The 222,085-nt window shown below is 68.5% G+C and carries 211 protein-coding genes, 2 pseudogenes and 2 riboswitches (2 of these 215 only partly in view); of the genes and pseudogenes, 114 read left to right on the top strand and 99 right to left on the bottom strand.

What is annotated here, in order from left to right:
- Window positions 1–610: the 5' portion of a hypothetical protein gene (locus ASC91_RS02980; RefSeq protein ID WP_157281051.1), read on the bottom strand. It extends 587 nt beyond the left edge of the window; only the first 610 of its 1,197 coding nucleotides appear in the window; its start codon is at window positions 608–610; the stop codon falls past the left edge of the window.
- Between the two features lie 251 nt (window positions 611–861).
- Here ASC91_RS02980 and ASC91_RS02975 point away from each other — a divergent pair, with 251 nt between their 5' ends.
- The 12 genes from ASC91_RS02975 (at window position 862) to ASC91_RS02920 (ending at window position 16,476) form a co-directional block, all read left to right on the top strand.
- On the top strand, window positions 862–1,974 hold the full coding sequence (locus ASC91_RS02975) for an SGNH/GDSL hydrolase family protein (protein WP_157281049.1): 1,113 nt from the start codon (window positions 862–864) through the stop codon (window positions 1,972–1,974).
- Window positions 1,975–1,991: 17 nt separating this feature from the next.
- A complete protein-coding gene (locus tag ASC91_RS29940; RefSeq protein WP_200955206.1) occupies window positions 1,992–2,654 on the top strand; it encodes a hypothetical protein in 663 nt (220 codons plus the stop codon).
- A gap of 11 nt (window positions 2,655–2,665) precedes the next feature.
- Window positions 2,666–5,098 carry an apolipoprotein N-acyltransferase gene (gene lnt / locus ASC91_RS02965; protein ID WP_056192625.1) on the top strand — a complete coding sequence of 811 codons (2,433 nt, stop codon included), beginning with the start codon at window positions 2,666–2,668 and terminating at the stop codon, window positions 5,096–5,098.
- Between the two features lie 94 nt (window positions 5,099–5,192).
- Window positions 5,193–5,987, top strand: coding sequence for a helix-turn-helix transcriptional regulator (locus ASC91_RS02960; RefSeq protein WP_056191904.1), 795 nt, complete (start codon window positions 5,193–5,195; stop codon window positions 5,985–5,987).
- A gap of 89 nt (window positions 5,988–6,076) precedes the next feature.
- The gene (locus ASC91_RS02955) at window positions 6,077–6,598 is read left to right on the top strand and encodes a (2Fe-2S)-binding protein (RefSeq protein ID WP_056191902.1); all 522 of its coding nucleotides are present in this window, start codon (window positions 6,077–6,079) and stop codon (window positions 6,596–6,598) included.
- Complete coding sequence (locus ASC91_RS02950; RefSeq protein ID WP_327082867.1) at window positions 6,595–7,584, top strand: xanthine dehydrogenase family protein subunit M; 990 nt, start codon at window positions 6,595–6,597, stop codon at window positions 7,582–7,584. The genes ASC91_RS02955 and ASC91_RS02950 overlap by 4 nt, the downstream gene beginning before the upstream one ends.
- Window positions 7,581–9,767 carry a xanthine dehydrogenase family protein molybdopterin-binding subunit gene (locus ASC91_RS02945; RefSeq protein WP_056191900.1) on the top strand — a complete coding sequence of 729 codons (2,187 nt, stop codon included), beginning with the start codon at window positions 7,581–7,583 and terminating at the stop codon, window positions 9,765–9,767. The genes ASC91_RS02950 and ASC91_RS02945 overlap by 4 nt, the downstream gene beginning before the upstream one ends.
- A gap of 110 nt (window positions 9,768–9,877) precedes the next feature.
- A complete protein-coding gene (locus ASC91_RS02940) occupies window positions 9,878–10,534 on the top strand; it encodes a TetR/AcrR family transcriptional regulator (RefSeq protein WP_082532361.1) in 657 nt (218 codons plus the stop codon).
- A gap of 204 nt (window positions 10,535–10,738) precedes the next feature.
- Complete coding sequence (locus ASC91_RS02935; RefSeq protein WP_056191898.1) at window positions 10,739–11,533, top strand: alpha/beta fold hydrolase; 795 nt, start codon at window positions 10,739–10,741, stop codon at window positions 11,531–11,533.
- Window positions 11,534–11,786: 253 nt separating this feature from the next.
- The gene (locus ASC91_RS02930) at window positions 11,787–13,286 is read left to right on the top strand and encodes an FAD-dependent monooxygenase (RefSeq protein WP_056191897.1); all 1,500 of its coding nucleotides are present in this window, start codon (window positions 11,787–11,789) and stop codon (window positions 13,284–13,286) included.
- Between the two features lie 364 nt (window positions 13,287–13,650).
- The gene (locus tag ASC91_RS02925; RefSeq protein ID WP_056191895.1) at window positions 13,651–15,219 is read left to right on the top strand and encodes an FAD-dependent oxidoreductase; all 1,569 of its coding nucleotides are present in this window, start codon (window positions 13,651–13,653) and stop codon (window positions 15,217–15,219) included.
- A gap of 54 nt (window positions 15,220–15,273) precedes the next feature.
- Window positions 15,274–16,476 carry an erythromycin esterase family protein gene (locus ASC91_RS02920; protein WP_056191893.1) on the top strand — a complete coding sequence of 401 codons (1,203 nt, stop codon included), beginning with the start codon at window positions 15,274–15,276 and terminating at the stop codon, window positions 16,474–16,476.
- 4 nt (window positions 16,477–16,480) lie between these two features.
- Here ASC91_RS02920 and ASC91_RS02915 read toward each other — a convergent pair whose 3' ends face one another.
- The 5 genes from ASC91_RS02915 to ASC91_RS02895 form a co-directional block, all read right to left on the bottom strand.
- Window positions 16,481–16,963: a hypothetical protein gene (locus ASC91_RS02915; RefSeq protein WP_056191892.1), complete on the bottom strand. Its 483-nt coding sequence runs from the start codon at window positions 16,961–16,963 to the stop codon at window positions 16,481–16,483.
- Between the two features lie 38 nt (window positions 16,964–17,001).
- Entirely contained in the window at window positions 17,002–18,009 is a 1,008-nt protein-coding gene (locus ASC91_RS29170; protein ID WP_157281047.1) for a reverse transcriptase family protein, read from the bottom strand.
- Between the two features lie 512 nt (window positions 18,010–18,521).
- The gene (locus tag ASC91_RS02905; RefSeq protein WP_056191887.1) at window positions 18,522–19,574 is read right to left on the bottom strand and encodes a 2-oxoacid:ferredoxin oxidoreductase subunit beta; all 1,053 of its coding nucleotides are present in this window, start codon (window positions 19,572–19,574) and stop codon (window positions 18,522–18,524) included.
- The gene (locus tag ASC91_RS02900) at window positions 19,571–21,406 is read right to left on the bottom strand and encodes a 2-oxoacid:acceptor oxidoreductase subunit alpha (protein WP_056191885.1); all 1,836 of its coding nucleotides are present in this window, start codon (window positions 21,404–21,406) and stop codon (window positions 19,571–19,573) included. The genes ASC91_RS02905 and ASC91_RS02900 overlap by 4 nt, the downstream gene beginning before the upstream one ends.
- 79 nt (window positions 21,407–21,485) lie before the next feature.
- A complete protein-coding gene (locus ASC91_RS02895; RefSeq protein ID WP_056191884.1) occupies window positions 21,486–23,264 on the bottom strand; it encodes an FAD-dependent oxidoreductase in 1,779 nt (592 codons plus the stop codon).
- Between the two features lie 415 nt (window positions 23,265–23,679).
- On the opposite strand from ASC91_RS02895, the gene ASC91_RS02890 reads away from it, so the two are divergent.
- The gene (locus ASC91_RS02890) at window positions 23,680–24,390 is read left to right on the top strand and encodes a type VI secretion system tube protein Hcp (RefSeq protein WP_056191882.1); all 711 of its coding nucleotides are present in this window, start codon (window positions 23,680–23,682) and stop codon (window positions 24,388–24,390) included.
- Here ASC91_RS02890 and ASC91_RS02885 read toward each other — a convergent pair.
- A complete protein-coding gene (locus ASC91_RS02885) occupies window positions 24,368–25,069 on the bottom strand; it encodes a phosphatase PAP2 family protein (RefSeq protein ID WP_056191880.1) in 702 nt (233 codons plus the stop codon). The two genes, ASC91_RS02890 and ASC91_RS02885, sit on opposite strands and share 23 nt — an antisense overlap.
- A 137-nt stretch (window positions 25,070–25,206) precedes the next feature.
- On the opposite strand from ASC91_RS02885, the gene ASC91_RS02880 reads away from it, so the two are divergent.
- The 5 genes from ASC91_RS02880 (at window position 25,207) to ASC91_RS02860 (ending at window position 30,735) form a co-directional block, all read left to right on the top strand.
- On the top strand, window positions 25,207–26,193 hold the full coding sequence (locus ASC91_RS02880) for an SIS domain-containing protein (RefSeq protein ID WP_056191879.1): 987 nt from the start codon (window positions 25,207–25,209) through the stop codon (window positions 26,191–26,193).
- A gap of 1 nt (window position 26,194) precedes the next feature.
- A complete protein-coding gene (locus tag ASC91_RS02875; RefSeq protein WP_056191877.1) occupies window positions 26,195–26,776 on the top strand; it encodes an HAD family hydrolase in 582 nt (193 codons plus the stop codon).
- A 50-nt stretch (window positions 26,777–26,826) separates the two neighbouring features.
- Complete coding sequence (gene lptC / locus ASC91_RS02870) at window positions 26,827–27,432, top strand: LPS export ABC transporter periplasmic protein LptC (protein ID WP_056192618.1); 606 nt, start codon at window positions 26,827–26,829, stop codon at window positions 27,430–27,432.
- On the top strand, window positions 27,429–28,202 hold the full coding sequence (locus ASC91_RS02865; protein WP_056191875.1) for an SDR family oxidoreductase: 774 nt from the start codon (window positions 27,429–27,431) through the stop codon (window positions 28,200–28,202). Before lptC ends, ASC91_RS02865 begins: the two co-directional genes overlap by 4 nt.
- A 223-nt stretch (window positions 28,203–28,425) precedes the next feature.
- Window positions 28,426–30,735: a DUF5916 domain-containing protein gene (locus ASC91_RS02860; RefSeq protein WP_157281045.1), complete on the top strand. Its 2,310-nt coding sequence runs from the start codon at window positions 28,426–28,428 to the stop codon at window positions 30,733–30,735.
- 70 nt (window positions 30,736–30,805) lie between these two features.
- Here ASC91_RS02860 and ASC91_RS02855 read toward each other — a convergent pair whose 3' ends face one another.
- The gene (locus ASC91_RS02855) at window positions 30,806–31,357 is read right to left on the bottom strand and encodes an RNA-binding protein (protein ID WP_056191871.1); all 552 of its coding nucleotides are present in this window, start codon (window positions 31,355–31,357) and stop codon (window positions 30,806–30,808) included.
- Between the two features lie 234 nt (window positions 31,358–31,591).
- Between ASC91_RS02855 and ASC91_RS02850 the strand changes: the two genes are divergently transcribed.
- The 8 genes from ASC91_RS02850 (at window position 31,592) to ASC91_RS02815 (ending at window position 40,311) form a co-directional block, all read left to right on the top strand.
- The gene (locus ASC91_RS02850; protein ID WP_056191870.1) at window positions 31,592–32,491 is read left to right on the top strand and encodes a hypothetical protein; all 900 of its coding nucleotides are present in this window, start codon (window positions 31,592–31,594) and stop codon (window positions 32,489–32,491) included.
- Complete coding sequence (locus ASC91_RS02845) at window positions 32,488–33,267, top strand: helical backbone metal receptor (protein ID WP_056191868.1); 780 nt, start codon at window positions 32,488–32,490, stop codon at window positions 33,265–33,267. Before ASC91_RS02850 ends, ASC91_RS02845 begins: the two co-directional genes overlap by 4 nt.
- A 45-nt stretch (window positions 33,268–33,312) precedes the next feature.
- On the top strand, window positions 33,313–33,954 hold the full coding sequence (locus ASC91_RS02840) for a MarC family protein (RefSeq protein ID WP_056191866.1): 642 nt from the start codon (window positions 33,313–33,315) through the stop codon (window positions 33,952–33,954).
- Between the two features lie 4 nt (window positions 33,955–33,958).
- The gene (locus ASC91_RS02835; protein WP_056191864.1) at window positions 33,959–34,984 is read left to right on the top strand and encodes a nitronate monooxygenase; all 1,026 of its coding nucleotides are present in this window, start codon (window positions 33,959–33,961) and stop codon (window positions 34,982–34,984) included.
- The gene (gene creB / locus ASC91_RS02830) at window positions 34,972–35,640 is read left to right on the top strand and encodes a two-component system response regulator CreB (protein WP_056191863.1); all 669 of its coding nucleotides are present in this window, start codon (window positions 34,972–34,974) and stop codon (window positions 35,638–35,640) included. The genes ASC91_RS02835 and creB overlap by 13 nt, the downstream gene beginning before the upstream one ends.
- A gap of 108 nt (window positions 35,641–35,748) precedes the next feature.
- Window positions 35,749–37,170, top strand: a complete 1,422-nt coding sequence (creC, locus tag ASC91_RS02825; protein ID WP_056191861.1) for a two-component system sensor histidine kinase CreC — start codon at window positions 35,749–35,751, stop codon at window positions 37,168–37,170.
- Window positions 37,171–37,230: 60 nt separating this feature from the next.
- Complete coding sequence (gene creD, locus ASC91_RS02820; RefSeq protein ID WP_056192615.1) at window positions 37,231–38,610, top strand: cell envelope integrity protein CreD; 1,380 nt, start codon at window positions 37,231–37,233, stop codon at window positions 38,608–38,610.
- Between the two features lie 51 nt (window positions 38,611–38,661).
- The gene (locus tag ASC91_RS02815) at window positions 38,662–40,311 is read left to right on the top strand and encodes a GMC family oxidoreductase (RefSeq protein ID WP_056191859.1); all 1,650 of its coding nucleotides are present in this window, start codon (window positions 38,662–38,664) and stop codon (window positions 40,309–40,311) included.
- 37 nt (window positions 40,312–40,348) lie between these two features.
- Here ASC91_RS02815 and ASC91_RS02810 read toward each other — a convergent pair whose 3' ends face one another.
- Genes ASC91_RS02810 through ASC91_RS02800 form a run of 3 tightly spaced genes read right to left on the bottom strand, consistent with a single transcriptional unit; the run spans window position 40,349 to window position 45,566 of the window.
- Window positions 40,349–41,761 carry an ATP-binding protein gene (locus tag ASC91_RS02810; protein WP_056191856.1) on the bottom strand — a complete coding sequence of 471 codons (1,413 nt, stop codon included), beginning with the start codon at window positions 41,759–41,761 and terminating at the stop codon, window positions 40,349–40,351.
- Window positions 41,758–43,347, bottom strand: coding sequence for a sensor histidine kinase (locus ASC91_RS02805; protein ID WP_235531788.1), 1,590 nt, complete (start codon window positions 43,345–43,347; stop codon window positions 41,758–41,760). Before ASC91_RS02805 ends, ASC91_RS02810 begins: the two co-directional genes overlap by 4 nt.
- Before the next feature lie 59 nt (window positions 43,348–43,406).
- On the bottom strand, window positions 43,407–45,566 hold the full coding sequence (locus ASC91_RS02800; RefSeq protein ID WP_056191853.1) for a S8 family serine peptidase: 2,160 nt from the start codon (window positions 45,564–45,566) through the stop codon (window positions 43,407–43,409).
- Between the two features lie 112 nt (window positions 45,567–45,678).
- Window positions 45,679–45,769, bottom strand: a riboswitch (cyclic di-GMP riboswitch).
- Between the two features lie 253 nt (window positions 45,770–46,022).
- Here ASC91_RS02800 and ASC91_RS28675 point away from each other — a divergent pair.
- Window positions 46,023–46,202, top strand: a pseudogene (locus ASC91_RS28675) (GMC oxidoreductase); the annotation flags it as partial.
- Window positions 46,203–46,250: 48 nt separating this feature from the next.
- Here ASC91_RS28675 and ASC91_RS02795 read toward each other — a convergent pair.
- Complete coding sequence (locus ASC91_RS02795; RefSeq protein ID WP_082532358.1) at window positions 46,251–48,677, bottom strand: YCF48-related protein; 2,427 nt, start codon at window positions 48,675–48,677, stop codon at window positions 46,251–46,253.
- Window positions 48,678–48,854: 177 nt separating this feature from the next.
- Here ASC91_RS02795 and ASC91_RS02790 point away from each other — a divergent pair, with 177 nt between their 5' ends.
- From ASC91_RS02790 to ASC91_RS02775, 4 genes are read left to right on the top strand one after another with little or no spacing between them, the layout of a single operon-like run.
- A complete protein-coding gene (locus ASC91_RS02790; RefSeq protein WP_056191848.1) occupies window positions 48,855–50,765 on the top strand; it encodes a radical SAM protein in 1,911 nt (636 codons plus the stop codon).
- Window positions 50,765–51,097 (top strand): antibiotic biosynthesis monooxygenase, encoded by a 333-nt coding sequence (locus tag ASC91_RS02785; RefSeq protein WP_056191846.1) that lies wholly within the window; start codon window positions 50,765–50,767, stop codon window positions 51,095–51,097. Before ASC91_RS02790 ends, ASC91_RS02785 begins: the two co-directional genes overlap by 1 nt.
- 45 nt (window positions 51,098–51,142) lie before the next feature.
- Entirely contained in the window at window positions 51,143–51,907 is a 765-nt protein-coding gene (locus ASC91_RS02780; RefSeq protein WP_056191844.1) for a ParA family protein, read from the top strand.
- 53 nt (window positions 51,908–51,960) lie between these two features.
- Window positions 51,961–52,551 (top strand): hypothetical protein, encoded by a 591-nt coding sequence (locus ASC91_RS02775; RefSeq protein ID WP_056191842.1) that lies wholly within the window; start codon window positions 51,961–51,963, stop codon window positions 52,549–52,551.
- On the opposite strand, the gene ASC91_RS02770 is transcribed toward ASC91_RS02775, so the two are convergent.
- The 4 genes from ASC91_RS02770 to ASC91_RS02755 form a co-directional block, all read right to left on the bottom strand.
- Window positions 52,508–53,890: a sensor histidine kinase gene (locus ASC91_RS02770; RefSeq protein WP_056191840.1), complete on the bottom strand. Its 1,383-nt coding sequence runs from the start codon at window positions 53,888–53,890 to the stop codon at window positions 52,508–52,510. The genes ASC91_RS02775 and ASC91_RS02770 overlap by 44 nt on opposite strands.
- Before the next feature lie 251 nt (window positions 53,891–54,141).
- Entirely contained in the window at window positions 54,142–54,810 is a 669-nt protein-coding gene (locus tag ASC91_RS02765) for a response regulator transcription factor (protein ID WP_056191837.1), read from the bottom strand.
- Between the two features lie 96 nt (window positions 54,811–54,906).
- The gene (locus ASC91_RS02760) at window positions 54,907–55,836 is read right to left on the bottom strand and encodes a hypothetical protein (protein WP_056191835.1); all 930 of its coding nucleotides are present in this window, start codon (window positions 55,834–55,836) and stop codon (window positions 54,907–54,909) included.
- The gene (locus ASC91_RS02755) at window positions 55,820–55,999 is read right to left on the bottom strand and encodes a DUF1731 domain-containing protein (RefSeq protein WP_056191833.1); all 180 of its coding nucleotides are present in this window, start codon (window positions 55,997–55,999) and stop codon (window positions 55,820–55,822) included. The genes ASC91_RS02760 and ASC91_RS02755 overlap by 17 nt, the downstream gene beginning before the upstream one ends.
- Before the next feature lie 167 nt (window positions 56,000–56,166).
- On the opposite strand from ASC91_RS02755, the gene ASC91_RS02750 reads away from it, so the two are divergent.
- Both ASC91_RS02750 and ASC91_RS02745 read left to right on the top strand, forming a co-directional pair.
- Entirely contained in the window at window positions 56,167–57,039 is an 873-nt protein-coding gene (locus ASC91_RS02750) for a DUF3365 domain-containing protein (RefSeq protein ID WP_056191831.1), read from the top strand.
- A 13-nt stretch (window positions 57,040–57,052) separates the two neighbouring features.
- Complete coding sequence (locus ASC91_RS02745; RefSeq protein ID WP_056191829.1) at window positions 57,053–58,543, top strand: serine/threonine-protein kinase; 1,491 nt, start codon at window positions 57,053–57,055, stop codon at window positions 58,541–58,543.
- 12 nt (window positions 58,544–58,555) lie between these two features.
- On the opposite strand, the gene ASC91_RS02740 is transcribed toward ASC91_RS02745, so the two are convergent.
- Window positions 58,556–59,464 (bottom strand): class I SAM-dependent methyltransferase, encoded by a 909-nt coding sequence (locus ASC91_RS02740; protein ID WP_056191828.1) that lies wholly within the window; start codon window positions 59,462–59,464, stop codon window positions 58,556–58,558.
- A 25-nt stretch (window positions 59,465–59,489) separates the two neighbouring features.
- On the opposite strand from ASC91_RS02740, the gene ASC91_RS02735 reads away from it, so the two are divergent.
- Window positions 59,490–60,413 (top strand): glutaminase, encoded by a 924-nt coding sequence (locus ASC91_RS02735; protein ID WP_056191826.1) that lies wholly within the window; start codon window positions 59,490–59,492, stop codon window positions 60,411–60,413.
- Window positions 60,414–60,419: 6 nt separating this feature from the next.
- Here the strand turns inward: ASC91_RS02735 and ASC91_RS02730 are convergent, their stop codons facing one another.
- The 5 genes from ASC91_RS02730 to ASC91_RS02710 all read right to left on the bottom strand — a co-directional run bounded on the left by ASC91_RS02730 (window position 60,420) and on the right by ASC91_RS02710 (window position 64,578).
- Window positions 60,420–61,025, bottom strand: coding sequence for a redoxin domain-containing protein (locus ASC91_RS02730; RefSeq protein WP_056191824.1), 606 nt, complete (start codon window positions 61,023–61,025; stop codon window positions 60,420–60,422).
- Window positions 61,022–63,127, bottom strand: a complete 2,106-nt coding sequence (locus ASC91_RS02725) for a protein-disulfide reductase DsbD (protein WP_056191822.1) — start codon at window positions 63,125–63,127, stop codon at window positions 61,022–61,024. Before ASC91_RS02725 ends, ASC91_RS02730 begins: the two co-directional genes overlap by 4 nt.
- A gap of 9 nt (window positions 63,128–63,136) precedes the next feature.
- A complete protein-coding gene (locus ASC91_RS02720) occupies window positions 63,137–63,691 on the bottom strand; it encodes a tRNA-uridine aminocarboxypropyltransferase (protein WP_056191820.1) in 555 nt (184 codons plus the stop codon).
- A 10-nt stretch (window positions 63,692–63,701) separates the two neighbouring features.
- Window positions 63,702–64,280 carry a hypothetical protein gene (locus tag ASC91_RS02715; RefSeq protein ID WP_056191818.1) on the bottom strand — a complete coding sequence of 193 codons (579 nt, stop codon included), beginning with the start codon at window positions 64,278–64,280 and terminating at the stop codon, window positions 63,702–63,704.
- 118 nt (window positions 64,281–64,398) lie between these two features.
- Window positions 64,399–64,578, bottom strand: a complete 180-nt coding sequence (locus ASC91_RS02710; protein ID WP_056191816.1) for a hypothetical protein — start codon at window positions 64,576–64,578, stop codon at window positions 64,399–64,401.
- A 166-nt stretch (window positions 64,579–64,744) separates the two neighbouring features.
- On the opposite strand from ASC91_RS02710, the gene ASC91_RS02705 reads away from it, so the two are divergent.
- Window positions 64,745–66,124, top strand: a complete 1,380-nt coding sequence (locus ASC91_RS02705) for a M17 family metallopeptidase (protein ID WP_056191814.1) — start codon at window positions 64,745–64,747, stop codon at window positions 66,122–66,124.
- 13 nt (window positions 66,125–66,137) lie between these two features.
- Here the strand turns inward: ASC91_RS02705 and ASC91_RS02700 are convergent, their stop codons facing one another.
- Window positions 66,138–67,043, bottom strand: coding sequence for a ProQ/FINO family protein (locus tag ASC91_RS02700; RefSeq protein ID WP_056191812.1), 906 nt, complete (start codon window positions 67,041–67,043; stop codon window positions 66,138–66,140).
- Between the two features lie 92 nt (window positions 67,044–67,135).
- Between ASC91_RS02700 and ASC91_RS02695 the strand changes: the two genes are divergently transcribed.
- Window positions 67,136–67,621 (top strand): GFA family protein, encoded by a 486-nt coding sequence (locus tag ASC91_RS02695; RefSeq protein ID WP_056191810.1) that lies wholly within the window; start codon window positions 67,136–67,138, stop codon window positions 67,619–67,621.
- On the opposite strand, the gene ASC91_RS02690 is transcribed toward ASC91_RS02695, so the two are convergent.
- The 4 genes from ASC91_RS02690 to ASC91_RS02675 form a co-directional block, all read right to left on the bottom strand.
- Complete coding sequence (locus ASC91_RS02690) at window positions 67,618–68,295, bottom strand: DUF4197 domain-containing protein (RefSeq protein WP_056191809.1); 678 nt, start codon at window positions 68,293–68,295, stop codon at window positions 67,618–67,620. The genes ASC91_RS02695 and ASC91_RS02690 overlap by 4 nt on opposite strands.
- Window positions 68,296–68,335: 40 nt before the next feature.
- A complete protein-coding gene (locus ASC91_RS02685; RefSeq protein WP_056191807.1) occupies window positions 68,336–69,340 on the bottom strand; it encodes a sensor domain-containing diguanylate cyclase in 1,005 nt (334 codons plus the stop codon).
- A 201-nt stretch (window positions 69,341–69,541) separates the two neighbouring features.
- The gene (locus ASC91_RS02680; RefSeq protein ID WP_056191806.1) at window positions 69,542–70,480 is read right to left on the bottom strand and encodes a nucleoside hydrolase; all 939 of its coding nucleotides are present in this window, start codon (window positions 70,478–70,480) and stop codon (window positions 69,542–69,544) included.
- Window positions 70,477–71,259 carry a hypothetical protein gene (locus tag ASC91_RS02675; RefSeq protein ID WP_056191804.1) on the bottom strand — a complete coding sequence of 261 codons (783 nt, stop codon included), beginning with the start codon at window positions 71,257–71,259 and terminating at the stop codon, window positions 70,477–70,479. The genes ASC91_RS02680 and ASC91_RS02675 overlap by 4 nt, the downstream gene beginning before the upstream one ends.
- Window positions 71,260–71,293: 34 nt before the next feature.
- Between ASC91_RS02675 and ASC91_RS02670 the strand changes: the two genes are divergently transcribed.
- The 3 genes from ASC91_RS02670 to ASC91_RS02660 all read left to right on the top strand — a co-directional run bounded on the left by ASC91_RS02670 (window position 71,294) and on the right by ASC91_RS02660 (window position 75,002).
- The gene (locus ASC91_RS02670) at window positions 71,294–72,190 is read left to right on the top strand and encodes a hypothetical protein (protein WP_056191802.1); all 897 of its coding nucleotides are present in this window, start codon (window positions 71,294–71,296) and stop codon (window positions 72,188–72,190) included.
- Window positions 72,191–72,313: 123 nt separating this feature from the next.
- Complete coding sequence (locus tag ASC91_RS02665) at window positions 72,314–72,595, top strand: DUF3567 domain-containing protein (RefSeq protein ID WP_056191800.1); 282 nt, start codon at window positions 72,314–72,316, stop codon at window positions 72,593–72,595.
- Window positions 72,596–72,689: 94 nt separating this feature from the next.
- Window positions 72,690–75,002 (top strand): ATP-binding protein, encoded by a 2,313-nt coding sequence (locus tag ASC91_RS02660; RefSeq protein WP_056191798.1) that lies wholly within the window; start codon window positions 72,690–72,692, stop codon window positions 75,000–75,002.
- Here ASC91_RS02660 and ASC91_RS29935 read toward each other — a convergent pair.
- From ASC91_RS29935 to ASC91_RS02645, 4 genes and pseudogenes are all read right to left on the bottom strand, one after another.
- Entirely contained in the window at window positions 74,989–75,510 is a 522-nt protein-coding gene (locus tag ASC91_RS29935; RefSeq protein ID WP_056192612.1) for a GNAT family N-acetyltransferase, read from the bottom strand. The two genes, ASC91_RS02660 and ASC91_RS29935, sit on opposite strands and share 14 nt — an antisense overlap.
- 78 nt (window positions 75,511–75,588) lie before the next feature.
- Window positions 75,589–75,963: pseudogene (locus tag ASC91_RS29930) on the bottom strand (GNAT family N-acetyltransferase); the annotation flags it as partial.
- Entirely contained in the window at window positions 75,954–76,526 is a 573-nt protein-coding gene (locus tag ASC91_RS02650; protein WP_056191796.1) for a helix-turn-helix domain-containing protein, read from the bottom strand. The pseudogene ASC91_RS29930 and the gene ASC91_RS02650, both read right to left, overlap by 10 nt.
- A gap of 29 nt (window positions 76,527–76,555) precedes the next feature.
- Window positions 76,556–77,554 (bottom strand): questin oxidase family protein, encoded by a 999-nt coding sequence (locus tag ASC91_RS02645; protein WP_162247728.1) that lies wholly within the window; start codon window positions 77,552–77,554, stop codon window positions 76,556–76,558.
- 30 nt (window positions 77,555–77,584) lie between these two features.
- Between ASC91_RS02645 and soxR the strand changes: the two genes are divergently transcribed.
- Both soxR and ASC91_RS02635 read left to right on the top strand, forming a co-directional pair.
- Window positions 77,585–78,073 (top strand): redox-sensitive transcriptional activator SoxR, encoded by a 489-nt coding sequence (soxR, locus tag ASC91_RS02640; RefSeq protein ID WP_235531787.1) that lies wholly within the window; start codon window positions 77,585–77,587, stop codon window positions 78,071–78,073.
- Between the two features lie 116 nt (window positions 78,074–78,189).
- Window positions 78,190–78,966 carry a ferredoxin--NADP reductase gene (locus ASC91_RS02635; RefSeq protein WP_056191791.1) on the top strand — a complete coding sequence of 259 codons (777 nt, stop codon included), beginning with the start codon at window positions 78,190–78,192 and terminating at the stop codon, window positions 78,964–78,966.
- 145 nt (window positions 78,967–79,111) lie between these two features.
- On the opposite strand, the gene ASC91_RS02630 is transcribed toward ASC91_RS02635, so the two are convergent.
- From ASC91_RS02630 to ASC91_RS02605, 6 genes are all read right to left on the bottom strand, one after another.
- Window positions 79,112–79,954 carry a LytTR family DNA-binding domain-containing protein gene (locus ASC91_RS02630; protein ID WP_056191789.1) on the bottom strand — a complete coding sequence of 281 codons (843 nt, stop codon included), beginning with the start codon at window positions 79,952–79,954 and terminating at the stop codon, window positions 79,112–79,114.
- An 18-nt stretch (window positions 79,955–79,972) separates the two neighbouring features.
- The gene (locus tag ASC91_RS02625; protein WP_056191787.1) at window positions 79,973–80,374 is read right to left on the bottom strand and encodes a hypothetical protein; all 402 of its coding nucleotides are present in this window, start codon (window positions 80,372–80,374) and stop codon (window positions 79,973–79,975) included.
- Entirely contained in the window at window positions 80,371–81,813 is a 1,443-nt protein-coding gene (locus ASC91_RS02620) for a sensor histidine kinase (RefSeq protein ID WP_056191786.1), read from the bottom strand. Before ASC91_RS02620 ends, ASC91_RS02625 begins: the two co-directional genes overlap by 4 nt.
- A 216-nt stretch (window positions 81,814–82,029) precedes the next feature.
- Complete coding sequence (locus tag ASC91_RS02615; protein ID WP_056191784.1) at window positions 82,030–82,599, bottom strand: YceI family protein; 570 nt, start codon at window positions 82,597–82,599, stop codon at window positions 82,030–82,032.
- Between the two features lie 51 nt (window positions 82,600–82,650).
- Window positions 82,651–83,184 carry a YceI family protein gene (locus ASC91_RS02610; RefSeq protein WP_056191782.1) on the bottom strand — a complete coding sequence of 178 codons (534 nt, stop codon included), beginning with the start codon at window positions 83,182–83,184 and terminating at the stop codon, window positions 82,651–82,653.
- Between the two features lie 20 nt (window positions 83,185–83,204).
- Window positions 83,205–83,741, bottom strand: a complete 537-nt coding sequence (locus ASC91_RS02605) for a cytochrome b (RefSeq protein ID WP_056191780.1) — start codon at window positions 83,739–83,741, stop codon at window positions 83,205–83,207.
- A 216-nt stretch (window positions 83,742–83,957) separates the two neighbouring features.
- Between ASC91_RS02605 and ASC91_RS02600 the strand changes: the two genes are divergently transcribed.
- The 3 genes from ASC91_RS02600 (at window position 83,958) to ASC91_RS02590 (ending at window position 87,666) form a co-directional block, all read left to right on the top strand.
- A complete protein-coding gene (locus ASC91_RS02600) occupies window positions 83,958–85,070 on the top strand; it encodes a TRAP transporter substrate-binding protein (RefSeq protein WP_056191778.1) in 1,113 nt (370 codons plus the stop codon).
- 63 nt (window positions 85,071–85,133) lie between these two features.
- The gene (locus ASC91_RS02595) at window positions 85,134–85,802 is read left to right on the top strand and encodes a TRAP transporter small permease subunit (protein ID WP_056191776.1); all 669 of its coding nucleotides are present in this window, start codon (window positions 85,134–85,136) and stop codon (window positions 85,800–85,802) included.
- Window positions 85,795–87,666, top strand: a complete 1,872-nt coding sequence (locus ASC91_RS02590; RefSeq protein ID WP_056191774.1) for a TRAP transporter large permease subunit — start codon at window positions 85,795–85,797, stop codon at window positions 87,664–87,666. The genes ASC91_RS02595 and ASC91_RS02590 overlap by 8 nt, the downstream gene beginning before the upstream one ends.
- A gap of 224 nt (window positions 87,667–87,890) precedes the next feature.
- Here ASC91_RS02590 and ASC91_RS02585 read toward each other — a convergent pair whose 3' ends face one another.
- From ASC91_RS02585 to ASC91_RS02570, 4 genes are all read right to left on the bottom strand, one after another.
- Entirely contained in the window at window positions 87,891–88,805 is a 915-nt protein-coding gene (locus ASC91_RS02585; RefSeq protein ID WP_056191772.1) for a DMT family transporter, read from the bottom strand.
- 83 nt (window positions 88,806–88,888) lie between these two features.
- Window positions 88,889–89,686 carry an ABC transporter substrate-binding protein gene (locus ASC91_RS02580; RefSeq protein WP_056191770.1) on the bottom strand — a complete coding sequence of 266 codons (798 nt, stop codon included), beginning with the start codon at window positions 89,684–89,686 and terminating at the stop codon, window positions 88,889–88,891.
- A 66-nt stretch (window positions 89,687–89,752) separates the two neighbouring features.
- A complete protein-coding gene (locus ASC91_RS02575) occupies window positions 89,753–90,472 on the bottom strand; it encodes a site-2 protease family protein (RefSeq protein WP_056191768.1) in 720 nt (239 codons plus the stop codon).
- Entirely contained in the window at window positions 90,472–91,353 is an 882-nt protein-coding gene (locus tag ASC91_RS02570; protein ID WP_056191766.1) for a DUF2167 domain-containing protein, read from the bottom strand. Before ASC91_RS02570 ends, ASC91_RS02575 begins: the two co-directional genes overlap by 1 nt.
- A 115-nt stretch (window positions 91,354–91,468) precedes the next feature.
- Here ASC91_RS02570 and ASC91_RS02565 point away from each other — a divergent pair, with 115 nt between their 5' ends.
- Complete coding sequence (locus tag ASC91_RS02565) at window positions 91,469–91,978, top strand: nuclear transport factor 2 family protein (protein ID WP_056191764.1); 510 nt, start codon at window positions 91,469–91,471, stop codon at window positions 91,976–91,978.
- Window positions 91,979–92,046: 68 nt separating this feature from the next.
- Here ASC91_RS02565 and ASC91_RS02560 read toward each other — a convergent pair whose 3' ends face one another.
- Window positions 92,047–95,592: an indolepyruvate ferredoxin oxidoreductase family protein gene (locus tag ASC91_RS02560; protein WP_056191763.1), complete on the bottom strand. Its 3,546-nt coding sequence runs from the start codon at window positions 95,590–95,592 to the stop codon at window positions 92,047–92,049.
- 216 nt (window positions 95,593–95,808) lie between these two features.
- Here ASC91_RS02560 and ASC91_RS02555 point away from each other — a divergent pair, with 216 nt between their 5' ends.
- The 3 genes from ASC91_RS02555 (at window position 95,809) to ASC91_RS02545 (ending at window position 98,243) form a co-directional block, all read left to right on the top strand.
- Window positions 95,809–96,318, top strand: coding sequence for an Lrp/AsnC family transcriptional regulator (locus tag ASC91_RS02555; RefSeq protein ID WP_056191761.1), 510 nt, complete (start codon window positions 95,809–95,811; stop codon window positions 96,316–96,318).
- A gap of 10 nt (window positions 96,319–96,328) precedes the next feature.
- Window positions 96,329–97,066 carry a metallophosphoesterase gene (locus ASC91_RS02550; RefSeq protein ID WP_056191760.1) on the top strand — a complete coding sequence of 246 codons (738 nt, stop codon included), beginning with the start codon at window positions 96,329–96,331 and terminating at the stop codon, window positions 97,064–97,066.
- A 67-nt stretch (window positions 97,067–97,133) separates the two neighbouring features.
- On the top strand, window positions 97,134–98,243 hold the full coding sequence (locus tag ASC91_RS02545) for a diguanylate cyclase (protein ID WP_056191757.1): 1,110 nt from the start codon (window positions 97,134–97,136) through the stop codon (window positions 98,241–98,243).
- Here the strand turns inward: ASC91_RS02545 and ASC91_RS02540 are convergent.
- The 3 genes from ASC91_RS02540 to ASC91_RS29925 form a co-directional block, all read right to left on the bottom strand.
- Complete coding sequence (locus tag ASC91_RS02540) at window positions 98,240–100,837, bottom strand: hypothetical protein (protein WP_056191756.1); 2,598 nt, start codon at window positions 100,835–100,837, stop codon at window positions 98,240–98,242. The genes ASC91_RS02545 and ASC91_RS02540 overlap by 4 nt on opposite strands.
- Complete coding sequence (locus ASC91_RS02535; RefSeq protein ID WP_056191754.1) at window positions 100,837–101,472, bottom strand: hypothetical protein; 636 nt, start codon at window positions 101,470–101,472, stop codon at window positions 100,837–100,839. Before ASC91_RS02535 ends, ASC91_RS02540 begins: the two co-directional genes overlap by 1 nt.
- 178 nt (window positions 101,473–101,650) lie before the next feature.
- Window positions 101,651–103,276, bottom strand: a complete 1,626-nt coding sequence (locus ASC91_RS29925; RefSeq protein ID WP_056191752.1) for a LuxR C-terminal-related transcriptional regulator — start codon at window positions 103,274–103,276, stop codon at window positions 101,651–101,653.
- 63 nt (window positions 103,277–103,339) lie between these two features.
- Here ASC91_RS29925 and ASC91_RS02525 point away from each other — a divergent pair, with 63 nt between their 5' ends.
- Both ASC91_RS02525 and ASC91_RS02520 read left to right on the top strand, forming a co-directional pair.
- Window positions 103,340–104,227: an EamA family transporter gene (locus ASC91_RS02525; protein WP_200955212.1), complete on the top strand. Its 888-nt coding sequence runs from the start codon at window positions 103,340–103,342 to the stop codon at window positions 104,225–104,227.
- Between the two features lie 9 nt (window positions 104,228–104,236).
- Window positions 104,237–104,860 (top strand): hypothetical protein, encoded by a 624-nt coding sequence (locus ASC91_RS02520; protein ID WP_056191748.1) that lies wholly within the window; start codon window positions 104,237–104,239, stop codon window positions 104,858–104,860.
- Here ASC91_RS02520 and ASC91_RS02515 read toward each other — a convergent pair.
- Window positions 104,851–105,645 carry an isocitrate lyase/phosphoenolpyruvate mutase family protein gene (locus ASC91_RS02515; protein ID WP_056191746.1) on the bottom strand — a complete coding sequence of 265 codons (795 nt, stop codon included), beginning with the start codon at window positions 105,643–105,645 and terminating at the stop codon, window positions 104,851–104,853. The two genes, ASC91_RS02520 and ASC91_RS02515, sit on opposite strands and share 10 nt — an antisense overlap.
- A 194-nt stretch (window positions 105,646–105,839) precedes the next feature.
- On the opposite strand from ASC91_RS02515, the gene ASC91_RS02510 reads away from it, so the two are divergent.
- The 4 genes from ASC91_RS02510 to ASC91_RS02500 all read left to right on the top strand — a co-directional run bounded on the left by ASC91_RS02510 (window position 105,840) and on the right by ASC91_RS02500 (window position 110,370).
- Window positions 105,840–106,208, top strand: coding sequence for a methylglyoxal synthase (locus ASC91_RS02510; protein ID WP_056191744.1), 369 nt, complete (start codon window positions 105,840–105,842; stop codon window positions 106,206–106,208).
- A gap of 22 nt (window positions 106,209–106,230) precedes the next feature.
- A complete protein-coding gene (locus ASC91_RS02505; protein WP_056191742.1) occupies window positions 106,231–108,339 on the top strand; it encodes a bifunctional diguanylate cyclase/phosphodiesterase in 2,109 nt (702 codons plus the stop codon).
- A gap of 66 nt (window positions 108,340–108,405) precedes the next feature.
- The gene (locus ASC91_RS29920) at window positions 108,406–108,570 is read left to right on the top strand and encodes a hypothetical protein (RefSeq protein ID WP_200955205.1); all 165 of its coding nucleotides are present in this window, start codon (window positions 108,406–108,408) and stop codon (window positions 108,568–108,570) included.
- Window positions 108,571–108,657: 87 nt separating this feature from the next.
- The gene (locus ASC91_RS02500) at window positions 108,658–110,370 is read left to right on the top strand and encodes an NAD(P)/FAD-dependent oxidoreductase (RefSeq protein ID WP_056191740.1); all 1,713 of its coding nucleotides are present in this window, start codon (window positions 108,658–108,660) and stop codon (window positions 110,368–110,370) included.
- Window positions 110,371–110,391: 21 nt separating this feature from the next.
- Here ASC91_RS02500 and ASC91_RS02495 read toward each other — a convergent pair whose 3' ends face one another.
- From ASC91_RS02495 to ASC91_RS02475, 5 genes are all read right to left on the bottom strand, one after another.
- Window positions 110,392–111,042 (bottom strand): PEP-CTERM sorting domain-containing protein, encoded by a 651-nt coding sequence (locus tag ASC91_RS02495; protein ID WP_157281041.1) that lies wholly within the window; start codon window positions 111,040–111,042, stop codon window positions 110,392–110,394.
- 114 nt (window positions 111,043–111,156) lie between these two features.
- Window positions 111,157–111,807 (bottom strand): glutathione S-transferase family protein, encoded by a 651-nt coding sequence (locus ASC91_RS02490; RefSeq protein ID WP_056191736.1) that lies wholly within the window; start codon window positions 111,805–111,807, stop codon window positions 111,157–111,159.
- Window positions 111,804–112,733 (bottom strand): SRPBCC family protein, encoded by a 930-nt coding sequence (locus tag ASC91_RS02485; protein WP_162247726.1) that lies wholly within the window; start codon window positions 112,731–112,733, stop codon window positions 111,804–111,806. The genes ASC91_RS02490 and ASC91_RS02485 overlap by 4 nt, the downstream gene beginning before the upstream one ends.
- A gap of 85 nt (window positions 112,734–112,818) precedes the next feature.
- Window positions 112,819–113,730 (bottom strand): fatty acid desaturase, encoded by a 912-nt coding sequence (locus ASC91_RS02480; RefSeq protein ID WP_082532355.1) that lies wholly within the window; start codon window positions 113,728–113,730, stop codon window positions 112,819–112,821.
- Window positions 113,723–113,959, bottom strand: coding sequence for a hypothetical protein (locus ASC91_RS02475; protein WP_056191730.1), 237 nt, complete (start codon window positions 113,957–113,959; stop codon window positions 113,723–113,725). Before ASC91_RS02475 ends, ASC91_RS02480 begins: the two co-directional genes overlap by 8 nt.
- Window positions 113,960–113,983: 24 nt before the next feature.
- Here ASC91_RS02475 and ASC91_RS02470 point away from each other — a divergent pair, with 24 nt between their 5' ends.
- Window positions 113,984–114,265 (top strand): DUF427 domain-containing protein, encoded by a 282-nt coding sequence (locus ASC91_RS02470; protein ID WP_056191728.1) that lies wholly within the window; start codon window positions 113,984–113,986, stop codon window positions 114,263–114,265.
- On the opposite strand, the gene ASC91_RS02465 is transcribed toward ASC91_RS02470, so the two are convergent.
- From ASC91_RS02465 to apaG, 3 genes are all read right to left on the bottom strand, one after another.
- Entirely contained in the window at window positions 114,249–115,250 is a 1,002-nt protein-coding gene (locus tag ASC91_RS02465) for a murein transglycosylase A (RefSeq protein WP_235531786.1), read from the bottom strand. The genes ASC91_RS02470 and ASC91_RS02465 overlap by 17 nt on opposite strands.
- A gap of 198 nt (window positions 115,251–115,448) precedes the next feature.
- The gene (locus ASC91_RS02460; protein ID WP_235531784.1) at window positions 115,449–117,416 is read right to left on the bottom strand and encodes a site-specific recombinase; all 1,968 of its coding nucleotides are present in this window, start codon (window positions 117,414–117,416) and stop codon (window positions 115,449–115,451) included.
- The gene (gene apaG / locus ASC91_RS02455) at window positions 117,413–117,787 is read right to left on the bottom strand and encodes a Co2+/Mg2+ efflux protein ApaG (protein ID WP_056192606.1); all 375 of its coding nucleotides are present in this window, start codon (window positions 117,785–117,787) and stop codon (window positions 117,413–117,415) included. Before apaG ends, ASC91_RS02460 begins: the two co-directional genes overlap by 4 nt.
- Window positions 117,788–117,870: 83 nt before the next feature.
- On the opposite strand from apaG, the gene ASC91_RS02450 reads away from it, so the two are divergent.
- From ASC91_RS02450 to ASC91_RS02435, 4 genes are all read left to right on the top strand, one after another.
- The gene (locus ASC91_RS02450; RefSeq protein WP_162247725.1) at window positions 117,871–118,596 is read left to right on the top strand and encodes an ABC transporter substrate-binding protein; all 726 of its coding nucleotides are present in this window, start codon (window positions 117,871–117,873) and stop codon (window positions 118,594–118,596) included.
- Window positions 118,593–119,207, top strand: coding sequence for a DNA-3-methyladenine glycosylase I (locus ASC91_RS02445; protein WP_056191722.1), 615 nt, complete (start codon window positions 118,593–118,595; stop codon window positions 119,205–119,207). The genes ASC91_RS02450 and ASC91_RS02445 overlap by 4 nt, the downstream gene beginning before the upstream one ends.
- 35 nt (window positions 119,208–119,242) lie before the next feature.
- Window positions 119,243–119,935 (top strand): ribulose-phosphate 3-epimerase, encoded by a 693-nt coding sequence (rpe, locus tag ASC91_RS02440; protein ID WP_056191720.1) that lies wholly within the window; start codon window positions 119,243–119,245, stop codon window positions 119,933–119,935.
- 137 nt (window positions 119,936–120,072) lie between these two features.
- Entirely contained in the window at window positions 120,073–120,546 is a 474-nt protein-coding gene (locus tag ASC91_RS02435) for a low molecular weight protein-tyrosine-phosphatase (protein WP_056191718.1), read from the top strand.
- On the opposite strand, the gene ASC91_RS02430 is transcribed toward ASC91_RS02435, so the two are convergent.
- From ASC91_RS02430 to ASC91_RS02410, 5 genes are all read right to left on the bottom strand, one after another.
- The gene (locus ASC91_RS02430; protein WP_056191716.1) at window positions 120,547–123,648 is read right to left on the bottom strand and encodes an efflux RND transporter permease subunit; all 3,102 of its coding nucleotides are present in this window, start codon (window positions 123,646–123,648) and stop codon (window positions 120,547–120,549) included.
- Window positions 123,645–124,832 (bottom strand): efflux RND transporter periplasmic adaptor subunit, encoded by a 1,188-nt coding sequence (locus ASC91_RS02425; protein ID WP_082532353.1) that lies wholly within the window; start codon window positions 124,830–124,832, stop codon window positions 123,645–123,647. Before ASC91_RS02425 ends, ASC91_RS02430 begins: the two co-directional genes overlap by 4 nt.
- A gap of 107 nt (window positions 124,833–124,939) precedes the next feature.
- Window positions 124,940–125,848 carry a pseudouridine-5'-phosphate glycosidase gene (locus tag ASC91_RS02420; protein ID WP_056191712.1) on the bottom strand — a complete coding sequence of 303 codons (909 nt, stop codon included), beginning with the start codon at window positions 125,846–125,848 and terminating at the stop codon, window positions 124,940–124,942.
- A gap of 3 nt (window positions 125,849–125,851) precedes the next feature.
- Complete coding sequence (locus ASC91_RS02415) at window positions 125,852–126,760, bottom strand: carbohydrate kinase family protein (protein WP_056191710.1); 909 nt, start codon at window positions 126,758–126,760, stop codon at window positions 125,852–125,854.
- Between the two features lie 17 nt (window positions 126,761–126,777).
- Window positions 126,778–127,470, bottom strand: coding sequence for an alpha/beta family hydrolase (locus ASC91_RS02410; RefSeq protein ID WP_056191708.1), 693 nt, complete (start codon window positions 127,468–127,470; stop codon window positions 126,778–126,780).
- Between the two features lie 94 nt (window positions 127,471–127,564).
- On the opposite strand from ASC91_RS02410, the gene alaC reads away from it, so the two are divergent.
- Window positions 127,565–128,782: an alanine transaminase gene (alaC, locus tag ASC91_RS02405; RefSeq protein WP_056191706.1), complete on the top strand. Its 1,218-nt coding sequence runs from the start codon at window positions 127,565–127,567 to the stop codon at window positions 128,780–128,782.
- Window positions 128,779–129,426, top strand: a complete 648-nt coding sequence (gene gph / locus ASC91_RS02400; protein ID WP_056191705.1) for a phosphoglycolate phosphatase — start codon at window positions 128,779–128,781, stop codon at window positions 129,424–129,426. The genes alaC and gph overlap by 4 nt, the downstream gene beginning before the upstream one ends.
- 163 nt (window positions 129,427–129,589) lie before the next feature.
- Here the strand turns inward: gph and ASC91_RS02395 are convergent, their stop codons facing one another.
- Complete coding sequence (locus tag ASC91_RS02395) at window positions 129,590–130,192, bottom strand: chalcone isomerase family protein (RefSeq protein ID WP_056191702.1); 603 nt, start codon at window positions 130,190–130,192, stop codon at window positions 129,590–129,592.
- 272 nt (window positions 130,193–130,464) lie between these two features.
- Between ASC91_RS02395 and trpE the strand changes: the two genes are divergently transcribed.
- From trpE to ASC91_RS29165, 7 genes are all read left to right on the top strand, one after another.
- Window positions 130,465–131,952 carry an anthranilate synthase component I gene (trpE, locus tag ASC91_RS02390; RefSeq protein WP_056192603.1) on the top strand — a complete coding sequence of 496 codons (1,488 nt, stop codon included), beginning with the start codon at window positions 130,465–130,467 and terminating at the stop codon, window positions 131,950–131,952.
- A 76-nt stretch (window positions 131,953–132,028) separates the two neighbouring features.
- Window positions 132,029–132,613 (top strand): aminodeoxychorismate/anthranilate synthase component II, encoded by a 585-nt coding sequence (locus tag ASC91_RS02385; RefSeq protein WP_056191700.1) that lies wholly within the window; start codon window positions 132,029–132,031, stop codon window positions 132,611–132,613.
- 70 nt (window positions 132,614–132,683) lie between these two features.
- Window positions 132,684–133,733, top strand: coding sequence for a low-specificity L-threonine aldolase (gene ltaE / locus ASC91_RS02380; protein WP_056191698.1), 1,050 nt, complete (start codon window positions 132,684–132,686; stop codon window positions 133,731–133,733).
- Between the two features lie 3 nt (window positions 133,734–133,736).
- Window positions 133,737–134,783, top strand: coding sequence for an anthranilate phosphoribosyltransferase (gene trpD, locus ASC91_RS02375; protein ID WP_056191696.1), 1,047 nt, complete (start codon window positions 133,737–133,739; stop codon window positions 134,781–134,783).
- Window positions 134,780–135,574 (top strand): indole-3-glycerol phosphate synthase TrpC, encoded by a 795-nt coding sequence (trpC, locus tag ASC91_RS02370; protein WP_056191694.1) that lies wholly within the window; start codon window positions 134,780–134,782, stop codon window positions 135,572–135,574. The genes trpD and trpC overlap by 4 nt, the downstream gene beginning before the upstream one ends.
- Window positions 135,571–136,257, top strand: coding sequence for a uracil-DNA glycosylase (locus tag ASC91_RS02365; protein ID WP_056191692.1), 687 nt, complete (start codon window positions 135,571–135,573; stop codon window positions 136,255–136,257). The genes trpC and ASC91_RS02365 overlap by 4 nt, the downstream gene beginning before the upstream one ends.
- Before the next feature lie 139 nt (window positions 136,258–136,396).
- A complete protein-coding gene (locus tag ASC91_RS29165; protein WP_157256194.1) occupies window positions 136,397–136,555 on the top strand; it encodes a hypothetical protein in 159 nt (52 codons plus the stop codon).
- Between the two features lie 4 nt (window positions 136,556–136,559).
- Here ASC91_RS29165 and ASC91_RS02355 read toward each other — a convergent pair whose 3' ends face one another.
- Window positions 136,560–137,495, bottom strand: a complete 936-nt coding sequence (locus tag ASC91_RS02355; protein WP_056191688.1) for a LysR family transcriptional regulator — start codon at window positions 137,493–137,495, stop codon at window positions 136,560–136,562.
- A gap of 83 nt (window positions 137,496–137,578) precedes the next feature.
- On the opposite strand from ASC91_RS02355, the gene ASC91_RS02350 reads away from it, so the two are divergent.
- The 4 genes from ASC91_RS02350 (at window position 137,579) to ASC91_RS02335 (ending at window position 144,310) form a co-directional block, all read left to right on the top strand.
- Window positions 137,579–138,364 carry an alpha/beta hydrolase fold domain-containing protein gene (locus tag ASC91_RS02350; protein ID WP_056191686.1) on the top strand — a complete coding sequence of 262 codons (786 nt, stop codon included), beginning with the start codon at window positions 137,579–137,581 and terminating at the stop codon, window positions 138,362–138,364.
- Between the two features lie 34 nt (window positions 138,365–138,398).
- Window positions 138,399–139,616 (top strand): efflux RND transporter periplasmic adaptor subunit, encoded by a 1,218-nt coding sequence (locus ASC91_RS02345; RefSeq protein ID WP_056191684.1) that lies wholly within the window; start codon window positions 138,399–138,401, stop codon window positions 139,614–139,616.
- 81 nt (window positions 139,617–139,697) lie between these two features.
- Window positions 139,698–142,913, top strand: coding sequence for an efflux RND transporter permease subunit (locus ASC91_RS02340; protein ID WP_056191683.1), 3,216 nt, complete (start codon window positions 139,698–139,700; stop codon window positions 142,911–142,913).
- Between the two features lie 8 nt (window positions 142,914–142,921).
- On the top strand, window positions 142,922–144,310 hold the full coding sequence (locus ASC91_RS02335; RefSeq protein ID WP_056192599.1) for an efflux transporter outer membrane subunit: 1,389 nt from the start codon (window positions 142,922–142,924) through the stop codon (window positions 144,308–144,310).
- Here the strand turns inward: ASC91_RS02335 and ASC91_RS02330 are convergent.
- The 3 genes from ASC91_RS02330 to ASC91_RS02320 form a co-directional block, all read right to left on the bottom strand.
- Complete coding sequence (locus tag ASC91_RS02330; protein WP_082532352.1) at window positions 144,291–144,965, bottom strand: GNAT family N-acetyltransferase; 675 nt, start codon at window positions 144,963–144,965, stop codon at window positions 144,291–144,293. The genes ASC91_RS02335 and ASC91_RS02330 overlap by 20 nt on opposite strands.
- Window positions 144,962–145,438, bottom strand: a complete 477-nt coding sequence (locus tag ASC91_RS02325) for a MarR family winged helix-turn-helix transcriptional regulator (protein WP_056191680.1) — start codon at window positions 145,436–145,438, stop codon at window positions 144,962–144,964. Before ASC91_RS02325 ends, ASC91_RS02330 begins: the two co-directional genes overlap by 4 nt.
- 108 nt (window positions 145,439–145,546) lie before the next feature.
- Window positions 145,547–145,750 carry a hypothetical protein gene (locus ASC91_RS02320; protein WP_056191678.1) on the bottom strand — a complete coding sequence of 68 codons (204 nt, stop codon included), beginning with the start codon at window positions 145,748–145,750 and terminating at the stop codon, window positions 145,547–145,549.
- 167 nt (window positions 145,751–145,917) lie between these two features.
- On the opposite strand from ASC91_RS02320, the gene ASC91_RS02315 reads away from it, so the two are divergent.
- The gene (locus tag ASC91_RS02315) at window positions 145,918–146,487 is read left to right on the top strand and encodes a thymidine kinase (protein WP_056191676.1); all 570 of its coding nucleotides are present in this window, start codon (window positions 145,918–145,920) and stop codon (window positions 146,485–146,487) included.
- Between the two features lie 86 nt (window positions 146,488–146,573).
- On the opposite strand, the gene ASC91_RS28660 is transcribed toward ASC91_RS02315, so the two are convergent.
- From ASC91_RS28660 to ASC91_RS02305, 3 genes are all read right to left on the bottom strand, one after another.
- Window positions 146,574–146,810 carry a hypothetical protein gene (locus ASC91_RS28660; protein ID WP_056266878.1) on the bottom strand — a complete coding sequence of 79 codons (237 nt, stop codon included), beginning with the start codon at window positions 146,808–146,810 and terminating at the stop codon, window positions 146,574–146,576.
- 95 nt (window positions 146,811–146,905) lie between these two features.
- The gene (locus ASC91_RS02310; RefSeq protein WP_056191674.1) at window positions 146,906–147,667 is read right to left on the bottom strand and encodes an enoyl-CoA hydratase/isomerase family protein; all 762 of its coding nucleotides are present in this window, start codon (window positions 147,665–147,667) and stop codon (window positions 146,906–146,908) included.
- A complete protein-coding gene (locus ASC91_RS02305; RefSeq protein ID WP_056191672.1) occupies window positions 147,664–149,436 on the bottom strand; it encodes a hypothetical protein in 1,773 nt (590 codons plus the stop codon). Before ASC91_RS02305 ends, ASC91_RS02310 begins: the two co-directional genes overlap by 4 nt.
- Before the next feature lie 62 nt (window positions 149,437–149,498).
- Here ASC91_RS02305 and ASC91_RS02300 point away from each other — a divergent pair, with 62 nt between their 5' ends.
- A complete protein-coding gene (locus ASC91_RS02300) occupies window positions 149,499–151,151 on the top strand; it encodes an alkaline phosphatase family protein (RefSeq protein WP_056191671.1) in 1,653 nt (550 codons plus the stop codon).
- Here ASC91_RS02300 and ASC91_RS02295 read toward each other — a convergent pair.
- Together ASC91_RS02295 and ASC91_RS02290 are read right to left on the bottom strand one after the other, a co-directional pair.
- Complete coding sequence (locus ASC91_RS02295; protein ID WP_056191668.1) at window positions 151,141–151,782, bottom strand: hypothetical protein; 642 nt, start codon at window positions 151,780–151,782, stop codon at window positions 151,141–151,143. The genes ASC91_RS02300 and ASC91_RS02295 overlap by 11 nt on opposite strands.
- A 33-nt stretch (window positions 151,783–151,815) precedes the next feature.
- On the bottom strand, window positions 151,816–152,610 hold the full coding sequence (locus ASC91_RS02290; RefSeq protein ID WP_056191666.1) for a head GIN domain-containing protein: 795 nt from the start codon (window positions 152,608–152,610) through the stop codon (window positions 151,816–151,818).
- A gap of 127 nt (window positions 152,611–152,737) precedes the next feature.
- Between ASC91_RS02290 and ASC91_RS02285 the strand changes: the two genes are divergently transcribed.
- The 6 genes from ASC91_RS02285 to pssA all read left to right on the top strand — a co-directional run bounded on the left by ASC91_RS02285 (window position 152,738) and on the right by pssA (window position 157,520).
- A complete protein-coding gene (locus ASC91_RS02285) occupies window positions 152,738–153,616 on the top strand; it encodes a neutral zinc metallopeptidase (RefSeq protein ID WP_056191665.1) in 879 nt (292 codons plus the stop codon).
- Window positions 153,617–153,794: 178 nt separating this feature from the next.
- Window positions 153,795–154,532: a hypothetical protein gene (locus ASC91_RS02280; RefSeq protein WP_056191663.1), complete on the top strand. Its 738-nt coding sequence runs from the start codon at window positions 153,795–153,797 to the stop codon at window positions 154,530–154,532.
- 70 nt (window positions 154,533–154,602) lie between these two features.
- Window positions 154,603–154,878: a hypothetical protein gene (locus tag ASC91_RS02275; protein WP_157281037.1), complete on the top strand. Its 276-nt coding sequence runs from the start codon at window positions 154,603–154,605 to the stop codon at window positions 154,876–154,878.
- A complete protein-coding gene (locus tag ASC91_RS02270; RefSeq protein WP_200955204.1) occupies window positions 154,872–155,777 on the top strand; it encodes an HprK-related kinase A in 906 nt (301 codons plus the stop codon). The genes ASC91_RS02275 and ASC91_RS02270 overlap by 7 nt, the downstream gene beginning before the upstream one ends.
- On the top strand, window positions 155,774–156,889 hold the full coding sequence (locus tag ASC91_RS02265; RefSeq protein WP_200955203.1) for a nucleotidyltransferase family protein: 1,116 nt from the start codon (window positions 155,774–155,776) through the stop codon (window positions 156,887–156,889). Before ASC91_RS02270 ends, ASC91_RS02265 begins: the two co-directional genes overlap by 4 nt.
- A gap of 13 nt (window positions 156,890–156,902) precedes the next feature.
- Window positions 156,903–157,520: a CDP-diacylglycerol--serine O-phosphatidyltransferase gene (pssA, locus tag ASC91_RS02260; RefSeq protein ID WP_056191659.1), complete on the top strand. Its 618-nt coding sequence runs from the start codon at window positions 156,903–156,905 to the stop codon at window positions 157,518–157,520.
- Here the strand turns inward: pssA and ASC91_RS02255 are convergent.
- Complete coding sequence (locus tag ASC91_RS02255; protein ID WP_056191657.1) at window positions 157,517–157,738, bottom strand: hypothetical protein; 222 nt, start codon at window positions 157,736–157,738, stop codon at window positions 157,517–157,519. The two genes, pssA and ASC91_RS02255, sit on opposite strands and share 4 nt — an antisense overlap.
- A 296-nt stretch (window positions 157,739–158,034) precedes the next feature.
- Between ASC91_RS02255 and ASC91_RS29160 the strand changes: the two genes are divergently transcribed.
- A complete protein-coding gene (locus tag ASC91_RS29160) occupies window positions 158,035–158,208 on the top strand; it encodes a hypothetical protein (RefSeq protein ID WP_157281035.1) in 174 nt (57 codons plus the stop codon).
- On the opposite strand, the gene ASC91_RS02250 is transcribed toward ASC91_RS29160, so the two are convergent.
- Window positions 158,209–159,114, bottom strand: a complete 906-nt coding sequence (locus ASC91_RS02250) for a LysR family transcriptional regulator ArgP (protein ID WP_056191655.1) — start codon at window positions 159,112–159,114, stop codon at window positions 158,209–158,211. It abuts the gene before it with no gap.
- 73 nt (window positions 159,115–159,187) lie between these two features.
- On the opposite strand from ASC91_RS02250, the gene ASC91_RS02245 reads away from it, so the two are divergent.
- Window positions 159,188–159,826 carry a LysE/ArgO family amino acid transporter gene (locus tag ASC91_RS02245; RefSeq protein ID WP_056191653.1) on the top strand — a complete coding sequence of 213 codons (639 nt, stop codon included), beginning with the start codon at window positions 159,188–159,190 and terminating at the stop codon, window positions 159,824–159,826.
- Window positions 159,827–159,844: 18 nt separating this feature from the next.
- Window positions 159,845–161,122, top strand: a complete 1,278-nt coding sequence (locus ASC91_RS02240) for a D-amino acid dehydrogenase (RefSeq protein WP_056191651.1) — start codon at window positions 159,845–159,847, stop codon at window positions 161,120–161,122.
- On the opposite strand, the gene prsT is transcribed toward ASC91_RS02240, so the two are convergent.
- Window positions 161,123–163,909: an XrtA/PEP-CTERM system TPR-repeat protein PrsT gene (gene prsT, locus ASC91_RS02235; protein WP_056191650.1), complete on the bottom strand. Its 2,787-nt coding sequence runs from the start codon at window positions 163,907–163,909 to the stop codon at window positions 161,123–161,125.
- A gap of 105 nt (window positions 163,910–164,014) precedes the next feature.
- Between prsT and ASC91_RS02230 the strand changes: the two genes are divergently transcribed.
- Window positions 164,015–165,313 (top strand): Hsp70 family protein, encoded by a 1,299-nt coding sequence (locus ASC91_RS02230; RefSeq protein WP_056191644.1) that lies wholly within the window; start codon window positions 164,015–164,017, stop codon window positions 165,311–165,313.
- Here ASC91_RS02230 and ASC91_RS02225 read toward each other — a convergent pair.
- Entirely contained in the window at window positions 165,225–165,893 is a 669-nt protein-coding gene (locus tag ASC91_RS02225; RefSeq protein ID WP_056191642.1) for a YecA family protein, read from the bottom strand. The genes ASC91_RS02230 and ASC91_RS02225 overlap by 89 nt on opposite strands.
- 353 nt (window positions 165,894–166,246) lie before the next feature.
- Here ASC91_RS02225 and ASC91_RS02220 point away from each other — a divergent pair, with 353 nt between their 5' ends.
- A complete protein-coding gene (locus ASC91_RS02220) occupies window positions 166,247–168,403 on the top strand; it encodes a bifunctional diguanylate cyclase/phosphodiesterase (RefSeq protein WP_056191640.1) in 2,157 nt (718 codons plus the stop codon).
- 12 nt (window positions 168,404–168,415) lie between these two features.
- Here ASC91_RS02220 and gshA read toward each other — a convergent pair whose 3' ends face one another.
- The 9 genes from gshA to ASC91_RS02175 all read right to left on the bottom strand — a co-directional run bounded on the left by gshA (window position 168,416) and on the right by ASC91_RS02175 (window position 181,801).
- A complete protein-coding gene (gshA, locus tag ASC91_RS02215; RefSeq protein ID WP_056191639.1) occupies window positions 168,416–169,909 on the bottom strand; it encodes a glutamate--cysteine ligase in 1,494 nt (497 codons plus the stop codon).
- A 46-nt stretch (window positions 169,910–169,955) separates the two neighbouring features.
- Window positions 169,956–171,623, bottom strand: a complete 1,668-nt coding sequence (locus ASC91_RS02210; RefSeq protein ID WP_082532350.1) for a SulP family inorganic anion transporter — start codon at window positions 171,621–171,623, stop codon at window positions 169,956–169,958.
- Window positions 171,623–172,609: a tripartite tricarboxylate transporter substrate binding protein gene (locus ASC91_RS02205; protein ID WP_235531782.1), complete on the bottom strand. Its 987-nt coding sequence runs from the start codon at window positions 172,607–172,609 to the stop codon at window positions 171,623–171,625. Before ASC91_RS02205 ends, ASC91_RS02210 begins: the two co-directional genes overlap by 1 nt.
- Window positions 172,610–172,777: 168 nt before the next feature.
- Window positions 172,778–173,782: a tripartite tricarboxylate transporter substrate binding protein gene (locus ASC91_RS02200; protein WP_056191634.1), complete on the bottom strand. Its 1,005-nt coding sequence runs from the start codon at window positions 173,780–173,782 to the stop codon at window positions 172,778–172,780.
- Window positions 173,779–175,821 carry a diguanylate cyclase gene (locus ASC91_RS02195; protein ID WP_056191632.1) on the bottom strand — a complete coding sequence of 681 codons (2,043 nt, stop codon included), beginning with the start codon at window positions 175,819–175,821 and terminating at the stop codon, window positions 173,779–173,781. The genes ASC91_RS02200 and ASC91_RS02195 overlap by 4 nt, the downstream gene beginning before the upstream one ends.
- Complete coding sequence (locus ASC91_RS02190) at window positions 175,818–177,917, bottom strand: GGDEF domain-containing protein (protein WP_157281031.1); 2,100 nt, start codon at window positions 177,915–177,917, stop codon at window positions 175,818–175,820. Before ASC91_RS02190 ends, ASC91_RS02195 begins: the two co-directional genes overlap by 4 nt.
- Before the next feature lie 122 nt (window positions 177,918–178,039).
- A complete protein-coding gene (locus tag ASC91_RS02185; protein WP_056191628.1) occupies window positions 178,040–179,725 on the bottom strand; it encodes an ABC transporter ATP-binding protein in 1,686 nt (561 codons plus the stop codon).
- An 85-nt stretch (window positions 179,726–179,810) separates the two neighbouring features.
- Window positions 179,811–180,866, bottom strand: coding sequence for an ABC transporter permease (locus ASC91_RS02180; protein ID WP_056191626.1), 1,056 nt, complete (start codon window positions 180,864–180,866; stop codon window positions 179,811–179,813).
- Entirely contained in the window at window positions 180,863–181,801 is a 939-nt protein-coding gene (locus ASC91_RS02175) for an ABC transporter permease (RefSeq protein ID WP_056191624.1), read from the bottom strand. The genes ASC91_RS02180 and ASC91_RS02175 overlap by 4 nt, the downstream gene beginning before the upstream one ends.
- Window positions 181,802–181,944: 143 nt before the next feature.
- Here ASC91_RS02175 and ASC91_RS02170 point away from each other — a divergent pair, with 143 nt between their 5' ends.
- From ASC91_RS02170 to ASC91_RS02135, 8 genes are all read left to right on the top strand, one after another.
- On the top strand, window positions 181,945–183,753 hold the full coding sequence (locus ASC91_RS02170; protein WP_056191622.1) for an ABC transporter substrate-binding protein: 1,809 nt from the start codon (window positions 181,945–181,947) through the stop codon (window positions 183,751–183,753).
- Window positions 183,753–185,558, top strand: a complete 1,806-nt coding sequence (locus ASC91_RS02165) for an ABC transporter substrate-binding protein (RefSeq protein WP_056191620.1) — start codon at window positions 183,753–183,755, stop codon at window positions 185,556–185,558. The genes ASC91_RS02170 and ASC91_RS02165 overlap by 1 nt, the downstream gene beginning before the upstream one ends.
- A gap of 105 nt (window positions 185,559–185,663) precedes the next feature.
- Complete coding sequence (locus ASC91_RS02160) at window positions 185,664–185,993, top strand: PspC domain-containing protein (protein WP_056191618.1); 330 nt, start codon at window positions 185,664–185,666, stop codon at window positions 185,991–185,993.
- A 129-nt stretch (window positions 185,994–186,122) separates the two neighbouring features.
- Entirely contained in the window at window positions 186,123–187,727 is a 1,605-nt protein-coding gene (locus tag ASC91_RS02155; RefSeq protein ID WP_056191616.1) for a wax ester/triacylglycerol synthase family O-acyltransferase, read from the top strand.
- 125 nt (window positions 187,728–187,852) lie between these two features.
- The gene (locus ASC91_RS02150; RefSeq protein WP_082532349.1) at window positions 187,853–188,674 is read left to right on the top strand and encodes a triacylglycerol lipase; all 822 of its coding nucleotides are present in this window, start codon (window positions 187,853–187,855) and stop codon (window positions 188,672–188,674) included.
- Window positions 188,675–188,750: 76 nt separating this feature from the next.
- Window positions 188,751–189,518 (top strand): DUF4184 family protein, encoded by a 768-nt coding sequence (locus ASC91_RS02145; RefSeq protein WP_056191613.1) that lies wholly within the window; start codon window positions 188,751–188,753, stop codon window positions 189,516–189,518.
- Between the two features lie 71 nt (window positions 189,519–189,589).
- Complete coding sequence (locus ASC91_RS02140; protein WP_056191611.1) at window positions 189,590–190,186, top strand: ATP-dependent Clp protease proteolytic subunit; 597 nt, start codon at window positions 189,590–189,592, stop codon at window positions 190,184–190,186.
- A 6-nt stretch (window positions 190,187–190,192) separates the two neighbouring features.
- Entirely contained in the window at window positions 190,193–191,089 is an 897-nt protein-coding gene (locus ASC91_RS02135) for an alpha/beta fold hydrolase (RefSeq protein ID WP_056191610.1), read from the top strand.
- A 5-nt stretch (window positions 191,090–191,094) separates the two neighbouring features.
- On the opposite strand, the gene ASC91_RS02130 is transcribed toward ASC91_RS02135, so the two are convergent.
- From ASC91_RS02130 to ASC91_RS02115, 4 genes are read right to left on the bottom strand one after another with little or no spacing between them, the layout of a single operon-like run.
- Complete coding sequence (locus tag ASC91_RS02130; protein WP_235531780.1) at window positions 191,095–191,664, bottom strand: hypothetical protein; 570 nt, start codon at window positions 191,662–191,664, stop codon at window positions 191,095–191,097.
- A gap of 47 nt (window positions 191,665–191,711) precedes the next feature.
- Window positions 191,712–192,116, bottom strand: a complete 405-nt coding sequence (locus ASC91_RS02125) for a DUF1801 domain-containing protein (protein ID WP_056191607.1) — start codon at window positions 192,114–192,116, stop codon at window positions 191,712–191,714.
- 3 nt (window positions 192,117–192,119) lie between these two features.
- Entirely contained in the window at window positions 192,120–192,533 is a 414-nt protein-coding gene (locus tag ASC91_RS02120) for a copper chaperone PCu(A)C (protein WP_056191606.1), read from the bottom strand.
- A gap of 54 nt (window positions 192,534–192,587) precedes the next feature.
- A complete protein-coding gene (locus ASC91_RS02115; RefSeq protein ID WP_157281029.1) occupies window positions 192,588–194,678 on the bottom strand; it encodes a TonB-dependent siderophore receptor in 2,091 nt (696 codons plus the stop codon).
- Between the two features lie 111 nt (window positions 194,679–194,789).
- Between ASC91_RS02115 and ASC91_RS02110 the strand changes: the two genes are divergently transcribed.
- The 4 genes from ASC91_RS02110 to ASC91_RS29915 all read left to right on the top strand — a co-directional run bounded on the left by ASC91_RS02110 (window position 194,790) and on the right by ASC91_RS29915 (window position 198,662).
- The gene (locus tag ASC91_RS02110; protein WP_056191605.1) at window positions 194,790–195,185 is read left to right on the top strand and encodes a GntR family transcriptional regulator; all 396 of its coding nucleotides are present in this window, start codon (window positions 194,790–194,792) and stop codon (window positions 195,183–195,185) included.
- On the top strand, window positions 195,182–196,069 hold the full coding sequence (locus ASC91_RS02105; protein ID WP_056191604.1) for an ABC transporter ATP-binding protein: 888 nt from the start codon (window positions 195,182–195,184) through the stop codon (window positions 196,067–196,069). Before ASC91_RS02110 ends, ASC91_RS02105 begins: the two co-directional genes overlap by 4 nt.
- Window positions 196,069–197,520 carry a hypothetical protein gene (locus ASC91_RS02100; protein WP_056191603.1) on the top strand — a complete coding sequence of 484 codons (1,452 nt, stop codon included), beginning with the start codon at window positions 196,069–196,071 and terminating at the stop codon, window positions 197,518–197,520. The genes ASC91_RS02105 and ASC91_RS02100 overlap by 1 nt, the downstream gene beginning before the upstream one ends.
- A gap of 132 nt (window positions 197,521–197,652) precedes the next feature.
- A riboswitch (cyclic di-GMP riboswitch) is annotated at window positions 197,653–197,743 on the top strand.
- Between the two features lie 94 nt (window positions 197,744–197,837).
- Window positions 197,838–198,662: a hypothetical protein gene (locus ASC91_RS29915; protein WP_056191600.1), complete on the top strand. Its 825-nt coding sequence runs from the start codon at window positions 197,838–197,840 to the stop codon at window positions 198,660–198,662.
- A gap of 150 nt (window positions 198,663–198,812) precedes the next feature.
- Here ASC91_RS29915 and ASC91_RS02085 read toward each other — a convergent pair whose 3' ends face one another.
- A complete protein-coding gene (locus ASC91_RS02085) occupies window positions 198,813–199,259 on the bottom strand; it encodes an SRPBCC family protein (protein ID WP_200955211.1) in 447 nt (148 codons plus the stop codon).
- An 87-nt stretch (window positions 199,260–199,346) separates the two neighbouring features.
- Window positions 199,347–199,823 carry a flavin reductase family protein gene (locus ASC91_RS02080; RefSeq protein ID WP_056191594.1) on the bottom strand — a complete coding sequence of 159 codons (477 nt, stop codon included), beginning with the start codon at window positions 199,821–199,823 and terminating at the stop codon, window positions 199,347–199,349.
- 131 nt (window positions 199,824–199,954) lie between these two features.
- Between ASC91_RS02080 and ASC91_RS02075 the strand changes: the two genes are divergently transcribed.
- Complete coding sequence (locus ASC91_RS02075) at window positions 199,955–200,863, top strand: M48 family metallopeptidase (protein ID WP_056192583.1); 909 nt, start codon at window positions 199,955–199,957, stop codon at window positions 200,861–200,863.
- On the opposite strand, the gene ASC91_RS02070 is transcribed toward ASC91_RS02075, so the two are convergent.
- From ASC91_RS02070 to ASC91_RS02050, 6 genes are all read right to left on the bottom strand, one after another.
- Window positions 200,864–201,496, bottom strand: a complete 633-nt coding sequence (locus tag ASC91_RS02070; protein WP_056191593.1) for a Crp/Fnr family transcriptional regulator — start codon at window positions 201,494–201,496, stop codon at window positions 200,864–200,866.
- 173 nt (window positions 201,497–201,669) lie between these two features.
- Window positions 201,670–202,347: a LuxR C-terminal-related transcriptional regulator gene (locus tag ASC91_RS02065; protein ID WP_082532346.1), complete on the bottom strand. Its 678-nt coding sequence runs from the start codon at window positions 202,345–202,347 to the stop codon at window positions 201,670–201,672.
- A 117-nt stretch (window positions 202,348–202,464) separates the two neighbouring features.
- Window positions 202,465–203,109 carry an MBL fold metallo-hydrolase gene (locus ASC91_RS02060; protein WP_056191587.1) on the bottom strand — a complete coding sequence of 215 codons (645 nt, stop codon included), beginning with the start codon at window positions 203,107–203,109 and terminating at the stop codon, window positions 202,465–202,467.
- A 186-nt stretch (window positions 203,110–203,295) separates the two neighbouring features.
- Window positions 203,296–205,038: an FAD-binding oxidoreductase gene (locus ASC91_RS02055; protein WP_200955210.1), complete on the bottom strand. Its 1,743-nt coding sequence runs from the start codon at window positions 205,036–205,038 to the stop codon at window positions 203,296–203,298.
- Between the two features lie 156 nt (window positions 205,039–205,194).
- On the bottom strand, window positions 205,195–205,344 hold the full coding sequence (locus tag ASC91_RS29150; protein ID WP_157281027.1) for a hypothetical protein: 150 nt from the start codon (window positions 205,342–205,344) through the stop codon (window positions 205,195–205,197).
- 40 nt (window positions 205,345–205,384) lie between these two features.
- The gene (locus ASC91_RS02050; RefSeq protein WP_056191584.1) at window positions 205,385–205,606 is read right to left on the bottom strand and encodes a hypothetical protein; all 222 of its coding nucleotides are present in this window, start codon (window positions 205,604–205,606) and stop codon (window positions 205,385–205,387) included.
- A 259-nt stretch (window positions 205,607–205,865) separates the two neighbouring features.
- On the opposite strand from ASC91_RS02050, the gene ASC91_RS02045 reads away from it, so the two are divergent.
- The gene (locus ASC91_RS02045) at window positions 205,866–206,201 is read left to right on the top strand and encodes a hypothetical protein (protein ID WP_056191582.1); all 336 of its coding nucleotides are present in this window, start codon (window positions 205,866–205,868) and stop codon (window positions 206,199–206,201) included.
- A gap of 21 nt (window positions 206,202–206,222) precedes the next feature.
- Here ASC91_RS02045 and ASC91_RS02040 read toward each other — a convergent pair whose 3' ends face one another.
- Entirely contained in the window at window positions 206,223–206,915 is a 693-nt protein-coding gene (locus ASC91_RS02040) for a hypothetical protein (RefSeq protein ID WP_235531777.1), read from the bottom strand.
- 107 nt (window positions 206,916–207,022) lie between these two features.
- On the opposite strand from ASC91_RS02040, the gene ASC91_RS02035 reads away from it, so the two are divergent.
- Complete coding sequence (locus ASC91_RS02035) at window positions 207,023–207,514, top strand: MOSC domain-containing protein (RefSeq protein WP_056191580.1); 492 nt, start codon at window positions 207,023–207,025, stop codon at window positions 207,512–207,514.
- Here the strand turns inward: ASC91_RS02035 and ASC91_RS02030 are convergent.
- Together ASC91_RS02030 and ASC91_RS02025 are read right to left on the bottom strand one after the other, a co-directional pair.
- Window positions 207,507–208,952, bottom strand: coding sequence for a PLP-dependent aminotransferase family protein (locus ASC91_RS02030; protein ID WP_056191578.1), 1,446 nt, complete (start codon window positions 208,950–208,952; stop codon window positions 207,507–207,509). The genes ASC91_RS02035 and ASC91_RS02030 overlap by 8 nt on opposite strands.
- Window positions 208,952–209,536 carry a LysE family translocator gene (locus tag ASC91_RS02025; RefSeq protein ID WP_056191576.1) on the bottom strand — a complete coding sequence of 195 codons (585 nt, stop codon included), beginning with the start codon at window positions 209,534–209,536 and terminating at the stop codon, window positions 208,952–208,954. The genes ASC91_RS02030 and ASC91_RS02025 overlap by 1 nt, the downstream gene beginning before the upstream one ends.
- Before the next feature lie 96 nt (window positions 209,537–209,632).
- Between ASC91_RS02025 and ASC91_RS02020 the strand changes: the two genes are divergently transcribed.
- The 7 genes from ASC91_RS02020 (at window position 209,633) to ASC91_RS01990 (ending at window position 215,424) form a co-directional block, all read left to right on the top strand.
- Entirely contained in the window at window positions 209,633–210,826 is a 1,194-nt protein-coding gene (locus ASC91_RS02020; protein WP_056191574.1) for a sorbosone dehydrogenase family protein, read from the top strand.
- Between the two features lie 3 nt (window positions 210,827–210,829).
- Window positions 210,830–212,041, top strand: coding sequence for a hypothetical protein (locus ASC91_RS02015; protein WP_056191572.1), 1,212 nt, complete (start codon window positions 210,830–210,832; stop codon window positions 212,039–212,041).
- 26 nt (window positions 212,042–212,067) lie between these two features.
- Window positions 212,068–212,712, top strand: coding sequence for a hypothetical protein (locus tag ASC91_RS02010; protein ID WP_056191570.1), 645 nt, complete (start codon window positions 212,068–212,070; stop codon window positions 212,710–212,712).
- Between the two features lie 81 nt (window positions 212,713–212,793).
- On the top strand, window positions 212,794–213,552 hold the full coding sequence (locus ASC91_RS02005; protein ID WP_056191568.1) for a thioredoxin family protein: 759 nt from the start codon (window positions 212,794–212,796) through the stop codon (window positions 213,550–213,552).
- A gap of 5 nt (window positions 213,553–213,557) precedes the next feature.
- On the top strand, window positions 213,558–214,115 hold the full coding sequence (locus tag ASC91_RS02000; protein WP_056191566.1) for a hypothetical protein: 558 nt from the start codon (window positions 213,558–213,560) through the stop codon (window positions 214,113–214,115).
- Entirely contained in the window at window positions 214,072–214,995 is a 924-nt protein-coding gene (gene epsC, locus ASC91_RS01995) for a serine O-acetyltransferase EpsC (protein ID WP_056191564.1), read from the top strand. Before ASC91_RS02000 ends, epsC begins: the two co-directional genes overlap by 44 nt.
- A gap of 36 nt (window positions 214,996–215,031) precedes the next feature.
- Entirely contained in the window at window positions 215,032–215,424 is a 393-nt protein-coding gene (locus tag ASC91_RS01990; protein ID WP_056191562.1) for an SgcJ/EcaC family oxidoreductase, read from the top strand.
- On the opposite strand, the gene ASC91_RS01985 is transcribed toward ASC91_RS01990, so the two are convergent.
- Together ASC91_RS01985 and ASC91_RS01980 are read right to left on the bottom strand one after the other, a co-directional pair.
- Window positions 215,421–216,653: a potassium/proton antiporter gene (locus tag ASC91_RS01985; RefSeq protein WP_056191561.1), complete on the bottom strand. Its 1,233-nt coding sequence runs from the start codon at window positions 216,651–216,653 to the stop codon at window positions 215,421–215,423. The genes ASC91_RS01990 and ASC91_RS01985 overlap by 4 nt on opposite strands.
- A gap of 5 nt (window positions 216,654–216,658) precedes the next feature.
- A complete protein-coding gene (locus tag ASC91_RS01980) occupies window positions 216,659–217,807 on the bottom strand; it encodes a mechanosensitive ion channel family protein (RefSeq protein WP_056191559.1) in 1,149 nt (382 codons plus the stop codon).
- Between the two features lie 206 nt (window positions 217,808–218,013).
- Between ASC91_RS01980 and ASC91_RS01975 the strand changes: the two genes are divergently transcribed.
- The 7 genes from ASC91_RS01975 to arsN2 all read left to right on the top strand — a co-directional run.
- Window positions 218,014–218,304: a DUF2789 family protein gene (locus ASC91_RS01975; protein WP_056191557.1), complete on the top strand. Its 291-nt coding sequence runs from the start codon at window positions 218,014–218,016 to the stop codon at window positions 218,302–218,304.
- Complete coding sequence (locus tag ASC91_RS01970; RefSeq protein ID WP_082532343.1) at window positions 218,301–219,272, top strand: PHB depolymerase family esterase; 972 nt, start codon at window positions 218,301–218,303, stop codon at window positions 219,270–219,272. Before ASC91_RS01975 ends, ASC91_RS01970 begins: the two co-directional genes overlap by 4 nt.
- A 57-nt stretch (window positions 219,273–219,329) precedes the next feature.
- Window positions 219,330–219,665, top strand: a complete 336-nt coding sequence (locus tag ASC91_RS01965) for a helix-turn-helix transcriptional regulator (protein WP_056191556.1) — start codon at window positions 219,330–219,332, stop codon at window positions 219,663–219,665.
- Between the two features lie 7 nt (window positions 219,666–219,672).
- Window positions 219,673–220,179, top strand: a complete 507-nt coding sequence (locus ASC91_RS01960; RefSeq protein ID WP_056191554.1) for an arsenate reductase ArsC — start codon at window positions 219,673–219,675, stop codon at window positions 220,177–220,179.
- On the top strand, window positions 220,176–220,850 hold the full coding sequence (locus ASC91_RS01955; RefSeq protein WP_056191551.1) for an MIP/aquaporin family protein: 675 nt from the start codon (window positions 220,176–220,178) through the stop codon (window positions 220,848–220,850). The genes ASC91_RS01960 and ASC91_RS01955 overlap by 4 nt, the downstream gene beginning before the upstream one ends.
- Before the next feature lie 115 nt (window positions 220,851–220,965).
- Window positions 220,966–221,457 carry a MarR family winged helix-turn-helix transcriptional regulator gene (locus tag ASC91_RS01950; protein WP_056191549.1) on the top strand — a complete coding sequence of 164 codons (492 nt, stop codon included), beginning with the start codon at window positions 220,966–220,968 and terminating at the stop codon, window positions 221,455–221,457.
- On the top strand, window positions 221,448–222,085 hold the beginning of the coding sequence (arsN2, locus tag ASC91_RS01945) for an arsenic resistance N-acetyltransferase ArsN2 (protein ID WP_082532342.1). The gene runs 1,222 nt beyond the window's last position; only the first 638 of its 1,860 coding nucleotides appear in the window; it begins with the start codon at window positions 221,448–221,450; the stop codon falls past the right edge of the window. Before ASC91_RS01950 ends, arsN2 begins: the two co-directional genes overlap by 10 nt.

Genomic DNA, 222,085 nt, shown 5'->3' with positions numbered 1-222,085 from the left:
CAAGGCTGCGCTGGCCCGCAGGGAAGCTCGCAAGCGGCCCCAGCAGCCGCTCGATGCGTCTGCGGGCCGTATGTACATAGGCGGCGGTGGCGCGCTCCTCGCGCTCGTTCAACGGCGACAGCACCATGGCCTCCTCCGTCTCCAGCAGGCCCATCTGCGGCCCCAGCGCCTCGCCCAGGTGCAGCAGCCAGGCCCGGCGCCCGGCCTCAAGCGCAGCGATGCGCTGCTCGTCACTTGCATGGCTGGTCTCGTCGCCCGCTGCCCAGCGGTTCAGGGCGCGCCAGTCCAGCACCGGCAGTTCGTGGCCCCATTGCAAATGGTCCATGACTGAAAAACTCGCACCCCCCGCCGCGTGAGCCAATTCCTCGGGCGCCGGACCCTGCCCGTTGCTGCGATCGCGATAGCCCGCGTCCGCGACGACCTTGTCCACGACACGACGCCATGGTGTGGACAGGAAGGCGATGAAGGCGCCTCCCAACGGGAACAGCCAGATCGCCACCAGCAGCATGCCCACCGGCAGGTGTATCCGCCGCCCCGTCGCGATGACGCGGCGCGACACCAGCACATTCACAACCAGCAAGACTGCTAGAAAAACGACAAATTCAGTCATGAAGCGGTAGCCAGAGATTGTTGGGCTCGAACTGCAAGTGCGCGATCTTCGCCGCGGCTTCGACACGTCGATTTGGTCGTATTACCAGGGTTCCCCCGTCCCTCTTGCTGCACCGCACACAGAGGGAATGTCCCCGATTCGCCCCGCAGGCAGGGTGCTAGCGTGAAGTGTTGTTCATGGTTCCGGCCTGCCCACGCGGCGGCCGGGCGCTCTGTTGGTTCCCGTCGCAAACACCAAGCTAGGAGACGCAGATGAGGACTTCCCTTCGCGCCGCTATCCAGTGCACAACACGCCGCGCCGCCTGCCGCCTGGGCGTACCGCTGCTGGCGGTCATATGCGCCACACCCGCCGCCGCCAGCACGCTGACGCAGAACGTGTCCTGGACCATCAACCGCACGGGCACGACCGCCAAATACCGCGTCGTCGCCTATGGCGATTCCATCTATGCCGGCTACAACGGCTCGGTGCTGAATGCCGCCAAATACGCGGCGCCCACGGTGGACGCGGAATACCTTGCGGCCAAGTGGAATGCCAGCATCGAGAGCGTGCGCCGCGCCAAGTCCGGCGCCGTCGCCTCCGACGTTTACAGCAACAAGATCGTGGCCGAGAAGTCGTACATGCAGGCGGCGTCCACCCGCGTCGTCACCTTCGAGATGTGCGGCAACGACGGCCTGCAGGCCCGCTCCGCCTTCAAGAGCCAGACCGGCACCTGCAACTACGCAGGCATGGACGCCGCCGTGAACAGCTGCAAGACCTATGTGGCTGCCGCCATGGACTTCATCAACGCCAATGCCTATGCCGGCGTGAAGCTCAAGCAGATCTCCAACCTGCACTACCCCGGCTACAACGCCGACAACACGCAGAGCAGCTGCAAGGACGCCAGCACCGGCGCCACTGTGAACATGCGCGATCGCTTCCTGCCCAAGATTGCGACGATGAACTACTGGATGTGCGAGTACGCGCGCCAGAAGGGCTTCAATTGCGCCGACAACTTCGCGCAGTACATGGGCGCGGACTACGACAGCAACGGCGACGGCATCATCGATTCCGACGCCCTGCGCTATGTGGCCGGCGAGAGCGAGGCCAGCTACGTGACTCGCATCACGACGACGCTGAAATCGACCATCCGCGACGCCAACGCCAAGTTCGTCTCCACCAGCAGCAGCTACGACTACATCCAGTCCGACGACACCCACCCGACCTACAGCGGCGGCACTGTGTCCGCCGGCATCTTCGGCGGTACCACCGGATCGGGCGCGGCGCGCTACACGTCATTCACGAACGGCAAGAGCCCCATCTGGAACCAGTACGGGCATGAGCGCATGGGCTGGGCGATTTCGACGTCCAACCCGGCGGCGCCATGAACTGAACGCGGGCTGTCATGACGCGACCCAACGACCGCCACAACACCACCTGGGGGCCCTCTCCCTGGGTGCTGGTGGTTGCGATCGCCGTGGTAGTTGGTGGGCTCGCCTGGTGGTGGCCGGCGGCTGAGGCACCCGCATCGCCAGCGGTTGCTGCGGCACCGGCTCAGCCGGCATCAGTGGCTGCCCAGACACCCACCGCCTGGGCCAGTGCCCCGGATACAACGGTCGCCGTGGTCATGACCGGGACGGCCACTGCGCCGGTCGCCCGCATCCCGCGTCTGCGCGACCCCAACGGCGACCAGACGCCCGACCTGGCCGACTACGTCAACGAAGGCGAACGCCCCACCATGGCTGAAGTGATCCAGCGCCTGCATGCGGCCGGCGTGCGCACGGGCCTCGGCGCCTTCAATCCCCCCGGCACGCGCCCGCCCATCATCGGCCTGGCCGTGCCCGAGAACTTCGAGTTGCCGCCCGGCTATGTGCGCCACCACCAGGCCACCGACGACGGCCAGCGCATCGAGCCCATGCTGATGTTCTCGCCGGATGCGCAGACGCTGGTCATCAATGGCCGCAGCGTCGCCGTGCCGGCCGACCGCGTCGTGCCGCCTGAACTGGCGCCGCCGGGGTTGCCGATCCGGCGCATCGTCGTGCCGGCGCCGGTGGACGGCCCGCGTTGACGCTCGCTGCCTTGCCCAGCCGGCTCGCCCGCAGCCGGTGGACCGGCGTCGTCGTGGCCGCGCTGCTCTGCGGCCTGTACGCCCGCGGCGGCCCCTCGTGGGTGCTGGGCTTCGTCGCTTTGGTGCCCTGGCTGCGCACGCTGGATGCCGAAGCCCGTCTGGACCGCACGCTGCTCGGCGCTTGGGCCATGTCGGTTGCGTACACGGCCGCCGTGTTCTTCTGGTTCGGCAGCGCCCTCGGCGCCTACACGCAGATCGGCGCGGGTGCGGGCCTGGCGCTGCTGCTGCTCGCCGCGCCGCTGTTCCAGCCGCAGATCCTCGTCTTCGCCGTTGTGCGCCACCTGGTGCGGCGCCATCACGGCGCGGCCCTCGCTGCCGCGGCCGGCGTGGCAGCCTGGGCCGCCACCGAATGGGCGCTGCCGCATGTGCTGGGCGACACGCTGGGCCACGGCCTCTACCCCGCGCCGCTGCTGCGCCAGGCCGCCGAGCTGGGCGGCGCCACCGGGCTGACCGTCGTGCTGCTGCTGGCCAACGAGGCCGTCGCCGCCGCACTGGCGCGCCGCCGCGAAGGCCTGCGCGCGATGGTTGCGCCGCTGGTGCTTGCTGCCGTCGGCCCACTGCTGCTGGCCGGCTATGGCCTCTTCGCGCTGCAACCTGAGCAAACCTCAGCAGCCAAGCCACTGCGCATGGGCCTGGTGCAGTCCAACATCACCGACTACGAGCGCCTGCGCCGCGACAAGGGTGCTGCCGCCGTCGTGCGTGAGGTCCTTGATACGCACTTCGCCATGAGCTACGACGCCGTCGAGCGCCAGCATGTCGACGCGGTGCTGTGGTCCGAGACCGTCTACCCCACCAGCTTCGGCCAGCCCAAGAGCGCGGCCGGTGCCGAACTGGACGCCGAGATCCAGGCCATCGTCGACGCGGCAGGTGTGCCCTTCGTCTTTGGCACCTATGACCGGGATGCCGACGGGGAATACAACGCGGCCGCGTTTGTGCTGCCCCGCAGCGGCTTGGCTGGCATGTATCGCAAGACCCGGCTCTTCCCTTTCACCGAAGCCCTGCCTGAATGGCTGGACACGCCCGCCGTCCGGGGCTGGCTGCCCGGCGCCGGCAGCTGGCGGCCTGGCAGCGGCGTGCGCGTCTTCCCGCTGCGCCTGGCCGATAGGCGCGAGGTGCCCGTGTTACCGCTGATCTGCCTTGACGACACCGACTCCGGCCTCGCCATCGCCGGCGCACGCCTGGGCGCGCAAGTCATCCTGACCATGTCCAACGACTCGTGGTTCACTGACCACGAGCAGGGCGCCTCCCTGCACCAGGCCGTCGCGGCCTTTCGCAGCATCGAGACCCGCCTGCCGCAGTTTCGCGTCACGACCAATGGCTTCAGCGCCGTCATCGATGCCCGCGGCACCGTCATCGCCGCCACGCGCATGGGCGAACGCACCCTCGTCATCGGCGACCTGCCAGTGCGCGACCCGGCGCCCACGCTGATGGTCCGCTGGGGCGACTGGGTCGGGCGCGCGGCGGCGGTCTTCATTGCCGGACTGGCGATGTGGTCGGTGCTGCGGCGTTGGGTGGGTATCTCTCCCGTCGAGTTGCCAGCCACTCTTGCGAGCCAGCTCGTCGTGCTGCCCCCTGCCGCCCGCGCCGTGGCGGGCCTGCTGCAGCTGATCTCGCGCGGCGGCGCGCTGGCCATGGGTGCAATCTGGCTGTGGGGCGATGGCACGCTGCAGACCAACACCCTCGCGCTGCTGCGCATGTTCACGGCCCTGTGCCTCATCCCCGAGGCAGCGGCCTGGGCCCTGTTGCGCGCCTGCACAGCCCAGGTCACGCTGGCGGAAGGCTTACTGGTGCTGACGCGCGGCTCGCGGCGACTGGAGGTCCCACTGAGCGACATCGCCGCCATCGAGCCTTGGTGCTTGCACCTGCCTGGCTCAGGCGCCTCGCTGCGTCTGAACTCAGGCGAGCGCTGGCTCCACGGCCTCGCCCTGCCCGACCCCTGGGCCCTGGCCCGTGCCCTCGGGCTGCCCATGCATGAACAGCCTGCCTGGCTTGCCTGGTGGGCCTACGCCCGCAGCCGCGCACAACTGCCGCCCAGCCGCCTCGCCCAGCCGGCGTTCAAGTTCCTGCTGCTGCCTTTCCTGCTGGCCGTGCCCGCCTTCCAGCTGCACCAGAAGATCGCCTACGGCAGCGCCTTCGGGGAGTTCTACAGCTACGGGCTGGCGGCCTATCTGACCGCCTTCGGGCTGTGGTGGGCGGCCTGGATTGCCGGCGTGGTGCTGTGCGCGGCTGCGGTGCGGGCGGTGATCGAGTTGGGCGCGTTTGCTGGCTGGCTGGTACTCCCGGGGTGGGCGACAGCGGCGCGCGCGGGGCTGGAACGACTCGGGTTGCTGGCGCTATATCTGGGGTTGCCCGCTTGGTTGTTGCTGCGGACTGTGCCCGGTTGAATCCGCCGCCTATCAGCGACATTCACTTCTCCGCCTTGATTGCCGAGAAGCTGTCACACGCTGGCAGTCGATTGCGAGGCCTGATAATTTTCACGTGACCCTCGATGCACGCAAGGAACTGGCAGTCTTCCTCACCAGCCGCCGGGCTCGCCTGGGACCGGCCGACGTGGGACTGCCGAGCGGCGCGCGGCGTCGCGCTCGCGGGCTTCGCCGCGAGGAGGTCGCGGCGCTGGCCGGCATCGGCGTCACCTGGTACACGTGGCTTGAACAGGCGCGGCCCATTCGCGTTTCGGCGAGCGCACTCGAACGGGTGGCCGACGCGTTGCGCCTGGGCAGCACCGAACGGGCGCACCTGTTGGCGCTCGCGGGCCACCCTGCGCCGGCTGTCGAGTCAGCCGCCATCGGCCGCGTCGTGGACGACCTTTCAGCGCTGGTCGGATCATTGACCTTGCCGGCCTACCTGAAGACGAAACGTTGGGATCTGCTGGCGTGGAACGAACCGCTGTGTCAGCTCTTCGGCGACTTCAGCAGCCTGCCGGCCGAGGCGCGCAACCAGTTATGGCTCACCTTCACGAGCCCGCTCTACCGCGAGCGGATGGCGGACTGGGAGATCGACGCGCGGGACGTGCTCGCGCGCTTCCGTGTCGACTTCGGCCGCTCGAACGGGGACCCCGGCTTTGCAACCTTGGTCGCGCGCACCGCGGCGGCAAGCCCCGAGTTCCGCGCCTGGTGGGCTCATCACGACGTGGTGGCCGATCGATCGACCGTTCGAAAGACGCTACGGCACCCCGTGCATGGCGAGGTCCCCTACAACATCACGTCCTTCACGCCCGACGGAGCTCCCGACTTGCGGCTCACCATCTTCAGGCCCGAACCACCCGTGGTGTGACGGCGCGGTCAGTTCCACAAGCCGGGTAGTGGCGATACCCGTATGGCGACCGCACTTGTTGGGTGACGCAGCGTCGATATCCTCGACGCATGCGAACCGAATCTTTCCCACCCGCCGTCGATCCAGGTGTTGCCGGCAACGCCGATGACCGCACGTCTGTGTGCCTGTCGATCAACGGCCGAGCCCACACGCTCACGGTGCCGGCTTCGACCACGTTGCTGGACCTGTTGCGCGACCACTTGGGGCTGGCGGGTACGAAGAAGGGATGCAGCATGGGCGCCTGCGGTGCTTGCACCGTGCTCGCCGACGGGCGCCGCATCAACGCCTGCCTGACGTTGGCGGCCATGCAGGACGGACGCGAGATCACGACGATTGAAGGTGTGGCGCGCGACGGCCTGACGCACCCACTGCAGCAGGCTTTCATCGACTGCGACGCACTGCAGTGCGGCTACTGCACGCCGGGGCAGATCGTTTCAGCACTCGGCCTCCTCCAAGAGGACGGCGTGACGGATCGCGGCAGTGTCGAGGCCTCGATGAGCGGCAACCTGTGCCGATGCGGCGCTTACCCGAACATCGTCGACGCAATACTCCAGGTGGTGGGCCAACGATGACCCTGCACCCGTTCTCGTATGTGAGGGCGGTCGACCTGCAATCCGCGCTTGTCGCGGTGCAGGCCGAACCGGGTGCGGCTTTCATTGCCGGCGGCACGGAGTTGATCCCTTTGCACAAGGCCGGCCTCGCCTCGTTGACGCGGGTCGTGGACATCGGTCGGTTGCCGCTAGCCACAGTGGCGATTGACGATGGCACGTTGTCGATCGGCGCGCTGGCACGCTTGAGCGACGTTGCGGCAAACGCGGACGTGCGCCGCGAAGCGCCGGCCGTCGCGCAGGCGCTGCTCGCAAGCGCTTCACCGCAAGTGCGGCACATGGCCACTGTCGGAGGCAACCTGCTGCAACGAACCCGCTGCAGCTACTTCCGCAACGGCTTGGCCCTCTGCAACAAGCGGCAGTCGGCCAGCGGCTGCGGCGCCATCGACGGTGAAAACCGCCTGCATGCGGTATTCGGCGCGAGTGCACACTGCGTCGCGACGCATGCGTCGGACCTGGCAGTCGCGCTCATTGCGGCCGACGCCCAGTTGCGTCTGATCGGGCCGCGCGGCGAGCGGCGCCTTGCGCTGCAGCGCTTGTATCGCCTGCCGGGCGACCGGCCCGAATGCGAGACCAACCTTGAGCCCGGCGAACTGATCACCCACGTCGAGTTGCGGCTTGCGCCTTGCATGCGGCAATCGAGCTATCTGAAGCTGCGCGACCGTGAGTCGTTCGAGTTCGCCGTCGTTTCGGTTGCTGCCGGCCTGTCAATCGCCGATGGCATCGTGCGCGCAGCGTGCATCGCGGCCGGGGGCGTCGGCACGGTGCCGTGGCGGCTGCCCGCTTGCGAAGAGGCGCTGCTCGGCGCTCGCTGCGACGACGAGAGTCTGCAACGTGCTGCCGAGTTGGCCTCGGTCGGGGCGGCGCCGCTGCGTCACAACGCATTCAAGGTAGATCTGCTGCCCCGTGCGGTACTGCGCGCGCTACTGCAGACAAGAGACCGGTCATGACCGTACCTGAGCGTCCAAACGGTCGTGCCACGCCGCGGCTGGAAGCCGAACTGAAGGTGACCGGCGCAGCCCGCTACGCTGCCGAACAAACAGTCCAGGGACTGCTTCACGCGGCGCTCGTGCAGGCAGATGTGCCCAGCGGCGTGGTGCGCAACGTCGATGCCACTGCCGCGCTGGCAATGCCGGGGGTGGTCGCGTTGCTCTGGCACGCAAACGCGCCGAGGGTCCGCAATGGCGGTTTTCTTGCGCTGCTGCAGGACGCGACCGTTCATTTCGCCGGGCAGCCCGTTGCGCTGGTGATCGCTGAGTCGCCGCAGCAGGCGCTGCGCGCCGCTGCGGCCGTGAAAGTCGATATCGAACCGGCACCGGCCATCACCGCGATGAACGCCGCGCTCGGCGAAGTGGTTTCACCCAAAGAGGCGGCCGGCGGTGTGGCTGTGGACAGCCGCCGCGGCGAGCCCGAACGCGAGTTGACGCAAGCTGCGCACGTCCTCGCGCAGCGCTACACCACGCCGACGCACAACCACCTTCCGCTCGAACCGCACGCCGTCGTCACCCATTGGGAGCAGGGCCGCCTCACGGTGCACACCTCCACCCAGGCGGTGTTCGGCTCGCGACGCATTCTTGCGCATTGTTTTGATTTGCCGCCGGAGCGGGTGCGCGTCGTCGCCCAGTACGTCGGGGGTGGCTTCGGATCCAAGGGTCGCGCGTGGTTTCCGGCGCTGGTGTTGGGAGTCATGGCGGCGCGGCACGTGCAGCGACCCGTTCGGTTGGAGCTGACGCGCGCACAAATGTTCTGTGTAGTCGGCAGGCGGCAGGAGACGGTGCAGGACCTGAAGATCGGCATGGATGCCGATGGCCGTCTGCGTGCCATCGTGCACGACGCGCTTGCGCAGACGTCGACATTCGCAGAACACCTCGATCCAGTCGCGACCCCGAGTCGGGTGCTGTACGGCTGCGCCCATGTGGCGACCACGCAGCGCCTGGTGCGCGTGAATGCACCGCAGCCGAACCCGATGCGCGCCCCGGGAGAAGGCCCTGGAAGCTTTGCGCTCGAATCGGCGCTCGACGAGTTGGCCCACCGACTCGACATCGATCCGCTCGAACTGCGTTTGCGCAACCTCGCCGAGCGCGACATGCACACCGACCTGCCCTGGTCCAGCAACGGCCTGGAGACATGTCTGCGCGTCGCAGCCGATGCCTTCGGGTGGTCGCGTCGCCCGCGCAAGCCGCAGCAGTGGCAGCAAAATCATTCGTGGGTCGGCTGGGGCATGGCGTCCGCGCTGTACCCGGTGTTTCGCATGGCGTGCGAAGCCAGTGTCGGCTTGAGCCGCGAAGGCGTGGTGTGTGTGCGGTGCGGCACGCAGGACATCGGCACCGGCACGTTGACGGTGCTCGCGCAAATTGCCGCGGAAGCGGTGGGCGTACCGCTCGCTGCCGTGCAAGTCGAACTCGGTGACACCGATCTGCCCGAAGGCCCGTACTCCGGTGGCTCCATCGCGACAGCCAGCTTCACCCCGGCGGTGGAAGAGGCGGCCCGTGGGCTGAAGAAGCGCATCCTCGCGAACGTGGTGGCCGATCCCGATTCGCCCTTGTACGGCCTTGCGAGCGATCAGGTCACGCTCGTGGAAGGGCTGCTGCACAGCCGCATCGACACTCGCCGGCAAACACTCGCCGCTTGGGCGGCCACCCCCGCCGCGCAAGGACTGCAGGTCCATGCCCGGACCGCGCCCGCCGAGCGGCCGGCCTACAGCGCCTATGGCTTCGGCGCGGTTTTCGCCGAAGTTCACGTCGATGCGACGCTGGGCACCGTACGTGTCACCCGGATCACAGCGGCGTACGCGGCGGGCCGGATATTGAACCCGATGCTTGCGCGCAGCCAGTACGTCGGCGGGCTCGTCGGCGGGATCGGGATGGCGCTGCACGAGGCCACGCTGATGGACCAGGCGTCGGGTCGCGTCGTCAACACCAGCTTGAGCGACTACCTCGTGCCCGTCCACGCCGATATGCCGCGCTTCGACATTCACATCGTCGAAGAAGACGACCCTCACCTCGCCGGCGGCATCAAGGGCATCGGCATGCTGGGGACGGTGGGCACCGCCGCAGCGATTGCGAACGCGGTGTTCCATGCGACCGGCCGCCGCCTGCGCGATCTCCCGATTCGCCTCGAACACCTGCTCTAGCGCTTGGAGAACAAGTCATCAGCCAGACGACAACAGGTTTTCATCGCCGCTTGACTACATACCGGTTGGTATGTAGATTACATACCAACCGGTATGCAGGAGGGCGTGCGATGGCAACGACTTCGAGAGAGCGTTTGTTGGATGCGGCGGTGAATCTGATCCGCATCAAGGGCTACGCGGCGATGCGCGTGGAAGACGTCTGCGAAGCCACGGGCCTCACGAAGGGCAGCTTCTTCCACCACTTCGCGAGCAAGGAAGACCTCGCCATGGCGGCGGCCGAGCGCTTCTCGGCCAAGGCCGACCTGATGTTCTCGCGTGCGGCCTTCCGAGACGAACCCGACCCGCTGGCGCGGCTGCTGGCCTATGTGGACTTCCGCCGTGGCGCGATGCAAGGCGACCTGGCCGCGTTCACCTGCCTGCTTGGCATGCTGGCGCAGGAAACGTACTCGACGCATCCGCATCTGAGCGAAGCCAGCGGCCAGCACATCCAGGAGCACGCCGCGACTCTGGAGCCGGACATCGAAGCGGCAAAGGCATCTCACGCACCGCACGCCGAGTGGAGCGCACACAGCCTGGCGATGTTCACCCAGGCCGTCGTGCAAGGCGCCTTCGTGCTGGCCAAGTCGCAGCATGACCCGGCGGTTGCAGCCGATTGTCTGGACCATCTGCGCCGCTACCTCGAACTGACCTTCAACAAGCCACAGGCGCCCCCCAAGGCCGCACCGGCGCAGCGCGGCTCACGCGTTGGCGCCCGGCGCAAGACCTAGCGCTTCCCCACTTCCGCGCATTGCCTGTCTGGCGGCCTCCGTGAGCCGCCGGGGTCGGCTCGCGCCTTCGACGACCCAAAGGAGAGCTTCATGTTCGAAAGACGCCGCTTTCTCACCGCCTTGGCCGCCGCCGCACTGCCGGCAAGGGCTTTTTCCGCCGTCACTCCGGCGGCCCCCACCACCCTCGCATCAGGAGCAACGACCATGACATCGCAGAGCCCCAAGACCGCCTACGCCTCGATCCACGGCCAGAAGATGTACTACGAGGTGCACGGCAACGGCAAGCCGCTGGTGCTGCTGCATGGCGGTGTTGCCGCCAGCGAGGCCTTCGGCGCCAATCTGCCTCTTCTGGCCGCCTCGCATCAGGTCATCGCCGTGCACATGCAAGGCCACGGACACACCCGCGACGTTGACCGGCCGCTGCGCTTCGAGACGCTTGCCGATGATGTTGCGGCCCTGATCGAGCACCTCGGCCTGAAGAAGGCTGCGGTGATGGGCTATTCGCTCGGCGGGGGCGTGGCACTGCAGCTCGCGATTCGCCACCCCTCCCTGGTCGACCGCCTGGTCGTCGTTTCCCAAGCCATGAAGCGCTCGGCCTGGTTCCCCGAAGTGCTCGCCGCCTTCGACCAGATGGCCACCAATGCGCCCATGATCGGCGGCCATCTCAAGCAGTCGCCGATGGGCAAGCTCTACCCGGAGGTCGACTGGGAACAGCTGATGCGCCGCATCGCCGAGATGGAAAGTCACGACTACGACTGGTCGGCCGCGGTCGCCGGCATCAAGGCACCGACGATGCTCATCTTTGCCGACGCAGACGCCATGCGGCCGGAGCACATCGTCGAGTTCTACAAGCTGCTCGGCGGTGGGCAGCGCGATGCCGGACTGGATGGCTCGCAGCGCGCGCCTGCCCAACTGGCCATCGTGCCTGGGGCCAGCCACTACAACATCCTTGCGACCGATGCAGTCGGGAGGCTCTCAGCTTCGTTCCTGACGTCGTGATGGCGGGCCGGACCGTTGGAGTTGCCTGCAGACATGGAGACACTTCAGCGTCAAGGCGCTGGGAAATTCTGAGCTATGTTCCGGCGGCGGTCGCTGACGAGTTGTCGAACTCGTCTCGACGGCGAGCTGAAAAGCGGTTTCGATGCAAAGGTCCAGCCCCGCAGAGATCCGGCAGGATGCGGCCGGTGCGAAGCAGCAGCCAGGATTGCTTTCGACTGAGCCGGCCTATGCTTTATCTTGGAGCACACGAGCGATGACCGAGCATGCGGTGGTGATCGCCGGCGCGGGCCCGACAGGGCTGATGTTGGCGGGCGAATTGGCACTGGCAGGGGTGGACGTCGCCGTCGTCGAACGCCGGCCCAACCAAGAACTCTCCGGCGCGCGTGCCCAAGGACTCTCCTCGCGCACCATTGAAGTGCTCGACCAGCGCGGCATCGCAGATCGATTCCTCTCGGCGGGGCAAATCGCGCAGGTCACGGGCTTCGCCGTCACCCGTTTGGACATCAGCGACTTCCCGACCCGCCACAACTATGGGCTTGCGCTGCGGCAGAAGCACATCGAGCGCATCCTCGCCGACTGGGTCACCGAGCTCAAGGTGCCCATCCTCTACGGCCGAGAACTTACGGGCTTCGTGCAGCACGACGCGGCTGTCGACGTCGCCCTCGCAGACGGTCGGTCACTGAGGGCGCAATATCTCATCGGGTGCGACGGTGGGCGCAGCCTCGTACGCAAGATGGCGGGCATCGACTTCGCGGGCTGGGATGCGACGACAAGCAACGTCCTCGCGGAAGTGGAGATGACGGAGAAGCCGCCGTACGGCGTGCATCGGTCGCTCGCGGGCACGCACGCCTTCAGCCGGTCGGAATACGAGATCAAAGGCGGAGAAATCAAATACAAGGACGTCGGCCCCATCGGCGTCATGGTGACCGAACCGAACACGAATGCAGCCACCGAACCGACGCTGCGCGATCTCAAGGAACTGCTCATCGCCGCGTGCGGCACCGACTACGGCGTCCACAGCCCAACCTGGATCTCCAGGTTCACGGACATGACGCGGCAGGCTACGGCGTATCGCAGGGGACGCGTGTTGCTCGCCGGCGATGCCGCGCACATTCACTCGCCGATCGGCGGGCTGGGGCTCAATACGGGCCTGCAGGATGCGGTGAACCTCGGGTGGAAGCTGGCACAGGTGATCAAGGGCACGTCACCGGACACGCTGCTCGACACGTATCACGCCGAGCGCCACCCGGTTGGCGCTCGCGTGCTCAAGACCACGATGGCGCAAGTTGCGCTGCACCGCGAGGACGATCGCACGCTGGCCGTGCGCGACATCGTGGGCGAGCTCCTCAAGATGGAGGAGCCGCGCAAGCGAGTCGCTGCGGAGATGTCCGGCCTGGGCATCCACTATGACCTTGGCAAGGGCCACCCCCTGCTCGGACGCCGCATGCCCGATCTCGACTTGGTCTCCGCGATCGGCCCGCTGCGCGTCTTTTCCCTGCTGCATGGTGCCCGACCGGTGCTGCTCAACGTCGGTGAGCTCGGGAGCTTTGACATCGCTGCCTGGGCAGATCGGGTTCGGCTGGTCGACGCAAAGTACATAGGTACGTGGGAGCTTCCGGCAGTCGGGGTGGTCACTGCGCCCGACGCGGTGTTGATTCGACCCGACGGCCATGTTGCTTGGGTCGGAAACACACCTCGGGTCGGGCTCGTCGACGCACTGACCACCTGGTTCGGGCCGCCCGCGGCGGCGTAGCGCATCCGGCTCGATGGTGCGGCGCGACAGGGCAATCGTTGCCTTCTGTCTCGCTTGCCGTCAGCTAGCGTGCGGGACTCAGTGGCGCCCGGAGAAGGCCCTGAATCAGGGGCTCCGAATAGAACTCTCCGCCGCTCTCACTGCCCGCCACAGCGGCACCGGCGCCATCGCATAGCCCCTGACGCGCTTGAAGCCACGGGCGTAGAAGGCCGCGATGACCGTCACATCGCACTGGGCATGAGGGTCTCCGCGTCGCCTTCGTGGATCCAGGGATCGCGCTCACAGCAAAAGGGCCGCGATGGTAGCCGCGGCGCCGCCTCCGATATGCTCCCGCCCCAGTTGTACATACAAGTGGAGCATTCCCATGACGACCTATGACATCGTCATCGCCGGCGGCGGCGTGTCGGGCCTGTATTGCGCGCTGCGCCTGGCCGACGCGGGCCACCGCATCCTCGTGCTCGAAGCCGCAGCCGACCGCTGGGGCGGACGCATCGAGACCGAGGACATGGACGGCTTCATCGCCGAGTACGGGCCGATGCGCTTCGAGCCGACGCTGCAGCCGCGTTTCGCTGCCCTGTGCGCCGAGCTCGGCGTGGGCCTGCTCGATTTCTCCGGCCCTTCATCGGATCAGGTCAGCACCGATGACACCGACCTGCCCGAGGCCGAGCGCGGCCTGAACTCGCTGCAGCTGCTCAAGCGCGGGGTCATGCTCATCATGGGCCGTGCGCCCGATGACCAGGCCTGGATCGATGCGCTGACGGAAGGCGACTACATGCGGCTGCGCAAGCACGCCCAGCTGCACGGCCAGCCGCTGTGGGACATGGGCTTCTGGAACGCGTTGTCGGCGCAGGGCATCCTGAGCCACCGGGCGCTGGTGAAGCTGCGCGACACCGGAACTTTCTATCACATGATCCCGGAGAACCTGAACGCGGCGGAATGGATCATCTGGTGGCTGCGCGCGCTCAAGACCGTGGGCCAGCAGCTCGCCAGCATCGAGGGCGGCTCTGCCAAGTTGACCGAAGGGCTGCTCACGCGGCTGCGCGGCCATGCCAACGTGACGCTGGCCGGCGGCCACAAGCTGATGGGCGTGCGCCCCGTGGAGCTGGGCAAGCCGACGCTGGCCCTGGACGTGGCGACGCAGAACGGCGCCCTCACGCTGCGCGCCGAGCGGCTGATCCTCGCGCTGCCGCGCCTGCCGCTGCTCAAGCTGACGCGCCACCTGCCCGAGCACATCGGCTCGCAGCTGGACTGCGTCAATGGCTTCCCGATGCTGAAGGTCTTCTTCGTCTGCAACACGCCGTGGTGGAGCTACGGCCAGGCGCCGCAGCAATACGCCAACTGCATGCCGACGCGCGAGATCCACTACTTCCGCCGCGCCCCCGAGGCCGACGCCGACGGCCACGGCATGGTGCTGCTCTACATGGACCGCCCGTCCACCGAGTTCTGGCGCCACTACGTCATCGACGGCGACCGCCACGACCGCGCCGAGGTGGACCAGAACGCGCGCATCGTCGATGCCTTCACCCTCTTCGTGGCCCGCGACGTGAAGCGGGCGGCGGATGCGAATGCCGAGTCGGCCTTGAAGTTGACCGACAACGCACGGCGCGTCTTTGGCGACCTGAGCCTGGCCGAGACCAGCCAGTACATCCGCAACAGCATCATCACGTATGGCATTCGCGACTGGGCCCGTGCGCCCTACGGCGCGGCCAACCACGGCTGGCAGCCGGGCGTGCGCTCGTGGAAGGTCATGGACGCCTTCAAGGCCTTCGATTTCGGCAGCGGCGCGCGCAACTTGCACATCGTCGGCGAGGCCTATTCGGACTACCAGGGCTTCATCGAAGGGGCGCTGAACAGCGCCGAGCTGGCGCTGGCGACCATACCAGCGCGGCCCGTGGACGAGGCCGACCAGGAGCCCAGCTTGGGCCTGTCCTGAGGAGCCAGATACCAGTTGCGAGTGGCTATCCTGCCCGCCACAGAAGGAGTGGCGATGAGCAGGAAATGGCTGGCGCTGGCCGCGCTGACGATGATGGTGACGAGTGCCCGGGCGGCCGAAGACGGCTCGATGGACTGGGTGCGCGCCCGGATGAAACCCATGGCCGCGAACTCACCGGCAGAGCTGACCGATGCGCAGCTGCAGGCCTTTGGCGACGCCATCGGCCATGCCCGCGTCGTGGCCCTGGGTGAGCAGACGCATGGCGGCCGCCAGGAGTTCGAGCTCAAGACGCGGCTGGTGCGCTATCTGCATGAGCAGAAAGGCTTCGACGTGCTGCTGCTGGAGAGCGGCGTCTTCGACGTGGCGCTGCTGCAGCAGGCCATGCAGCGCGGTGAGCAGCTCGATGCGCTGGCGCCGGGCAATGTCTTCTACATGTACTCCAAGAGCGACGCCGGCCGCACGCTGCTGCGCTATCTGGATGAGGCACAGGCCGGTCCGAAACCGATGCTGCTGTCGGGCATCGATAGCCAACTCAGCGGGGCTTTAAGCCGCAGCCAATTGCCACCGCGGCTGCGCACGGGCTTGCGGGGCGACGCCGCGGACTGGCCGGTGTTCGAGCGTCTCGCCGACAAGCTGATGCAGATGGACCGCACGCCGCCGTCAAGCGATGACGAGAAGATCTTCGATGGCGTGGCCGCACGGCTGAAAGCGACGCTGTGCAAGGCGGGCGGCGACGAGTTGCTGTGCCGCAGCCTGGCCGGACTGCAGGCCCAGGCCGCCAACTTCTGGCACGGCGATTACCTGCGCGATCACGAGATGGCCAACAACGTGCTGTGGCAGCTGAAGCGCCTCTACCCTGGCCGCAAGGCCGTCATCTGGGCCCACACCATCCACGTCGCGCGCGGCGTGAAGTTCGACGACAGCCATCGCTATGCCGGCGACATCCTGGGCCAGAAGCTGGGCCGCGACTACTACGTGCTGAACACCACGGCGCTACAGGGCCGCTTCATGGAGTTCGCGTCGGGCGAGGTGCAGACCATGACGCCGGCCTACCCGCGCAGCCTTGAGGCGGCACTGGCCAGCGACTCGGCCGGCTTCGCCTTCGTCAATGCCCCGAAGAAGCTCAAGATCGGCCTGCCGGCCCGCGGCATGGAGTTCGGCTACGGCATGCCGCTGGGCACGGGCGTTGGTCTGGGCGCACAGTGGGACGGCGTCTTCTACATCCGCGACATGGCGCCGGTGAAGATGGAGCGCTAGGCGCTCAAGCCGGCTTCGCCGTGCAGGCCTTGGCGGCCGAAAGCCCACGAAGATAGCCACGCCTGACGCCGCCGGCCGTGATGGCCGCACTGACCTGGTGTGCATAGCGCTCGGCGCCGCTCAGCTTGCGCACCCAGCCGCGGAAAGGAATGACCCCCTCGGCGGTGCGCTGCAGCGCACCCGTGGCGGCATCTCCGCCCCGATCCAGCAGGCCGGGATTGCCACTGGTGTGAGGGGCATCGAGGTCAGGGCCGAGCACTTCGTCTAGCGCACGGATGCCGGCCGCCAGGCCGCCACAGCTGGCGTCAACGGGCGTCGCGTAGGGCGCCGCGGCCGCGGTCTTCAGCACCTCGGGGATGTCGGCGCGAACGACATTGAGGTCGCTGAGTGGCGTGGTCGCGGCGGTGGCGACCTTGTCCTGGTTGGAGCTGGCACAAGCGGTCAGGACGAGGGCGGTGGCAAGGAGGATGAAGGGATATGCGCGCATAGTCTGCGCATCATCTCAGGCCTTGCAACACACCCGCATCACGTCCCGACGCCGTAGCTCAGCCTCATAGGGCGCAAACGGGGAACAACACTCGCGACTTTGCTGTCTGACGGCGATGGTCGGGCGGGCAGGGCTGCAGCGAGCTTGCGTGCCGCAAAACAGCGGCTGCTCAACTCCGGCCGAAAGCTATCGTCGACGCTGGCTGCCGCGGCGAGATGCCCGATCAGGCGAGACAGCAATACACGACGCGACTCATTTCCCTCGGCCAATAGCAGTTCCTGACGCGCCGCGTCGATGCGGCGCAGCTGAGGCGCAGGAACCCGCAGCCCGTCGCGCGTCAACATCACGCCCGTGACGAGCTTGTCCTCGCCCGGTCCGTAGCAGGCTTCTGCATGAGGAAGGAAACCATGCCTCCGCGCGACATCACCGGCCAGCGCGAGGAAGCCATGATCCGCGCCATCACCCGAGAACGTCAGATCGTCCACATAGCACGTGAAGCGGAGCCTGTGCCGCGACGCAAGTTCCTGCAATTCATCCAGCATTGGCCGAACCACGTGAAATGCAAGCACCTGACTGACCGGGCTGCCGATGGGAGCGCTGCCTTGATGCGTAAAAAGCCTTGCAAGCAGCGATGCCACATCTCGGGAACACAGCATCCCATCGACGAAGAGGTGCCAGACTCTGTCCTTCGTGATCGAGGGGTAGAAGTGGCGAATATCCAGCTTCGCGATGTTGCGCGCCGTCTCATGCGCACGCGCGTTTGTCAGATGCGATCGATGTGTCTGCCCGGACTGCAGGTAATGCGGCACGGCTATTCGATTCAGCAGCACTGCAAGGCGCCGATGGACCGCGAGAAGCAACGGCATCGGAACATGAACCGTTCGCTGTTTGCCACCCGTGACGCGGGTGCATTCACGGTAATTGTTCGCCCGCGCCGCAAGGCCTTCCAACTTCGGCAGCGACAGTCCCAGTATTTCGCCAGCCAGCCGTTTTCGGCTTTCAAGACAGTACAGCGGACTTTGATTGGAAAGATAAGGACGCTTCATTGATGCTGAGAAAACAGGGGTGTTGAAGACATTCCCATCAGACCCCCCAGAAGGTCTTGATGAGCCAGACCACACTGGCGGTGGCTCTCAAAGCCAGCTCCAGCTTCGCCCAGAGGGTGTCTTTCAACGCTCGCCGACGGCTTGGACGTCGTTGCTGCTTTGCCATAAAGGCATCCTTTCTGCACAGCGCCTCCCAGTTGGAGGCTCCAAACGGCTGTGCATGCGCAAAGCGTGGCGAGTGCACCCTGCTACCCAACCCGTTAACACCGGGGCGTCCAAGCCCCGGGGGAACGCGCCCCCGAAGAGGGAAGCGACTACGGCAGAGGCCAGAAGGTCTCCACGGACTGAAAGTCCCTGTCAATGAATTTTGCAAAACGCCCAAGCGCGTCAAGACTAGGCGCTGGCGGCAAGACTTCGATCAAGGGAAACACTGTCCGGATTGACCCGAGTGACCCACCTTGGGATCATCCGGTCATCACACTCGCCGCGGGCACGAGGACGGCCCGCGCCTGCTATCGCAGGCTGGCGTTGATCTTGGCGAGGGCGGCGGCGCCCGGGCAAAGTGCTGCTTCGCCCAGGGTGTTCAAAGGCACCGTGGCCGTGCGCTGGGCAGCGTGCCAATCCCTGGCCGCCGGGTCGACATAGAGCAGGCCAGTGGCAATCTCGCCGGCTGCGGCATGGAGTTGCATCGCATGCATCGCGTTCAGGCGGTCGGTCGGGTCGTAGTCGGGCGCCATCTTGCGCAGCCGCAGCGTGCTGCCATCGGCCTGCGGCACGTCGATGACATCGGGCGAGTGCTCGACGACCTGCTCCTCGGCCAGGTCGATGAAGTCGATGCGGTTCAGCGCCTCGTTGTGGTCGCGGACATGGTCATAACTGCGCGTCGAGCCGGCGTGGTTGTTGAAGGCCACGCAGGGGCTGATGACGTCGATGAAGGCCGCGCCGCCGTGGCGCATGGCGCCTTCAATGAGGGGCACGAGCTGGGTCTTGTCGCCCGAGAAGCTGCGCGCGACGAAGGTGGCGCCGAGCTGCAGCGCGAGGGCCGCGAGGTCGATGGCGGTGTCGTTGTTGGTTGCGCCCTTCTTGGCGACCGAGCCTTTATCGGCCGTGGCGCTGAACTGGCCCTTGGTGAGGCCATAGACGCCATTGTTCTCGACGATGTAGACCATGCGCACGCCGCGCCGCATGGCGTGCGCGAACTGGCCCAGGCCGATGGAGGCCGAGTCGCCGTCACCGGAGACGCCCAGATACAGCAGCTCGCGGTTGGCGAGGTAGGCGCCGGTCAGCACGCTGGGCATGCGCCCATGCACGGTGTTGAAGCCGTGGCTGGCACCGAGGAAGTAGTCGGGCGTCTTGCTTGAGCAGCCGATGCCGCTGAGCTTGGCGACGCGGTGCGGCTCGATGTCGAGCTGCCAGCAGGCCTGCACGATGGCGCCGGAGATGGAGTCGTGGCCGCAGCCGGCGCACAGCGTCGAGACCTTGCCTTCGTAGTCGCGGCGCGTGTAGCCGACCGCGTTCTTGGTCAGGCTGGGATGGTGCAGCTTGGGCTTCGCAAGATAGGTCATGCTGCACTCCTCGGCGCCGTGGCCAGCGCATGCACATGACGCGTGATCGCGTCGATGATGAAGCGGGCCGTGATCGGCGTGCCGTCGTAGTGCAGCACCGGCGTGAGGTGAGCCGGCGCCACCTCCAGCTCGTTGACCAACATGCGGCGCATCTGCGCATCGCGGTTCTGCTCGACGACGAAGACGGCGCCATGCGCGGCGATGAACTCGGCCACCGACGGCGGGAAGGGGTAGGCACGCAACCTCATCGCGTCGATATGGATGCCAGCCTCGGCCAGCGTCACCAGCGCCTCATCCATGGCTGGCGAAGTGGAGCCGAAATAGAGAACGCCGACGCTGGTCTTCTGCGCGGCGGCACGCACCAGCGGCTGAGGCGCCAGCAACGCGGCGGTGGCGAACTTGGCGCGCAGGCGCTCGACGTTGCGGATGTAGTCGTCACCGCGCTCGGAGTAGAGGGCCTGCTCGTTCCTCGTCGTGCCGCGCGTGAAGTAGGCGCCCTTGCTGGCGTGCGTGCCGGGCAGGGTGCGCCAGGGGATGCCGTCGCCGTCCACATCCTTGTAGCGCGCAAACTCCTTGCCGGCGTCCAGCTGCTCGGCCGTCATGACCTTGCCGCGGTCGTAGCGACGCTCGTCGTTCCATTCGAGCGGCGCGCACAAGCGCTGGTTCATGCCGATGTCCAGGTCGCTCATCAAGAAGACGGGCGTCTGCAGGCGCTCGGCCAGGTCCAGCGCATCGGCCGCGAATTCGAAGCATTCGCGCGGGTCCTCGGGCAGCAGCAGCACGTGCTGGGTGTCGCCATGTGAGGCATAGGCGCTGGAGAGCAGGTCGGCCTGCTGGGTGCGCGTGGGCATGCCGGTGCTGGGGCCACCGCGCTGCACGTCGATGACGACGAAGGGAATCTCGGCGAAATAGGCCAGGCCCAGGAACTCGGTCATCAGCGACACGCCGGGGCCGGACGTGCAGGTGAAGGCGCGCGCACCGTTCCAGCCGGCGCCGGTGATGATGCCGATGGAGGCGATCTCGTCCTCGGCCTGCACGATGGCGTAACGCTTTTCGCCGGTCTCGGGGTCGGTGCGGAACTTGGTTGCGTATTTCTCGAAGGCTTCGGCGACCGAGGACGACGGCGTGATCGGGTACCAGGCGCAAACGGTGGCGCCGCCGTAGACGCAGCCCAGGGCTGTCGCCGCATTGCCCTCAATGAAGATCTTGTCGCCGACCGCATCGGCCGTCTTGACCTTGAGCCCGAAAGGTTGCACCGACAGATGGTCGCGCGCGAACTCGCGGCCCGCGTGCAGGGCGCGCACATTGGAGTCCAGCAGCCTCTCCTTGCCCTTGTACTGCTCCGCAAACAGCTTCTCGATGACAGCGGCTTCGATGCCCATCAGCTCGCTCAAGGCGCCGAGCACGAGGATGTTCTTGAACAGCGTGCGTTCGCGCGGCACGTCGTAGGTCGCGTTGCAGATGGCCGTGGCCGGCATGCCGATGACGTGGATGTCGGGCCGGAAGGCGCTGGCCGGCATGGGCTTGGTGCTGTCGTAGAACAGATAGCCGCCAGGCTGGATCTCGGCCAGGTCCTGGGCCCAGGTCTGCGGGTTCATGGCCACCATCAGGTCCACGCCGCCGCGCCGGCCCAGCCAGCCGGCCTCGCAGACGCGCACCTCGTACCAGGTCGGCAGGCCCTGGATATTGCTCGGGAAGATGTTGCGCGGGCTGACCGGCACGCCCATGCGCAGGATGGCGCGCGCAAACAACTCGTTGGCCGAAGCCGAGCCAGAGCCGTTGACGTTGGCGAACTTGACGACGAAGTCGTTGACGGCTTCGATGCGGCTCATGCGGCCTCCCGACGGGCCGCCCCTAGGGAGGCCGAGCCCCCTCGGGGGGCAGTGCGCGAAGCGCGCGTGGGGGTCGTCGTCATACCACCTCCTTGCGTGTCGCGGTGTCACGGCAGGCCGCGCCGGCCTTGGCGGTGACCAGCAGGAACTTCTGCATGTCCCAGGCTCCCGTCGGACAGCGTTCGGCGCACAGGCCGCAGTGCAGGCAGACGTCCTCGTCCTTGGCCATCACGCGGCCAGTCTTGAGACCGCCCTCGACATAGACGTCCTGCATCAGGTTCAGCGCCGGTGCCTTGAGCCGCTCGCGCAGGTCATCGCCGTTGTCGGTAAAGGTGATGCAGTCCATCGGGCAGATGTCCACGCAGGCATCGCACTCGATGCACAGCTTGGGCGCGAACACCGTCTGCACATCGCAGTTCAGGCAGCGCTGCGCCTCCTTGAAGGCGGTGGCGGCGTCGAAGCCCAGTTCGACCTCGACCTTGATGCTGGCCAGCGCGATGTTGGCAGCCGTCCAGGGCACCTTGCTGCGCAAGTCGTTGGTGATCGCGTTGTCGTAGCTCCACTCGTGGATGCCCATCTTCTGAGACACGAGGTTGACGTGCGGCGGCGGGCGCTGTGTGACCGGCTCGCCGTGCAGCAGACGGTCGATGCTGACGGCCGCCTCATGGCCGTGAGCGACGGCGGTGATGATGTTCTTCGGGCCGAAGGCCGCGTCGCCGCCGAAGAAGACATGGGGCAGCGAAGACTGGAAGGTCTGCGCGTTCAGCACCGGCAGCCCGTGCTCGTCGAAGGCGATGCCCGAGTCGCGCTCGATCCACGGGAAGCTGTTCTCCTGGCCGACGGCGATCAGCACCTCATCGCAGGGGATGACGATCTCCTCACCTGTCTGCGCCTTCTTGAAGCGCATGCCGGTCAACTTGCCGCCGACATGCTCGAAGGCCAGGGGCACATGGAAATCGAGGATGGGGATGCCTTCATGCTCGGCGTCCTCCTTCTCCCAGGGCGAGGCCTTCATCTGCGCATAGCCGCTGCGCACGGTCACCGTGACCGACGAGGCGCCCAGGCGCCGCGCCGAGCGGCAGCAGTCCATGGCCGTGTTGCCACCGCCCAGCACGATGACACGCGGCGCCACGCTGGTGACATGGCCAAACGACACGCTGGCCAGCCAATCGATGCCGATGTGGATCTGCTCGGTGGCCTCCTGGCGCCCTGGCAAGGGCAGGTCGCGCCCGCGGGGTGCGCCGCAGCCGACGAACACGGCGTCCCAGCCCTCGGCCAGCAGTGCCTTCATCGACTCGATGCGCTGCCCGGCGCGCCACTCGACCCCCAGGCCGAGGATGTAGCCGCACTCCTCGTCGATGACGCGCTCCGGCAGCCTGAAGCGCGGGATCTGCGTGCGGATGAAGCCGCCGGGCTTGGCTTCCCCGTCGAAGACGGTGACCGCATAACCCTCCAACGCCAGGTCACGCGCCACCGCCAGCGACGCCGGCCCGGCACCGACGCAGGCCACGCGCTTGTTCTTGCGCGCGGCGGGCTTGGGGATCATGGCGCGGAACCCGTCGCTCTTGTTGTCCGCCGCCACGCGCTTCAATCGGCAGATGGCGACGGGCTCGGGCTTGGCCGCCTGCTTTTCTTCCACGCGACCACGCCGGCAGGCCGGCTCGCAGGGCCGGTCGCAGGTGCGACCCAGCACGCCTGGGAACACGTTGCTGACCCAGTTGACCCAATACGCCTCGTCATGCCGCCCCTGCGCGATGAGGCGGATGTATTCGGGCACCGGCGTGTGCGCCGGGCAGGCCCATTGGCAATCGACGACCTTGTGGAAATAGGCCGGGTCCGAGATATCGGTCCGCTGCACGGTGTCTCCTCCGTGGTGTTGGGACCTGCTCACATGGCGGGAGTCGGATGCGTTGCCACCCAACAGCCCGCGAGCAAGGCGCGAAACGAAGCTGGGGTAGGCCCCAGCGAGGCTTCGCAACGCCGTGCGCGGGCTGTTGGGCGGCAACCCTGCGGGAGAGGGGCTGCGCGGGCGCACAGCGTTGTTGCGCGCATCGCCCGGGCATGCAGCCCGGGCTTCAGCGCGACGCCTAGCCGTACACCCGCGCAGTCCCTCTCGCACCGATTCCCGTCATGTGAACAGGTCCCTGTGCGGCGAGTCTAGGACGCCCGTTCCCTCCTCGACTCTGTGGAAACCCTTTGCATCGTGGGGATGGCGGGCACCCCCGCTCTTGCCCAGCATCTCTGCGCCCATTCCGGGCGCAAGGAGATTCGACATGGCTTCTGGTTTCAAGCAGGCCTGGCGCGTGGCGGTGCTCGCCATCGGTCTGGCCACGGCGGGCCTCGCCCAGGCCGCCAACGACTATTTCCTGCACATCGACGGCATTCCCGGTGAATCGACCGACAAGGACCACAAGGACTGGATCGACATCGAAAGCTTTTCCTGGGGCCTGACCCTGGTCAGCAGCGGGGGCATCGGCAAGGCCAGCTTCTCCGACCTGGCCTGGACCCAGCATGTCGACGTCTCGATTCCCAAGTGGTTCCTCGCCGTCGCGACGGGCAAGCACGTCAAGACGGTCACGCTGGACGTGGTCAAGGTATCCACCGGCCGCAACGACTCCTTCTTCCAGATGATCTTCAGCGACACCCTGGGCAGCAGCCTGCACATCAGCGGCGGCGGCGGCGGCAGCGAACTCTTCGCCAGCGCGTCCATGACCTCGGGCGACACCGTGAAGCTGCGCTATCGGCCCCAGGACAACAAAGGCGGCTTCGGCGCCTGGGTGGAGGGCAGCTTCAACCTCAAGACCAACTCGGCCACGGCCGTCTTCAGCGGCGACGAGAAGGTGCTGCTGGGCCTGTTCGGCTCCGGCGGCAGCGTCGCGTTTGACGCCGGCGCGGTCACGCCGGTGCCGGAACCGGCGAGCGCCCTGTTGCTGCTCGGGGGCCTGGCCGCCTTGGCCGCTCTCAGGCCGCGGCGCCGCGCTTGAAGCGCCACGGCCGGACCTGGGCGGCGGCCACGGTCACCGCCCAGCAGATCCAACCTGTCCACATCGTGTGGCTGGGGTAATGCGCACCGCGCAGCATCTGCCCCACGCCATAGACGACGCCCAGCAACACACAGGCCAGCACCCAAGCGCGCGCAGCCCGCGGGTAGGCCCGCGCCAGCGCCCAGCCGCCGCAGAGATAGGCGAAAGCCGCGCTCGCATGGCCGGAAGGGAAGCAGTGCCCGCCACCGCCGTCATGCGCACCCAGCACCCAGTGGGAGATGTAATGGGCCACACCGCCAAACTCGGCCAGATCCCAGGGGCAGCTCGTCAGGCTGAAGCGCTTCATCAGCGAGATGACGGCCAGGCAGACCAGCGTCGTCACCAGCCACCAGCGCCGCTCCGGCCGGCTCAGCGCGGGCAGCAGCCGCGGCACCAGATTGAGCAGCACGATGAAGCCCATGGCCAGGTAGGAGACCAGCCGCCCGCCTTCGTGGATCAGCACCCGCGTGACCCAGGCCTCGCGCAACGCGAAACCGTTGGCGTCGCCGCCCAGGCGCACCGCCCAGAGGTCGAGATGGCTGAGGTCCCAGGCCAGCAGCGCCAGCAGGGCCAGGGCCAGCGCCAGTGCGCCGGCCGGCAAGGCGGCGCGCGCGGATCGATCTAATGGCTTGGTCGGCATAGGCCGGCATTGTCCGGTGACGCCGAAACCACCAGGCTTGCTGCTTGCTGGCGTCTCACGCGCGCTCTGACCTGCCCCGCGAAGCGGCTGAATGCCACGCCGGTTACCCCGCGTGAGCCCTTGTCTACACTGGCCTCATGAGTTCTCCCGTCTTTGCCGCCGAGCGCGCTGTGCGCATCGGCCGTCAGGCGCTCGAGGTCGAGGCCCGTGCCCTCGCCGAGCTGGCGCCCCGCCTGGGCGACGCCTTTGCGGGCGCCGTGCAGCTGATGCTGGCCTGCCGCGGCCGCGTGGCCGTCATGGGCATGGGCAAGAGCGGCCACGTGGGCCGCAAGATCGCCGCGACGCTGGCCTCCACCGGCACGCCCGCCCTCTTCGTCCACCCCGCCGAGGCGGCCCATGGCGACCTCGGCATGGTCACCAGCAGTGACGTCGTGCTGGCTCTCTCCAATTCCGGCGAGAGTGACGAGCTCAACGCCATCCTGCCCGTGCTCAAGCGCCTGGGCATTCCCATCGTCGCCATGACGGGGCGGCCGCAGTCCAGCCTGGCCGCCCATGCCGACATCGTGCTCGACAGCGCGGTCACCGAGGAGGCCTGCCCGCTGCAGCTCGCGCCCACGGCCAGCACCACGGCCCAGATGGCCCTGGGCGACGCCCTCGCCGTGGCCCTGCTCGACACCCGCGGCTTCAAGGCAGAGGACTTCGCCCGCTCCCACCCCGGCGGCACTCTGGGCCGCAAGCTGCTGACGCACGTGCGCGACCTGATGCGCAGTGGCGACGCCCTGCCCCGCGTGGCGGCCGACACCGGCTTCACCGACCTGATGCGCGAGATGAGCGCCAAGGCCCTGGGCATGGCCGTGATCGTCGACAGCGACGATCACGTCCTTGGCATCTTTACGGACGGCGACCTGCGCCGCCTGGTTGAGCAGGGCCGCGACCTGCGCGCGCTGACCGCCGCCGAGGTCGCCCATGCCAAGCCGCGCACCGTCGGCGCCGAAGCCCTGGCCGTGGACGCGGCCGACCTGATGGAAGCCGCGCGCATCACCGTCGTCCTGGTTGTCGATGCCGACCAGCGCCTGCTCGGCGCCATCAGCATCAACGACCTCATGCGTGCCAAGGTGATCTGAAGTGAAGCCAGCACTGAAATTCCCTCCCGAACTCCTGGTCAAGGCGCAAGGCCGTGGCCTGGCCATCAAGCTGGCCATCTTCGATGTCGACGGCGTGCTGACGGACGGCCGCATCTACATCGGCGAGCATGGCGAAGGGTTCAAGGCCTTCAACACGCTGGACGGCCATGGGCTGAAGTCGCTGCAGCAGGTCGGCATCACGCCGGTCATCATCACCGGCCGAGACAGCCTGGCCGTGCGCCGCCGCGTCGCCGACCTGGATCTGAAGCACGCTGTCTACGGTGCGCGCGACAAGCTCGCCGCCGCCGAGCCCCTATTGGCCCAGTTAGGCGCCAGTTGGGACGAGGTCGCCGTCATGGGCGACGACTGGCCTGACCTGCCCCTGATGACGCGGGCCGGCTTCGCTTGCGCGCCACCCGGCGCTCATGCCGAGGTACTGGCCATCGCCCACCATGTCACGCGCGCCGCCGGTGGCTACGGCGCGGCGCGCGAGTATTGCGATGTGCTGCTGATGGCCGCCGGCCATTACGAGCGTCTGCTCAACACTCATCACGACACGCTGGACGGGGGCAAGGCCTCGTGACACCGGTTGCATTGCCGGCACCGCTGCCGCGCCGCCAGAAGCCCAGGCCCATGCTGTGGCGGCTGCAGAGCCTGCTGTCCAACTACCTGCCGCTGCTGCTGATGGCCGCGCTGGCCAGCGCAACCTGGTGGCTGGTGAAGAACACGCCGCTGATTGACGCACCGGGCGAGGTCGCGGCACCGCGCCATCTGCCCGACTACCGCATGGCCAACTTCGAGATCCAGCGCATCGGCGCCGATGGGCGGCTGCATGTGCAGATCGCCGGCGCCGAACTGCGCCACTACCCGGACACCGACACCGTCGAGATCGACGAGGTCCGCGTGCGTGCCATCGGGCCGGACGGCAGCCTGGCCATCGCCGACGCCAAGCGCGCCCTCAGCAATGGCGACGGCAGCGACATGCAGCTGCTCGGCAACGTCCACCTGCGCCGCCTGCCACCCGGCGCCGGCGAGAACGCGCCGGCCCAGCTCGAGGTGCGTGGCGAGTTCCTGCAGGCCCTGTCCAACAGCGAGATCCTGCGCTCGCACCTGCCGGTCACCATCCGCCAGGGCAGCTCGACGCTGCACGCGCAGAACTTCGAGTACCGTCACCTGACCGGCCAGGTCCACTTCACGGGCAGGGCGCAGGGGCAAATCGTCTCCAAGGCCCCGAAATGAGCGAGCTGGTCTTCATCACCGGCGCGTCCAGCGGCATCGGCCAGGCCCTGGCCCTGCGCTACTACCGCGACGGCGCACGCCTCGCACTGGTCGCGCGCCGCACCGCCGAGGTCGAACGCTGGGCGGCCGAGCAGAAGCTCGACGCGGCCCGCTTCAATGTCTACGGCGCGGACGTTGCCGACCTGGACGCCATGGCCCGCATCGGCCGCGAGTGCATCACCGCGCAAGGACTGCCGGATGTGGTCATCGCCAATGCGGGCATCAGCATCGGCATGGACACGGCCCACTTCGACGACCTCGAGGTGATGCGCCGCACCTTCGAGACCAACAACGTCGGCCTGGCCGCGACCTTCCATCCCTTCGTCGCGGCGATGAACGGGCGCCGCTCGGGCACGCTGGTCGGCGTCGCCAGCGTCGCGGCCATCCGCGGCCTGCCGGGGCATGGTGCCTACAGCGCCAGCAAGTCCGCCGTCGTCGCCTACTGCGAAAGCCTGCGCGGCGAATGCCGCCCCTTCGGGGTGAGCGTCGTCACCCTGCTGCCGGGCTATATCGACACACCGCTGACGCGCGGCAACCGCTACAGCATGCCCTTCCTGATGCAGGTCGACGACTTCGCCGACCAGGCCGTGCGCGCCATCCGCGCCCAGGTCAGCTACCGCGTCATTCCGTGGCAGATGGGTGTGCTGGCCAAGCTGCTGCGGATATTGCCCAACTGGCTCTACGACCGGGCACTGGGCAGCCGGCCGCGGAAGAAGCGGGCGAGCGAATAGGGCTGTTCACGGCCCGCGCGCCGTGGCTACACTGCGCGCCTTCGACCCGAGAGCTGCCGTTGCAGCCGAGGAGGACATCATGGCCAAGGTGCTTCACCCCTGCTAAGCCCGCGCGCTGAACATCGTTTCAGCGCCGCCCGCTCGCTGCTGCGCGTCCACCGCTGACGGCGCCAGCCCATTGATTCCTGCGGCCCCGTTCGGCGGCCGACCTCGGACGAAATTCATGATTTTTCGCCTTCTCGGCTCGGGCATGGCCCTGGGCCTTTGCGCCCTGGCCCTGCCCGCCTGGGGCAACACCCCCGAACTTCAACACCCCACCGCCCTGCGCCTCGCAGCCGGCGAAGCCACGCCTGTCATTGACGGGCAGCTGGATGACGCGGCCTGGCTGCGCGCGCCCGTCTACGAACGCTTTGCGCAGTTCCTGCCCGCCGACAAGCAGGCCGCGCGCTGGCGAACGACGGTGCAGGTTCTCGTCACCGAGGACGCCCTCATCTTTGGCATCCGCGCCTGGGACCCCGAACCCAGCCGCATCCGCGCCCCGCTGGCCCGACGCGACCAGGTCAAGGCCGACCAGGACTTCGTCTCCGTCTTCATCGACCCCGTCGGCCATCGCCGCACGGCTCAGTACGTGCGAGTCAGTGCGGCCGGCGGCGTCGAGGACGGCCTGTTCGCGGCCGAAGAGGACACCGAGGACTCGGCGCCAGACTTCGACATCCATGCCGCCGCGACCCGCCTGCCCGACGGCTACAGCATCGAGCTGCGCTGGCCCATCGCGGCGCTCAGGTTCCCGCACGACGGCGGTGCACCCTGGCGCATCATGGTCGCGCGCAACATCCCGCGCGACGACCGTACGCTCAACGTCAGCTCGCCGGCTCTGAACAAGGACGCGCTGAGCTTCATCGCCGAGTTGCAGCCGCTCGATGGCCTGGGCGATCTCGTCGAACAGGTGCGCGAACGCAGCTTCATCGGCTTTCGGCCCGAGCTGACAGTGCGCTCGACGCGCGACAGCAGCGACGAGAGTGGCACCCGCCGCACGCGCAAGGCCTCGCTGGGCGCCGAGTTCAAGTGGCGGCCGCGCGCTGACTGGGTGCTGGACGCGACGCTCAATCCCGATTTCTCCCAGGTCGAACTCGACGCGCCCCAGCTCGCCGGCAACACGCGCTTTGCGCTCAGCGTGCCCGAGAAGCGCCCCTTCTTCCTGGAGAGCGCCGACGTCGTCGGTCCGACCCAGCCCGACGAATCGGGCGAGAACCGCAGCCTCGCGGCCTTCTACACGCGCGCCATCACCGACCCCGACTGGGGCCTGCGCGCCACCTGGCGCGGCGCTGGCGCCGAGGCCACGGCCCTGAATCTGCGCGACGCCGGCGGCGGAACGGTGTTGCGCGCCGGTGCCTTTGCGACGCGCAGCGGCGTGCAGCCACGCGGCTCCCAGGCCAGCTTCGCGCGCGGCCGCACGCAACTTGGCGACCTCGGCCTGGCGGGCCTGGTGTCGCTACGCGACTTTGGCAAGGGGCTGACGACTCAGGTCATCGGCAGCGACGCTGTCTGGCGTGCCGGCGACAGCGACCAATGGCGCGGCCATCTGCTGCTGTCCGATACGACGCTGGGCCTGGACGCCGACGGCCAGGTACTGCGCGTGAGCCGCGAACGCGGCCACCGCGCCTGGGCGGCCTGGCGCCACCGGGATGCCGACTGGGCGGCCAACGTCAACATCGAGGAAATCAGCCCGCGCTTTGCCAATGACAACGGCTTCGTCAACCAGAGCGGCATTCGCCGTGCGTCGGCCTTCGGCTATCTGCGCCTGGGGCCACGGGAGTTCGCCGGCATCGACATGCATGACCACGAGGCGCAATTGAAGCTGCAGGAGACGCGCACGCTGGCCGACCCCGTGCTCGGTGTTGCGGCCGGGCAGGTGGTCGACCGCCTCTTCCAGCCAGGCTTCTGGTTCGCCGCCGCACGCAACACCGGCGTTTGGGGCCATGTTGGCCTGGACAGCCACCGCGCTCGGAGCGGCGGCCCGCTGCATGCGACGCGCACGCTGCTGATCGGCATCGAGTCCAACCCGGGCGAACTGCTGAACTACGTGGATGCCGAGGTGGAATGGGGCCGGCGCCTGGACGTCGATGCCGATCGCGTCGGCCTGGGCGCACAAGCCCAGATCCACGCCCAGATGCGCCTGCCGCTGCCCGCCGGGTTGTGGCTGGAGTTCGAGCAGCGCTTCGGCCTGGCCTGGATTGACGCGCCCGACGGGCGCCGCGCCTTCACGGACCGCAGCGCCCAGAGCTTGGTCGTCTTGCACCTGAGCCCGCGCGATTCCCTTCGGCTCATCCAGCAGCAGACCCGCTTCAACCGCCGCGCCGACACCGGCACGACCTTGGCTACGCAGGACGACAGGGCGCGGGTGCTGTCGGTGATGTTCCAGCACCGTGTGGGCCTGAGCCGCATCATCAGCCTGGGCCTGAACCGGGCTCGTGAACAGCCAGGTGCCGTGCGCGCCAGCGAGGTTTTCGCCAAGGCGACGCTGGGGTTCTAGAGATGCAGCCCCAGAAAAGACAAAGCGCCCGAAAGGGCGCTTTGCTCAGATCTCTTGCGAGGCTGTGGGATCAATAGCCGCCGGAACGGCCACCGCCGCCGTAGCCACCGCCGCCACCACCGTAGCCGCCGCCACCGCCGGAGCGGCCACCGCCGCCGCCGCCATAGCCGCCGCCACCGCCGGAGCGGCCACCGCCGCCACCACCGTAGCCGCCACCACCACCGTAGCCGCCGCCACCGCCGCTGCTACCGCCGCCGCCGTAGCCGCCGCCGCCGGAACGGCCACCACCGCCGCCGCCGCCGTAGCCGCCACCACCACCAAAGCCGCCACCGCCGGAACGGCCACCGCCGCCGCCGAAGCCGCCCGGACGCTCTTCACGAGGACGAGCCTCGTTGACGACGATGGCGCGGCCTTCGAGGGCCTGGCCGTTCATGCCGTTGATGGCTGCTTGCGCCTCAGCGTCCGAACCCATTTCGACGAAACCAAAACCCTTGGAACGGCCCGTCTCGCGGTCCATCATGACCTTCGCGGAGGTCACCGTACCAAATTGACCGAACGATTCTTGCAGCGATTCGTCACGCACGCTGTAGGCCAGATTGCCCACATAAAGCTTGTTTCCCATGGGGAAGCCCTTCTCTACTCAAAACCAAAAAACCATGTGGAGCTTCAACCCTACGTGAACCATTCAAGCGAAGGTGCGGCGTCCAGACACAGGCAATTGATTATGGTGGCGGGGTAAAGAGATTGCGGAACGCCACTCCGGCAAGTGTTGTTTTTCAGAGCTAGCACAAACCCTGGCGCCTGGGAGCCATCACGGTCCCGTCATCGATACCATCGCCCCGCCCCACCCGAATTCATGACAACCAGCCTGCTCGTTCCCCTCACCCGCGTGCTCGCCAGCGTCGACGCGCCGCGCAATCTGCGCGCCCTCTATGCACTGCTGGCCGGTTTTTGCGCCGCCGGCCTGCTGCTGGCCATGGCCCAGTCAGCCTTGGCGCGCGATCAAGGCCTCTTGAGCGCGCTCTGGGTGGGGCTGGCCTTGGCTGTCGCTTTTTTCAGCGTCAATGCGACGGGTCTGATGCTGATGGACCAGGCGCGCGGCCTGCCCGTGCGCGACCCTCAGGACGCGCTCTCGGACGCCCTGCGCAGCGGCCATCGCGTGCTGCTCGCCCTGTTGGCCTGCCTGGCCCTGGCCGGCGCGGCCGCCCTGGTGCTCGCCGGGCTGCTGTGGGCGACGCATTGGCCGGTCGTCGGCGCGCCTCTGCTGGCCGTCGTGCTGCCGGCTGGCGTGCTGGTGCTGGGCGGCATCAGCTTCGTCCTGGTCGTTCTCGTCGGACCTCTGGCGGGGCCAGCGGTGTGGGCGGGGCGGCGCAGCGCCGGCGTGCTGGTTTTTTTGCGCGAGCGCCTGCGTCACGGCCTGCCCGAAACGGCGCTGCTGATGGCCGCCGTCTACCTGATGACGGCGCTGGCCACGGCGGCCGTCAGCTTCGTCGTCGTCAGCGGCGGGCGGATGGTGGCCGGCCTGGCTATCCTCGGCGCGGGTGTGGAGCTGCCCGCCAACCAGTTGCTGGCCGGCGTCATGGGCTTGGGGCCGCGCGGCCTGGGAGCCAGTGGCGTGCCGCTGCAGGGCGGCGCGCTGGGCCTGGCTGCATTGATCGGCGGCGGCGTCGTGTTCGCCATCGCCCTGGTGCTGCCGACCCTGGTCTGGCTGCGCGGCTGCTGTGCCGTTTATCTGGCAGTGACCGAAGCGGAATGACGTCGCCCCGAATCGCGTCGCTCGTGCCAAGCGCGACGGAGACGCTGGTCGCCTTGGGGCTGGGCCATCGCTTGGTGGCCCGGACCGGTTTTTGCATCCACCCCGCCGAGGTGGTTGCCACCGTTGCCAAGGTGGGTGGCACCAAGGACGTGAACCTGGCCAAGCTGAGAAAGCTCGCGCCCACCCATGTCATCGTCAACGTGGACGAGAACCGGCTGGAAACCGCCGAAGCGCTGCGGGGGTTCGTGCCCGAGGTCATCGTGACCCACCCGAGCCGGCCCGAGGACAACCTGGCGCTGTTCGAGCAGTTGCGCGCTGCCTTTGCCGACGAGCCGGGCGTCAACGAACGCGCCGCGGCGCTGTCGGCCGAGTTCAACGCCGCACTGGCCCGCTGCCGCGAGCGGGTCTGGCCCGGCGAGAACGTGCTCTACCTGATCTGGCGCGACCCATGGATGACGGTGGCGCGCGACACCTATGTCTCGACGCTGCTGGTTGAAGTCGGCTGGCGCACCTGGCCCGACGTGCTGGGCGGCGAGCACGGCGCCGGCCGCTACCCTGCGCTTGCGGGCGATGAAGCCTGGCTTCGCGACATCGACCGCGTGCTGCTGAGCTCCGAGCCTTATCGCTTCGGTGCTGCGCATATCGCCGCGGCGCAGGCGCTGTGCCCGCAGGCACGCGTGCAGTTGGTCGACGGCGAACTGCTCAGCTGGTGGGGTTGCCGCGGCGCGGCAGGGCTGGACTATCTGCGCACCCTGCGCGAACACGCAGAGGCTTGAGTTTTTCGGCCTTGACAGCATCGGGGCCCGCCACAATCAGTCGCCATGGACATCTACAAGCCCCTCGTCGCGCTGTTGGCCATCGTGAATCCGGTCGGCGTGGTGCCCTTCTTCATCCACTTCACGTCCGCCTTTTCGCGCACGCAGCGGCGCAAGACCATCCTCGTCAGCGCCAGCACGGCCGGCATCGTCATCGCCTTGAGCGCGCTGTTCGGGCTGAAGATCATCGAGTTCTTTGGCATCTCGCTGGCCAGCTTCCAGGTGGGCGGCGGCTGCCTGCTGCTGATCAGCTCGCTGCAGATGCTCAACGCCCAGCCGGCCGAGGCGCGCAAGGAGGATGTGTCGGAGGGCAACACCAAGGCCGACGCCGGCGCCAGCATCGCCGTCGTGCCGCTGGCCATCCCGCTGCTGACCGGCCCGGCCACCATCTCCACCATGGTCATCTACGCCGACAAGACGCGCGTCTGGTGGGAGCTGGCCGTGCTTTGCGGCTATGGCGTTGTCGTCGCCCTCGTCACCTTCGTGGTCTTCTCCGCGTCCAGCAAGATCGCCAAGGTGCTGGGCCAGACCGGCATCAACATCATGACGCGGCTGATGGGCCTCATCCTTGCCGCGCTGGCGGTGGAGCTGCTGGCCGACGGCCTCATCAAGCTTTTCCCGGTGCTGGCCGCACGAACCGTGGGGTGACCACATGAGCCTGTTTGACCTGCCTCCCATCTGGATGGCGCCGATGGCCGGTGAGGCGTCCAGCGCCGCGCTGGTGGCCGCAGTGAGCGCAGGCGGCGGCTTCGGCCAGCTCGGCGCGGCCTACCTGACGCCGGCACGCATCACCGAGATTGCCGCCGACATCCGCGCGCGCACTGACCAGCCCTTCGGCATCAACCTGTTCTGCCCGCAGCCCTGGCTGCGCGACGACAGCGCACTGGACGCCTACCTCGCCCGCCTGGCCGCCTGGCACTCCGAACTGGGCCTGCCGGCGCCGGCGCGGCCGGAGCGCTTCGAGGAGGACTTCGACACCCAGCTTGAGGCCACCATCGCCGCACATCCCGCCGTCATCAGCTTCGCCATGGGCGACCCCGGCGTGGCGCGCGTGGCGGCGTTGAAGGCGCAGGGCTTCACCGTGCTCGGCACGGCCACGCAGGTGGCGGAAGGCCTGCTGCTGCAGGCCAGCGGTGTGGATGCCGTCATCGCCCAGGGCTACGAAGGCGGAGGCCACCGCGGCGGCTTCCTGGGCAGCGCGGAAGGCGCGCTGATCGGCACGATGGCGCTGGTGCCCCAGCTCGTCGACGCGCTGGATGTCCCGGTCATCGCTGCCGGAGGCATCGCCGACGCACGCGGCGTTGCGGCGGCGCAGGCGCTGGGCGCCAGCGCAGTGACGGTCGGCACGGCTTTTCTGCTGGTCGACGAATGCCCACTGTCGCCGCCCTACCGCGCCGCCCTGCTGGCCGCGAGCGACGCCGATTCGACGCTGACGCGCGCCTTCTCCGGCCGCCTGGCGCGCGGCGTGGCCAACCGCGTCACGCGGGAGCTGGAGGGCATCGTCCTGCCCGCCTTCCCGCAGCCCAACGCGGCCAGCCGACCGATGCGCCAGGCGGCGGCCAGGGCCGGCCGGGCTGACTTCATCAGCCTCTGGGCCGGTCAGGCGCTACCGGTCAACCGTGCGCCGGGTTCGGCTGCGCAGCTCGTCGCGAGCTTGGCCAAGGGTTGGCGCACTTGATTCTGCTGCTGGAAGACGACCCGGCGATTGCGGACACCGTCGCGTTCGCGCTGCGGCGCGAGGGCTTCGTCGTCGAGCACTGCGCCTGGCTGGCCGAGGCCCGCGAGCGCCTTCGCGCGGCACCGGCGCCCGAGCTGCTCATCCTCGACATCGGCCTGCCCGACGGCCATGGCCTGGACCTGTGCCGCGAGCTGCGCAATGGCCCGCTCTCCCGCCTGCCCGTCATCGTGCTGAGCGCGCGCAGCGAGGAGATGGATCGCGTGCTCGGCCTGGAGCTGGGCGCCGACGACTACCTCGCCAAGCCTTTCAGCCCGCGCGAGCTGGTCGCCCGCGTGCGCGCCCTGCTGCGCCGCGCCCAGGCCGCGCCAGCGCCAACGCTGGGCTTCACGGTCGACGGTACGCGAGTCAGCCTGGACGGCGTGCCGCTCAACCTCACCAAGCTGGAGCTCGGCCTGCTGACGCATCTGCTGCGCGCCCCGCAGCGCATCCACAGCCGCGACGCGTTGCTGGACGCCGTCTGGGGCAGCAGCGCCGAAAGCACAGACCGCACCGTGGACACCCACATCAAGACGCTGCGCGCCAAGCTGCGCGAGGCGGCACCGGCGCGCGACCCCATCAAGACGCATCGCGGGCTGGGCTATTCACTGGAACCATGAGCAGCCGCCAACCGCCCATGAACACAGCCACAGAGGCACAGAGACACAGAGGACAAGCCTGCTTCTCCGTGTCTCTGTGCCTCTGTGGCTTTGTTCGGAGTTCCTGACGTGCGGCTGGGGCTCAGAGTCTTCTTCGGCTTCTTCCTGATCGCCGGCCTCAGCGCAGTGCTACTGCTGAAAGTCTTCCTGGCCGAGGTCAAGCCAAGCGTGCGCGAGGTCATGGAAGACCTGATGGTGGACACCGCTCATCTGATGGCCGAGACCGCCGCCGATGAGATGGGCGCCAACGGCCTCAAGCCCGACAGCCCTCTGGCCGCGCGCCTGCAGCGCTATGTGAAACGCGAGGTCGACGTACCCATCTGGGGTTTGCGCAAGCAAAGCCTGGACCTGCGCATCTATGTGACCGACGCCCACGGCCGCGTCGTGCTTGACTCCGGCCAGCCCTCGGCCGTGGGCCAGGACTACTCGCAGTGGCGCGACGTGGCGCTGACGCTGCGCGGCGACTATGGCGCGCGCTCGACGCGCTATTCCGCGGACGACCGCAGCACCATCCTCGTCGTCGCCGCGCCCATCCTCAAGGACGGCCGCACGCTGGGCGTCGTCAGCGTCGCCAAGCCGGTGGCCAGCGTGCAGCGCTTCATCGACCGCGCCGAGCGCCGCGTGTTCTGGGCTGGCGCCGCACTGCTGGCCGCCAGCCTCATCGTCGGCGTGACGGTGACGCTGTGGCTGGTCGCCTCGGTGCGGCGGCTGCGCCGCTATGCCCAGCAGGCCCAGGCTGGCCAGGCCATTGCGCCGCCGGCCATGCCAGGTGAATTGGGCGATCTCGCCCATGCCATGGACGACATGCGCCGTCGCCTCGAAGGCCGTGAGCAGCTCGAACACGACGTGCGCGCACTGACGCATGAACTGAAGAGCCCGCTGGCCGCACTGCGCGCCAGCGGCGAGCTGCTGCAGGACGAGCTGCCCGCCGCCGACCGCCAGCGCTTCGCCGCCCAGGTTCTTGACCAGACCGCGCGGCTGCAGACGCTGGTGGAGCGCGTGCTGGCACTGTCGCAGCTGGAGGCCCAGGTCGGGCCGGGCGAGCGCCAGCGGATCACCTTGGCCGATTGGGCCGAAGGCCAACTCGAGCGGCAGGCGTCACGCCTTGCGCAGAAAAGCTTGAGCGTCACCTGGACGGCGCGCGAGGAAGCGGTCGTCGAAGTGGACACGGCGCTGCTGGAGCTGGCCCTGGGCAATCTGCTGGTCAACGCCATCGACTTCGCTCCGGCGGGCTCGACGCTCGAACTGGCCGTCACCACGACACCGGTGACCGCACGCCTGGCGCTGCGCGACCACGGCCCGGGCGTGCCGGCGGCGGCTTTTTCACAGCTGGGCAAACGCTTCTTCTCGACGGCGCGGCCGGGCAGCTTGGTCAAGGGTTCGGGCCTGGGCCTGGCGATTGCACGGCGCGTGGCGGAGCTGCACGGCGGCGGGCTGGCCTTCGAGGCGGCGGAACCGGGGTTGCGGGTGACGCTCGTGCTGCCTCGCTGACTTCACACAGGCTTCACGCACTTCGTCGCCTCCTCACCGCCGCTGGCGATGCTGGCGGGCATGAAGCTCAACCCCACCTTCTCCAAGCTGGCCATCCTGGCCGTCATCACCGCCGTGCTGTGCATCGTGCTCACCCAGATCGGCGGGCTCGTGCACGAGCGCCAATGGCGACAGCGCGAGGCCGCGCAGAGCGTCGAGCAGTCGCTTGCCGGCCCGCAGGCCTTCGCCGGGCCGCTACTCGTGCGCGACTGCAAGGAAAGCTGGGTCGTGCCGGGCGTGGACAAGAAGAAGGACTCCATCGAAACGCGTGACTTCCAGCTGATGGCATCGCCAACCACGTTGAAGATCGACGGCGGCGTGAGCCCGGAAGTGCGGCACCGCGGTCTCTTCAAGGTGAACACCTACCTCGCCCAGCTGAACGTGGAGGCGCGCTGGGAACGGCTCACCGCATTGGCTCCGCGAGCCGAACACCCGAACGGGCGGCTGAGCTGCGGCGACCCCACCGTGGTCATCGCGCTAAGCGACCCACGCGGCATCCGCACCGCCGAATTGAAGCGGGATGGCGGGACCCTGGCCGTCCTGCCCGGCAGCGCACACCCGACCCTTCACGGTGGCTTGCATGCGACGCTGGCCGAACTTCACACGGACGAGCCCTTGGTGCTTTCGCTGAAACTCAGCCTCGTCGGCAGCCAGCGCCTGGGCATCGTGCCTGCCGCCGGCGATACCCACGTCGCCTTGCAATCGAGCTGGCCGCACCCCAGCTTCACTGGCCAGTTCCTGCCCATCGAGCACCAGATCGGCGTCAGCGGCTTCTCCGCGCGCTGGCAGGTCTCGTCGCTGGCCAGCACGGCGGTAGCCGATGTGCAGGCCGGCCATGCCTTGCCCGACCTCTCGGGTGGTGGCGCGCTGGAGGCGCCCTACCCCGACGGCGGCAAGGTGGTCAAGGGGGGTGGCCTGGACGTCCTCGCCGTCGAGCTGATCGACCCCGTGAACCCCTACGTCATGAGCGACCGTGCCATCAAGTACGGCCTGATGTTCATCGCGCTAACCTTCGTCACCGTCGGCCTGACCGAACTGCTGACGGGCCGGCGCGTGCACCCGGTGCAGTACCTGCTGGTCGGCCTGGCGCTGAGCCTGTTCTTCCTGCTGCTGCTCAGCCTGTCGGAGCATCTGCCCTTCCTGGTTGCCTACCTGATCGCGGCCGGCGCGGCGGCCCTGGTGCTGACGCAGTACGCCGCGGCCATGCTGGGTGGCTGGCTGCGCGGCGCGGCGTTCGGCGGCGGCATCGCGCTGTTGTACGGCGCGCTGTATGTGCTGCTGAGCCGCGAGCAGACGGCCCTGGTGATCGGCGCCGTGCTGCTGTTCGCCGTGCTGGCCGCGGTCATGACACTCACGCGCAAGCTTGACTGGTATCGCCTGGGCAGCGCCGCCGCCGAGTGATTTACGCTAGGGGCTGCATCTCACCCCCCAAGCACGCCCCGTTAGCGCTCAATGTCCCGACAAGGTTTCGACTACATCATCGTGGGCGCCGGCACCGCCGGCTGCCTGCTCGCGAACCGGCTCAGCGCCAACCCGGAGAAGCGCATCCTGCTCATTGAGGCCGGCGGCAAGGACGACTACCACTGGATCCACATCCCCGTCGGCTACCTCTACTGCATCGGCAACCCGCGCACCGACTGGTGCTTCAACACCGAGGCCGAGGCCGGGCTGAACGGCCGCAGCCTGCGCTACCCGCGTGGCAAGGTGCTGGGCGGCAGCTCCAGCATCAACGGCATGATCTATATGCGCGGCCAGAGCCGCGACTACGAACACTGGGCCGAGGCGACAGGTGATGACACCTGGCGTTGGGAGCGCGTGCTGCGCGCCTTTCGCAAGCACGAGAACCACTGGCGGCTGGACACGCCCAAGACCGCACCCGAGGGTTTTGCCGCCGTGCACGGCCACAAGGGCGAGTGGCGGGTCGAGCAACAACGCCTGCGCTGGCCCATCCTCGACGCCTTTGCCGCCGCCGCCGCCCAAGCCGGCATCCCGGCCACGAGCGACTTCAACGCCGGCAACAACGAGGGTGTGGGCTATTTCGAGGTCAACCAGAAGAAGGGCTGGCGCTGGAACACGGCCAAGGCCTTCCTGCGGCCGACCACCTTTGGGCGGCCCAACTTCGAGCTGTGGACGGGCGCCCAGGTGCGCAAGCTGCGCCTGCTCAAGGATGACACGGGCCTGCGCTGCAGCGGCGTCGAGGTGCTGACACCTCATGGCGTCGAACAGCCCTGGCTCAACGTCGGCGGCGAGGTCATCCTGGCCGCTGGCGCCATCGGCTCGCCGCAGATCATGCAGCTGAGCGGCCTCGGCCCGGCCGACCTGCTGCAGAGCCTGGGGCTGACGGTCGAGCAGCACCTGCCGGGAGTGGGCGCCAATCTGCAGGACCATCTGCAGATCCGTGCCGTCTACAAGGTGGACGGCGCGAAGACGCTGAACACGCGCTCGGCCTCGCTGCTGGGCAAGGCCATGATCGGCCTGGAGTACGCGCTGCGCCGCAGCGGCCCGATGAGCATGGCGCCCAGCCAGCTCGGCGCCTTCACGCGCAGCCACCCCGACAAGGTCTGGCCCGACCTGGAATACCACGTGCAGCCGCTGTCGCTGGATGCCTTTGGCGAACCGCTGCACGGCTTCAACGCCTTCACGGCCAGCGTCTGCAACCTCAACCCGACCAGCCGCGGCACGGTGCTCGCCACCTCGCCCGACGCGACGGTGGCGCCGGCCATCCGGCCCAACTACCTGTCCACCGAGGCGGACCGTCACGTCGCGGCCGAAAGCCTGAAGCTGACGCGCCGCATCGTGTCCCAGCCGGCGCTGGCCAGCTTCAAGCCCGAGGAATACAAGCCGGGCCCGCAGTACCAGACCGACGAGGAACTGGCGCGGCTGGCCGGCGACATCGCGACGACCATCTTCCACCCCGTGGGCACCTGCCGCATGGGCCGCAAGGACGACCCCGGCGCGGTGGTCGACTCGCGGCTGCGCGTGCGCGGCGTGAGCGGCTTGCGCATCGCGGACGCGAGCGTGATGCCGACGATCACGAGCGGCAATACGAATTCGCCGACATTGATGATTGCGGAAAAGCTGGCGGGGTGGTTGGCGCAGTAGCCGTTCGGCGCACCGACCTGGGCCCCAGTCACCGCGCTCAGCCCGGCGTCGCCTCGGCGCGCCGCATCGGCAGCGTGACGCGGAACGTCGTGCCGCTGCCGACCTGGCTGTGCACGTCGATGCGCCCGGCGTGCTTTTGCACGATGCCGTAGGACAAGGACAGCCCGAGCCCTCTGCCCTGGCCGACCGGCTTGGTGGTGTAGAAGGGCTCGAAGATGCGCCCGAGCACTTCTTGCGGCATGCCGCAGCCCGTGTCGGCCACTTCCAGCCACACATGCGCGTCGCCTTCACAACCGGTTCGAAGCGTGATCGTGCCGCGCACCCCGCTATCGATCGCATGGGCTGCGTTGACGACCAGGTTCAGTACCACCTGGTTGATCTGCGACGGCATGCAGTCGACTTCCGGCAACCGGCCGAACTCCCGCACCAGGTCGGCCTTGTGCTGCACTTCACCAGCGACCAGGTTGAGCGTGGATTCGATGCCCGCGTGCAGGTCGACGCGCTGCCATTCCTGCCCGGCGTCGACGCGCGAGAAATCCTTCAGGTCCTGCACGATCTGGCGAACCCGCATCAGGCCCTCGCGCGACTCCTGGATCAGCGCCGGCATATCGTCGTGCAGATAGTCCAGGCCCACCTGCTCCCGCTGTGCTGCAAGCGATGCGGCCAGGCTCGCGGGCAGCTGGTCCTCGGCCGCGCGGTAGGCGCCGAGCAGCCCGAACAACTGTTCCCGGTAGGTATCCAGCGTGCCGTGGTTCGCAAAGACATAGCCGATCGGGTTGTTGATCTCGTGCGCCACCCCGGCGGCGAGCTGCCCGATGGACGCCAGGCTCTGCGATTGCACCAGCTGGGTCTCCAGCTGCTTGCGCTCCGTGATTTCCGCCTGCAGCGCCGCGTTCGCCTGCGTCAGCTGGGTGGTACGCGCGGCCACCGCGGCTTCAAGTTGATCGATCTGCGCGGCAGCCTGCTGCGTGGCCTGCCATTTCGCAGCCAGCGCGTTGGCCAGCTGGCTCACCTCGATGTTGTCGAAGGGCTTCTTCAGGATGAGCAGCCGGCCGCGGGTGTCCAGGCGCTGCAGCACCTCCTCCCATGAGGCGTCGGAGTAGGCGGTGCAGAAGACCACCTGCAGCCTCGGGTCGGCTTGCCAAAGGCGCTCGACCGTCTCCACGCCATCCCACCCGGGCGGCATGCGCATGTCGACGAAGGCCACCGCATAGGGCCGGCCCTGCGCCAGCGCCTCGACCACGCGGGCCAGGCCTTCCTGGCCCTGGTAGGCCGAGTCGAGCTCGAAGGGCTGGGCGGCTGCGGTGATTTCGTCGCCGAACAATGCCGCCTTGGCGGCTTCCAGCGCCGACGCGGCGCCGAGTTCGGGCGCGAGGATCTTGCGGAAGTCCGCATGGATCGTCGGCATGTCGTCGACCAGCAGGACGCGACGGTTCTCGAAGGAGTTCATGCCTGGGTGTCCGTGGCAGCGGTCAGCGGTAGTTCAAGCGTGAAGGTGGCCCCGGTTCCGGGGCCGTCACTGTGGGCAGTCAGCGTACCGCCCATCTCCTGAGCTGCCAATACGCAACTGTGAAGGCCAAAACCGTGGCCGTCCTGCTTGGTCGTGAACCCGTGCGCGAAGATGCGCGTGAGATTCTCCGGCGCGATGCCGCAACCGTTGTCGGCAACAGCCACCTGGAGGCGATCCCCTTCAACCGCCCGTACCCGCACCACGATGCATTGCCCGACGTCGGGCGGCGCCTGCAGCACCGCATGGCGCGCGTTGCCAATCAGGTTCACCAGGATCAGCAGCGTGCGGTGCTTGTCCAGCATCAATGCCGGCACATCCTCGAACTCGCGCTCCACGCGCAGAGGGCCGATGCCGCCGGTATCGATGCGCAGCGCATCCTCGATCAAGTCGGTGATGCGGGTCGATTCGACCATGCTGGACGCGCCGGCGTAGGACTGCTGCGTCGCCACGATTTCCTTGATGTGGCGCACGCTGCGCGTCAGCGCCGCCAGCTCGTCAAGGATCTGCTGGCGCTCCTCGGCCACCGCCACCGAGAGTTGCTTCAGATAGCCTGGCAGCAGCCGCCCGCGCGCGTCGCGGGTGAGGTAGTCGCCCAGGTCCTGCGCATGCGCGTCCAGCAGCGCCACCGCGCGGGCCAGCCCTGCGGCCTCCGAACCGCGGACCTTGCCACTGATCAACTCGGCCGACACATTGACGCTGTTGAGCACATTGCCGACGTTGTGCAGCACGTTGGTGGCGATCTCGGCCATGCCCGACTGGCGCGCGTTCTCCAGCGCCTGCTTCTGCGCCAATTGCTGCTCGCGCGCCTTGCGCACCGCTTCGGCCGCTTCCTCGCGGCGAAAGAAGAAGTGGCCGGTCGTCAGCAGGATCACGATGATCGGCGTGGCCGCGACGACGACGACGATGCCCGACTGCCGGAAGCTGAGGAACAGCAATGTCGCCACCGAGGCGTTGCCCGCGTAGGCGATGCCAAGCCAGCCGAATGCGTCGACGAATGCCCGGACCGACAGCGGCTCGTTGCGCTTGAGCCGTGGCACGGCCGTGGCCATCACGGTGTTCAGCACGAAGTAGGCGAGCGCAAACAGGATCGCGCCCAGCAGGATCAGGCTGTCGCTCTCCAGCTGATGGCTACGCAGTTCGCCCAGTGCCACGTGCAGCACCGTGCCGGCGCTGAACATGGCAATGGCCGCCATCGCGGGGCTGGCGATGCGGCTGGTCCAGCGCTTGGAGGTGCGCCAGGCGCCGACCAGCGCTTCCGCTGCCGACGCCACGGCCGCGGCCTCCGGCCCGTTCAGCAGCAGCAGCAGGAAGATGAAGATCTCGCCAGCGGTGAACGAGTTCGTTGAACGCGGAATCCGCACCGGCACCAGCCCGGCCAGCATCGCCAGCAGCGTGCCGCCCACCACGCGCAACCAGGCATCCGGCGAAAGGCTCACAACGTGGCGCAACGAGTGCGCGAGCACCACCACACCGATGCAGACCACCGCCCACCAATACACCGCCGCCTTGCGGTTGTAGTCCGGCATCAGTGCCTGATGGACGCGCCGAGGCCAGCTCACTCCGGGCTCGGCGCCTGCAGCAACCATCATCGTTCGCCGGTGCGGGCAACTTCGCTGAGCACGACACCCTCGCTGAGCACCACGCCCTCGCTCAGCACGACACCCTCGCTGAGCACCACGCCTTCGCTCAGCACCACGCCTTCGCTGAGGACGACCCCTTCGCTGAGGACCACACCCTCACTGAGGACGACGCCTTCGCTGAGCACCACACCGCTGCCCGATGCCAGCCAGCCGGAAAGCGTCGCGGTGGGGACGAAGACGCCCGTGCGACCCAGCAGCGAACTGCGGCCGACCAGCGAATTCAGCGTGATGACGCCGTCGGTCAGGAAGCGCTGCCCCGTCGGCACGGGAGACGCCGTGATCGTCGACAGCGCCGCGCCGGGGCGGATCTGGACAGTAACGCGCGTCGCGCTGCCGCCCACCCAGAACAGGCCCGGGTCGTACACCGGCTGGTAGCGGGTGAAAAGCGCGCTGCCGCTGTAGAGGTGGCGCCCGCCGGCGAAGATGATGCGACTCCAGGGCACCGACTGACCGCCGATGATCGACACCGGCGCGGGCATCACCTGGCCCGGCGCCAGCAGCGGCGCACCCGCCGCGATGCGGCCGCTGGCGATGACCGTGGCGAGATCGCTGCGCAGCGCACCGGCCAGCCGCACCGCGCCGTCGACGTTCAACAGGCCCGCGCCCTGCTGCAGCAGGTTGGCGCCCGGCAGGGCCTGCGCGGTGTACTGCAGGATCGCCTTCACCAACGGGGGCGTCAGGCCGGGGTTGGCCTGCAACATCAGGGCCACGGTACCGGACACCACCGGCGCAGCGACCGAAGTGCCGCTCAGGTCCATCAGCTCGCGGCCCCGCGGCTGCGCCGTGCCGCCATAGGGCGCCGACAGCGAGGGGAAGTCCGTGGCGAGCGTGCTGCCGGCCGCCATCGGGCCGACGATGCGATTGCCCGGAGCCACCAGGTCCGGCTTGAGCAGGTTGTCGGCGACGCGGCGCCCGTCGGGCAGGAACAGGCCGCCGCGGGTGGGCCCGCGGGAACTGAAATGGTTGACTGCGTCGTCGCTGCGCGAGGCCGTCGCCTGCGTGTTGGCCGACCCCACGGTGATGACCGAGGGCTCGTTGCCCGGCGAGCTGATCGTGCCGTAGCGCTCCTGGCCGGAAGCGTCCGTGCCGTAGTTGCCGGCGGCAACGACCACCACGAGGCCGGCTGCGCTCGCGCCGCGCAGAGCGCCGCACAGCGGGTCGGTCCGATACGACTCGGTCGAATCGGCGGCAAGGCTCACGTTGAGCACGCGGATGTTTTGCTGCTTCGCATGCGCGATGACCCAGTCGATCCCGGCCAGCACATCGCTCAGCTCGCCTTCGCCGCGGCTGTCAAGCACCTTGACGTCGACCAGCGAGGCCTGGGTGGCGATGCCGCTCGACTCGGGCAGACGCGACGTCGAGCGGCCTGCGGCGACGCCCGCGACATGCGTGCCGTGGCCATATGCATCCGCCCCGCCCGCCGCTTGGGGGCGTTCATCGAGCGCCGCGTCGGATCGGTCGACGCCGGGCTGCCAGGCGCGGCCCGCGCCGCCTTGCGTCACCTTCTCAAAGTCGACGGCGCGTGCGACCCGCGAGCGCTGGCCATCGGTGAACGCGGTGTGGTTCCCAGCGATGCCCGAATCCAGCACGGCGATGGCGACGCCCGAGCCGTCCAGGCCCCGCGCCGCGCCGATCGTGGCGGCACGCACGTCGGCTGCGCCGGTGGAGGCCTCGGTCAGGCTGAACGTGCGGGCCGCGCGCCGGTTCGGCGAGATGCTCTGCACGTCCGGCCGCGCAGCGAGCGCGTCAACCTTGTCAACGGGCAAGGTCACGAAAAGCGCCGGCACCGACTGGTAGCGCCAGTAGACGGTGCCTCCCGCCGCCACGACCGCGCGGCGGAGCTCGACCAGCTCGGCGTCCCGCCCGTCGCTGACGACCAGGGTGTGCACGTAGCGGCGACCAGCCAGTTCCTGTTGCCAGCGCTGGCGAGGCGCAGCGGCCGAATCGACGGCCTGGCGCAGATCGGCGGCAATCTTGTCGCGCGGCGCTGCTTGCGCCAGTGCAGGCCACAGCAATGCAGCCAGCGTCAGCAGCAGCGCAAGCGCCGCGTGCAGGCGCCACTCGATCAGAACTACGAATCGAAGAGGGAGCGTGGTGGACTTCATGGACAGCTTTCGTTGTTGCGCTGATTCCTACGCACACGCCCGGTCGGGCGTCGCGCCGCATCCCGGCGACGGAAGAGCTGCCATGTCGACGGCGACCTGCCGGCGGCTTGTCCTTGGCAACCCCGCTGTCGTAACCCGCCAGGCGGGCCTTAGACCGGAAGCTTTGCGACCCCGGCTTTCGCTCGGGTGTGCCTTTGTCATCAGTGAAAAAGAATGTATTTGAAATCGCAGCGACGCGTTGTGAACAAGTGGCGCTTCCGGCAGCGCCGGGTGACCGTTACACATCGACGGTTCGGTCATGAATGCAGCACCGCCCAGATAGGAAGTCATGCGCCGATCGACGCAAGCCATGTTGGGGTGCCCGGGCCTCAGTCTTGCGCTGCAGCAGCTGACGCTGGCGGCGGCCGTAGTACCAGACCGACGAGGAACTGGCGCGCGATATCAACAACCATCTAGCCCGTGGGCACCTGCCGCATGGGCCGCAAGGACGACCCCGGTGCGGTGGTCGACTCACGGCTGCGCGTGCGCGGGCTGCGCATCGCGGATGCGAGCGTGATGCCGACGATCAAGAGCGGGAACACGAATTCGCCGACATTGATGATTGCGGAGAAGTTGGCGGGGTGGCTGGTAGCGTGAGCCGCGCCTGGTCGGCGCGTTCCGCCACAGCGCACCGGGGCCGGCGCACTAACGCCCCCCGTTGCCGGTAGCCAGCACCGTCCCCGCCTCACCTTCGATCCAGGCCGTCTTGCTGTCCACGGTCTGGATGCGCCACAGGTCGCGGTCTGCTTGTGTGGGCTGTCTGACCCACGTCTTGCCGCCATCCGTGGTGGCAACAACCATGCCTCCACGGCCCACCGCCCATCCGTTGTTGGCATCGGCGAACGCAATGTCAGCGAACTGCCCGCTGACGCCCGTCACCTCGGTCCAGGTGGCGCCAGCGTCGTCCGAACGGTACAAGCCGAAGGTTTGCGCGGACCACCAGGTCTTGGCATCGCTCGCGATGACTTTGCTGCGCGTGTTGAACGGCGATTCAACGTTGGGCGCGAGAACCGTCCAGGTCTGGCCATCGTCCACCGTACTTGCCAGCAACGTGCCACGTCCATAGATGACGATCTGTCGCCCGTCTCCGAAGAACAGCCCACCTACGCTCACCGTCTGCGGCGGTGACAGGGTCATCCACGTCTGGCCGCCATCGCGGGTAAACACCAGCCCGCGCCGATCGGTCGGCTCGCCCCAGCCACGGTTGGCGTCGACGAAGTCGAATCGCACCAGGCCCCCATGAACTAGCTGGCCATCACGCCATGTGGCGCCGCCATCCGACGTCTTGTACAGGCGGCCGTCGCTCTGCAGCATCCAGCCGATCTTGTCGTCGACGAAGCGCAGCGCCGTGTTGGTGGCCGTGGAGGGCAGGCCTGTGCTCGGCTTGGTCGTCCAGGTTCGCCCGCCATCGCTCGTCTGGCGCAGTTGGCCCGTCGCATCCAGACCAAGGCCGCGCTTGGCGTCAAGGAAGGCGAGTTTCATGGAGTACCCGCCAAACCAGGGCGACGAGGGAAGGTAGTTGGGCAGTGGAGCGGCATCGACCGCGATCGTCCAGTTGCGTCCTCCGTCGGTCGACAGGAAGGCGCGCCCGGTGCTGTCCTGCATGCTGAAGACGTTGCCATCGACCTGACGAAGGCGCTTGAAGGCCGCATAGGTGGGTTTGCTGAGGCCCTCCACCGATGCGGAGGACCATGTTTGCCCTCCGTCACCGCTCCAGGCCAGACCGCGTTCTGCGTACTCGCCTCCCAATTCGGATGGCCGCCAGATAAAGGGGCCCTGTGACGGCACCAGCACCGTCGTGCCGACGGCCAGGGCTCCCTCGCCGGTGGCGCCCAGCGCAGGCAGCCGCACGGTGCTCCAGTGCGTTCCGCCGTCGTTGCTGGAGATCAGCGTCCGATTGTCGAGGCTGGCCAGCAGCACCTGGTCCGCTGCGCTCGCCCGGATGATGCTCAGCCTGTTGCCCACCGGCATCGCGGCGCCATCAAGGGTGCTCGGGTCGACGCGGCGCCAGCTGTCACCGCCGTCAAAGCTCAGGAGGAGCGTATAGGTTGTTACCCAGCTCACCGTGGCCGGGTCGAACGTCGACAACACCCATCCGGCAGCCACGGTCTGGTCGTCGACCAGGTTGAAGAACGCGCTACCGCCATTGCCATGAGCCAACAGGTCGAGCACGACCGTGCTGGTCCGTCCGAAGTCCGTGGAGCGTCTCAACTCGGCACCGGAGAAACCCCAGAACGTCCCGCGCGATGAAATGTCGCTGAGAAAAAAATCGTGCCGCGCCCAGGTTGCGCCCCCATCGGTCGTGTGCAGGCCCGTGGTGCCGACGATAGCGATCTGATCGTCGACCGCCACCAGCCGACTGCCAAAGCCGGCTCGCAGCGCAAGGGGCACGGGGGCCGTGCGGCTCCATGTCTCCCCACCATCGGTCGTGCGGAGCAACGTGGGCTCGTCACCCATGACCCAGCCGTGCTTCGCCGAAGCGAAACTGACGGCCCTCAGCGCTTTCGTGGAACCGCTGGCCTCAGTCGACCAGGTGACGCCGCCATCCGTGCTCCGGGACAGCTCGCCATGCTCTCCCGTCACGAACAGCGAGGTCTTGGATGCAAAGAAGCTGTCGGTGTGCACATTGCCATGCGGTAACGGCTGCTGCCAGCACCAGCCGCCATCGCCTGTCTTGGAGCATTGCAGGCCCCTGACGTTGTTCAGGTTGGTGATGCTGACGCGGACGACCTCCGTCTTTGAGGCGCCTGCAGCGTTGCTCACTGTGAGCTTGACGTCGTAATCGCCACCCTTGGCGTACTGATGCTTCGGACTGGTCTCGGTGCTGGTCTTGCCGTCACCGAAATCCCAACCAAAGCTGAGGCCCGGCGTCGAGGGCGCGCTGCTGCCAAACTGGAGCTCACTGGTCGACTCGGCCGTCGCCGGTGCCGTGACGCTGAGGGTATCTGGCAAAGGGGTCGGCGGTGTGGGAGGCTCGCCGCCGCTCCCACCACCGCCGCCACATGCGCTCAGCAGCGCCGCTGCAACCAGCGCACCCCACCAGCTCGGCAATTTCCTGTTCAGTGTTTTCATTCGCACTCTTCGGCTGATATTTGCTAATCAGTCTATCCGTGCAATAGGGCACGAAACGATGTGTCTATTTCCCGTCAGTTAGCAAAAGGCCAAGCAAAGCATCACGCTGCAGACACGGCCGGCTAGGTGCGGCCGGCATGCAATCTCCGTGAGGCCGACGGCCGCGACAATCACGGCATGCCGTCTGATCGTTCCCGCGTCCTCTCCGTCATCCCGCCGATGACGCAGCTGAACACGCCCTACCCGTCCACCGCCTACCTGACGGGCTTCCTGCGCTCACGCGGCATCGATGCGCAGCAGGTGGACCTGGCGCTGGCCCTGGTGCTGGAGCTGTTCACACCCACCGGCCTGGCCCAGCTGCATGAAGCCGTGCTGGCCCTGCCCGAAGGCGAGCGCACGCCGCAGACGGCCTGGTTTGCCGCCGAGTTCCCGGCAATAGCTGCCGCCACGCCGCGCGTCCTCGGCTTCTTGCAGGGCCGCGACCCGACGCTGGCGCATCGCATCAATACCCGCGCCTTCCTGCCCGAAGGCGCACGCTTCGCGTCGCTGGACGCCTATGTCGACGAGGACGGCGGCGACCCGCTCGCCTGGGCGTTTGGCGCCCTCGGCTTGCAGGACCGCGCGCGCCACCTCGCAACCCTCTTCCTGAACGACCTCGCCGACGTGCTGCGCGACGCCGTGGATGAACGCTTCGAGTTCGTCCGCTATGCCGAATCCCTGGCCGCGGCCCAAGCGCATTTCGACCCGCTGGCCACCGCCCTGGCCGCTCCGCCCAATCTCGTCGACCGCACGCTGCACACGTTGACGCTGGCCGCGCTGGAACAGCACCAACCCGAGGTCGTGCTGCTGTCCGTGCCCTTCCCCGGCTCGGTCTACGCCGCCCTGCGCATCGCCCAGACGATCAAGGCCGCACGGCCAGAGGTCGTCTGCGTGCTGGGCGGCGGCTATGTGAACACCGAGCTGCGCGAACTGGCCGAGCCGCGCGTCTTCGACTTTGTCGACTATGTGACGCTGGACGCCGGCGAGCGGCCACTGCTGGCGCTGCTGGAGCACGTCGCCGGCAAGCGCTCCAAGACGCGCCTGGTGCGTACCTTCTGGCGCGACGGCACGGAGGTCAGGTACACCAACTTCGTCGAGCCCGACATTCCCTTCGATGACGTCGGCACACCGACCTGGGACGGCCTGCCGCTGGACCGCTATCTGTCGCTGCTGGACATGCTCAACCCGATGAACCGGCTCTGGAGCGACGGCCGCTGGAACAAGCTGACCGTGGCTCATGGCTGCTACTGGAAGAAATGCAGCTTCTGCGACGTCAGCCTGGACTACATCTCGCGCTACGAGGCCGCGTCGGCTTCAGTGCTGGTGGACCGCATCGAGGCCATCGTCAAGGAGACGGGCCAGACGGGCTTCCACTTTGTCGACGAAGCCGCGCCCCCGAAGGCGCTCAAGGCTCTGGCCGAGGAGCTGATCCGCCGCGGCGTGGCCATCAGCTGGTGGGGCAATATCCGCTTCGAGAAAACCTTCACACCCGAGCTCTGCCAGCTGCTGGCCGATAGCGGCTGCATCGCCATCTCGGGCGGGCTGGAGGTGGCATCGGACCGGCTGCTGAAGCTGATGAAAAAGGGCGTCAGCATCGAGCAGGTGGCGCGCGTGACCAAGGCCTTTGCCGACGCCGGCGTGCTGGTGCATGCCTACCTGATGTACGGCTTCCCCACGCAGACAACGCAGGACACCGTGGACGCGCTGGAATACGTGCGCCAGCTGTTCGAGAACGGCTGCATCCACAGCGGCTTCTTCCACCGCTTCGCCTGCACGGTGCATTCGCCCGTCGGACTGAACCCGGCGGAATACGGCGTCACGCTACAGCCCCTGCCCGCCGATGGCCGCTTTGCGAAGAACGACGTCGCCTTCATCGACCCCACGCCCACCGACCACGACGGCCTGGGCCAGGGGCTGAAGAAGGGCCTGTACAACTTCATGCACGGCATCGGCGTGGACAGCGATATCCGCAGTTGGTTCCCGGTGCGCGTACCCAAGACGACAGTGCCGCGCCGCTTCGTCGAGCGCGCCCTCGCGACAATCACCTGATGTACACCTCCACCTTCACCTTCGCCAAGGGCGACTACGACGCCGATTTCTTCGCGCTGGACGACCGCATCGCCGCCATCGCCCGCGCCATTCCCGGCTACCTCGGCGAGGAAGCCTGGGAGAACGCAGCGAACGGGCTGATCTCCAACGTCTACTACTGGGACTCGATGGAGGCCCTGCAGCAGCTGATGAGCCACCCCGCGCACCGCGAGGCCAAGCAGGCCCAAGCCAAATGGCTGAGGGGCTACCAGGTGGTCATCGCCGAGGTGGTGCGCACCTATGGCGATGGCGGCATCGCCCATCCGCTCGCCGAAACCACGCCGGCCCACTGACTTTTGTGCAGTGCACAATCGCCGCATCCAGCAACGGAGGCGGCGATGCGGCGAGTCGTGTTCAACCAGAAGGGTGGCGTGGGCAAGTCCACGATCACCAGCAACCTGGCGGCGATTGCCGCGGCAGCGGGCAAGCGGGTGCTGGTCATCGACCTGGACCGTCAGGGCAACACCAGCCGCTACCTGATGGGCGATGCGCTGGATGAAGGCGCCGCGGGCTCGGCTGAATTCTTCGAATCGACGCTGAAATTCAGCGTGCGCGCACCTGGCGCGACCGAGTTCGTCGTCGAGACGCCCTGGGAGAACCTCCACCTGATGCCGGCCAGCGCCGAGCTCGACGAGCTGCACGGCAAGCTGGAGAGCCGCTACAAGATCTACAAGCTGCGCGACGCGCTGCTGCCGCTGGCCGACGACTACGACGAGATCTGGATCGACACGCCGCCGGCGCTGAACTTCTACACACGCTCGGCGCTGATCGCGTCCCAGGGCTGCCTCATCCCCTTCGACTGCGACGACTTCTCGCGCCGGGCGCTCTACGGCCTGCTGGAAGCCGTGGAAGAGATCCGCGCCGACCACGCGCCCGAGCTGTCGGTGGAGGGCATCGTCGTCAACCAGTTCCAGGCCCGCGCCTCGCTGCCGCAGCGCGTCGTGCAGGAGCTGCTGGACGAGGGCCTGCCGGTGCTGCAGCCTTATCTGTCGAGCAGTGTGAAGGTCAAGGAGTCGCACGAGCTGAGCCGGCCCATGATCCATCTCGATGCGCGCCACAAGCTGACGCAGGAGATGCAGGCGCTGTACGAAGCGCTGGGCTGAACCGGGCGTTTTTCCGGCCTTGGCCCGCCAGCGCCGATGGCCAGAATGTCGGCATGAGCACTCCCGAATCCGTACGCATCGTCGGCGCCAGCGTCCAGACCGAACTGCCCGTCATCATTGCCGAGCTGGGCCCGATCGCGGACCGGCTGCAGCTGGCGCGCGAGGCCATCGACGAGCTGCGCATCAGCCACCCGCAGTCGCCCGAGTCCAACGTGAAGTCGGTGTACATGAGCCCGTGGAAAAGCCACATGCTCAATGCCAAGCTGCTGCCGCTGTGCGCCAGCGTCGTCGAGATCGCCAAGGCGGCCGCGCCCAAAGCCTGGTCGGGCGAGCTCGACTCGCTCGGGCTGGACCTGCTCGTCACCCACTGCTGGGGCGCCATCTACGAACAGGCCGACTACACGGCCCCGCACAACCACTGGCCGGCCGACCTGAGCTGCGTTGTCTACCTGGAAGCTGAAGCCGGTTGCGCGCCGCTGGTGTTCTCCAAGACCAGCGCCTACCAGCCGCGGCCCGGCACGTTGATCATGTTCCCGGGCATCACCATGCACGAGGTGCCGGCCACGCCGGGGCGGCGCGTCGTCGTCGCGATGAACCTCTTCAAGCAGCTGGGGCTGGGTCCGCAGGCACCGGCGGCAGGCTGAGCCGCGCCCGCAGCCCCGGGCCGGCGTGGGCATCCAGCAGCTCCAGCCGGCCGCCGTGCCGGGCCGCGATGTCGGCCGCGATGGCCAGGCCCAGGCCGCTGCCGGTGCCCGTGGCGGCATCACCGCGGCGGAAACGCAGCATGGCGGCCGGGCGGTCGGCTGGCGCAATGCCGGGCCCGTTGTCCTCGACCTCCAGCCACGGTCCGGCCGCATCGCTGCCGCAACGCACCGTGATGCGGGCGCTTGCGCCGGCGTAGCTGACGGCGTTGTGGATGAGGTTCTCGAGCAGCTCGCGCAGCAGGAAGGCATGGCCCAGCGCCGGCGCCTCGGCCAGTTCGAAGCCGAGGTCGACACCCGCAGGCAGCGCGCGATGGGCCCAGTCCTGGCCGCTTTCGGTGGCGATGTCGCGCAGGTCGATGCGCTGCCCCACGTCGACGCTGCGGTCCTCCGCGCGGGCCAGCGACAGCAGCTGCTGGGCCAGGCGGGCGCTGCGCACGACACGCTGGCGCAGCCGCTCCAGCAGCGGGTCCACGCGCTGGTCGTGCGGCTCCAGCATGGCCAGCTCGATCTCGGTCTGCAGGGAGGTCAGCGGCGTGCGCAACTGGTGGGCCGCGTCGGCCAGGAACTCGCGCTGGGCGCCGGCCGCGCGGGCCAGGCGCTCGAACAGGCGGTTGAAGGCGGCCTGCAGTGGCACCAGCTCGCGCGGCAGGCTGGCCGCCAGCGGTGTCAGCCGGTGCAGGTCGCGATGCTCCAGCTCGGCGCTCAGGCCCGTCAGCGGCGCCAGGCCCTGGCGGATGGCCCACCAGCCGGCCAGGGCCAGCAGCAAAGCCAGCGCCACGCCGTTCAACGCGACCGAGCTGCCGATCTCGCTCTGCAGCGCGTCGCGCTTGTGCAGGGTCTCGGCAACGAGGATCTGGCAGACACCGGTGCCGCAGTCATGGCCGAGTTGCACCAGGCGCAGCTCTCGGCCGCGCAGCTTGACGTCGCCGTAGGAGGAGTGGCCCGCCGCCTGCGGGGCCGGGCGGGGCTGCAACTCGGCCAGGCCGGCGTCGCCCTGCAGCACCTCGCCGCGCGGCGCCAACACCAGGTAGAAGACATCGTCCTGGCGGTCGAAGCGCAGGGCGCGGTCCATGGTGGCGCTGACATCGATGCGGGGCTCGCCGCTGCGCACGTCGATCTGGCCCGCCAGCGTCAGCGCGGTGTCCTCCAGGCCCTCGTCGAGCCAGCTCTGCGCGCTGTGCCTGACCTGCTCGTACAGCGCCGTGCCGAGCACGGGCAAGGCCAGCACCAGCGGCAGCATCAGCCAGCCGAACAGCCGCCGCTGCAGGCTGAAGCGCATCAATGCCACCCCTCGTCCAAGGTGTACCTTGGCCGGGACCGCGCTGCGGCCAGCGGCCGCAGCGCTTCGGCAGGCACAACGCGCCCACTGGGCGCGCCGTGTCCGGCCTCAGCCCCCGAGGGGACGGCGATGCTTGCCGGCTCGACCGGCAAGCACATCGCCACCGCGGGCCGGCTTGGGAGCGGCCCGGCGCTCGGCCCGAAACACGCCGATGTCATGCGTTGCTGATCCTGCAGAGCGAAACGGAAGATTCAGCCAATCTCTTCCAGCAAGTAGCCCAGGCCGCGCACGGTACGCAGCTGCACGCCACCCGGCTCGATCTTGGCGCGCAGGCGCGACAGGCAGACCTCGATGGCGTTGTCGCTGACGCCCTGGTCCCAGGCATTGCTGGCCAGCGCGATGTGTTCCTTGGGCACGACCTTGCCCGAGCGCGCCATCAGAAAGCCCAGCACATCCCACTCGCGGGCGGACAGGGCCAATGGCTCGTCGTCGATGTAGGCGCGGCGGGCTTCCTGGTCGATGCGCAGGCGCGCCAGCTGCAGCTGGTTGCTGGTGCGCGCCTGGCTGCGCCGCACCAGGGCGCGGGCGCGGGCGACCAGTTCGGTCAACGCAAAGGGCTTGACGAGGTAGTCGTCGGCGCCGCCTTCCAGGCCACGCACGCGGTCCTCGACGGCGTCGCGGGCGGTCAGGATCAGCACCGGCACGGCGATGCTCTCGGCGCGCACGCGGCGCAGCGTCTCGAAGCCGTCGATGCCCGCCAGGCCGATGTCCAGGATGAGGAGGTCGTAGGCGTCCTCCTTCAGCGAGCGCGGCACGGGCTCGCCGCGGGCGGTGCAGTCCACGACCCAGCCTTGGGAGCGCAGCGCGCGGGCGGTAGTTTCGACGAGTTGTTCGTCGTCTTCGACGAGCAGGATGCGCATGGTGGCAGCAGTATGGCGCGAGAGCGGCCGATGTGCTGACGCAGGGCTGTCACGCCGGGGCCATTCACATGCCAGCAATGCGCCGCGAAGTGAATGTCAGCGCGGCGCGCCCACCACTGCGCGTGTTGCCGCCTCGAAACATTCGCCGGCGATCTGCCACAGCCGCGCGGCGTCCGCGTAGCGGTCGCTGGGCTCACCGTTGAAACGGTCGCCCGCCAGGTCGACACGCGGCTGGGCGTAGTGCAGCCAGAAGTCGGCGCCCATCTTCTGCGGCAGCAGCTCGGCGTTGAAGCTCAGGTAGTCACCCGGCCCGGCGCCGCGCACAAAGCCCTCGAAGCAGCGCTGCCACATCCAGCGGAAGTGGCTGAGGTAGTCGCCGGGGTCGTCGAGCCCGGTCTGGATGCATCCCGGGTTGCCGACGCGGGCATGCAGGAAGCGCACCCGCTGGAACACCGGCGCGAGCCGCTGCGCGCGGGCGTGAAACTCGCCGCCATAGGTCAGCTCGTGACCGGTGTACCAGTGCGACAGATCGGCGTTGAAGCGCAGCGCCGGCCAGCGTTCGACGAGATCCAGCGTGCGGCGGAGATCCTGGGTCATCGTGCCGCGGTGGGTCTCGACATAGAGCGGGTGGCCGTGCCGCGCCGAGGCTTCCAGCACGGCCGCGGCGAGGGCATCCATCTCGGCGTCGCTCTCGAAGCTGTTGCCCACGTGCAGCGTCGTGATCTCGCAGCCGAGGTCGCGCTGCTCACGCACGATGGCGTCCACCTCGGTTGGAACCAGTGCGCGGCAGATGCCGGTGACGGCCAGGCCGGCGTCGCGCGCGGCCCGGGCGGCCTCGCGCGTGGGCTGCCAGATCTGCACGGCTTCGTGGCCGTCGGCCTTCAAGAGGGCGAGTTGCTCGGCGTGCGTCGCGCGCCAGCCGGTCGAGGCGCGCGGCAGCTCGGCCAGAGTGCCGAGGTTGATGTCGCGGCGCAGCCGCGGCGGGTTCGCACTGCCGTCGTTGCAGCGGTCAATGGGCGAGTTCATGGCCGGCATCATGCCGCGCCGCCAGGTCGGACAGCGCCGCCTGCAGCGTGGGGAAGCGGAAGCGATAGCCGGCGGCCCGCGCCGCGGCAGGAACGACGTTCTGGCCGTCCAACAGCAGTGTGGACATTTCGCCAGCCAGCGTGCGCAGCGGCCAGGCGGGCATGCGCAGCCAGGTACGGCGGCCGAAGGAGGCGGCCAGACCTGCATCGGTAGGCCCAATTTCGGTCCGGCGCCCTTTCTTCTGTGGATTTGCACCGGGAACCGCGAGCAAGCACGAAGCCACTCAGCCATATCGGCGCACTACCATTGCCGGCCTCCGGGAAAAACACCATGAAACTGCTCGCCAAATTCAATCTGGTCTATCTGCTCGTGATGAGCCTGGGCATCGCCCTGAGCGGCTACATCGCGCGCAATCTGCTGCAGGACAACGCCAAGCAGGAAACCATCGCCACCGCGCAGATGCTGATGGAGAAGGCGCTGGCCGTGCGCAGCTACACCAACACGAAGATCAAGCCACTGCTGGTCTCGCAGATGACCGACAAGTTCCTGCCGGAGACGGTGCCGAGCTTTTCCGCCACGGAGGTGCTGGGGACGCTGCTGGCCAAGCACCCCGAGTTCGCCTACAAGGAAGCGACGCTGAACCCGACCAACCCGCGCGACCGCGCAACGAGCTGGGAGGTCGACATCGTCGGCCAGTTCCGCTCCTCGGCCGACCTGAAGGAAACCGTCGGCACGCGCGACACGCCCGCCGGCCCTTCGCTTTACATCGCCCGTCCGCTGCGCATCACCGACCCCGCCTGCCTGGCCTGCCACAGCAGCGTGGAGGCCGCGCCGGCCACCATGGTCGCCAAGTACGGCCCCGCCAACGGCTTTGGCTGGAACCTCAACGAAGTCATCGGCGCGCAGGTCGTTTCAGTCCCCCTGGGCGTGCCGCTGCAGCGCGCCGACCAGACCTTCAAGGTCTTCATCACGTCGCTGATCGGCGTCTTCGTCGCCGTCGGCGTCGTGCTGAACCTGATGGTCTGGATGCTGGTCGTGCGCCCCGTCACCCGCCTGTCGGCCCTGGCCGACCGCGTCAGCCAGGGCGATCTGGATGCGCCCGAGTTCCAGGCCAACAGCAAGGACGAGATCGCCACGCTGTCCCATTCCTTCTCTCGCATGCGGGCCAGCGTCGTGCAGGCCATGAAGCTGCTGGACACATGAGTCATTTCAGCGCATGAGCGACAAGAAGCACCCGACACAGCTCGGCAAATACCGCATCACCGAGGTTCTCGGTGAGGGCGCGATGGGTGTCGTCTACAAGGGCTTCGACCCCGACATCCAGCGCACCGTCGCGCTGAAGACCATCCGCACCCAGCTCGACGCCGACGACGACAGCCCCGGTGCGCCGGCCTCGCGTTTCCGCAACGAGGCCCAGGCTGCCGGCCGGCTGCACCATCCGGGCATCGTCGCCGTCTACGACTTCGGCCGCGCCGAGAACGTGGCCTATATCGCGATGGAGTTTGTCGAGGGCCGCTCGCTCGCCAGCTACCTCGGCGCCAAGGTCCGCTTCACCGACACCGACATCCCCGGCATCATGAGCCAGCTGCTCGATGCCCTCGGCCATGCGCACGAGAAGGGCGTCTGGCACCGCGACATCAAACCCGCCAACATCATCATGACGACGGCCGGGGGGCGGCTCAAGGTGGCCGATTTCGGCATCGCCCGCATCGAGAGCACCAACCTCACGCAAACCCACTACATGGTGGGCACCCCCAGCCACATGGCGCCCGAGCAGTTCCTGGGCAAGCCCATGGACCGGCGCGTGGACATCTACGGCGCCGGCGTCGTGCTCTACCAGCTCCTCACCGGCCGCGCGCCCTTCGCCGGCACGACCGAGGCGCTGATGTACAAGGTCGTCAACGACATGCCGCAGCCGCCGTCGACCATCGAGGGTGTCGAGCGCCCGGGCTGGTTCGACGCCATCATTGCCCGCGCGTTGGCCAAGCGCCCCGAAGACCGATATGCCACCGCCGAGGAATTCAAGCAGGCCATCACCGACGGCATCGGCCAAAGCATCGACGACACCGGCTGGGAAAAGACCGTGATGCTGGCGCCAGCGCGCGCGCGCGCCGCGCAGCCGCTGGCCACGCCCACTGTCGCACCGCCCTCGCTGTCAGGCACGTCGCTGCCCGGCTCCACGGCGGGCACGGCCAGCGCCCCGACGCCATCGCACTGGGACAAGGCCCAGCTCACTCAGGCCGAATTGACGCTGGCCAGGCATGTCGGCCCGCTGGCCAGCGTGCTGGTGCGCCGCGCCGCGCGCGAGTGCCATGACATCAGCGAGCTCTACAACAAGCTGGCTGAGCAGGTCACCGACCCGCGTGCGCGCGACGCCTTCCTCGGCCAGGCCAGCCTGGTCACCGGCGGCCACCACCGCACGGCAGGCGGCGGCACCGCCGGTTCGCCGTCGGCCGGTGGCTCCAAGGGCGCCACGGCGGGCTCGGCGGGCAGCGGCACCCTCATCGGCGGGCCGCTGAACGAGGCCGTCATGGACAAGGCCCAGGTTCTGCTGGCGAAACATGTCGGGCCTATCGCCAAGGTGCTGATCAAGCGCGCCGCCGCCGGCACGGACAGCCGGGCAGTGTTCTTCAACCGGCTGGCGGAGTCGGTCAACGATCCGGCAGCGCGGGCGAAGTTGCTGGCGGAGCTGGGGCGACTTTCCTGAGGCGCGGCAGGCTCAGGGCAGGCGATAGGCCAACACCTTGAGTCCTCGATCTGCCGAGACGTCCGCATACACCTCCGGATTCGCCACGCGTTCGACGAATACCAGCTCCGGTGCGTGCTCGGCCACCACGCCGTGCAGGAAATCCAGGCCCAGCTTGGGCGTGTTCAGGCACAGCAATGCTTGGCCCCCGGGCGCCAGCAGCGCAGGCAGCCGCTTTGCGAGCCGCGCGTAGTCCTTGGTCGCGACGAAGCTGCCCTTCTGGAAGCTGGGGGGGTCGCAGATGACGAGGTCATAGGGCCCGCCGCGGGTCAGCTTGCCCCAGGAGTTGAAGATGTCATGGGCCAGGAACCTGGCGCCCGCCTTCACACCGTTGAGTTCATGGTTGGTGCGGCCGATGGCCAGCGCACCCGAGGCCATGTCGACGTTGACGACCTCGGCCGCGCCGGCCTGCAGCGCGACGACCGAGAAGGCGCAGGTGTAGGCGAACAGGTTGAGCACCTTGGCGCCCGGTTGCACCTGCTCGCGCACCCAGCGTCGCCCCTCGGCCATGTCGAGAAAGAGGCCATGGTTCTGGCCGCGCAGCAGGTGCACGAGGTAGCGTGTATCGGGTATTCCAGCCTCGCTGACGACGTGCGGCTCGGGCAGGGTGCCGGCCATCAGGCGCGTCTGAACGCGGCCGCCGTCCTGGCGGCATTGGAAGACCCAGGGCGCCTCAGGCCAGCGCGCCATGATCGCCGCACCGATGGCAGCCAGCGCCTCGTCGGCCAGCGGCTCAAAGCTGGTCAGCAGCAGCGCAGGCGGGTAGGCGTCCAGCGTCAGGTGCTCGCAGCCGGGATGCAGGCCGCCGCGGCCGTGGAAGAGGCGTTGAGCGCCCTGGGGAAGGGCCGCCGAGGCGGCGATGACGTCGAGCAGAGCTTGCATGGGTGAAGCATTGTCCCGGGCCAGAATGGCCGCCATGGACCTCCAGCTCATCCTCGACGAGATCAACGCCGAACTGCGCCCGCAACTCGCCACGGCCGGCGGCAAGGTTGCCAGCTACATCCCGGCGCTGGCGCGGGTGTCGCCGCTTCAGTTCGGCATCGCGCTGCGCACCTGCGCGGGCGAGACGGCCGCGGCCGGCGACAGCGCCGTGCCCTTCTCCATCCAGAGCATGTCCAAGATGTTCTCGCTGACGCTGGCGATTCGCGCGCTGGGCGAGGCCATGTGGGACCGCATCGGCCGCGAGCCCTCGGGCAGCCCGTTCAACTCGCTGGTGCAACTGGAGACAGAGCGCGGCATTCCGCGCAACCCTTTCATCAACGCCGGCGCGATCGCGGTCGCGGATCGATTGGTCTCACAGGGTGACGCCAAGACCGAACTGCTGGCGCTGCTGGGCCGGCTGTGCGGCGAGGCCGTCCGCATCGACGCCGAAGTGGCGCGCTCGGAGGCCGACACCGGGTTTCGCAACACGGCGCTGGCCAATTTCATGAAGGCCTTTGGCACGCTGGACAACGACGTCGCCACGGTGCTGGACGTCTACTTCAATCAATGCGCCATCGCGATGAGCTGCGAACAGGTGGCCTGCGCCGCCGGCTATCTGTGCCGCGACGGCCGCCACCCGCTGGCCGGCACGCCCGTGCTCAGCACGGCGCAGACGCGCCGGGTCAATGCGCTGATGCTGACCTGTGGCACCTACGACGCTGCAGGGGAGTTCGCCTTCCGCATCGGCCTGCCCTGCAAGAGCGGCGTCGGGGGCGGCATCGTCGCCGTGGTGCCCGACCAGCTCACGCTGTGCGTCTGGTCGCCAGCGCTGGACAGCACCGGCAACTCCTTGCTGGGCCGCCGGGCGCTGGAGCTGTTCGTGGCGAAGACGGGGCTGTCGGTCTTCTAGGCGAGATCAGCTGGCGTACTTGACGCTGCAGCCATAGGGTCGCGTCGACGCCTTCTCGACCTTGCGGCCCGCAGCCACCGCGGCCAGGGCCTCGGTGACGTAGGGCTCGGCCTTGGCGATGTCGGCCTTGTCGGGCGTCGCGAGGCTGTCGATGCCGCCCTTGTAGGCCAGGGTGCCATCGGCCTTGATGACGTACATGTGTGGTGTCGTCTGCGCGCCGTAGAGCTTGCCGAGCTCGCCCTTGGGGTCGAGCAGGGTCGCAGTGGGCACTGCGCCGCGATCGGCGTTGAGCTTCTGCGCGGTAGCACCGTCCACGAAGCCCTGCTGGCCAGGCGCGGAGGAGATCACCTGCAGCCAGACGACGCCCTGGGCCGCGGCGGCTTTCTGCTGGGTTTGCATATTGCCGGCGCCATAGTGCTTCCTGACATACGGGCAGTCGTGGTTGGTCCACTCCAGCACGACGGTCTTGCCTTTGTAGTCGGCCAGATTGACGGTCTTGCCGTCGGCCGTCGTGGCGGAGAAGGTCGGCGCGGGCGCGTCGACATTGGCCGTGGCGTGAGCCAGTGCGGGAAGGATCAGGGCGGCGAGCAGGCTGCGGCGAAGCAAGGTCATGTCGAACTCCTGGAAGAGGCGGGGGGCACAGAGATGGCCTCGACGATGAGACCGGGGGTAAGGATTTGCGGCAGCACCTGGGCCTCGGCGGCGCCCGGTGCGTAGTAGAGGTAGAGGGGCACGCCGGAGCGGCCATGGGCTTTCAACACGGCGGTGATGTTCGGGTCCTCACGCGTCCAGTCGCCCTTCAGATAGGCCACGCCGGCCTTGGCGAAGGCGTCCTTGACCTCGGGGCGCGACAGCGCGACGCGCTCGTTGACGAGGCAGGAGATGCACCAGGCCGCCGTCATGTTGACGAAGACGGGCTTGTTCTGAGCGCGCAGTTCGGCCAGGCGCCCGGCGCTGTAGGCCTCGATGGCCGATCCCGGGGCGGCGGCATGAGCGTCGGCGGGTACGGGCCTGATCCAGTGAATGACGCTGAGCGCGAGCACGAAGCTGGCCACCATCGCCACGCCGCTGATGACGCCCTTGCCGGCGCGGTGCAGCCACAGCGCGAAGGCGATCAATACCAGGCCGCCCAGCGCCATCGCGACGCCGTCCGGCCCGGCCTGCTGGGCCAGCACCCACAGCAGCCAGACGACGGCCGCATACATCGGGAAGGCGAGGAACTGCTTGAACTTGTCCATCCACGCGCCGGGCCGCGGCAACCAGCGCTGCGCCGCGGGCCAGAAAGCCAGCAGCAGGAAGGGCAGCGCCAGGCCCAGGCCCAGCGCGAGGAAGACAGCCAGCAGCACCGCCGCCGGCTGGGACAGCGCAAAGGCCAGCGCGGCCCCCATGAAAGGCGCCGTGCAGGGTGTGGCGACGACAGCCGCCAGCACGCCGGTGAAGAAGCTGCCCGCCAGGCCCTGGCGCGCGGCCAGGCTGGAACCCACGCCGGTGAAGCTGCCACCAAATTCGAAGAAGCCCGACAGGTTCAATCCGACCAGGAAGAGCAGATAGCTGACGATGAGCACGAACACCGGTGAATGGAACTGGAAGCCCCAGCCCACCTGCTGGCCGCCCGCGCGCAGCGCGATCAACACCGCCGCCAGCGCCGCGAAGCTGACGAGCACACCGGCCGTGTAGGCCAAGCCCTCCGCCTTGTGATTGCCCTCGCGCACCAGGGCCAGCGCCTTGATGGACAGCACCGGGAAGACGCAGGGCATCAGGTTCAGGATCAGGCCGCCAACCAGGGCCAGGGTCAGGGCAGGCAGCAGGCCGAGGTCGCTTTCTGGCGCAGGGGGGGGCGTGGCGGTTTCGGCCGCAGGGGCGCTGAGATCGGCCGGACCAGGCCCCTTGCCGGCGCCTTCGGGCATGGGCGCGGACACGGTCCAGGCTTGTTCGCCGGCCGCAGTCGTCAGCACGATGACACCGGACAACGGCTTGCCGGCAGGCAAGGGTTCGTCACCGGCAGGGATGTCCAGCACCCAGCCGGCACCCTCGGCTCGGAACGCCTGGGGGGCGCTGTGAGCGACGGCGCCCCAGGTGTCGGCAAAGAAATAGGCCTTGCTGATGGGCAGATTCAGGCCAGTCGCTGGGCCGCTGAGGCGCACGCCTTGCGGCGCGGGCTTGAGCTGCACGGCGAAATTTGCCGGTTTGGGAATGGCGCCACGCCATTCCTCGATCTGGGCCGCATCGGCACCTGCCTTGGCCGTGGCCGACACCGGCAAGTCCAGGCCCAGGCTGACCTGCTCGGGAATGCAGACATCCTTGCAGACCAGCCACTTCACCTCGGCTGCCGGCTTGAAGCGGCTGCCGGGCTTGGCGTCGGCCGGCACCGTCAAGTCGACGAGCAGGGCCGCGCGGCCTTCGTAGCCGTAGTTGACGATGGGGCCGATGGCCTGGATGGCCGGCGTGGGCCACTGGATGGGCCCGGCCTGGGCGCCACTCCAGTCGATCGTCGTCGCCTGGCCGGAGTCGCCCGGGTTGAGCCAGTAGGTGTGCCAGTGCGACTTGATGTTCTGCTCGAGTGCCACCGTGAAGCGCTGGCCCGGCGCCACCGCGGCCTGGCTGGAGACGAGGCGGGCCTGCACATGCTCCGTGGACGCTTCGGGCGGTGCGGCAAAGGCCAGCAGCGGGGCGGCCAGCAGAGCCGGAAGGAGGGGGCGCAGGAACGAGAACATCCCGAAATCCTAGGCCATCCCGCTTTCACCCTGTCGTGACAGGCCTGCCTGAACAAATGCATCGAATGCGGCCCACAGCGGTGCGAAGCGTTCCGGCCCGCCTTCCAACAGGGCCAAGGCATGCAAACCGGCTTCCAGTGTTGACAGCTGGCCAGGGCGGTGGGCTCGGCGTATCGCATAGCGGCCGGGCTGCTCGGGCAAGCTCAGCCGCGGCAGCGCGGCCAGCCAGGGGTTGACTGCCAACAGGCGGCGACTCTGGCGCCAATTGCCGTCCAGCAGGATGAGGCGATTCACTTCGGCTAACGTGCCCGGCTCGCCCTCGCCCGGGTAGAGCAGCGCCGTGCCGGGGCGGGCCAGTGCGGGGTCGAAAGCCTCGCCGCGCAGCAGGCACGCGGCTGGGCTCAGGCCGAGCGTCAGAAAGGCGGCGGTGTTCTTGGCATGACCGGCCTCGGCCGGGTGCTGGAGGATGAGCAGTTCGGTGCGCACGGCCAGCGGCGCCGGCAGCGTGGCGCACAGGCAGGTGCAGGCCGGGCGCTCGCAGCGCGGGCAGACCGCGCGGGGCATGCGCCTCGGCTCAGTTCACCGGTGGCGACACGGAGTGCGGCGCGATGGTCGACACCGTGCTGTCGGCGCCGGCATCAGCGGCCGACTCCTCCTCGCCGTGGTGGCGGCGCGAGCGCGTGGTGGGCAAGCCGACCTGGCGCCTCTTGGCCAGCCGGCCGGCCAGCCAGACGCCGCCAACGACGCCGAAGATGTTGAAGGCACCGAACAGCGGCGCCGCACTGGACGACAGCAGCATGCTCTGCAGGGGCGCCGAGTAGGCGCGCGGCTTCAGCGCGAAGCTGAAGGCGCCGAAGATCAACCAGCCCGCCCAGGCCACGCCGACGCCGGACATCATCCACGCGACATAGGGGCGGTGCCGGCGGCGCTGCGGCCGCAGCGTCAGATAGCCCCAGATCAGCGCGGCAATGAAGAGCAGCAGCGCAATGGCGACAGCCTCGCCGAGCATGACCTGCAGGCTGTTGCGGCCACCCAGCTGGGCATAGACCTGGCGCGGCAGGCCGGTGCTGGCGTACTTCATGGCGGCGCCCGCGCCGAAGCAGTACAGCAGGAGGCCGGAAAAGAAGGCGATGGAGCGGCGGGCGGCTTTCATGGGGGCGCATTCTCGGCGCTGTCACGCCAGCAAATCCGGGAGGATTTCCCGTTCAGCCCAAAACAAAGCCCGCCGTCCGGTGTCGGACGGCGGGCCGCAAAGAGGAGAGTTGCCGATTTCAGCGCTTGCGGTCCAGGCGCATGGCGCGGGCGAGGCCGCGGCGTTCGCCGCTGTAGAAACCGGTGTCGAAGGCCTCGTGCTTGCGGCCCTTTTCGACGGATTCCTCGGCGCTCCAGGCCACCTCGGAGAGGGGCAGGCGGCGCGGCGGGTGTTCAGTGCGGGGCTGGATCTTCATCATGGCTGTCTGGCCTTTTGAGGGCCGTCTCACGCCGAGTGGGGCGCGATTGGGAGGCACAACGCGGGCTGGTTGGGGGTGGTTGACAGGCCAAACACACTTCTTTGCACTTGTGGCCTGCGGTCACCGGCTATGCAGACAATGCCGCTTTTGAATCCAGGACTCCGCGATGACCGTCCAGCTGAAAAAGACCCTCCCGGCCAAGGCCACTCCCATCACCGTCGTGGACCGCGCGGCCTTCCAGGCCCTGGCCCCCGGCCTGCCACCGGCCACCCGCGCCTGGTTGGCGACGGTCGGCTTTGTCGGTGCGCCGGACAGCCACGCCCTGGTGCCCGGCCCCAATGGCCGCCTGGCCCAGGTCTTTGCCGGCGTGGCCCACAGCGCCCACCCCTTTGCGCTGAGCCACCTGCCGCTGGCCCTGCCGGAAGGTGTCTACAAGCTGGATGACGCCGGCCTGGCCCTGCTGCCGGAGGGCGCGGCCATGTCCTGGGAGCTGGGCGGCTACCGCTTCGACCTCTACAAGCCGGCCAAGCGCGCGCCGGCCACATTGGTGCTGAAGGGCGGTGCTGACGCCGAACGCGGCCTGGCGCTGGCGGCGGCGATTTCGGCCACGCGCGATCTCGTCAACACGCCGGCCGAGCACATGGGCCCGGCCGAGCTGGCCGCCGCCGCCAAGGCGCTGGCCAAGCAATACGACGCGACCTATGCAGAAACCATCGGCGACGCCCTGCTGAAGAAGAACTTCCCCAGCATTCACGCCGTCGGCCGCGCGAGCACGCGCTCACCTCGCCTGATCGAGCTGAACTGGGGCAATCCCAAGCACCCCAAGCTGGCCCTGGTGGGCAAGGGCGTCTGCTTCGACACCGGCGGCCTCAACATCAAGCCCGGCGAAGGCATGCGCCAGATGAAGAAGGACATGGGCGGCGCGGCCAACGCGCTGGGCCTGGCCACCCTCATCATGGCCTTGAAGCTGCCGGTGCGCCTGCAGCTGCTGATCCCGGCGGTCGAGAACTCGATCTCGGGCAACGCCTACCGGCCCGGCGACGTCATCAAGACGCGCAAGGGCCTGCACATCGAGATCGGCAACACCGACGCGGAGGGTCGCGTCATCCTTTGCGATGCGCTGGCCTATGCGGCCGAGGGCAAGCCCGACCTCGTCATCGACCTGGCGACGCTGACGGGTGCCGCGCGCGTGGCCCTGGGCGCCCAGCTGCCGGCGCTGTTCGCCAAGCACATGGACACGGCCCGCGATCTGGTCGACCTGGGTTTGAAGCTCGACGACCCGCTCTGGCATATGCCGCTGTGGGCGCCGTATCACGCCGGCATCGAGAGCACGATCGGCGACATCGTCAACACGGGCAAGAGCCCGCTGGCCGGTGCCATCAACGCAGCACTGTTCCTGGAAGACTTCCTGCCACCGCAGCAGGACTGGCTGCACGTCGACCTGTTCGCCTGGAACGACGCGCCTCGCGCCGGCCGGCCAGTGGGCGGCGAGGCGCAGACGATCCGCACCTTGCTCGCCTACCTGGAGCAACGCTACTCGGCCTGATGACGCGGCCCGATTACTCGGGCGCCTGATCCTTGGTCGGCTCAGCTTCGGGGGCCGGCTGCGCCTTTGCTACCTGGGGCTTGGCCGCCTGATCGCGGCGCGGCTGATCGGGCTTCTTGCCCTGACGCTGCGGCGGCCGGCCACCTTCGCGGCGACCTTCTGAGCGCCCCTCGGGGCGACCGCCACCACCGGGGCGTCGGTCATCGCGGCGCGGCGGGGGCCCATCGCGGCGCACCTCCCGCGGCGGGGCAGGCGGCGCCTCGGCGCGCTCCTTGCGAGCGATCTCCAGCAGGCCCGGCAGCTCCTCAGGCACCACGCCCTTGAGCACGCAGAAGTTGGCCTCGGTCAGCGTCGTGCGCTCGAAGTCCCACAGCAGCTGGGCTCGGTTGCGGCGCTGCTGCGCCTCGAGCTGGTGGCGCTCCTGCTCCACCTGCTCGCGCTCCTGCTTCAGGCCGCGGCGGCGAGTCAGCTCTTCCTTGGCGGCGTTCAGATGCTCTTCCGTGATCTCACCGGCGGGGTTGCCGTCGAGGTCGAAGCGGCTCTTGGCCTGGGTCAGCGCGATCAGATAGCCGGTGCTGCCGGTGTGGCGGCGCAGGAAGGCGCTGAGCTGAGCCTTGCTGAACTTGCCCGGTGCGCGCTCCTGGATGTCGGCCTGCACGCGCAGCTTGACGGGCTTGGGCTTGCCGGTGAACAGGGCCGGGAACAGGGCCTTGAGCTCGGCAGTGGCGTCTACCGTCGGCGCAGCGGGCGAGCCAGCAGCAGCCGGCGCGGCGTCGGCGGAAACCTCGGTCGCGCTCTCGATCTGGGGCGCGGCTTCGGGTGTGGCCGCCGGTGTGGCCTCAGGCACAGGCACGGGTGCGGGCACAGCGGCTGCCGGTTCTTCGGACGGGGTGACGGGATCAGGAAGATCGGAATTCATCGCAAAGCCGTCGAAGCGGCAGCAAACAGGCAAGGGCCGGGATTGTCGGCCATCATGGGCTCCTGCACGCCATCCCACAGAAAGGCCAGCAAATGCACCTCGAAGGCTCATGCCATTGCGGCAGCGTGAAGTTCTCGGTCGAGGCCGACTCGCCCGTCCCTTTCATGCGCTGCTACTGCTCCATCTGCCGCAAGACGGCCGGCGCCGGCGGCTATGCGATCAACCTCGGCGCTCAGACGCACACGATGAAGGTCAAGGGCAAGCGGCATCTGCGCATCTACCGCGCCAAGCTGCCGAACAAGGAAGGCAATGGCCGGCACAAGAGCAGCGGGCGGCGCTACTTCTGCATGAAGTGCGGCAGCGCGCTGTGGCTCTGGGACCCGACTTGGCCGGAGCTTGTGCACCCGCATGCCAGCGCCATCGACACGCCGTTGCCGACGCCACCCGAACACGTGCATTGCATGGTGGGTTCCAAGGCGGATTGGGTCGAGGTGGAAGGCTCGCCTCGGGACCCGCGCTTTGACGAGTACCCCGACATGTCATTGGCCGAGTGGCACAAGGCGCACTACAGGCCCTAGCCCAGCCCGCCGAAAACCTTTTTGAGGATGGCGCTGCCCGTACCAACCGGGTCCTGCCGGATCTTCTTCTCCTCCTCGCCAATGATGCGGTAGAGCCCGTCCAGCGCCCTGGCCGTCACGTACTGCTGGATGTTGGCCTCGTCGCCCTTGACGAGGCCGAAGCCGCCGGCCTTCCTGGCGACTGCGTTGTACTTGTCGGCGAGAGACACCTTCTCGGTCGCCTTGGTCACGATGGGTAGGAACTGCTGGCCCAGCGGCTCGCGCGTCTTCACGGCGAAGAACTGCGTCACCGAGTCGTCACCACCCCTGAGGATCTTCAGCCCGTCCTCGACGCTCATGTCCTTCACCGCCTTGACGAGCAGCGGCTTGGCCGCCGGCACGGCGGCTTCGGCGGCGCGGTTCATCGCTGTGACGAGCTCGTCGAGCTTCCTGCCTTGCCCGGTGGCCTTCAGCAGCTTGGCGGCGTCCCTCAGATAACCCGGCAGCTCGATCTTGACGAGCGGGTTGCCGAGAAAGCCGTCGGGACGCCCCAGCAGCGACACCGCCGAATTGGCGCCGCGCTCCAGGGCCGCGCGGATGCCGGCGTTGGCATCACCCTCGCTGAGGTTCAGCGCCCAGGCCGGGCGCAGCAGGAACAGCGCGGGGGCACTGGCGATGACGAGGCGGCGTTGCATGGCGGGCTCCGGTGAGACGGAGCGCCATCTTGCCACCGGCTCAGGCGTGGGCGTGCTGCAGGCCGCGCTTGTGGCGGTACATGCGCTGGTCGGCCAGCTCGATGAGCCGGCCGAGATCCATGCCATCCTCGGGGAAGCAGGCCGTGCCCATGCTGGCACCGACCTGCAGCAGCCGGCCTTCGAACTCGAAGCCGCCGTCGAGATGCGCCGCCAGCCGCTGCATCGTCGCCTCCAGGCCGCCGTCGGCCGCCAGCGGCCGCAGCAGCACGCCGAACTCGTCACCCCCCAGCCGCGCCGCCATGTCGGACTGGCGCAGGCCGCCAACCAGGCGGCGCGCGAACTCCAACAGCGCCGCGTCGCCGGCACGGTGACCGAAGCCGTCGTTGATCCGCTTGAGGCCATTCATGTCCAGCATCATGACGGCCAGCGGCTGGCCGTCCCGCATGGCCTGGGCCAGCGAGGCATGCAGGCGATCCAGGAAGAGGGAGCGGTTGGGCAGGTCCGTCAGCCCGTCATGCGTCGCCTTGTGGAAGAGTTCGGCGGGCGCATAGCGGGTGGCGAAATACATGGCCGCGGCGACGAGCTGGGACACCAGCCCCAGCAGGGACAGATGCCGGTCAGCGAAATGACCCTCGCGTTTGGACATGGCCTTCAGCACGCCCACCGTCACGCCGTGATGACGCAGCGGCACGACGACCATGGCGCGCAGGCCCAGGCGCTCGCAGGCGGCGCGGTCGCAGCGCGGATCGAGCAGTGCGTCGTCGCAGCGCAGTGCCCGCCCCTGGGCGACGCACAGGCCCGACAGGCTGTGACTGCGTTTGAGCCGCAGGCCCAGGCTGCCCTCCGCCATGCCGGCCGCCGCGCGGTAGACCATCTCGTCGCCCTCGGCCATCTCCAGGGCGGCGCCGTCGGCATCCACCAGGCTCAGGGTGCGTTTGACGACGCGGTCCAGCAGGCGCCCCAGGTCCAAATCCAGGTCCAGCCCCAGTCCGGCCACCTCGGTCTGCAATGCGATGACCTCCAGCAGCTTGTCTCTGGTCGGCATCGATGTCTCCTCGACGCGCCGTCGCGCGACGATGCGCCTCTTCCACCCCGGGCGCTGCGGTGTCCCCCCCAATGGCCAGTGTCTCACCGGATATAAATGATGTCGATACCCGTTTGCACATCATCTATGCGTCAAGCGCGTACTAATGGAGTTCCGGATCTTGCCCTGCCGGACCATCCCGGCTTTCGCTCAATGACGCACTCACTGCAGAGCCGACAGCCTCTCGGTCAGCAGCGCGAAGAAGCCGTCGGCATCGACATGGCGCAGCACCTGGGCGTTGGCAGGCAGGCCGGTGACGGCCCACCAGTCGATGACCGTCATGCCGCGCGTCAGCTCGCTCCGGGTCTCGACGCGCACATTGCAGTCCCGGCCGGTGAACAGCTCAGGCGCCAGCAGCCAGGCGATGACGCAAGGGTCGTGCAGCGGGCCGCCGTCCTGGCCATATTTCTCCTCGTCAAAGCGTTCGAAGAATTCCATCCAGGCGGCGACGACGCTGCCAACGCGGTTGCCCAAGGCGCGGATGGCCTCGATGCGGGCCGCCGTCGTCAGCGCCTCGTGGGTGACGTCCAGCGGCGCCATCGTGATGGGCACGCCACTCGTGAACACCTCATGGGCCGCCTGCGGATCGACATAGATGTTGAACTCGGCGGCCGGCGTGACGTTGCCGCCCTCGAAGAAACCGCCGCCCATCAGCACGATGCGGCGGATGCGCGCCGCGATGTCGGGCGCCTGGCGCAGGGCCAGCGCGATATTCGTCAGTGGCCCCAGCGGGCACAGCGTCACGGTGCCGGCCTCGCGCTCACGCAGGGTCTGGATGATGAAGTCGACCGCATGGCGCGGGTCCAGGGCCAGCGTCGGCTCGGGCAGCTCGACGCCGTTCAGGCCGGTGTCGCCGTGCACATGCTCGGCGGTGACCAGGGGCACGTCCAGCGGCCTGTCGGCACCGGCGCAGATGGGCACGTCGCGCCGGCCGGCCAATTCCAAGACCTTGCGGGCGTTCAGTGTCGTCAGCGCCAGCGGCACATTGCCGGCTACCGTGGTCACGCCGAGCAGTTCCAGCTCCGGGCAGGCAGCGGCCAGCAGCAGGGCGATGGCGTCGTCCTGGCCCGGGTCGGTGTCAATGATGATGGCTTGGCTCATACGGATGCGGGTGGCGGTGCGAGATCGATGTCGATGGCGCCGAACAGGCTGTGCTGGCCGTCGGCGGACTTGAGGTCCAGGCGCAGACTGTCACCGGGCGCTAGCGGCAGCTCCAGCGCGCCGAGGGCCGAGCCGGCCAACTGCCCGGCGCGCAGCGCCCGCAAGCGGGCCAGACGCGCCAGTGCGTCACCGGGCAGGGCAGCCACGTCGCGCGGATCGAGCTTGGCGCCGTTGTGCAGGGCCACCAGGCGGGCCTGCAGACGGCCGGCGCCCCAGGCCTCGCCCAACTCATCAGGCGTGACGGCCAACGGCGCGCAGTGGGTGGCGATCAATTCGCCGTCCAGGCGCCAGTCCACGGCAAAAGTCAGCAGACGCATGGCATCAAGTGCCGAGGCGGCATCACTCGCTGCCGCCAGGTCGCCCGTGATGACGGCAAGGGCCGGCTCGCAGGCCGCCGGCGCCCTCAAAGGCTGATGCGCGCCATGGAACTGACCAGCTTCGCGGCGCACGCCGCCTTCGGCGTCGGCAACGGCCCAGCCATAAGCGCGTGGCAGAGGCGCGACACATTTCTCGGGTTCGAAAGCGAAGGCGTGGCGCAGCTTGCCGTGGTTCAGCTGCACGGCCAGGTCTTCGAGCTGCGGCGACAGGAAGCCCCAGTCATCGAGGACCTGCTGCAAGCGCGTGGCGATGCCGGTGGCGTAATGCGCCTGGGTCTGGTCGCGCGACACGACGACGAGGTGGCCGTCGCGCGAGCCGTCGGCGTAGCTGGCGAGTTTCATGAGCGGGAGTTCAGGGTGATGGCAGCATTGTGCGATGCGCGCCGCCCTGCCCTTCCCCCGCGCCGCCACGTTTGCGCTGGCGGCCAGCCTGCTCGCCCACGCGCTGCTGCTGGGTGGTGAGCGGGTGCGCGACGACAGCGCCGCTCGGCCGGCGCGGGCCGTCAGCATCGCGTTGTTGCAGCCGCCGACGCTGCCCATGGCCCTGCCCGAGCCCACCCCATCCACCCGGCCCTTGCCTCAGGCCCGCTCGCCCCGCGCCAGCGCCAGGCCACCGATGCCCGCCGTTGAAGCCCCCATCGCCGCCCCCGAGGCCCCGCCGCTGCGCCTGGCCGGCCCAGCCGCCTGGCAGTACCGGCTGCGCCAGGGCGGCCAGGATGGCGAGGCGCTGTTGGACTGGCGCCCTGAAGCCGATGGCCGCTACAGCCTGCGCCTGACCCGCCGCATCGGCGAGCGCGCGCTGCCGGCCCTGGAAAGCCTGGGCCATACCGGCAGTGCGGGCCTGGCCCCCGAACGCTTCGCGCTGCAGCGCGGCGGTCAGGACCGCCAGGCTATCAACTTCGATGCCGAAGGGCGGCGTGTCAGCTTCTCGGCCAACCCGGCCCAGCTCGAACTGCCAGAGGGCGCGCAGGACCGCCTGTCCTGGTGGCTGCAACTCGCCGCCTTGGTGCAGGCCGCCCCGACACCGGGTGGGCGCTGGCGTGTCTGGGTGGCCGGATTGCGCGGCGAACTGCGGGAATGGACCTTCGAGACCGTGGATGCGACGCCTGAAGACGCCGGCAGCCTGCATCTGCGACGCCTGCCGCTGGGTGAGCGAGACCCTGGCGTGGAGCTGTGGCTGGACCCCAATCGCGGCTACTGGCCGGTCCGCCTGCGCCAGGGCGACCCCGAAACGCGCGGTTTCGAGATCCGTCTGTCCGACGTGAACTCCTGACGCTTCCTACACGTTGCTGGGCTATGGGATGACCCGAACAGCGGGGCGTTCTGCCAGTATCTGAACCAAGCGGGGCTTGAAACACCAGGCCTCACCCGCAGCTGAAGCCCTGAGGAGAACTCCATGCACATGCTTTACAACTCCGACAGCTTCATCGTCGTCCAGTTCGACGTCCCACACGCCGAGCTCCAGGCGGTGGAGGCCGGCCCGCAGCTGAACCGAGGCGGTTTTGAGATCGTCGACAAGTTCGCCCGCAAGGAAATCTTCATCGAAGGCGCCCTGGCCGAATCCTTCCAGCAAGGCGTGCAGGCCCTCATCGACGATGGCGAGCCTTCCGAGGACGAACTGGACGCCTTCATCGAGCGCTATGCCGTGATGGGCCAGCAACCGGTCGTGATGCACTGAACGTTTAGGGGGCCGATCTGACGTTGCTCTGCCGCCAAGCCTGATACAAGATGGGTCCGCGCCGCCGCTGCAGGCTGCGCAAGGAGCCCATCGAATGGTGAAGCGAGTCGCCGCTGAGACAGCCGCCCGGGCATCTGCCCGCTTGCTGCCCTCGCCCGGCCTGGACAGCGCTCCGGTGCTGGACCGCATGTGCTCGCAGTTCGTGCTGACGCTGACCGTCAGGCACGCCGGCCGCTTCAACCTGCGGCGCGACTTCAACGGCCTGCTGTCCTTCACGGGCCGCCATCTCGTCTGGCCCACGCGTGTGCTGCAAAGGCTGCGCGGCTATCTGGGCCAGCGCTGCGCCGGCAACGAGTTGTGGCGCGGCCACGATGCGCTGAGTGACGAAGCCTTCCTCGACCGCTTCGGCCAATGGAGCGGCCCCTTCTCGGAAGCCACACTGTTCTTCTACCTAGACGAATACGTCAAGGATGCGCCCAAGGACATGATGGCCCTGCTGGCCACCACCTGCGAGTACCTGGACCGCCAGCTCAAGCGCGAGTCGACGCTGGTCGAGAAGAACATCGCTGCGCTGGGCACGCTGCTGCAGCTCAACCCCGCCGAGCGGGCCATCCTGCTGTACGGCACCCTCGCCCGCTACCAGCGTGAGCTGCGCGGGGCGCTGGTCGAGTTCAAGGTCAACACCGCGCAGGAAGCCTTCGCGGCAATCGCCGCCGTTGCCGGCGTGGACGAACGCGAGGTCGCCGAGGCGCTGCGCGCCGGTTCACGCCTCGAGCGCATCGGCATGGTCGAGAACCTGATCTCCGAGCACAACATCACCGACCTGGCCGACCTGATGAAAGTCAGCGACCAGCTGCCGCCGGTGCTGATGCGCGAATACCAGGGCCCGCATGACCTGATGGCCGTCTTCACGCGGCCCGCCACGCTGAGCACGCTGGGCGCCAGCGATTTCCAGTTCGTCAGCGACGACCTGGGCTTGCTGCAAGGCCTGTTGTGCCAGGCCGTCACCACGCACGCGACCGGCGTCAACGTGCTGCTGTACGGCCCGCCGGGCACGGGCAAGACGGAGCTGGCCAAGGTGGCTGCCGCAGCTGCGGGGCTGGATCTGTACGAGGTCGAGTATGCCGACCGCGATGGCAACTCACTGTCGGGCCGCGACCGCTACCGTTCGCTGCAGATCAGCCAGGTCTTCCTGAAGGCCAGCGCCAATGTGGCCCTGCTGTTCGATGAGGTCGAGGACGTCTTCCCGCCGCTGTCCAGCGACACAGCCTCGCTGCTGAACCGGCTGGACGCCAGCGGCGAAGGCGGGGTCGGCAACTCGGTCAGCGGCAAGGCCTGGGTCAACCAGATCCTGGAAACCAACCCGGTGCCGGTCATCTGGGTCACCAACCGCATCGAGCAGATCGACCCGGCCTTCCGGCGCCGCTTCCAGTACCACCTGGAGCTGAAGTCGCCGCCGCCCGGCGCCCGCAAGGGGCTGGTGGCCAAGGCGCTGGGTGAGGTGCCCGTCAGCGAAGGCTTCATCGCCAAGCTGGCGGAACGCCCGGGCCTGACGCCCGCGCAGATCCGCACAGCCGTACGCTTCGCCCAGCTGGCCGGCTCGGCCGACGACGCCGAGAAACTGATCGAGCGCCAGCTGCTCAACGCCGACAAGGCCCTGGGCCGCGACGACGGCAGCAGCATGGCCCGGCCCTGCGTCACCAGCTACGCACTGGATCTGCTGAACTGCGAAAGCCGCTTCGAGATCCCGCGCATCGTCGAGGCATTGCGCCGCAAGGGCGCGGGTCAACTCTGCTTCTACGGGCCACCCGGCAGCGGCAAGACCGCCCTGGCCGAGCACATCGCCCAGGCCCTGGGCCGGCCGCTCATGGTCAGGCGCGCCAGCGACATCGCCAGCAAATTCGTCGGCGAGACCGAGCAGAACATGGCGCGCATGTTCGAAACGGCCCAGACCGAAGGCGCCGTGCTGCTGCTGGATGAAGCCGACAGCTTTTTGCGCAGCCGCAAGCACGCCGAGCGCAACTACGAGGTGTCGGAGGTCAACGAGATGCTGGCCGGCATGGAGCGCTTCAGCGGCCTTTTCATCTGCACGACCAATCTGTTTGACGACCTCGACGAGGCTGCGCTGAGGCGCTTTGCTTTCAAGATCCGCTTCAAGGCGCTCAAGCCCGAGCAGCGCGTGGCGATGTTCGAACGCGAGGCGGGTGCGGTGCCAACCGATGAGCAGCGCTCACGGCTGGTCGCGATGGACTGCCTGACGCATGGCGACTTTGCTGCTGTGCGCAATCAGGTCGAGATCCTCGGCGAGGCCTTCACGCCGGATGAGTTTTTGGCTCAGCTGGAGGCGGAGCATCGGGCGAAGCCGGAAGTCCGCGAACGCAGAGGCATCGGGTTCAGAGCGGCTTGAAGTAGTAGGTCGTCGAGCAGAACCGCCCTTCCGGCATCAATGCGTAGTTCGGAATGTCGCCCGCTCGCTGCCAACCCGTTCTCTCATAGACCCGCGAAGCATCGCTGCCGGTGACGGTGTCCAGCACCAGCGTCGTCTTGCCCAACTCACGAGCCTTTACCTCCAGCGCCCGCAGCAGGTGTTCGGCCACACCCTGCCGGCGCGCGCTGCGATGAACCAACATCTTGGACACGTCGGCCCTGTGCGGCTGGTTGTCGGGCATGTCGACGACGAGAGACAGCGTGCCGCACACCCGCCCGGCGTCATCCAGCGCCACGAACAGGTGCCGCTTGCCGTCAGCCACCTGCCCTGCCACGCCTTGCCAGAACACCCGAGCACGTTCGGTCGACAGGTCGGCCATGAAGCCCACTGAGGCGCCACCCGCCACGCAGTCGAGCAGCACAACGGCCAGTTCGTCCATGCGCGCCTCGGCCTGCGCCGCATCCAGTTCTTTGATCGTGACGGCCATGTCTAGTTCCTTGCCAAAACACACCGCCGCCGCGTTGCCTGCGTAGCGGCCGAAGTTGTCGATGCGCCGGTAGCCATGCCGCTCGTAGAACGACACGGCGCGGGTGTTCACGGCGCGTGTTTCCAGCCACAGGGCGCGGTAGCCCAAGTGCCTCGCAGATGACTCCAAATGAGTCAGCAACGCCGCGCCGACACCGTGCGAGCCGGGGCGGGCGTACATGCGCTTGAGTTCCGCCACACCATCTTGCAGCGGTCGCAGGGCGCCACAACCCAGCGCCGCGCCGGCCTCGTCCTGTGCGATGACGAAACGGCTGCGCGGCCCGCGCACGTCGTCGGCCGCGAAACCGCTGCGCCCGCTGTCGCCGGTGATCGCCTGCAGTGCAGCGGACAACTCGTCCAGCAGCAAGCGCGCGTCAGTGTGGTCCGGAGCGACAGTGACGAGGTTCAGCGCCATGACTTGGCCCCGCTCAAGGCCACGAGGTAACGCGCCGGCTTGGTTCCAGGATTGTGGAAACGGATGGGCGCATCCAGCCGCATCGCCAGGCAGTCGCCCGGGTTCAGCTGCCACTGCTCGCTGCCGTGGCCGATCTCCATGGCGCCATCGATCATCCAGACGAGCTGGTGGATGTCGGCATCACGCTCCGAGGTTTCGAAGGAGACGCGCTGGCCGGCCGGGAAGATGACGTCCACCAGTTGCAGTGGCGACACGCCGGCGGGCGACACGTTGCGGCGGCGGTAACCCGAGGCCGGGTCGTCCCAGACGGGTTGCTCGGCTACACGCGCCAGCGGCGAGGGTGTGGTCGGTGCCGGACCAGCCTCGAACATCGACGCGACGCTGACGCCGAGCGCCGACGAAAGCTTGTCGAGCACCACGGCCGTCGGGCTGCTCTGACCGCGCTCGATCAGCGAGATGTTGGAGCGGCTGACGCCGCTCTTGTTGGCCAGTGCGTCGAGCGACAGGCCGGCGGCCGAGCGCAGTTCGTGCAGGCGGCGGCCGATGCGTTGCGTGATATCCATTCATCCAGTTTACTGGAATTTGTTTTCCATCAAAATGGAATTGCGCGTTCGACGGCGCGGCGCCAGGCAGGGTCAGGCCAGCGCCGGCCCAGGCGCCAGGCGGCGTGGGTGAGCTTGATGACATGGGCATCGTCCTGTTCGCAGGCCGCCGCGATCAGCGCCGGCCAGGGGCGGCTGGGTGGGCGGTCGAGCATCAGCGCCGGCTCGGCGCCGCTGGCCAGCAGGCCGGCAGCAGCGGCGACGCTGAAGCCCCGCGCCAGCTGGGGCGCCGGCCACCAGGGCTCCAGCACCACCATCGCGTGGCTGGCCGTCAGCAGATGCAGCACGGTGAAGTTGCCGGTCGCCGCATAGGTGCGGGCCGCCAGCAGCGCCAGGTCGCGCAGTGCGTCCGGCCCATGGCGCAGCCGCCCGGCGACTGCGGCGAAATCCGGCGATTCGCCCCAGGCCTGCATGCGGCCGTGGATCAGCGCACCTGCCGGGTAGGCCGGACGCGACAGCTTGCTCAGCGCCGGCAGCCAATCGGCCAGTTCCAGCGGCGGGCCGTCTGCCGTGGTCGGCAGCGGCAGGAAGTGGGCCGCCCAGTGCGCAAGGCCAGCGGCCAGCTCGCCCTCGTGGCCGGCCAGCACCGCATGGCCGGTGCGGATCAGGCCATGGAAGGCGATGGCACCGACACCAGGCAGCAGCAGGGACAGAGCCTTGCGCAACGTGCCGGCCGCACCGATCTCCGCAATGCGCGCCGCGAAGTGAGCATGCCAGGCGGTCTCGCTGTCGGGTCGGCCCAGGTCGCGCTCGACCGTGACGCTGCCCGGGCGAGCGGCGACGCGTGGTTCGAGGTGGACTTCGTAGCTTTCGGTCCAGGCCTGCAGCCGCGCCGCCGAGGCGCCCAACTCCAGCAAGGCCTGCTGGGCCATGGGCAGGTGGTTGCTCAGTCGGCCCCGGTAGGTGGGCGCCAGCGCCGCACCGGCGTCGAGCAGATGGTGCAACTGGGCCAGCGTGGCGGGCGCGGGCAAGGCGGTCTTGGTCAGCATGGCGGCTCTTGGCTGTGGGAACATGGCGCCATGCTCGAAGTTCAAGTGGACTTGAAGTCAAGCGCCATGGAGTCCGCCGCACCGCTGACCATCGGCCAGTTGGCCAAGCGTGCCGGCGTGGCGGCCAGCGCGCTGCGCTTCTACGAGGCCGAGGGCCTGATCGCCGGCGGCCGCAGCGCCGGCGGGCACCGCCAATACCCCCGCCACGTGCTGCGGCGGGTGGCCTTCATTCGTGCGGCCCAGGTGGTGGGGCTGACGCTGCCGCAGATCAAGGCCGCCCTGGCCACCCTGCCTCAGGGCCGCACCCCCACCAAGGCGGATTGGACGCGGCTGTCGGCCGGCTGGGCGCCGTTGCTGGACGAACGCATCGCGGCCCTGCAGCAGCTGCGTGAGCGGCTGACGGGCTGTATTGGCTGTGGCTGCCTGTCCCTAAAAGCCTGCGCGCTGTACAACCCCCAGGACGTCAAGCGCAGCGAGGGTGCCGGGGCGAGGCTTCTGCGCATCGAAACCGCGACTTGACCCCTTGGCGACGGCGGGTGAGCACTTCCCGGCGAAAATACCCGGGTTAACCCGCCAAACCGTCCGCCAAACCGTCCGCCAAACCGTCCGCCAAACCGTCCGCCAAAACGACTGCCATGAGTGCCTTCCACGAAGAGACCGTCCTGACCGTCCACCACTGGACCGACCGCCTGTTCAGCTTCACGACGACGCGCGACCAGGCCCTGCGTTTTTCCAATGGCCACTTCACGATGATCGGCCTGAAGACCGAGACGGGCAAACCGCTGCTGCGCGCCTACAGCATCGTCAGCGCCAACTATGAAGAGCAGCTGGAGTTTCTCAGCATCAAGGTGCCGGACGGCCCGCTGACCTCCAAACTGCAGCACATCAAACCAGGCGACAAGATCATCGTCGGCCGCAAGCCCACGGGCACGCTGCTGATCGACTACCTGCTGCCGGGCAAGAACCTCTACCTGCTGGGCAGCGGCACCGGCCTGGCGCCCTTCATCAGCGTCGCGCGTGACCCCGAGACCTACGAGCGCTTCGAAAAGGTCATCGTCGTGCACGGCGTGCGCCACGTGAACGAGCTGGCCTATCACGACCACCTCACGGTCGAACTGCACCAGCACGAATTCCTCGGCGAATTCGCTGCCGAGCAGCTGCTGTACTACCCGACGGTCACGCGCGAACCCTTCAAGAACATGGGCCGCATCACCGACCTGATCCAGACCGGCAAGCTGCAGGAAGACCTGGGCCTGCCGGCGCTGGACCCCGAGACCGACCGCATCATGCTGTGCGGCAGCCCCGCGCTGCTGAAGGACATGCAGGAGATGCTGGAGATCCGCGGCTTCAAGGAAGGCAGCACGACGACGCCCGGCGACTACGTCATCGAGCGCGCGTTTGTAGAAAAGTAACCCACTTTCAGCCAGTGCCGCCGCGCGTGCGGCGCGCCCTGGTTTGGGATGAGCTGCAAGGCGCAAAGCGGAGCCGGGCTCGCGCCCGGCGAGCATTTGCAACGCCGCAGATCGCCCAAAGCAGGGATGCGCCGCTCGCGCGAGCCTACATGCCCTTGAACAGGTGCGTGTAGCTGCGGCTGACTTCGAGCTTCTCGGTCAGACCGCGCACCCCCACCAGCTGGCGGCCGCGGAAGTCGCGGGTGATGCCGTCGATGGCGCGCGCATTCACAAGCGTGGAGCGGTGGATCTGCCAGAAGACCTGCGGGTCCAGCTCGTCCACCAGCTCCTTGATGGGCTTGCGGATCAGGGCCTCGACCTTGGCTGTCTGCACCCGGGTGTACTTCTCGTCGCTGATGAAGAACAGCACGTCCTCGACCGGGATCATCTGGATGGCCTGGCCGACCGTGGCCTGGATCCACTGCAGATATTGCGGCTTGCCAGCCGGGTTCATCTGCCCCGACAGCTTGTGCAGTAGCTGCTGCAGCGGCACCGGCGCGCTGTCGCTGAAGTCGTTGGAGGGCGCCTCGCGCTGGGCCAGGCGCTTCTTGATGCGAGCCACCGTCAGCTGCAGGCGCTCGCGCTCGGCGGGCTTGAGCACGTAGTCGGCCACACCCTGCTCGAAGGCTTCGACGGCGTACTGGTCGTAGGCCGTGATGAAGACGATCTCGGGCACCAGCCAGTCGTCGTTCCCCGAGCCCTCCCCCTCATCTCCCATTTGGGCGATCTGGCGGGCGGCCTCGACGCCCGTCAGGCCCGGCATGCGGATATCGAGGAAGACGATATCGGGCTTGTGCTCCTTGGTCAGCTCGACCGCCTCGAGGCCGTTCTTGGCCTCGGCGACGATGTCCAGCTCGGGCCAGACCTCGGCCAATCGGGCGCGCAATTGCTCGCGCATCAGTCTTTCGTCGTCGGCCAGAACGGCGCGGATGGGTGCTGCAGTGTTCATGCCGACGATGCTACTAGCTCAGGCCGGCGTCGACCTGCTCGCGTTCGCGCGGCGGCGGTTGCGCATGACGACGAAGAGCAGCAGGCCGAGCAGGATCAGCGGCGAGCCGAGCACGGCGCCGACGCCCAGCAGGCTGGCCACGACCAGGGCCAGCACGCCGCCGACGATGAGCAGCGGCAGGGCCACACCCAGCAGCAGCACCAGTGGCACGACGATGACGCAGATGATGCCGGCGACGAACAGGCCGATGGTCGCGCCCAGCCAGTCGCCGACATCGCTGCCGCCGAGGAAGAACTCGCCGTCGTCCAGCACGATGTGCATGTCGGGGCCGCCATGATGGAGCAGCGCAAAGCCGCCGAACATCGCCATCAGGACCATCAGCGCGGTGCCGATGAACAGAATCTTGAACAGGGTTTTCATGCCGTGGCTCCTTCGTCGTTGCGGCTGCGATAGGGCACGGTGATCGTGACGACCGTGCCACTGGGTTGGTTCTCGGTGACGGTGACGCTGGCGCGGTTGCCGTGCAGCAGTTGCAGGCGTTCGCGGATATTGGCCAGGCCCACGCCGGTGCCCGAGGTGGCGGCCCGGCCAAACCCCAGGCCCGTGTCGGCGACCGTGACGGCCAGCTTGCCGTGCACGATCTCGGCCTTGACCTTCAGCGTGCCGCCCTCGGCCTTGGGCTCCAGGCCATGCTTGATGGCGTTCTCGACCAGGCCCTGAATCATCATGGGCGGGAATTCGGCCGACAGCAGGCCCTCGGGCACATCGATCTCGGTCTGCAGGCGCTCTTCCATGCGCACCTTCAGGATCTCGAGGTAGGGCTTGATGACGGCCAACTCGCGGCCCAGGTCGCGGGTGGCGGTGGCGTTGGCCTCACGCATGGTGGGCATGGAGGCCCGCAACAGCGCGATGAGGTTCTTCTGCATCTGGCTGGCACGCGGCGGGTCGGTCTCGATCAGGTGGTCGATGGAGGCCAGCGTGTTGAACAGGAAGTGCGGCTCCACCTGGGCCTGCATGGCGGCCATGCGGGCCTCGATGACCTGGCGCTTCAGGGCCTCGCTCTCGGCGTTCTCGGCCGCCTGGGCAGCCTTGACCTCGGCCTGAATGCGGCCCTTGTACATGGCCTTGATGACGGCGGAGGCCAGGATCCACAGGATGGCCAGGTCGACCAGGGAGTCGCCGGCATGCACGATGGTGACGCGCTTGCGGCTCTGCGCGTCCTTGGCTTCCTCGGCGGCCTGCTGCAGGGCGGCCTGGGCGTCGGCGGCGGCTTCCTGGGCTTCCTTGACCTCCTCGGCCTCCTGCTTGAGCTGGCTGAGCTGCTCCTTGGCCTGGTCGATGGCGGCGCGGATGTCCTCGGGACGGGCGCTCTTGGGGAAGTCGATGGAAATGGCCGGTGCCTCGTTGGCCTTGGGCTCGCCGTCGTCGCCGTCGGCGGCGCTGGCTGCCGAGGCTGCGGAGCGCACGGGCTGGATGCGCACACCACGCTCGTCGATCTTGACCTCGTAGTGAACGCCCTTGTCGGCCACCTTCTTGCCGCCCTTTTCGGCCCTGTCGACCGCCTTGCGGGCCTGGTCGGCAGCCTTTTTGGCCTCGGCCTCGAGCTTGGCCTGGCGGCGCACGGCGCCGTGGTCATGCTCCTCGACCTGCTCGCTGATGCGCCAGGTGAAGGGAGGCAGGTTCTTCAGCACGTTGACGCCGATCAGCAGCGCCAGCGACAGCAGCACGAAGCGCTTCCAGCTGATGCCGACCAGCCAGCCGGCGTAGATGTGGAAATACCGCACCACGGTGGCGGAAAAACGCTGCCAACGCTCGATCCAGAGCTTTTGCTGGGGGCTGGGGGAGAAGGAGGGAGTCATGGCCGGGGTCTGTCGTTGGGAGTCACTGTACGCAGGGGCTTTGGGCGGCGCGGGCCCGGCGCGACACTCCGGCCGGGACGCATGACGAACTGCATGGGGCTGCGACAGGCCGTGCCGGTCGGCGTGACACCGCCGTGAAGGGCTCGGGAATAGTTCACGGACCACACAGCAAAAAGCCCGCCAGAGGCGGGCTTGCAGAGGGCGTCGGCAGGCAGATTACTGCTTGATGGCCTCGACCTGGACCAGCAGGCGGATGGCGTCGGGCGTGACGGCCGGCATCGCATAGACGATGCCCCATTGGCTGCGCTGGATGGTGGTCTCGAAGTCGCCGCCGCAGACCTCGCGCTTCAGGCGCGGGTTCTCGTAGCAGTTGAAGTTGGTGGCCGTCAGCGTGACCGGGTTGGTCTTGCCGCGCAGCGTCAGCTCGCCGGAGACGCTGGCCACCTTGTCGCCGTTGAAGCTGAACTTGTCGCCGACGAACTTGGCCGTCGGGAACTCCTCGACGGCGAAGAAGTCCTTGCTCTTCAGGTGGCCGTCGAACGGGGCCGTGCCGGTCGTGAGGGAGGCCATGTCGATGGTGAACTCGACCTTGCCGGTCTTGGCGGCCTTGTCCAGCGTGACCGTGCCTTCCTTCTTGTCCCAGCGGCCGCGCAGCGTGCTGGTGCCGAAATGCTTGGCTTCGAAGGTGACCGCGGTGTGGCTGGGATCAATGGCGTAGGTGGCGCTTTGGGCTTGAGCGGCGCCAGCGGCGGCGATCAGGGTGGCAAGCAACAGGGCATTCTTCATCGTGAAGGTCTCCGGGGGGTGGGAAGAGAGGGGTGGGAGGTTACAGGCCGACTAGATGCCGGAAAAGGACAGTTTGAACTTCACGGTCACGTCGTTGGCGACCATCGACGTGTCGGCCCATTCGCCGTCACCGATCTTGAAATCCAGGCGCTTGATGGCCACGCTGCCGCTGGCCACGCCAGAGGCCAGCGTGAGGGGCACGACGACATCGCGGCTGGCGCCCTTGATGCTCAGCTTGCCGGCCACGTCGTACTTGCCGGGGCCGGTGGCCTTGATGCCGCTGGACACAAATGTGGCCTTGCCGTTGCGCTTGGTGTCGAACCAGGGCGTCTTGGCGAGCTCGGCGTCGAAGCTGGCGTCGCCCAGGGACACGCTACCCAGGTCCACCGTGAAGGCGATCTTGCCGGCCTCGGGCTTCTTGGTGTCGAAATCGAGCTGGGCTTCGAACTTCTTGAACTTGCCGTCCACCGGCACGCCCATCTGCTTGAAAGTGAAGCTGAGGTCGCTCTTCTCGGGCTGCAGCGTGGCGGCCTGGGCGGCCAGGGCGCTGGTGGCGATCAGCAGGGCGGAGATCAGGCGTTTCATGAAGTCCTTTCAGGTGCGGTTCAGTTGCGACCCAGGCCCATGCGGGCAAGCAGGCCATCACGGTCGATGAAGTGATGTTTGAGGGCGGCGCCGACATGGCCGGCGACGAGCAGGCCCAGGCCGTAGGCGGCGAAGTGGTGCACCAGCTTCAGCGTCTCGGCGAGTTCCTTGTCCTTGCCCACGAAGTCCGGCAGCGGCAGCACGCCGAACCAGACGATGGGAAAGCCCGCCGCCGAGCTGTAGGCCCAGCCGGACAGCGGCACGGCAAAGAACAGCACATAGAGCAGGTTGTGCGTCACATGGGCGGCGCGCAGCTGCCAGGCCGGCATGGGGATGTCGGCTGGCGGGCGATGGGTGAGGCGCCACAGCAGGCGCAAGGCGGACAGCGTCAGGATGGTGACGCCGGCCCATTTGTGCCAGTTGTAGAGCTTGAGCCGTGTCGGCGAGAACGGCAGGCTGGTCATGTACAGGCCCACGCTGAAGGCGCCGACGATGGCCAGCGCCAGCAGCCAGTGCAGCGCGATGGCGATGGGGGTGTAGCGGTTGGCAGGGCTCATATGGGTTTGCAGTGTGTTCCCGGCAGAGGGGGGAGCGGTTCATTGGCGTTGTCGCCAATGTTCAGCGATTTTGAACGGCTCGGGGGTGGTGCGTGCAATCCGTGGGTTTGACCCAGTTGCGCACCGACAGCTCCCAGCCAGACTCGGTCTCAGCGGCGCGCGCCCGGCCGCAGGTTCTGTTGAAGGCGCATTCAAAACATCCATTGGAGACAGCCCATGACCCAGAAACCCAGCGCTCGCCGTCGCTTCATCAAGACGGCCGCGGCCACGACGGCCGGGGGTGCCGCCCTGGCAGCCCCCATGATCTCGAAAGCGGAGACCGTCAGCCTGCGCTTCCAGTCGACCTGGCCTGCCAAGGACATCTTCCACGAGTACGCCCAGGACTTCGCCAAGAAGGTCAACGACATGGCCGGCGGCCGCCTGAAGATCGAGGTGCTGCCGTCCAACGCAGTGGTACCGGCCTTCCAGCTGCTCGAGGCCGTCAACAAGGGCACGCTGGACGGCGGCCATGGCGTGGTGGCCTACCACTACGGCAAGAACTCGGCGCTGGCGCTGTGGGGCTCCGGCCCGGGCTTCGGCATGGACCCGAACATGCTGCTGGCCTGGCACAACTACGGCGGTGGCGAGGCCCTGCTGGAGGAGATCTACAAGTCCATCAGCATGGAAGTGGTGTCTTTCCTGTACGGCCCGATGCCGACCCAGCCCTATGGCTGGTTCAAGAAGCCGGTGGCCAACCTGGACCAGATGAAGGGCGTCAAGTTCCGCACCGTGGGCCTGGCGGTGGACCTCTACACCGAGCAGGGTGCGGCCGTGAACCCGCTGCCGGGCGGCGAGATCGTCGCGGCGCTGGACCGCGGCCTCATCGATGCGGCCGAGTTCAACAACGCCACCAGCGACCGCATCCTCGGCTTCCCCGACGTGGCCAAAAACTGCATGCTGCAGAGCTTCCACCAAAGCACCGAGCAGTTCGAGATCCTGTTCAACAAGGGCAAGTACAACGCGCTGCCGGCCGAACTGAAGAAGATCATCGACTACGCGGTGCAGGCTTCCAGCGCCGACATGAGCTGGAAGGCCATCGACCGCAACTCCAAGGACTACGCCGAGATGAAGAAGGGCGGCGTGGCCTTCTACAAGACGCCGGACGCCATCCTGCGCAACCAGCTCGAATCCTGGGACAAGGTGATCGCCAAGAAGTCGGCCGAGAACCCGCACTTCAAGAAGGTGCTGGACAGCCAGCGTGCCTTCGCCCTGCGTGCCGGCCAATGGCAGAACGACTACCTGGTCGACTTCAAGATGGCCTGGAACCACTACTTCGCCAAGAAGGGCTGAAGGCGCGCCGAGCACGTGAATCGACGGGCCCTTCGGGGCCTGTCCTGCATGAGGGGTGATGCGATGGATGTGCAGAAGCTGCTGCATCGGGTGGACGGCATCAGCACGTGGGTCGGCAAGGCCTCCGCCTGGTTGATCGTCGTGCTGATGCTGATGGTGGTGGCCGAGGTGTTCAAACGCTATGCGCTGAACATGCCGACGGCCTGGATCTTCGACGCGAGCAACATGCTCTACGGCACGCTGTTCATGATGGGCGGCGCCTACGCGCTGGCTCACGACGGCCATGTGCGCGGTGACTTCCTCTACGGTCGCATGCGGCCGCGCACCCAGGCCTGGCTGGACCTGGTGCTCTACGTCGTCTTCTTCCTGCCCGGCATCGGCGCGCTGACCTGGAGCGGCTGGACCTACTTCGGCGACTCGCTGCGCATCCACGAGACCACCTTCAACGCCACGCCGCTGCCGGTCTACCCCTTCAAGGCCATCATCCCGATCGCTGGCGCGATGGTCATGCTGCAGGGCCTGTCCGAGATCCTGCGCTGCATCGTCTGCATACGCACGGGGGCGTGGACGCCACGGCTGCGCGACGCCGAGGAGATCGACGTCGTCGAGCAGCAGCTGGCGGCCAGCACGCACGTCGACGCCGACGCGGCCCGCGAGGCCATCGACCGGGCCAAGAACATCGACGAAATCGCGCGCCAGCGCAGCACCACTGGAGGCAACCCGCATGAGTAATGCCGCCCTCGGCCTGACCATGCTCAGCCTCATCGTGGTCGTCATCCTGCTGGGCTTCCCGACGGCCTTCACGCTGATGGGCCTGGGCATGCTGTTCGGCTTTGTCGCCTTCTACGACCCCGGCCAGCCCTGGCTGGACAACCGCATCTTCGACCTGATGGTGCAACGCGCCTACGGCGCGATGAACAACGACACGCTGCTGTCGATACCGCTGTTCGTGCTGATGGGCTATGTGATGGAACGCGGCGCGCTGGTGGACAAGATGTTCCACAGCGTGCAGCTGGCCTTCCGTCGCCTGCCCGGCTCGCTGGCGGTGACGACGCTGGTCATCTGCACCTTCTGGGGCATTGCCAGCGGCCTGGTCGGCGCGGTCGTCGTGCTGATGGGCGTCATCGCGATGCGGCCCATGCTGAAGGCCGGCTACGACACGCGCCTGGCCGCGGGCGTCATCACGGCCGGCGGCACGCTGGGCATCCTGATCCCGCCCTCCGTGATGATCATCGTCTACGCGGCCGTGGCTGGGCAGTCGGTCGTCAAGCTCTACGCAGCGGCGATGTTCCCGGGCTTCTTCCTGGCCTTCCTGTACCTGGTCTACGTGATCGGTTGGTGCATGATCAACCCGAAGGTCGCGCCGCAGTTGCCGCCGGAGCAGCAGCGCGCACCGATCTCGCCGGCCATCGCCGCACTGGCCGATCGCTATTCGCCGCGCATGCTGTGGGCACTGCTGAAGGCGGTGCTGTCCCCTTCAGGCGCACCCATGGGCTGGGGCCGGCTGCTGGCCAGCCTGCTTCGCGCCCTGGTACCCGTGTGGCTGGCCCTGGTCTGCCTGGGCACGACCTGGTGGTACGTCACCGACTACACGCAAAAGACCGAGGTCAGTGCGCCCGCGGCGATGCAGAAGCTGGATGCGCCGGCCGCACCCGGTGGGCTGCAGGAACCGCCGAGCCCATCGGGCGGCCTGGCCGAACCGCCAGGGGCCAGCGGCGGGTTGCAGGAACCGCCCGGTGCCCTGGCCGAACCGAGCGCAGCCAAGCCCGCCGCCGACGAGCCGCTGCAGCGCATGGGTGGCGCAGTCAGCGAAGCACCCCGACCCGAGGCCGTACCGAAGAACTTCTACACGGGCTTCGCCATCGTCTGCGTGCTGACGGCCCTGCTGCTGGCCTGGTACTACTGGCGCTTCGACGCCGAGCAGTACGAGATCCTGACCATGCTGGTGTCGTCGGTGATGCCGCTGGGCATCCTGACGCTGGTGGTGCTGGGCGTCATCCTGTTCGGCATCACCACCGCCACCGAATCAGCTGCAGTGGGTGCGGCAGGTGCCTTCCTGATGGCCTGGCAGGCCGGCTCGCTGACCTTCAAGAAGACCCGCGAGGCGGTGTTCCTGACCGCCAAGACGACGGCCATGGTCTGCTGGCTGTTTGTCGGCTCGGCGTTGTTCTCGGCCGTGTTCGCGCTGCTGGGCGGGCAGGCGCTGGTGGAGCGCTGGGTGCTGTCGATGGACCTGACGCCGCTGCAGTTCATGCTGCTGTCGCAGGCCATCATCTTCGTGCTGGGCTGGCCGCTGGAGTGGACCGAGATCATCGTCATCTTCGTGCCCATCTTCCTGCCACTGCTGGCGCACTTCCAGATCGACCCGATGCTGTGGGGCGTGCTGGTGTTCGTGAACCTGCAGGCCGCTTTCCTGAGCCCGCCGGTGGCCATGTCGGCCTTCTACCTGAAGGGGGTGAGCCCGCCGCATGTGACGCTGAACCAGATCTTCGCGGGCATGATGCCCTACATGCTCATCGTCATCCTGTGCATGGTGTTCATGTACGTGTGGCCGGAGATGACGCTGTGGCTGCCGGGCTACCTCTACGGAAGGTGATGTCCGCCCCTCGTCCAGTCACGCCGCGCTGAACGCGGGCGTGCCCAGCCGGTCTTGCAGACCGCGCAGCCGACGGAGCGGCTGCTCTTCGGCAGGCACGACAAGTCCACAGGACTTGCCGTGTCCGGCCTCAGCCCCCGAGGGGACGGCGATGCTTGCGGCATTGAGCCGCAAGCACATCGCCTGACGGGCCGGCTCGGGAGCGGCCCAGCGCTCGGCCCAAATCACCGCGGGCGAGTGGTGAGGAAGACTCCCACCAGCACGAGCATGGTCCCGACCGCGATCCAGCCGTTCATTGGCTCGCCGAGGATGAAGTAGCCCATCAGGATGGTGCTCATCGGCCCGACCATGCCGACCTGCGATGACAGCGGTGCGCCAATGCGGGCGATGGCCAGCATCACCATCAGCACCGGCGCCACCGTGCAGGCGGTGGCATTCAACAGCGACAGCCACATCACCGGCTCGGGCACGATGAAGGCGGAGGCGGGCTTGAGCAACGCGAACTGCGCGATGCACAGCACGCAGGCCACGCTGCTGGCCAGGCCTGCCAACCGCATCGAGCCCAGGCGCTGCACGACCTTGCCGGACAGCGCCAGATAGACGGCATAGCTGACGGCACTGCCGAACACCAGGGCCGCCCCGAGCGCCGTGTCGGACCCCTGGAAGCTGAGTTCATGCGCGAACACCGCCACGACGCCGGCATAGCTGATGGCCAGCGCAATGACCTGCCGCGCCTGCAGCCGGTGGTGGAAGAAGACGACCGACAGCAGCAGCACCAGCGTCGGGTTGAGGTAGAGGATCAGCCGCTCCAGGCTGGCCGTGATGTAGGCCAGGCCGGCGAAGTCGAGGTAGCTCGCCAGGTAGTAGCCGGTGAAGCCGAGCACGCCGATGTCGCGCCAGTCGCGACGCGTCAGCACCGGCTTGCCGCGGCCGGCCCACCAGGCCAGCGCCACGAAGAAAGGCAGGGCCAGCAGCATGCGCCACATCAGCAGCGTGACCGCGTCGACGCCGTGGCGATAGGCCAGCTTGACGATGATGGCCTTGCCCGAGAAGCCGATGGCGCCCAGCACCGCCAGCAGCAGGCCCAGCCACCTGCGGCGGTCAGCGGCGGGCTGGAGCGGCGGCGGGGTCGGCATCATCCTGGCGCATGGTGCGGCCCAGTCTAGGCCGGCGCCGCGCGACGACGGCACTTGACTGGTGAAGCCTCGCTTGCCCGGCAGCCTCAGCGCCCGCAGCGCCCCAGTTCGCGCGGCGGATTTTGCTGACGATAGAGCTCGGCCTGCTGGCGATGCAGCTGCTGCAGTTCGGCTGCGTAGCCGGGCTGCAGCAGATAGTCCCGCACCTGCGCGGCGGCCGACACGCCCGGCGATTGCCGCGATATCTGCAGGTACAGCCCTGCCGCGCCGAGGCCACGCGGCAGCACGCGCACCTCCTGCTCGCAGCCCACGGCGCGCAACAGTTGCTCGCCCGATTCGCGCGCCGTGGCAACCGCATCCAGGCGGCCCAGCAGCAATTTGCGCAGGTTCAGCTCCTCGCTGAGCGCGTTGTCCACCAGGGCATGATGGGCAAGTTGCTGGTCCACCTCCGTTCCCAGGCTGACGCCCAGGCCCACGCCGATGCGAAGGCCGGCGAGATCGGTCCAGCCCTCAAAGCGCAGCGGGTTGTCCCGCCGCACGAAGAGTGCGCCCTCATTGCGTGCCAGCGCCGGCTCCACGACCACGGCGTACCCGCGCCGCTTGGGGGTGTCGAAGGCGCAGACCATCACGTCCACTTCGCCGCGCTCGACCAGGGCCTGGCAGCGGGACCAGGGCCCGACCGGTTCGACGGCAAGCGTCCATCCGGCGGCAGCGAAGGCGCGACGCGCGACCTCGACGCAGACGCCGTGCAGCCGGCCCTGCTGCTCCCAGCTCATCGGCTGGGCGGCCGGATGGGCGCAGGCGCGCAGCTGCCGTTCCGCGCTGGCTGGTGACGCCAGCAGGGCGGACAGGCACAAGGCCAGCAGCAGGCGGGTGCGGGTCATGGGGAACTCCGGGCACGGGGTGCGGCTGGATCGTAGTGCGCCCCGAGGCCAACCCGCCTGCTCGTGTCAGCCGCGCACGACGGCCAGCATTTCGTGCACGTCGTGGCACATGACGGCGAGGTAGGCGGCCAGCACGAGGTAGTAGGTCGCGTACTCCCATTTCACGGCCGCGGGCACGGCGTAATAGGTCTGCGCCTCGGGGCTGTCGCTGCGATGCCGCCAGGCCTTGATGAGCTGGGGCCAGGCCAGCAGGGCCATCAGGATCAGCATCGGGCTGGGCCGCCAGAAGAACAGCGCCACGAGCATGGGCGCGCCGAGCAGCCAGATGCGCGGCGACAGGACGGCCGTGATGCGGCCACCGTCGAAAGGCGAAATCGGAATCAGGTTGAACAGGTTCAGGAAGAAGCCGCTGTAGGACACGGCCAGCAGCCAGTCGGCGCCCCAGCTGCGCGCCATCAGATAGGTGACCGTGGCGCCGACCGTACCCAGCATCGGCCCGGCCAGGCCGACAAAAGCCTCGGTCTGCGCGTCATGCGGCATATCCTTCAACTCGACCCAGGCGCCGACGAAGGGGATGAAGGTCGGCGCGCCGACGTTGAGCCCCTTGTAGCGCGCCGCGATGAAGTGGCCCATCTCATGCACGAACAGCAGCGCGATGAAGCCTGCCGCATAGCGCCAACCGTAGATCCAGGCGTAGACGACCAGCGAGATCAGCATCGTCCCTCCGGTGGTCAGCAGCTTGCCGAGCTTGGCTCCCGACAGCAGCAGCGCAATGAGCTTGAACATCAGGTCGTCGGCTTGTCGCGCTTGAAGAACTTGGTGATGGCCGCGCCGAAGCCGACGACGGCGAGCAGGATGATCTTGGCGAACTTGGCGACGAAGGCGAAGGCCACAGCCAGCAGGCCGAGCTTCTTGGCACCCACGCCGACGACGAGGGCCGCCAGGCCGTACTCGGCGACATGGTCGGTGGCCGAATCGAAGTCCTCGTAGCGCTTGCCCTTGTCGAACTCCAGCGCCCCGAGCAAGGCTTTCGCATCGGGCTTCTGGGCCGGCAGGTCCTTCAGGTCGGTGATGAAGTTCAGGCTCAGATAGCCCTCGCGGCCCAACGCATAGGTGTTGTAGTTGACGCCCTGGCCCGCGTCGGCCGGCGCGCCCTTTTCCTTGGAGCTCATCGCCCAGACGAGGCGGTGCTGGGTCGCTTCATAGGCCGGCGGCTCGGCCCAGCCGGTGATCTCGATGGGCGCCACGCCCATCTTCTGGCGCTCGTCGTTGCTGGCCTCGGTGCCTTCCTTGTAGCTGGCCAGCAGGTCATCGGCCTTCCACTCCTTGGCGTCGCCGTCCTTCACGTAGCCGGAGGCGATGTAGCGCAGCGTGGCGAACCATTCGCCGTCGCCCTTGGGGAAGATGAGGCCGGCCAGTTCGGTGTGTTCGCCCGGGTTGCCCATCGCGGTCAGCAGCTTGCCGGCCTGGGGCTGGGGGATGAAGATGCGGCCGGCCGGCAGGTGCAGCGTGGCCTGCCCTGCGATGGCGACGTCGGCCGGGCCTTCCTTGGCCGCGGCCTTGGCCTCGGTCCAGGCCGCGTTCTCGGGTGGGGCGTCGGCGGCCTGTGTGGACAGGCTCAGCAGCAGGCCGACAGCGGCCAGCAGGCCGCGCAGCATCGTCTTCATTGGTTCTCCCTGTTGGAAAGGGCGCAGTCTAGGCAACCCCGGACGCGGCCCCGTTCAGGGATTGCCCCGCGACGGGCAGATTCACAATTCGCACCACAACGCAGGGGGGCTGAACATGGCAATGATCAACAAGATGCGCCGCGTGCTCGCTGCGGCGACATGCCTGCTGCTGATGCTGGCCGGCAGCGGCTGCACGACGAAGCGCACGGTGGTCGTGTCACCGCCGCTGCGTTGCGACCAGCCCGGCAGCAACTGCGCCAACGACCTGATGCAGGCGCTGGAAGACTGGAAGGACGCCTACAACAGCCGCGACCCACGACGGCTCCAGCAGCTGTATGCCCCGGGCGCGCTGATCACCGACGACGAATACACGGCCGTGCCGCTGGACGGCGTTGCACTGCCGGTGTTCTTCGAGCAGATGGCGCAACGGCCGACGGCGCGCATGCGCTGGATCATCGGCAACCTGCAGCTGTTCGGCGACACGGCGGTGCGGTCGGGCCAATACGAGTTCAGCGAGCAGGTCGAAGGCCAGATGAAGACGCGGCCGGCGCGCTACAGCTTTGCCTATCAGCGCATCGACGGTCGCTGGCTGATCGTGCTGCAACACTCGACAGTACGCCCTTGAAAGACAAAGCCCCCCCGCAAGCCTGCTTGACGCGGGCTTGTGGGGCAGTTGTCAGCGCCTGTACGAGATCAGACCTTGGCCAGCAGTGCGTCCCACTTGGCGCGGGCGGCCTTCTCGTGGCGCTCCTTCACGTGGCCGTAGCCGCGGATGTCTTCCGGCACGCGGGCCAGCTCAACCGCATCGGCCAGCTTCTCCACCGTCAGGCCGGCCAGCGCCTTGTCGACACCGGCGCGGTAGTCGGCGATCCAGCGGCGCTCCATCTTGCGCTCCGCGGTGTGGCCAAAGATGTCGAAGGCCGTGCCGCGCAGGCCCTTCATCTTGGCCAGCAGGCCGAAGGCGGGGCGAATCCATTGGCCGAACGGCTGCTTGACCAGCTCGCCCTTGTTGTTCTTCTTGGCCAGCAGCGGCGGCGCGAGGTGATGCACCAGCTTGTAGTTGCCCTCGAACATGCCGGCCACCTTCTCGGCAAAGCCCATGTCGGTGTGCAGGCGGGCGACCTCGTACTCGTCCTTGTAGGCCATCAGCTTGAACAGATAGCGCGCGACCGCTTCCGTCAGCTTGGTCGTGCCGCCCAGCTTGGCTTCAGCGGCGCGCACCTTGTCGACGAAGGCCTTGTACTCGGCCGCGTAGGCGGCGTTCTGGTAGCCGGTCAGGAAGTCGACGCGCTTGGTGATGATCTCGTCGACACCCTGGCGCTTGACCATCTGGATGACCTGCTGCGCGGCATACAGCGCCTGCACGCTCTTCAGGTCGCTGGCACAGCGACGGCCCCATTCGAAGGCGATCTTGTTGTTGTCGATCTGCACGCCGTTGAGCTCGATGGCGCGCATCAGCGCGTCGTAGCTGAGAGGGATGCGGCCCTGCTGCCAGGCATAGCCCAGCATCAGCGGGTTGGTGTAGAGCGAGTCGCCCACCAGCTTGACGGCCACTTCTTCGGCGTCGAAGGAGCCCAGGTGGTCGCGGCCCACCGCATTGCCCACGGCGGCCTCGCAGGCGGCGCCGGGGAAACTCCAGTTGGCGTCGTTGACCAGCGTTGCCGTCGGCGAGCCGTGCGTGTTCAGCGCCACATAGGTGCGGCCTTCGCGCATGACGGCCAGCGTCGCCTTGTTGGCAGCGACGATGGCGTCGCAGGCGATGACGAGGTCGGCCTCCGCGGTGCCGACCTTGGTGCAGAAGATCGCTTCCGGGCTGTTGGCGATCTGGATGTGGCTCCAGGTCGCGCCTCCCTTTTGCGCCAGGCCCGCGGCATCCTGGGTGATGACGCCCTTGCCTTCCAGGTGAGCTGCCATGCCCAGCAGCTGGCCGATGGTGATGACCCCCGTGCCGCCGACGCCGCCGACGACGATGCCCCAGGCCTTGTCGGCGTTGGGCACGATGGGCATGGCCAGCGGCGGCAGGGTCGCGTCGAAGGGGCTCTTGCGCGCTTCCTTCTTGGGCTTCTTCAGCTCGCCGCCTTCCACCGTGACGAAGCTCGGGCAGAAGCCCTTCACGCAGGAGTAGTCCTTGTTGCAGGTGTTCTGGTTGATCTGGCGCTTGCGGCCGAAGTCGGTCTCCAGCGGCTCGATGGACAGGCAGTTGGACTGCACTGAACAGTCGCCGCAGCCCTCGCAGACCAGCTCGTTGATGACGACGCGCTTGGCCGGGTCCACCAGCTTGCCGCGTTTGCGGCGGCGGCGCTTTTCGGTGGCGCAGGTCTGGTCATAGATGATGACCGTGGTGCCTTCGAGCTCGCGGAACTGGCGCTGGATCTCGTCCAGTTCGTCGCGGTGGTGCACGGTGACGCCGGGGGCCAGGGCCACACCTTCGTACTTCTCCGGCTCATCGGTGACGATGACCAGCTTCCTCACGCCTTCCGAGATCACGCTGTTCATGATCTGGATGACGGTGTGGCCCTCGGGGCGCTCGCCAACCTGCTGGCCGCCGGTCATCGCAACCGCGTCGTTATAGAGGATCTTGTAGGTGATGTTCACACCCGCAGCGATGCTCTGGCGGATGGCCAGGCTGCCGCTGTGGAAGTAGGTGCCGTCGCCCAGGTTGGAGAAGATGTGCTTCTCGTCGGTGAACGGCGCCTGGCCGACCCAGGGCACGCCCTCGCCGCCCATCTGCGTGAAGGTGGCCGTGTTGCGGCCGGGCATCCACGTGACCATGTAGTGGCAGCCGATGCCGCCGACGGCGCGCGAGCCGTCGGGCACGCGGGTGGAGGTGTTGTGCGGGCAGCCGGAGCAGAACCAGGGCGTGCGGTCGGCGCCGCCGGCGGTCTTCTCTTCGGCCTTCAGCGAGTTTTCCTTGGCATCGATGACGGCCAGGCGTGCATCCAGGCGGGCCGCGATGTCGCTGTCAACGCCGAGCTTCTTCAGGCGCTTGGCGATGGCGCGGGCAATGATGGCCGGCGTCAAGTCGGCCTGCGGGCGCAGCAGCCAGTGCTCGCTCGGGTTGGGCACGCTCCATTCGCCGCCCTCGCCGCCGTCACCGGCGTCGAACTTGCCGAGCACGTTGGGGCGCACGTCGGCGCGCCAGTTGTAGAGCTCTTCCTTGACCTGATACTCGATGATCTGGCGCTTCTCTTCGACGACCAGGATCTCCTGCAGGCCCTTGGCGAAGTCGCGCGTGATCTGCGCTTCCAGCGGCCACACGACGTTGACCTTGTGCAGGCGGATGCCGATGCGCCGGCAGGTGTCGTCGTCCAGGCCCAGGTCGTGCAGCGCCTGGCGGGTGTCGTTGAAGGCCTTGCCGCTGGTGATCAGGCCGAAGCGGTCGTTGGCGCCTTCGATGACGTTGTAGTTCAGCTTGTTCGCGCGGATGTAGGCCAGCGCTGCGTACCACTTGTAATTCATCATCCGCGACTCTTGTTCGAGCGGCGGGTCCGGCCAGCGGATGTGCAGGCCACCGGCCGGCATCTGGAAGTCTTCCGGCAGGATGATGTTGACGCGATCCGGGTCGACGCTGACCGAGGCCGAGGATTCAACGATCTCCTGGATCGTCTTCATGCCTGCCCACACGCCCGAGAAGCGGCTCATGGCAAAGGCGTGCAGGCCCATGTCCAGGATGTCCTGCACGCTGCTCGGGAAGAAGGTCGGGAAGCCGACCGCCTTGAAGACGTGGTCGCTCTGGTGTGCGGCCGTCGAGCTCTTGGCGATGTGGTCGTCACCCGCGATGGCGATGACGCCGCCGTGCTTGCTCGTGCCGGCCATGTTGGCGTGCTTGAACACGTCGATGCAGCGGTCCACGCCCGGGCCCTTGCCGTACCAGAGGCCGAAGACGCCGTCGAACTTGGCTTTCTCGGGGAAGAGGTCGAGCTGCTGGGTGCCCCAGACGGCCGTCGCGCCGAGTTCCTCGTTGACGCCGGGCTGGAAGACGATGTTCTGCTTGGCCAGATGCTTCTTGGCCGCCATCAGCGCCTGGTCGTACGTGCCCAGCGGCGAGCCGCGGTAGCCGCTGATGAAACCTGCCGTGTTCAGCCCGGCGATCGCATCGCGCGTGCGCTGCAGCATCGGCAGCCGCACCAGGGCCTGCACGCCGCTCATGAAGGCACGGCCGGAATCGAGCGCGTATTTGTCGTCGAGGGAGACAGTCTGCAGCGCGCGCAGGATGTGTTCGGGCAGCGGGGCGTTCATCAGTGGGAGCTCCTGAATGGCGACCCGAGAGGCCAGCCCTTGTGAGGCAGGCGCGCGGGCCATGGGCCAGTATGGCCGGACCGATCAGTGTAGGGAAATGGGGGCGAGCAGTGCTTTCTCAATTGCGCTCGAAACCAGCCTCCCTGGCAATCTTCTTGCTCAGATCTGCCAAATTCGCTTCCAATTGCATCGCAACTTCGCCGATCAGGGCAAACCATGAGTTCTCAAGTCGTCGATTCCAGCGCCACTCCCGAAGCCCTCGACCGCCACCACATCGCCATCCTGGCCGAGTTGCAGGCCGATGCTCGCCTGTCCAACGCCGAACTGGCCCAGCGCATCGGCCTGTCGGCCGCGCCGACCTGGCGGCGCGTCAAGTGGCTGGAGGACCAGGGCTACATCACCGGCTACCGCGCCGAGATCGACCGCAGGAAGCTCGGCCTGGGCGTGCTGGCCTTTGTGCGCGTGGACGCCGAGCGCAGCGCGGGCGCCGCCACCAAGCCGCTGGAAGACGCCATCCGCCAGCTGCCCGAGGTCATCGCCTGCCACTACATCTCGGGCGCCGGCACCTTCGAGCTGCAGGTCATGGCGACCGACCTTGACGCCTTCTCGCGCTTCTCCATCGACACGCTCTTGAACCTGCCGAACGTGAAGGACATCCACACCAGCTTCTCGCTTGGTGAGGTCAAGGCCAGCGGCGTGTTGCCTCTCGGTCACTTGGGCGGCTAGTCTCGAGATCATGCGCATCGCCCTCGTCTCAGACATCCATGGCAATCTGCCCGCCCTTGAAGCTGTTGCCGCCGACATCCGCCGCCGCGGCGCCGACCAAGTGCTGTGCCTGGGCGACAACCTCTCCGGCCCGCTGATGCCGCGCGAGACGGCGCAGTTCCTGATGGCCTCGGGCTGGCCCATCCTGGCCGGCAACCACGAACGCCAGATCCTCGAATGGCAGCCCGACGCCGGTGGCGCCTCCGACGGCTATGCGCTGTCCACGCTCGGCACGCCGGAGCTCGACTGGCTGCGCAGTCTGCAGCCGATGTGGCAATGGGCGCCGGACATCTTCCTGTGCCACGGCACGCCACGCAGTGACTGCGAGCACTTCCTGGAAACCCCGCGCGGCGGCGTACTCGGCCTGGCCACGGCCGCCGAGATCGCCGAGCGCCTGGGCGATCAACGCAGCGCACTGATCGCCTGCGGCCACAGCCATCTGCCGCGTTTTCTGCGCGTGGTCAGCAACCAGGTTCTCGTCAACCCCGGCAGCGTCGGCCTGCAGGCCTATGTGGACGATGAGCCGGAGCGCTATGTCGTCGAGCGCGGCACGCCCGACGCGACCTACGCCATCGTCGAGAAGCTCGACGGCGCCTGGCACTGTGCCCAGCACGCGGTGCCCTATGACCACGGCGCGATGGCCACATTGGCCGCGCGCAACGGCCGGCCCGACTGGGCGCAAGCGTTGCAGACCGGCTACGTGGGCTGAAGGCTCGAACAAGGACGCAGGCGGGCAAGGCCCGGCACCGCCGGCGCGGTAGGCTAGCGCCATGGCGATGTCGCACCTCCGTCGGCTCGGCGACCTGTGGCTGGGCAGCGAACCAGCCCAGCGCCTGCGGCTGCGCCAGACCTCGCTCGCGATGGCGCTGATGGGCATCAGTGCGGTGATGCTGTATTACGCCGTTGACGTCAGCGGCCGAGAATTCGGACCGCTGCTCTGGGCCTGGACGGGCTATTCCCTGGGGGGCATGGCGCTGATCTATGCCGCCATCCGCAGCGGCTGGTCGCGGCGCTTCACCGACCCCTCGCTGACCAGCGTACAGATCGCCTTCGCGATCAGCTGCGCGGCCCTGGGCTATGCGCAGGCCGGGCTGCTGCGCGGTGGCGCCTTCCCGGTGCTGACGCTGATCCTGATGTTCGGCATGTTCCAGCTGCGCGCGCGCAGCGCCTATGTGCTGAGCTTCTTTGCGCTCGCGCTGTTCGCCATCGTCATGGGCACCATGGCCTGGCTCCAGCCTGCGGCCTACCCGCCCGAGGTGGAGTTCGGTCATTTCGTCATGCTGGCCTGCATGCTGCCCGCCGTGGCCGTGCTGACGGCGCGGCTGAGCCGCATCCGCCGCCGCCTGTCCGAGCAGCGCGAGGAGCTGGCCCGGGCGCTGGCCCAGTTGCAGGCCATCGCCACGCGCGACGAGTTGACCGGCCTGCCCAACCGCCGCCAGGTGCAGGCGCTGATGGACCAGGAGCTGTTGCGATCGCTTCGCCACCCCCACGACTTCTGCATCGCCCTCGTCGATCTGGACCACTTCAAGCGCGTCAATGATGAGCACGGCCATGCGGCCGGCGATGCCGTGCTGCGCGCCTTCGCCCAGGGCGGCCAGACCGCCATGCGCGGCACCGACGTGCTGGCGCGCTGGGGCGGCGAGGAGTTCCTCGTGCTGCTGCCCGACACCGCCATGCCGCCGGCCGTGGCCGGCATGGAGAGGTTGCGCCAACAGACCGCCGCCTTGCGCATCGACATTGGTGACGACAAGCAGGTGGCGATCACCGTCTCCATCGGCCTGACCGGGCACCGCCGCGGCGACACCCTGGCCCAGACCCTGGAGCGCGCCGACCGCCTGCTCTACAAGGCCAAGGCGGAAGGGCGCAACCGCACCTGCATCGACTAGCGGTCGGAGTGCCGCAGATGCTCGCAGCGGCCCATGCGGGCGCCGTGCTTCACTTCGTCGACGAACTCGCTCGGGAAACCGACCTCGGTCGAGTTGCCATGCTTGCAGACGAAGGCCTTCTTCAGGTCGACATACCAGCTCATCGGGTAGCCCGGGATGCCGCCGACGATCTCGTTGCCGGCCGCGTTCATCGACGCCGGGCCGTCCAGGCCGTAGCGATAGGCCTCGGCCACGCCCTGGGTGCGGAAGAAGTCGCTGAGCTGGATCCAGCCGATGTCCTCCAGCCACAGCACGCCGCGCAGGCCGCTGAACCAGACACCGGCCGAGCCGATCATCATCTTGCCGTCGTCGCTGATGTCGGCCACCTGCACGGGGATGGCGCCGAACTGCTGCTGGATGGCTGCGGCGCCCTCGCTCTCGCAGGTCACGTCCAGGCCCAGCAGCGGCATGTCCACGCACCACTGCATCTGCCTGAACTTCGTGAAGGCGCTGGCCTTGCTGCCCTTGTTGGCATTCCAGAACACGACGCCGTCGCGCTCCGTGTTCAGCGCCACGCGGCCAGCGTCGGGCGTCATCGCATAGCCGTCGATGGCACCGACGGCCTTGTAGAGGTCGATCGGCTTGCCCTCGTCAATCCAGGCATAGGCCTTCATGAAGTTGCTGTTGCCCAGCACCACGCGGCCGTCGGCCGAGACCGCATGCGCCCGGTGCCAGGGCTCGGCGCTCAGGTCCACGCCGTCCAGGCTCAGCGCGCGCATGCCGCGGCCCGCCGTCCAGATGAAGGGGATGACTTCGCCGCCGATGGTGGCGTCGCCGGACCAGCCACCTTCGCAGCTGCCATCGCCATTGCGGTCCACATAGGCCGTGCCGACGGCCGTGCGGCCGGTCGAATCGAGCGCCCAGCCGTAGCTGCTGCTGACGCCGATCTGGCTGCTGCCGCCGCAGCGGTCGCGGTTGAGGTTGCCCAGGTCGGTCAGGCCGCCGGTGCGGGTGTCCCAGATCGTGGCCGAGTTGGTCTTCACCGGCTGGCCTTCGCCATCGGTGCCGATGACGTTGCCGTTGAGGTCGGCCTGCACGATGAGCTTGCGGCCGTCGCGCGTGATGCTGGTGTTGACGCCCGCAACACCGTCCGGCGCCCATTCAACACCGCTGCGCGAGTCCCAGACGAAGGGCTTGTTGTCGATCCAGCCCGCCGCGCGCTCGCCGTCCTTGGACATGCTGCCCAGGAAGCCGTAGACGATGGGCGTGTACTGCACGCCGTCCTTGTAGCCATTGAAGTAGAAGTTGGCCGTCTTGGTGACACCCGCCTCGGCCGTGATCGCGCTGGCCGTGCAGGCGCGGTCGTTGGCCGCGTTGGACTGCTCGTTGCTGTTCCAGTACTCGGCCTCGGAGACCAGGGCGGTCGGCGTCGTCGGATAGCCGCCAGCGACGATCTCCTCCAGGTAGAGCACGTACTTCTGCCCGGGCTTCAGGTTGTTGATGCGAAAGCGCCCGTCGGGGCCGACCAGGCCCTGCGTCTTGTCGCCGCTCATCGCCGAGATCGCGTCGCCGAGCGGGTCGGCAACGTTGCGGGCGACGATATTGATGCCGCCATAGGGCGTGCGGCCATCCTTCAGGAACAGCGTGCCAGCCACCGAGCCGCGCGTCTTCAGGTAGGTTGCGCTCGGGTAGAGGTCGGAGATGCCCGCCATGTCGTCGCTGCGGTCCACCGTACTTTGCTCGTAACCGGCGTTGCGGCCGTTGGCATCGGGGAAGGTCGGGTCGATGAAGGGGAACATCGTCTCGATGTACTTCGGATCGATCTTTTTCGCCGCCGGATCGTCGTCGCGCCAGGAATGCAGGGCCGGCACGCAGCCCGGCACGCCTGGGAAGGCCTCGTAGTAGTAGGGGTGGCTGAAATAGGCCATGGTGCCGTTGACCTGCGAGTGCGACAGGTTGATGGCGTGGCCGAACTCGTGCGTGAACACGCCGGCGATGCGCTTGCCGTCGATGTCGGGCGGCGGCATCCAGGGCTGGTCTGGGTCCAACGGCTCATGCGGCACGACATAGCCGTTCATGACGGCCGTGGCCTTGACGATGGTCTCGGGGTAGCCGTCGCCGTCGCGGTCCTCGGCGATCTCGGCGAAGGCGATGCCCAGCACCTGGTCCTTGGGCACGCCGAAATACTCCTCGATGACCTGGCCGCGCTGGTCGTAGATGACGTAGATGCCGCCCTCCAGCGCCTGGCCATAGACGCGCTTGGCGGTCTCGCCGTCCTTCACGTCCACGCCGACGCCCGCGAGCTGGCTGAACTTCTTGAACTTGGCCGGGTCGGTGACGGCTTTCCAGGTCGAGGTCGGCACATCGCTCCACTGCTTCAGCGCAAAGGCGGTGATCCTGTCGGCCTGAGTGTTGCTGAGGAACTCCGTGCCGCTGTCGCGGTAGGTCAGCGGTCCGATGTCGGTGTAGACCTGGATGGGCTTGCTCGTGTCCCAACGCAGCGGCTGCGGGTTGCGCGGGTGCTCGGTCAGCAGCAGCGGGCCGGCGGCCTGAGCCAGCGAAGCAGCAGCCAGCAGGGCTGCCGCGAGCGGGAATTTGAAGACAAAGGCGTTCATCAGCGCATCACTCCCTTTTGGATCCACTGCTCACGCACCGCGCGCTTCACGAGTTGGTTCAGCACACCACCGTCGACGGCGCCGCTGTTGCGGGTCAGCATCTCGGCCTCGAGCGGGCTCAGCACCGCCGGGTCCACGCTCATGCCCTGGAACAGGCCGCGGTTGTCGAAGGCATTGGCCAGCTTCGGCCCGCTGCCGGTCAGCTTGCCCTGGGCCAGGCCCACCGGGCTGGTCAGGCCCGTGCGGACCGAGGGCTTGTTCATGAAGACGGTCACCTTCTCGCCGACCGTCCAGCCCGGCAGGCCCTCGATGCGTGTGGCCAGCAGGTATTTGCCATCGGCCATGCGGCGGTTCTTCAGCAGGCCGTACTGGCGGAAGCGGTAGCTGCTGTCCGTCGCCAGCTCACGCTTGACGCTGCCCTTGACCTTGAGCGTCACTTCCGTGAACGGCACGCCGCGGTCGATGCCGTCACTGACCTTGGCGACATCGCCACTGACGATGACGTCGGCGGCCGCGATCATCTGCTTGAGGTTCTGGTGCACCAGTTGGGTGGCGTGTGCGGCTGGCGCCAGCAAGGCGGCCAGGCCGCCCAGCAGGGCCAGGCGCCGCAGCGCGGAAAGGGGTTCTCGGTTCATGGCGAAAAGCGGTTGGGTTTGCGGGCGGACAGCGCTCCGCCAACCCAGGGCCCGCGCTCATGCCGCCGGCCCGGGCTCGTGGTCGTCTTGTCCGGGGTGAGGGCACTGTGCGGCCGCCTCCCGACCCCGCCCATCCCCCGCGGCGGGGGACCCGCGAGCGCGGGGAGGAAAAACCCGGTCAGCCCGCCACGCCGATGACTCCCAGCGCCCGCGCTCGCGTCACCGCGTGCTTGCGCGAGCCGGCCTCCAGCTTGGCGTAGATCTTCTTCAGATGCGACTTGACCGTCTCGTCGCTGACCGCCAGCGCCGTGGCGATTTCCTTGTTGGCGTAGCCGCGCGCCACCAGCACCAGCACCTCGCGCTCCTTGGGGCTGAGCAGGCGCTCGGCGGCCGTTGCGCCCGCGCCCTGCGGCACGGCGCCGCGGCGCAGCGCCGCCGGCGTCTGGCTGAGCCGCATGCGCTCGGTCTCGCCGTCCTTCAGCGCCAGGGCCTGGCGGGCATGGCCATAGGCCCGGCCCATGTCGCCGGCCGCGGCCCAGTCCTCGGCCAGGGCCACGTGCAGGGAGGCCGGCGCCTTCCAGCCGACAATCTTCAGCCCCTCGGCCAGCGTCGCCTCGCCGTGGTGCAGCGTCGCGTTTGGCAACACCAGGCCGGGCGGCGGCGCCAGGTGCGGGTGCCGGCGGTGGATCTCGGTCAGCGCCTCCTGCACGCCGACGACCAGCGCGTTGAAGCCATGGCGTGCGATCAGCTGCTCCGCTTCATCCAGCGCAGCCTGCGCCACGTCCACCTGGCCTGCCGCCGACAGCGCCCGCGCCAGGCCCAGCAGGTTGACCGTCAGGTTGTCTGTAGAGCGCACCGCGCGGTACATCGCGATCGCCTCGGTCATGGGGCCGACCGCCTCGACGCCGCGGCCCAGGGCCAGCAGCGTCTGGGCCAGTTCGGCACAGGCGTTGGCCTTGTTGATGCCAGGCGGCACGCCCGCCAGCGAGGCCAGCGCGTCGCCCAGCAGCACGAGCGCTTCATCGAGGCGGCCGATCTCCTTCAGCAGCGCGCCCAGCCGCGTCTCGCAGGCGCCGATCAAGGCCGGCCAACCGGCCGCGCGCGATTCCAGCGTCGCCTGGTCGTAGCAGGCAGCTGCGCGGTCAAACTCGCCCAGGCCCTGCAGGGCCGTACCGGCATTGATGGTGCAGACCAGGGCGTGCCGCAGCAGGCCCCAGTGGCGGGCCGCATCGGCCGCACGCAGGAAGAGCGCCGCTGCGCGCGCCGGGTCGCGGCGGGACAGCGGCAGCGCCAGCGCAGCGTCGGCAAAGGCAGCCGCAGCGGGCTCGGCCGCGGGTGCGTCCGCATCGGCTGGCGTCGCGAAGGACTGCTCATAGGCCAGCCAGGCGCGGGCGATGGCCTGGCGGCGCGGGTCAGGCCCGCGTGCGTGGCAGGCCGCGGCACGGGCATAGGCGCCCAGCTCGCGCTCGCGCTGGCCGCGCGCCTTGGCGACGACGGCCTCGGCCAGCAAGGCATCACCCTCCAGCGTGGCCCCGCCGCCGCTGCGCCGAGCCTGCGCCAGCTGCGTTTCGGCCTCGTCGAGCCGCCCCTGCAGGGCGGCGATTTCGCAACGCGAGAGCGCCAGCCGGGCCTGCAATGAAGGCGTGAGACTCGCCATGGCCAGAACCTGCTCACACAGGGCCAGCGCGCGGCGGCTGTCACGCTGGCGCAGCTGCCAGGCCAACTCGGCCAGCGCTGCCGCCTCGCCGCCCTGCGCGGCCGCTTCAAGGCCGGCCAGCGCCGTGGCGGGAACGAGGAAATCCATGGCAAAAATTGTAGAAGTACCTCCGCCTAGACTGCCTCCATGTCATCCCCCTCCGCACAGACCCTGCCGCTGCGCCATTTCCTGCTCGCACTGGCGGTCGTGGCGATCTGGGGCAGCAATTTCGTCGTCATCAAATACGCCCTGCACACGCTGCCGCCGATGACGCTGGCCGTGCTGCGCTTCAGCTTCGCCCTGGTGCCGGCCTGCTTCTTCCTGCGCCGGCCGCAGGTGGGCTGGGGCAATCTGGCGGGCTACGGCATCCTCATCGGCGTGGGCCAGTTCGGCCTGCTGTATCTCGCCATGCGCAGCCAGATCTCGCCCGGCCTGGCCTCGCTGGTCGTGCAGACCCAGGTGTTCTTCACGCTGCTGCTGGCGGTGCGCATCCGCAAGGAGAAGGTGCTGGGCGCGCAATGGCTGGGGCTGGTGCTGGCAGCCAGCGGCATTGTTGTGATCGCCTCGCACACCGACGGCACCACCACGGCGGTGGGCATCGCCATGGTGCTGGCGGCCGCCTTCTCGTGGGCCTGCGCCAACCTGCTGACGCAGCGCGCCGGCCGCATCGACATGCTCGCCTACGTCGTCTGGAGCAGCGCCTTCGCGGTGCCGCCGCTGCTGCTGCTGGCACTGCTGATCGACGGACCGCAGCAGATGGCCGCGGGCCTGGCGGCGTCGGACCTCGGCACCTGGACGGCGGTGCTGTGGCAGTCGGTCGGCAACACGCTGTTCGGCTATGGTGTCTGGAGCTGGCTGCTGGCCCGCCACCCGGCCGGGCGCATCGTGCCCATGGCGCTGCTGGTACCGGTGTTCGGCATGGGTTCGGCCGCGGTGCTGCTCGGCGAGCCGCTGCCGCCCTGGAAGCTCATCGCCGCAGCCCTGGTGCTGGCCGGTCTGGCAATCAACCTGTTCGGACCGCGGCTTTTGGCGGTCAAGTCCAAGGCCGTTGAGGAATAAGCTGGGCGCATGAAGCGCCGCCTCCTGCTCCTGCTGGTCCTGGTTGCGCCCTGGGCCACCGCCGCCCCACCCGCCGTGCAGCTCATCGTCGAGCTGCGCTGGGTGGATTCCAACCTGCCGCCCGCCGCACAGGCCGCCGTGCGCGACGGTGCGGTCGTGGTCGGCACGGCGGGCTCGATCTCGCCGCGCGGCGCCGGCATCGTCACCTCGACCGCGGCGCCAGCGCCCCAGCAGATCCAGCGCCTGAACGTGCTGAACGGCCGGCGCGGCACGCTGACGCTGACGACGCGCGAGCCGCTGCAATGGGTGGACACGGTGGTCGAACTCGACCCAACGTCGCGCACGCCGCAACGCGTCTACGCCAGCCCGCGAAGCGCCGAGCGCCGCTCGGTGCAGAGCTTCACCGTGACGCCCACCTGGCCCGGCGGCAAGGCGCCGGTGCAGGTCGCGTTCGACATCGACCAGGACGACCACGCCTTCCAGTCGACGCTGCAGCTGGCGCTGGACCGCTGGCAGACCGTCGCACGCAGCGGCACTGCGGCATCCCCCGCTCCCAAGGGCACCTTGAGCAGCGCGGATGCCGCCGGCCGGCCCGAGCGTGAACTGCAGCTGCGGGTGTCGCTTCAGCCTTGAGCCGAAGCCAGGGCGCCATTGATCTGCGGATAGGGCGCGGCGCCGTCGAACAGCTCAGCGCCAGCACCATGCTCAAGGAAGCCCGTCGCCGCACGCTGCGCCCGGCCCCAGGCCGCCTCGGCGATGGCGCTGCCGGCCGAAATGCGGCGCACACCCAGGCGCTGGAGTTCGTCAAGGCCCGGCAGCACCGGCCGCGCCATCACGTTCAACGGCAGGGGCTGGCCGCCCACCAGGGCCTCGATGTCTGCCACGGCCGTCACGCCAGGGGCAAACAGGCCATCGGCGCCCGCCGCTGCATAGTCGCGCGCCCGCAGCAGCACTTCCTCGACCGCCCGGCCGGGCGCCAGGTTCTTCAGCCAGACATCGCAACGCGCATTGATGAAGATATCGACACCGGCCCGCGCCGCGGCGGCCTTGATGGCCTCGATCTTGCGGCACAGCAGGGCGGGCGCTCCGGCACCGTCCTCGATGTTGATACCGGCGGCGCCGGCTTCGGCGAACTTCAGGATGTTGTCGGCCACCACCGCCGGGTCGTCGCTGTAGCCGGCCTCGCTGTCAGCCGACAGCGGCACGCGGGCGACGCGGGCGATGCGGCGCAGTGCCGCGGCATGCTCGTCGACCGGCAGGTGGTTGCCATCCGGGTAGCCCAGGGCCCAGGCCAGGCCGGCGCTGGTCGTGGCCAGGGCCGGCACGCCCAAGGCCTGGACCAGGACGGCGCTGCCGGCGTCCCAGACGTTGGCGATCTTCAGGAGCCCGGGGCCCTGGTGGAGCTGGCGGAAGTTCATGGTGTCTTTTGCGGGGTTGGCGAGATAGATTGGCGATGCTGCCGAGCCCCGCTGCCAGACCATGGCAGCAGGCCGGCGGCGGGTACATCGAGTAACAGGTGCCGCCAGACCGGCAATGTGCCAAGTCTTGCGCGTTTATGGTCACGTCTTGCGTGTAACGTCAATCCTTTGCAGAACTCCCCGCCTTTCCGACCATGAAGCTTGCCTTGATCGCCCACGACGGCAAAAAGGACGCCATGATCTCCCTGGTCGCCGACTTCCTGCCGCTGCTGCGCCGCTGCCAGCTGATGGCCACCGGCACCACGGGCACCCGGCTGAACGCAGCCCATGGCCTGACCATCGAGCGCATGCTCAGCGGCCCGATGGGCGGTGACCTGCAGATCGGCGCGCGGCTGGCGGTGGGCGACCTGGACGGCGTCATCTTCCTGCGCGACCCGATGACGCCCCAGCCGCACGAGCCCGACATCAACGCGCTGGTGCGCGCCTGCGACGTGCACGACGTGCCCTGCGCCACCAACGTGGCCACCGCGCGGCTGCTGCTGACGCGCTGGAGCGCTGCATGACGCCTGAGATGCCGTCGGCCCCATGAGCAGCCTCGACAGGCCCCTGAGCCGGCTGTCGCGGCGGCTGCGCATACGCACCCGCCTGGGCCTGGCCTTCGGTCTGCTGCTGCTGCTGCTGATGGGCCTCGCCGCCCTGTCGGTTTATCGCCTCACGGGGCTGTCGGATGCGCTGAACCGCATCGTCGACGACCAGGCCGTCATCCGCGACTCGGTCAACGAGATCAACCGCAATGCCGAGGCCGTCGCCCGCAAGCTGCTGGTGCTGATGAGCCCCGACGCCGAGCTGCGCGTGTCGGCCTACCCCGAGATCGCGTCGGCCAACAATCGGCTCGACGACGCCATGCAGCGTCTGGCCATGGTGCTGCCACTGGGGCCCCGCACCGATCGCCTGTCCGAGGTGCGCCTGCGGCTGGCCGACTACCGCGCCAGCTATGTCGACGTGCGCAACCTCATCGAGCGCGACGATTTCCAGGCCGCCCGCGCCCTGCTGGGCAGTGACACCGAATCGGCCCTGTCCCTCTTTGTCAGCGCCATCCACCAGCTCGCGGCCAGCGAGGAGCGTGCGGGCACGGCCCAGGCCCGTGAGCTGCGCGACCAGATCGACGTCGACCGCACCGGCGTGCTGGCCCTGTGCATCGGCGCCCTCGTCGCCGGGGCGCTGCTGGCGGTGGGCGTCACGCGCTCCATCGTCATCCCGCTCAAGCGCGCCGAGGACGGCGCCGAGCTGATCGCGCAGGGCCAGTACGGCCACCGCATCGAGGTGGACTCGGCCGACGAGCTCGGCCACATGGCCGCGGCGATGAACACCATGGCCGCCGCCGTCGGCGAGCGCGAGGCCGAGTTGCGCCGCCTGGCCGACATCGACCTGCTGACCGGCCTGCCCCAGCGCGCCCGCTTCATCGCCGACGGCGACCGGCTGCTGGCCAACCTGCCCGAGCGCGAGCAGCTGGCCGTGTTGATCTGCATCGACGTCGACCGGCTCAAGGCGGTCAACAGCGTGCTGGGCTTTGACGCGGGCGACGCGTTGCTGCGCGGTGCGGCAGCCAAGCTGGAGGGCCTGTTCGAAGGCGTCGCCGCCTACGGGCGTCTGGCCGGCGGCACCTTCGCGGCCCTCGCCCCCGTGGCACGGCTGGACCATGCCAACGCGCTGGCCGCCCAGTTGCGCGAAGAGGTCGAGCACAAGCTCAGCTGGCAGGGCCAGTCGCTGGACCTGTCGGTGTCGCTCGGCGTGGCCCATTGGCCGGAGCATGCCGCTGACACCGAGGCCCTGCTGCGCCGTGCCGAGCAGGCCATGTTCGAGGCCAAGCGCCTGCGCCAGGACGTTGCCGTCTTCAACCCCAGCGCCGAGGCCTCGCGCGCCCTGCACTTGAGCCTGCTGTCTGACCTGGCCACTGCCATCCAGCAGGACCAGCTGCGCCAGTTCCTGCAGCCCAAGCGCTGCTTGAAGACTGGCCGCATCACCGGCGCCGAGGCCCTGGTGCGCTGGCAGCACCCGCAGCGCGGCTGGCTGCCACCGGGCGACTTCATCCCGTTTGCCGAGCGCAGCGGCCGCATCCGCCAGATCACCGACTGGATGCTGGCTCGCGCCGTGCGCACCCTGGCAGCCTGGGAGGCCGAGGGCCGCGAGCCCATGAGCATTGCCGTCAACATCTCGACGCTGGACATCCAGGACCAGACCCTGCCGGCCCGCCTGGCCGCCCTGCTGGCCGAATACCGCGTCGACCCCGGCCAGCTGCAGCTGGAGGTCACCGAGACCGGCCTGATGTCCAGCGGCACCGATCCCATCGCCGTGCTGAACGCGTTGAAGGCCTGGGGCGTGAGCCTGGCCATCGACGACTTCGGCACCGGCCAGTCGTCGCTGGCCTATTTGCAGCACCTGCCGGTGGATGAACTCAAGATCGACCGCAGCTTCGTGCAGGACGTGGACGGCGACCCACGCCGCCAGGCCCTGCTGAAATCCATCGTCGGCGTGGGCCAGGGCCTGGGCCTCAAGGTGACCGCCGAAGGGGTGGAAAACGCCGCCGAACTGGACTGCATCACGGCCTGCGGCTGTGATCTCATCCAGGGCTATCTGCTGGCCCGGCCGATGGATCTGCCGGACTTTGAAGCCTGGTTGGGCCGAACAGGCTAAAATCCGCGCCTTTCGTCGCTGTTTTGCGTTTCGCCCCTGCTGTGGGCTTTTGTTTACGGAGCCATCATGGGCAACAAGATCATCACCGAAGCGGCTCGCCGCGCCACCCCCCGTCCCGAAGCCCCCAAGGGCGTGACCTTCACCGCCGGCAAGGGCCAGCTGAGCAGCCTGGAGCGCGGTTCGCACACCCGCTCCAAGAAGAACCCGGGCAAGCGCCCGCATTCGGGTTGATTGACGGGCTGATCGCCTGACGATCTTCCTCACACACAGGCCCTGCGGGGCCTGTTTGTTTTTGTTGTCGGCTAAATCCTGACCACCATGATCCGCATCACCGAACTCCGCCTGCCGCTCAGCCATACCGAAGACGCGTTGCGACCCGCCGTGCTGGCGCGGCTCAAGCTCGCCGACGCCGAGCTGGCCACCATCCAGGTGTTCCGCCGCGGCTATGACGCCCGCAAGCGCAGCGACATCCAACTGGTCTACACGCTGGACTGCGCGCTGGCTGAAGGCATCGACGAAGCCGCCTTGCTGGCGCGCTTTGCCGGCGACCACCAGATCCGGCCCACGCCCGACACGGGCTACCACTTCCTCGCCCAATTTGGAAAGGATCGGGGCGAGTACACCGGCCCACGCCCCGTCGTCGTCGGCTTCGGCCCCTGCGGCCTGTTCGCCGCGCTGATCCTGGCCCAGATGGGCCTGCGCCCCATCGTGCTGGAACGGGGCAAGGCCGTGCGCGAGCGGACGCAAGACACGTGGGGCCTGTGGCGCGAACAGAAGCTCCACCCCGAGAGCAATGTGCAGTTCGGCGAAGGCGGCGCCGGCACCTTCTCCGACGGCAAGCTCTACAGCCAGATCTCCGACCCACGCCACCTGACGCGCAAGGTGCTGACCGAATTCGTCAAGGCCGGCGCGCCCGACGAGATCCTGTTCGTCAGCAAGCCGCACATCGGCACTTTCCGCCTGGTCAGCATGATCATCAAGATGCGGGCCGACATCGAGGCGCTGGGCGGCGAGATCCGCTTCCAGCAGAAGATGACGGATCTGCTCATCGAGGATGGTGCCGTGCGCGGCGTGCAGCTGGAATCCGGCGAGCAGATTGACACGACCCACGTGGTGATCGCGCTGGGCCACAGCGCCCGCGACACCTTCCAGATGCTGCATGCCCGCGGCGTGCAGATGGAAGCCAAGCCCTTTTCCATCGGCTACCGCATCGAGCACCCGCAGAGCCTGGTTGACGCGGCCCGCTTCGGTGTCCACGCCGGCAACGAGATCCTCGGCGCGGCCGACTACAAGCTCGTCCACCACGCCAAGAACGGCCGCTCGGTCTACAGCTTCTGCATGTGCCCCGGCGGCACCGTGGTGGCTGCCACCAGCGAGCCTGACCGCGTCGTCACCAACGGCATGAGCCAGTACTCGCGCAACGAGCGCAACGCCAACGCCGGCATCGTCGTCGGCCTGCTGCCCGAGGACTACCGCCAGGACGGCAAGCGCGACGGCAGCCCCGTGAACCCGCTGGACGGCATGGCCTTCCAACGTATCTGGGAAAGCCGCGCCTATGAGCTGGGCGGCGGCGGCTACCTGGCGCCGGGCTCGCTGGTGGGGGACTTCGTCAAGCGCCAGGTCAGCAAGGAATTCGGTGACGTGGCACCGAGCTACAAGCCGGGCGTGACGTTGACCGACCTGCAGCAAAAGGGCCGCGGCTCGCTGCCGTCGTATGCCCTGGAAGCCATCCGCGAAGCCCTGCCGGCGTTTGCACGCCAGATCCGTGGCTTTGATCGGCCGGATGCGGTGCTGACGGGTGTCGAGACGCGCACGTCATCCCCGCTGCGCATCAACCGCGGGCGGGACTACCAGAGCGTCAATGTGCGCGGGCTGTTTCCGGCAGGTGAAGGCGCGGGGTATGCGGGCGGCATCATGAGCGCCGGCGTGGACGGCATCGAGGTCGCCGAGGCGCTGGCGGCGGATCTGCTGGGCATGTCGGACGCGCCGGTGCTGCAGGGCAAGGGGGCGAAGGCAGGCGGGCAGGTTTGAGGAGACCGCCAGACGGCTCGATCAGCGCGATTTCGCCTTCACAGTGCGGCCTCGCATGGCGCTCGCCAACAGCAGGCCGCCAGCCGCCAGCAGCAGCGCAGAGGCAGGCTCGGGCACAGGCGCGGCGACCATGTTCCAGGTGCCAACCGAAGGGCCCAAGCCGAAGTTGAAGGGGTCGGTGGTGGTGTCCATGCCCCATCGCAACAGGCCGGAACTTCCCGCGGCGGCAAACTGACTACCGTCGGTCAGCGTCCACAGCATCGAGCCGGACAAGGGAGCCCCAACCGGCAGCGCCGGGAAGGGATTGGGCGCGCCAGGCAGGCTCATGCCGAAATAGACGACGTTGTCCCGCGGCGTTCCATAGCCGGTGCCCGCGTCATGGGCGAAGTTAATGGACACGTTGCCGACCTTGAAGTCGTTCTGCCACAGCAGCCAGCTGTTGACCAGATGGGCCGGGTTCACGGCGAACAGGTCATAGACGAAGAGCGCATGGTTTTCGCCGAGCGCTGGCGTGCCGGCATCGATGAAGCCCGAGCCGGTAACGAGCACGTGGGTGGCGTCGACGCGCTGGATGTCCAGGTGGACGGCGGCCTGGGCCGAGCCGCAGGCAGCGAACAAGCCAGCCATCAAGCCAGCCAGCGAGGCGCTTCGGGCGCGAGCAGGAGCGGTCATCAATTCCTCCCTGGACGATGCTGTCCAGTTGACAAGGGGCGCATCCTAAAGTGGGCCTGCAGCGGCCTGGCCGGGACAAACCCGAAAGCCCCTGCAATGAAGGGATGCCTGCCCTCAATGCTCGGGAATGCGCTCACGCCAGAGCGCCGCTAGCCGCGGCTCCTCGTCGACGCGCCGAATTGCCGCGGTCATCGCTGGCGCCACCTCATAGAACCGCTCTCGCCACGGCCCGAAGCGGGAGATGACGGCGACGTAGAGGTCCAGCACGGTCAGCTCTTCGCCTAGCAGATAGCGTCCAGGCGTCAGCTGCCGGTCCATGTTGGACCAGCAGAAGGCGATGCGCTCATGCACTGCATGGATGACGGCGTCTCGCGAGCTTTCGGGCGCACCGATGCGCTTCACGTCAGGCTTGATCCAGTGCAGCGAATAGATGGCCGACGACACGTACAGCATCCAGCGCAGGAACTGTCGGCGCAGCGGGTCGCTGGGCGAGGGAGCCAGCCGCGCCTCGGGATGCAGGTCGGCCAGGTAGATCAGGATGGCTGCGCTCTCGGTCATGACCTCGCCATCGGGCAGCAGCAGCGTCGGGATCTGCCGCATGGGGTTGGTCGGCGCGACGCGCTCGCGGGCCGAGGACTCGGCCCAGGTGGCCCCCTCAATCAGCGTGTAGGACAGCCCGAGCAGCGTCAATGCGGCTTCGACAGCGACGGAGCCGGAGGCCGCGGCGCCATACAGCGTCAGCCCAGATGTTTCGATGGCGCTCATGTCGTCTCGCCTCCACGCTGTTGCCGGCGCGCGATCTCTTCCGCCCGTTGCGCGTAAAGCCGCAACGCCACCGTCTCGAAATCGCCGATCAACCAACGTGCCAAGGGCTCGGCATACCAGTTGAACTGCGTGCTGACACGGTAGCTCATGGCCACCTTCAGCCGCGTGCCGGCCCCCTCGGGCTCCAGCGTGTAGACGGTGTCGACCAGATCGAAATGGCGCCCCCCGATGCGGACATGGTCGTCCATCGCGCGCGGCGGAAAGGAGTCGGCCGTGAAGCGGTAGGTCCAGCGCACGCGGCGCGCCGGCTGCAAGTCCGTCGAGACCTGGTCGAAACGGATGCCCCGACCCATCTCGACGTGGCGCACCAGCGTCCCGCCGTCCTGCCGCGTCACACCGGACACGGGCGGTGGCACACCGATGCGGTACATCCAGCCGTCCTTCATCTCATCGGGCCGGATGACCGGCATGTCCATCAATTGCTTCCAGGCCTGCTCGGGCGCCGCCGCGATCAGGCGCTCGTGCTGCAGGCTGCCAAAGCGGTCCGGCAATGACATGGGCGCTTCAACGGCGGCCATCAGCAACGGCAGGATTGCCACTGCGCCCACGCTCGACTTGGGCCAGTTCATGGTGTGGCACACCCAACCCATGGCCAAGCCGCCCAAGCCGCCGATCAGCGCCAGCAAAGGCACGATCAGGATGGCGCAGATCAGACCCTCCAGCAGGATGGCCAGCGTGCCCAGCATCAGGAAGACATTGGCCAGAAAGCCCGCTCGGAAGTGGTAGCCCGCCGTTCTGCGCTCGCTGCGTTCCGCCACATAGACGGTCACTGCGCCCACGGCGAAGGGCACGATGACGATGAAGCTGAACATCATGGGATAGAGGCCGAAAGGAAGGCGGGCCTCGGCCAGGAGGCGTACCGCCAAGCCGAACAGGACGCCAGCGACCACCGGCCACGCGCGGGAAAACGGCAGCTTGGTCCTAGGTCGTCCGGGTTGGACTCTGGCCCATTCAGGCAAGGGAGGCAGGGCGTCCATCGGTCGAAGTTTCCAAGATTGAGCTGGGGGCGGCTTGAAGCAGGGTCGCGCCGGGGCGCTGCAGGCGCCAGACCAGCCCGCACCTCGCCAACGCGAGCAACAACCACCAGCCCGGATCCCACTCGCCCGACCGCACACCCAGGCGGGCCGAGCCGGGGTCGGCATGGTGGTTGTTATGCCAGCACTCGCCCATCGTGATCAGCGACAGCCATGGCAGGTTGCGACCCTGCACGGCCACGCCCGGCAGCAACACCGGCTGGCGGCCATGGTTGTGGGCGAAGTAGCCGATCAGCCAGTGCCCCAGCACGCAGGCCGACACGCGCGCACACAAGCCCCACCACACGAAGCCCCAACCGCCGAGCACCCACAGCGGCAGCGCCGTCAGCAGCACTTGCAGCATCCACGTGCGCTCCAGCCAACGCAGCACGGCGTCTTGCAGCAGGCCACGCGGGTCGCCCAGCGGCGGCGGGTCTTCGAGCACCAGGTCGCAGTGCAACTGCCACCAGGCATCCTTCCAGAACGGCTGGCCGTGGCGCAGATAGGGGTGGCAATCGGACCGGCGCTGGGCCAGGTCGCGCAAGTCATGCTGGCGCTTCAGGCCGAGTGGCCCGGCCAGGCCCACCTGCACACCCCACCACACCAGGACCATCTCCAGCCAGCGCGGGCAGCCAAAGCTGTCGTGGATCAGCTTGCGATGGCTGCCCAGCGTGTGGCCCAGCAGCAGCGTCAGCAGCGTGAGCCCGACGAACAGCGTGAACGTCGCCACGCCCAAGGTGGGAATGCCGCCAGCGACGGCTCCGATCAGCATGGCGACCAGCCAGAGCGACTTGACCGGCGCGTAACGCATGCGCCCGGTCATCACGTCGCCCCGCATCGGCTCAGGCATCGAGCATCTCGATCAACTCCTTCGCAAACGCCAGCGCTTCCTCTGGCGTCTCGAAGTGCATCTCGTTGTTGAGTTCGACGACCTCGCCGTCTGGCCCCTTGTGCACGACCGCCCAGCCCACCGCGCCGCCGTCGATGGCGAGCACGCCGAATTGCCCGGGGTCGAGATCCCGGGCGCTGCCGCCGGTGATGACGATGTCGCGGCCGAGGTGGGAGTGGTAGCGTCTCATCCCTCAATTCTCCCGGAGCAGGCGATGAAGGCAGTGTGGAACGGCGTAACCATCGCCGAGAGCGACGATACGGTGGTCGTCGAAGGCAACCACTACTTTCCGGCCGAAGCGCTGAAGAAGGAATACACGACCTTCTCCAACCACCGCAGCGGCTGCCCCTGGAAGGGCCAGGCGCAGTACCTGAGCCTGTTCGTCAACGGCGAGATGAACCCGGATGCGGTCTGGTACTACGCCGACCCGCTGCCCGCCGCAGCCGAGATCAAGGGCCGCTACGCCTTCTGGAAGGGCGTCAAGGTTTCGGAGTAAATCCGTCGGGCCACAGCGCCCACAGCCGCAGCGCCTGCTTGGTGCGGCCGGCCTGCAGCGCGGCGTCTTCACCCCAGCCCCAGAACAGGTCGGCGCGCACGGCGCCCTGGATGGCGCTGCCGGTGTCCTGGGCCAGCACGAGGCGCCGCAGCGGTGTCGTCGACAACGGCGCGGTGCTGTCCAGCCACAGCGGCGTGCCCAGCGCGATGTAGCTGCGGTCGATGGCGACGGAACGGCCCGGCGTCAGCGGCACGCCTTGGGCGCCGCGCGGGCCCTGGTTCACATCGGGCAGGGGCTCCTCGCGGAAGTAGACGACGCGCGGGTTGACGGCCAGCGCGTCGCGCACCTTGGCCGGGTTGCGGCGCGCCCAGTCGCTCAGGGTTCGTGGTGTCGCGTCGCCCACCTCGCCACGGTCCAGCAGCACGCGCGCGACAGACTGGAAGGGCTGATCGTTGTGGCCCGCGTAGGCGACGCGGCTGATGCGCTCGGCGCCAGCCGCATCACGCACGACGAGACGGCCCGAGCCCTGGATCTGGATTTGCAGCAGCGCAAAAGGGTCGTCGACATAGGCCAGCTCCAGCGCCGTGAAGCGCGGATGGGTGTCGATGTCGCGGCGCGGCGTGCGACGCAGCGCGGCATCGGCGGGCAGCGCATGCAGCGCCCACTGGAAGGCGCCCTGGCGCGTACGGCTGGCCGCGAGCTGGGGCTCGAAATAGCCCGTCAGCAGCCCAGTCGTCTCGCCGCCTTCGCCCTGCAGCCGCCAGGGGCGCAGATGCTTCATCAGGAACAGCGTGGCCTCCAGCGGGTCGGCGGGCGCCTGCAGCGCGGCGCGGGCACAGAACTCCGCCCAGCCGGGCGCGGGGCGCTGGCAGCTGGCCAGCAGAGCCGGCCAGGCGGCCAGCAGGTCGTCGCCGCCCCAGCCGGGCAGGTCCTTCCAGTCGGCGGCCACCCAGCGCTGCGACGCCGGCCGCGGCGTGGCCGGCACGGTCGGTGCGGGCTCAGGCGGCTGCAGCGGCGGAGATGAGCAGGCAGCGAGGCTTCCTAGAATGATGGCCAGCCCTCCACGCGCCCACCACCCCATGCTGCTCCTCGCCCTCGAAGCCCTTGGCGCGCTCGCGATCTTTGTCTTCATCATCTGGTGGACCATGTTCTCGGGCCGCAAGAAGGGCGAGCGGCGCGAGGACTAACTCCTCGCGATCAGGAAGCTCAAGGGCTGGCGCCGCAGCCGCGCGCGGATGGCGGCATAGACGCGCTTGCGGTCGGCCAGGCGCACGCCGCGTGAGCGCATCGCCACCTTGAAGGCGCAGAAGAAGCTGACGCCGACATTGAGCATGCCGATGCCGGCAATGCACAGCACGCAGGACCAGAAGGCCCAGGTCGTCATGACGCCGACACCGAGCGCCCCCACGGCGGCGGCGAGCTGGCCGGTGGACAACGTCACGTGGCGCACCTCCAGGCCCAGGCCGACGAAGCCGAACAGCGCCGGCGCCAGGCCCAGCATCAGGCCCAGGCTGATGTTGGCCGTCAGGCCGGAGATGTTGGCCCGCCACCAGTGCGACCAGCGCTGCGCGCGCGTCTGACCCAGCGTCGCGACGATGCGCGGGTTCCAGGCGATGGCGCTGTCCAGGCGGTGGAAGACGAACCAGTTCTCCACCCAGCCGGCGATCATGCTGGACGCGAACAGCAGCGTGCCGGTGAAGGCGGCAAACAGCAGCGAGGGGCCGAACAGGCTCAGCGAATGCAGCACGTATTCGGCATCCCGCACGCCCACCAGCGGCGCACCGAAGGCCAGCCAGCACAGGCCCTGCACCGCCAGCACCAGCGGCGCCACGACGGTGAGGTTGCCGATGATGCCGGCCACTTGTGAACGCACGAGATGGGTCACTTCGTCGACGAAACCGACGATGGCGTCGTCGCGGTCGATGTGCAGCAGCTTGTCGGCCATGGCCGGGGCCGTCATCGCCGGCTGCTTGGTGGCCACCGTCCAGTGCAGCAGGTGGATGAGGACGAAGCACAGCGCGTAGTTCACACCGGCCCAGAAGCCGCCCCAGAAGGCCGTGAAGCCGAGCAGGGCGATGCCGAACTTCAGGAAGGTGGTGCCGGCCAAAACAGCGCCGCCACCGGCTGCGCGACGCAGCATGTCGCGGTATTCCTCGCGGCTGCGGGTGATGTAGTGCTCGCCCGTCTCGGCGCTGCGCTCGGCCACCTTGCGCGCCATCAGCGAGTAGTGGCGCGCGAACAGCGTGCGCAGGCTGCGCCGCTCGTGCACGACGCGCACCAGGCCCGACACCAGGCGCAGCAGCTCGCGCTGGGGTTCGTGGGACAGCAGGCAGGCCAGCAGCGCATCGATGCGGTCCAGCCGCGCGGTGAGCTGCTCGACGGAGAACATCAGATCCACCGACACGCCATGCACTTCCAGATGCTCGGGCACCGTCAGCGCAGCAGCGCGGCAGCGGTCCAGCAACGCGTGCAGGTATTGCATGGCCGACCCCAGTGCGGCCCCATCGTCATCGGCGCCGGCCAGCGCGCGCTCGACGGCCGCCCAGGCGGCGGGCAGCTGGTGGAAGGGTTTGTCCTGCACCAACTCCGCATCCATGCGCACCCGCAGCGGGCCGGCCAGGCCGGCGGCATGCACGCTGCTGACCAGCACGGTGATCGCGGCGTTGGCCTCGACGCGCCAGCCGTCGTCGGGCGTGGCGGCAAACAGCAGGCCCAATCGCGCCAGCAGCTCATCGTCGATGGCGGCGATCCAGTCCTCGTCGGCCTCGTCGGGGAAGAGCAGTTCGAACAGCGCCGCGAGGTCGCGCGTGTCGGTCGTGGCCGGCAACAGGCGGCGGCGCAGCCGGCCCAGGAATTCATGCCACAGCGCCATGCGCGGCGCGAAGCCCACTTCGGCGAAAAGCGCCACCGCATCGACGTCGTTCCAGACGCCGCCGATGACATTGGCAAACGCCCAGGCGTGCTCGGGGTGGCGCTCCAGCACATTGAGCAGGTGCTTCAGGCGCACGATGGGCAGCGGCGTGCCCGATGAGGCCTCTTCACGCGGCGCGTGCCGCAGCCATTCCAGCAGGCGCACCAGCCACAGATTGCGCTCGGCGAGCGCGGCCTGCGGGTCGGCCGCGTTCAGGAGAGCTGTGAGATCCCAGGTCAATGCAGAGAAGCGCTGTCGGCGAGCAGGAATTCGTCGACCTCGGTGTGGAAGATCTCGCAGCCCTCGGTCACGCACAGGAAACGCCCGCGCATCGTGCCCTGGGGGGTGCCGATCTGGGCCCAGGAGCTGTACTGGAAGCTCTGGCCTGGGGCGAGCACGGGCTGGTGGCCGACGACGGCCAGGCCGTCGACGACCTGCATCTGGCCACGCGCGTCCGTGATCTCCCAGTGCCTGCCAATGAGCTGGGACAGCACATCGCCGGTGTTCTCGATCGTGATCGTGTAGCTGAAGGCGTACAGGCTTTGCTCGAGATGGGTCTGCTCGGGCAGGGTCTGCACGGTGACGCTGCAACTGAAACGGGGGTTGGCCATCGGGTGATTGTCCGTCTCGGGGGCTATGCTCGCCGCATGTTCTTCGGGGTGTGTGATCCTAAGTGCTGCGCCGGCTCTGGTTGTTGAGTGCGCTGCTGAGCCTGGCGGCGCCGGCCCAGGAGCTGACGCTGCGCACGGTCCAGCAGGCCAGCTCGACAGTGAAGTACGACCCCGATGGTGGCCCGCTCAAACCCGGGCTCTGCCTGGAAATCCTGCACGCCGTCGAGCGGCAGGACGCAGGCCTGCACTTCACGGGGCTGGACCAGCAGGTGCCGCTCAAGCGTGTGGAACGCCTGCTGGCCGACGGCCTCATTGATGCCTTCTTCTGCCTGCTGAAGTCGCCCGAGCGCGAGAAGCAATGGCGTTATGCGCCGGTGGCGCTGTATATCGTCCGCCACGTGGTCGTGCAGCGCGCCGACGACCCGCGCAACCCCGATTCCCTGGCCCAACTGGCCGCCTTGAGCCGCCGCAAGCCGGTGCTGGTCATGCGTGGCACGGCGCTGGCGCGCCGGCTGGTGGCGGCCAATGTGGCTGTCGCCGAGGTGAGCTCCGAGCGCGAGGCCCTGCAGATGCTGGTCATGGGCCGCGCCGACGCCATCTACGGCCAGGACATCAACCTGCAGCGCCATGTGGCACAGAGCAAGCTGGGCGACAAGCTCAGGTTCGGCCGCACCGTCTTCCAGGAGGAGCCGCAGTTCCTCGCGCTGCGCGCCGACCTGCCGGCCGCCCATGAGGAACGCCTGACCCAGGCGCTGCGCAAGCTGGAGAAGGATGGCACGCTGCGCCAACTCGCTGACAAATACCGATGAAACCCCTCTTCCTGCCCCCTGATGGCCGCCCACGCTGCGCCTGGTGCGCCGCCGCGCCCGGCGACGAGACCTATCTGCGCTATCACGACGAGGAATGGGGCCGGCCCGTGGCCGACGACTTCCGCCTGTTCGAGAAGCTGTGCCTGGAGGGCTTCCAGAGCGGCCTGTCGTGGCGAACCATCCTGAACAAGCGCGAGGCCTTTCGCGCCGCCTTTGCGGGTTTCGACTACAACCAGGTCGCCAAGTTTGGCGAGAAGGACGCGAACCGCCTGCTAGCCAACGCCGGCATCGTGCGCCACCGCGGCAAGATCGAGGCGGCCATCCACAACGCCGGGCGCTGCGTGGAGCTGGTGGCTGCAGAAGGCTCGCTGGCCGCCTATCTGTGGCGCTTCGAGCCGCCCAAGAACTCGGTGGCTCACAACCTGGCCACCTCGGCGCCCTCCGAAGCCTTGTCCAAGGATCTGAAGAAGCGCGGCTGGAAATTCGTCGGCCCGACCACCATGCATGCGCTGATCCAGGCCATGGGGCTGATCAACGACCACCAGCCCGGCTGCCATCACTGGGCCGAGGCGCAGAAGGCGCGCGACAGCTTCAAGCGGCCGGGCCGCTGAAGCGGGGGCAAGCGGGCTGCCTAGAATCCCCCGCTATGCCCGCCGCACCGCAATACCGCATCGCCCCCAGCCTGCTGTCCGCCGACTTCGCCCGCCTGGGCGACGAAGTGAAGAACGTGCTCGCCGCCGGCGCCGACTGGATCCACTTCGACGTGATGGACAACCATTACGTGCCCAACCTGACCTTCGGGCCGATGGTGTGCGAGGCGCTGCGCAAGCATGCCGTGAAGCCCGACGGCACGCCGGCCGTCATCGATGTGCACCTGATGGTGCAACCGGTCGACAGCCTGGCCCAGGCCTTCTGCCGCGCCGGCGCCGACGTGGTGACCTTCCACCCCGAGGCCAGCGCCCACGTGGACCGCACGCTGCAGCTCATCAAGGCCGAGGGCAAGCAGGCCGGCCTGGTGTTCAACCCGGGCACGCCGCTGGACGTGCTGGAGTGGGTCATCGACAAGGTCGATGTGATCCTGCTGATGAGCGTCAACCCCGGCTTTGGCGGCCAGAGCTTCATCCCGTCGGCATTGAAGAAACTACAGAAGGCGCGCGAGATCATCAGCGCCAGCGGCCGGGACATCCGCCTGGAGATCGACGGCGGCGTCAAGGTCGACAACATCCGCGAGATCGCCGCGGCGGGCGCCGACACCTTCGTCGCCGGCTCGGCCATCTTCGGCAAGCCCGACTACAAGGCCGTCGTCGACGCGATGCGCACGGAACTTGCGAGATCGTGAGCCCCTCGTCCAAGGATTACCTTGGCCGGTCCCCCGCGGGGACGGCGATGCTTGCCGGTTCGACCGGCAAGCACATCACCATTGCGGGCCGGCTTGGGAGCGGCCCGGCGCTCGTCCCGCGCAACTGAGTAACTGACATGGCCGCCATCCTGCTCGTCTGCACCGCCAACATCTGCCGCTCACCGATGGCCGAGGCCATCTTCAGGGCCAAGCTTGGCGACGTGTTCAAGACCATCGCCTCGGCCGGCGTGCATGCTGACCCGCGCGGCGGCCCGGTGGACGCCCGCGCCGCAGCGGCACTGGGCCGGCACAACTACAGCCTCGACCGCAAATGGCGCTCGCGCCGCGTCGAGCCTGAGCAGCTCGGCCAATACGACCTCGTGCTGGCCATGGAGGCTGAGCATGTCGACGCGCTGCGCACCAAGGCAGCGCCCGAGCACCACGCCAAGATCCTGCTGCTGACCGACTTCGTGCCCGAGCTGGCCGGCCAGGACATCCCCGACCCCTATTTCGGCCCGGTCGCAGGCTTTGACGCCGTCATCGGCATGCTGGAGCGCGCGGCCCAGCGGCTGCTCACCGAGAGCCGCGAAGGCCGCCTGAAACTGAGCTGATCAGGCTGCCTTGCTGGCGAAGTCCGCCACTTCGCGCACGTCCGGCCCGGTGCCGCTGAAGCGGTCCAGCGCCAGGTAGATGACCGGCGTGATGTAGAGCGTCACCGCCTGCGACAGGATCAGGCCACCCACCACGGCCAGGCCCAGCGGCTGGCGCAGCTCGGCCCCCGCGCCCAGGCCGAGCGCAATAGGCAGCGCGCCCATCAGCGCCGCCAGCGTCGTCATCATGATGGGCCGAAAGCGCAGGATCGCGGCCTGGCGGATCGCCTCGGCCGGCTTGAGCCCCTGGCTGCGCTGCACGTCCAGCGCGAAGTCGATCATCATGATCGCGTTCTTCTTGACGATGCCGATCAGCATGACGATGCCGATGGTGGCGATGATGGTCAGCTCCATGCCGAACAGCTGCAGCGTGATCAGCGCGCCCACCGCCGCCGACGGCAGGCCGGCCAGGATGGTCAGCGGGTGGATGTAGCTCTCGTAGAGCACGCCCAGCAGCACGTAGATCACGGCCACTGCCAGCCCGATCAGCAGCAGCTGGCCGCCCTGCGAATCCTGGAACACGGCCGCATCGCCGCCGTAGCTGGTGATGATGCTGGGTGGTAGCTTGATGTCGCGCGTGAAGGCGTCAATCTGCTTGGTGGCGTCGCCCAGCGGCACGTTGGGTGCGAGATTGAAGCTGATCGTGACGGCCTGCAGCTGGCCCTGGTGGTTGACGGCCGTGGGCCCGAGCGTGCGCTGCACGGTGGCAAAGGCCGTCAGCGGCACCTGCGCGCCGTTCTTGCCGCGCAGGTAGATCTTGTCGAAGGCGGCTTCGCTGCTGCGGTCGTCCTCGCCCGCTTCCATGATGACCTGGTAGGTGTTGCTCTCGGCGTAGATGCTGGACACCTGGCGCTCGCCGAAGGCGCCGTACAGCGCATTGCGCAAGTCCTGCATCTGCACGCCCAGGATGGCGGCGCGCTCGCGATCGATGACAAGGCTGGCCTGCAGGCCGCGCATTTGCGAGTCGCTGGTGATGTCGCGAAAGCGCTCATCGCCGCGCAGCTTCTCCTGCAGCCGGGTTGCCCAGGTGTTGAGTTCGCCGGTGGATACCGACTGCAGCGTGTACTGGTAGCGGCTCTTGCTCTGGCGGCCGCCGAGCTGCAGGTTCTGCACCGGGCGCAGATAGACCTGGATGCCGGGCACCGCGCGCAGCTTCTTGCGCAGGCCTTCCAGCACCTTGGGCATGGGCTCGCGGCTATTGCGCGCCTTCAGGTTGATGAACATGCGGCCGGTGTTGGTGGCGCTGCCCGAGGGCCCGCCGCCGACGGCCGAACTCAGGGCGAAAACGTTGGGATCGTTGCGCACGATGGCGGCCACGCGCTCCTGCAGCAGGGTCATCGCGGCGAAGGATGTGTCCTCGGCAGACTCGGTGCTGGCCTGTATCTGGCCGATATCCTCCTCGGGGAAAAAGCCCTTGGGGATGGTCATGTAGAACCACACCGTCGCGATGAAGCTCAGCAGCGCCACGCCCAGCACCCAGTTGCGGTGGCGCAGGGCCAGGTCCAGCGTGCGCGTGTAGGTGTCCAGCGTCCATGTGAAGCCGCGCTCGAACAGGCGCCCCATCGGTCCATCCTCGTGGTGCTCATCGGCCTTCAACAACCGGCTGCACAGCATGGGCACCAGCGTCAACGACACGACGGCCGACACAAGAATGGCCAGGCCGACGACGACGGCGAACTCGTGGAACAGCAGGCCGATGACGCCCGGCATGAAGAAGATCGGAATCAGCACGGCCACCAGCGACACCGAGATCGACAGGATGGTGAAGGCCATCTCGCGCGCGCCGCGCACGGCCGCGTCGAAGGGCTTCATGCCGTCCTCGACGTGGCGGACGATGTTCTCCAGCATGACGATGGCGTCGTCCACCACCAGGCCCACGGCCAGCGTGATGCCGAGCAGCGAGATGTTGTCGAGCGAGTAGCCGAGTGCGAACAGCAGCGTGAGCGCACCGATCAGCGAGATCGGCAGCGAGGCCGTCGGGATCAGCGTGGCCACGGCACGGCGCAGGAAGATGAAGATCACCAGCACGACGAGGCCGACCGTCAGCGCTAGCGTCACGTAGACGTCGTGCAGCGACTCGCGGATGGATACCGATCGGTCGTTCAGCGTGCTCATCTGGATGGACGCCGGCATCTGCGACGCGAAGCGCGGCAGCAGGGCCTTGACCTTGTCCACCACCTGCACGGTGTTGGCGTCGGGCTGGCGCTGGATGGCCAGCACGATGGAGCGCTCGCCCTGGTAGGTGGAGTAGGTCTTGCTGGTTTCGACGCTGTCCTGCACGTCGGCCACGTCGCGCAGCAGCACCGGCGCGCCGTTGCGCGAGGCGACGACGGTGCGGCCGAACTCGGCGGCGTTGCGCAGCTGGCGGTTGGCCTGGATGGTCAGTGTCTGGCGCGAGCCGTCCAGCACGCCGACAGGCGTGTTGGCATTGGCGGCGCGCACCGCCGTCTGCAGCTCGTCCAGCGTGATGTTGCGCTGGTTGAGCAGGTCCGTCTTGACCTTGATGCGCACCGCATAGCGCTTCTGGCCAAAGATGGACACCTGGGCCACGCCGTCGATGGTGGACAGGCCCGGCGACAGCAGGTTCTCGGCGTAGTCGTTCAGCTCGGTCAAGTCGATGGAGGGCGAGGTCAGCGCCACCAGCAGCACCGGCGCATCGGCCGGGTTGACCTTGCGGTAGCTCGGCGGCGAGGTCATCTCGGCCGGCAGCGCGCGCAAAGACCGGAACAGCGCCGCCTGCACGTCCACGGCGGCGGCGTCGATGTTGCGGGAGGGGTCGAACTCCAGCGTCAGCGAGGTGTTGCCCAGCGTGTTGGTCGACGAAATGGTCAACAGGCCGGCGATGGTCGAGAACTGCTTCTCCAGCGGCAGCGCGACGGACGAGGCCATGGTCTCGGGCGATGCGCCCGGCAGCGACGCACCGACGTTGATGATGGGCGTGTTGTAGGACGGCAGCGCCGCGACCGGGATGCGGCTCCAGGCGGCCAGGCCGGCGATGACGAGTGACAGGTTCAGCAGCACGGTCATGACCGGCCGCCGGATGAACAGCTCGGTGAGCCTCATTTGTCAGCGCTCGAAGCGGCAGACGCTGGGGCCGATGCGGCGCCCGCTCCGCCGCTGGCTTGAATGCGCAGTGGCGTGCCCGGCCGCAGGTTCTGCTTGCCTTCCATGACGACCTGGGCCGTCGCGTCCAGGCCCTCCACCACCGCCTGCTCGCCCATGGCCTGGCGCAGCTGCACGGGCACCAGCTTGGCGGTGTTGTCGGGCGCCACGACATAGACCGAGCGCTCGTTGCCGCGCATGATGATGGCGGCCTGCGGCACGACCGTTACGCCCTTGAGCGTGCGCAGCGTGACGCGCACGCGCAGGTACTGTCCCGGCCACAACGCCTGGGCCTTGTTGTCGAACTCGGCCTTGACCTTGATCGTGCCGGTGGCGCTGTCGACGAGGTTGTCCACCGCCGTGACGCGGCCCTTGATGGAGGTTGCGCCGCGCGCCGAGCCCGGCGGCGGCAGGGCCTCGACATCCAGCTCGCCGGCACGCGTGGCGCTCAGCAGCGAGCCGAGCTGGGTTTCAGGCACCGTGAAGCTGATGGCGATGGGGTCCAGCTGCGCGATGTTGACCAGCGGCAGCGCCGTCGCATTGGCCTGCACCAGGCTGCCCGGGTAGACGCTGACGATGCCGACGCGCCCGCTGATGGGCGCGCGCAACTCGTTGTAGCCCAGCGTGACCTGGGTCGCCTGGATCGCGGCCTCGTCACTGCGGATCAACGCCTGGCCGGCATCGAAGTTGGCCTGGGCCGTGTCCACCGCGTTCTGGGCGATGAAGTTCTGCGCCTTCAGTTCCTTGGCGCGGTTGAGCTGGCGCTCCAGGTCGGTGAGGCTGGCGCGGTCGCGGGCCAGCTGGGCGCGCGCCTTCTCCAGCGCGGCGCGGTCACCGCGGTCATCGAAGCGGAACAGCAGGTCACCCTTCCTGACGTTCTGGCCGTCCTTGACGAGGACCTGGGCGACGATGCTGCTCGTCTGCGCACGCAGGTCCACGCTCTGCAGCGCGGTGACGGTGCCGCTGGCCTCCACGGTGATCGGCACGTCGGCCTGCCTGACCTTGACGACACCGACGTTCTGCGCCGGCGGCGCACTCGCCGCCCCCGCCGGGGCCGACGCGCCGCCTGCATCGTCCTTGCGCCCACAGCCCGCCAGAACGGCCAGCACCAGGCCACAAAGAATCACAGGAGAGGTCGCGCGCATGCAAGCCTGCTGAAAGTAATGGGGATTGACTCAGGAAACAGATCAGCTTAACCGGCCTGTTTTGCTCGCAGTTTGCTGGCCACCACCAGCTTGCGCGTTTTTCGCTTTTAGTTCTGCAGCGCGCGCGCCAACCGAGCGCCGACGATCGCGTTGTGCTTCACGAGGGCGATGTTGGTCGTCAGGCTGCGACCACCCGTCAGCGCCTTGATGCGCGCGAGCAGGAAGGGCGTGATGGCTTTGCCGGCGACGCCTTGCGCGTCGGCTTCCGCGAGAGCCTGGGCCGTGATGGCGTCGATCTCCTCGCGCGGCATGGCCTGTGCTGCCGGCACCGGGTTGCTGACGACGACACCGCCGGCCAGGCCCAGCGTCCACTTGGCGCGGATGAAGCGGGCCTGCTCGTCGGCCGAGTCCATGCGGAAGTCCGCCCTGAGACCGCTGTCAGGGGTGAAGAAGGCGGCGAAGTTGTCCTGGCCGACCGACAGCACCGGCACGCCGTGGGTCTCCAGATACTCCAGCGTCAGGCCCAGGTCGAGGATTGACTTGGCGCCCGCACAGACGACGGCCACCGGCGTGCGCGCCAGCTCCTGCAGGTCGGCCGAGATGTCGAAGCTCTCGTGACCGCCGCGGTGCACGCCGCCGATGCCGCCGGTGACAAAGACCTCGATGCCGGCCAGGTGGGCGCAGATCATCGTCGCCGCCACCGTCGTGGCACCGAGGCGCCCGGTGGCGATGGCAAACGGCAGGTCGCGGCGGCTGAGCTTCATGGCGTCGGGCGCTTGGGCCAGCTGCTGCAGTTCGGCGTCGGTCAGGCCGACGCGGATGCGCCCGCCGATGACCGCGATGGTCGCCGGCACGGCACCTTCGATGCGGATGACGTCCTCGACCTCGCGCGCCGTCTGCAGGTTCTGCGGCCACGGCATGCCGTGGGCAATGATGGTGGATTCGAGGGCCACGATCGGCCGGCCCTGCTCATGGGCGGCGGCGACTTCGGGCGAGAGCTGGATCAGTTCGTTCATCTTCTATCGTTCTTCTAGAAAGCGGGGGGTCAGTTCGGGGTGGACGCTGTCCTCGGTCTGCAGCGTCAGTGCAGCGAGGTCCAGGCCCAGGCGGGCGGCGGCGTCGAAGTCGTCGGGCGCGCGCAGCAGCGAGGCACAGACGCCGGCCGAGAGTGCGTCGCCAGCGCCGGTCACGTCCACGACATGCACCTGCGGCGCCGGCCAGTGGCGTGGTGCGCGGCCCGGCGTGCTGAGCAGCAAGCCGTCGGCGCCCTTGGAGACCAGCACGCAGCCGACGCCGCGTGCGTGCAATGCATCGAAGGCCTCGTTCGCGTCTGCCGCGATGGTGGCCAGTTCACCGGCATTCATGACGAGCAGGTGCAGGCCGTCCAGGCGCTCTGGCAGTCTTTCCATCTTGGCTTCGGACACCGCCACGCCCACCAATGGGATGCCGCTGGCGCGCGCCTCGCCGAGCAGCAAGGGCCAGGCGTCGGTGGGCAGGTTGCCGTCGGCCACGACGAGGGCGGCCCCGGCGCGCAAGGCTTTGCTGGCCGCCAGCGCCCAGGGGTTCAGGCTCTCGACGAGCGGCATCGACGCCAGGCCGAGTTCCAGGCTGCCGTCTGGCGCGAGCACCGCGGTGTAGCTGTCGCTGGCGTGGCGGCGCAGCCGGATGACGGCGCGCGTGTCGATGCCGACCTGCGCGGCCTGCTCAAGCAGCATGCGCCCGCCGGCGTCGTCGCCCACCGCGGCAACCAGCGCGACGGGCAGGCCCAGCCGCGCCAGGTTCTCGGCGACGTTGCGCACGACGCCGCCAGGAGTTTCATGTGACTCGCACGGGTTGGACGACCCGTGCAGGGAGTTGGACAGCAGCCTGAGCTTGCGGTCGATATTGAGGCCGCCGATGCAGGCAATGGGGGCGGCGGAGGTGTTCATTGCCCGATTCTAGGAAGTCACCCGCCGCGCGCCCCAGGGGCTTGCGCTAGGCACCATGCCGCCATCGCCGCTGCCAAGGCCAGCACCACCTGCGCGTCGTTGCGCCCGCTGCGGGCCCGGACATGGAAGGCGTGGTCCGCATCATCCTCGAGATGCAGCGTGGCTGGGTCGCCCAGGCCCTGGACAACGCCCCGCAGCAAGGCCAGGTCGGCCAGCTCGTCCCGCGTGCCCTGCAGGAACAGCATCGGTACGGCGACCTGCGCCAAGTGCGCCGCCCGGTCAATGGCCGGTTTGCCAGCCGGGTGCAAGGGAAAGCCGACGAACACCAGCCCACGCACACCCGGCATCGCCTCGGCCGCCTGGGCCTGCGAGGTCATGCGGCCGCCGAAGGATTTGCCGCCCGCGAACAGCGGTGTGTCGGGCAACCGCTGGCGCGCCTCTGCCACCGCAGCGCGAACGGCGGCGTGCGCCACAGCGGGCGAGTCGGGGCGCTTGGAGCCGCGCTCCATGTAGGGGAACTGATAGCGCAGGGTCGCCACCGACGCGTCGAACAGGGCCTGTGACAACGCCGCCATGAAGCTGTGGTGCATGCCGGCACCTGCGCCGTGGGCGAACACATAGGTCGCACGCGGCTGTGGCGGCTGCAGCCACAAGGCCGAGACCGTGGTTTGATCGTCAACGGTCAGCGTGAGGGACTCAGGCGTGCTCATGGTCACCAGCTTAGTGCGCTAGAGTCGCCCGCGGTGCGGCGCCACGCCGCCCACGTCGCTCGGACGGTTCCGGGCGCTCACGTGAACACTGCCAATGACCTCTTCTTCCGCCTCCAGCGGCAAGCGCCGCTTCGCGCGCATCGACCGTCTCCCACCCTACGTCTTCAACATCACCGCCGAGCTCAAGCTGGCGGCTCGCCGACGGGGCGAAGACATCATCGACATGAGCATGGGCAACCCCGACGGGGCCACACCGGCACACATCGTCGCCAAGCTCAACGAAGTCTCGCAACGGCCCGACACCCACGGCTACTCGGCCAGCAAGGGCATCCCGCGCCTGCGCCGCGCGATCTCGCACTGGTATGAGCGCCGCTACGGCGTCACCATCGACCCCGACCACGAAGCCATCGTCACCATTGGCTCCAAGGAGGGTCTGGCCCATCTGATGCTGGCCACACTCGACCGCGGCGACACCGTGCTGGTGCCGGACCCGAGCTACCCCATCCACATCTACGGCGCGGTAATTGCCGGCGCCGACATCCGCGCCATTCCGGTCAGCAGCGAGGTCGACTTCTTCGCCGAGCTGGAGAAGACCATCCGAGGCAGCTATCCCAAGCCCAAGATGATGGTCTTCGGCTTCCCGTCCAACCCGACGGCGCAGTGCGTGGACCTGGCCTTCTTCGAGCGCGTCGTGGCGCTGGCCAAGAAGCACGACATCCTCGTCGTGCATGACCTGGCCTATGCCGACATCGTCTACGACGGCTACGTCGCGCCATCCATCATGCAGGTGCCCGGCGCCAAGGACGTGGCGGTCGAGTTCTTCACGCTCTCCAAGAGCTACAACATGGCCGGCTGGCGGGTCGGCTTCATGGTCGGCAATCCGGATCTCGTCGCGGCGCTGGCGCGCATCAAGAGTTATCACGACTACGGCACCTTCACGCCGCTGCAGGTCGCCGCCATCGCTGCGCTGGAGGGCGACCAGCAGTGCGTCAAGGACATCACCGCCAGCTACCAGCGCCGCCGCGACGTGCTCTACAAGGGCCTCATCGAGGCCGGCTGGGTGGTGGACTGCCCCAAGGCCAGCATGTACATCTGGGCGCCTATTCCCGAGCCCTACCGCGAGCTCGGCTCGCTGGAGTTCGCGAAGCAGTTGCTGGAGAAGGCCAAGGTCTGCGTATCGCCCGGCATCGGCTTCGGCGACCACGGTGACGGCCATGTGCGCTTTGCGCTGATCGAGAACGAGTCGCGCATCCGCCAGGCGGTGCGGGGCATCAAGGCGATGTTCAAGGCCGATGGCCAGCTGAAAACATGAAACCTCAAGCCCTCATCCTCGACCTGGACGGCACCCTTATCGACACGCTGGGCGACTTCGTTGCCGTGCTGGGCCGCGTGCTGGCCGATCTCGGCCTGCCACCGGTCACGTCGGCCTTCGTCGAGCACACCATCGGCCGCGGCAGCGAGCACCTGGTGCGCACGACGCTGGCCGAGGTGGGCGGCGCGCCGGCGCTGTTCGAGCAAGCCTGGCCGCTCTACCAGCAGCACTACGCCGGCCTGAATGGCGAGCATGCAACGGTCTACGCGGGCGTCGTCGAAGGGTTGGAAGCACTGCGAGCGCTGGGCCTGCCGCTGGCCGTGCTGACCAACAAGCCGGGCGCGCCGGCGCGCGAACTGCTCAGGCGCAAGGGGCTGGATGGTTACTTCACCCACGTCTTCGGCGGCGACGACTTCGCGCGCAAGAAGCCCGATCCGCTGCCGTTGCTCAAGACCTGCGAGGCGTTGGGCACGCCGCCCGCGGCCACCTGGATGGTGGGCGACTCACGCAACGACGCCGAGGCCGCGCGCGCGGCCGGCTGCCCGCTGGTGCTGATGACCTACGGCTACAACCATGGCGAGGACATCCGCGCCGTGCCGGCCCTGCAGCATCTGGGCCGGCTCGACGATATCCAGTTCGGCTGACTGAGGCCCATCGTCTGCCTACGGGCCGAGCGCCGGGCCGCTCCCAAGCCGGCCCGATTGCCGATGTGCTCGCGGCTCGATGCCGCGAGCATCGGCGCCCCCTCGGGGGGCCGCTCAAGCTCGCCCGCGTTCAGCGTGGCGAGCTTGGGCGCGGGGCTCCGTTTCAGCGGCGGCGTTCGCGCTTGATGCCGAGCAGGGCTTCTTTCAGCGCATCGTCGGCCGGCTTGTCGCCCAGCCAGATGCGCAGCAGCGCGGTGAAGAACTCGGGCTCCTTGATCGGCTCGCTCAACAGCGACTTGCCGTTGACCAGCAGCGTCGACCCGAGCCCGGGCACATAGTCGACCGTGAAGTTGTCGCCGCTGTTGAGCTGCTTGCGGCTGGCGAAGACTTCGCTCAACTTGAGCACGCCATTGATGGACTTGACGAACTCGTCGCGCGGCGCGTTGGCTTCCATGCCCTTGGTGAAAAGCTTGCCGAGTTCGTTGCCGTCGATCTCGCGCAACATCTGGATATGGATGCGCTTGGGGCCGGGCGCCGCGAGCACCTCGGGCGTCGTGCTGACCTTGTGCGTCAGGTACAGGCCCGCCGTGTAGACCTTGACGACAAACTTGTAGCGCACGCCGGCGCCGTTGAGGACCAGCTTCTGGCCCGCCAGGTCCATGGCCGTCTCGTACTTCACGTTGGCCACCTCGACCGTCTCGGCCCAGGCGCTCCCCCCGCTCAGACTGCCCACGGCCACCAGGGCCGCGACGATGAATGCGCGCATGTCTCGCTCCGTTGCTGTGCCGCGATGGCGGCATCTTCGTGAACCGAAGTATGGCGTGTCAGGCTCAAAGACCCGCTGATACACTGATCCGATCATGTTCATCACGCGGAAGTACATCACGGGGTCGAGCGACCGGGGAGCCTGGCCCTGGCGTCGCTGGTTCACCGCCGACTGATGCTGCTTGGCGCGCCCTGACGCGCTTTTTCTCGCGTTGCCCGTTCTCCATCGGGCTGCACGCCAAGCCCTGAAAACTGTCTTTTCAAGGTTTGACCGTGATCACCGAACTTGAATTCCAGAGCCTCGCTGCCGAGGGCTACAACCGCATCCCGCTGATCAGCGAGGCCTTTGCGGATCTCGAAACCCCGCTGTCCCTGTACCTCAAGCTCTGCGCCGGCTCCGGCCAGGGCCGCAACAGCTTCCTGCTGGAGTCCGTCGTCGGCGGCGAGCGCTTCGGGCGCTACTCCTTCATCGGCCTGCCGGCCCGCACGCTGATCCGCGCAACGGGCCAGCTCTGCGAAGTCGTCACCGACGGCGCCATCGTCGAGACGCACGAAGGCAACCCGCTGGACTTCATCGCCGCCTACCAGGAACGCATCAAGCCCAAGATCCCGACGGGTCTGCCGCGCTTTTGCGGCGGCCTGGCCGGCTACTTCGGCTACGAGGCCGTGCGCGCCATCGAGAAGCGCCTGGACCGCGATCACGCAGGCGAGAGCCTGGGCACGCCGGACATCCTGCTGCTGCTGTCCGAGGAAGTCGCCGTCATCGACAACCTCTCCGGGCGCCTGTACCTCATCGTCTGGGCCGACCCGCGCCAGCCGGAGGCCTATTTCCGCGCCAAGAAGAAGCTGTCGCAGCTGCGCGACAAGCTGACCTACAGCGTCAGCGTGCCCCGTGTGCCGCGCGGTGAAGCCCACCCAGTCACGCGCGGCTTCGCCAAGGCCGACTACCTGGAAGCCGTCGCCAAGGCCAAGGAATACATCGCCGCCGGCGACCTGATGCAGGTGCAGGTGGGCCAGCGTATCTCCAAGCCCTACAAGGCCGAGCCGATCGCGCTGTACCGCGCGCTGCGGGCGCTGAATCCCAGCCCCTATATGTACTTCTACGATCTGGGCGACTTCCAGATCGTCGGCGCCAGCCCCGAGATCCTCGTGCGTGAAGAACATGTCGGCGACGGCAGCCGCAAGGTCACGATCCGCCCGCTGGCCGGCACGCGCCCGCGCGGCGCGACGGTGGAGCGCGACCTGGAACTGGAAGCCGAACTGCAGGCCGACCCCAAGGAGCGCGCCGAGCACCTGATGCTGATCGACCTGGCGCGCAACGACATCGGCCGCATCGCCCGCGTTGGCAGCGTCAAGGTGACGCAGTCCTTTGCCGTGGAGCGTTACTCGCATGTGATGCACATCGTCTCGAACGTCGAGGGTGTGCTGCGACCCGAGGTCGGCCAGCTCGATGTGCTGAAGGCCACCTTCCCTGCCGGCACGCTGACCGGCGCGCCCAAGGTGAGGGCCATGGAGCTGATCGACGAACTGGAGCCCGTGCAACGCGGCATCTACGGCGGCGCCTGCGGTTATCTGAGCTTTGCCGGCGACATGGACCTGGCCATCGCCATCCGCACCGGCATCATCAAGAACGGCATGCTCTATGTGCAGGCGGCGGCCGGCGTCGTCGCAGACTCGGTACCCGAACTGGAGTGGCAAGAGACTGAGGCGAAGGCACGCGCTCTGCTGCGCGCCGCCGAACTCGTCGAGGAGGGATTTTGATGAGCCCCCACGTTCACTTCGTTCACTGCCCCCCAAGGGGGATGGCCTCCCTTGGGGCGGCCCGGCGGGAGTCCAAATGCTGCTGATGATCGACAACTACGACAGCTTCACCTTCAACCTCGTCCAGTACTTCGGTGAACTGGGCGCGGACGTGAAGGTGGTGCGCAACGACGAGATCACCGTGGCCGAGATGGCGGCGCTGGACCCGGCTCATATCGTGTTCTCGCCCGGCCCCTGCACGCCCAACGAAGCCGGCGTCTGCGTGGAAGCCATCCAGCATTTCATCGGCAAGAAGCCGCTGCTGGGCGTGTGCCTGGGCCACCAGTCCATGGGCCAGGCCCTGGGCGGCAAGATCATCCGGGCCCAGCGCCAGATGCACGGCAAGGCCAGCACGATCACGACCGATGGCCGCGGTGTCTACACCGGCCTGCCCAAGGATTTCTCGGTGATCCGCTACCACTCCCTCGTCATCGAGGAAGCGAGCTGCCCGGCGGTGCTGGAGATCACCTCGCGCAGCGAGGATGGCGAGATCATGGGCGTGCGCCACCGCGAACTGGCCGGCACGGCCACGCCGTGCGAGGGCGTGCAGTTCCACCCCGAGTCCATCCTCAGCGAGCATGGGCACGCGATGCTGCGCAACTTCCTGGAGTTGAAGGCATGAGCCCCGCACGGCCGCCCGAAGGGGCTCATTCCCGCGTGGCGGGACAGCGCGAAGCGCGAAGGGTGCACCAATGACCGACTACGCGCCCGGATCGGGCGCAGCCGCCACCGGCAAGGTCGTGGATCTGCGCAGCGACACAGTCACCAAGCCGACTCCCGCCATGCTCGCAGCGATCGCAGCGGCACAAGTTGGCGACGACGTCTTCGGCGACGACCCCACCGTCAACGCGCTGCAGGAGCGCGTCGCCGCCCTGCTCGGCAAGGAGGCCGCTCTCTTCATGCCAAGCGGCACGCAGAGCAACCTCTGCGCCCTGCTGGCCCATTGCGGCCGTGGCGACGAGTACATCGTCGGCCAGCTCGCCCACACCTACCGCTACGAAGGCGGCGGCGCGGCGGTGCTGGGCAGCATCCAGCCCCAGCCCCTGACCAACCAGCCCGACGGCACGATCAGGCTCGAAGACATCGCCGCCGCCATCAAGCCCGACGACCCGCACTTCGCACGCACGCGGCTGCTGGCGCTGGAGAACACCTGGAGCGGCAATGTGCTGTCCACGCAGTACACCAACGCGGCCTGCGAACTGGCTCATGCGCGTGGCCTGGCCACGCATCTCGACGGCGCCCGCCTCTTCAACGCGGCGGTTGCCTCGGGCCGCAGCGTGGCCGACCTGGCCCGCCCTTTCGACTCGGTCTCCCTCTGCTTCAGCAAGGGCCTGGGCGCGCCCATCGGCTCGATGCTGGTGGGCTCGCGCGAGCTGATCGACCGCGCCCACCGTGTGCGCAAGATGGTCGGCGGCGGCCTGCGCCAGGTCGGCCTGCTGGCGGCCGCAGCCGACCATGCGCTGACCCATCACGTCGACCGCCTCGCCGACGACCACGCGCTGGCCAAGCGCCTGGCCGAGGGCCTGGCCGCGCTGCCGGGTGTCACGGTCACGCCACCGCAGACGAATATCGTCTTTGCCCAGATTAGCGACGGCCGCACGCCGGCCCTGCTGGAGCACCTGAAGTCACGCGGCGTGCTGGCCACCGGCCTCATCGGTCTGCGCTTTGTGACCCATCTCGATGTCGACACCCCCGGCGTCGATCACGCCATTGCCGCCGCACGCGAGTTCCTGGAGCGCTGAGCCATGCCCATCACCGACACTGAAGCCCTGACCCGCGTCATCGAGCACCGCGAGATCTTTCACGACGAGATGCTGACGCTGATGCGCCGCATCATGGCCGGCGAGATGTCGCCCGTCATCTCGGCGGCGCTGCTGACCGGCCTGCGCGTGAAGAAGGAAACCATCGGCGAAATCACGGCCGCCGCGCAGGTCATGCGCGAGTTGTCCAACAAGGTGCCCTTGCATGAAATTGGGCCGCTGCCGCATCTCGTCGACGTCGTCGGCACCGGTGGCGATGGCGCACACAGCTTCAACATCTCCACCTGCTCGATGTTCGTCGCGGCGGCAGCGGGTGCGCAGGTGGCCAAGCATGGCAACCGCAGCGTCAGCAGCAAGACCGGCAGCGCCGACGTGCTGGAGGCCCTGGGCGCCAACATCCAGCTCTCGCCACGCGCCGTGGCCGCGTGCCTGGACGAGTGCGGCATCGGCTTCATGTTCGCGCCCAATCACCACCCGGCGATGAAGAACATCGCGCCAGTGCGCCGCGAGCTCGGCGTGCGCACCATCTTCAACATCCTGGGACCGCTGACCAACCCGGCCGGCGCGCCCAACATCCTGATGGGCGTCTTCCACCCTGACCTCGTCGGCATCCAGGTGCGCGTGCTGCAGCGCCTGGGCGCCGAGCACGCGCTCGTCGTCTACGGCAAGGACGGCATGGACGAGATCTCGCTGGGCGCCACCACCCTGGTTGGCGAGCTGAAGGACGGCGCTGTGCGCGAGTACGAGATCCATCCCGAGGACTTCGGCATGGCCATGGCCAGCAACCGCAGTCTCAAGGTCGACAACCCGGAACAGTCGCGCGAGATGCTGGTCGGTGTGCTCGACGGCAAGCCCGGCCCAGCGCGCGACATCGTGCTGCTGAACGCCGGCGCGACGCTATACGCCGCCAACGTGGCGCCGACGCTGGCAGACGGCATCGGCCGCGCCCGCGCGGCGCTGGACAGTGGCGCGGCGCGTGCCAAGCTGGATGCCTTCGTCAAGCAGACCCAGGGTCTGGGGAGCAAGACGTGAGCAGCGATATCCTGAATCGCATCGTCGAGGTCAAGTGGGAAGAGATCGCGGCGGCCAAGCTCAAGCGCTCGCTGGCCTCACAGCGTGAGGAGGCAGAGGCCCGCAAAGGTGAGCGCCTGGGCTTCGAACGGTCGCTGCGCGCCACCATCGCGGCCGGCCGCGCGGCCGTCATTGCCGAGATCAAGAAGGCCAGCCCCAGCAAGGGCGTGCTTCGCGAGAACTTCAAGCCGGGGGAGATCGCCGAGAGCTATGCCCGCAACGGCGCGGCCTGCCTGAGTGTGCTGACCGACGAGCGCTTCTTCCAGGGCTCGGCCACCTATCTGCGCGAAGCCCGCACCGCCTGCGAGCTGCCGGTGCTGCGCAAGGACTTTATGGTGGACGAGTACCAGGTCATGGAAGCCGGTGCGATGGGCGCCGACTGCATCCTGCTGATCGCCGCCTGCCTGGCTGACTCGCAGATGGCCGACCTCGAGGCGGCGGCCCATGCCCTCGGGCTGGACGTTCTCGTTGAAGTCCATGACGGCGAGGAGCTCGACCGCGCCCTCCAGCTGAAGACGCCGCTGGTCGGCATCAACAACCGCAATCTGCGCACCTTCGACGTGACGCTGGACACGACGCTGGCCCTGCTCCCGCGCGTGCCGGCCGACAAGCTGCTGGTGACCGAATCCGGCATCCTCGGCGCGGCGGACGTGAAGCGCATGCGCGAGGCGAACGTCAACGCCTTCCTCGTCGGCGAGGCCTTCATGCGCGCGCCCGACCCGGGCCAGGCGCTGGCGACCCTGTTCGGATGAAGCTGCCGCTGCAACTCCCCGACACCGACTGGCGCCCCGTCGTCGAAGCTTGGGCCGCCTCGCCCGTTGGCCAGAAACTAGAAGCCTTCCTGGAAGAGCGCGCCGCCGCCGGCGCCACCATCTACCCGCCCGAGCCGCTGCGCGCGCTGACGCTGACGCCGCTGGCCAGCACCCGCGTCGTCATCCTCGGCCAGGACCCGTATCACGGCCCCGGCCAGGCGGAAGGTCTGAGCTTCAGCGTGCCGCCCGGTGTGCCGCTGCCGCCCAGCCTGCGCAATATCTTCAAGGAGATCCAGCGCGACCTTGGCAAGCCCTTCCCGCCCAACGGCAGCCTGGTGCGCTGGGCCGAAGGCGGCACGCTGCTGCTGAACGCCGTGCTGACGGTGGAAGACGGCCAGCCCGCCAGTCACGCCAACCGTGGCTGGGAGGTGCTGACCGACGCCCTCATCAAGGCGGCAGCCGTCGACCCGGCTCCCAAGGTCTTCATGCTCTGGGGCAGCTACGCCCAGGCCAAAGCACCGCTGATCGAGGCGGCCCGCCAGGACCACCTGGTGCTGAAGGCCAACCACCCCTCGCCGCTGTCGGCGCTGAAGCCGCCGCGGCCCTTCATCGGCTGCGGCCATTTCTCGACGGCCAAAACCTGGCTGGAGGAACGCGGGCGGGGTGCGCCGCGCAAGAGCTGACCGGTTTTCAAGCCGCGGATTGTTCCGCTGGCAGCAACTCGCCGTTCTCTCTGCCCCGCTTTTTCTCGCGGCGCGCAATTCCTACAGTGACAACCTATCGGCATACCCCGCTCGGCGGTGGCCGACCAGGAGAGTCACCATGAACAACACCCGATCCATTTCCACGCTGATCACCGCCGCGACGGCTGTCGCAGCGTTGGCGGCGGGCATGTTGCTGGCTATCAGCGCCCCAGCTCCGTCGGCCGAAGACTTCGGTCCGGCGGCCGTGGTCGCCAGCAGCGCGGCCGACGAGGCTTGAGCCCTCAGCTCGTCGTACAGCGCAGCTTCAGCCCGCCCATCGCCTCGCGGCCGATCAGCTCGACGACCCAGTCGACGAACACCCGCAGCTTGCTGCTGAGATGGCGGTTGGGCGGGTAGACGACATAGACCGGCACCGGGTCGGCGTCCCATTCCTCCAGCACCCGCACCAGTTCGCCGCTTTTGAGCAGCGGGCCGGCCATGAAGCAGGTCACCTGCACGACGCCCAGGTGGGCCAGGCCGGCATTCAGATAGGCATTCGCATCGTTCACCGCCAGGATGTGGTTGCCCGCCACCTCTATTTCTTCCTCGCCGCGGCGGAAGGTGTCTGGCATGACCTTGCCGCTGCGTGCCGAGAAATAACCCACCATGCGATGTGGCGCCTGCGTCAGCTCCAGCGGATGGGCCGGCGCGCCATGGCGGCGCAGGTATTCGGGCGTCGCGCAGGTGATGAAGCGGAATTCGCCGATGCGCCGCGCGACCAGGCTCTGGTCGGTCAACTCGCCACCACGGATCACGCAGTCGATGTTGTCGCTGATCAGGTCCACCGTGCGATCGCTGACGCCAAGCTCGATCTGGATGTCGGGGTACTTGGCGTAGAAATCCGGCAGGTGCGGAATGATCATTTCGCGCCCCACCACGCCGGGAACGTCGATGCGGATGCGGCCACGCGGCGTCACCCGGGCCTGGTTCATGCTGCCTTCCAGCTCCTCCAGGTCGCCCAGCAGGCGCATGGCGCGCTCGTAGTAGGCCGCGCCATCCGGCGTCACTGTCACGCGCCGCGTGGTGCGATTCAGCAGCTTGGTGCGCAGATGGCCTTCCAGCGTCTGGATCAGGCGCGTGACGGTGGCCTTGGGCAGGTCCAGGGAATCGGCCGCCTTGGTGAAGGTGCCGGCCTCGACCACCCGGACATAGGCTTGCATCGCGGAGAGTCGGTCCATGACTTCATTGTTCCACGGCAAGGAAAAGTGAGTCACTTTCAAGGCCGTTTATCCCTAGGCCGTTGATCACTATCTTTCGGTCCATGGACAAGATCGCCTCCCCTGCCACTTTGCGCCTCGGCCCTGCGCCGGGCCTCGTGGCCCAGGTCTACACGGCGCGCCGGCCGCTGGACGTCGACGGGCGCGCGCTGCTGCTCTGGCTGCACGGCGGCTGCTTCACGGACGGCTCACTCCAGGCCAGCCGGGCGCGCAGCGAGATGCTCGCCGACGCGGGCGCTGATGTCGTCTCGCTGGACTATCCGCTGGCGCCTGAGCACCCTTTCCCCAGCGGCCTGAGCGCCGCCTTCGAGGCCCTGCAGGCCCTCGCCGCCAAGCCGGCCAGGCTGACCGGCAGCCCGCACACCGCCCTGTTCGTTGCCGGCGAGGAAGCGGGCGGCAACCTCGCCGCGGCGCTCGCGCTGATGGCGCGCGACCAGCACGCACCCAAGCTCGCTGGCCAGTTGCTGATTGCGCCCATGCTGGACCCGCAACTCGGCAGCGCCTCCATGCGTGACGGCGAATGCGGCGGCTGTGAATGCCACTACGCCAAGGGCTGGCAGGCCTATCTGGGCGGCAGCACGCGCGCCGACCACCCCTATGCCGCGCCGCTGAACGCCAGCCGGCTGAGCGGCCTGGCGCCCGCGCTGATCCTCAGCGCCGCGGGCCACCCGCTGAGCGACGAGTCGCGCCGCTATGCCGTTGCACTGCGGGAGCAAGGCGGCACCGCCAAGGAGATGACGCTGCCCGCCATCGCGCCGGGCTATGCGCTGAATCCCATCCACGAATTCCTGCGTGAAGCGGCCCGCCGCGCGCTGTCCCTTCCCGCCTGATTCCTGCCTGATTGACCTTCGGAGAGAAATAGAAATGCAGTCCAACCCTCGTCTCAATCGTCGTGCCGGCCTGATCGCTGGCGCTGTCGCTCTCGTCGCCCTGGGCGCCGTGGGCTTCGCCCAGTTCGGCTCGGGCGCAGCCCAGGCCGACGCCGGCCCCACCACGCCGCCCGCCACACCGGTGTCCGTCGCCCAGGTTGTCAGCCAGGATGTATCGGCCTGGAACGAGTTCTCGGGCCGCCTGGAAGCCGTCGAGCGCGTCGATGTGCGGGCCCGTGTGTCGGGCGCCGTGCAGGCCGTGCATTTCCGCGAGGGCAGCCTCGTGAAGGCGGGCGACCTGCTCGTCACCATAGACCCCGCGCCCTACCAGGCCGAGGTGCAGCGCCTGGAAGCACAGGTGGCCGCCGCCCAGGCCCGCGTCACGTACACGCTCAGCGAGGCCCAACGCGCCAAGTCCCTGCTGGAGGAGCGCGCCGTGGCGCGCCGCGAGTTCGACGAGAAGGACAACGCCGCCCGTGAAGGTGCGGCCAACCTGCGCGCCGCTCAGGCCGCGCTGCAATCGGCGCAGCTGTCCTTGAGCTACACCCAGGTGCGTGCACCGGTGGCGGGCCGCGTTGGCAGGATCGAAGTGACGCAGGGCAACCTCGTCGCCGCGGGTGCCGGTGCGCCGGTGCTGACGACGCTGGTGTCGGTCAGCCCGATCTACGCCAGCTTCGATGCCGACGAAAAGGTGGTGCGCGAGGCGCTCGCCTCGCTGCCCGGCGGCGGCGCCGAGCGCAAAGGCATGGAGCGCATTCCCGTGGAGATGCTGGCGGGCAGCGACAAGAGCCAGACCGGCCGCCTGCAACTCGTCGACAACCAGGTGGATGCCAGGAGCGGCACGTTGCGCGTACGCGCCGTCTTCGACAACAAGGACGGCGGCCTGATCCCCGGCCAGTTTGCCAAGCTGCGCATGGGCCAGGCGAAGAACGAGGCGGCCCTGCTCGTCAATGAGCGCGCCGTCGGCACCGACCAGGACAAGCGTTATGTCATCGTCGTCGGCCAGGGCAACCAGGCCGAATGGCGCGGTGTGACGCTGGGCGCCAACGTCAACGGCCTGCGTGTCGTGACCAGCGGCCTCAAGGGCGGCGAGCGCATCGTCGTCGGCGGCGTGCAGCGCGTGAGGCCGGGGTCGGTGCTCGCACCCAAGGACGTCGCCATGGACGCCAAACCCGAACTGGCTGCCCAGCAAGCTGCCGCAAAGATCTCCTGACCTAGCCCCCCATCCCACCGCAAGCCCCGTGCAGCGGGCCGGTTCAGCCGGCCCGCGGGGGGCGTGCTGTCTGGAGCCAACATGAATCTCTCCAAATTCTTCATCGACCGCCCCATTTTTGCGGGCGTGCTGTCGCTGCTGATCTTCATCGGCGGCCTGCTGTCGATCCGCGCGCTGCCGATCTCGGAATACCCCGACGTCGTGCCGCCCTCGGTCGTCGTGCGCGCCCAATACCCCGGCGCCAACCCCAAGGTCATCGCCGAGACGGTGGCCACGCCGCTCGAGGAAGCCATCAACGGCATCGAGGACATGCTCTACATGAGCAGCCAGGCGACGACTGACGGCCTGATGACGCTGACCGTCAGCTTCAAGCTCGGCACCGACCCCGACAAGGCCCAGCAGCTGGTGCAGAACCGCGTCAGCCAGGCCGAGGCGCGCCTGCCCGAGGAGGTCAAGCGCCTGGGCGTGACGACGGTCAAGAGCAGCCCCGACCTGACCATGGTCGTGCACCTGACCTCGCCCAACGAGCGCTACGACATGACCTATCTGCGCAACTACGCGCTGCTCAACGTCAAGGACCGCCTCGCGCGCATCCCCGGCGTGGGCCAGGTGCTGATGTTCGGCTCGGGCGACTACGCGATGCGCGTCTGGCTGGACCCGCAGAAGGTCGCCGAGCATGGCCTGTCGGCCAGTGACGTGGTTACCGCCATCCGCGGCCAGAACGTGCAGGCCGCCGCCGGCGTCGTTGGCGCTTCACCGGGCCTGCAAGGCATCGACCTGCAGTTGTCCGTCAACGCGCAGGGCCGGCTGCAGACCGCTGAGGAATTCGGCGACATCATCGTCAAGAGTGGCGCCAATGGGGCCGTGACGCGGCTGCGCGACCTCGGCCGCATCGAGCTCGGCGCCAGCGAATACGCGCTGCGCTCGCTGCTGGACAACAAGTCCGCCGTCGCCGTGCCCATCTTCCAGGCTCCGGGCGGCAATGCGCTGGACATCTCGGCCAATGTGCGCGCCGCGATGGAAGACCTGAAGACGGCCATGCCCGAAGGCGTGGAATACACCATCGTCTACGACCCGACGCAGTTCGTGCGCGCGTCCATCGAGTCGGTCATCCACACGCTGCTCGAAGCCGTGGCACTGGTGGTGCTGGTCGTCATCCTGTTCCTGCAGACCTGGCGCGCCTCCATCATCCCGCTGCTGGCCGTGCCGGTGTCCATCATCGGCACCTTCGCCGTCATGCACGGCTTCGGCTTCTCGATCAATGCGCTGAGCCTCTTTGGGCTGGTGCTGGCCATCGGCATCGTCGTCGACGACGCCATCGTGGTGGTCGAGAACGTGGAGCGCAATATCGCCTCGGGCCTGTCGCCCCGCGACGCCACCTACCGCGCCATGCGTGAGGTGTCGGGCCCCATCATCGCCATCGCGCTGACGCTGATCTCGGTGTTCGTGCCGCTGGCCTTCATCAGCGGCCTGACCGGCCAGTTCTACAAGCAGTTCGCGCTGACCATCGCCATCTCGACGGTGATCTCGGCGATCAACTCGCTGACCCTGTCGCCGGCCCTGGCCGCCTTGCTGCTGAAGAGCCACGACGCGCCCAAGGACGCACTGACCCGCGGCATGGACGCCGTGCTGGGCCGTTTCTTCGGCGGCTTCAACCGGCTGTTCTCGAGCGGCTCCGCCAAGTACGGCAGTGGCGTGAAGACGCTGATGTCGCGCAAGGCCTTCATGATGGTCGTCTACCTCGTGCTCGTTGCAGCCACGGCCGGCCTGTTCAAGGCCGTGCCCGGTGGCTTCGTGCCGGGCCAGGACAAGCAGTACCTGATCGGCTTCGCCCAGCTGCCCGACGGCGCGACGCTGGACCGCACCGAGGACGTCATCCGCCGCATGACCGACATCACGCTGAAGACGCCGGGTGTGGAGCACGCGGTAGCCTTCCCCGGCCTGTCGATCAACGGCTTCACCAACAGCTCCAGCTCGGGCATCGTGTTTGCAACGCTCAAGCCCTTTGACGAGCGCAAGAGCAAGGATCTGTCCGCGGGCGCCATCGCCGGCAAGCTGAACGCGCAATACGGCGCCATCGAGGATGCCTTCATCGTCATGTTCCCGCCGCCGCCCGTGCAGGGCCTGGGCACGACGGGTGGTTTCAAGCTGCAGCTGCAGGATCGCGGCGGCCTCGGCTACGAGGCCATGGACCAGGCGCTGAAGGGCTTCATGGCCAAGGCCTACAAGACGCCCGAGCTTGCCGGCCTGTTCTCGAGCTACCAGGTCAATGTGCCGCAGCTGTTCGCCGACCTCGACCGTACCAAGGCGCGCCAGCTCGGCGTGGCCGTGACGGACGTGTTCGACACCATGCAGATCTACCTCGGCAGCCTGTATGTGAACGACTTCAACAAGTTCGGCCGCACCTACTCGGTCCGCGTGCAGGCGGACGCCGCCTACCGCGCCCGTGCCGAGGACATCGGCGCGCTGAAGGTGCGCTCCAACACCGGCGAGATGGTGCCGCTGGCCGCGCTGATGAAGGTCACGCCCAGTTTCGGGCCGGAGCGCGCGCTGCGCTACAACGGCTTCCTGGCCGCCGACATCAATGGCGGCGCCGCACCCGGCTTCTCGTCGGGCCAGGCCCAGGCCGCGGTAGAACGCATCGCCGCCGAGACCCTGCCCCCGGGCATCGGCTACGAGTGGACCGACCTGACCTACCAGGAAAAGATTGCCGGCAACTCGGGTGCGTGGGTCTTCCCGCTGGCCATCCTGCTGGTGTTCCTGGTGCTGGCCGCGCAGTACGAAAGCCTGACGCTGCCCATCGCCATCCTGCTCATCGTGCCCATGGGCCTGTTGGCGGCGATGACGGGCGTGTACCTCAGCCATGGCGACAACAACGTGTTCACGCAGATCGGCCTCATCGTGCTGGTGGGCCTGAGTGCGAAGAACGCCATCCTGATCGTCGAGTTCGCCCGTGAGCTGGAGTTCGCCGGCAGAACGCCGATGCAGGCCGCGCTGGAGGCGGCGCGGCTCAGACTGCGTCCCATCCTGATGACGTCAATGGCCTTCGTCATGGGCGTGCTGCCCCTGGTGCTGTCCACCGGCGCCGGCGCCGAGATGCGCCAGGCCATGGGCATCGCGGTGTTCGCCGGAATGATCGGCGTGACGCTGTTCGGCCTGTTCCTGACGCCGCTGTTCTACGTCATCGTGCGCCGTGTCACCGGCAATGCACCGCTGCGCCACCACGGTGGCCAGGTCGCCGCTCCTGCCGCACCCACGCAGCCCGTCATCGACGCCCTGCCGCAACGAGGAAAGTGATCAACATCATGAAATTGAACCTGACCCCACTTTTTGCAGCGCTGCTGCTGGCCGGCTGCGCGTCGGTCGGCACGGTCGACCCGTCCCAGCTGCCGCAGGCGCCCGCCGCCTACAAGGCCCAGGTTGCGAACGACGCACCTGCGCTGACCGCCAGCTGGTGGCAGCCCTTTGCCGACCCGGTGCTGGACGACCTCGTCGGCCGTGCGATGGCGGCCAACACCAGCGTGCAAGCCGCAGCCAACCGCCTGGCGCAGGCGCGTGCGGCACTGGGCAGCACCGAGGCGGCGCGTCTGCCGCAGCTCGGCGTCGCCGCCGGTGCTGGCCGCGCTGCCGACCCCGGCGCGCGCGGCATCACGCAATACAACGCCGGCCTGAACCTGGCCTATGAACTGGACCTGGGCGGCCGCCTGCTGCACGAACGCAATGCCAGCGCGCTGGACGTGCTCGCCCGCGAACAGCTGCTGGCCGATGCCCGCCTGCTGGTGCAGGCCAATGTTGCCCGCGGCTATCTGGCGCTGCGTGCCCTGGATGCCGAGCGCGAGATCGTCAGGGGTACCGTTGCGGCCTATGGCGAGACGCTGTCGCTGACCGAGAAGCGCGCCCGCGCTGGCGACGTCGCCGACCTGGACCTGGCTCGCGTGCGCGCCGAGCTGGCCGCCAACGAGGCCGAGGCGCTGGCCCTGGACCGCCGCCGCCTGGAGCTTGAAACGGCGTTGGCCGTGCTGCTGGGCGAGCCGGCCTCCAACTTCCGACTCGCGCCCACCGCGTGGGCCACTGCCCTGCCCACAGTACCCGCCGGCTTGCCGAGCGAGCTGCTGCAACGACGCCCCGACCTCGCCGCCGCACGCAGCCAGTTGCAGGCCGCGCAAGCGCGGGTTGGCGTCGCCCAGGCTGCGTGGTGGCCGAGCCTGGCGCTGACGGCGCAGGGCGGCGGCGTGTCGAGCGAGCTGTCCAACCTGCTCAAGAGTGGCGCCAGCACCTGGGGCGTCGGCCTGCTGGCCGCGCTGCCCATCTTTGACGGCGGCCGCCGCGAGGCGGGTGTCAACGCGGCCAAGACCCAGCTCGATGGCTCGGCGATTGCCTTCCGCGAGCAGTTCCTGCTGGCGCTGAAGGACGTCGAGGACCAACTCGGCGCGCTGACGCTGCTGCAGCAGCAGGGCGAGGCCAATGCGCGTGCGGTCAGCGCGGCCGGCCAGGCGCTGAAGCTGTCGGACACGCGCTACCGCAACGGCCTGGTCAGCCAGCTGGAACTGCTGGACGCGCGCCGCAGTGAGCTCGCCAACAAGCGGGCCGCGCTGCAGGTGCGCTCGGCTCAGTACCAGGCCACGGTCGGGCTGATCCGGGCCCTGGGTGGCGGCTGGAGCGAGACGGCCCCGGTCAAGCTGGCTGGCGCTTGAGCACAGCGATGTTCACGGTGGCACGCGTGACGAAGCCCAGGCTTTCGTAGAGCGCAATCGCGGCGGTGTTGCTCGTCCAGGCGTGCAGGAAAGCCTGCTCGCCGCGACGCTGGATGTCGGCCGTCACCGCGGCCGACAGCCGGCGCGCCAGGCCCCGACCGCGGAAGTCGGGGTGGGTGCAGACACCGCTGACCTCGACATGGCCGGCAAAGCGCATGCGCTCGCCGGCCATGGCCGCCAGCCGGCCGTCGATGCGGATGCCGATGAAGCGGCCCATGGTGTGGGTTCGCGGCAGAAAGGGCCCGGGCTCGGTCAACGTGGCCAGGGCCAGCATCTCGGCGGCATCGGCATCGCCGAGGACTTGCAAGTCTCCGTCTGCCGTCAAAGGTTGCGTCGCCACCATCTGCACGCCCAGCGCTTCCTTCACTGCGATCAAGCCCGGCGGCACGACGATGGGTGGCACCTGGGCCAGGAAGACGGCGTCATCGCCCGGCTGCACGAGGGCGGCGAGCGCGGCCAGGCTGGCGGCGCTTTCGTCGGGTGTCGCAGCAAAGCGGTTGATGTCGGCCTTGAAGCGTCGCGCCTTCTCGTCACCCGTGCCCCAATGCGGCTGGTGCTGCAGGCTGGCCCAGACGGGTCGGTCGAGTTCGTTCATGCCGGCCCTCGCTGCATCAGCGGCGCTTCGATCAGCGCGTCTTCCAGCGCCGCGAGCTGGGCCAGCAGGTCGCCTTCCAGCCCCGCGCAGGCCTGCGCGACGGCCGTTTCGATGGCCGGCCAGGCCTCGCGCTGCGACCGCTCGACGAGACCCTGCCCCTTCCTGCTCAGCGCGATGCGGCGTACCCGCCGGTCCTGCTCCGACGCCTCCGAGCCGATGAGGCCTTCGTCTTCCAGCCCGCGCAGCGAACGCGTGATGACGGGCTGGCTGACACCCACGGCCTGGCTCAGCTCGCCGACGCTCAGCGGCCCCAGCCGGTCCAGCGCCGCCAGCAGCGGAAACCATGCGGCCGGCTGCTCAAAGCCATGCGCCACCAGCACGGCCTGGGTCTGCGCCTGCAGCGTCTCGCCGATGCGCTTGAGGCGAGTGCCCAGGCTCAGGTGGCCCAGTTCCTTGACGACATCTTCGACCATGACGAGCTCCGCTCAACCGATATGCATATCATGCTATGCAACAGGTCCAGCGCCGTCAATGGCGGGCGTCATAGGGTGCGGCAAGCGCACCCAGCCGACAGAGGCCCCTTAGGGCTCGGCCTTGCAGTTGGGCTTGCAGACTACCTCGTTGCGGCCAAGCAGTCGGATGGACTGCAGGCTGGCCGGCGCACGATGCTTGCCGCATTTGAAGCAGGAGCGGGTGTGGCCGCTTCCAAGGAAAGGCGAACCGCCGATTTTCGACTGGTAGCGCAAGCCATCCTGGCGGACCGCGGTGACGGTGTCTTTGCTCATTCTTCAGACAGGTCGGGACGAAACGTGAATTGACGCACGGCGAAGATGACAACGCCATCTCGCAAGCCCGCGGTTGCCGCCAGCAAAGGCCGAAATCGCGGGCTTTCCCTACCCCGATCTGCGGGGTAAGCGAGCGAGGACAATGCCGGTCCGCTCCAGAAGACGACATGGCCAAGCTTTTTTTCCGCTACGCCGCGATGAATGCCGGCAAATCCACCGCCTTGCTGCAGGTGGCACACAACTACGAGGAACGCGGCCATCGGGTGCGCATCTTCACGGCTCGCCTGGACGACCGCTATGGCCACGGCTTCGTCACGTCGCGCCTCGGCCCGAAGCGTGAGGCCGAGCAATTCGACGAGACCACCGATTTCCTGGCCCTGGTCGGCCAGAACGAAGACGGGCCGGGCATCGCCTGCCTGCTGGTCGACGAGGCGCAGTTCCTGTCCAAGCACCAGGTGCAGCAACTGCACGAATTGGCGCATCTGCGCAATCTGCCGGCCATCTGCTACGGCCTGCGCACGGATTTCCAGGGCGAACTCTTCCCCGGTTCGGCCACGTTGCTGGCGCTGGCCGACGAGATGGACGAGATGAAGACCATCTGCGACTGCGGCCGCAAGGCGACGATGAACATGCGCGTGGACGCCAACAACCGCAAGGTCACCGAGGGCGCCCAGGTCGAGATCGGCGGCAACGCGCGCTACCGTTCCGTCTGCGGCCGCTGCTTCCGCCAAGGCTGAATGCAAAAAAGCGCCGCCACGGCGGTCGAGGCCGTGGCGGCGCTGGGTCGTTCATGGCCCTCACGCGAGGTGAGGGGCTGACAGCCCTATTTGGCTGCTATTTGCGCATCGAGTTCCTTGCAAGAAGGCGAGCAGACGGGCTGCGACTTGCCCAACAGCTTCTTGGACTTGAGCATGGCTCGGGGGCGGTGCTTGCCGCAAAGGAAGCAAGACATCGTTGCTGCGCCGAAAGACGAGGTTGCCGCGAAGGGCGAACCGGGAGCTTTGGAGCGGTAGCGCAGACCATCCGCTTCGATGGTGGTCTTGGTGGTTTCTTTGGCCACGCTGGTCCTGTCGAAGAGTGTGTAAAGAGGGGCGCCAGGCAGGCGCGCAGGCCCCGTATTTTCCACGATGTGGCGAAAGCCCCGGCCTAGGGCTTTCAACCCCCCTTGAATCGCGCTGGTCTTTTGCCCGCCCAGGCCGCCTGACCCTCGGCAAGATCGGCCGAATCGCGCGCCTTGACGATGTCGGCCGCCAGCTGTTTCGCGTCGAGCCGCCCAGCGGCGATCGCGTTCAGGTGCTGCTTCATCGGCAGCAGGGCCAGGGGCGCCATCCCCTGCAGTTCGTCGGCCAGAGCCTGCAGCGCGGCGTCCAGCGTTGCGACGTCGGGCAGCAACTGGTCCAGATAGCCGCAGCCAAGAAGGGCGGCGGCGTCCAGCGTGCGCCCGGCCAGCAGCACCTGCTTGGCGGTGGCGAGACCCAGTCGGTCGACGAAGCGCTGCAGGCCACCGGCATAGAAATGCAGCCCGATGCGCGCCGCCGGCACGAACATCTCGACGGCCGGCACGCCGAGGCGGAAGTCGCAGGCCAGGGCCAGATCGGCGGCGCCGCCATAGACACCGCCATGCAGGCGCGCAATCGTGATGGGCCGCGCGGCCTCCAGTGCATCGGCCAGTTCCCCGAAGCGCGCGCCCGCATCGACGGCGCCCAGGGCGCCGAGGTCGAAGCCACTACAAAAATGCCTGCCTTCGCCGGCCAGGACCAGCACACGCACGGCATCGTTCGCATGCACCGCCTCGATGAAGCCGCCGAGGGTGTCGAGGTCGTCCACAGCCAGGCGATTGGCCTGGCGCGGCCGGCGCAGCGTGATGAGCGCCACGCCATCGGCCACCTCCAGCAACGGCGCCTGGCCGCTCGTCATGGCTTGCGCCGGGCGACGCGGCCCTGGGACTGGTAGCCGGCGTTCAAGCGCGCCAGATTGGCGCGGCGCTCCGCTTCCACGAACTCGCGCAGCACCTGGGCGTGGTTGGGCCGCAGGTCCCTGTCCTGGTGCAGCACGAGTTCCGCCACCAGCCCCCAGTCCGCCTCCAACTCGGCCGGCCACAACGCCGCCTCGGTGGGCAGTGCCTCCAGCAAGGACGCCAAGGCATCGACTCTCGTCGCCGCGCCGACGAGAGTGACCATCTCAGGCCAGCGCGCCAGCAGTGCCGGCTGCTTGTCCTGGGGCGGCCACAGGGCGCAGAGCCACTGCGTTGCATGGTTTTCCACGTGCAGGCCATGCGCCGTCTGCGACACCTCGGTACTGGCATCGGCCACGTGCTGCGTCAACGCCGTCCAGGCCTGCGGCTGCCACTCAGCAACCAGCCGCGGGTCGGGTTCGCTGCGCGAGGCAAGGGCCTGCATGTCCAGCACCGGTGCCTCGACGGCCGTGGGCAGGGGCACCACCTTGGGCAGCTCGATGTCGTCGAGGACCTGCTGCGGGTCCGGCTCGGGCGGTGGCGGCGGGGCCCGGAAGTCCAGCACCGGCGCTTCGACGACGGCAGGGGGCGGTGCGCGGAAATCCAGTACCGGCGTTTCGACGGTGGCCGGCGGCGTGTCGAGCGACCCGGCGTCTTCCGCGACGGCGGGCGTGGACAGCGGCGGCGCGGGTGGCGGTTCAGGCATTTGCGCGACTGCGGGCTGCAGCGGCTCGTCGGGCAGCTCGACGGGTTCGATGAGCGGTTCGGGCTCGGGCTCGACCGTCGGCGGCTCCGGATCCAACACTGCCGCTTCGACCGCAGCAGGTGGCGGAATTTCGAGCGGCTCAGCGTCCTCCACAAGGGCAGGCGCTGTTGGCAGCGGCGCGCTCAACGACTCAGGCGCCTGCGCGGCAGCGGGCTGCAGCGGCTCGTCGATCGACTCGGCGATGTCGATGAACGGCGTTGGCTCCGGCGCGAACACTTCGGGCGCTTCAACGTCTGCCATCAGCGCGGCGGCGCCCACGTCCGACGAGGGCGCTGCGAGCGCTTCGCCGCCATGCATGACCGCAGTTGCGGGTGGCGGCTCCGCCAACGCTTCATCGTCCTCAACGATCTGAGGCGGCTCGAACCGGAGATCAAGCCATGCCGCTTCGGCGGCGAAAAGCGGCGGCGCTCCAGGCGAGTCGACAGCGTCGGGCTCGGCGGGCGCCGAGGCCATTTCCTCAAGGACCTGTGCTTCGGCTTCGAAGAGGGGCCATGGCCCCTCGACCGGCGGCGCAGGCGGCACCTCGCTCACAGGCGGCGGCACGAACTCGGCCTCGGCAAGCGGTGGCGCGGGCGAGACTTCCCGAACCAGGAGCTCGACGGTGATGCGCGGCGGCGGCGCCTCGGGCAACTCGATGTCCTCAACGTCCAGCATCTCGTAGCCACGCGCCTTCAGTCGCGCCTTCTTGGCCTCGTCGGGCCCGCTGCGGCCCGCGCGCACCAGGGACCTGAGTTCCAGGTCCAAGGGCGCCGGAGCGGGCGGGCGCCAGCCGTCCAGCAGATGCGTGGGGTCGAAGTTGACGGTTTCAGCCCTGACGAGAGGAAGCAGCGGCTCACTGCCCTGCCCATTGCCGTCGCCCCGCAGCAACGCGCCGAGCGCCAGATCCTGCAGCGGCACGGGCACAGGCGCGGGCGGACGCCAGCCGTCCAGCGCATGGGTGGGGTCGAAGGTGTCCGGTTCGGCCATGGCGTTTACAAGCCAGACATTGTGACGACGTAAGCTTGCGGACCCACTGTCACGAAAACGTCATGTTGCACACTCGCCGTCGCCTGCTGAGCCTGGCCTTCGCCGCTGCCCTGTCCGCCTGCGCAACGACGGCGCCGCCGGCCGTGGCGCCGCAAAAAAACCCCAAGCTCCTCGTCCTGGTCGTCATCGACGGCCTGCCGATGCGCCAGGTGACGGGCTACCGGGACCAGCTGGCACCTGACGGCTTCGCCCGCTTCCTCGACCATGGGCGCTGGTTTTCGCAGGCCCACTACGGCCATGGCCACACGGTGACGGCAGCCGGCCACTCGGTGATGCTTTCCGGCGCCTATCCACAGCGCAGCGGCATCATCAGCAACGAATGGCGCGACCCCGCCACCGGCGCCCAGGTCTACAACACCGGCGACGTGGCTTACCAGTACATCGACAGCCCGACCGCGCCGCTGGCCGGCACCAGCCCGCGCAACCTCAAGGTCGAGACCCTGGGCGACGTGCTGCGCACGGGTTCGCCGGCGTCCAAGGTCATCGGCATCTCGGGCAAGGATCGCGGCGCCATCCTGCCGGCCGGCCACAAGGGCACGGCGTATATGTACATGACGGAGACGGGCCGCTTCGCCTCCAGCACCTATTACATGCAGGCCCATCCGCAATGGGTGAAGGATTTCAACGCCACCAACCCGGCCGACGCCTTCTTCAAGAAGACCTGGGCTCCCCTTCTCCCGGAGGCGGCCTACGCCCGCTCCGTGCCTGACGGCCAGTCCTGGCAGATCGCCAGCGGCAACGGCAACAAGCTGCCGGCCGTCATCGGCGACAAGATGGACGGCCCCGGCCCGCGCTTCTACGGCGGCCTGCTGGCCTCGCCCTTCGGCGACGAGCTAACGCTGGCCTTCGCGCGCGCCGCCATCACGAACGAGAAGCTCGGCCAGCGCGGTGTGCAGGACATCCTGTCCGTCAGCCTGTCCAGCCACGACTACATCAACCATGCCTTCGGCCCCGAGTCGCGGCTGTCGCACGACCACACCCTGCATCTGGACCGCCATCTGCAGGCCTTCTTCCAATTCCTCGACAAGGAAGTCGGTGCCGGCAACTATGTACTCGCGCTGACGGCGGACCACGGCTTCACCGATACGCCGGAATGGGCGGCCACCCAGGGCCGCGATGCCGGCCGCTTCAACAGCTCGCCGTCACTGGCGGTCGTCAATACCGCCCTGTCGGCACGCTTTGGCGTCGACAGGCTGGCGCGCGACTTTTCCGCTTCCGGTCTGTTGCTGGACGAGAAGCTGGCCGCCGACAAGGGCCTGAAGTTCGCTGACGTCCAGGCTGCCGCCCGCGAGGAACTGCTGAAGCTGCCCGGCGTGGCCACCGTCTTCACCCGCGAGCAGTTGCTGGGTGACGACCGCACCACCCCCTACCTGGAAGCCATGCGCAAGTCCTTCGATCCGACGCGCGCCGCGCAGTTGCAGATCGTGCTGAAGCGCAACTGGATCTTCAGCTACCGGCCTGGTGGCAGCACCCACGGCAGCCCTTACGACTACGACACCCATGTGCCCCTGCTGTTCTGGGGTCCGGGCTATGTCGGCCAGGGCGAGGTGAAAGAACGCGTCGAAATTGCCGATCTGGCGCCCACGCTGGCCGCCATCGCCGGCTTGCCCGCGCCGGCCCAGGCTCAAGGCCGGGACCTGAAGCTCAAGCCCTGACGATCAGTGCCGCTGCCGATTCGCCCCAGATGGCCTCGGTGAGCGTCAATGCCCCGAGGCGCTCGCCCAGCGCCGCGGCCTGGGCTGGCCCAGTGGACGGCAGCATGACGAGCAGCCGCCCGTCGTCCAGGCGCATGCAGCCATCCTCGCCACGGGTGCGCGCCAGCAGCTCGGCCGGATCGGCCTCGGGTGCCAACGTCGCCACGGACAAGGGCCAGGCGCGCGGGTCGGCCAGCAGAGCCTGCAGCAGTTCGCGGCCGGCCTGAGCCGACAGCAACTGGCCCGTCAAAGGCCGCGGCCCCGCCAGCGCGCTGATGTCCACGCCGGTCAGCGCCAGGCCGCCGTCTGGCATGCGCTGCTCCACCCACCAGAGGCGCCGGCCGTCGCGCCAGGCCTGTTCATAGCCTCGCTGCGCCATGCGGCTGCGGCGCTCCGGCACGTCGACCGGGCCGACGCCGGCCCGCTGGGCGGCCTCGACCATCTCGAGCCAGCCCGGCGATGCATCGGCAGCCAGCCCCCAGGCCTGTCGATAGGCCGCATTGGCTTGCCGCAGGCATTCGCCCGCATCAAACAGGGCCAGCAGCAGCGGGCCATCGGCCAGCGTCTGCCACCAGAGGTCGTTGGGGTTCACGGCCCCATTCTGAGGGGCCTGGGCCGTCGCGCTCTAGCGGCGGCTGATCTCGCCCGAGCCGCTGACGCTTTGGCGCAACTGCGGCCGTCCGGCGTAGCTCAGGTCGCCGGAACCGCTCAGTTGGACGTCCAGCTGTTCCGTCACCCCGACAGACACGTCGCCCGAACCGTTGATGTTGACTCGGGCTGCGCGGCCGGCAAGGGAACGCGCGTCAACATCGCCCGAACCGCTGACCGTCCAGCTCTGCTGGTCCGCCCGACCGGCCAGGCGCACATCGCCCGAGCCGCTGATGCTGACGCTCAGGTCCTTCAGCTCGACGGCACCGAAATGCACATCCCCCGAGCCGATGACGTTCAGGCTGAGGCTGTCGGCCTTGAAGCGCTCCACGGCCAGGTCTCCCGAGCCATTGATGGCGATGGACTGCAGGGCCCGGGCGTCGACGCGCACCGTTGGCGCGGAACGCGTCGTGAAGCCGGCGTCGCGTCTCATGCGCACCACCAGGGCATCGCCCTCGACAACGGTCTCCACCAGCGGCTCGATGTTGTCGTCGGCAACCACCGTGGCCTGGTCGCTGCCCGCCTGGGTCAGCTTGACGTCGAAGGGGCCGTCGATGCGCAGCTTGCTGAAGCTGCCGAGGGCGCGCGCCTTCTCGACCTTGACGCCCGAGCCCTTGATGCGGTTCTTGCCGCTGCCGTAGTCGATGGGACCGCTGAAGTGGGCCGTCCAGCCGTCGGACTCCTTCTTGATGCGCAGATGCCAGTCGTTGTCGCCGGCAAAGCTGCTGGTGGCAAGGGCGGCGGCAAGGGTCAGCAGGGCGAGGCGTTTCATGGGGGCTCCTGGTTCGGCGATGCGGCGGCAGTGTGTCCAGCCGGCCGGTGCGACGCCCGCGAGAGGCGACGGACTGCGTTTTGGCGGTCATGGGCCGTAGGATTGCCCGATCAGCAGGAGAGACAGCATGAAGTTGGATGGCCAGCGTGAGAGCGACAACGTCGAAGATGTCCGTGGCAGCAGCAGCGGGGGTGGCGGCCTGCCCATCGGCGGGCGCGGCCTGAGCCTGGGCGGTGTCGTCATCGCCCTGCTGGCATCCTGGGCCTTCGGCATCAACCCGCTGACGGTGCTCGGGCTGCTCGACGGCGGGGGCGGCGCTGCGCCGCAGGTCCAGCCGGGCGCGCCGGCCGAGCAACACCCCAAGGATCCGGGTGCGGTATTCGTCAGCAAGGTACTGGCGGATACCGAAGACGTCTGGGGCGCCTACTTCCAACGCGCAGGCCAGCAATACCCCGCTCCCAAGCTTGTCATCTTCCGCGACCGCTGGCCCACCGGCTGCGGCACCGGCGAGGCCGCCATGGGCCCGTTCTACTGCCCCGCCGACCGCAAGGTCTACATCGACCTGGGCTTCTACGACACCTTGCGACAGCGCCTGGGCGCGCCGGGCGACTTCGCCCAGGCCTATGTCATCGCCCACGAGGTCGGCCACCACCTGCAGAACCTGATGGGCACGACCGAAAAGCTGGATCGCGCCCGCGGCCGCGTCTCCGAGCGCGAGGCGAACGCCATGAGCGTCAAGCTGGAGCTGCAGGCTGACTGCTTTGCCGGTGTCTGGGCGAATCTGTCGCAGCGCAGCAAAGGCTGGCTGGAGCAAGGCGACATCGAGGAGGCGCTGAACGCCGCCTCCCAGATCGGCGACGACACCCTGCAAAAGCGCTCCCGGGGCGCCGTCGTGCCCGAAAGCTTCACCCACGGCAGCAGCGCGCAGCGTGTTCGCTGGTTCAAGCGCGGCCTGGAAGCGGGCGATCTGAAGACATGTGACACGTTTTCGTCAGCCGCCCTCTAAGTCCCTGATTCAGGCCCACCCAATCAAGGGGGCGCCAGATGACCCCCAAAAGGCTTTGTGTGAAACACTGCCATCCAAACCGCCGAGCCCCCTATTAGCATCGGCCCGCTCTGACGCCCAGAGCGAGTTGTGCCCTAGTCTGGTGCAACCCAAAAACGGATCCACGAGGCACACTGTCATGAGCGAACGCCAAATCAACGACCCGCAGTCGACGCCCAAGGTGCCGGCCTCCGTCGACGCGTCCGCCGGCCGGCCGACCTCGACCCGGATGAACGCGTCCCGCCGACGCTTTGCCCAAGCGGGCGCGGCCACGCCGGTCGTGCTGGGCAGCCTGTTGAGCAAACCGGCGCTGGCGAGCCAGGCCTACAACTGCACCGTGTCGGGCCAGATGTCCGGCAATGCGTCGCCGCGGCCTGGCAAGGCGGACTGCAAGCTCCTCGGCAAGTCGCCCGGCTACTGGAAGAACGCAAGCACCTGGCCGGCCGGCACGCTGAAGGGCACTCTGCCCACGGCGAGTTGCAGCTTCGGCGGCAACAAGGGCACCGTCTTCGGAGGTTTCATCAGCGGTGGCCAGACACTGATGGACGCCTTCCGCTACAAGGCTGAGTCCTCGGCCTGCAATGTTTATGGCTACCGCGATTCGGCGTTCGGGTTGTGCACGAGCAAGGCCACCCTGCTGCAGGTGCTGAATACGCCCGGCGGCCAGAACGACACGATGATCTACGCGCTGGGCCGCGCCACCGCGGCGACCATCCTGAATGCGCTGAACGTCGGTACCGACTATCCGATCACGGTCGCCCAAGCCATCAAGATGTTCAATGCCGTCTGCCCGCTGGGCGGCAAATACCAGGTCAATACGACGGTCTCCTGGGACGCCAACCAGGTCATGGCTTACTTCCAGAGCCTGTACTCCTGAGCGGCCGGCACCGTCGGTGTGACACTTCGGGCGTCCGTAGCGACGCCCGAAGTCTTTCTGCAGCCACTCCGTGACCACCACCGATCCAGTGTCAACGCCTCGATGGGCGCTCACTTACGGGGCCGATCTGTCGATCAGGGTCTGGGGTGACGATTGCCTCGTGCATCACGCGCTGTCCAACGACACCCATCGCCTCGCCGCCTGGCTGGTACCCGCCCTACGACGCCTCGCCGAGCAGCCGCCTGCGGAGTTCGACGAACTGGCTGCGCTGATGGATGCCGATTCGGAAATGACCGCCGATGTGCTGCAACAGCTCGAACAGCTGTTGTTGGTCCAGCGATGCTGACGCTGGGCATGCTGGCCCCGGCGGAACTTGGCCAACGGCTGCACGACGGCCTGACGCTCAGGACTGGCCCCTTCGCCTACCGCATCCACAGCAGCTGCCCGCCCGTGGCGGCGGGCCTGGCAGCGCTGTACGCGGATTTCGAGCTGGAACCCGAGGGCGGCATCGCCGACTTCCACGTGCATGTGCAGCCTGTCACCGGGCTGCGGCGCTGGCTTGGCGCCCAGGTGGAATTCCGGCTGGATCAGCACAGCCCCTTTCTGCCGCTGCCTGCCAACCACGCCTTCGCTCTGCTGGAATGGGGCATGAACTGGTGCCTGGCCAGCCAGGCGAATCACTACCTGCTCTTCCACGCGGCGGTACTCGAGAAAGACGGCCAATGCCTCGTCATGCCGGGCGACCCCGGTGCCGGCAAAAGCACGCTGACGGCCGCGCTGATGCTGTCGGGCTGGCGGTTGCTCTCTGACGAGATGGCCATGATCGACCGCGATGACGGGCAGGTCGCACCGCTGGCCCGTCCGGTCAGCCTGAAGAACCAGTCGATCGCCATCATCCGCCGCTTCTCCCCGCAGGCCGTCTTGGGTGAGGCGGCCCGCGACACGCACAAGGGCACGGTCTCCCATTTGCGCGCGTCGGCCGCCAGCGTGACCGGCCAGCAACAGCAGGCGCGGCCTACGCAGCTGATCTTTCCGCGCTGGCACGCCGGCGCGCCGACGCAGCTGGCGCCGGTGCCCAAGGCCCAGGCCTTCGAACGGCTTGCCGGCCATGCGTTCAACTACAGCATGCTGGGCCGGGTGGGCTTCGAGCTGACGGCGGCGTTGATCGATTCGTGCGGGTGCTGGGATTTCTGCTACTCCGACCTGGCGGAAGGGCTGGCCACGCTTGACGGGCTGAAGTCATGACGCCGGCATGGGAACCGCTGCTGCGCTCCTTGCGCGAGCCGGCTTTCATGGCTTCCCATGGCGAAGCGACCTGGGACCTGCTGCTGCGCCAGGCCGTGTCGGCCGGCTTGTTGGCCCGGTTGGGTGCGCTGGCCCGTGAGGCGGGCGTCGAGCGCTCACTGCCCTTGCCCGTGCGCCGCCAGATGCGCGCGCTGCTGGCCGTTTCCCAGGAACAGCGGCGCGCCGTGCGCTGGGAGCTGGTGCTGCTGTCCCGCGATCTGGCAAGCCTCCCCGGCCCCGTGATGCTGCTCAAGGGCGCGGCCTATGTCGCCGGCGACCTGCCGCCAGCCCCGGGCCGGCTGTTCTCGGACATCGACATCCTGGTGCCGCGTGAGCAGCTCGACGAGGCGGAGGCGGCGCTGATGCTCGGTGGCTGGGCCAGTGCTGCGGGGACAGCCTACGATGAACGCTACTACCGACGGTGGATGCACGAGCTACCGCCGATGGTGCACCTGCGCCGCCAGACCAACCTGGACCTGCACCACAACATCCTGCCATTGACGGCGCGCATCAAAACCCACAGCGCACCGCTTCTGGCGGCCGCCCAGCCGGTCACGGAATTCCCGCGTTTCAGCCTGCCGTCGGCGCCGGACCAGATCCTGCACAGCGCGACGCATCTGATGCACGAGGGCGAATGGGGGCACGGCCTGCGCGACCTCAGTGATCTCGACAGCCTGTTGCGCCGCCATGCTGTCGAGCCTGGCTTCTGGAACACCTTGCTGGCGCGCGCCGCAACCCTGTCGCTGGGCCGGCCGCTGTTCTATGCCCTTTGCCTGTGCCGGCGCCATCTGCACACACCCGTCCCCGAGGATGTGCTGGAGCGCTGCCCTGCCCGCCCCGGCCCCCTGTTGCGCTGGCTGATGCAGGGCTTGCTGAGGCGGGCCCTGACCAGCGCCCACCGCGGCTCGATGGCGCCGGGCACGCGCGTTGCCGAGTTTGCGCTCTTCGTTCGCAGCCATTACCTTCGCATGCCACTGCATCTGCTCGTGCCTCATCTCGTCGTGAAAGCGGTCAGCCGGCCGCCTGCGAGCCCGTCCCGGCGCGACGACATCGATCCGCTGGAGCAGCGTTGAGGAGGAGGTCCTGATGGAAAAACCCAAGCCCTTTTCGATGATCCGCGAGTTCCATCTCGCCGATTGGTTCACCCTCGGCAATGCCTGCGCCGGCATGGGCGCCCTGTTCGCCGTGATGAGCTTCCTGCAGACCGGCGAGCGCCAACATCTGCAATACGCCTGTGCGTTGATTCCGCTGGCGCTGGCCTTCGACGTGCTGGACGGCCGCATTGCGCGCTGGCGCCAGAAGAGCTCGGCCCTGGGCCGCGAGCTGGATTCCCTGGCCGACGTGATCTCCTTCGGCGTCGCGCCCGCGGCGATCGCCTACGGCTGCGGCATGCAGGGGCTGTATGACCGCATCGTGCTGGTGTTCTTCGTCGCCTGCGGCGTCAGCCGGCTGGCGCGCTACAACGTGACGGCGGAAAAACTCAGCGCAGGCTCGGACAAGGTGGCGTATTTCGAGGGCACGCCGATTCCGACGTCCATGCTGCTTGTGGCTGTGCTGTGGGTGGCCGCGGTTCAGGGGGCCATCGGTGACGCGCTATGGGGTGGCGTCTGGTGGCTGGCGGGCTTCAAGTTGCACCCGCTGGTGCTGATGTTCGCGCTATCCGGCTCGTTGATGGTGAGCCGGATTCGGATTCCGAAACTCTAAGCCGTTCGGCGCGACAACCAGCTCAGCGGCGATTCCTGAATCGCGACAGACGACTGGGATTCGAGGAAATCACTGGGCGGCTGGCTGCGATATTCGCTGACGCCCACGCCGTCCAAGCAGGCATCCAGGCCGAAGGCGGTGCCGAGGTCGGCGGGATCCGGCTCGCTGCGCGCAGCGACGTCTCGGCGGAAGAAGCGCAGCGCTGGAACGAATCGCATGGCAGACCTCATTGGCTTGACGGGCCGACAACAACATCAGCACCGTGAACCCAGTGTGCGGGATTCATGTGACAACCGAACCCCCCATCTGTGAGTAAATATTGCCTCGGCAGGCATTTCCGCACAGGGGCAACCCCTGTTTTTCCCAGTGTTGATGGGGTCTGCGGGCCGATGCCCCCGATCCGAGGGGAGCGTTGCGCTTTTGCAATTCTTTTCTGCGCCTCCCTAGAGCTCAGGATAGGTTCGCAGGGTCCGGCGCTTAAGCTGCCCCACCTCCAAGCCCCCCGGCTTTTTGCATGAGTTCAGAACTGTTGAAGTGGGTCGCCAGCGGCCTGATTGCCACCGTGCTCGTCTGTACGTTGTGGATGGCGAGTGCCATACATCCCGAACAGGGCGGCACCAACTTGATGCTCGCCCAGGTGGCAGCACCGACAACGGCCGCATCGGCTCCAGTGACGGCCACTCGCTGATCAGCCCAGCGCAAGCTTGGCGCCGTCCGCCAGGGCCTGGCCGATCTGATCCAGCAGGGCGCCCCGCCCCTGCAACTGCCATTGGTGCCAGTACAGCGCCACGTCGACGCCGATCTCCGGCCTGAGCACGACGAGCTGGCCGGCTTCGACAAGGGCGCGGACCTGGATCTCGGGCGCCACACCCACGCCCCAACCCATGGCGGCGGCGCGCACATAGGCTTCGCTGGACGGCACAAAGCGTTCGCGCAGCCTTGGTCCGCGCACGCCGAAGGCCTGTGACACCCATTGCACCTGCGTGTCGTCCTTGCGGTTGAAGACGAGAAACGGTGTGTCGGCGAAGTTGCCGGCGTGCAAACCTTCGGGCAACTGGCTCGCAAGGAAACCCGGGCTGGCCACTGCCACATAACGCATGACGCCCAGGGCCTGCACCCGGCAGCCCTGCAGCGCCTCGGCCACCGTGGACATGCAGCCGAGCACCGCGCCCTGGCGCAGGCTGTCGTGGGTGAAGTCCTGGTCGTCGACAACGAGTTCCAGCCCATAGCCCTCATGCAGGCCCCGCTGCACGAGAGCGTCGAGTGCCAGGGGCACCCAGGTCGCCAGGCTGTCGGCGTTGACGGCAATGGCCAGGCGCGATTGCGGCGCGACGCGCTCGCCCAGTTCTCGTGCCACATCCACGCGCAGCGCCTGCAACTGCCGGGCAAAGCGCAGCAGCACCTTGCCCGCCTCCGTCAGCCGCAGCGGCCGCGAGCGCACCACCAGCGGCTGGCCGACCTGGGCCTCCAGCGACCGCAAGCGTTGCGACACGGCGCTCTGCGTGATCGACAGGCGCTGGGCGGCACGCTCGAAGCCCTGCTCGTCGGCCAGGGCGGCCAGGCAGTCCAGCGCGGCGTGATCGAAGTCATTCATTAGCACTGCTAATGTATGGCCAATAATATGAATGACACTTCTTGAATTGCCTGCCGATGCAGAGAATCCGCCGATGCCCGCTTCCGCTCTGGCCTCTGCAACCGCGCCCGCCGTCTTTGCGCAGGGCTGGGCCATGGGCGCCGGCCTCATCCTGGCCATCGGTGCCCAGAACGCGCTGGTGCTGCGCCAAGGCCTCAAGCGGGAACACGTCGGCGCCGTCGTCGCGGTCTGCACGCTGTCGGACTGGCTGCTGATTGCGCTGGGCGTCTTCGGCCTCGGTGTGCTGATCCAGGGCCAGCCGCTGCTGCTGGAAGTGTTTCGCTTCGGTGGCGCCGCCTTCCTGCTCATTTACGCGCTGCTCGCCGCCCGGCGCGCCTGGCGTCCCGCCCCCGGGCTGGATGCCGCAACAGCCGCGTCCAGCCTCGGCGCCACCTTGTCGGCCGCTTTTGCCTTCACCTATCTGAATCCCCACGTCTACCTGGACACCGTCGTGCTGCTCGGCGGCCTGGGTGCGCGCCAGCCGGCCGAGCTGCGCGCGGCCTTCGCGGCCGGGGCCGGCCTGGCGTCGGCGATGTGGTTTGGCCTGCTCGGTTTCGGCGCGGCGGCGGCGGCGCCGCGGTTGCGCAGCGCCCACACCTGGCGGGTCATCGATGCCCTCGTCGCTGTGCTGATGGCCGCGCTGGGTTTACAACTCCTCCTGCAACCCCTCTAAGAACTCAAAAGGACAGCCATGAAGATCGTCGTTCTCGGCGCCGGCATCATCGGCATCGCCACCGCCTGGTATTTGCTCGACGAGGGGCATGAGGTCATCGTCGTCGACCGCCAGCCGGACGCCGCGCTGGAGACCAGCTTCGCCAACGGCGCGCAGATCTCGGTCAGCTTCTGCGAACCCTGGGCCAATGCCGGCGCACCCTTCAAGGTGGCCAAGTGGCTGTTGCGCGACGACTCGCCGCTGCTGTTCCGTCCGCGCCTGGACCCCAACCAGTGGCGCTGGGGCCTGGCCTTCCTGATGCAGTGCACGAACGCCGCCTTCGAGCGCAATGTCGAGGAACTCGTGCAGCTGGGCCGCTACTCGCATGCCTCGCTGAAAGATCTTGTCGCGCGCACCGGCATCGAATATGACCGCCTGGAGCGCGGCATCCTGCATTTCTTCTCCAGCCAGGCCGACTTCGACAACGGCGCCGCCGGCGCCGAGATCATGCGACGCCATGGCGTGGACCGCCGCGTGCTGGGCCGTGAGGAGGTGCTGAAGGTCGAGCCGGCGCTGGCGGCCTTCGGCAACCGCATCTTCGGCGGCACCTTCACGCCCAGCGACGAAAGCGGTGACGCCAAGGTCTTCACGCAGAAGCTCGCCCGGCTGTGCGCCGAACGCGGCGCGCAATTCCTGTACGAGCACGACATCCTCGGACTGCAGCGTGCGGGCGACGGCATCGAGTCCGTGCAGGTCGCCCACACACGCAGCGGCGAGCGCCTGACGTTGAAAGCCGATGCCTTCGTCGCCGCCATGGGCTCCTACACGCCGGCCCTGGTTCAGCCCCTCGGCGAGCACCTCAACATCTATCCCGCCAAGGGCTACTCGGCCACGCTGCGGCTGAAGAAGCCCGAGGCCGCCAGCGTTGTCAGCCTGCTGGACGACACCCGCAAGATCGCCATCTCGCGCCTGGGCGACCACATCCGCATCGCCGGCACGGCCGAGCTGTCGGGCTTCGACCTCAACCTCGATTCACCGACGGCCCGGGTGCGCTGTGCCGCCCTGGTCAAGCGCTACGAGGAACTCTTTCCCGGTGTGGCCGACATCAGCGAGCCCAACTACTGGACCGGCCTGCGTCCCAGCACGCCGACCAACATCCCCTACATCGGCCGCAGCAGGAAGGCTCGCAACCTGTGGATCAACGCCGGCCACGGCACCCTGGGCTGGACGCATGGCGCCGGCTCGGGCCATGCGATGGCCGAGTTGATCGCTGGCCGAAAGCCGGGCATGGCCTTCGGCTTCTACGGTTCGGTCTGATCAGAGCGTCTTCAGCAGCGCCTCGACCTGGGCCTGCTGCGGGAACTTCTTGCCCAGCTTGGCCAGGCCTTCAAGCTCCGCCTTGGCGGCCGGCTTGTCGCCGGACTGGATCAGGATCTGTGCCAGGTTGAGCTTGTAGGCCGGCTGGTCGGGCTGGTCGCTGATGAGCTGGCGCTGCGCGCTGATCGCCTTGCTGAAGTCCTTTTCGTTGGCCAGCACGGTGGCATAGGTGTCTCGCAAGGCCGCGTAGTCGGGGTTGAGCTTGAGGCCACGTTCGGCCAGTTCGCGCGCACCGGGCTTGCCGGTCTTGCTGCGCAGCCAGGCGACGTTGTTGATGATGGGCAGCGCGTCAGGGTTGCGCTTGAGCAGGGCTTCATAGCGGGCGAGCGCCGGGTCGAGTTCGCCGCGGGCCAGCAGGATGTCGGCCGTGGCTGCCGGGAAGCTCTGGTCCTGCGGGTGCGCAGCCGCCCACTGGGTCTCGAAGGCCTGCGCCTCGTCACGCTTCTTGGCCGCCATCAACACCGAGAACAGACGCGGTGCGGCGTCGGCCGGCTCGCGCAGGGCGACGGCCTTGCGCAGGGCCGCGATGGCGACGTCGTAGTGCTGGCGATTGCTCTCGATCTCGGCCTCGGCCATCAGCGCAAAGGCCTCTTGCGGATTCTTCTTCTGGCGCTCGCGCAGGGCGGTCAGCGCCTCGTCAACGCGACCCTGGCGGGCGGCGAGCTGGATCAGCAGGCGCTGGGCCGGCACAGAGGCCGGTTCGGCTTCCAGCGCGCGCTTGACCTCGCGCTCGGCGCCCGCGTCGTCCTTCTCCATGAAGCGCAGCTGGGCCAGGCCCAGCCAGCCTTGGGCGCGCGTGGGCGCCATCACCGTCAAGCGCGTATAGGTCTTGGCAGCCTGGGCCTTGTCGCCCGACGCCAGCTGGGTGCGTGCCAGGCGCTCCAGCAGGTCGGCGTTGAGCGGCAGAGCGGCGGCGGCCTCCTGCGCCGCCTGGGCGGCCTTGGCGGCGTCGCCGTTGCGCAGGTAGTGGTCGATCAACGACACGCGCAGTGCGGCCTCGGTCGGCTCCTCGCGCACGCCGGCGGCGAGCACCTCGGTGACGCGATCGACCGGCGCACGCGTCTGCGCCAGCAGGTCGGCCAGGGCCAAGCGGGCCTGCGGCGAATGCTGCTGGGTCGTGACGAAGCTCTCCAGGCGCTTGACCGCGGCCTCGCTGCGGTTGGCCTGCATGTCCAGCGTGACCAGGCCCAGCACGGCGGGCAGATAGCCGGCATCGGCCTTCAGCGAGGCTTCGAAGGAGGCTTGCGCCGCCGCCGTGTCCTTGCGGACGAGGTGGATCCGCCCACGCAGGCCGTCCGGCACCGGGCTGTCCTTCATCTTGGGCGCTAGCCTGTCCAGGGCTGCCAGGGCCGCAGGCAGGTCATTGCGCCGCAGCAGCGCATTGATCAGCATCAGGTCGTAACTGCTGCCGCTGTCCTTGGCGGCAATGTCGCGCAGCTGGTTCATGGCCGCGTCGGCTTTGGCCCGGCTGGCGCCGCCCGGCGCAGCGCTGTCGCGAATGATGGCCGACAGTGCCAGGGCCGCGGTGGTCTTGGCGTCGTCAGGGCGCAGCTTGGCGGCGGCACCGAAGGCCTGATCGGCAGCCTCGAAATTGCCCTGCATCAGCTGGGCCTTGCCGGCCATCAGCAGGGAGTCGGCGTCGGCGCGGCCGCTTTCAAGCATCGGGCGCAGCGTCTCCAGCGTCTTGGCGGGCGAGCGCCGCTGCAGCTGCAGCCCGGCGAACTGGCGGCGCAGCGCCAGGTCCTCGGGCGCGAGCTTGAGGGCCTGGTTGAGCAGGTTCTCCGCGTCGGCAAGCTCGCCCAACTGCTGATGGGCTCCCGAGGCCAGGCGCAGCAGCGGCAGGTAGTTGGGCATCACCTTGAGCAGGGGCACGGCCAGCTCTTTCGCCTTGGCCGCATCACCCTTGGCCAGCGCGAGCTGGCCCTGCATGAAACGACCCTGCGGCTTCTTGGCGAGATCCGGCGGCATTTCGTCGACGAGCTTGGTCGCCACGTCGATCTGCTGGCGACCGAACGCCAGGCGCAGCAGCAGCGAGCGCGCGTCGTAGGAGCGCGGATCCAGCACCAGCACTTCGCGCAGCAGCGGCTCGGCCTCATCCATCTTGCCGCGCGCCAGCAGCACCTCGGCCTTGAGCAGCAGCGCCTTGCCCGCCTTGGGGTTCTTCAGAATCAGCTGGTCCAGCGCCGCGAGGGCCTCGTCGGGAAAGCCGGCGGCCACCTTGGTGCGGGCGCTGACGATGATGGCGTCCTCGGACTCGGGCTGCAGCTGCAGGGCTCGCCCGGCCGCCGCCTTCGCTTCGGTCACGTTGCCCTGAGCCAGGAAGGCCATGGCCAGGTATTGCTGCAACGTCGACTGGGCCACGGGGTCGGCCAGGGTCTGGTCGGAGAATTCGCCGATCAACTTGCGCGACTGGCCGGACAGCAGCAGCGTTTGCGCCAGCAGCGGCGCCAGTTCGTCGCGCGGCGCGCCCAGCTCCCAGGCCCGGCGCAACTCGATCTCGGCGCCGGCTACGTCACCGGCATCCAGCAGCGCCTTGCCCAGTAGATGCCGGGCCTTGGCGTTCTCGGGGTTCTGCTGCAGCAGATTCTTCAGTTCAATGACAGCACCGCCGACGTCCTTCTGCTCCATGCGCTTTTGCGCGGCGGCGAGCAGGTCCTGCTCGGAACGTTGGCCGCAGGCCGCCAGTGCGGCAGCCAGCAGGAGGGGAGCGAAATGGCGCGTCTTCATCGAATCTCCGCAAATCAGGCGCGCGATTGTGTTCCTAGAATCCGCGCCCTTTCCTCCGAACTTTTCAGGACTTGTCAGGACTGGCCTCCCAGGGCCGTAATTCGAATGATTGCCCCTCCCCCTTTTTGCGCGATTGACTTCGGCACGTCGAATTCCGCGGTGGCGGTGCCCAATGCCAGCACGGCCGCCGGCGAGATGCATCTCATCGAGCTGGAACCGGCTCAACGCACCATGCCGACCGCGGTCTTCTACTTCACCGAAGGCGCCCACGACGCCGACGGCCCGCCGCGCGCCTTCGGCCGCGCCGCCGTGGCTGCCTATGTCGAGGGCCACGACGGCCGGCTGATGCGCTCGATGAAGAGCATCCTCGGCTCGCCCCTCATCGACCAGACCACCGATGTGGGCGGCGGCCGCGGCGCCAAGTATTCGGACATCGTCGCCGGCTACCTGAAGCGGCTGCGCCGCCTGGCCGGCGAACCCGAGCGCGCCGTGCTGGGCCGGCCGGTGTTCTTCGTCGACAGTGAGCCCGAGCGCGATGCGGCCGCCCAGGCCCAGCTGGAGGCCTGTGCCCGCGCGGTCGGCTTTCGCGAGGTGCATTTCCAGTACGAACCGATCGCGGCGGCCTTCGACTTCGAGCAGCAGGCGACGCGCGAACAGGTCGTGCTGGTCGCCGACATCGGTGGCGGCACCAGCGACTTCTCCATCGTGCGCGTCGGCCCCGAGCGCATGCAGCGCCTGGCGCGCCGCGACGACATCCTGGCCAGCCACGGCATCCACATCGCCGGCACCGATTTCGACCGCCACATCGAACTCGCCGGCCTGCTGCAGGAGTTCGGCTACCGCACCACGGGACCCAGCGGACGCGAGGTGCCCAGCGGCATCTATTTCGACCTGGCCACCTGGCATCTGATCAACACCTGCTACTCGCCGCTGCGCGTGGCCGAGTGGCGCGGCATGAAGAGCTGGTTCAGCGACGTGCGCCAGCACGCCCGGCTGATGACGGTGCTGGAGGAGCGCCTGGGCCACGAGTTGGCCGCTCGCGCCGAGGGCGCCAAGATTGCCGTGTCGGGCGGCGAGGACACGACGGTGGACCTCGGTCACATCGAGACCGGCCTGGTGCTGCCGCTGAGCGAGAAGACCGCGGTGGACGCGCTGCGCGCCGACCTCGACCGCATCATCTCGACCGCCCACGAAACCGTGGCGCTTGCCGGCCTGAAGGCCGGCCAGATCGACGCCCTTTACTTCACCGGCGGCTCAACCGGGCTGCGCCTGCTGGTGGACGGCATGGCCGCCGGCTTCCCCGCCGCGGCGCGCGTCAGCGGCGACCGCTTTGCTTCGGTCGCGACCGGCCTGGGCCTGCACGCCCGACGGCTTTTTGGGCCGGCTGCGGCTTCAATGGCCTAGACACGTCCGCCAGCATCAACACCGCGCTGACCAGCCCCTCGACCGCTTCTTCCAGATCGGTCGGCGGCTCCAGCGACTCGATCTCCTCGAGCAGCGTATCGGCGTCCTCGAGGTCGTCCGGGTCCAGGTGCAGATAGAGGGCCGCCAGCGGCTCCAGCAGCGGTTCCTCGGGCAGCTTCATCAGTGCTGGATGGGCATCCAGCGCATGCGCAAAGCCGGCCACCCACGGCAGCACGGTTTCGCTGGGGCTGGCGTCCTCGTCGAGCTCGAACACCCAGGGGTCGAACCACTGCCGACCGACGATGGCCAAGTTCAGCTCCTTGTGGCGGCGGCGCAGCAGCCCGATCAACTCGTCGCTGATGCGCTGGGGAATGGGTCGCCCCTCGCTGTCCAACAGCGGCGGCAGCCATTGCTCCAGCGGCACGACTGAAGGCTGCAGCAGCACGCCACAGAGATAGCCGTCGGCCATGCTGACGTCCAGCGGTTCCAGCGGCGCCGGCAAGGCGTCAAGCAGAGCCTGCAGGCGCTCCAGATCGGCTTCGGACAGGGCTTCGGTGGGGCGGTGCTGGGGGGCTGACATGGCGGGATTATGGGCAGTGCAAGTGAATATTGCCCACCGGGGCGCCGGCCGAAGCTCTAGAGTGCCTCCATCCCAACGACGCCCTCTACCCTGAGGGCTTCACGACCCGGCAGCCTGCTGACCGGGTCTTTTTTTGTTGGTCACTTGGCACGCAGCTCGCTGGCGCGAGCCGCTCGGCGCTGGTGCGCCGGGACCTGCGGCCCTGTGCCAAGAGGCCCATCCGCGCCCCGTGGGGCGCGAGGCCGGTCACGTTGCACGCATCTCCCCAGCGTGAGCCGTGGGTTCCGGCACCCCTTCACGCAGCAAGCGAATGGCGCCGGGCCAATCTTGCGTCGGGCTTTCATACTGGCGGCATGTCCGCTGCCGTACTCGCGCTGCGCTTCGACCCGGCGGTCGTGGTGCTGTCCTACCTGACCGCTGCCTTCGCCTCCTATGTGGCGCTGGACCTCGCCCAACGCGTGCGCACGCCCGATGCGCTGGTCGCCCGCACCTGGTGGATTGCCGGTTCGCTGTCCATGGGCACGGGCATCTGGGCCATGCATTTCGTCGGCATGCTGGCCCTCAAGCTGCCCTTCCTCGTCGGCTATGACAGCGCCGTCACACTGCTGAGCTGGCTCGCGGCCGTGGGCGTGTCGGCTATCGCGCTGCGCGTTGCGGCCGGAGAGGCGCTGACGCCCACCCGCCTGGCCGTGGGCGCCGTCAGCATGGGCGCTGGCATCTGCGCCATGCACTACACCGGCATGGCCGCCCTGGTGCTGGCGCCCGGCATCCAGTGGCATTGGGGCCTGGTGGCCGCCTCGGCCGCCGTTGCCACCGGCGCCGCCGCCGCGGCCCTCGTCATCTTCTTCGGCCTGCGCCAGCTGCCACGGGCCTGGGCGCGCTGGGGTCAGCTCGTCGCCGCCCTTGTCATGGGCGCGGCCGTGGCCGGCATGCACTACACCGGCATGGCCGCCGCCGGCATTGCCGAAGGCACGGTCTGCCTCAGCGCCGACGCGCTGCGCGGCGACAACCTCGGCAATCTCGTCGCCGGCGCCACCTTCGCGCTGCTGTTGCTGACGCTGATCACCTCGGCCCTGGACGCCCGCGGCCAGCGCCGCACCAACCGGCTGCAGCAGTCCCTGCAGGCCGCCACGACCGAGCTGCAGGAAATCGCGTTGCGGGACCCGCTGACCGGCCTGGCCAACCGCCAGCTGCTGGACGACCGCCTGCAGCATGCCGCCGCGCGCGGCCAGCGCGAGGGCGCTCGTCTGGCCCTGCTGACCGTCAACCTGGACGGCTTCAAGCCCATCAACGACAGCTTCGGCCTGGCCGCCGGCGACCAGGTGTTGCGCGAGACCGCTCTGCGGCTGCAAGGCCTGGCCCGTGGCCACGACACCCTGGCCCGGCTGGCCGCCGATGAATTCGTGCTGGTGCTCGAAGGCGATGTCGGCGAGACGACGCTGGCCCAGATCGCCCAACGCCTGCTGGACGCGCTGGCCGAGCCCATGACCGGCGTGCCTGGCGCCGGCAGCCAGCCGCTGCGGCTGTCGGCCTCGGTCGGCATTGCGCTGTACGACGGCAGCGGGCCCGGCGAGGCGCTGGTGGCCCAGGCGGATTCGGCTGCGCAGGCGGTCAAACGTGCGGGCGGCAACGGTTTTGCGTTCTTCGAGGCGCATATGCAGGCCGGCGTGCGCGAGCAGGTCGAGTTGGCCCGCGACCTGCGCGCCACGCTGGCCGGCGAAACCGGCAGCGGCCGCCTGGCCCTGCATTACCAGCCCAAGATCGCCACTGCCCAGGGCGAAGTCAGGGGCGTCGAGGCGCTGCTGCGCTGGCAGCATCCGCAGCGCGGCGCCATCAGCCCGGTCGTCTTCATTCCCGTGGCCGAGCGCTTCGGCCTGATCGTGCCGCTGGGCGACTGGGTCATCAAGGAGTCCTGCCGCCAGATTGCACTTTGGCGTGAGGCGGGCCTGCAGATGCGCGTGGCCATCAACCTGTCGGTGCAGCAGCTGCGTCAGCCCGACGCCCTGGTGCGCCGCTTCGAGGAGGCGCTGGCCCAGTATGGCGTCGACGCCCGCCAACTGACCTGCGAGATCACCGAGTCCGTCGCGATGGACGACGCCACCGCCACCGAACGCTCACTGCAGCGCCTGGCCGAACTCGGTCTGTGCCTGTCCATTGACGATTTCGGCACCGGCTATTCCAGCCTGGCCTATCTGCGTCGCCTGCCGGTGTCGCAGCTCAAGATCGATCGCAGCTTCATCCAGGACCTGGAGAGCAGCGCCGACGCCCGCGCCATCGTCAGGGCCGTCATCGAACTGGCCCATGCGCTAGGCCTGCAGGTGGTGGCAGAAGGGGTCGAGACCGAAGGCCAGGCCGAGGTGCTGCGCGGCAAACGCTGCGACAAGCTGCAGGGCTTTTTGTTCGCGCGCCCGATGCCGGCCGAGGACCTGACGCGCTGGGCGAAGGACGCGCAGGACGACCGGCCGCGCTTCAGCTCGTCGGTCTACGCAACGCTGGACCCCAGCATTTAGGGCCGAACGGCCCTAAACCGCCATCCGCGCCGGCGCGACGTAAAAACGCCGGAACTCCTCGAAATCCATGGTGTCGGCCGCCTCGATGCGGGCCTGCTCGGCCAGCGACTCGGCCGCCATCTTCTCGAAGCGGCGTTGCAGCTCGTCTGGAAACGGCAGCGCCAGCAGGGCCGCACGCGTGGCATCGCTCTGGCGGCGGGTGAAGCCGACATAGCTGTCGTCGAAGTCCTGGGCCATCACAGTCAGCACGCGCGCCGATGGGCAGAGCTCGGGCTGCTGCAGGCGCTGGCCGACGCGGCGCAGGGCCGCGCGGTAGGCGTCGCCGCCATGGGCCGCGTCAAGGGCCGCGGCGTGCACAGCGCAGGCGGCGAGGATCTCGCCGGCCCAGTCGGCGAGGCTGCGCTCACCCCCGCGCCAATGCTCCAGCATCAGGCCCGGCTCCCGGCCGCGGGCGGCCACGCGGTGCTGGTTGCGGCTGTTGGCGGCGATCTCGTCGGGCGTGTCGTCGGGGCTGTCGCTCTTCAGGCAGTGCAGCAGGAAGGCGTCCAGCACGCGGATGGCGTCGGCACCGATGCCGACCGGCTCGAAGGGGTCGAGGTCCATCAGCCGCACCTCGATGTACTCGACACCGCGCTCGCGCAGCGCATGCAGCGGCCGCTCGCCGGAGCGGATCACCCGCTTGGCGCGAATGGTGCTGTAGAACTCGTTCTCGATCTGCAGCAGGCTGGTGGAGAGCTGGTTGTAGTCGCCGCCTGGCGTCTGCACGCCAATGGCCTCGTAGGCCGGATAAGGCCGGCTCAGCGCCTCCTGCAGCGAGGCCGCATAGCTCTCCAGGCAGTTGTAGGTGACGGCGATGCTGGACTGCGCGTCGCTCTGGTAGCCCAGCCGGCCCATGCGCAGCGAGGTGGCGTGCGGCAGGTAGAGGGTGTGATTGGAGAGGCGCTGCAGGCCATGCTCGCGGTCATGCACGAAGCTGTCGCACAGCGCCGGGCTGGCGCCGAAGAGGTAGAGCAGCAGCCAGCCCTCGCGGCGGAAGTTGCGGATGGCACCGAAATAGCCCTCCGTCGACACGCCCGGCAACGACCAGTTGTAGTGAATGCCCGAGATGGTCTGCATGCGCCGGCCGTAGCGCTGGCCCAGGCCCATGCGGTAGACGCTCTTGGCACGGCCGACATTGCTCGAACCGTAGCGGCCGATCGGGATGGTCTCGTCCGTGGGCAGGCCGCAGGGCATGGAGCCCACCCAGAGCCGCTCGTCGGCAAGGGCCCGGTAGACGGCCTGGTGGACCTCGGTCAGCTCCAGCAGGCAGTCGTCGACACCGGCATGCACGCCGGTGATGAGCTCCAGCTGCGACTCGCTGTAGTCGGTCGTGATGTGCGGATGGGTCAGGGCCGCGCCGAGGGCCACCGGATGCGGTGTCAACGCCAGGCCGCCCCCGGGGAGGGCGCGCAGGCTTTCCTTCTCGATGCCACGGCGGATGCCGAGCAATGTCTCTTTGTCGTTCATGGCGTCCGGGGACCGGGAATTGGGCCAAGACGGTAGCAGATGAAGGCTAAAGCTGCCCAGGCGCGTCCATGTCAGCCAGACTCGGCCTCAGGGCATGTTCGCCGGCCTGGATGCCTTCGTGGTGGCTGAGGTAGAGCGAAACGTCATAGCGCTCCAGCCAACCGACGGCCTTGAGCCTGTCCAGCACCGGGCCCTTGACCTCGGAGAACTCCAGCCTCAGCCCCTCGGCCCGCAGCGCCGCATGCAGCTCCTGCAGGGCGGTCAGGCCCGACACATCGATGTGGTTGACCGGCGCCATCAGCATCAGCACGCGCTGCGGCGCGCCGACCTTCTCGCGGTGCTCGCGCACATGGGCCAGCACGGCGTCGACCAGGCCGCGGGCGTTGGTGAACACCAGGCTCTCGTCGACACGCAGCCCCACGACCTCGGGCCGGCATTCGACCGCGTAGCGCTCGAGATTGCGGTAATGCTGGGTGCCCGGCACGCGGCCGATGCGGGCGACATGGGGCTGGGCCGTGCGCTGGATCAGCAGCGCGACAGAACCCACCACGCCGATGGCCAGCGCGGCCGCGATGCTCCAGCACAGCACGGCCACCGTGACGGCCACCATCAACAACCCTTCGGCGCGCGCATAGCGCCAGGCCTCACGGTAGGGCCGCAGCGTGAAGCCGCCCAGCACCGCCACGACGATGGTCGCGGCAAGCACCGGCTTGGGCAGGTGGGCCAGCGGCTCGGCCAGCAGCAGCATCGCGACGAACATGAAGGCGCAGACGAACACCAGGCTCCAGCGGCTGGCCGAGCCGGCCTCGTGCAGCAGGATGCTGCGCGAGAAGCTGCCCGCGACCGGCATGCCGCCGCTGACCGACGCGACCAGATTGGCCGCTGCCAGGCCGCGCATCTCGGCCGCCGGCAGCAGCTTTTCGCCACGCCGCTGCGCCAGCGATTCCGACACCGCCAGGCTGGAAACGAAACCCATCAGGGCCACCAGGGCTGCGGACGGTAGCAACTGCAGCCACAGCGCAGCCTCCAGCCGCGGCAAGCCGAGCGGCAAGACCAGCGACGGCAGCGCACCGACCTGGGCAACGCCCATGGCGGCGGGCGTGAAGGCCGACAGCGCCATCGCCGCAACCAGCAGCAGCAGCGGCGCCAGCCGCGCCAGCAGGCGTGGGCCGGCCCGGCGCGACAGCAGCAGCAGCGCGATGCCTGCGCCTCCCCAGACCGCGCTGGCGACGCCGAAGCCGCCCTGCGGGGCCGATGCGATCAGGTCGGGCAGCGTGAAGCCCGCCGCCGCACTGCCCAGCAACACCGGCAGCTGGCCGGCCGCGATCATCAGCGTCGCGCCGGTCTCGAAGCCGCGCAGCGCCGGCACCGACAACAGGCTGGACAGCGCATCCAGGCGCAGCAGCGCGGCCACCGCCAGCAGCAGGCCCACCTCGGCTGCGAGCACGAGCGCGCCTTCGGTCGCACTGACGCTGGCCGGCAACGCGCCCAGGGCTTGCGCGATCATCAGCGCCAGCACCGCCACCGGGCCCAGGCCCAGCACCGGGCTTGAGCCCAGGGCCGCATAGGCCAGCAGCGGCAGCAGGCTGGCATACAGCCCCACCTGCGGCGGCAGGCCGGCCAGCATCGCGTAGGCCAGGCTCTGCGGGATCAACAGCACGGCGACGACGGCGCCGGCGATCAGGTCAGCGCGCCAGGTGCGCAAGAGGGACATCAATCGACCTTGGCGCCCGAGACCTTCACGACCTTGGCCCACTTGAGGGTCTCGCTGGCGATGAGCGCCGCGAACTCCGCGGAGGAGCCCCCACCAGCCACTGCGCCCTGGCCTGCCATCCGTTCGCGCAGCGCCGGCGTATTCAGCGCCGCGGCGGCTTCGCGCTGCAGGCGGGCGACCTGGTCGGCCGGCTGGTGGGCAGGCGCCAACAGGCCGAACCAGGAGCTGGCCTCATAGCCCTTCAGGACCGCGCCGCCCGCCTCGGCCATCGTGGGCAGGTCGGGCACGGCCGGGCTGCGCTGAGCGCTGGTGACGGCCAGGGCCAGCAGCTTGCCGGCCTTGATCTGCGGCAGCGCCGAGGGCAGGTTGTCGAACATCAGGTCGGTGTTGCCGGCGATCAGGTCGAGCAGGGCGGGACCCGAGCCGCGGTAGGGGAAGTGCAGCATGAAGCTGCCCGTCATGCTCTTGAACAGCTCGCCGGCCAGGTGGATGGACGTGCCGTTGCCGCTGGAGGCCATGTTGAGCTTGCCAGGATTGGCGCGCGCGACGCGGATCAGGTCAGCCACGCTGTGAATGCCATAACGCGCCGCGTTGGCGGGGTTGAGCACCAGCACATTGGGCACGGCCGCGACCAGCGTGATGGGCGCGAAGTCCTTCGCCGGGTCGTAGGGCAGCTTGGGGTAGAGGGACGCATTGATCGCGTGCGTGCCGACCGTGCCCATCAGCAGCGTGTGGCCGTCCGTGGCCTTGGCGACCTCGGCCGAACCGATATTGCCGCCGGCGCCAGGCTTGTTGTCGACGACGACAGCCTGCCCCAGGCGCTGCTGCAGTTCGGGCGCCATCGCCCGTGCCAGCAGGTCGGTCGTACCACCGGGCGTGAAGGGCACGACGAGACGGATGGGCTTGCTCGGCCACGGCGCTTGGGCGGCGGCAGGCAGCGCGAGGCTGCCGGCCAGGGCCGCAACTTGGCGACGGTTCAGCTTCATGGCGATCTCCATCAGTGATGCGCGTTCGGGCCGAGCGCCGGGCCGCTCCCAAGCCGGCCCGCGCTGGCGATGTGCTTGCGGCTCAATGCCGCAAGCATCGTCGTCCCCACGGGGGACCGACTGGGCTTGCCCGCGTCCAGCAGAGCAAGACCGGGCGAGGGGCTCACTCTATCTGTCTACCTTGACGCCCGAAAGCTGGACGACGCGCGCCCATTTGGCCGTCTCGGCGGCAATCAGCGCAGCGAACTCCGGCCCGCCGCTGCCATGCACGAGCATGCCACGTGCGGTCAGCCGCTCGCGCAGCGCGGGACTGGCGAGTGCGGCAACGCTGTCACGCTGCAGGCGGGCAAGCTGCTCCGCCGGCTGGCCGCTGGGAGAAAACAGGCCGATCCAGGCACTGGCCTCATAGCCCTTGAGCGCCGGCCCGCCGGCTTCTTCGACGGTGGGCAGCTCCGGCAGGCTGGGGCTGCGCCGCGCGCTCGTGACGGCCAAGGCCAGCAGCTTGCCGGCCTTGATCTGCGGCAGGGCCGAGGGCAGGGAGTCGAACATCAGGTCCATGTTGCCGGCGATGACGTCCTGCTGGGCCGAGGCCGCGCTGCGGTAGGGGAAGTGCAGCATGTAGGTCTGGGTCAGTCGCTTGAAGAGCTCGCCGGACAGGTGCGTCGGGTTGCCGTTGCCGCCGGAGGCGATGTGCAGGCGCCCGGGCTGGGTGGTGGCGGCGTGCACCAGGTCGCTCACGCTGCGCACGCCCAAGGCTTGCGCGACACCGGGGTTGATGACGAGCACCAGCGGCACGGTCGCGACCAGGCTGATCGGCGCGAAATCCTTCACCGCGTCATAGGGAAGGCGGCGCCACAGCAGCGGGTTGATGACATGCGTGCCAACGCTGCCCATCAGCAGCGTGTGGCCATCACTGGCGCCGGCGACTTCGGCGGTGCCGATATTGCCGTCGGCGCCGGGCTTGATGTCGATGGTCACCGGCTGGCCCAGGCTCTTCTGCAGCTCGGGCGCGAGCTGACGGGCGGCGACGTCGGCCGCGCCGCCCGCTGCATAGGGCACGACGATGCGCAGCGGCCGCGTCGGCCATGGACCACCGGGCTGACCGTAGGCTGATGGCGCGGATGAGGCGGCCAGCCACAGCAGCAGGTGGCGCCTTTGCATCAGGACGCTCATGGCTGCACCGGTCCGGGCAGCTGCCTGAGCTTGACCTGGCCATTCATGCAGGCGGCGTCGAAGTCCTGCAGCACGGCGGCCAACGCATGGGCGTTGGGGGCCTCGACGGCACTGATGCCGACACCACGGTTGCGACCCTCGGCCTTGGCCTGGTACAGCACCATGTCGGCCCAGTTGACGGCCTGCTCCCAATGCAGGCGCAGGCCCGCGCCGGCCGCGCCGCCGAGGGGGAAGCTCGCGAATCCGATCGACACCGTGATGCGCAGCGGGCCCTCGGCGGTCTCGATCGGCTGGCTGCCGATGCCGCGCAGGACGCGCTCGGCCATCAGCGCGAGGTCGTCGCCGGGCAGCGCGGGCGCGAAGACGAGGAACTCCTCGCCGCCCCAGCGCACCACGAGATCGGTATCGCGCACGGCGGCGCGGATGCGGCGTGCCACCTCGACGATGACGGCATCGCCGGCCGCGTGGCCGTGCCAGTCGTTGACGTTCTTGAAGTGGTCGATGTCGATCATCATCAGCGCGCCGACAAAGCCCTCGCCCTTGGCGTCGCGGGCGCTCTGGTCCATGACGGCCAGGAAGTGGCGCCGGTTGGACAGGTCCGTCAGCGGATCGCGTTCGCTCTGGGCCCGCAACAGGCTCTGGTTGGCCGTGAGGCGCGCCTGGGCGCGGCGCATGCGCACCAGCGTCACGCCGATGAGGGCGACGGACAGCAGCAGCAGCGCGCCGATGGCGAAGCCGACCTGCTGCGCGAGCTGCTGGTTGGAGATCTGCTGGTCCTTGAGCTGGCCGTCGCGGGCCAGCAGGTCGAGGTCGCGCTGCTTGGCGGCGCTGTCGTATTTGCGGCCCAGCTCCTCCAGCGCCGCGGCGCGGTTGCGCTCGTTGGCGCGGGTGTTGAGATCCCGCTCGGCATGCAGGGCCGCCAGCGCCTCCTTGTACTGGCCCGCTTCGCCCCAGGTGTCGCCCAGCTCACGCAGCTCGCGGGCGCGCGGCACCAGGTCGGCCGGGTCGGTGCCGAACTCGCCGACCTTGGCGAGCTCCTGGCGGGCCTGGTCGAACTGGCGCAGCTTGATGTGGGCCACGGCCAGGTTGTGGTGCAGGCTGCGCTCGTAAAAGCGGTCGCCAAAGCGCTGCAGCACCGGCATGGCACGCTGCCCGGCGACCAATGCCTCCTTGGCCATGCCCAGATGCATGTAGGAGTCGACCAGGTTGGAGCGCAGTTGCGCGGCCAGGTGGGGCGCATCGGCCTGCTCGGCCAGCAACAGCGCGGCCTCGACGGCGCTGCGCGAAGCCGCCATGTCGCGGGCGCGGCGCTCGACCGCGGCCTCGTAGTTGCGCACGCGGGCGCCAGCCACGAGGTCGCCCGCGGCCTCGGCCGCGGCGGCACGCAGCTCGGCTCGCGCGGCGTCCATGCGGTCCTGGGCCTGCTGCGCCACCGCCAGCATGCCGTGGCTGAGGGCGGTCAGATGCTTGTCATCGCCGGCACGGGCCAGGGCCAGGGCTCGCCTGATGCTGGCCTCGGCGACGGCGAAGGCGCCCTGGGCGTATTGCTCGCGCTGCAGGATGCGCAGGGCCTCCCAGGCGCTGCGGAAGTCGCAGCCCTGCTCGCGCACGGCACGCACCTCATCGCCGACGGGGCAGCGTTTGTCCAGGCCCGCCAGGGCCCGGGCAGCCAGGGCCGTGGCGGATCTGCCGGTACGTTCCTGAGCCAGGGCACGCAGCACCCAGCTGCGGTCGACGCCGTCCTCGCGGCCCATCAGTTGCACGGCAACGGCATCGGCCGCCCCGGCCTGGCCGGCAGCCAGCAGCACACGGCCCCGTGCCATCAGCCAGGCGGCCTCGCGCGGCTGACCGGGTTCGGCATGGGTGGGCCAGCGCTGCTGCAGCTCGGCCAGCATGGCCTCGGGCGCATCGAAGGCGCGGCGGGTGATGTTGGCCAGCAGGGTGTCCTCGGCCACCGGGTCGGGGGCCGTGACCGGTGCTGCGGTCGCAAAGCCCGAAGCCAGCATCAGCAGCAGCAGCAGCAACGCAATGGTTCTCATGCGTTGGCCGGCCGGCTGGCGGCGTCGGGATGGAAGCCGCTGTCGGCCGTGCGGGCCGGACCGCTGAGGGCCTGCAGGCCCACCAGGCCCTCGGCCCAGGCGGCCTCCAGCCGGGCCGTCAATTGCGCCGCAGCCAGGGCATCCTCGGCATGAATGCGCTCGACGCCATAGGCCTTGTTGCGGCCATGCGCCTTGGCCAGGTACATGACGGTGTCGACGAGGTCGATGGCGCGCTCCCAGGACAGGCGCAGCCCGTGCGGCGCCACCGGCAGGCTGACGAAGCCGATGGAGGCCGTGACGGTCACCTCGCGGCCCTCATACAGAACAGGCTTGCTGCCGACCAGGTCGAGCAGACGCTGGGCCAGCTGGTTCGCCAGCATGCCGTCGTGGCTGCGTGCCACGATAAGGAATTCCTCGCCGCCCCAGCGCACGATGAGGTCGTCGTCGCGCACGGCCTGGCGCAGCCGCTCGGCAATCTCGATGAGGACGGTGTCACCGGCGGCATGGCCGAAGCTGTCGTTGATGCGCTTGAAGTGGTCGATGTCGATGAGGAAGAGACTGGCCGCCAGACCCTCGCCGCTGGCCAGGGTCTTGATCGCGGCCTGGAAGTGGCGGCGGTTGGCCAGCCCGGTCAAGGGGTCGGTCTCGCTCTGGCGCTTCAGCGAGGCATTGCTGTGGGCCAGCGCCTCGTTGGTGCGACGCACGCGGCGGAAGGCCTGCCAGAGCAGGCCCAGCGACACCAGCACGCAGCCGCCCATGGCCGACCACAGCGTCAGCGCCAGGTTGCGCTGGTGGACCTGCTCGGCCTTGAGGGCGTTGTCGCGGTTGAGCAGCTCGATGTCGCGCGCACGCTGTTCGGCGTCCTGGCGCTCCTGGGCCTCCAGCAGCAGCTTGCGGGTCTCGTCGCGCAGCACGCGCTCGTCCATGCGGCGATGCTCGCGGTAGGCGGCGATGGCGCCGGCCAGGTCGCCGGCGCGTTCCAGATAACCCGCGAGCTCCTGCCAGCCGGCGGAGGCGTAGGACATGGCGCCCTGCTGTTCGTCCAGCGTGATGCCGGCGCGCACGTCGTCGCGGCCCTCGGCGATGCGGCCCATGGCGATCTTGGCCAGGCCGATGTTGGAGCGGGCGACGCTTTCGGCGCTGATGTTGCGCGTGGCACGTGCCAGCGGCAGCGCCTGCTCGGCGAGTTCCAGCGCCCGCGCCGGGTGGCCCTGGCGCAGGTGATAGTCGGCGAAGTTGGCCAGGCCCAGGGCGCGCACCGAGTCGGCACCAGCGCGCGTGGCCTGTTCCAGCGCATCCGAATTGGCCTGTAGCGTGATGCTGGAGTCGCTGTCCTCGGCATAGACGATGCCACGCATCGTGTAGACCTGGTTCAGCGTCATCGGGTCCGGGTCCTTCTGGGCCTCGGTGAGCGCCTGGCCGATGAGCTGGCGGGCGCGCGCCGGCGTGTCCGCACGGCTGGACGTGAAGGCCAGGTCCACCAGCGTCAACGCCACGCGCCAGGGCCGGCCGATCTGTTCGGCCAGGCGCTGGGCAGCGTGGCCCTGGTTCAGCGACAGGTCGAGTTCACCCGAATCGCTGGCGATGGCCATGAGCTGGTGGTGGTAGCGCCAGCGGAACACGGGCGCGGCGGCATTGAGCTGGGCGGCGTCCACGGCCAGCAGCGTCTTGCGCGCCTCGCGCAGGTCGCCGTGGGAGCGCAGGTATTCGGCGCTGGTGCTAGCGGCTGCGACGGCGGCCGCGGCGCGCAGTTCACCGGCTGGCCAGTCGCGCAGGCGCTGGGTGATCTGGTCGGTCAGCGCGCGGTCGCGTGCATAGGCGGCGAGCAGGCCACGCAGGGCCAGCACGTCCAGCTCGGCGGCGCTGCCGGCTGGCAGCTTTTCGCCGCGGACCCGCAGCTCCTGCTCCAGCGCCGCGGGCTTGGCGCGGGCAGCGCGCTCGATGCGTTCGAGGTCATGGGCCAGGCCTTCGTCCGGCACGTTCGATGCGGCGGAGGCGGGCGCACCGGGACCCTCGCTGGGCGAGCAGGCGCACAGCAATGCCAATGCGGCCAGCGCCGCGCACAGCGTCGATCGTGAAGCCAGGGATTGATGCATCGAAACGGTTGGCGGCCGGGCTTGCCGGGCCGCGCTGCTGATTTCAGCGCGGTTCGGCCTGGCTGTTGCGGATCCCACGTCAGAGACCGTTGAAATTACACGCAACCGTAAGAATCGCCAGGCTAGGCCGGTCGGGCGCCGGGCCCCTGATATCCGCGCGGCACCGCGCCAAGCAGGCGGCGCGTGTAATCCTCACGCGGGGCCTGGATGATCTCGCGCGTGGGTGCCTGCTCGACAACGTCGCCGTTCTGCATCACCAGCACCTCGTCGGAGATGAACTTGACGACGGCCAGGTCGTGGCTGATGAAGATGTAGCTCAGGCCGAATTCGTCCTGCAGGTCCTTCAGCAGGTTGAGCACCTGGGCCTGCACCGACACGTCCAGCGCCGACACCGCCTCGTCCAGCACCAGCACCTCGGGCTGCAGCGTCAGGCAGCGCGCGATGGCAATGCGCTGGCGTTGGCCGCCCGAGAACTCGTGCGGGTACTTGGCCATTGCGCTCTCGTCCAGGCCCACCTTCTTCAACAGGGCGACGGCACGGGCCTCGCGGTCGGCGGTGCTGGTGCCGATGCCGTGGATCTCCATCGGCTCGCGCAGCGTCTGGCCGATGGTGAAGCGCGGGTTCAGCGAGGCATAGGGGTTCTGGAACACGACCTGGATGCGGCGGCGCATCTGCTGCCAGTCGGCACCGCTCATCTTCAAGAGGTCCTTGCCTTCGAACAGCACCTGGCCGCCGGTGGGCTCATGCAGGCGCAGCAGCGTCAGGCCCATGGTCGTCTTGCCCGAGCCCGACTCGCCGACCACGCCCAGCGTGTGGCCCTTGCGCAGCTTGAAGTTGACGCCCTTGACGGCCTTGAACTCGCGCTTGCCGAACAAGCCGTCCTTGAGCCAGAAGCTTTTCTGCAGGCCGGTCACTTCCATGATGACGGGCGCGCTGTCGTCCTTCACCTTCGCGTCGTTGCCTGCCGCCCGGCCGGCGATGTGGTCGTCGATGACCATCAGCCGCGCCGGGTTCTCCGTCAGCGACGGCCGGCAGGCCAGCAGGGCCTTGGTGTAGGCGTCCTGCGGGTCGTTGAAGATCTGCGCCACCGGTGCGTTCTCGCGCACCTGGCCGTGGCGCATGACGACGACCTGGTCCGAGATCTCACCGACGACGCCGAGGTCGTGGGAGATGAACAGCAGGCTCATCTTGTGCGATTCCTTGAGCCTAGCCATCAGCTCCATCACCTGGCGCTGGATGGTCACGTCCAGCGCCGTCGTCGGCTCGTCGGCGATCAGCAGCTTCGGGCTGCAGGCCAGGGCCACGGCGATCATCACGCGCTGCTGCTGGCCGCCGGACATCTCGTGCGGATAGGCCCTCAGGCGCCGCTTGGGCTCGGGGATGCCGACCTCGTTGAGCAGCTCCTCGGCACGCACCAGCGCTTGGCGGCGGCTCATGCCCATGTGCTTCATCAGCGGCTCGCGGATCTGCGTGGCCACGTCGAAGACCGGGTTCAGCGAGCTCATCGGGTCCTGGAAGACGCAGGCGATGTCGCGGCCGCGGATGGCCTGCAGATCGCGCAGGGAAGCCTGCAGCAGGTCGCGGCCCTGAAACAGGATGGACCCCGAGCGCTCGGCATTGCTCGGCAGCAGGTTGAGCACGGACATGGCCGTGACGCTCTTGCCCGAGCCCGACTCGCCCACCAGGGCCACAGTGCTGTTCTCCGGCACGTCGAAGCTGACGCCTTTGACGGCGAGCGTGCGCTGCATGGCGCCGTTCTGCTTGCCCATGCGAAAGGCGACTTTGAGATCTTGGATGCTTAGCAGCATGGCTGGCCTCCCGCCGGGCCGCCCCAAGGGCAGGCCGCGCCCCCTCGGGGGGCAGCGAACAAAGTGAAGCGTGGGGGCATCTGTTTCATTCCAGGCCTCGCAGCTTCGGGTCCAGCGCATCGCGCAGCGCGTCGGTGAACAGTGCGAACGCGGTGACGAAAACGGCCATGCAGGCCGTCACGGCGGCCAGCTGCCACCAATAGCCGAGGATCATTTCGTTCTGTGCCTCGGCCAGCATGGTGCCCCAGGACACCTGGTCGACGCCGACGCCCAGGCCGAGGTAGCTCAGGATGACCTCGCTCTTGATGAAGCTGACGACGTGCAGCGACAGCTGCACCAGCGCCACGTGCGACACATTGGGCAGGATGTGCTTGAACATGCGCGAGGCCTGCGAGGCGCCGATGGCCTCGGCCGAGCGCACGTACTCGCGCACGCGATGCTTCATGAATTCGGCGCGGATGAGGCGGTAGATGCCCGTCCAGCCCGTCAGCGCCAGGATCGAGACGACCGCGCCGACGCCGCGCGGGAAGATGGCCGCGAAAGCGAAGATCAGCAAGATGCTGGGGATGGCGGTGAAGACGTTGTAGACCCACTCCAGCAGGTCGCCGACCTTGCCGCCGAAGAAGCCCGAGATGGCGCCCAGCACGGTGCCGATCAGCGTCGCGACGAGGGCCGCCGCCAGGCCGACGACGATGGACACCTCGGCCCCCTTGATGACCTTGGCCAGCACGTCGCGGCCCAGGCGGTCGCCGCCCAGCGGCAGGGTCTCGGCCCTGGGCGCCTCCTCGGTCTTGAAGGCCTTGGCGCGCTCCGCCCACTCGGCGTAGCGCGGCGCCAGCGGGTCGATGTCGGACAGGTCGACGTTGGGGCCCTTGGGCGTGGCGATGGTGCCGGTGTCTTCCTGCGGCTGGGGCCCGAGCAGCGTGGGCGGCGCGTTGGGCACGCCGACCTCCTGCTGCCAGCCCGAGGCCAGCAGCTTGGTGGCCGCCAGCAGCACCAGGACGAGGAAGGCACCGACGACCCACATCGACACGACGCCGACGCGGTCGGTCTTGAGGCGCCGCCACGCGGCGGCCCAGACGCCGCCGCTCGAAGATTTTGCGGCCAGGACCGGGCCGGAGGAGTTGGACACGGCGCTCATTTGAGAACGACTCGCGGGTCAACGAGCTTGTAGAGCAGGTCCACCACGAGATTGACCGTCATCGTCAGCGCCGCGAGGTAGATGGCGAAGGCCTGGATGACCGGGTAGTCGCCGCGGTTGACCGCCAGCAGCAGCTCGCGGCCCAGGCCCGGAATGGAGAAGAACACCTCGATGAGGAAGCTGCCCACCAGCACGCCAGGCAGCAGCACGGACACATTGGTCAGGATGGGAATCATCGCGTTGCGCAGCACATGCTTGAGCAGCACCGTGCCCTCGGTCATGCCCTTGGCGCGCGCGGTGCGCACATAGTCGTGGCCAATTTCGTCGAGGAAGAAGCTGCGGTACAGCCGGATCTGCGGCGCCATCGACACGGCCACGGCGACCAGCACCGGCAGCGGCGCGTAGGTGGTCAGGTTGGTCCAGTGGCTGCTCGTCCAGCCCTGCACGGGGAACCAACCCAGGCGGAAGGCGAAAAGGTACTGCGCCAGGATCACGTAGACCAGCAGCGAGATGGACACGGCCACGGTCGTGCAGATCATCACCGTGCGGTCGGTCAGGCTGCCGCGCACGGTCGCCACGGCCAGCGCGAAGGGGATGGCCAGCATCACCTCGAGAATGAGGATGGGCAGCGTCACCGTCAGCGTGGCCGGCAGCCGAGTGGCGAACAGGTTGGCGACCGATTCGTTGGTCGCCCAGCTCTTGCCCCAGTCGAAGCTGACGATCTGCTTGATGAAGATCCACAGCTGCTCCCAGACCGGCTTGTTCAGCCCGAGCTGCTCGCGGATGGACTCGATCTGCTCCGGGCTGGCGTTCAGGCCGCCGAGGATGATGGCCGGGTCGCTGCCGAAGTACTTGAAGAGGAAGAACACCAGCAGCACGACACCGAGCAGGGTCGGGATCATCTGCCACAGGCGTCGGATCAGATAGGCCGCCATTCAGGGCTCCAGAAACCACAAACCCCGCCGTGGGTGCGGGGTTACACGAGAGAACGGGGCGGAGTCTATGCGAGTCACCTTCGGCTTTGCGTTGACGGTTTCACTAGACTCCGCGACTTTCCTGCCACCCCGCGCACGTTGCGATGAAGCTTCCCTCCCTGCTGACCGCCCTGCTGCTGGCCTGCGCTCTCCAAGCTGCCCAGGCCCAGAGTCCGGCACAAGAAAAGGTGCTGCGCTACGCCTTCAAGTCCGCCGAGACCGGGTTTGACCCTGCCCAGATCACCGACACCTACTCCAAGGCGGTCGTGGCGGGCATCCTGGACGCGCCGCTGGAGTACGACTTCGGCGCCCGCCCCTTCAAGCTGCGCCCGGCCACGCTGACGGAGATGCCCGAGATCAGCGCCGACTTCAAGACGCTCACCTTCCGAGTCCAGCCCGGCATCCTCTTCTGCGATGACCCGGCCTTCAAGGGCGCCAAGCGCGAACTGGTCGCCGCCGACTACGTCTACTCGATCAAGCGCCACTACGACCCCAAGCTCAAGAGCGGCAACCTCTACCTGCTGGAGAACGCCAAGATCATGGGCCTGTCGGAGCTGCGCCGCGAGCTCATGAAGGCCAAGAAGCCCTTCGACTACGACCGCGAGGTCGAGGGCCTGAAGGTGCTGGACCGCTACACCTTCCAGGTCAAGCTGGGCGTCGGGGACCCGCGCTTCATCTACCAGTTCAGTGATGCCGGCTTCCTCGGCGCCGTGGCGCGCGAGGTCGTCGAGTTCTACGGCGACAAGATCATGGAGCACCCGGTTGGCACCAATGCCTTCCGGCTGGCCGAATGGCGGCGCAGCTCGCGCATCGTGCTGGAGAAGAACCCGAACTTCCGCGACGTTCGTTACGCCGAGACCACCCCTCCCGAGGCCGACCCGCGCGTGAAAGGCGAGGTGGCGGCGCTGCAGGGCCGCAAGCTGCCGATGGTGGACCGCGTCGAAATCGACATCATCGAGGAGGCGCAACCCCGCTGGCTGGCTTTCCTGCGCGGTGAGTTCGACGTCATCGAGGAGGTGCCGCCCGAGTTCGCCAGCATCGCGATGCCCAACAACCATCTCGCCCCCAATCTCGTCAAGCAGGGCCTGTCCATGACGCGCTACCCGCGCGCCGACGTCGCGGTGTCCTACTTCAACATGGAAGACCCGGTCGTCGGTGGCTATACGCCCGACAAGATCGCGCTGCGCCGCGCCATCAATCTGGCCGTGGACCTGGACAAGGAGATCCGTCTCGTGCGCCGCGGCCAGGCCGTCAAAAGCCAGAACGGCATCCCGGCGGTCGCCTTCGGCCATGACCCGGCAATGAAGACGGAGATGAGCGAGTTCGACCCCGCCAAGGCCAAGGCTCTGCTCGATCTCTACGGCTACACCGACAAGGACGGCGACGGCTGGCGCGACCAGCCCGACGGCAAGCAGCTGTTGCTGGAGTACGCCACTTCGCCCGACAGCACCTTCCGCCAGCTCGCCGAGCAGTGGCAGAAAAACATGGAGGCGCTGGGCGTGCACATGGTCTTCAAGATCGCCAAATGGCCCGAGCAGCTCAAGGCCGCCAACGCCGGCAAGTTGCAGATGTGGGGCGTCGGCTGGGTGGGCACGACGCCCGATGGCGATACCTTCCTGGCGCTGGGTTCCAGCAAGTCCAAAGGCAATGCCAACAAGGCCCGCTTCGATCTGCCTGCCTTCGAAGCCCTCTACGACCGCCAGAAGGCCCTGCCCGACGGCCTCGAGCGCCGGGCTGCCATGCAGGAGGCCCAGCGCCTGATGGTGGCCTACGCACCCTATAAATTCCACGTCCACCGCATCTGGACCGACATGGCCCAGCCCTGGGTGCGCGGCTACAGCCGCAACATCTTCGTGCGCGACTTCTGGAAGTACATCGACGTCGACCGTAGCGCCACGCCCAAGGCCAAGTGATGAAACAACTACTCGCCGCCCTCGCCGCCTGCCTGTCCCTGCTCGTGCCGGCCCAATCGGCACACTCGGCCGAGCCGGTCAAGACGCTGCGCTATGCCTTCAAGATCGCCGAGACCGGCTTCGACCCGCCGCGCCTGGCGGACATCTATTCGCGCAGCATCACCGCCCACATCTTCGAGACGCTGTACGCCTTCGACCCGCTGGCAAGGCCGACGCGGCTGATGCCGCTGATCGCCGTCGGCGAGCCCGAGATCAGCGCCGACTTCCGGACCTTCACGATGAAGGTCAAGCCGGGCATCTACTTCGCCGACGACCCGGCCTTCAAGGGCAAAAAGCGCGAGGTCACGGCCGCGGACTTCGTCTACAGCATCAAGCGCTTTGCCGACCCGGCCACCAACGCCCAGGCCTGGACGAGCTACGAGGACCAGGACATCACCGGCCTGGGCGCGGCGCGCGACAAAGCCCTCAAGACCAAGCAGCCCTTCTCCTACGACACCGAGATCGCTGGCGTGCGCGCGCTGGACCGCTACACGCTGCAGATCAAGACCAATGGCCCGCGTCCGCGTCTGATCGAATCCATCTTTGCCGGCAATGACCTCTACGGCGCGGTGGCCCGCGAGGTGGTCGAGTTCTACGGCGACAAGATCATGGAGCACCCGGTCGGCACCGGCCCCTTCATGCTCAAGGAGTGGCGGCGCAGCTCGCAGATGGTGTTCGAGCGCAACCCCGACTACCGCGAGCGCCACTACGAAGCCCAGCCCGCGCCGGACGACGCCGAAGCCCAGGCGATCTACGCGCGGTTCAAGGGCCGGCGCATCCCGATGATCGACCGCGTCGTCGTCGACGTCATCGTCGAGAACCAGCCGCGCTGGCTGGCCTTCCTGAACAACGAGCACGACTTCATCGAGAAGGTGCCCGAGGAGTTCATCACCCAGGCCGCGCCGGGCGGCAAGCTCGCACCCAACCTGGCCAAGCGCGGCATGCAGGCCGTGTTCACGCTGGCGCCCGACATGACGCTGACCTGCTTCAACCTCGAAGACCCGGTCATCGGCGGCATGACGCCCGACAAAATCGCGCTGCGCCGGGCGATCTCGCTGGCCTTCGATGTGCGCAAGGAAATCAAGAGCGCGCGCCGCGGCCAAGGGACGCCGGCTCAGGCGCCCATCGTGCCCAACACCAGCGGCTACGACCCCGCGTTCAAGAGCGAGATGAGCGACTACGACCCGGCGCGCGCCAAGGCGCTGCTGGACATGTATGGCTACGTCGACAAGGACGGCGATGGCTGGCGGGACCTGCCCGATGGCAGCCCGCTGATCCTCACGCGCAACACCGAGCCCAACTCGCTCAACCGCGCCATCGACGAGCTGTGGGAGAAGGCCCTGCGCGCCGTTGGCATTCGGCTGCAGGTCAAGATCCAGCAGTGGCCCGAGAACATGAAGGCCGCGCAGGCCGGCAAGTACCAGATGTGGCCGGTGGGCTCGACGGCGGCCTCGTCGGACGGCCAGGAGGCCATGCAGCGCCTCTACGGCCCCGCTTCGGGCACGCAGAACCTGCCGCGCTTCAAGAACGCGCGCTTCGACGAGATCTACGACCGCATGCAGGCCATGCCTGACGGCCCCGAGCGCGAGGCCCTGTTCAAGGAGGCCAAGCGCATCGCCGTGACCTACATGCCCTACAAGGTGCATGCCCACCGCATCCTGACCGACATCGAGCAGCCCTGGATGAGCGGTTTCCGCCGCCCGCTGTTCTGGCAGGACTTCTGGCAGTTCGTGGATATCGATCCAGCAAAGCAGCCTGTCCATTGATTTCCGCGGGCGCGTCCCGCAGATTCGACCGACTGTCGCAACACGCTGGCCTGCACGCGCCAGGCCGCTAGGCTTCGTCCCATCAACCCCGAAAGGAGCCCCAAGATGAACGACGCAGAAGAACTCAACAAGCTGGCCGATCTGCATGCACGCGGTGTGCTCAACGACGAGGAGTTCGCCCGCGCCAAGGCCCGCTTGCTCAGCGGCCAGGCCACGGCGAGCCAAGGCAGTGCGGCAGGCCCCAACGTCGGCGCCGTCAACGGCCTGCGCCGCGCCCGCATCGACCGCTGGGTCGGCGGCGTCTGCGGCGGCATCGCCCGCACGACCGGGCTGGATTCCTGGGTCTGGCGCCTGATCTTCACGGTGCTCTTCCTGGCCTTCGGCAGCGGCATACTCCTGTACGTCCTCCTCTGGATCTTCGTGCCGGAGGAATGAAAGAGGCCCTTGGGCCGACGCCTCCAGTGACTGCCACGGAACCGGCTTTGCCGGGCCGTCGGCAGTGCCCCCTTGAGGGGGCGGCCGCAGGCCGTAGGGGGTGGGATAAATACACCAGGAGACAGCCCGATGAAACAGCTCGCCGGCCTCGACGCCAGCTTCCTCTACCTGGAAACGCCGCAGATGCCGATGCATGTCGGCGCCCTGCACCTGCTGGAGCTGCCTGTCGGCTACGACGGTGACTACGTCGAAGACCTGCGCGAGCACATGCGGGCGCGCATGCCGCTGCTGCCGGCCCTGCGCCGCCGCCTGGTTGCGATGCCGCTGGGCCTGTCCAATCCGGGCTGGGTGGATGCCGACCCCGATCTCGAGGAGCACATCGTCGAGATCCCGCTCCCTGAAGGCAGCGGCATGGCTGACCTGGAGGCGCAGGTCGGTGCCCTGCACCCCGTGCTGCTGGACCGCAGCCGGCCGCTGTGGAAGTTCCATGTCTTCACTGGCCTGGAGCCGGGCCCCGACGGCCAGCAGCATGTGGCCCTGTACACCCAGCTCCACCACGCCGCCGTGGACGGCCAGGCCGCCGTCGCGCTGGCTCAGGTCATCCTCGACCTGAGCCCGGAGCCGCGTGCCATCGACGCCATCGCCGCGCGCGGTAAAAAGCGCGGCCAGCTCGGCACCGTCGGCATGCTGCGCGCCGCCGTGTCGCAGCAATGGAAGCAGACCGTCAAGCTGGCCCGCTCCCTGCCCAGCGCCGCCAACATCCTCGGCAACATGGCCATGGGCTACGCGGGCGGCGCCGCGGCCGGCGCCTCCATCGACAAGCTGCGCACGCTGCTGGGCGACGTTGCCGCGCAGACGACGGCGGTCGTGCGCGGCAAGACAGCTGTCTCCAGCCTGGGGCCGGCGCCACGCACGCGCTTCAACGTCAGCCTGTCTGACACCCGCTCTTTCTCGGGCGTGACCCTGCCGCTGGCCGAACTGCACCGCACGCGCAAGCGCCACCACGCCAGCGTCAACGACGCCGTGCTCTTCGTCATCGGCGGCGCGCTGCGGCGCTACTTCGCCAAGCATGGCCCGCTGCCGCGCAAGAGCCTGATCGCCGCCGTGCCCGTGTCCACACGCGCTGCCGGCGACACCACGTCCAACAACCAAGCCACCATGACCTTCATGAGCCTGGGCACGCACCTGAGCGACCCGAGCGAGCGCCTGGCCCATGTGATGGCCTCCAGCAAGGCGATGAAGGCGCAGATGAGCCAGCTCAAGAGCCTGATGCCGACCGACTTCCCCTCCTTGGGCATCCCATGGCTGATGCAGGCCGGCGCCATGCTCTACGGCCGCGCCAAGGTGGCCGAGAAGCTGCCCGTCGTCGCCAATGTCGTCATCTCCAACGTGCCCGGGCCGCAGCTGCCGCTGTACCTGGCCGGCGCCAAGATGCTGACCAACTACCCCACGTCGATTGCCGTGCACGGCCTGGCGCTGAACGTGACGGTGCAGACCTACAACCAGTCGCTGGACATCGGCCTGATGGCCTGCGGCGAGGCCTTGCCGGAGACGGCGGAGCTGTCGGCGTACGTCGAGGCGGCGTTCATGGAGTTCCAGGCGCTGCCGGTGGCGGAGGTTGTCGAGCCTGAGCCGGTGCCGGTGGTGAAGAAGGCGCCGGCCAAGAAAGCCCCGGCTAAGAAGCCGGTGGCGAAGAAGGCGCCAGCCAAGCGGCGTGCGGCCGCGGCGGCCTGATCGTGCACAGGTTCGCTCGACCGATCAACGTCACCTAGGCGACACCCCGGCCCCGGGCAAGCACGCCCCGGAAACAGGCGACAGCTGGCTAACATCGCCGGGCCTGCCCGTTCCCCGCTTTACGCATGCCCGCCTCCCGCTCGCCACGCTTCTCGCACTGGCACCAGACCCCTACCACCCCTCACCCCGACTGGTCCGACTTGCGCGCACCCAACGCCTGGCTGCTGATGCTGGAGGGCCGCGCGCCCTGGGAGTACGCGGCGCTGCTGGCCACCATGCCGTGGATGAAGAAGCTGCCACATGGCGACGGCCATCCCGTGCTCGTCTTCCCCGGCCTGGGCGCGCATGACTTCACCACGGCACCACTGCGCGCCATGCTCGACTCGCTGGGCTACACCACGCAGGGTTGGGGCCAGGGCTTCAACTTCGGCCCACGCGCCGGCGTGCTGGAGCAGACCAAGGCCGACCTCATCGAGCTGCACCGGCGGCACGGCCGCAAGGTCAGCCTGATCGGCTGGAGCCTGGGCGGCATCTATGCCCGCGAGCTGGCCAAGGAATGCCCGGAACTGGCGCGCTGCGTCGTCACGCTGGGCACGCCCTTCACCGGCCATCCGCGCGCCACCAACGCCTGGCGCTTCTTCGAGATGGTCAGTGGCCATGCGTCCAACGACCCGGAGCTGATGGAACAGATCCGCCAGGCACCGCCTGTGCCGACGACCTCCATCTACTCCAAGAGCGATGGCGTCGTCGCCTGGCGCTGCAGCGTCAACGCGCCCTCGCCGCTGGCCGAGAACATCGAGGTGCAGGCCAGCCACATCGGCCTGGGCGTGAACCCGATCGCGCTGTATGCGCTGGCGGACCGCTTGGCACAGCTGGATGGCGAGTGGAAGCCGTTCGAGCCCAAAGGGGCGCGACGGTGGTTCTACAGGACGCCGGTGCGGCCGTAGAACGCCCAGCCACCCGTCGGGCACGCATCGTGCAGCATGCACGACGGTGCTCTTGTGTGCTGTTGACAACCCCACCATGCCCTGGACCTTCGCCCACCCCGCAGCCGTCCTGCCCCTGCGGTCTCTCTGCCCCCGCTGGCTCTCGTTTCCCGGCCTGATCCTGGGGGCCATGGCCCCCGACCTGAGCTACTACGTCGGCATGCACGGCCCCTGGCGCGCCTTCTGCCACACGCCGATGGGGGTCCTGACCGTCTGTCTGCCGGCCGGCCTGCTGTTGTTGGGCCTCATGCTGCGGTGGCCGCGCCCGCTGACCGTGCTGCTGCCCGAGCCTCACCGGTCGTTGGTGCGCGGTGAGCTACAGCCGCCGCCGCGAGCGGCCGTCGCGCGCTGGGCGGTCGCCGTGCTCTCCATCCTGCTCGGCGCGGCAACCCACCTGCTGTGGGACCTCTTCACCCACCCCGTGCCGCCACTCGCCGACCTGCTGCCCTGGCTGGCCCAGCCGCTGCTGACCTTCCTGGGCCGGCCGCTGACGGTCGCCCGGCTGCTGCAGCACCTGAGCACCGTGGCCGGCGCGCTGGTCCTTGCCGTCGCCTACGCCCGGGTGGTGCGCCGGCAGCCCGACCGCACGGAAGCGCCGGACCCGCGACGCGCCCGCGTGCTGTGGGCCTGCCTGGCGGTGGCGCTCGCGGTCGGCGCACAGTCCGCCTGGGCCCTTACGCCCGACACGCTGCCCGGCTACCCGATGCGCCGGCTGGTGCGCACGGTCGTCTGGAGCACCAGTTGCTTCGCCACGCTGTTCGTCATCGGCAGCGTCGCCTGGTGGCGCCGCCTGGGCGACGCCTGACCCTTGAACCCATATTCAACCCGCTCCCGCATCTCGCGGTAAGGTATCGCCCTTAACCCGGACCTCCGACCATGCAACACCACACCCTCGCCGCCGAAGACAAGGCCGCCAAGAAAGACGCTCCCGAGAAGATGGAAGAGCAGCTGCTCTTCAAGGGCCGCTTCGTGATGATCTTTGGCGAGATCGACGACAAGATGGCGCACGCCACCTGCCGCCGGCTGCTGGCCCTGTCGCAGGACTCCGATGCACCGATCACGCTGCTGATCTCTTCCCCTGGCGGCCATGTGGAGAGCGGTGACGCCATCCACGACATGATCCGCTTCGTGCGCGCCCCGGTGAACGTGATCGGTACCGGCTGGGTGGCCAGCGCCGGCACCCACATCTATCTGGCCGTGCCCAAGGAGCGCCGCTTCGCGCTGCCCAACACGCGTTTCATGATCCACCAGCCTGCCGGCGGCGCTGGCGGCCAGGCCAGCGACATCGCCATCCAGGCCAAGGAGATCCTGCGCGCGCGTGAGCGCCTGGCCACCACGATCTCGCGCGAGACCGGCCAGCCGCTGGAGCGCGTGCGCTCAGACATCGAGCGCGACTTCTGGATGAGTACCGAAGAGGCCATCGCCTACGGCCTGGTGTCGCGCGTCATCGAGCGCCAAGTGGACCTGGGCTGACCCGCGATGCGTGTCTCGGCCAACGGCGTGCAGATCGAAGTGGACATCCACGGCCCGGACAACGGCGAGCCGTTGGTGCTCATCATGGGCCTGGGCATGCAGCTCATCGCCTGGCCCGAGGGCTTTGTGGACGAGCTCGTGGCCCGCGGCTTTCGCGTCATCCGCTTCGACAACCGCGACGTCGGGCTGAGCCAGCCCTTCGATGAACTCGGCACGCCCAATATCCCGATGGCGGCCCTGCTGCACACGCTGCGGCTGCCGGTGAAGGCCCCCTACCAGCTCAGCGACCTGGCGCGCGACACCGTTGGTGTGATGGACGCACTGGGCATTGCCAAGGCCCATGTCTGCGGTGCATCCATGGGCGGCATGGTGGCCCAGCATCTGGGTTTTTCGCATGGCCAGCGCCTGAAGAGCCTGACGCTGATGATGACGACCAGCGGCGACCGCAGCGTGCCCAAGGAGAGCCTGAAGGTGCGCCGTGCGCTGCTGTCGCGCCCGCGGCCGGCCACGACGCCGCAGCAGAAGTTCGAGAACGTCCTCGACCACTACGCCAGCCTCTACGGCATCATCGGCAGCCCCGGCTACCCGCCCGAACCCAGCCAGTTGCGCGAGCGCCTCGCGAGCGGCGTGAAGCGGTCCTTCCGGCCTCAGGCAGTCGCTCGCCAGATCGTGGCCGTTGCCGCCGATGTGCACCGCGCCGAGCGGCTGCCACGCATCACGGCGCCCACCCTCATCGTCCACGGTGAGGACGACGCGCTGATCCCGGTCGCCGCGGCGCATGACCTGGCCAAGCGCATTCCCGGCGCGCGGCTGGAAACCATTCCCGGCTGGGGGCACGACCTGCCGGAGGTGCTGTGGCCACGGCTGGCCGCTGAAATCGCGGCCAATGCGGCCCGGGCCTGAGGGCCTCAGCCCTCGGCGCCGCCCAGCTGCTCAACCGCCTCGTAGGCCCTGACCGCAGCGTCGGCCTCGGCGGCGCGCGCGCTTTTCTCCGCCTGGGCGGCGGCCTTCTCGTCGGCCAGCTTGGCCTCGTAGGCCTGCCGCTCCATCGGGGAGACCGTGCCGTCCTCGTCGGTATCGGCCGGCTCGTACGTCTGGGTGGTGCTGGTGCTGGTGCTGACCGCGGGCGTCTCGCCGCCGGCAGGCGCCGCACCGCCTGCGCCGCCGCCACTGGCATCCGCCGGGGGCGCCTTGGGCGCGCTGGCCTGGCGTTGCTGTGAAGTCACCTGGACGTCGCTGCCATCATCCAGCCGCGCCGGCAGGCCCTGGGCACTGGGCGCCGCCTGGGCGGCCTGAGTGACAGTGCCGGCTCGCTTCGCGCCCTCTACCGAGATATTGACGACCACGGCCCGCTGGCTGCCGCTGTCCAGCTCCTTGGCGGGCTGCTCGGTGCGGTCGACGGAGGCGCCGCCAGTCAGGGAACTGGCCGGGGCTTGGGTGTTGACGGCGGCGACCATGGGCAACTCCGGAGTAATCATGGGCTATCGGCAACCCTGGCCAGAACTGAACGGGCTTTACGCCCGCTTCACTGGCCCGCGACGCTCGCCCGCTGCGGGTTGCCCAGCTCGGCATTGAGCACGACGGCCGCTTTCACCAGGGCCAACGCGGTGTCGCGCTCGAACGGCGTGTCCTCTTGCAGTTCCAGCGTGCGCAGCTCGAACTTGCCGCCACCGCGCATGCGGGGCTCCAAATGCAGCAACCGCTTGCCTCGCCAGAAGCCGAACAGCACGCGCTCGGGCTCGGCGCGGATCAGCAGCACCGGGCCGTTGCTGAAGTAGACGAGGTGGCCCCACTTGAGCTTCTCCTCCAGGCCGGGCGCCGCCTCCAGCACGGCCGCGCGCAACGCCACCACCTGGGCCTGTTGCCAGCCGCCGAGCGCGGCGACATAGCCGTCGGGGTCGGCGGCATCAACGATGTACATCTTGGCCATGCGTCAGCGCGCCTGCGCCTTGATCTCGACCGTCGTGCGCTGCTTGTCCTCGCCCTCGACGGTCAGCGTCAGCGGCACGGTCTCGCCGGCCTTGATCGGACCCTTGAGGCCCATCAGCATGACGTGATAGCTGCCGGGCTTGAGCGCCACGGCCTGACCGGCGGGCAGCGGCAGCGCATCGACGGCGCGCATCTTCATGACGCCGTCGTCCATCTTCATTTCGTGGATCTCGACCATGGCCGCCACCGGCGAGCTGGCCGCCACGACCTTGGCCGACTTGGCCGAGGTCAGCTGCATGAAGGCGCCGGTGGCCTTCTGCGGCGCGACGGTGGCGCGCACCCAGGGGTCGTCAACCTTGACTTGAGCCTGGGCGGCGAAAGAGGCGAGCAGGGCAGAAGCGAGCAGCAGGCGGCGCATGGTGAAGGGCGGGAACGCTAAAGCCTGCATTGTGCGCAGTCCTTCGAGCAAGGGCTAGAAGCGGTACAGCCCCTGCAGCCAGAACCAACGCCCGGCCAGCGGCAAGTCGTTGGGCAGCACGCCGCCGGGCAGGGTCGGCTCGCGGGCGTCGGCGTTGAGCGCATTGCGCAGCGAGCCCGAGACTTCCCAGCCGAGGGTAGCGGCCAGGCGCCGCACGGTCAGGTCGACGGTCGTGTAGTCGGCCACTGGCGGCCGCGCGTCGCCGGCCGCGCGCTTGCGGTCGGCGACATGGTTGGCCTGGCCGCTGACGAGCCATTGGTCAGGCAGGCGCCAGTCGACGCGCAGGTAGTGATGCTGATGCGGCGCATAGCCGGCATCAGCACCGGTCGCGCGGTCGGTGGCGCGTTGCAAGGCCAGGTGACCCGTCACGCTCAGCTGCCGCAGCGCGTCCCACCGCAGCTCGAGCTCGCCGCCGCGGCCCTTGAGCCGGCCGACGTTGCGGTAGGTCGCACCGGTGGCCGGTGCCGGGTTCGCAACGACGCGCACGATGTCGACCGCGTCGAGCCGGTAAAGGCTCAGATTGAACTGCAGTTCGGCACTCGGCGCCCAGGCGAGCACGAACTCGGTCGTCTTGATGCGCTCGGGCTTGAGGTCCGGGTTGCCGGTGCTGACCGGGTTGATCGTGTACTGCTCGCTGAAGCCCGGCGCACGGAACGCTCGCCCATGCATCAGCTTGGCCGTCACGTCGTAGGCAGCCTCCCAGACCAGGGCCAGGCGCGGATTGGTGGTGCCGCCGAAATCGGAGTAGCGGTCGTGGCGGACGCCAGCGGTCAGGGTCCAGTCTGGCGCGACACGCCATTCGTCCTGGCCATAGACATAGTTGCTGTCGCGGCGAGCCGGCCGGATATGGGGCTGGATGGCGTTGTAGTCGATGACGGGCCCGGTTGGCACCGGCACGCCGGTCGGCGTCAGGATGAAGTTCTTGTGCGTCTCGGCGCGGTAAAGGTCGGTGTCGTCGTGGCCGACGCCGATACGCAGGCTGTGGCCTTGGAACCCGCCATAGACCGCATGCGCGTCCACGCGCCACATGCGCTCCCAACGCGCCGGGCCGCCGATCATGCCGTCGGGAAAGAGATTCGGCCCGATGCGGACGCCGGCCGGAAACAGCACCAGGCCGCGCGGCGTCTGCTCGTGATAGTTGTGCAGCGCCGCGCTGAAACCGGCGGCCCAGTCGGGCGCGAGCTGCGCGTCGGCCCAGCCCAGATCGGCCATCAGCCGGTCCATGTCGATCACGCTGTCGGGGTCGAGGGCCGAGTTGACGCCGCCGCCGGTGCCGGCGTTGCGGCGCACGACCTTGTTGACGCGCAGCCGCCATTTGTCCCAGCCCAGATCGAGCCCTGCATCAATGGCATCGTGGCCAAGATTGGCCGGCCCGGGAGCGCGGCTGGCGTGGGTGCCGAACAGGTTGTCGAGCCGCGTCGCGCCGTCGGCCGTGATCGTCGCGCCATGGCCATCGGTCGCGCCGACGCGCAAGTAGGCGGCGAGCGCCAGCGGCCCGAGCTTGCCGCCATGCTGGAGCCAGGCGTCGCGGCTACGGAAGGAGCCGCCGCGCAGGCCAGCCTCGGTGCCGCGCAGATCGGCCGGGCCCTTGGTCACGATATTGATCACGCCGGCGAAGGCGTCGGCACCGTAGAGCGCCGAGCCGGGGCCGCGGATGACCTCGATGCGCGCGACGTTCTCCAGCGGCAGGCCAGCCCAGGTATTGCCCTTGTCGCCCGTGTACGCGGTCTTCATCGGCTGGCCGTTGATCATCAGCAGCACCTGCACATTGAGCGGCTGGCTCAGCAGGCCGCGCACGCCATAGAGCGGCGTGTACATGATCGGGCCGTAGCTGACATGCAGGCCCGGCACGGTGGCCAGGGCCTCGTCGAGATCGGTCGCGCCTATCGCCGCGATGTCCTGCGCCGTGATGACGGTTGCCACGGCCGGCGCACGGCGCAGGGGCTGCGCGCTGCCGGTCGCGATGCTGATGGTGCCCTTGTCGCCATAGGCCAGGGCCAGGTCTTCATCGATAGGTTCGGCACCGACACCCGCCGCCGCGAGCATCGAGATGACCAGCCAGTGCCGACGGTGTGTCTGCATCATGAGGGTCTCCGCGGGCCGAGACGCAAACCATCGTACGCCCGCGCAGACAACAAATGCTTGACATCAACTGTCCACGTGTACTATCGTACTGATACACGTAGGCAGTTAACGATGGATCCCACCCATTTCGTCCACATCAACACCGGCTCGCCCGAGCCCATCTACCGCCAGCTCATCGAGCAGGTGAAGCGGCGCGTCGCGGCCGGGCAGCTCAAGGCCGGCGACGAGATCCCGTCGGTGCGCGAGCTGGCCCAGGCACTGGCCGTGCACCCCATGACCATCTCCAAGGCCTACTCCCTGCTGGAGTCCGACGGCGTGCTGGAGCGCCGCCGCGGGCTGTCCATGGTGGTGGCGGCGCAGCACCAGCGCGCCCAACCCACTGCCGACCGCGTCGAGCTGCTGCGGCCGACGCTGGAGAAGGCGGCCGCCGAAGCGCGGCAGCTGGAGCTCCCCAAGACCCAGGCCCTGCAGCTGTTCAAAACCATCCTCGACGAGACGCAAGCATGACTGCCTCTTCCGCCCACTTTCCCCACTCCGACACCGCCACCGCCGAACTCGCTGGCGTCAGCCTCGCCTATCCCAAGGGCGAGGCCGTGCTGAAGGCGCTGGACTGGACGTTGCAGCCGGGCCAGGTGGTCGGCCTGCTGGGCCGCAACGGCTGCGGCAAGACGACGCTGCTGGAGACGCTGCTGGGCCTGCGTGAACCTCAGCAGGGCCGCGTGCAGCTGTTCGGCCAGGACGCCGCGCGGCTGGATGACGCGGCGCGCGCCCGCATCGGCTATGTGCCCCAGCAGAGCGACCTGTTCGAGAGTTTCACCGCGGCCCAACTGCTGGCCTACTTCAAGAGCTTCTACCCGCGCTGGAACGAGTCCAGGGTCGAGGGCCTGCTGTCGCGCTGGGATATCGCCCGCGACAAACCCATCCGCAAGCTCAGTGGCGGCCAGCAGCAGCGCCTGTCCATCATCCGCGCGCTGGCCCACGACCCCGACCTGCTGGTGCTGGACGAACCCGTTGCCAGCCTGGACCCCGTCGGCCGGCGCGACTTCCTGCGCGAGCTGGTCGACCAGGTGCTGGACCGCGGCACGACCGTCGTGTTCTCCACCCACATCCTGTCCGACCTGGAGCGAGTCGCCTTCAACCTCGCTTTCCTGAGCGGCGGCCGCATCGCCCTGCAGGCGCCGCTGGACGAGCTGCTGGAGCAGGTGCGCGCCTTCACCGGCACCGTCACCGAACTGGCCAGCCTGTTCGCGCGGCTGAACGCCCAGCCGCTCAAGCGCACGCCGCTGGAGGCCGGCCGCGAGCGCGTGCTGGCGCGGCTGCCGGCCGGCGTGAGCGCGCCGCTGGACGCACAGGCCGTCAACCTCGAAGACCTGTTCGCGGAGCTGACGTGATGAAAGCCGCCCCCTACAGCCAATTGCTGCTGGCCTTCTGGCGCCAGCGCGATCGCGAATCCCCCTGGGGCCGCCGGGCGCTGTTCGCCCTGGCCGTGCTGGGCCTGGCGCTGGGCGTCTACCTGGCGCCGCAGCTGGCGATGCCCATGCTGGCCCTTTCGGCGGCACTGGTGCTGATGTCGCTGTGGATGGCCATCATCGGCAGCCTCATGCAGCAGAACCATCCCCATGCCGCGCGCTTCGTGCCCGGCCATCTGCGCCAGACGCTGGAGTCCGCGCTCGCAGCCTGGGCCGGCTTGTCGCTGGGCAGCGCAGCCCTGCTGTGGCTTTGCCTGCCGCAGATGCCCTCCTTCGCCCTGCTGCTGCTGGGCGCCGCGGCCGTGCTGGCCTTCATGGGCTGGGCGACGCGCGAATGGCAGCTCTGGCTGGTGATCTCCATCGGGCCGGTGCTGTTCTTCGGCACCGGACTGGATCGGCGGCTGGCGGCTCTGAGCACCGCGCTGCGCGAGCTGTGGCTGGCCCAGCCGCTGTCCGTGCTCGCGCTGAGCCTGCTGGCCCTGGGCTGGTCGCTCACGCGGCTGTTCGGCAGGGGCGATGCGGCCCATGCCGAGGCCTATGCCCGCCTGGGCCGCATGCGCCGCGCCGCCGAGGACAGCATGCAGGGCAAATACGCCGGCGCTGCCGCCTTCGGTCGCGTGGGCGAATGGCTGAGCCAGCCTTTTGCGCTCGCCGTGTCGGCCTGGCAGTGCCATGTCGTCGCGCAGGCCGAACCGACTGGCCAGAGCGCCATGCGCCGCGCCGAGATCGTGCTGCATGGCCGGCAGCACTGGCTGCACCAGAGCCTGGGCGCCGTGATGGCCGTGGGCATCGCCGCGCTGAGCTTCTTCATCGCGTTTGCGCTGGCCGGCCAGGGCCTGCAGGACAACTGGACCAAAGGCGCCTACGGCATGGCCATCGGCCTGGCGAGCATCGGCTTCAACCCTTGCTTCACCCTGCCCAACATGCTCTGGCACAGCCGCCGCGAACAGGCCCTGATGCGGCTGCTGCCAGGCCTGCCGCAGGGAGAGGCGCTGAACCGCGCGGTTGCGCGGATGCAGTTGCGCCACGCCCTGGTTGCCTGGGCGCTGACGACCGCCGGCCTGGGCCTGCTGGCCTGGGCCGCGAACAATGCCGCACTGCTGTGCCTGGCCTTTGGCGCCCTGCCACTGAGCACCGGCTGGCTGCTGCGCGCGCCTTCGCGCATGAAGTCGCCCACGGCCTGGACCACCGTCGTGCCCATCCTGGCCTTCATGCTGATGGGCTGGGGCATGTTCCTGCTGCAAAAGGATCTGGGCACGCCGCTGCCTCTGCTGGCAGGCGCCAGTGTTGCGCTCAGCGCCGCGCTGGGCGCATGGCGCTGGCGCACACTGAGCGCTGCGCCAACGGCCTTGCCGGCCGGGCGCCTGAGCTGAAAACGCTCGGCGCAAGCCCGCCGCAAGCTTCAAAAACCGCTCGTCGCGGGCCTCGCGCCGCTCGCCGGGCGGGGGTCTCGGTTCGTGAACTGACGCACGGACAAAACACGGCTTACATCCGCACACTGCGTCCCATGCAGTCGGCAAACCCGTCGAAAGGCGGGGACGCAAAGCCACCGGTCTTCGTGCTCTGACAGGAGCAAAAGACAGCGGGGCCGCCCTGGGCGGACAAGGACATGTCCGCAGCGTGGCACACGGGGAGGTGCCGGCTACTGCCCAGTAGCCCCACCCTTTGCATCAACCCGAAAGACCACGCCATGAAGTACCAAGCCATTGCCTTCGCTGCCCTCGCCCTGTTCGCCCAGGCCAGCTTCGCCGCCGACCCGACGGCCCAGCTCACCGGCCTCGTGCGCATCGTCAAGAGCGACGGTCAGACCGTCCTCGCCCAGGCCGCGCCCATGCTCGTCGCCGCCAACGGCACGGCCACGGGCGCCATGCCCCAGATCACCGTCAGCGAGAAGGATGCCTTCATCTCCAGCCTCGGCCGCTGCGCCTTCAACTTCAAGTACGACGAGGTCAGCGCCTCGGCCGTGGCCACCAGCACCAACCGCATCTACAGCAACGACACACTGATCGCGCAGAACACGCAAATCGCGCTGACGCCCAAGGTCGTCAAGACGATCTGGACCCAGCCCTATCTCTTCGCCGGCGCGAACAACGTGAAGGTCGTCGTCAATGTCGACGGCGTGCCGAGCACGGGCTGGGTGCGCATCAACGTGAGCGGCACCTGCGGCAAGCCCGCCGCGGCACCAGCTCCGGCACCCGTGGCCGCGCCGCCCGCACCGGCCCCGTCGCCCGCTCCCGCACCGGTCGTCTATATCCAGCCCGGCTCGGGCGACTGGAACAACCTCAACAACGCCTGGGGCTACAGCAACTACGCGGCAACCCAGCTCAAGGGCAAGGGCTATGCGAAGTACGCCGAGATCGTGCGCCTGAACGCCGCCCTCACGACGGCGATCAACGCCAAGAAGATCTCGACCGGTGACTACGGCAGCCTGATGGCGGCCTGGAACGCACTGATGGCCGACCCCGCCTTCAAGGCCGCGATGGCGGCCATCGTGCCGACACCAGGCGTCAAGTAAAGACCCCTCGTCCAGTCCCGCTCCGCTGAACACGAGCGGGCCTAACCGCCCCCCCGAGGGGGCGGCGATGCTTGGCGGCATTGAGCCGCAAGCACATCGCCATGGCGGGCCGGCTAGGGGCGGCCCGTCGCTCGGCCCGAGCGCACCACGTTACTGGTTGATTTCCGGCTCGGCCAGCTGGGCCAGCAGGGTCAGCGACTCCTGCCAGCCCAGGTAGCAGGCCTCGGCCGGGATCATGGCCGGGATGCCTTCCTGCTTGATGTGCACCTCGGTGCCGCAGAACACGGCGCGCAGCTCGACGGTCGTCGTCATCTCGCCGGGCAGGTTGGGGTCGTCGAAAGCCGCCGTGTAGCGCAGCTTCTGGCCGGGCACCAGTTCCAGGTAACGGCCGCCAAAGCTGTGGCCGCCGCCGGTCGTGAAGTTGGTGAACGACATCTTGTATGTGCCGCCCACCTTGGCGTCCATCTCGTGGACGGTGCCGGTAAAGCCATGCGGCGGCAGCCACTTGGCCATGGCGGCCGGTGTCGTGAAGGCGCGGTAGACGCGATCGGGCGGGCAGCGCAGCACGCGGTGCAGGGTGACGGTGTTGGTCATGATGGGTTCCGTAGTTGGACAGAGGATGGCCCTCTGTCATGACGACGATCAGAGCCCGACCGGATCGACAACGCCAACCCGGAAAAAACCCTAGATCGGCAACTCGGTGAAATAACGGCCGCCGTGGAAGATCAGCGGCTGAGCGCCGAGCCGGGACGAGCAACGCTCGACTTCGCCGACGAAGATGACGTGGTCGCCCTCCTCGTAACGGCTGCGGTTGGCGCATTCGAAGACGGCAGCAGCCCCCTCCAGCACCGGCGCGCCGCCCGCGCCCTCGTGCCAGGCCACGCCGGCGAAGCGATCGATGTCACGCGTCGCGAAGCGCTGGGCCAGCTCCTTCTGGTCGGCCGCGAGGATGTTGATGGCGTAATGCGAGCCATGCGAGAACACCGGCATGGAGCCGGCGCGGCGCGCCAGGCTCCACAGCACCAGGGGCGGGTCCAAGGACACGGAGTTGAAGGAATTGGCGGTGAGGCCGACCAGGCCGCCGTCCGCAGCGCGAACGGTGACGATGGTCACGCCGGTGGCAAACATGCCCAGTGCGGCGCGGAATTGCTGGCTGTCCATGGGGTGATTGTCGCCAGTCCCGCGCCGCTGTCCTACGAAAGCCGCCATCGCCGCCCAAGCACAATGTCGGCATGGATGCCGACGACTTCCAGGTCCGCGACGACCTGCAGTTCACTGACCCGCCGACGCGCATGTTCGGCGACTGCGCCGACTGCGCCGCCGGCCGCTGCGCGCCCCCGGCCCTGCGCGGCCGCCGCCTGTTCACCGGGCTGCTTGCCGCTACCGGTGCCGCAGCGTTCATGCCAGCTTGGGCACGCGAAGGCGTGGAGGTCGGGCCCAAGAGCAAGTTCACCGGCTTCGTGTCGGCCGACCAGTTGGAACAGGCCGGTGGCCAGCAGTACGCGCTGATGATGCGCGAGGCCGGCCAGCAGCGTGCCCTGGCGCCGATGGACCACCCCCAGGCCCAGAGGCTGCGCTACATCGCCCAGCGCATCATTCCCTTCAGCTACGAATGGAACGACCGCGCCCGGCAGTGGAAGTGGGAAGTCAACCTGCTGGCCAGCGCGCAGCTGAACGCCTTCTGCATGCCGGGCGGCAAGATCGCGTTCTTCTACGGCATCCTCGACAAGCTCAAGCTGGAAGACGACGAGGTCGCCGCCATCATGGGCCATGAGGTCGCGCATGCGCTGCGCGAGCATGCCCGCGAGCGCGTCGGCAAGTCGGCGTTCACGAACGGCATCGTGGAATTGGGCTCGGCCTTGCTGGGGTTGGGCAACGTGGGCCGCGGCCTGGCCGGCATGGGGGCCCAACTGGTCAACCTGCGCTTCAGCCGCGACGACGAAAGCGAGGCCGACCTCGTCGGCATCGAGCTGTCCGCCCGTGCGGGCTATGACCCCGCCGCCGCCGTGCGCCTGTGGGAAAAGATGATGACGGCCAACAAGGGCGCGCCACCGCAATGGCTGTCCACCCACCCGGCCAGCACGACGCGCATCCGCGACATCCAGGCCAACCTGCCCAAGGTCGAGGGCCTCTACAAGCGCGCAGCCAAGCCGGACCAGCGCTTCCCGGTTGCGCCGCCGCTGCAGGTCAGGTCGCGGTAGCTACCAGCGCGCTGGCAGGCTCTTGAGTCGCTGGTATTCGCCGGCCGCCACGCGCCTCAGGTAGCCGCCCAGCTCCAGGTCCTTGACGAGCTTGGACACCATCTCGCGCGAGCAGCCCAGGCGCTGGGCCATGCCCTGGTGGGTAAGCGCCAGGTGGCGGCCATCGCCGGTGGTCTCGTCGACGAGGTTCTTGAGACGGCCATAGACGTCGTTGAGCGCCAGCTGCTTGGTCGACAGCGTTGCGGCGCGGGCGCGGCGGATGACCTTGGTCAGCAGCTCGAAGGCAAATTCGGGGTGCTCGCTGATGTGGGTCAGCAGGCTGGCCCGCGTGACCATGACCAGGCGGCTGCCTTCTTCGGTGATGACGCTGGCCGAGCGCGGCCCCCCGTCCAGGCTCATCTCGCCGACGTATTCGCCGGGGCCATAGACGCCGTAGGTGATCTCGCGGCCACGGGCGTCGCTGCTGAAGGCGCGCAGCGAGCCGGAGAGGATCAGATAGAGGTTGTCGCCGAGCGAGCTCTCCTCGATCAGCACGATGCCCTTGCGATAGCTGCGTGCAATGCCGCGCGCGGCCAGCTGCCGCAGCGAGGGCGGCAGGGCCAGGAGTTCGTTGTCGAGCGTGTCGTCAGGCATCCGGCGGCGCTCTGAGCATTTGGCTCCGGAGCGCGGTCGAATGTTAGTGCTTGCGGGCCGAGCGCCGGGCCGTCCCTAGCCGGCCCGCCTTGGGCGATGTGCTTGCCGGTCGATCCGGCAAGCATCGCCGTCCCCTCGGGGGACCGGTCAACGTACCCGTTGGACGAGGGGATTCAATTGACCAGCTTGGCCGGCCGCAGCGACGAAACAAGCGGCGGCAGCAAGGCCAACTGCCGCATCAGCTCGCCGATGCTGTCGGCGCCGCTCTTGGCGCGGATGCTCTGGATCTGGCTGCGCACCGTCGAGATCGCCACGCCCTGGCGCTGTGCGACCTCGGTCGGCTTGACGCCGTTGGACAGCGCCTTCAGCACCTCGGTCTCGGCCGGCGTCAGCTGGTAGCGCAGCGCGAACCACTGCGCGGCCAGGTCGCCGCAGAGCTGGCGGCGCTCCAGGATCAGCAGCACCGCCGCCTGGTTGACATCGCGGTTCAGCGGCACGACGACGACATTGGCGCGGCCGCATTCGGCGCGATCGTCACCCAGGCGCAGCAGGCAGCGCCGACCACTTGCCTCGGCGCCCTCCAGCGCGTCGGCCAGAGGCACCGCGTCGGTCAGCAGGCGGGCCCGCAGATGCTGGCCGACGAGCTCCAGCGGGTGGTTGTCATCCAGCGACGCCCGCGCCGCGAGATTGCTGTGAAGCACACGGCCCGCGCCGTTGAGAAGCACGACGCCGTGGTCGAGCTCCTCCAGCACAAGGCCCATCCATTGGTTGGAAAGCGAGGCCGCCTGACGGCGCTCGCGAGGACGGGAGCCCGGGACCTGCCCCGGCTGCACAAACTCGGACATCCACATCGAAGCACTCCTCGGCCCACCCCATGCGAGCCCTCATCAAAGAGTAGGAGAGCACGTTTCGCTTCGGGCGTAAATGTTGCTGGATGTGTTTGTGAACGAATTACCTCCAACCGCCGTTCAAACGACATCGGCAACATAGGGATTGCTGCGGCGCTCTCTTCCGATGCTGCTTTCCGGCCCATGGCCTGGAATGAAAACGGTGTCGTCACCCATCGGCCAAAGGCGCTGGCGAATGGCGTCGAGCAGCTGCTGGTGGTTGCCGCCAGGGAAGTCGGTCCGGCCGATGCCGCCAGCGAACAGCACGTCGCCGACGAAGGCCCGCTGCGCCGAGGCGGAGTGGAAGACGACATGACCCGGCGTGTGGCCGGGGCAGTGGCGCACGGCCAGGGTCTCATGGCCGATCTGCACCGTGTCGCCATCGTCCAGCCAGCGGTCGGGCTTGAAATCTTCCGCTGGCGGGAAGCCAAACATCTTGCTTTGCTGTGCCAGACCGTCGATCCAGAACTGATCGCCGGGGTGGGGCCCGATGATGGGCAGGCCCTGTTCGCGGGCCAGCTGGCCAGTGCCGCCAGCGTGGTCGATGTGCGCGTGGGTGAGCCAGATGGCCTTCAGGTTCAGCCCGCGCTCGCTGACGGCGGCCAGCAAACGCGGCAGCTCACCGCCGGGGTCGATGACGGCGGCGTCTTTCGTGACGTCGCACCAGACAAGGGAGCAGTTCTGCTGAAAGGGCGTGACGGGGACGGTCAGGTATTGCAGGGCCATTCGGGTGAAAGCTAATAACAAAGTTTCGAACTGAAGGTCAATGTATCGAATCGGCCCACCGAGCTTCACCGAATGCCAATGCCAAAGTTGCGAAGCCCTTGGGCCGCAAGCAACGTATGAATCGGAAACGAAGCAAGCTGCCGACGGGCTAGCGCGGGTGAGCAGACCATGCGCAGAACTCAATCCTCAAACCCGCACAAACCCGTCCGCGCTCCACGCCTGCGAGCCCACGCCGTGGTGCACGAAGAAGAGACCATCGGGGTCGTACCGCGCCTTCACGGCCCGCAGCCGCGCGGCGTTGGCGCCCCAGAACTCGCGCTGCCAGTCGGCGTTGAAGAAGTTGCTCTCCGACACATAGGAGCCTGACCTCGGCGCCACGCGGCGCAGCGCGGCGGCGGTGGCATCAATGGCGCGCGCGTTGCGGTGCGCGTTGGTCAGGTCGGGCGGGGTGCGGGCCAGGCCCGGGTAGGCGGGCGCCTCGCCGTCGGCCATGATGACCAGCGCGAACGACTCGCACACCGCCGGGTTGGTGGCCGTGTTGGCGGCGCTGGCCAGTGCCGCGGGCGGCGCGCCGGCCAAGCCCTTGTTGAAGTGCAGGTCCAGGTGCTTGTGGCGTGTGCTGTCCAGCAGCGCCTGCACCATGCGGGCGCGCTCGCCGGGCTGCAGCAGCGCGGCGGGCAGCCAGAGGGACTCATAGCCGTGTAGCCAGGCGCCCACCTGGGCCTGGTCGCCTTTCCACCAGCCGTGGTGCTTGGGCGCGCCCTCGCGCGTGTCGGGGATCATGGAGCCGTTGCCCTCCATCCTCCACCAGCCGCGCGCATCGTCCGCCCACGCGCCGGGCTCCTCCACCACGCTGAAGTCCTCGGGCGAGTCCTTCACCCAGTCGAAGAACGGCGCCCACACCTGCTGCGCCTGCGCCTTTTCCAGGCCCTGGCACACCATGGAGATCTTGAGCGTGTTGTCCGGCCCGAACGACGCCTGCTCGCCCCAGTGCGGGTTGAAGAGTGAGTCGGCATAGAAGTCCACGAACCGCGCCACGAGGCGCCGGTAGGCCGCGTCGTCGCGGGCCTTGAACTTGCCCCATGCCGCGCCGAAGTGCTGCGGCAGTTCGTGCGTGCGCAGCGTCACGCGCGTCACCACGCCCCAGCTGCCACCGCCTCCGCCCTTCAGCGCCCAGAACAGCTCAGGGTCTGACCGCTCATTGACCGTGCGTACCTGCCCATCGGCCGTCACGATCTCGGCCTCCAACAGGCTGGACGCCGCCGTGCCAAAACCCTTGGAGAAGCTGCCAAAGCCCCCACTCTGGATGAGCCCCGCCACGCCCACGTCCGTGCAGCCACCGCCTTGCACATAGCGGCCAGCCAATGTCGTCACCGCGTGGTACAGGTCAATCCACACCGCGCCCGCCTGCGCGGACACCGCTGGCACCGGCGCCACCTTGCCCTCGCAGCCCTTGGGCACGAAGCCGTCGTGCAACGTCACCTCGTTCATCGCCCGCGTCCAGATCAACAGCGAGTCCGGCGCGTTGGACGTGCCCTGGTAGCTGTGCCCCGCGCCCTTCACCACCAGCCGCAGGTTGTGCTCGCGCGCGAAGTTCACGCCCGCCACCACGTCCACCGTGCTGCCGGCCTTGATCACATAGGCACTCGCCGCCGGCGTCCACGCGTCCAGGTAGCCCGACACCTGTGTGCCCCCGGCCTGGTCGCCCACGAAGAACGGGTTGCGCAGGTTCTTCATCAGCACGCCGCAAGCCGCCGCGACGGGGCTGGCCGCGCACGGCGCCATCAGCGGCTCCACGGCCGACAGGCGCCCGCCCACCGCGTCCTTGAGCCGCTGCCACTGCGCGGCGTCGGGCCAGTCCGGGTCCGTCGGCCGCTTGCGCCGCCGCGCCCGGCCCTGTGCATGGGTGACCAACGGCAGCGCCGCCATGGCCGCTGCGCCTTGAAGAAGATGTCTACGAAGCAACGTGAACTCCCTGGGTCATTGGATGAGCACCAGCATTCCACGGCGCTGCGCGCCTGGCAGGCGCGTTGGGGTGAATGGTGGGGCGAGCGGGGCCAGCGGCTGGCCCGCTGGAAAGACGGGCTAAGGCTCGCAGCGCGCCGCCAGATGACCCACGGCGCGATAGAACGACGCCACATGCAGCGCCTGCGAGAACCGCCCGGCCTCGATGTCGCCGCTGATGGCCGCCTGCGCTATGAAGCTGACCTCGATCTCCTCCGACGGATCGAGCAACTGGGCCGATGCATGGGCCAGGTCGGCCGCAGCGCCGCTGCTATTGCTTGCGGTCGTGCGGCGAGCGGCCCAGGCCGAACAAGAAGATGCCGCCAAGCAGAGCGGTGATCAGCGACGCCATGCCTGATCCAAACAAGGGATGGTGCCCCCACAGGGCCAGGTCATGGTGCTTGAGGGCATGGCCGAACGACAGGCCCAGGAAGGCCAGGCCGACGAGCGCGGCGAACAGCAGCAGCGATACGAAAGCGTGTTGAGCATTCATGTGACTTCCTCAGACTGCAACTTTGAATGGCGGTTTTAGCCAAGGCACCGAAGGTTGGCGAGGCCCAGGTTGAGTGGGGCGTCATCAAGCATGAGGACTTCGCCACGTTTCCGGCATCCGAAACACTGTTTAAATCAACAGTATCATGCCGGGTCGCCGTTGCCAGGTGTGAGGTGCACGCCAAGGCGTTCAATCCCGGCGGCCCAAGGGTCGCCGGGCTTTTTTGCCATCGTGGGGTCGCCAGACAATCCGCCCTGCCATGCCACGCCGACAGCGCCGCGATCACCACCACGTCTATGTCGTGCTGCTGTCTGAACGCGTCTGGAACGAGCCAGCCTTTCGCAAGGCCAACCCCGGCCACGACATCGTCAAGCCCTGCCTGTACGTCGGCATGACGGGCCTGGACCCGGATCTGCGCTTTGACAGGCACATGGCCGGCGTGCAGGCCAATCGCTTCGTCCTGAAGTACGGCGTGCGCCTGATGCCCGAGCTTTACGAGTTCTACAACCCGATGCCCTACGACGCGGCGCGCGACATGGAAGTGGAACTCGCCATCGGCCTGCGTGAGGCGGGCTACGCGGTGTGGCAGGCGTAGACGGGAAAGAGCGGCGTCAGCTCAGTCCCTGAGACCACGCGCCCAGACGCGGTCGGCGGCCTCGAACATCGTGCGGCCGTCCAGCATGGCCGGGTCGCGGACGAGGGCCAACCAATCCAGTGTGTCGTGGTGGCTGCCGGGAATCAGGTCGGTCGACCGTTCCGCCACGAGCCAGGCATGCAGCCTGGCATACAGCGCGGGATGGCGCGCCTGCGCCCAGGCCAGGCCAACGAGATCGCCATAGGCTTCCTCACGCCGCGTGGACCGCATGGCCAGCCAGGCCTGCTGCAGATCCGCGGCCAGGCCGTCCGGGGGCTTGGCGGCGACGAAGCCGGCCGGCACACCATGCCAGGCGCCATCGAGATAGCGGCGGCAATGGCCCAGTTCATGGGCGGCCATCAGCTCCAGGGCCGGGCCGCGCAGCGCGGGGTCGAGGGCGTCGATCTGGCGCTGGCCTTCGGGGTTGCCGCGCATCGACAGCACCAGCTTGCAGCGGCCATCGACAAAACCCAGCGCGAGCGGCGCCGTGCCGGGCTCGGCCTGGGGCTGCACGACGATGTCCACCGGCAGGGCGAGCGCCTGGCGAGCATGGGCAATGACGGGCGTGATGCCCTGCAGCCAGCGCATTTCCAGGGCGGTCAGATCGGCGGCGTGAGCGGTCTGCGACAGCGCGACACACACAAAAGCAAAGGTGGAAAAAAGACGTCTCAGCACGGCAGACACTCCTTGAGAGCATCTTCGGGCGTGACCGGACGAGACTTGACTGCCCCGTGCCGCGCATCCGTGAACTATGCGGACCAAAGCCGGGCTAAGGTGTATCTATGAAAACCATGCGCGACCTGATGACGCCGCCGGCCCATATCCAGGGCCGCGTCGAGACCATCATCGTGCGCGGCGCACCGCGCGACCGGGCCCGACGCATCGAGCAGACGACGGCGCTGGCCGGCATTGGCCTGGCCGACGACCGGCTCGGCCAGCGCGGCGAGGCCGAGCTGTCGACGCGCCAGGTCACGCTGATCCAGCTGGAGCACCTGCCGCTGATCGCGGCATTTGCGCGCAGCGGCCCGATCGACCCGGTCGACCTGCGCCGCAACCTCGTCATCTCCGGCATCAACCTGCTGACGCTGAAGAACACCAAGGTCCGCGTCGGCGCAGCGCTGATCGAGATCGTCGGCCCCTGCGCGCCCTGCTCGCGCATGGAGGAGGTCATCGGCCCGGGCGGCTATGCGGCGATGCGCGGCCATGGCGGCATGACGGCGCGCATCCTCGAGGGCGGCGCCATCCGCGTCGGTGACGTGGTGAGCGTCAGCTGACCTTGCTGCGTGCCCGATCGACGGCGCGTTGGGCACTGGCCGTCGCACTGAGCTGATCTTGCAGAAACTGCGCCAGCCGCGGCTGCTGGCTGAAGGCGGCGTTGAAACGGATGTGCGAGTCGCGAGCGCCATCGGCCGCGAAGGTGGCGCCGCGCACCAGCAGGATGCCGGCGCGAAAAGCCTCCTTCACGACGTTGTCCACGTCGACGCCGGCTGGCAGCGTGCCCCACAGGAACAGGCCGCCCTCGCCCGGATGCTCGAGCAGCACGCCAGCCTGGCGCAGCTGCAGCGTTGCCGCGGCGCGGGCCGCGGCCAGGCGCTGCTGCAGGCGGTCCAGGTGCTTGCGCCAGCGGCCGGCGGCCAGCACTTCCAGCAGCACGTACTCGTTGAGCGCCGCCGTCGTCAGCACCGAGATGATCTTCTCGCGCATCAGCGCCTTCAGCAGCGCCGGCTCGGCCGCCATATAGCCCAGGCGCAGCGCCGGGCTCATGGCCTTGCAGAAGCTGGAGTAGTAGATGACGCGGTCCAGCCCCGACAGCTGGGCCAGCCGCGTCGGCGCGCCGGGGTGGAAGTGGCCCTGCACGTCGTCCTCGGCGATCAGGAAGTCGTGGCGCTGGGCCAGCATCAGCACTCGGTGCAGGTTGGCGGCCGTGCTGCCCCAGCCGGTCGGGTTGTGCAGCACGCTCTGGATGAAGAGCAGGCGCGGGCGGTGCTCGGTGCAGGCGGCGTCCAGCGCCTCCAGGTCGATGCCATCGGGCCGGCGCGGCACCGGCACGATGGTCACGCCGGCCTGGCGCAGGCGGTCAAAGAGCAGGAAATATCCCGGCGTCTCGACGGCGACCGTATCGCCCGGGCGCAGGAAGGCACGACAGATCAGGTCGATGGCCTGGGTGCCGCCATAGGTCGTCAGGATGCGGCCGGCATCCACGGCCACGCCCTGGCTGCGCAGCAGCATCGCGATGCGCTCGCGCAGCTCAGGCAGGCCCTGCGGCGGGCAGCGCGAGGCCATGCCGGCCGTGGCGCGGGCCAGGCCGCGCTGCACGGCGGCCGCGGGGATGGCGTCTTCCAGCCAGGTGGCCGGCAGCGCGCCGCTGCTGGCCAGCAGCACGCCGGCCTTCTGGTCGTTCGCCTGCTGGGCCAGCCAGACGGCCTCCTGCTCCTCGCCGGCCTCCACGCGGGCGGCGTCGGGCATGGCGTCGGCCGGGCCCTCGGCGACGAAGAAGCCGGCGGTGCCGCGCGAGTCGATGAGGCTGGCAGCGACGAGGCGGTCGTACGCGACGACGACGGTGTTGGGGCTGACGCCCAGCCGCGACGCGAGCTGGCGGATGGAGTTCAGCCGTGCGCCGGGCGGCAGCTGGCTGCTGGCGATCAGCGCGTGCAGGCGCTGCTCGATCTGATCGGCCAGCGGCGTCGGGGAGTCGCGGTCCAGAGAAAACATCAGCGCAGCAGCATCAGGGCCAGCACAACCAGGGAGGTGGCCATGATGACATTGAAGGCGCGGCGGCGCGCCGGGCTGGACAGGAAGCGGGAAATGCCGACGCCGAACAGCGCCCACATCGAGACGCAGGGGAAACCGATGAGGGCGCCCGCGAAGCTGACGAACAAGGCGCCGCTGACGATGCTCCACTGCGCCGGCATGAAGACCGACGCCACCGTCACCGCGCGGATCCAGCTCTTGGGGTTCACCGCCTGGAACAGCGCGGCCTCCGCGAACCCGACCCGTTCCGGCGGCCGGCCATTGGCGGCGGGCGCCACGGCCAGCTTCCAGGCCAGCACCAGCATGTAGAGGGTGCCGGCCAGCTTCAACATTTCGTGCAGCACCGGCCAGGCCGTGAAGACGACACCCAGGCCCGCACAGGTCGCGAAGGTCAGCACGGCCACGCCGGTGTTGGTGCCCAGGATGGCCGGCAGCGTGCGCCGGTAGCCGTAGTGGGCGCCGTTGGCCACCAGCATCATGTTGTTGGGGCCGGGGGTGCTGGACATCAGCAGGCAGTAGGTGGCGAAGGGCAGCATCTCGTTCATGGGGCCATTGCAGCGCCCGGCGGCCGGGACGTGAAGCTACAGCGCGCGGTGCCGTGCGGCGTGCTGTATCAATGCGGCGACCGACACAATGGCCGTATGAGCTTCACCCTTCGCGCCGCCTGGGCCCTGGCCGCTGCCGTCGCCGCACCCGTCTGGGCCGAGCCGCCCGCCTACCGCACCCAGGGCCAATGCGACGGCCTGCCCGCCATCACCTCGTTGAAGGTCGCGCCCGAGTTCTGCCTCGCATTGGCCGCCTCCAACCTGGGCCGGCCACGCGGTGTGCTGGCGCTCAGTGCCAACCGCCTGCTCGTCACCGACATGGGCAACTGGAACCCCGGCCATGGCCGGCTGCTGGGGCTGACCCGCGAGCCGGGCCAGCCCTTCAAAGTCACGGTGCTGCTGAAGGGCCTGGACCGCCCGCATGGGCTGCGCAAGGACGCTCAGGGCCATGTGCTGCTGGCCGAGGCGCACCGGATCAGCCGCGTCGAACTGCCCGCGGGCCGGCTGCAGCCCCTCGTCACCGAGCTGCCCACCCAGGGTCGCCACCCGCTCAAGTCTTTCGCCGTCGACGCCGCCGGCGCCCTCTTCGTCAACTACGGCGCGCCGAGCGACCATTGCGAGGCCATGGACGGTGTCGCGGCCGGCACGGCCCAGGGTTGCGGCCAGACGGGCGGCAAGGCGCCGCTGGCGGCGGTCTGGAAGTTCACGCCGAAAGATGGCGGCGCATGGGAGGGCCAGCCCTTCGCGTGGGGCCTGCGCAATTCCGTCGGGCTGGCTTTCCACCCCGACAGCGGCGAGCTCTGGCAGGCCGAGAACAGCCGCGACAGCCTGCCCGGCGACAAATACGACAAGGCAAGCCCGCCCGATGAACTCAATCGCGTCGAACCCGGCCGCCACTACGGCTGGCCGCATTGCACCGGCACCGACATCCTGGACAGCAGCTTCGGCGCGCACAGCTGCCAGGACTTCACCCCACCGGTGAAGCTGCTGCCGGCGCATGCCGCGCCGCTGGGCATGCTGTTCTACGGCAAGGCCGGGCCGGCGAAATGGCAGGGCAGCCTCGTCATGACCTGGCATGGCTACCAGTCGACGGGCCATCGGCTGATGGCCTGGCGCTTCGATCGCAAACACCAGCCCATGGGCGAGCAGCTGCCGCTGATCGCGGGATGGAGCGCCCAGGCCGGCAAGCACCCGATGGGCGCGCCGGTCGATGTCGACCAGGACGAGCAAGGCCGCCTGTGGATCACCGAGGACCGCAATGGCGACCTGCTGCTACTCGCGCCGCGCTAGTCCATGGACTCGCTGATCTCCGCCGCAGCCCGCGCCCTGGCCGCCGGCGATGCGCTGGCGGCACTGAAGCGCGTCGCGCTGCGCGAGGACCCGCCTGCGCTGGCCTTGCGCGGCATCGCGATGGCCCAGCTCGGCGAGCTGGCCCGGGCGCGCGAGCTGCTCAGGCGCGCGGCCCAGGGCTTTGGCGCGCAGGAGGCCACGGCACGGGCGCGCTGCGTCGTCGCCGAGGCAGAGGTGGCGCTGGCCATGCGCGACTTCAGCGCCGCACCGCGCGCGCTGGAGGCCGCCATGGCCGCGCTCGAAACGCGCGGCGACCGCGTCAACGCGCTGCAGGCCCGACTGATCGCGGCGCGGCGGCAATTGCTGTTGGGCCGACTCGATGCCGCCTCGGCCTTGCTCGCGCCGCTTGACGACCAGGCATTGCCACCCCTGCCCGCTGCCGTGGCCGCCCTGGCCGGCGCGGAACTGGCGCTGCGCTCGCTGCGCATGGCCGAGGTGCACGCCGCCCTCACACGCGCTCGCGACGCAGCCGCACGGGCCGGCGTGCCGGCGCTGATGGCCGAGGCCGCCGACGCTGCTGCCGTGCTCGACCACACCGCCGCACGCCGGCTCGTGGCCGGCGCCTGGCAGCCGCTGCGCCTGCACGAGGTGGCCGCGCTGATGGACTCGGGCGCCGTCGTTGTCGACGCATGCCGCCACGCGCTGAGTGCCGGGGAGTTGCGCGTGCCACTCGCCCGCCGCCCCGTCCTGTTCACGCTGTTGCGGGCCCTCGCCGAGGCCTGGCCGGGCGAGGCCGAGCGCGACACGCTGATTGCCCGCGCCTTTCGCATCCGCGAGGTCGACGAAACCCATAGAGCGCGGCTGCGCGTCGAGATTGGAAGGCTGCGTGCCCTGGTCAAGCCCGTCGCCGGCATCGAGGCGACCGCACGCGGTTTTGCGCTGCGCGCTCCGGAGGTGGCCGTGCTCTCGCCACCGATGGAAGGCGAGGCCAGCGAGCTGCTGGCCCTGCTGTCCGACGGCGCCGCCTGGTCCACCTCGGCCCTGGCCCTGGCCCTGGACGCCAGCCAGCGCACCGTGCAACGCGAGCTGGCCGAACTGGAGGCCGCAGGCCGCGTGCGCGCCATCGGCCAGACGCGCTCGCGGCGCTGGCTGGCGCCGCCGCTGACCGGATTCACGACGATCTTGTTACTCCCCGCCGCGCTGCAGCTTGGCTAAGGTTCGCCCATCGCAAGGAGCAAACCATGAACACCGTGATCCACCCCGCCGAGATCGTCCGCGAATACGGCCCCTTCGAAGGCGGCAAGAGCGTCGCCGGCGTCACCCACGACGGTCGGCGCGTCTGGGCCGCCACCGGCGCCGCCCTGGTCGCCTTCGACCCCGCCAGCGGCGAGGCCCAGCAGCGCATCGAGCGCCCCTGCGACGCCGGCACCGCCTTCGACGGCCGCTACCTCTGGCAGCTCGCCGAAGCCCGCATCGACAAGATCGACCCCGCCACGGGCAGCGTCGTTGCCTCCATCCCGGCGCCGGGCCAGGGTGGCGACTCCGGCATGGCCTGGGCCGAGGGCAGCCTGTGGGTGGGCCAGCACCGCGGCCGCAAGATCCACCAGATCGACCCCGCCACCGGCGCCATCCAGCGCACCATCGAGTCCAACCGCTTCGTGACCGGCGTGACCTGGGTCGATGGCGAGCTCTGGCACGGCACCTGGGAGGACGACGCCAGCGAGATCCGCCGCATCGACCCCGCCGATGGCCGCGTGCTTGAAAGTCTGCAGATGCCCGCCGGCACCAATGTCAGCGGCCTCGAATCCGACGGCGCTGACTTGTTTTACGCCGGCGGCGGCGGCGCGGGCAAGGTCCGCGCCGTGCGCCGCCCCAAGCGCGCCTAACCACTGATTCCCCCTGAGCAGAACTCACCCGAACCCCGGGTGGAGCCGCTGCATTGCCTTCACCCACCCAAGGAGCCTTTGATGAACGCCCCCATTTCTCATCCTGTCGTCACCCGCGATCTCTGGATCGCCGAACGCAAGAACCTGCTCGCCCGCGAGAAGGAACTGACCCGGCTGCGCGACCAGGTCGCCGAAGAGCGCCGCACCCTGCCCTGGGTGCGCCTGGACGACAACACCTACGTCTTCGACACGCCGGCCGGCCCGCGCAAGCTGAGCGAGCTGTTTCAGGGCAGGCGCCAGCTGTTGGTACAGCACTTCATGTTCGGCCCCGGCTGGGAGCAGGGCTGCAAGAGCTGCTCTTTCATGGCCGACCACCTGGACAGCATGGCGCCCCACCTGGCCCAGCGCGACATCGCGCTGCTGGCGGTGTCGCGCGCGCCGCTGGCCGACCTCGAGGACTTCAAGCGCCGCATGGGCTGGCAATTCGCCTGGGCCTCGTCCAACGGCAATGACTTCAACCGCGACTTCCACGTCAGCTTCACGCCGGCGGACCGGGTCGACGGCGAGGTCTATTACAACTTCCACATGACGCCCTTCCCGAATGAAGAGGCGCCCGGCATCAGCATCTTCTGCAAGGATGACGACGGCCAGGTCTTCCACACCTACTCGACCTTCGGCCGTGGCGTGGAAGTGATGATGGGCAGCTACAACCTCATCGACCTGACGCCCAAGGGCCGTGACGAGGCGGGCCTGAGCTACACCATGGAGTGGGTGCGCCACCACGACCGCTACGAGTCGCAGGCGCCAGCAGCAGCGGCTTGCTGCGGCCAGAAGGCCTGACGGTCATGAGCGCCACCAGCCTCTGGCCGTGGCTGGCCCTGGCCGGCGCCGGCGCCCTGCACGGCTTGAACCCGGCCACCGGCTGGGGCCTGGCCGCCTGCTCGCAGAACGCGCGCCGGGCCTTGCTGCCTATCGCGCTCGGGCATGCCGGCGCAATCGGCGGCGTGGCGGTGCTGGTGGCGCTGGGCGGGTCCATGGGCAGCGGGCAACTTTTGTGCGGCCTGCTGTTGCTGCTGGCGCTGGCGCTGCGGCGCGCCAAGGCCGGGCTGGCGTTGTGGTCCTGCCTGGTGGCCAGTGCCCATGGCAGCGGCATGATGCTGGTGCCAGCATTGGTGCCGCTATGCCTGAGTGCCTCGCCGGCCCGCGAGATCACTGCCTCGGGCTCGCTGCTGCTGGCCTTGGCGGCCGTGGCCGTCCACATGGCGGCGATGCTGGCCGTGACGGCAGCCCTGGCCCTCGTGGGGAAACGGTGGATTTCTATACTGGCCGCCCTTGCCAACCGCCTGCGCGGCGCCCGCCATGACCCAAGCCCTCACTCCTCCGTCAACGCCCGCGCCCGGTGATGAACTGCAGGCTGTCGTCGAGGCCTTGCGCGACGAACGCAGGCGCTGGCGCGAGGCGCACCGCCGCGGCGGCGACGGCCGCGAGCTGCCGTCGCGCGAGCTGCTGGCAGGCATGGTGCAGTGCCTGTCGGGCGCGCTGTTCCCGATGCGCCTGGGGCCGCCAACGCTGCAGCCCGAGAACGAGGATTTCTACGTCGGCCACACCATCGGCACCGCCATGGCAACACTGCGCCAGCAGGCCGCGCTGGAGCTGCGCCACGAGGCCCGCCAGCGTGGCGATGACACACCCAGCCAGGATGCCGCCGAGCTGGCCACTCGCTTCCTGCGCACCCTGCCCGGCGTGCGCGTGCTGTTGGACAGCGACGTGCTCGCCGCCTACCAGGGCGATCCGGCGGCGCGCAGCGTCGACGAGGTGCTGCTGTGCTACCCCGGCGTGCGCGCCCTGATCAGCCACCGCCTCGCGCATGAGCTCTACAAGCTCGGCCTGCCGCTGATCGCCCGCGTCGTCGCCGAGCTGGCGCATGCCGACACGGGCATCGACATCCACCCCGGTGCCACGATCGGCAGCGGCTGCTTCATCGACCATGGCACCGGCGTGGTCATCGGCGAGACGGCCGTCATCGGCGAGCGCGTGCGCATTTATCAGAACGTCACGCTGGGCGCCAAGAGCTTCCCCACCGACGGCGACGGCAATCTCGTCAAGGGCCAGCCGCGCCATCCCATCGTCGAGGACGAGGCCGTCATCTATGCCGGCGCCACCGTGCTGGGCCGCGTCACCATCGGCCGCGGGGCCGTCATTGGCGGCAATGTCTGGCTGACGCGCAGCGTGCCGCCGGGCAGCCTCGTCACGCAGGCGGACTCCCTGGCCGGCACAACCTGAAACAGCGAGCGCCCGCCGTGGCGCTAAGGTGGTGACATGCAAGCCGATGAACAAGAGATCCGTGATCTCGTGACGACTTGGATGGCCGCCACGCGCGAGGGCGATGTCCAGGCCGTGCTCGCACTGATGACGGATGACGCCGTCTTCCTGACGCCCGGCCGGGCCCCGATGACCAAGAGCGATTTCGCCAAGGCCGCCGAGGGCCAGGCACGCGGCGAGGCGCCGAAGTTCGACGGGCACAGCGAGATGCTGGAGGTGCAGATCCTGGGCGACTGGGCCTTCATGCGCACCCGCCTGAGCGTGACCGCCACACCGCCGGATGGTTCGCCGCCGACACGCCGCGAGGGCCACACGCTGACGCTGCTGCGCAAGGATGGCGGCCGGTGGAAGCTGGCGCGTGACGCCAACCTGCTGGCGCCGGTAGCCTAGCGCTTACTCTGATCAAGCCCCAGCCAGCGCGCCAGTGGCGCCAGCGTCGGGCCCTGGATGAGCAGAGACAGCAGCACGACGACGAAGGCCACGTCGAAGAAGCGCCAGCCGTTCGGCAGGCCGGCCAGCACCGGGTAGGTGGCCAGCACAATAGGCACCGCGCCGCGCAGGCCCGACCAAGCCACGAAACACTGTGCCCGCCAGCTAAAGCCCAGCGGCGCCAGGCACAGGAAGACCGCAGCGGGCCGCGCGACCAGCATCAGGCCGGCCGCCAGCAGCAGGGCCGGGCCGATCAGGCGCAGAACCTCATGCGGCGTGACCAGCAGGCCCAGCAGCAGGAACAGCACCGCCTGGGCCAGCCAGGTGTAGCCGTTCAGCCCGGGCAGGCTCATCGCCGCCACGCGTTCGGCACGGTGGCGCACCAGCAGGCCGGCGACATACACAGCCAGGAAGCCCGAGCCGCCGCAGCGGTTGGTGACGGCGAACAGCAGGAAGCCCAGTGCCGCCATCAGCAGCGCCGTCAGCCCGTCGTGGTCATCTGTGATGGGCAGCTTGCCCACCCACCATGCGGCCAGCAGGCCGCCCAGCACGCCGGCGAGCAGGCCCAGCCCGAGCTGCTCGCCCAGCAGGGGCAGCAGGTCGACCAGGCTGTTCACCTGCGCGTCGCCCGGCTGGCCGAAGGGCATCAACCAGGCGATCAGGCCGATGGTCAGCACCATGGCCATGGGGTCGTTCAGGGCCGACTCGACCTCGATGGTGGCCGCCAGGCGTGGCTCCAGACGCAGCTTGCTGGCGGCGAACTGCGCGAACACGGCGGAGGCATCGGTGGACGAGACCGCCGCGCCCAGCAGCAGGCCTTCGGTCCACGGCATGTCCAGCACCGCCTTCGCGATGCCCGCGACGATGGCGGCCGTGATCGCGACGCCTACCGTGGCCAGCAGGCTGGCCGGCAGCATCGCCCGGCGCACCTCGCTCCAGCGCGTGCGCAGGCCGCCATCGAACAGGATGAGGGCGAGCGCGAGATTGCCGACGGTGACGGCCAGCCGGTGGTCGTCGAAGGGCAGGCCCAGCGGCCCATCCACGCCGGTCAGCATGCCAACCGCCATGAAGACGAGCAGATGCGACAGGCCGAGGCGGTGGGTGTAGAGGGCGCCGGCGATGGCGACGAGAACCAGGGCCGCAATGGCCGCCGTCAGCAACTCGGGGCCGGCGGCGGCGCTGTGGATCACAAAGTTCAGCCTGCCGCGGCGGGCACGATGTCAGGCGCGTCGGGCGAGGCGCCTTTGCGCGTTGCCGCCGGGCCAGCCGGCGCCGGTGACTGCAAGCCGACAACGTTGACGGTGTTGGTGGTGAACGCCAGACGGATGCCGCGCTGCTGCAGCTCGCGCATCAGCGCCAGGTTCAGCGTCTGCTGGTGGTCCATGTAGACGTCATAGCTGGGATCGTTGACGCGGTAGACCACCTCGAAGTTCAGCGAGTTCTCGCCGAAGCCCTTGAAGTGGGCCCGTACCAGTTCGAGCTTGGGGTCGGCGTCGATCAGCCCCTTGACCAACGGCGGCACCGCGGCAGCGTCGTCGGCGGACGCATCGGACGTGATGCCGAAGGTGAAGGCGACGCGGCGCGTCTGCAGGCGCTTGAAGTTGGCCACCGTGCGCTTGAGCAGTTCGGCGTTGGACATGACGATCTGCTCGCCGCCCAGGCTGCGGATGCGCGTCGTCTTCAGGCCCACGCGCTCCACCGTGCCGGTGACGTCGCCGACGGTGATGGAGTCGCCCACCTCGAAGGGCTTGTCCACCGCGATGGCCAGCGACGCAAACAGGTCGCTGAGGATGTTCTGCACGGCCAGCGCCAGCGCGATGCCACCGATACCCAGGCTCGCAACAAAGGCCGTGATGTTGACACCGAGGTTGGATAGCACGGCGAGCACTACCACCACCCACAGCGCGCCGCGCAGGCCCCAGCTGAGCAGCGTGGCCGAGGCCGACAGCGCCGCCGTACCGCCATGGCGCGTCTGCTGGGCCGCGAGCACCTGCGCCACCGCCTGCTGGGCCCACAGGCCGAGCTGCAGGGCCACGACGGCGAACCACAGCTGCGACACGCGGTCATGCCAGCGGTCGTCCAGCGGCAGCATGTTGAGCCCGACCAGCAGGCCCACCACCCAGATCAGCGCGCCATTGGTGCGCTCCAGCACGCTGACGAGGCCGTCGTCCAGCGTGCTGCTGGTGCGCTGCGACAGTTTGCGCAAGCGCTGCACGACGAAGCGCAGGCCGACCTTGATGATGACGATGGTCAAGGCGCCGGCCAGCACGGCGGGCAACACGTCGGTCCAGCCCACATCGGGCCAAGCGGCCTGCATGCGCGCAATGAATTCATTCCAGGTCATCGCGACCTCCTGCAGTCTTCAATCCCATGACCGTAGGTGCGCCGTTCCCGCCAGTCTGTCAGCGGGTGACAGCCGGCAGTGTGGGCCTCGGCTGACAGGGACGACCGTCGTGGACGGGGTGTCGGCTGACACCGCGCAGCGGCGCCGACATCTAAGGTCTAAGCCTCACGGTTTCCGCCTTGAAACCCTTTGAAAGAGGATCCGCCATGGACACCACCACCCACCATGACATGCAGGCCCTGTTCTGCCAGCTCGGCCTGCCGGATTCGCCGGCCGAAATCAAGCAGTTCATCCGCCTGCACCGGCCGCTGCCGCAGACGCTGAATCTGTCGGAGGCCCCGTTCTGGAACGCCAGCCAGGTCGCCTTCATCCGCGAGCAATGGCATCAGGACGATGGTGACTGGTGCGGGCAGATCGACCAGCTGAACGCCCTGCTGCGCGAGCATCCCGACCCCTCGGAGCTGGCCCAGGCTCCAAACGACAGCACCGGCGGATGAAACAGCCCTCGTGGTCGGCGCTGCTCAACCGCAACGCCGCGCTGTTCAAGCGGGCGACCCAGCCGCTGCGCGAGCGCCATCGTCCGCCGTCCAGCGCGGGCAGCTGGTTGATGGGCCTGGTGATGGCCGCGGACGGGCCGCGCCGCTACTACCTGTTCCGGCCCGCGAGCGTGCGCTTCGGCGAGCGGCTGCCGTTGCTCGTCATGCTGCATGGCTGCCACCAGGACGCCAAGAGCTTTGCCGCCAGCACGCGCATGAATGCCGTCGCCACGCGCGAGCGCTTCCTGGTGCTCTATCCCGAGCAGCCACGGCTGTGCAACACCCAGGGCTGCTGGAACTGGTTCGACACACAGTCGGGCCGCGCCTTCGCCGAAGCCGGCTGGATCATGAAGGCCGTCGACCAGGTCTGCATGCTGTACACGGCCGACCGCGAGCGCATTGCCGTGGCCGGCCTGTCGGCCGGCGCCAGCATGGCGGCCCTGCTGGCCACGCGTTACCCACAGCGCTTCAAGGCCCTGGTCATGCACTCGGGCGTGCCGCCCGGCACGGCGAGTTCGCCGGTCTCGGCCGTCGGTGCGATGCAGGGACGACGCCAGCCGCTGCCACCCGGCCCGGCCCAGGACTGGCCGCCGCTGATGGTCATCCACGGTGACGCGGACCGCGTCGTGTCAGCCCGCAACGCCGGTTCTGCGGCGCTGATGTGGTCCGAGGCGGCCGGCGCGCACCAGGAGCCGGCGCAAGAACAGCGCCGCGGCAAGCGCTACCCGATGCGGGTGACGCAGTTCAAGCGCTCGCGCGAGGTGGTGGCGACGCTGGTGGAGGTCGACCGACTGGGCCACGCCTGGAGCGGCGGCGCGGCGCGCCAGCGCTTCAGCGACGCCAACGGGCCGGACGCATCACGCATGGTCTGGCGCTTTGTGGCGCGGCAGTTCGAGGCAAAGCAGACAAAGATCCAATCCCTTCGCTGAGCGCCGGCATTGCCGGACCGCTTGCACTTCAATCCATGATTCGATAATAATGGAAGTATGGATGAACAAGCCGTCGAGCAATTTGTAATCAAGGCCCTCGCCGCCCTGGCCCAGCCGCTGCGCCTGCGGGTGTTCCGCGCCCTGGTCGTCGTCGGTGATGCGGGGCTGACACCCGGCGCCATCCAGGAGGGGCTGGGCGTAGCACCAGCCACGCTGTCCTTCCATCTGAAGGAACTCGTCAACGCGGGCCTGGTGACCCAGGAGCGCGCCAGCCGCAACCTGATCTATCGCGCCCAATACGACAGCATGAACTCGCTGCTGGGCTATCTGACCGAAAACTGCTGCCAGGGCGCCACCTGCGTCGTGCCGAGCGGCACGGCATCCTGCTGCTGAGATCGCCATGACCACCCACGTCCTCATCCTCTGCACCCACAACTCCGCCCGCAGCGTGCTCAGCGAGGGCATGCTGAACCACTGGGCAAAGAAGCTCGGCCGCGACGTGCAGGCGCACAGCGCCGGCAGCGCCCCGAGTGGCCGCATCAACCCCTTTGCGCTGGAGGCCCTGAGCAACGCCGGCGTCGATATCTCGGGCTACCGCAGCAAGAGCTGGGATGAATTCAGCCAGGACGGCGCACCACCGCTGTCCATCGTCATCACCGTCTGCGACAGCGCGGCCGCCGAGCAGTGCCCGGTCTTTTTCGGTGGCAGCGGCGGCCAGCCGGTCAAGGTGCACTGGGGCTACCCGGACCCGTCCAACGCCGAGGGCGGCGATGAGGGCAAGCGCCGCGCCTTCGAGCTGACGCGCCAGGCCATCGGCTTTCGGCTCCTGCAACTGCTGGCCCTGCCACTGGCCACGATGAGCAAGGCCGAGCTGCAGCAAGCCCTCGTCGGGATCTCGAAGGCATGAACCTGCCTCGCCGACTCCTCGCCGAAGCCCTGGGCACGGCCCTGCTGCTGGCCATCGTCATCGGCTCCGGCGTCATGGCCGAGCGCCTGTCCGGCGGCAACGTGGCCCTCGCGCTGCTGGCCAACACGCTGGCCACGGTCGGCGGCCTGTACGTGCTGATCGAGGTTTTCGGCCCAGTCAGCGGCGCTCACTTCAACCCCGCCGTCAGCGCCGTGATGGCTTGGCGTGGCGAGCTGCCTGTCGCCGCCCTGCTGCCCTATGTCGCCGCGCAACTGACCGGCGCAATGCTGGGCGCGTGGCTGGCCCACGCAATGTTCGACATGAGCGTGCTGCAGTTCTCGACCAAGCTGCGCGCCGGCACGGGGCAGTGGATCGCGGAGGGCGTCGCGACCTTCGGCCTCGTGCTCGTCATCCTGCGCGCGCCGGGCTCGCGCGTCGCGGCCATGGTGGCGGCGTATATCGGTGCGGCCTACTGGTTCACCGCGTCGACCTCCTTCGCCAATCCGGCGGCCGTGTTCGGCCGCATGTTCAGCGACAGCTTCGCCGGCATCGCGCCCGCCAGTGCACCGGGCTTTGTCGTTGCTGAACTGGTGGGTGCCGTGATGGCCGTGGTGGTGAACCGCGTACTGTCAGGCACGGCCGCCGAGGTCACGGCCCGACGCGCGGCCTGACCGTGACTTGAACGTGCGGGGCTGCGAGCCCCGCCTTTTTGACCCAGGTGGTTGCTATTGACAACGAACAAAGCGGACCTCAACATGCGCCCGGATAGTTGCTATACACACCCAAATGACCGAGTCCGCCCCCGGCAGCCTGTTGCGCGAAGTGGCGCGCCTGTACACCCGCGCCCAGCGCGTCGTGGCCGACTGCTGCCGCACCACCAGCACGCAATGCCATCTGCTGACCGAGCTGGGCCGCTCCGGGCCGCTGCCGCTGTCGGAACTGGGCACGCGGGTCAGCCTGGAGAAGAGCTGGGTGTCGCGTGCCGTGGAGGCCATGGCAGCCCGTGGGCTGGTGAGCAAGGAGCCGAACCCGCTCGACGCAAGGAGCTGGCTCGTCACGCTCACCGCCGACGGCGAACGCACCGTCCGTGAGCTGAACCAGACCCTCGACGACCATGCCCAGCAGTTGCTGGCATCCCTGAGCGAGCGCGAACGCGCCGCCGTCGAGACCTCTTTGCTGACGCTCCTGAAGGCATTGCGCGAAGACCCGGCCGCGACCTGCTGCCTGCCGCCCCAAGTGCTGAAGGAGCCCATCCAGGATTCCAAACCATGCTGTTGAACGACACCCCCTCCCTGCGCCAGGCCGGCGCCGCCGACTGGCCCGCCATCGAAGCCCTGCTGCTGGCGAACAAGTTGCCCACCGAGGGCGCGCAGGCGCACCTGCCCACCTATCTGCTTGCCATCAGCAATGGCGAGGTCGTTGGCTGCGCCGGCGCCGAGGTCTACGGCCATGTCGCCGGAACCATCGCGCTGCTGCGCTCGGTGGCCATTGCGCCGGGCCTGCACAAGCAGGGCATCGGGCGCCTGCTCGTCGAGCGGCTGCTGCAGGAAGCCCGCTCGCGCGACATCGCGGCCCTCTATCTGCTGACCGTCACGGCGCCGGAGTACTTCGCGCAATACGGCTTCAAGCGCATCAAGATCGAGGAGGCGCCCCAGGCGCTGAAAGCCTCGGCCGAGTTCCAGGGCGCCTGCCCGGCCTGTGCGGCACTGATGACGCTGGTGCTGCGTGAAGCGCCGGTCGCCGATGGCCCGCTGCCGGTCGCGGTGCTTGGCGCCGGGCCGGTCGGGCTGGCGGCGGTCGCCCAGCTCATCGAGCGCGGCTTGCCGTTTGTCGCGCTGGAGGCCGGCGCGACGGTGGGCGCCAATCTCGTCGACTACGGCCATGTGCAGCTGTTCTCGCCGTGGCA

The sequence above is a fragment of the Pelomonas sp. Root1237 genome (assembly GCF_001425055.1).
Taxonomy (GTDB): Bacteria; Pseudomonadota; Gammaproteobacteria; order Burkholderiales; family Burkholderiaceae_C; genus Pelomonas.
This window is presented reverse-complemented; position numbering and strand designations above follow the sequence as displayed.

What these genes read in the sequence shown, in the direction of transcription:
- ASC91_RS02335 (WP_056192599.1), top strand. Translation starts at nt 142,922, where the DNA reads ATGAAATTGAACCTGACCCCACTTTTTGCAGCGCTGCTGCTGGCCGGC.
- ASC91_RS02760 (WP_056191835.1), bottom strand. Translation starts at nt 55,836, where the DNA reads ATGAACTCGCCCATTGACCGCTGCAACGACGGCAGTGCGAACCCGCCG.
- ASC91_RS02810 (WP_056191856.1), bottom strand. Translation starts at nt 41,761, where the DNA reads ATGAACTCCTTCGAGAACCGTCGCGTCCTGCTGGTCGACGACATGCCG.
- ASC91_RS02615 (WP_056191784.1), bottom strand. Translation starts at nt 82,599, where the DNA reads ATGAAGAATGCCCTGTTGCTTGCCACCCTGATCGCCGCCGCTGGCGCC.
- ASC91_RS02445 (WP_056191722.1), top strand. Translation starts at nt 118,593, where the DNA reads ATGAAACCCCTCTTCCTGCCCCCTGATGGCCGCCCACGCTGCGCCTGG.
- ASC91_RS02165 (WP_056191620.1), top strand. Translation starts at nt 183,753, where the DNA reads ATGAAACAACTACTCGCCGCCCTCGCCGCCTGCCTGTCCCTGCTCGTG.
- ASC91_RS02010 (WP_056191570.1), top strand. Translation starts at nt 212,068, where the DNA reads ATGAACACCGTGATCCACCCCGCCGAGATCGTCCGCGAATACGGCCCC.
- rpe (WP_056191720.1), top strand. Translation starts at nt 119,243, where the DNA reads ATGCCCGCCGCACCGCAATACCGCATCGCCCCCAGCCTGCTGTCCGCC.
- ASC91_RS01955 (WP_056191551.1), top strand. Translation starts at nt 220,176, where the DNA reads ATGAACCTGCCTCGCCGACTCCTCGCCGAAGCCCTGGGCACGGCCCTG.
- ASC91_RS02565 (WP_056191764.1), top strand. Translation starts at nt 91,469, where the DNA reads ATGGCAATGATCAACAAGATGCGCCGCGTGCTCGCTGCGGCGACATGC.
- ASC91_RS02550 (WP_056191760.1), top strand. Translation starts at nt 96,329, where the DNA reads ATGCGCATCGCCCTCGTCTCAGACATCCATGGCAATCTGCCCGCCCTT.
- ASC91_RS02395 (WP_056191702.1), bottom strand. Translation starts at nt 130,192, where the DNA reads ATGCGCGCATTCATCGTCGCGGCCCTGGTGGCCGTGGGCAGTCTGAGC.
- ASC91_RS02505 (WP_056191742.1), top strand. Translation starts at nt 106,231, where the DNA reads ATGAGCAGCCTCGACAGGCCCCTGAGCCGGCTGTCGCGGCGGCTGCGC.
- ASC91_RS02735 (WP_056191826.1), top strand. Translation starts at nt 59,490, where the DNA reads ATGGCCGCCATGGACCTCCAGCTCATCCTCGACGAGATCAACGCCGAA.
- ASC91_RS02515 (WP_056191746.1), bottom strand. Translation starts at nt 105,645, where the DNA reads ATGAACTTCCGCCAGCTCCACCAGGGCCCCGGGCTCCTGAAGATCGCC.
- ASC91_RS02005 (WP_056191568.1), top strand. Translation starts at nt 212,794, where the DNA reads ATGAACGCCCCCATTTCTCATCCTGTCGTCACCCGCGATCTCTGGATC.
- ASC91_RS02855 (WP_056191871.1), bottom strand. Translation starts at nt 31,357, where the DNA reads ATGGGAAACAAGCTTTATGTGGGCAATCTGGCCTACAGCGTGCGTGAC.
- ASC91_RS02930 (WP_056191897.1), top strand. Translation starts at nt 11,787, where the DNA reads ATGACCGAGCATGCGGTGGTGATCGCCGGCGCGGGCCCGACAGGGCTG.
- ASC91_RS02750 (WP_056191831.1), top strand. Translation starts at nt 56,167, where the DNA reads ATGAAACTGCTCGCCAAATTCAATCTGGTCTATCTGCTCGTGATGAGC.
- ASC91_RS02925 (WP_056191895.1), top strand. Translation starts at nt 13,651, where the DNA reads ATGACGACCTATGACATCGTCATCGCCGGCGGCGGCGTGTCGGGCCTG.
- ASC91_RS02330 (WP_082532352.1), bottom strand. Translation starts at nt 144,965, where the DNA reads ATGAACGAACTCGACCGACCCGTCTGGGCCAGCCTGCAGCACCAGCCG.
- ASC91_RS02495 (WP_157281041.1), bottom strand. Translation starts at nt 111,042, where the DNA reads ATGACCGCTCCTGCTCGCGCCCGAAGCGCCTCGCTGGCTGGCTTGATG.
- ASC91_RS02660 (WP_056191798.1), top strand. Translation starts at nt 72,690, where the DNA reads ATGGTGAAGCGAGTCGCCGCTGAGACAGCCGCCCGGGCATCTGCCCGC.
- pssA (WP_056191659.1), top strand. Translation starts at nt 156,903, where the DNA reads ATGGAAAAACCCAAGCCCTTTTCGATGATCCGCGAGTTCCATCTCGCC.
- ASC91_RS02500 (WP_056191740.1), top strand. Translation starts at nt 108,658, where the DNA reads ATGATCCGCATCACCGAACTCCGCCTGCCGCTCAGCCATACCGAAGAC.
- ASC91_RS02425 (WP_082532353.1), bottom strand. Translation starts at nt 124,832, where the DNA reads ATGCGCGCGACCTCTCCTGTGATTCTTTGTGGCCTGGTGCTGGCCGTT.
- ASC91_RS02305 (WP_056191672.1), bottom strand. Translation starts at nt 149,436, where the DNA reads ATGGCCGAACCGGACACCTTCGACCCCACCCATGCGCTGGACGGCTGG.
- ASC91_RS02720 (WP_056191820.1), bottom strand. Translation starts at nt 63,691, where the DNA reads ATGCCCCGCGCGGTCTGCCCGCGCTGCGAGCGCCCGGCCTGCACCTGC.
- ASC91_RS02900 (WP_056191885.1), bottom strand. Translation starts at nt 21,406, where the DNA reads ATGAGCCGCATCGAAGCCGTCAACGACTTCGTCGTCAAGTTCGCCAAC.
- ASC91_RS02635 (WP_056191791.1), top strand. Translation starts at nt 78,190, where the DNA reads ATGAGTGCCTTCCACGAAGAGACCGTCCTGACCGTCCACCACTGGACC.
- soxR (WP_235531787.1), top strand. Translation starts at nt 77,585, where the DNA reads ATGCTCGAAGTTCAAGTGGACTTGAAGTCAAGCGCCATGGAGTCCGCC.
- ASC91_RS02610 (WP_056191782.1), bottom strand. Translation starts at nt 83,184, where the DNA reads ATGAAACGCCTGATCTCCGCCCTGCTGATCGCCACCAGCGCCCTGGCC.
- trpD (WP_056191696.1), top strand. Translation starts at nt 133,737, where the DNA reads ATGCCCATCACCGACACTGAAGCCCTGACCCGCGTCATCGAGCACCGC.
- ASC91_RS02545 (WP_056191757.1), top strand. Translation starts at nt 97,134, where the DNA reads ATGTCGCACCTCCGTCGGCTCGGCGACCTGTGGCTGGGCAGCGAACCA.
- alaC (WP_056191706.1), top strand. Translation starts at nt 127,565, where the DNA reads ATGACCTCTTCTTCCGCCTCCAGCGGCAAGCGCCGCTTCGCGCGCATC.
- ASC91_RS29920 (WP_200955205.1), top strand. Translation starts at nt 108,406, where the DNA reads ATGGGCAACAAGATCATCACCGAAGCGGCTCGCCGCGCCACCCCCCGT.
- ASC91_RS02790 (WP_056191848.1), top strand. Translation starts at nt 48,855, where the DNA reads ATGCCGTCTGATCGTTCCCGCGTCCTCTCCGTCATCCCGCCGATGACG.
- ASC91_RS02800 (WP_056191853.1), bottom strand. Translation starts at nt 45,566, where the DNA reads ATGAAGTCCACCACGCTCCCTCTTCGATTCGTAGTTCTGATCGAGTGG.
- ASC91_RS02935 (WP_056191898.1), top strand. Translation starts at nt 10,739, where the DNA reads ATGACATCGCAGAGCCCCAAGACCGCCTACGCCTCGATCCACGGCCAG.
- ASC91_RS02580 (WP_056191770.1), bottom strand. Translation starts at nt 89,686, where the DNA reads ATGACCCGCACCCGCCTGCTGCTGGCCTTGTGCCTGTCCGCCCTGCTG.
- ASC91_RS02785 (WP_056191846.1), top strand. Translation starts at nt 50,765, where the DNA reads ATGTACACCTCCACCTTCACCTTCGCCAAGGGCGACTACGACGCCGAT.
- ASC91_RS29170 (WP_157281047.1), bottom strand. Translation starts at nt 18,009, where the DNA reads ATGAAGCGTCCTTATCTTTCCAATCAAAGTCCGCTGTACTGTCTTGAA.
- ASC91_RS02755 (WP_056191833.1), bottom strand. Translation starts at nt 55,999, where the DNA reads ATGCCCGCCTGGCCGCTGCGCACGCTGGCTGGCGAAATGTCCACACTG.
- ASC91_RS02035 (WP_056191580.1), top strand. Translation starts at nt 207,023, where the DNA reads ATGAAAACCATGCGCGACCTGATGACGCCGCCGGCCCATATCCAGGGC.
- ASC91_RS02805 (WP_235531788.1), bottom strand. Translation starts at nt 43,347, where the DNA reads ATGCCGGACTACAACCGCAAGGCGGCGGTGTATTGGTGGGCGGTGGTC.
- apaG (WP_056192606.1), bottom strand. Translation starts at nt 117,787, where the DNA reads ATGGCCAACCCCCGTTTCAGTTGCAGCGTCACCGTGCAGACCCTGCCC.
- ASC91_RS02590 (WP_056191774.1), top strand. Translation starts at nt 85,795, where the DNA reads ATGAGTAATGCCGCCCTCGGCCTGACCATGCTCAGCCTCATCGTGGTC.
- ASC91_RS02520 (WP_056191748.1), top strand. Translation starts at nt 104,237, where the DNA reads ATGAAGCGCCGCCTCCTGCTCCTGCTGGTCCTGGTTGCGCCCTGGGCC.
- ASC91_RS01970 (WP_082532343.1), top strand. Translation starts at nt 218,301, where the DNA reads ATGAAACAGCCCTCGTGGTCGGCGCTGCTCAACCGCAACGCCGCGCTG.
- ASC91_RS29915 (WP_056191600.1), top strand. Translation starts at nt 197,838, where the DNA reads ATGAAGTACCAAGCCATTGCCTTCGCTGCCCTCGCCCTGTTCGCCCAG.
- ASC91_RS02470 (WP_056191728.1), top strand. Translation starts at nt 113,984, where the DNA reads ATGAAGGCAGTGTGGAACGGCGTAACCATCGCCGAGAGCGACGATACG.
- ASC91_RS02120 (WP_056191606.1), bottom strand. Translation starts at nt 192,533, where the DNA reads ATGCGCCGCCTGCTGCTCGCTTCTGCCCTGCTCGCCTCTTTCGCCGCC.
- ASC91_RS02415 (WP_056191710.1), bottom strand. Translation starts at nt 126,760, where the DNA reads ATGAACACCTCCGCCGCCCCCATTGCCTGCATCGGCGGCCTCAATATC.
- ASC91_RS02795 (WP_082532358.1), bottom strand. Translation starts at nt 48,677, where the DNA reads ATGAAAACACTGAACAGGAAATTGCCGAGCTGGTGGGGTGCGCTGGTT.
- ASC91_RS02775 (WP_056191842.1), top strand. Translation starts at nt 51,961, where the DNA reads ATGAGCACTCCCGAATCCGTACGCATCGTCGGCGCCAGCGTCCAGACC.
- ASC91_RS01975 (WP_056191557.1), top strand. Translation starts at nt 218,014, where the DNA reads ATGGACACCACCACCCACCATGACATGCAGGCCCTGTTCTGCCAGCTC.
- ASC91_RS02160 (WP_056191618.1), top strand. Translation starts at nt 185,664, where the DNA reads ATGAACGACGCAGAAGAACTCAACAAGCTGGCCGATCTGCATGCACGC.
- ltaE (WP_056191698.1), top strand. Translation starts at nt 132,684, where the DNA reads ATGACCGACTACGCGCCCGGATCGGGCGCAGCCGCCACCGGCAAGGTC.
- ASC91_RS01965 (WP_056191556.1), top strand. Translation starts at nt 219,330, where the DNA reads ATGGATGAACAAGCCGTCGAGCAATTTGTAATCAAGGCCCTCGCCGCC.
- ASC91_RS02430 (WP_056191716.1), bottom strand. Translation starts at nt 123,648, where the DNA reads ATGAGGCTCACCGAGCTGTTCATCCGGCGGCCGGTCATGACCGTGCTG.
- ASC91_RS02180 (WP_056191626.1), bottom strand. Translation starts at nt 180,866, where the DNA reads ATGAGCGCCGTGTCCAACTCCTCCGGCCCGGTCCTGGCCGCAAAATCT.
- ASC91_RS02780 (WP_056191844.1), top strand. Translation starts at nt 51,143, where the DNA reads ATGCGGCGAGTCGTGTTCAACCAGAAGGGTGGCGTGGGCAAGTCCACG.
- ASC91_RS02915 (WP_056191892.1), bottom strand. Translation starts at nt 16,963, where the DNA reads ATGCGCGCATATCCCTTCATCCTCCTTGCCACCGCCCTCGTCCTGACC.
- ASC91_RS02890 (WP_056191882.1), top strand. Translation starts at nt 23,680, where the DNA reads ATGGCTTCTGGTTTCAAGCAGGCCTGGCGCGTGGCGGTGCTCGCCATC.
- ASC91_RS02585 (WP_056191772.1), bottom strand. Translation starts at nt 88,805, where the DNA reads ATGATGCCGACCCCGCCGCCGCTCCAGCCCGCCGCTGACCGCCGCAGG.
- ASC91_RS02100 (WP_056191603.1), top strand. Translation starts at nt 196,069, where the DNA reads ATGAAAGCCGCCCCCTACAGCCAATTGCTGCTGGCCTTCTGGCGCCAG.
- ASC91_RS02975 (WP_157281049.1), top strand. Translation starts at nt 862, where the DNA reads ATGAGGACTTCCCTTCGCGCCGCTATCCAGTGCACAACACGCCGCGCC.
- ASC91_RS02420 (WP_056191712.1), bottom strand. Translation starts at nt 125,848, where the DNA reads ATGAACGAACTGATCCAGCTCTCGCCCGAAGTCGCCGCCGCCCATGAG.
- ASC91_RS02730 (WP_056191824.1), bottom strand. Translation starts at nt 61,025, where the DNA reads ATGACCTTGCTTCGCCGCAGCCTGCTCGCCGCCCTGATCCTTCCCGCA.
- ASC91_RS02605 (WP_056191780.1), bottom strand. Translation starts at nt 83,741, where the DNA reads ATGAGCCCTGCCAACCGCTACACCCCCATCGCCATCGCGCTGCACTGG.
- ASC91_RS02880 (WP_056191879.1), top strand. Translation starts at nt 25,207, where the DNA reads ATGAGTTCTCCCGTCTTTGCCGCCGAGCGCGCTGTGCGCATCGGCCGT.
- ASC91_RS02115 (WP_157281029.1), bottom strand. Translation starts at nt 194,678, where the DNA reads ATGATGCAGACACACCGTCGGCACTGGCTGGTCATCTCGATGCTCGCG.
- ASC91_RS02385 (WP_056191700.1), top strand. Translation starts at nt 132,029, where the DNA reads ATGCTGCTGATGATCGACAACTACGACAGCTTCACCTTCAACCTCGTC.
- ASC91_RS02060 (WP_056191587.1), bottom strand. Translation starts at nt 203,109, where the DNA reads ATGGCCCTGCAATACCTGACCGTCCCCGTCACGCCCTTTCAGCAGAAC.
- ASC91_RS01950 (WP_056191549.1), top strand. Translation starts at nt 220,966, where the DNA reads ATGACCGAGTCCGCCCCCGGCAGCCTGTTGCGCGAAGTGGCGCGCCTG.
- ASC91_RS02310 (WP_056191674.1), bottom strand. Translation starts at nt 147,667, where the DNA reads ATGACGAGCGGCCAGGCGCCGTTGCTGGAGGTGGCCGATGGCGTGGCG.
- ASC91_RS02155 (WP_056191616.1), top strand. Translation starts at nt 186,123, where the DNA reads ATGAAACAGCTCGCCGGCCTCGACGCCAGCTTCCTCTACCTGGAAACG.
- ASC91_RS02105 (WP_056191604.1), top strand. Translation starts at nt 195,182, where the DNA reads ATGACTGCCTCTTCCGCCCACTTTCCCCACTCCGACACCGCCACCGCC.
- ASC91_RS29165 (WP_157256194.1), top strand. Translation starts at nt 136,397, where the DNA reads ATGAACAACACCCGATCCATTTCCACGCTGATCACCGCCGCGACGGCT.
- ASC91_RS02690 (WP_056191809.1), bottom strand. Translation starts at nt 68,295, where the DNA reads ATGCAACGCCGCCTCGTCATCGCCAGTGCCCCCGCGCTGTTCCTGCTG.
- ASC91_RS02220 (WP_056191640.1), top strand. Translation starts at nt 166,247, where the DNA reads ATGTCCGCTGCCGTACTCGCGCTGCGCTTCGACCCGGCGGTCGTGGTG.
- ASC91_RS02240 (WP_056191651.1), top strand. Translation starts at nt 159,845, where the DNA reads ATGAAGATCGTCGTTCTCGGCGCCGGCATCATCGGCATCGCCACCGCC.
- ASC91_RS02865 (WP_056191875.1), top strand. Translation starts at nt 27,429, where the DNA reads ATGAGCGAGCTGGTCTTCATCACCGGCGCGTCCAGCGGCATCGGCCAG.
- ASC91_RS02255 (WP_056191657.1), bottom strand. Translation starts at nt 157,738, where the DNA reads ATGCGATTCGTTCCAGCGCTGCGCTTCTTCCGCCGAGACGTCGCTGCG.
- ASC91_RS02225 (WP_056191642.1), bottom strand. Translation starts at nt 165,893, where the DNA reads ATGTCAGCCCCCCAGCACCGCCCCACCGAAGCCCTGTCCGAAGCCGAT.
- ASC91_RS02725 (WP_056191822.1), bottom strand. Translation starts at nt 63,127, where the DNA reads ATGTTCTCGTTCCTGCGCCCCCTCCTTCCGGCTCTGCTGGCCGCCCCG.
- ASC91_RS02190 (WP_157281031.1), bottom strand. Translation starts at nt 177,917, where the DNA reads ATGCATCAATCCCTGGCTTCACGATCGACGCTGTGCGCGGCGCTGGCC.
- ASC91_RS02285 (WP_056191665.1), top strand. Translation starts at nt 152,738, where the DNA reads ATGAAGTTGGATGGCCAGCGTGAGAGCGACAACGTCGAAGATGTCCGT.
- ASC91_RS02665 (WP_056191800.1), top strand. Translation starts at nt 72,314, where the DNA reads ATGCACATGCTTTACAACTCCGACAGCTTCATCGTCGTCCAGTTCGAC.
- ASC91_RS02600 (WP_056191778.1), top strand. Translation starts at nt 83,958, where the DNA reads ATGACCCAGAAACCCAGCGCTCGCCGTCGCTTCATCAAGACGGCCGCG.
- ASC91_RS02840 (WP_056191866.1), top strand. Translation starts at nt 33,313, where the DNA reads ATGGACATCTACAAGCCCCTCGTCGCGCTGTTGGCCATCGTGAATCCG.
- ASC91_RS02920 (WP_056191893.1), top strand. Translation starts at nt 15,274, where the DNA reads ATGAGCAGGAAATGGCTGGCGCTGGCCGCGCTGACGATGATGGTGACG.
- ASC91_RS02475 (WP_056191730.1), bottom strand. Translation starts at nt 113,959, where the DNA reads ATGAGACGCTACCACTCCCACCTCGGCCGCGACATCGTCATCACCGGC.
- ASC91_RS02170 (WP_056191622.1), top strand. Translation starts at nt 181,945, where the DNA reads ATGAAGCTTCCCTCCCTGCTGACCGCCCTGCTGCTGGCCTGCGCTCTC.
- ASC91_RS02325 (WP_056191680.1), bottom strand. Translation starts at nt 145,438, where the DNA reads ATGGTCGAAGATGTCGTCAAGGAACTGGGCCACCTGAGCCTGGGCACT.
- ASC91_RS02950 (WP_327082867.1), top strand. Translation starts at nt 6,595, where the DNA reads ATGACCCTGCACCCGTTCTCGTATGTGAGGGCGGTCGACCTGCAATCC.
- ASC91_RS02045 (WP_056191582.1), top strand. Translation starts at nt 205,866, where the DNA reads ATGCCACGCCGACAGCGCCGCGATCACCACCACGTCTATGTCGTGCTG.
- ASC91_RS02685 (WP_056191807.1), bottom strand. Translation starts at nt 69,340, where the DNA reads ATGCCGACCAGAGACAAGCTGCTGGAGGTCATCGCATTGCAGACCGAG.
- ASC91_RS02710 (WP_056191816.1), bottom strand. Translation starts at nt 64,578, where the DNA reads ATGATGAAGATCCAGCCCCGCACTGAACACCCGCCGCGCCGCCTGCCC.
- lptC (WP_056192618.1), top strand. Translation starts at nt 26,827, where the DNA reads ATGCTGTGGCGGCTGCAGAGCCTGCTGTCCAACTACCTGCCGCTGCTG.
- ASC91_RS02365 (WP_056191692.1), top strand. Translation starts at nt 135,571, where the DNA reads ATGAAGCTGCCGCTGCAACTCCCCGACACCGACTGGCGCCCCGTCGTC.
- ASC91_RS02715 (WP_056191818.1), bottom strand. Translation starts at nt 64,280, where the DNA reads ATGAAAGCCGCCCGCCGCTCCATCGCCTTCTTTTCCGGCCTCCTGCTG.
- ASC91_RS02130 (WP_235531780.1), bottom strand. Translation starts at nt 191,664, where the DNA reads ATGATTACTCCGGAGTTGCCCATGGTCGCCGCCGTCAACACCCAAGCC.
- epsC (WP_056191564.1), top strand. Translation starts at nt 214,072, where the DNA reads ATGACCCAAGCCCTCACTCCTCCGTCAACGCCCGCGCCCGGTGATGAA.
- ASC91_RS02265 (WP_200955203.1), top strand. Translation starts at nt 155,774, where the DNA reads ATGACGCCGGCATGGGAACCGCTGCTGCGCTCCTTGCGCGAGCCGGCT.
- ASC91_RS02765 (WP_056191837.1), bottom strand. Translation starts at nt 54,810, where the DNA reads ATGCGCATCCTGCTCGTCGAAGACGACGAACAACTCGTCGAAACTACC.
- ASC91_RS02280 (WP_056191663.1), top strand. Translation starts at nt 153,795, where the DNA reads ATGAGCGAACGCCAAATCAACGACCCGCAGTCGACGCCCAAGGTGCCG.
- ASC91_RS02125 (WP_056191607.1), bottom strand. Translation starts at nt 192,116, where the DNA reads ATGGCCAAGATGTACATCGTTGATGCCGCCGACCCCGACGGCTATGTC.
- ASC91_RS02015 (WP_056191572.1), top strand. Translation starts at nt 210,830, where the DNA reads ATGGACTCGCTGATCTCCGCCGCAGCCCGCGCCCTGGCCGCCGGCGAT.
- ASC91_RS02065 (WP_082532346.1), bottom strand. Translation starts at nt 202,347, where the DNA reads ATGTGGATGTCCGAGTTTGTGCAGCCGGGGCAGGTCCCGGGCTCCCGT.
- ASC91_RS29925 (WP_056191752.1), bottom strand. Translation starts at nt 103,276, where the DNA reads ATGGATTTCCTCGTTCCCGCCACGGCGCTGGCCGGCCTTGAAGCGGCC.
- ASC91_RS02300 (WP_056191671.1), top strand. Translation starts at nt 149,499, where the DNA reads ATGTTGCACACTCGCCGTCGCCTGCTGAGCCTGGCCTTCGCCGCTGCC.
- ASC91_RS02625 (WP_056191787.1), bottom strand. Translation starts at nt 80,374, where the DNA reads ATGAAAACCCTGTTCAAGATTCTGTTCATCGGCACCGCGCTGATGGTC.
- ASC91_RS02650 (WP_056191796.1), bottom strand. Translation starts at nt 76,526, where the DNA reads ATGGATATCACGCAACGCATCGGCCGCCGCCTGCACGAACTGCGCTCG.
- ASC91_RS02410 (WP_056191708.1), bottom strand. Translation starts at nt 127,470, where the DNA reads ATGAGCACGCCTGAGTCCCTCACGCTGACCGTTGACGATCAAACCACG.
- ASC91_RS02740 (WP_056191828.1), bottom strand. Translation starts at nt 59,464, where the DNA reads ATGCAAGCTCTGCTCGACGTCATCGCCGCCTCGGCGGCCCTTCCCCAG.
- gshA (WP_056191639.1), bottom strand. Translation starts at nt 169,909, where the DNA reads ATGAACGACAAAGAGACATTGCTCGGCATCCGCCGTGGCATCGAGAAG.
- ASC91_RS02845 (WP_056191868.1), top strand. Translation starts at nt 32,488, where the DNA reads ATGACGTCGCCCCGAATCGCGTCGCTCGTGCCAAGCGCGACGGAGACG.
- ASC91_RS02025 (WP_056191576.1), bottom strand. Translation starts at nt 209,536, where the DNA reads ATGAACGAGATGCTGCCCTTCGCCACCTACTGCCTGCTGATGTCCAGC.
- ASC91_RS02340 (WP_056191683.1), top strand. Translation starts at nt 139,698, where the DNA reads ATGAATCTCTCCAAATTCTTCATCGACCGCCCCATTTTTGCGGGCGTG.
- ASC91_RS29940 (WP_200955206.1), top strand. Translation starts at nt 1,992, where the DNA reads ATGACGCGACCCAACGACCGCCACAACACCACCTGGGGGCCCTCTCCC.
- ASC91_RS02030 (WP_056191578.1), bottom strand. Translation starts at nt 208,952, where the DNA reads ATGTTTTCTCTGGACCGCGACTCCCCGACGCCGCTGGCCGATCAGATC.
- ASC91_RS02355 (WP_056191688.1), bottom strand. Translation starts at nt 137,495, where the DNA reads ATGGACCGACTCTCCGCGATGCAAGCCTATGTCCGGGTGGTCGAGGCC.
- ASC91_RS02320 (WP_056191678.1), bottom strand. Translation starts at nt 145,750, where the DNA reads ATGAGCAAAGACACCGTCACCGCGGTCCGCCAGGATGGCTTGCGCTAC.
- ASC91_RS02620 (WP_056191786.1), bottom strand. Translation starts at nt 81,813, where the DNA reads ATGACTCCCTCCTTCTCCCCCAGCCCCCAGCAAAAGCTCTGGATCGAG.
- ASC91_RS02835 (WP_056191864.1), top strand. Translation starts at nt 33,959, where the DNA reads ATGAGCCTGTTTGACCTGCCTCCCATCTGGATGGCGCCGATGGCCGGT.
- creD (WP_056192615.1), top strand. Translation starts at nt 37,231, where the DNA reads ATGAAGCTCAACCCCACCTTCTCCAAGCTGGCCATCCTGGCCGTCATC.
- ASC91_RS02705 (WP_056191814.1), top strand. Translation starts at nt 64,745, where the DNA reads ATGACCGTCCAGCTGAAAAAGACCCTCCCGGCCAAGGCCACTCCCATC.
- ASC91_RS02940 (WP_082532361.1), top strand. Translation starts at nt 9,878, where the DNA reads ATGGCAACGACTTCGAGAGAGCGTTTGTTGGATGCGGCGGTGAATCTG.
- ASC91_RS02630 (WP_056191789.1), bottom strand. Translation starts at nt 79,954, where the DNA reads ATGAACACTGCAGCACCCATCCGCGCCGTTCTGGCCGACGACGAAAGA.
- ASC91_RS02270 (WP_200955204.1), top strand. Translation starts at nt 154,872, where the DNA reads ATGCTGACGCTGGGCATGCTGGCCCCGGCGGAACTTGGCCAACGGCTG.
- ASC91_RS02560 (WP_056191763.1), bottom strand. Translation starts at nt 95,592, where the DNA reads ATGAACGCCCCGCTGCCCGAACACATCCTGCGCGCGCTGCAGACTGTC.
- ASC91_RS02195 (WP_056191632.1), bottom strand. Translation starts at nt 175,821, where the DNA reads ATGAGAACCATTGCGTTGCTGCTGCTGCTGCTGATGCTGGCTTCGGGC.
- ASC91_RS02860 (WP_157281045.1), top strand. Translation starts at nt 28,426, where the DNA reads ATGATTTTTCGCCTTCTCGGCTCGGGCATGGCCCTGGGCCTTTGCGCC.
- ASC91_RS02050 (WP_056191584.1), bottom strand. Translation starts at nt 205,606, where the DNA reads ATGAATGCTCAACACGCTTTCGTATCGCTGCTGCTGTTCGCCGCGCTC.
- ASC91_RS02175 (WP_056191624.1), bottom strand. Translation starts at nt 181,801, where the DNA reads ATGGCGGCCTATCTGATCCGACGCCTGTGGCAGATGATCCCGACCCTG.
- ASC91_RS02670 (WP_056191802.1), top strand. Translation starts at nt 71,294, where the DNA reads ATGCGCGCCGCCCTGCCCTTCCCCCGCGCCGCCACGTTTGCGCTGGCG.
- ASC91_RS02200 (WP_056191634.1), bottom strand. Translation starts at nt 173,782, where the DNA reads ATGAGCGTCCTGATGCAAAGGCGCCACCTGCTGCTGTGGCTGGCCGCC.
- ASC91_RS02245 (WP_056191653.1), top strand. Translation starts at nt 159,188, where the DNA reads ATGCCCGCTTCCGCTCTGGCCTCTGCAACCGCGCCCGCCGTCTTTGCG.
- ASC91_RS02595 (WP_056191776.1), top strand. Translation starts at nt 85,134, where the DNA reads ATGGATGTGCAGAAGCTGCTGCATCGGGTGGACGGCATCAGCACGTGG.
- ASC91_RS01960 (WP_056191554.1), top strand. Translation starts at nt 219,673, where the DNA reads ATGACCACCCACGTCCTCATCCTCTGCACCCACAACTCCGCCCGCAGC.
- ASC91_RS02535 (WP_056191754.1), bottom strand. Translation starts at nt 101,472, where the DNA reads ATGAACCGAGAACCCCTTTCCGCGCTGCGGCGCCTGGCCCTGCTGGGC.
- ASC91_RS02075 (WP_056192583.1), top strand. Translation starts at nt 199,955, where the DNA reads ATGTTCGGCGACTGCGCCGACTGCGCCGCCGGCCGCTGCGCGCCCCCG.
- ASC91_RS02675 (WP_056191804.1), bottom strand. Translation starts at nt 71,259, where the DNA reads ATGAAACTCGCCAGCTACGCCGACGGCTCGCGCGACGGCCACCTCGTC.
- ASC91_RS02055 (WP_200955210.1), bottom strand. Translation starts at nt 205,038, where the DNA reads ATGGCGGCGCTGCCGTTGGTCACCCATGCACAGGGCCGGGCGCGGCGG.
- ASC91_RS02945 (WP_056191900.1), top strand. Translation starts at nt 7,581, where the DNA reads ATGACCGTACCTGAGCGTCCAAACGGTCGTGCCACGCCGCGGCTGGAA.
- ASC91_RS02345 (WP_056191684.1), top strand. Translation starts at nt 138,399, where the DNA reads ATGCAGTCCAACCCTCGTCTCAATCGTCGTGCCGGCCTGATCGCTGGC.
- ASC91_RS02230 (WP_056191644.1), top strand. Translation starts at nt 164,015, where the DNA reads ATGATTGCCCCTCCCCCTTTTTGCGCGATTGACTTCGGCACGTCGAAT.
- ASC91_RS02210 (WP_082532350.1), bottom strand. Translation starts at nt 171,623, where the DNA reads ATGTCCCTCTTGCGCACCTGGCGCGCTGACCTGATCGCCGGCGCCGTC.
- gph (WP_056191705.1), top strand. Translation starts at nt 128,779, where the DNA reads ATGAAACCTCAAGCCCTCATCCTCGACCTGGACGGCACCCTTATCGAC.
- ASC91_RS02205 (WP_235531782.1), bottom strand. Translation starts at nt 172,609, where the DNA reads ATGAAGCTGAACCGTCGCCAAGTTGCGGCCCTGGCCGGCAGCCTCGCG.
- ASC91_RS02575 (WP_056191768.1), bottom strand. Translation starts at nt 90,472, where the DNA reads ATGTTCAAGCTCATTGCGCTGCTGCTGTCGGGAGCCAAGCTCGGCAAG.
- ASC91_RS02490 (WP_056191736.1), bottom strand. Translation starts at nt 111,807, where the DNA reads ATGAGCGCCATCGAAACATCTGGGCTGACGCTGTATGGCGCCGCGGCC.
- ASC91_RS29935 (WP_056192612.1), bottom strand. Translation starts at nt 75,510, where the DNA reads ATGGCCGTCACGATCAAAGAACTGGATGCGGCGCAGGCCGAGGCGCGC.
- ASC91_RS02745 (WP_056191829.1), top strand. Translation starts at nt 57,053, where the DNA reads ATGAGCGACAAGAAGCACCCGACACAGCTCGGCAAATACCGCATCACC.
- ASC91_RS02510 (WP_056191744.1), top strand. Translation starts at nt 105,840, where the DNA reads ATGAAGCTTGCCTTGATCGCCCACGACGGCAAAAAGGACGCCATGATC.
- ASC91_RS29160 (WP_157281035.1), top strand. Translation starts at nt 158,035, where the DNA reads ATGAGTTCAGAACTGTTGAAGTGGGTCGCCAGCGGCCTGATTGCCACC.
- ASC91_RS02185 (WP_056191628.1), bottom strand. Translation starts at nt 179,725, where the DNA reads ATGCTGCTAAGCATCCAAGATCTCAAAGTCGCCTTTCGCATGGGCAAG.
- ASC91_RS02905 (WP_056191887.1), bottom strand. Translation starts at nt 19,574, where the DNA reads ATGACCTATCTTGCGAAGCCCAAGCTGCACCATCCCAGCCTGACCAAG.
- ASC91_RS02770 (WP_056191840.1), bottom strand. Translation starts at nt 53,890, where the DNA reads ATGCGCTTCAGCCTGCAGCGGCGGCTGTTCGGCTGGCTGATGCTGCCG.
- ASC91_RS02645 (WP_162247728.1), bottom strand. Translation starts at nt 77,554, where the DNA reads ATGCTGACCAAGACCGCCTTGCCCGCGCCCGCCACGCTGGCCCAGTTG.
- ASC91_RS02070 (WP_056191593.1), bottom strand. Translation starts at nt 201,496, where the DNA reads ATGCCTGACGACACGCTCGACAACGAACTCCTGGCCCTGCCGCCCTCG.
- ASC91_RS01980 (WP_056191559.1), bottom strand. Translation starts at nt 217,807, where the DNA reads ATGACCTGGAATGAATTCATTGCGCGCATGCAGGCCGCTTGGCCCGAT.
- ASC91_RS02000 (WP_056191566.1), top strand. Translation starts at nt 213,558, where the DNA reads ATGAGCGCCACCAGCCTCTGGCCGTGGCTGGCCCTGGCCGGCGCCGGC.
- ASC91_RS02080 (WP_056191594.1), bottom strand. Translation starts at nt 199,823, where the DNA reads ATGGACAGCCAGCAATTCCGCGCCGCACTGGGCATGTTTGCCACCGGC.
- ASC91_RS02570 (WP_056191766.1), bottom strand. Translation starts at nt 91,353, where the DNA reads ATGAAGACGATGCTGCGCGGCCTGCTGGCCGCTGTCGGCCTGCTGCTG.
- ASC91_RS02350 (WP_056191686.1), top strand. Translation starts at nt 137,579, where the DNA reads ATGGACAAGATCGCCTCCCCTGCCACTTTGCGCCTCGGCCCTGCGCCG.
- ASC91_RS02540 (WP_056191756.1), bottom strand. Translation starts at nt 100,837, where the DNA reads ATGAACGCCTTTGTCTTCAAATTCCCGCTCGCGGCAGCCCTGCTGGCT.
- prsT (WP_056191650.1), bottom strand. Translation starts at nt 163,909, where the DNA reads ATGAAGACGCGCCATTTCGCTCCCCTCCTGCTGGCTGCCGCACTGGCG.
- ASC91_RS02555 (WP_056191761.1), top strand. Translation starts at nt 95,809, where the DNA reads ATGAGTTCTCAAGTCGTCGATTCCAGCGCCACTCCCGAAGCCCTCGAC.
- ASC91_RS02850 (WP_056191870.1), top strand. Translation starts at nt 31,592, where the DNA reads ATGACAACCAGCCTGCTCGTTCCCCTCACCCGCGTGCTCGCCAGCGTC.
- ASC91_RS02695 (WP_056191810.1), top strand. Translation starts at nt 67,136, where the DNA reads ATGCACCTCGAAGGCTCATGCCATTGCGGCAGCGTGAAGTTCTCGGTC.
- ASC91_RS02315 (WP_056191676.1), top strand. Translation starts at nt 145,918, where the DNA reads ATGGCCAAGCTTTTTTTCCGCTACGCCGCGATGAATGCCGGCAAATCC.
- ASC91_RS02885 (WP_056191880.1), bottom strand. Translation starts at nt 25,069, where the DNA reads ATGCCGACCAAGCCATTAGATCGATCCGCGCGCGCCGCCTTGCCGGCC.
- ASC91_RS02250 (WP_056191655.1), bottom strand. Translation starts at nt 159,114, where the DNA reads ATGAATGACTTCGATCACGCCGCGCTGGACTGCCTGGCCGCCCTGGCC.
- ASC91_RS02020 (WP_056191574.1), top strand. Translation starts at nt 209,633, where the DNA reads ATGAGCTTCACCCTTCGCGCCGCCTGGGCCCTGGCCGCTGCCGTCGCC.
- ASC91_RS01990 (WP_056191562.1), top strand. Translation starts at nt 215,032, where the DNA reads ATGCAAGCCGATGAACAAGAGATCCGTGATCTCGTGACGACTTGGATG.
- ASC91_RS02145 (WP_056191613.1), top strand. Translation starts at nt 188,751, where the DNA reads ATGCCCTGGACCTTCGCCCACCCCGCAGCCGTCCTGCCCCTGCGGTCT.
- ASC91_RS02140 (WP_056191611.1), top strand. Translation starts at nt 189,590, where the DNA reads ATGCAACACCACACCCTCGCCGCCGAAGACAAGGCCGCCAAGAAAGAC.
- ASC91_RS02480 (WP_082532355.1), bottom strand. Translation starts at nt 113,730, where the DNA reads ATGCCTGAGCCGATGCGGGGCGACGTGATGACCGGGCGCATGCGTTAC.
- ASC91_RS02435 (WP_056191718.1), top strand. Translation starts at nt 120,073, where the DNA reads ATGGCCGCCATCCTGCTCGTCTGCACCGCCAACATCTGCCGCTCACCG.
- ASC91_RS02110 (WP_056191605.1), top strand. Translation starts at nt 194,790, where the DNA reads ATGGATCCCACCCATTTCGTCCACATCAACACCGGCTCGCCCGAGCCC.
- ASC91_RS02290 (WP_056191666.1), bottom strand. Translation starts at nt 152,610, where the DNA reads ATGAAACGCCTCGCCCTGCTGACCCTTGCCGCCGCCCTTGCCACCAGC.
- ASC91_RS02700 (WP_056191812.1), bottom strand. Translation starts at nt 67,043, where the DNA reads ATGAATTCCGATCTTCCTGATCCCGTCACCCCGTCCGAAGAACCGGCA.
- ASC91_RS02135 (WP_056191610.1), top strand. Translation starts at nt 190,193, where the DNA reads ATGCGTGTCTCGGCCAACGGCGTGCAGATCGAAGTGGACATCCACGGC.
- ASC91_RS02955 (WP_056191902.1), top strand. Translation starts at nt 6,077, where the DNA reads ATGCGAACCGAATCTTTCCCACCCGCCGTCGATCCAGGTGTTGCCGGC.
- ASC91_RS02815 (WP_056191859.1), top strand. Translation starts at nt 38,662, where the DNA reads ATGTCCCGACAAGGTTTCGACTACATCATCGTGGGCGCCGGCACCGCC.
- ASC91_RS02680 (WP_056191806.1), bottom strand. Translation starts at nt 70,480, where the DNA reads ATGAGCCAAGCCATCATCATTGACACCGACCCGGGCCAGGACGACGCC.
- ASC91_RS02150 (WP_082532349.1), top strand. Translation starts at nt 187,853, where the DNA reads ATGCCCGCCTCCCGCTCGCCACGCTTCTCGCACTGGCACCAGACCCCT.